The organism is Dyella sp. C9 (genome assembly GCF_003332825.1).
In the GTDB taxonomy this organism is placed as follows: Bacteria; Pseudomonadota; Gammaproteobacteria; order Xanthomonadales; family Rhodanobacteraceae; genus Dyella.
Genome location: NZ_QIRF01000001.1, coordinates 342,566 through 531,015, shown reverse-complemented (window position 1 = coordinate 531,015; position 188,450 = coordinate 342,566). Strand labels below are relative to the sequence as shown.

The 188,450-nt window shown below is 66.1% G+C and carries 157 protein-coding genes, 14 tRNA genes and 1 pseudogene (1 of these 172 cut by a window edge); 67 read left to right on the top strand and 105 right to left on the bottom strand.

The annotated features are described in order from the left end of the window. Positions 1 to 176: 176 nt before the first annotated feature. Positions 177 to 2,726 (bottom strand): bifunctional diguanylate cyclase/phosphodiesterase, encoded by a 2,550-nt coding sequence (locus tag DVU99_RS02390; RefSeq protein WP_114238581.1) that lies wholly within the window; start codon positions 2,724 to 2,726, stop codon positions 177 to 179. Continuing rightward, positions 2,726 to 3,220 carry a hypothetical protein gene (locus DVU99_RS02385; protein WP_114238580.1) on the bottom strand — a complete coding sequence of 165 codons (495 nt, stop codon included), beginning with the start codon at positions 3,218 to 3,220 and terminating at the stop codon, positions 2,726 to 2,728. Before DVU99_RS02385 ends, DVU99_RS02390 begins: the two co-directional genes overlap by 1 nt. Positions 3,221 to 3,423: 203 nt before the next feature. On the opposite strand from DVU99_RS02385, the gene DVU99_RS02380 reads away from it, so the two are divergent. After that, positions 3,424 to 5,523 carry a 3-hydroxyacyl-CoA dehydrogenase NAD-binding domain-containing protein gene (locus tag DVU99_RS02380; protein WP_114238579.1) on the top strand — a complete coding sequence of 700 codons (2,100 nt, stop codon included), beginning with the start codon at positions 3,424 to 3,426 and terminating at the stop codon, positions 5,521 to 5,523. Between the two features lie 84 nt (positions 5,524 to 5,607). Here DVU99_RS02380 and DVU99_RS02375 read toward each other — a convergent pair whose 3' ends face one another. From DVU99_RS02375 to DVU99_RS02355, 5 genes are all read right to left on the bottom strand, one after another. Beyond that, positions 5,608 to 6,204, bottom strand: coding sequence for a DUF2058 domain-containing protein (locus tag DVU99_RS02375; protein ID WP_114238578.1), 597 nt, complete (start codon positions 6,202 to 6,204; stop codon positions 5,608 to 5,610). Positions 6,205 to 6,247: 43 nt separating this feature from the next. After that, positions 6,248 to 6,466, bottom strand: coding sequence for a SlyX family protein (locus tag DVU99_RS02370; RefSeq protein ID WP_198670156.1), 219 nt, complete (start codon positions 6,464 to 6,466; stop codon positions 6,248 to 6,250). Positions 6,467 to 6,468: 2 nt separating this feature from the next. After that, positions 6,469 to 7,806, bottom strand: a complete 1,338-nt coding sequence (locus DVU99_RS02365) for a UDP-glucose/GDP-mannose dehydrogenase family protein (protein WP_114238576.1) — start codon at positions 7,804 to 7,806, stop codon at positions 6,469 to 6,471. A 153-nt stretch (positions 7,807 to 7,959) separates the two neighbouring features. Next, complete coding sequence (locus DVU99_RS02360; protein ID WP_114238575.1) at positions 7,960 to 8,742, bottom strand: FKBP-type peptidyl-prolyl cis-trans isomerase; 783 nt, start codon at positions 8,740 to 8,742, stop codon at positions 7,960 to 7,962. Positions 8,743 to 8,964: 222 nt separating this feature from the next. Continuing rightward, a complete protein-coding gene (locus DVU99_RS02355) occupies positions 8,965 to 10,734 on the bottom strand; it encodes a cation:proton antiporter (RefSeq protein ID WP_114238574.1) in 1,770 nt (589 codons plus the stop codon). Positions 10,735 to 11,008: 274 nt separating this feature from the next. Between DVU99_RS02355 and DVU99_RS02350 the strand changes: the two genes are divergently transcribed. The 3 genes from DVU99_RS02350 to DVU99_RS02340 all read left to right on the top strand — a co-directional run bounded on the left by DVU99_RS02350 (position 11,009) and on the right by DVU99_RS02340 (position 11,282). Continuing rightward, positions 11,009 to 11,084 (top strand) — tRNA-Ala (locus tag DVU99_RS02350). A gap of 11 nt (positions 11,085 to 11,095) precedes the next feature. Next, positions 11,096 to 11,171 (top strand) — tRNA-Glu (locus DVU99_RS02345). 34 nt (positions 11,172 to 11,205) lie between these two features. Next, positions 11,206 to 11,282: transfer RNA gene (locus DVU99_RS02340), tRNA-Asp, on the top strand. Between the two features lie 136 nt (positions 11,283 to 11,418). Here DVU99_RS02340 and DVU99_RS02335 read toward each other — a convergent pair. Next, positions 11,419 to 11,910, bottom strand: a complete 492-nt coding sequence (locus tag DVU99_RS02335) for a DUF1249 domain-containing protein (RefSeq protein ID WP_114238573.1) — start codon at positions 11,908 to 11,910, stop codon at positions 11,419 to 11,421. 17 nt (positions 11,911 to 11,927) lie between these two features. After that, entirely contained in the window at positions 11,928 to 12,743 is an 816-nt protein-coding gene (locus tag DVU99_RS02330; RefSeq protein ID WP_114238572.1) for a pyruvate, water dikinase regulatory protein, read from the bottom strand. 231 nt (positions 12,744 to 12,974) lie between these two features. Here DVU99_RS02330 and ppsA point away from each other — a divergent pair, with 231 nt between their 5' ends. The 4 genes from ppsA to DVU99_RS02310 all read left to right on the top strand — a co-directional run bounded on the left by ppsA (position 12,975) and on the right by DVU99_RS02310 (position 17,371). Continuing rightward, on the top strand, positions 12,975 to 15,347 hold the full coding sequence (gene ppsA, locus DVU99_RS02325) for a phosphoenolpyruvate synthase (protein WP_114238571.1): 2,373 nt from the start codon (positions 12,975 to 12,977) through the stop codon (positions 15,345 to 15,347). Positions 15,348 to 15,473: 126 nt separating this feature from the next. After that, positions 15,474 to 16,145, top strand: a complete 672-nt coding sequence (lepB, locus tag DVU99_RS02320; RefSeq protein ID WP_114238570.1) for a signal peptidase I — start codon at positions 15,474 to 15,476, stop codon at positions 16,143 to 16,145. 109 nt (positions 16,146 to 16,254) lie between these two features. Further along, positions 16,255 to 16,344 (top strand) — tRNA-Ser (locus DVU99_RS02315). 325 nt (positions 16,345 to 16,669) lie between these two features. Continuing rightward, on the top strand, positions 16,670 to 17,371 hold the full coding sequence (locus DVU99_RS02310) for a PP2C family serine/threonine-protein phosphatase (protein ID WP_114238569.1): 702 nt from the start codon (positions 16,670 to 16,672) through the stop codon (positions 17,369 to 17,371). A gap of 15 nt (positions 17,372 to 17,386) precedes the next feature. Here DVU99_RS02310 and dnaQ read toward each other — a convergent pair whose 3' ends face one another. From dnaQ to DVU99_RS02295, 3 genes are read right to left on the bottom strand one after another with little or no spacing between them, the layout of a single operon-like run. Then, complete coding sequence (gene dnaQ / locus DVU99_RS02305; RefSeq protein WP_114238568.1) at positions 17,387 to 18,109, bottom strand: DNA polymerase III subunit epsilon; 723 nt, start codon at positions 18,107 to 18,109, stop codon at positions 17,387 to 17,389. Then, positions 18,106 to 18,549: a ribonuclease HI gene (gene rnhA / locus DVU99_RS02300; protein WP_114238567.1), complete on the bottom strand. Its 444-nt coding sequence runs from the start codon at positions 18,547 to 18,549 to the stop codon at positions 18,106 to 18,108. Before rnhA ends, dnaQ begins: the two co-directional genes overlap by 4 nt. A 27-nt stretch (positions 18,550 to 18,576) precedes the next feature. Beyond that, positions 18,577 to 19,260, bottom strand: coding sequence for a methyltransferase domain-containing protein (locus DVU99_RS02295; protein ID WP_114238566.1), 684 nt, complete (start codon positions 19,258 to 19,260; stop codon positions 18,577 to 18,579). Between the two features lie 225 nt (positions 19,261 to 19,485). Between DVU99_RS02295 and gloB the strand changes: the two genes are divergently transcribed. From gloB to DVU99_RS02280, 3 genes and pseudogenes are all read left to right on the top strand, one after another. Further along, the gene (gene gloB, locus DVU99_RS02290; protein ID WP_114238610.1) at positions 19,486 to 20,250 is read left to right on the top strand and encodes a hydroxyacylglutathione hydrolase; all 765 of its coding nucleotides are present in this window, start codon (positions 19,486 to 19,488) and stop codon (positions 20,248 to 20,250) included. Next, positions 20,247 to 21,464: a LysM peptidoglycan-binding domain-containing protein gene (locus DVU99_RS02285; RefSeq protein WP_343126317.1), complete on the top strand. Its 1,218-nt coding sequence runs from the start codon at positions 20,247 to 20,249 to the stop codon at positions 21,462 to 21,464. The genes gloB and DVU99_RS02285 overlap by 4 nt, the downstream gene beginning before the upstream one ends. Positions 21,465 to 21,574: 110 nt before the next feature. Next, positions 21,575 to 22,331: pseudogene (locus DVU99_RS02280) on the top strand (enoyl-ACP reductase); the annotation flags it as partial. 95 nt (positions 22,332 to 22,426) lie between these two features. On the opposite strand, the gene DVU99_RS02275 reads toward DVU99_RS02280, so the two are convergent. The 10 genes from DVU99_RS02275 to DVU99_RS02230 all read right to left on the bottom strand — a co-directional run bounded on the left by DVU99_RS02275 (position 22,427) and on the right by DVU99_RS02230 (position 33,687). After that, on the bottom strand, positions 22,427 to 24,331 hold the full coding sequence (locus DVU99_RS02275; RefSeq protein WP_114238565.1) for a SurA N-terminal domain-containing protein: 1,905 nt from the start codon (positions 24,329 to 24,331) through the stop codon (positions 22,427 to 22,429). Between the two features lie 86 nt (positions 24,332 to 24,417). Next, positions 24,418 to 24,494, bottom strand: a tRNA-Asp gene (locus DVU99_RS02270). A gap of 9 nt (positions 24,495 to 24,503) precedes the next feature. Continuing rightward, positions 24,504 to 24,578 (bottom strand) — tRNA-Val (locus DVU99_RS02265). Positions 24,579 to 24,598: 20 nt separating this feature from the next. After that, positions 24,599 to 24,871 carry an HU family DNA-binding protein gene (locus tag DVU99_RS02260; protein WP_019465590.1) on the bottom strand — a complete coding sequence of 91 codons (273 nt, stop codon included), beginning with the start codon at positions 24,869 to 24,871 and terminating at the stop codon, positions 24,599 to 24,601. A 325-nt stretch (positions 24,872 to 25,196) separates the two neighbouring features. Further along, on the bottom strand, positions 25,197 to 27,713 hold the full coding sequence (lon, locus tag DVU99_RS02255; protein ID WP_114238564.1) for an endopeptidase La: 2,517 nt from the start codon (positions 27,711 to 27,713) through the stop codon (positions 25,197 to 25,199). Between the two features lie 177 nt (positions 27,714 to 27,890). Continuing rightward, a complete protein-coding gene (gene clpX / locus DVU99_RS02250) occupies positions 27,891 to 29,186 on the bottom strand; it encodes an ATP-dependent Clp protease ATP-binding subunit ClpX (RefSeq protein ID WP_074547536.1) in 1,296 nt (431 codons plus the stop codon). A gap of 106 nt (positions 29,187 to 29,292) precedes the next feature. Then, positions 29,293 to 29,922 (bottom strand): ATP-dependent Clp endopeptidase proteolytic subunit ClpP, encoded by a 630-nt coding sequence (gene clpP, locus DVU99_RS02245; RefSeq protein ID WP_114238563.1) that lies wholly within the window; start codon positions 29,920 to 29,922, stop codon positions 29,293 to 29,295. Between the two features lie 38 nt (positions 29,923 to 29,960). Continuing rightward, a complete protein-coding gene (gene tig / locus DVU99_RS02240) occupies positions 29,961 to 31,253 on the bottom strand; it encodes a trigger factor (protein WP_114238562.1) in 1,293 nt (430 codons plus the stop codon). 78 nt (positions 31,254 to 31,331) lie between these two features. Next, a tRNA-Leu gene (locus DVU99_RS02235) sits at positions 31,332 to 31,417 on the bottom strand. Positions 31,418 to 31,740: 323 nt separating this feature from the next. Further along, the gene (locus tag DVU99_RS02230; protein ID WP_114238561.1) at positions 31,741 to 33,687 is read right to left on the bottom strand and encodes a formylglycine-generating enzyme family protein; all 1,947 of its coding nucleotides are present in this window, start codon (positions 33,685 to 33,687) and stop codon (positions 31,741 to 31,743) included. 105 nt (positions 33,688 to 33,792) lie between these two features. On the opposite strand from DVU99_RS02230, the gene rnd reads away from it, so the two are divergent. Together rnd and DVU99_RS02220 are read left to right on the top strand one after the other, a co-directional pair. Then, complete coding sequence (gene rnd / locus DVU99_RS02225) at positions 33,793 to 34,911, top strand: ribonuclease D (protein WP_114238560.1); 1,119 nt, start codon at positions 33,793 to 33,795, stop codon at positions 34,909 to 34,911. 88 nt (positions 34,912 to 34,999) lie between these two features. Continuing rightward, a tRNA-Ala gene (locus DVU99_RS02220) sits at positions 35,000 to 35,075 on the top strand. Positions 35,076 to 35,156: 81 nt separating this feature from the next. Here the strand turns inward: DVU99_RS02220 and DVU99_RS02215 are convergent. The 7 genes from DVU99_RS02215 to DVU99_RS02185 all read right to left on the bottom strand — a co-directional run bounded on the left by DVU99_RS02215 (position 35,157) and on the right by DVU99_RS02185 (position 42,331). After that, the gene (locus DVU99_RS02215) at positions 35,157 to 35,738 is read right to left on the bottom strand and encodes a TetR/AcrR family transcriptional regulator (protein WP_114238559.1); all 582 of its coding nucleotides are present in this window, start codon (positions 35,736 to 35,738) and stop codon (positions 35,157 to 35,159) included. A gap of 75 nt (positions 35,739 to 35,813) precedes the next feature. Continuing rightward, complete coding sequence (locus DVU99_RS02210) at positions 35,814 to 36,683, bottom strand: alpha/beta fold hydrolase (RefSeq protein ID WP_114238558.1); 870 nt, start codon at positions 36,681 to 36,683, stop codon at positions 35,814 to 35,816. A gap of 59 nt (positions 36,684 to 36,742) precedes the next feature. Next, positions 36,743 to 37,765 carry a 4-hydroxy-2-oxovalerate aldolase gene (gene dmpG, locus DVU99_RS02205; RefSeq protein WP_114238557.1) on the bottom strand — a complete coding sequence of 341 codons (1,023 nt, stop codon included), beginning with the start codon at positions 37,763 to 37,765 and terminating at the stop codon, positions 36,743 to 36,745. Between the two features lie 11 nt (positions 37,766 to 37,776). Continuing rightward, on the bottom strand, positions 37,777 to 38,718 hold the full coding sequence (locus tag DVU99_RS02200) for an acetaldehyde dehydrogenase (acetylating) (RefSeq protein WP_114238556.1): 942 nt from the start codon (positions 38,716 to 38,718) through the stop codon (positions 37,777 to 37,779). 20 nt (positions 38,719 to 38,738) lie between these two features. Then, on the bottom strand, positions 38,739 to 39,527 hold the full coding sequence (locus tag DVU99_RS02195; RefSeq protein WP_114238555.1) for a 2-keto-4-pentenoate hydratase: 789 nt from the start codon (positions 39,525 to 39,527) through the stop codon (positions 38,739 to 38,741). Continuing rightward, positions 39,524 to 40,474, bottom strand: coding sequence for a 3-carboxyethylcatechol 2,3-dioxygenase (locus DVU99_RS02190; RefSeq protein WP_114238554.1), 951 nt, complete (start codon positions 40,472 to 40,474; stop codon positions 39,524 to 39,526). Before DVU99_RS02190 ends, DVU99_RS02195 begins: the two co-directional genes overlap by 4 nt. A gap of 27 nt (positions 40,475 to 40,501) precedes the next feature. Next, positions 40,502 to 42,331, bottom strand: a complete 1,830-nt coding sequence (locus tag DVU99_RS02185; protein WP_114238553.1) for a bifunctional 3-(3-hydroxy-phenyl)propionate/3-hydroxycinnamic acid hydroxylase — start codon at positions 42,329 to 42,331, stop codon at positions 40,502 to 40,504. Positions 42,332 to 42,937: 606 nt separating this feature from the next. Here DVU99_RS02185 and DVU99_RS02180 point away from each other — a divergent pair. After that, entirely contained in the window at positions 42,938 to 43,597 is a 660-nt protein-coding gene (locus DVU99_RS02180) for a DUF2076 family protein (RefSeq protein ID WP_232823410.1), read from the top strand. A gap of 57 nt (positions 43,598 to 43,654) precedes the next feature. Here DVU99_RS02180 and DVU99_RS02175 read toward each other — a convergent pair whose 3' ends face one another. The 3 genes from DVU99_RS02175 to DVU99_RS02165 are packed head-to-tail and all read right to left on the bottom strand — an operon-like array spanning position 43,655 to position 47,412. After that, positions 43,655 to 44,377 carry a tetratricopeptide repeat protein gene (locus DVU99_RS02175; protein WP_114238552.1) on the bottom strand — a complete coding sequence of 241 codons (723 nt, stop codon included), beginning with the start codon at positions 44,375 to 44,377 and terminating at the stop codon, positions 43,655 to 43,657. Continuing rightward, complete coding sequence (locus DVU99_RS02170) at positions 44,374 to 45,060, bottom strand: Fe2+-dependent dioxygenase (RefSeq protein ID WP_114238551.1); 687 nt, start codon at positions 45,058 to 45,060, stop codon at positions 44,374 to 44,376. Before DVU99_RS02170 ends, DVU99_RS02175 begins: the two co-directional genes overlap by 4 nt. A gap of 57 nt (positions 45,061 to 45,117) precedes the next feature. Beyond that, entirely contained in the window at positions 45,118 to 47,412 is a 2,295-nt protein-coding gene (locus tag DVU99_RS02165) for a TonB-dependent siderophore receptor (protein WP_114238550.1), read from the bottom strand. Positions 47,413 to 47,918: 506 nt separating this feature from the next. Between DVU99_RS02165 and tviB the strand changes: the two genes are divergently transcribed. From tviB to DVU99_RS02140, 5 genes are all read left to right on the top strand, one after another. Further along, complete coding sequence (gene tviB, locus DVU99_RS02160; protein WP_114238549.1) at positions 47,919 to 49,196, top strand: Vi polysaccharide biosynthesis UDP-N-acetylglucosamine C-6 dehydrogenase TviB; 1,278 nt, start codon at positions 47,919 to 47,921, stop codon at positions 49,194 to 49,196. Between the two features lie 12 nt (positions 49,197 to 49,208). Continuing rightward, complete coding sequence (locus tag DVU99_RS02155; RefSeq protein ID WP_114238548.1) at positions 49,209 to 50,219, top strand: NAD-dependent epimerase; 1,011 nt, start codon at positions 49,209 to 49,211, stop codon at positions 50,217 to 50,219. A 109-nt stretch (positions 50,220 to 50,328) separates the two neighbouring features. Then, positions 50,329 to 52,005, top strand: coding sequence for a GMC oxidoreductase (locus DVU99_RS02150; RefSeq protein WP_114238547.1), 1,677 nt, complete (start codon positions 50,329 to 50,331; stop codon positions 52,003 to 52,005). 17 nt (positions 52,006 to 52,022) lie between these two features. Next, positions 52,023 to 52,796 carry a 4'-phosphopantetheinyl transferase superfamily protein gene (locus tag DVU99_RS02145; RefSeq protein ID WP_114238546.1) on the top strand — a complete coding sequence of 258 codons (774 nt, stop codon included), beginning with the start codon at positions 52,023 to 52,025 and terminating at the stop codon, positions 52,794 to 52,796. A gap of 150 nt (positions 52,797 to 52,946) precedes the next feature. After that, positions 52,947 to 54,347 carry a TIGR03013 family XrtA/PEP-CTERM system glycosyltransferase gene (locus DVU99_RS02140; protein ID WP_114238545.1) on the top strand — a complete coding sequence of 467 codons (1,401 nt, stop codon included), beginning with the start codon at positions 52,947 to 52,949 and terminating at the stop codon, positions 54,345 to 54,347. Here DVU99_RS02140 and DVU99_RS02135 read toward each other — a convergent pair. After that, entirely contained in the window at positions 54,344 to 55,042 is a 699-nt protein-coding gene (locus DVU99_RS02135; RefSeq protein ID WP_232823409.1) for a hypothetical protein, read from the bottom strand. The two genes, DVU99_RS02140 and DVU99_RS02135, sit on opposite strands and share 4 nt — an antisense overlap. Positions 55,043 to 55,167: 125 nt before the next feature. Between DVU99_RS02135 and DVU99_RS02130 the strand changes: the two genes are divergently transcribed. The 17 genes from DVU99_RS02130 to DVU99_RS02050 all read left to right on the top strand — a co-directional run bounded on the left by DVU99_RS02130 (position 55,168) and on the right by DVU99_RS02050 (position 84,763). Next, positions 55,168 to 55,947, top strand: coding sequence for a hypothetical protein (locus DVU99_RS02130; protein ID WP_114238543.1), 780 nt, complete (start codon positions 55,168 to 55,170; stop codon positions 55,945 to 55,947). Positions 55,948 to 55,984: 37 nt separating this feature from the next. Further along, on the top strand, positions 55,985 to 56,920 hold the full coding sequence (locus tag DVU99_RS02125) for a hypothetical protein (protein ID WP_198670155.1): 936 nt from the start codon (positions 55,985 to 55,987) through the stop codon (positions 56,918 to 56,920). Positions 56,921 to 57,164: 244 nt separating this feature from the next. Then, positions 57,165 to 58,082 (top strand): cupin-like domain-containing protein, encoded by a 918-nt coding sequence (locus DVU99_RS02120; RefSeq protein ID WP_114238542.1) that lies wholly within the window; start codon positions 57,165 to 57,167, stop codon positions 58,080 to 58,082. Positions 58,083 to 58,130: 48 nt separating this feature from the next. Further along, positions 58,131 to 65,384, top strand: coding sequence for a polyketide synthase (locus DVU99_RS02115; protein WP_114238541.1), 7,254 nt, complete (start codon positions 58,131 to 58,133; stop codon positions 65,382 to 65,384). Next, a complete protein-coding gene (locus DVU99_RS02110; RefSeq protein ID WP_114238540.1) occupies positions 65,381 to 71,815 on the top strand; it encodes a non-ribosomal peptide synthetase in 6,435 nt (2,144 codons plus the stop codon). The genes DVU99_RS02115 and DVU99_RS02110 overlap by 4 nt, the downstream gene beginning before the upstream one ends. Before the next feature lie 30 nt (positions 71,816 to 71,845). Next, entirely contained in the window at positions 71,846 to 72,976 is a 1,131-nt protein-coding gene (locus DVU99_RS02105) for a glycosyltransferase (protein WP_114238539.1), read from the top strand. Positions 72,977 to 73,001: 25 nt separating this feature from the next. Then, a complete protein-coding gene (locus DVU99_RS02100; RefSeq protein WP_114238538.1) occupies positions 73,002 to 74,132 on the top strand; it encodes a glycosyltransferase family 2 protein in 1,131 nt (376 codons plus the stop codon). Next, on the top strand, positions 74,126 to 75,235 hold the full coding sequence (locus DVU99_RS02095) for a polysaccharide deacetylase family protein (protein WP_232823408.1): 1,110 nt from the start codon (positions 74,126 to 74,128) through the stop codon (positions 75,233 to 75,235). The genes DVU99_RS02100 and DVU99_RS02095 overlap by 7 nt, the downstream gene beginning before the upstream one ends. Further along, positions 75,223 to 76,485, top strand: a complete 1,263-nt coding sequence (locus DVU99_RS02090; RefSeq protein WP_114238537.1) for an O-antigen ligase — start codon at positions 75,223 to 75,225, stop codon at positions 76,483 to 76,485. The genes DVU99_RS02095 and DVU99_RS02090 overlap by 13 nt, the downstream gene beginning before the upstream one ends. Before the next feature lie 91 nt (positions 76,486 to 76,576). Next, a complete protein-coding gene (locus tag DVU99_RS02085; RefSeq protein WP_114238536.1) occupies positions 76,577 to 77,935 on the top strand; it encodes a phenylacetate--CoA ligase family protein in 1,359 nt (452 codons plus the stop codon). Next, a complete protein-coding gene (gene pelF / locus DVU99_RS02080) occupies positions 77,932 to 79,041 on the top strand; it encodes a GT4 family glycosyltransferase PelF (protein ID WP_114238535.1) in 1,110 nt (369 codons plus the stop codon). Before DVU99_RS02085 ends, pelF begins: the two co-directional genes overlap by 4 nt. A 3-nt stretch (positions 79,042 to 79,044) precedes the next feature. Then, positions 79,045 to 80,223 carry a glycosyltransferase gene (locus DVU99_RS02075; protein ID WP_114238534.1) on the top strand — a complete coding sequence of 393 codons (1,179 nt, stop codon included), beginning with the start codon at positions 79,045 to 79,047 and terminating at the stop codon, positions 80,221 to 80,223. Further along, entirely contained in the window at positions 80,220 to 80,861 is a 642-nt protein-coding gene (locus DVU99_RS02070; protein ID WP_114238606.1) for a polysaccharide deacetylase family protein, read from the top strand. The genes DVU99_RS02075 and DVU99_RS02070 overlap by 4 nt, the downstream gene beginning before the upstream one ends. After that, positions 80,858 to 82,024, top strand: a complete 1,167-nt coding sequence (locus DVU99_RS02065) for a glycosyltransferase family 4 protein (protein ID WP_114238533.1) — start codon at positions 80,858 to 80,860, stop codon at positions 82,022 to 82,024. The genes DVU99_RS02070 and DVU99_RS02065 overlap by 4 nt, the downstream gene beginning before the upstream one ends. After that, on the top strand, positions 82,024 to 83,214 hold the full coding sequence (locus tag DVU99_RS02060; RefSeq protein WP_114238532.1) for a hypothetical protein: 1,191 nt from the start codon (positions 82,024 to 82,026) through the stop codon (positions 83,212 to 83,214). The genes DVU99_RS02065 and DVU99_RS02060 overlap by 1 nt, the downstream gene beginning before the upstream one ends. Further along, the gene (locus DVU99_RS02055; protein WP_114238531.1) at positions 83,199 to 83,987 is read left to right on the top strand and encodes a formyltransferase family protein; all 789 of its coding nucleotides are present in this window, start codon (positions 83,199 to 83,201) and stop codon (positions 83,985 to 83,987) included. The genes DVU99_RS02060 and DVU99_RS02055 overlap by 16 nt, the downstream gene beginning before the upstream one ends. Beyond that, positions 83,984 to 84,763 carry a polysaccharide deacetylase family protein gene (locus tag DVU99_RS02050; RefSeq protein ID WP_114238530.1) on the top strand — a complete coding sequence of 260 codons (780 nt, stop codon included), beginning with the start codon at positions 83,984 to 83,986 and terminating at the stop codon, positions 84,761 to 84,763. The genes DVU99_RS02055 and DVU99_RS02050 overlap by 4 nt, the downstream gene beginning before the upstream one ends. A 5-nt stretch (positions 84,764 to 84,768) precedes the next feature. Here DVU99_RS02050 and DVU99_RS02045 read toward each other — a convergent pair whose 3' ends face one another. From DVU99_RS02045 to DVU99_RS01995, 11 genes are all read right to left on the bottom strand, one after another. Then, the gene (locus DVU99_RS02045) at positions 84,769 to 85,920 is read right to left on the bottom strand and encodes a GNAT family N-acetyltransferase (protein WP_232823417.1); all 1,152 of its coding nucleotides are present in this window, start codon (positions 85,918 to 85,920) and stop codon (positions 84,769 to 84,771) included. Next, positions 85,920 to 87,485, bottom strand: a complete 1,566-nt coding sequence (locus DVU99_RS02040; RefSeq protein ID WP_114238528.1) for an oligosaccharide flippase family protein — start codon at positions 87,483 to 87,485, stop codon at positions 85,920 to 85,922. Before DVU99_RS02040 ends, DVU99_RS02045 begins: the two co-directional genes overlap by 1 nt. After that, on the bottom strand, positions 87,482 to 89,206 hold the full coding sequence (locus DVU99_RS02035) for a hypothetical protein (RefSeq protein WP_157971323.1): 1,725 nt from the start codon (positions 89,204 to 89,206) through the stop codon (positions 87,482 to 87,484). Before DVU99_RS02035 ends, DVU99_RS02040 begins: the two co-directional genes overlap by 4 nt. Beyond that, positions 89,196 to 90,191 carry a UDP-glucose 4-epimerase GalE gene (gene galE / locus DVU99_RS02030; protein ID WP_114238605.1) on the bottom strand — a complete coding sequence of 332 codons (996 nt, stop codon included), beginning with the start codon at positions 90,189 to 90,191 and terminating at the stop codon, positions 89,196 to 89,198. The genes DVU99_RS02035 and galE overlap by 11 nt, the downstream gene beginning before the upstream one ends. Beyond that, positions 90,188 to 91,021, bottom strand: a complete 834-nt coding sequence (locus DVU99_RS19645; RefSeq protein ID WP_157971322.1) for an alpha/beta hydrolase — start codon at positions 91,019 to 91,021, stop codon at positions 90,188 to 90,190. Before DVU99_RS19645 ends, galE begins: the two co-directional genes overlap by 4 nt. Further along, entirely contained in the window at positions 91,018 to 91,797 is a 780-nt protein-coding gene (locus tag DVU99_RS02020) for an alpha/beta hydrolase (protein WP_114238525.1), read from the bottom strand. The genes DVU99_RS19645 and DVU99_RS02020 overlap by 4 nt, the downstream gene beginning before the upstream one ends. Continuing rightward, positions 91,794 to 93,134 carry an outer membrane beta-barrel protein gene (locus DVU99_RS02015; protein ID WP_114238524.1) on the bottom strand — a complete coding sequence of 447 codons (1,341 nt, stop codon included), beginning with the start codon at positions 93,132 to 93,134 and terminating at the stop codon, positions 91,794 to 91,796. Before DVU99_RS02015 ends, DVU99_RS02020 begins: the two co-directional genes overlap by 4 nt. A gap of 63 nt (positions 93,135 to 93,197) precedes the next feature. After that, complete coding sequence (locus DVU99_RS02010; protein WP_114238523.1) at positions 93,198 to 93,983, bottom strand: polysaccharide biosynthesis protein; 786 nt, start codon at positions 93,981 to 93,983, stop codon at positions 93,198 to 93,200. Then, entirely contained in the window at positions 93,980 to 95,494 is a 1,515-nt protein-coding gene (locus tag DVU99_RS02005; RefSeq protein WP_114238522.1) for an XrtA system polysaccharide chain length determinant, read from the bottom strand. Before DVU99_RS02005 ends, DVU99_RS02010 begins: the two co-directional genes overlap by 4 nt. Positions 95,495 to 95,564: 70 nt before the next feature. Further along, positions 95,565 to 96,185 (bottom strand): XrtA/PEP-CTERM system exopolysaccharide export protein, encoded by a 621-nt coding sequence (locus DVU99_RS02000; RefSeq protein ID WP_114238521.1) that lies wholly within the window; start codon positions 96,183 to 96,185, stop codon positions 95,565 to 95,567. Between the two features lie 307 nt (positions 96,186 to 96,492). Then, positions 96,493 to 97,290 (bottom strand): TIGR04325 family methyltransferase, encoded by a 798-nt coding sequence (locus DVU99_RS01995; RefSeq protein ID WP_157971321.1) that lies wholly within the window; start codon positions 97,288 to 97,290, stop codon positions 96,493 to 96,495. Positions 97,291 to 97,486: 196 nt separating this feature from the next. Here DVU99_RS01995 and DVU99_RS01990 point away from each other — a divergent pair, with 196 nt between their 5' ends. From DVU99_RS01990 to DVU99_RS01965, 6 genes are all read left to right on the top strand, one after another. Beyond that, entirely contained in the window at positions 97,487 to 98,287 is an 801-nt protein-coding gene (locus tag DVU99_RS01990) for a glucose 1-dehydrogenase (protein WP_114238519.1), read from the top strand. 26 nt (positions 98,288 to 98,313) lie between these two features. Then, complete coding sequence (locus DVU99_RS01985) at positions 98,314 to 98,733, top strand: hypothetical protein (protein WP_114238518.1); 420 nt, start codon at positions 98,314 to 98,316, stop codon at positions 98,731 to 98,733. 257 nt (positions 98,734 to 98,990) lie between these two features. Beyond that, complete coding sequence (gene arcD, locus DVU99_RS01980; protein ID WP_114238517.1) at positions 98,991 to 100,412, top strand: arginine-ornithine antiporter; 1,422 nt, start codon at positions 98,991 to 98,993, stop codon at positions 100,410 to 100,412. Positions 100,413 to 100,425: 13 nt separating this feature from the next. After that, entirely contained in the window at positions 100,426 to 101,673 is a 1,248-nt protein-coding gene (locus tag DVU99_RS01975; protein WP_114238516.1) for an arginine deiminase, read from the top strand. Positions 101,674 to 102,056: 383 nt separating this feature from the next. Next, a complete protein-coding gene (locus tag DVU99_RS20310) occupies positions 102,057 to 102,251 on the top strand; it encodes a type II toxin-antitoxin system Phd/YefM family antitoxin (RefSeq protein WP_114238515.1) in 195 nt (64 codons plus the stop codon). 161 nt (positions 102,252 to 102,412) lie between these two features. Further along, positions 102,413 to 103,672, top strand: coding sequence for a site-specific integrase (locus tag DVU99_RS01965; RefSeq protein WP_114238514.1), 1,260 nt, complete (start codon positions 102,413 to 102,415; stop codon positions 103,670 to 103,672). Positions 103,673 to 103,733: 61 nt separating this feature from the next. Here the strand turns inward: DVU99_RS01965 and DVU99_RS01960 are convergent, their stop codons facing one another. The 9 genes from DVU99_RS01960 to rlmE form a co-directional block, all read right to left on the bottom strand. Continuing rightward, entirely contained in the window at positions 103,734 to 105,506 is a 1,773-nt protein-coding gene (locus tag DVU99_RS01960; protein WP_114238513.1) for an ATP-binding protein, read from the bottom strand. Next, positions 105,493 to 106,692, bottom strand: coding sequence for a hypothetical protein (locus DVU99_RS01955; protein WP_114238604.1), 1,200 nt, complete (start codon positions 106,690 to 106,692; stop codon positions 105,493 to 105,495). Before DVU99_RS01955 ends, DVU99_RS01960 begins: the two co-directional genes overlap by 14 nt. A gap of 370 nt (positions 106,693 to 107,062) precedes the next feature. Beyond that, positions 107,063 to 107,138: transfer RNA gene (locus tag DVU99_RS01950), tRNA-Lys, on the bottom strand. Positions 107,139 to 107,170: 32 nt separating this feature from the next. Continuing rightward, a tRNA-His gene (locus DVU99_RS01945) sits at positions 107,171 to 107,247 on the bottom strand. A 16-nt stretch (positions 107,248 to 107,263) separates the two neighbouring features. Then, positions 107,264 to 107,340 (bottom strand) — tRNA-Arg (locus DVU99_RS01940). Between the two features lie 26 nt (positions 107,341 to 107,366). After that, a tRNA-Pro gene (locus DVU99_RS01935) sits at positions 107,367 to 107,443 on the bottom strand. 175 nt (positions 107,444 to 107,618) lie between these two features. Continuing rightward, positions 107,619 to 107,695 (bottom strand) — tRNA-Arg (locus tag DVU99_RS01930). 424 nt (positions 107,696 to 108,119) lie between these two features. Beyond that, on the bottom strand, positions 108,120 to 110,069 hold the full coding sequence (ftsH, locus tag DVU99_RS01925) for an ATP-dependent zinc metalloprotease FtsH (protein WP_198670153.1): 1,950 nt from the start codon (positions 110,067 to 110,069) through the stop codon (positions 108,120 to 108,122). Continuing rightward, complete coding sequence (rlmE, locus tag DVU99_RS01920) at positions 110,066 to 110,716, bottom strand: 23S rRNA (uridine(2552)-2'-O)-methyltransferase RlmE (protein ID WP_114238512.1); 651 nt, start codon at positions 110,714 to 110,716, stop codon at positions 110,066 to 110,068. The genes ftsH and rlmE overlap by 4 nt, the downstream gene beginning before the upstream one ends. 84 nt (positions 110,717 to 110,800) lie before the next feature. Between rlmE and yhbY the strand changes: the two genes are divergently transcribed. Together yhbY and DVU99_RS01910 are read left to right on the top strand one after the other, a co-directional pair. Further along, complete coding sequence (yhbY, locus tag DVU99_RS01915; RefSeq protein WP_114238511.1) at positions 110,801 to 111,097, top strand: ribosome assembly RNA-binding protein YhbY; 297 nt, start codon at positions 110,801 to 110,803, stop codon at positions 111,095 to 111,097. A gap of 12 nt (positions 111,098 to 111,109) precedes the next feature. Next, the gene (locus DVU99_RS01910) at positions 111,110 to 111,484 is read left to right on the top strand and encodes an Mth938-like domain-containing protein (RefSeq protein ID WP_114238510.1); all 375 of its coding nucleotides are present in this window, start codon (positions 111,110 to 111,112) and stop codon (positions 111,482 to 111,484) included. 160 nt (positions 111,485 to 111,644) lie between these two features. Here DVU99_RS01910 and DVU99_RS01905 read toward each other — a convergent pair whose 3' ends face one another. From DVU99_RS01905 to surE, 4 genes are all read right to left on the bottom strand, one after another. Then, complete coding sequence (locus DVU99_RS01905; RefSeq protein WP_114238509.1) at positions 111,645 to 112,616, bottom strand: peptidoglycan DD-metalloendopeptidase family protein; 972 nt, start codon at positions 112,614 to 112,616, stop codon at positions 111,645 to 111,647. A gap of 65 nt (positions 112,617 to 112,681) precedes the next feature. Further along, positions 112,682 to 113,290 (bottom strand): YqaA family protein, encoded by a 609-nt coding sequence (locus DVU99_RS01900; protein WP_114238508.1) that lies wholly within the window; start codon positions 113,288 to 113,290, stop codon positions 112,682 to 112,684. A gap of 31 nt (positions 113,291 to 113,321) precedes the next feature. After that, positions 113,322 to 114,002, bottom strand: a complete 681-nt coding sequence (locus tag DVU99_RS01895; RefSeq protein ID WP_114238507.1) for a protein-L-isoaspartate(D-aspartate) O-methyltransferase — start codon at positions 114,000 to 114,002, stop codon at positions 113,322 to 113,324. A 4-nt stretch (positions 114,003 to 114,006) separates the two neighbouring features. Continuing rightward, positions 114,007 to 114,801 carry a 5'/3'-nucleotidase SurE gene (gene surE / locus DVU99_RS01890; RefSeq protein ID WP_114238506.1) on the bottom strand — a complete coding sequence of 265 codons (795 nt, stop codon included), beginning with the start codon at positions 114,799 to 114,801 and terminating at the stop codon, positions 114,007 to 114,009. Between the two features lie 197 nt (positions 114,802 to 114,998). Here surE and DVU99_RS01885 point away from each other — a divergent pair, with 197 nt between their 5' ends. Further along, the gene (locus DVU99_RS01885) at positions 114,999 to 115,544 is read left to right on the top strand and encodes a Smr/MutS family protein (RefSeq protein WP_114238505.1); all 546 of its coding nucleotides are present in this window, start codon (positions 114,999 to 115,001) and stop codon (positions 115,542 to 115,544) included. Positions 115,545 to 115,586: 42 nt separating this feature from the next. Here the strand turns inward: DVU99_RS01885 and truD are convergent, their stop codons facing one another. The 11 genes from truD to cyoA form a co-directional block, all read right to left on the bottom strand. Continuing rightward, positions 115,587 to 116,600, bottom strand: coding sequence for a tRNA pseudouridine(13) synthase TruD (truD, locus tag DVU99_RS01880; protein WP_114238504.1), 1,014 nt, complete (start codon positions 116,598 to 116,600; stop codon positions 115,587 to 115,589). A gap of 118 nt (positions 116,601 to 116,718) precedes the next feature. After that, positions 116,719 to 117,192, bottom strand: coding sequence for a 2-C-methyl-D-erythritol 2,4-cyclodiphosphate synthase (gene ispF / locus DVU99_RS01875; protein ID WP_114238602.1), 474 nt, complete (start codon positions 117,190 to 117,192; stop codon positions 116,719 to 116,721). Positions 117,193 to 117,206: 14 nt separating this feature from the next. Continuing rightward, complete coding sequence (gene ispD, locus DVU99_RS01870) at positions 117,207 to 117,899, bottom strand: 2-C-methyl-D-erythritol 4-phosphate cytidylyltransferase (RefSeq protein WP_114238503.1); 693 nt, start codon at positions 117,897 to 117,899, stop codon at positions 117,207 to 117,209. Next, entirely contained in the window at positions 117,896 to 118,216 is a 321-nt protein-coding gene (gene ftsB / locus DVU99_RS01865) for a cell division protein FtsB (RefSeq protein ID WP_114238502.1), read from the bottom strand. Before ftsB ends, ispD begins: the two co-directional genes overlap by 4 nt. An 18-nt stretch (positions 118,217 to 118,234) precedes the next feature. After that, the gene (gene eno / locus DVU99_RS01860; RefSeq protein WP_114238501.1) at positions 118,235 to 119,548 is read right to left on the bottom strand and encodes a phosphopyruvate hydratase; all 1,314 of its coding nucleotides are present in this window, start codon (positions 119,546 to 119,548) and stop codon (positions 118,235 to 118,237) included. A gap of 103 nt (positions 119,549 to 119,651) precedes the next feature. Further along, positions 119,652 to 120,485 (bottom strand): 3-deoxy-8-phosphooctulonate synthase, encoded by an 834-nt coding sequence (gene kdsA / locus DVU99_RS01855; RefSeq protein ID WP_114238500.1) that lies wholly within the window; start codon positions 120,483 to 120,485, stop codon positions 119,652 to 119,654. Beyond that, positions 120,482 to 122,152 (bottom strand): CTP synthase, encoded by a 1,671-nt coding sequence (locus DVU99_RS01850; protein WP_114238499.1) that lies wholly within the window; start codon positions 122,150 to 122,152, stop codon positions 120,482 to 120,484. Before DVU99_RS01850 ends, kdsA begins: the two co-directional genes overlap by 4 nt. A gap of 331 nt (positions 122,153 to 122,483) precedes the next feature. Next, on the bottom strand, positions 122,484 to 122,861 hold the full coding sequence (gene cyoD, locus DVU99_RS01845) for a cytochrome o ubiquinol oxidase subunit IV (RefSeq protein ID WP_114238498.1): 378 nt from the start codon (positions 122,859 to 122,861) through the stop codon (positions 122,484 to 122,486). Then, positions 122,861 to 123,511 (bottom strand): cytochrome o ubiquinol oxidase subunit III, encoded by a 651-nt coding sequence (gene cyoC, locus DVU99_RS01840; protein WP_114238497.1) that lies wholly within the window; start codon positions 123,509 to 123,511, stop codon positions 122,861 to 122,863. The genes cyoD and cyoC overlap by 1 nt, the downstream gene beginning before the upstream one ends. A 3-nt stretch (positions 123,512 to 123,514) precedes the next feature. Next, positions 123,515 to 125,539 (bottom strand): cytochrome o ubiquinol oxidase subunit I, encoded by a 2,025-nt coding sequence (gene cyoB, locus DVU99_RS01835; RefSeq protein WP_114238496.1) that lies wholly within the window; start codon positions 125,537 to 125,539, stop codon positions 123,515 to 123,517. A gap of 3 nt (positions 125,540 to 125,542) precedes the next feature. Next, on the bottom strand, positions 125,543 to 126,532 hold the full coding sequence (gene cyoA / locus DVU99_RS01830) for a ubiquinol oxidase subunit II (protein WP_114238495.1): 990 nt from the start codon (positions 126,530 to 126,532) through the stop codon (positions 125,543 to 125,545). Between the two features lie 222 nt (positions 126,533 to 126,754). Here cyoA and DVU99_RS01825 point away from each other — a divergent pair, with 222 nt between their 5' ends. The 4 genes from DVU99_RS01825 (at position 126,755) to DVU99_RS01810 (ending at position 132,470) form a co-directional block, all read left to right on the top strand. After that, positions 126,755 to 128,557: an aminopeptidase P family protein gene (locus DVU99_RS01825; protein WP_114238494.1), complete on the top strand. Its 1,803-nt coding sequence runs from the start codon at positions 126,755 to 126,757 to the stop codon at positions 128,555 to 128,557. 165 nt (positions 128,558 to 128,722) lie between these two features. Continuing rightward, positions 128,723 to 130,612, top strand: coding sequence for a DNA topoisomerase IV subunit B (gene parE, locus DVU99_RS01820; RefSeq protein ID WP_114238493.1), 1,890 nt, complete (start codon positions 128,723 to 128,725; stop codon positions 130,610 to 130,612). Positions 130,613 to 130,814: 202 nt separating this feature from the next. Then, positions 130,815 to 131,885, top strand: coding sequence for a PLP-dependent cysteine synthase family protein (locus DVU99_RS01815; RefSeq protein ID WP_114238492.1), 1,071 nt, complete (start codon positions 130,815 to 130,817; stop codon positions 131,883 to 131,885). Between the two features lie 63 nt (positions 131,886 to 131,948). Further along, on the top strand, positions 131,949 to 132,470 hold the full coding sequence (locus DVU99_RS01810; RefSeq protein WP_114238491.1) for a 3-hydroxyanthranilate 3,4-dioxygenase: 522 nt from the start codon (positions 131,949 to 131,951) through the stop codon (positions 132,468 to 132,470). A gap of 219 nt (positions 132,471 to 132,689) precedes the next feature. Here DVU99_RS01810 and DVU99_RS01805 read toward each other — a convergent pair whose 3' ends face one another. Further along, positions 132,690 to 133,223, bottom strand: coding sequence for an NUDIX hydrolase (locus DVU99_RS01805; protein WP_114238490.1), 534 nt, complete (start codon positions 133,221 to 133,223; stop codon positions 132,690 to 132,692). A gap of 254 nt (positions 133,224 to 133,477) precedes the next feature. Here DVU99_RS01805 and DVU99_RS01800 point away from each other — a divergent pair, with 254 nt between their 5' ends. Next, positions 133,478 to 134,971 carry an amino acid permease gene (locus DVU99_RS01800; protein WP_114238489.1) on the top strand — a complete coding sequence of 498 codons (1,494 nt, stop codon included), beginning with the start codon at positions 133,478 to 133,480 and terminating at the stop codon, positions 134,969 to 134,971. A 75-nt stretch (positions 134,972 to 135,046) separates the two neighbouring features. After that, on the top strand, positions 135,047 to 136,495 hold the full coding sequence (locus DVU99_RS01795; protein ID WP_114238488.1) for an amino acid permease: 1,449 nt from the start codon (positions 135,047 to 135,049) through the stop codon (positions 136,493 to 136,495). Between the two features lie 556 nt (positions 136,496 to 137,051). Here DVU99_RS01795 and DVU99_RS01790 read toward each other — a convergent pair. Next, positions 137,052 to 137,381 (bottom strand): high-potential iron-sulfur protein, encoded by a 330-nt coding sequence (locus DVU99_RS01790; protein WP_114238487.1) that lies wholly within the window; start codon positions 137,379 to 137,381, stop codon positions 137,052 to 137,054. A gap of 166 nt (positions 137,382 to 137,547) precedes the next feature. On the opposite strand from DVU99_RS01790, the gene DVU99_RS01785 reads away from it, so the two are divergent. From DVU99_RS01785 to DVU99_RS01770, 4 genes are all read left to right on the top strand, one after another. Beyond that, positions 137,548 to 138,195 (top strand): methylthioribulose 1-phosphate dehydratase, encoded by a 648-nt coding sequence (locus tag DVU99_RS01785; protein ID WP_114238486.1) that lies wholly within the window; start codon positions 137,548 to 137,550, stop codon positions 138,193 to 138,195. After that, positions 138,192 to 138,758: an acireductone dioxygenase gene (locus DVU99_RS01780; protein WP_114238485.1), complete on the top strand. Its 567-nt coding sequence runs from the start codon at positions 138,192 to 138,194 to the stop codon at positions 138,756 to 138,758. Before DVU99_RS01785 ends, DVU99_RS01780 begins: the two co-directional genes overlap by 4 nt. 235 nt (positions 138,759 to 138,993) lie before the next feature. Then, positions 138,994 to 139,680, top strand: a complete 687-nt coding sequence (gene mtnC / locus DVU99_RS01775; RefSeq protein ID WP_114238484.1) for an acireductone synthase — start codon at positions 138,994 to 138,996, stop codon at positions 139,678 to 139,680. 18 nt (positions 139,681 to 139,698) lie between these two features. After that, positions 139,699 to 140,730 (top strand): C13 family peptidase, encoded by a 1,032-nt coding sequence (locus tag DVU99_RS01770; protein WP_114238483.1) that lies wholly within the window; start codon positions 139,699 to 139,701, stop codon positions 140,728 to 140,730. 13 nt (positions 140,731 to 140,743) lie between these two features. On the opposite strand, the gene DVU99_RS01765 is transcribed toward DVU99_RS01770, so the two are convergent. From DVU99_RS01765 to DVU99_RS01700, 14 genes are all read right to left on the bottom strand, one after another. Beyond that, complete coding sequence (locus DVU99_RS01765) at positions 140,744 to 141,865, bottom strand: sulfate/molybdate ABC transporter ATP-binding protein (protein ID WP_114238482.1); 1,122 nt, start codon at positions 141,863 to 141,865, stop codon at positions 140,744 to 140,746. 9 nt (positions 141,866 to 141,874) lie between these two features. After that, the gene (cysW, locus tag DVU99_RS01760) at positions 141,875 to 142,738 is read right to left on the bottom strand and encodes a sulfate ABC transporter permease subunit CysW (RefSeq protein ID WP_114238481.1); all 864 of its coding nucleotides are present in this window, start codon (positions 142,736 to 142,738) and stop codon (positions 141,875 to 141,877) included. Then, a complete protein-coding gene (gene cysT / locus DVU99_RS01755) occupies positions 142,735 to 143,559 on the bottom strand; it encodes a sulfate ABC transporter permease subunit CysT (protein ID WP_114238601.1) in 825 nt (274 codons plus the stop codon). The genes cysW and cysT overlap by 4 nt, the downstream gene beginning before the upstream one ends. Before the next feature lie 5 nt (positions 143,560 to 143,564). Then, positions 143,565 to 144,566 carry a sulfate ABC transporter substrate-binding protein gene (locus DVU99_RS01750; protein ID WP_114238480.1) on the bottom strand — a complete coding sequence of 334 codons (1,002 nt, stop codon included), beginning with the start codon at positions 144,564 to 144,566 and terminating at the stop codon, positions 143,565 to 143,567. Positions 144,567 to 144,691: 125 nt separating this feature from the next. Further along, on the bottom strand, positions 144,692 to 146,089 hold the full coding sequence (locus DVU99_RS01745) for an FAD/NAD(P)-binding protein (protein ID WP_198670151.1): 1,398 nt from the start codon (positions 146,087 to 146,089) through the stop codon (positions 144,692 to 144,694). 304 nt (positions 146,090 to 146,393) lie between these two features. Beyond that, entirely contained in the window at positions 146,394 to 147,026 is a 633-nt protein-coding gene (gene hisIE / locus DVU99_RS01740) for a bifunctional phosphoribosyl-AMP cyclohydrolase/phosphoribosyl-ATP diphosphatase HisIE (protein ID WP_114238478.1), read from the bottom strand. A 76-nt stretch (positions 147,027 to 147,102) separates the two neighbouring features. Then, positions 147,103 to 147,873: an imidazole glycerol phosphate synthase subunit HisF gene (hisF, locus tag DVU99_RS01735; protein ID WP_114238477.1), complete on the bottom strand. Its 771-nt coding sequence runs from the start codon at positions 147,871 to 147,873 to the stop codon at positions 147,103 to 147,105. Further along, positions 147,867 to 148,595, bottom strand: coding sequence for a 1-(5-phosphoribosyl)-5-[(5-phosphoribosylamino)methylideneamino]imidazole-4-carboxamide isomerase (hisA, locus tag DVU99_RS01730; RefSeq protein WP_114238476.1), 729 nt, complete (start codon positions 148,593 to 148,595; stop codon positions 147,867 to 147,869). The genes hisF and hisA overlap by 7 nt, the downstream gene beginning before the upstream one ends. Further along, positions 148,592 to 149,182: an imidazole glycerol phosphate synthase subunit HisH gene (gene hisH / locus DVU99_RS01725; RefSeq protein ID WP_114238475.1), complete on the bottom strand. Its 591-nt coding sequence runs from the start codon at positions 149,180 to 149,182 to the stop codon at positions 148,592 to 148,594. The genes hisA and hisH overlap by 4 nt, the downstream gene beginning before the upstream one ends. Next, positions 149,182 to 150,246 (bottom strand): bifunctional histidinol-phosphatase/imidazoleglycerol-phosphate dehydratase HisB, encoded by a 1,065-nt coding sequence (gene hisB, locus DVU99_RS01720; RefSeq protein ID WP_114238474.1) that lies wholly within the window; start codon positions 150,244 to 150,246, stop codon positions 149,182 to 149,184. The genes hisH and hisB overlap by 1 nt, the downstream gene beginning before the upstream one ends. Beyond that, on the bottom strand, positions 150,243 to 151,349 hold the full coding sequence (gene hisC, locus DVU99_RS01715; RefSeq protein ID WP_114238473.1) for a histidinol-phosphate transaminase: 1,107 nt from the start codon (positions 151,347 to 151,349) through the stop codon (positions 150,243 to 150,245). Before hisC ends, hisB begins: the two co-directional genes overlap by 4 nt. Beyond that, positions 151,346 to 152,653 (bottom strand): histidinol dehydrogenase, encoded by a 1,308-nt coding sequence (gene hisD / locus DVU99_RS01710; RefSeq protein ID WP_114238472.1) that lies wholly within the window; start codon positions 152,651 to 152,653, stop codon positions 151,346 to 151,348. The genes hisC and hisD overlap by 4 nt, the downstream gene beginning before the upstream one ends. Positions 152,654 to 152,681: 28 nt before the next feature. After that, positions 152,682 to 153,575, bottom strand: a complete 894-nt coding sequence (hisG, locus tag DVU99_RS01705) for an ATP phosphoribosyltransferase (protein WP_114238471.1) — start codon at positions 153,573 to 153,575, stop codon at positions 152,682 to 152,684. Beyond that, the gene (locus tag DVU99_RS01700; protein ID WP_114238470.1) at positions 153,572 to 153,907 is read right to left on the bottom strand and encodes a YerC/YecD family TrpR-related protein; all 336 of its coding nucleotides are present in this window, start codon (positions 153,905 to 153,907) and stop codon (positions 153,572 to 153,574) included. The genes hisG and DVU99_RS01700 overlap by 4 nt, the downstream gene beginning before the upstream one ends. A 229-nt stretch (positions 153,908 to 154,136) precedes the next feature. On the opposite strand from DVU99_RS01700, the gene DVU99_RS01695 reads away from it, so the two are divergent. The 4 genes from DVU99_RS01695 to DVU99_RS01680 all read left to right on the top strand — a co-directional run bounded on the left by DVU99_RS01695 (position 154,137) and on the right by DVU99_RS01680 (position 157,299). Beyond that, positions 154,137 to 154,577, top strand: a complete 441-nt coding sequence (locus DVU99_RS01695) for a hypothetical protein (RefSeq protein ID WP_114238469.1) — start codon at positions 154,137 to 154,139, stop codon at positions 154,575 to 154,577. A gap of 65 nt (positions 154,578 to 154,642) precedes the next feature. After that, positions 154,643 to 155,086, top strand: coding sequence for a MarR family winged helix-turn-helix transcriptional regulator (locus DVU99_RS01690; protein ID WP_114238468.1), 444 nt, complete (start codon positions 154,643 to 154,645; stop codon positions 155,084 to 155,086). Then, positions 155,083 to 156,636, top strand: coding sequence for an MDR family MFS transporter (locus DVU99_RS01685; RefSeq protein WP_114238467.1), 1,554 nt, complete (start codon positions 155,083 to 155,085; stop codon positions 156,634 to 156,636). Before DVU99_RS01690 ends, DVU99_RS01685 begins: the two co-directional genes overlap by 4 nt. A 24-nt stretch (positions 156,637 to 156,660) precedes the next feature. Next, complete coding sequence (locus DVU99_RS01680) at positions 156,661 to 157,299, top strand: DUF998 domain-containing protein (RefSeq protein WP_114238466.1); 639 nt, start codon at positions 156,661 to 156,663, stop codon at positions 157,297 to 157,299. Positions 157,300 to 157,352: 53 nt separating this feature from the next. Here DVU99_RS01680 and hutH read toward each other — a convergent pair whose 3' ends face one another. Then, positions 157,353 to 159,245 (bottom strand): histidine ammonia-lyase, encoded by a 1,893-nt coding sequence (gene hutH, locus DVU99_RS01675; RefSeq protein ID WP_114238465.1) that lies wholly within the window; start codon positions 159,243 to 159,245, stop codon positions 157,353 to 157,355. Positions 159,246 to 159,332: 87 nt separating this feature from the next. Next, on the bottom strand, positions 159,333 to 160,715 hold the full coding sequence (hisS, locus tag DVU99_RS01670; RefSeq protein ID WP_114238464.1) for a histidine--tRNA ligase: 1,383 nt from the start codon (positions 160,713 to 160,715) through the stop codon (positions 159,333 to 159,335). Positions 160,716 to 160,915: 200 nt separating this feature from the next. On the opposite strand from hisS, the gene DVU99_RS01665 reads away from it, so the two are divergent. Continuing rightward, positions 160,916 to 160,992, top strand: a tRNA-Pro gene (locus DVU99_RS01665). 132 nt (positions 160,993 to 161,124) lie between these two features. Here the strand turns inward: DVU99_RS01665 and DVU99_RS01660 are convergent. After that, positions 161,125 to 161,598, bottom strand: coding sequence for an Lrp/AsnC family transcriptional regulator (locus tag DVU99_RS01660; RefSeq protein WP_114238463.1), 474 nt, complete (start codon positions 161,596 to 161,598; stop codon positions 161,125 to 161,127). A 157-nt stretch (positions 161,599 to 161,755) separates the two neighbouring features. Between DVU99_RS01660 and ald the strand changes: the two genes are divergently transcribed. Next, positions 161,756 to 162,874: an alanine dehydrogenase gene (ald, locus tag DVU99_RS01655; protein ID WP_114238462.1), complete on the top strand. Its 1,119-nt coding sequence runs from the start codon at positions 161,756 to 161,758 to the stop codon at positions 162,872 to 162,874. A gap of 87 nt (positions 162,875 to 162,961) precedes the next feature. Here ald and DVU99_RS01650 read toward each other — a convergent pair whose 3' ends face one another. From DVU99_RS01650 to DVU99_RS01600, 12 genes are all read right to left on the bottom strand, one after another. Then, positions 162,962 to 163,711, bottom strand: coding sequence for a VOC family protein (locus DVU99_RS01650; protein WP_114238461.1), 750 nt, complete (start codon positions 163,709 to 163,711; stop codon positions 162,962 to 162,964). Positions 163,712 to 163,784: 73 nt separating this feature from the next. Next, positions 163,785 to 164,597, bottom strand: a complete 813-nt coding sequence (locus DVU99_RS01645) for a ferritin-like domain-containing protein (protein ID WP_114238460.1) — start codon at positions 164,595 to 164,597, stop codon at positions 163,785 to 163,787. 107 nt (positions 164,598 to 164,704) lie between these two features. Next, positions 164,705 to 166,180, bottom strand: coding sequence for an amidophosphoribosyltransferase (gene purF, locus DVU99_RS01640; protein WP_114238459.1), 1,476 nt, complete (start codon positions 166,178 to 166,180; stop codon positions 164,705 to 164,707). A gap of 16 nt (positions 166,181 to 166,196) precedes the next feature. Next, the gene (locus DVU99_RS01635) at positions 166,197 to 166,802 is read right to left on the bottom strand and encodes a CvpA family protein (protein ID WP_114238458.1); all 606 of its coding nucleotides are present in this window, start codon (positions 166,800 to 166,802) and stop codon (positions 166,197 to 166,199) included. Positions 166,803 to 166,816: 14 nt separating this feature from the next. Next, positions 166,817 to 167,887 (bottom strand): SPOR domain-containing protein, encoded by a 1,071-nt coding sequence (locus DVU99_RS01630; RefSeq protein WP_114238457.1) that lies wholly within the window; start codon positions 167,885 to 167,887, stop codon positions 166,817 to 166,819. Positions 167,888 to 167,949: 62 nt separating this feature from the next. Continuing rightward, positions 167,950 to 169,263: a bifunctional tetrahydrofolate synthase/dihydrofolate synthase gene (gene folC / locus DVU99_RS01625; RefSeq protein WP_255412904.1), complete on the bottom strand. Its 1,314-nt coding sequence runs from the start codon at positions 169,261 to 169,263 to the stop codon at positions 167,950 to 167,952. Continuing rightward, the gene (locus DVU99_RS01620; protein ID WP_114238455.1) at positions 169,260 to 169,856 is read right to left on the bottom strand and encodes a GNAT family N-acetyltransferase; all 597 of its coding nucleotides are present in this window, start codon (positions 169,854 to 169,856) and stop codon (positions 169,260 to 169,262) included. Before DVU99_RS01620 ends, folC begins: the two co-directional genes overlap by 4 nt. Before the next feature lie 3 nt (positions 169,857 to 169,859). Continuing rightward, on the bottom strand, positions 169,860 to 170,267 hold the full coding sequence (locus DVU99_RS01615; protein ID WP_114238454.1) for a ketosteroid isomerase-related protein: 408 nt from the start codon (positions 170,265 to 170,267) through the stop codon (positions 169,860 to 169,862). Positions 170,268 to 170,371: 104 nt separating this feature from the next. Then, on the bottom strand, positions 170,372 to 170,530 hold the full coding sequence (locus tag DVU99_RS19895) for a hypothetical protein (protein ID WP_198670150.1): 159 nt from the start codon (positions 170,528 to 170,530) through the stop codon (positions 170,372 to 170,374). A gap of 97 nt (positions 170,531 to 170,627) precedes the next feature. Beyond that, entirely contained in the window at positions 170,628 to 173,054 is a 2,427-nt protein-coding gene (locus tag DVU99_RS01610) for a heavy metal translocating P-type ATPase (protein ID WP_114238600.1), read from the bottom strand. A gap of 2 nt (positions 173,055 to 173,056) precedes the next feature. Beyond that, the gene (locus tag DVU99_RS01605; RefSeq protein ID WP_114238453.1) at positions 173,057 to 173,482 is read right to left on the bottom strand and encodes a heavy metal-responsive transcriptional regulator; all 426 of its coding nucleotides are present in this window, start codon (positions 173,480 to 173,482) and stop codon (positions 173,057 to 173,059) included. A gap of 158 nt (positions 173,483 to 173,640) precedes the next feature. Beyond that, the gene (locus tag DVU99_RS01600) at positions 173,641 to 174,429 is read right to left on the bottom strand and encodes a helix-turn-helix domain-containing protein (RefSeq protein ID WP_114238452.1); all 789 of its coding nucleotides are present in this window, start codon (positions 174,427 to 174,429) and stop codon (positions 173,641 to 173,643) included. Positions 174,430 to 174,565: 136 nt separating this feature from the next. Here DVU99_RS01600 and DVU99_RS01595 point away from each other — a divergent pair, with 136 nt between their 5' ends. Further along, positions 174,566 to 176,719 (top strand): TonB-dependent siderophore receptor, encoded by a 2,154-nt coding sequence (locus DVU99_RS01595; RefSeq protein WP_114238451.1) that lies wholly within the window; start codon positions 174,566 to 174,568, stop codon positions 176,717 to 176,719. 217 nt (positions 176,720 to 176,936) lie between these two features. Continuing rightward, a complete protein-coding gene (locus DVU99_RS01590) occupies positions 176,937 to 178,229 on the top strand; it encodes an aromatic amino acid transport family protein (protein WP_198670149.1) in 1,293 nt (430 codons plus the stop codon). 153 nt (positions 178,230 to 178,382) lie between these two features. Here DVU99_RS01590 and DVU99_RS01585 read toward each other — a convergent pair whose 3' ends face one another. The 3 genes from DVU99_RS01585 to DVU99_RS01575 all read right to left on the bottom strand — a co-directional run bounded on the left by DVU99_RS01585 (position 178,383) and on the right by DVU99_RS01575 (position 181,723). Beyond that, a complete protein-coding gene (locus DVU99_RS01585; protein WP_157971320.1) occupies positions 178,383 to 178,922 on the bottom strand; it encodes a cysteine dioxygenase family protein in 540 nt (179 codons plus the stop codon). Positions 178,923 to 179,188: 266 nt separating this feature from the next. Beyond that, on the bottom strand, positions 179,189 to 180,388 hold the full coding sequence (locus DVU99_RS01580; protein WP_114238448.1) for a threonine synthase: 1,200 nt from the start codon (positions 180,386 to 180,388) through the stop codon (positions 179,189 to 179,191). Positions 180,389 to 180,439: 51 nt separating this feature from the next. Further along, positions 180,440 to 181,723 carry a dicarboxylate/amino acid:cation symporter gene (locus DVU99_RS01575; RefSeq protein ID WP_114238447.1) on the bottom strand — a complete coding sequence of 428 codons (1,284 nt, stop codon included), beginning with the start codon at positions 181,721 to 181,723 and terminating at the stop codon, positions 180,440 to 180,442. A 258-nt stretch (positions 181,724 to 181,981) separates the two neighbouring features. Here DVU99_RS01575 and DVU99_RS01570 point away from each other — a divergent pair, with 258 nt between their 5' ends. Together DVU99_RS01570 and DVU99_RS01565 are read left to right on the top strand one after the other, a co-directional pair. Then, on the top strand, positions 181,982 to 182,689 hold the full coding sequence (locus DVU99_RS01570; RefSeq protein ID WP_114238446.1) for a DOPA 4,5-dioxygenase family protein: 708 nt from the start codon (positions 181,982 to 181,984) through the stop codon (positions 182,687 to 182,689). A 207-nt stretch (positions 182,690 to 182,896) separates the two neighbouring features. Continuing rightward, positions 182,897 to 184,027 (top strand): TlpA disulfide reductase family protein, encoded by a 1,131-nt coding sequence (locus tag DVU99_RS01565; protein ID WP_157971319.1) that lies wholly within the window; start codon positions 182,897 to 182,899, stop codon positions 184,025 to 184,027. Between the two features lie 93 nt (positions 184,028 to 184,120). Here DVU99_RS01565 and DVU99_RS01560 read toward each other — a convergent pair whose 3' ends face one another. Next, complete coding sequence (locus DVU99_RS01560; RefSeq protein WP_114238444.1) at positions 184,121 to 184,672, bottom strand: DUF6496 domain-containing protein; 552 nt, start codon at positions 184,670 to 184,672, stop codon at positions 184,121 to 184,123. Between the two features lie 140 nt (positions 184,673 to 184,812). After that, the gene (locus DVU99_RS01555; protein WP_157971325.1) at positions 184,813 to 186,669 is read right to left on the bottom strand and encodes an ABC transporter ATP-binding protein; all 1,857 of its coding nucleotides are present in this window, start codon (positions 186,667 to 186,669) and stop codon (positions 184,813 to 184,815) included. 253 nt (positions 186,670 to 186,922) lie between these two features. On the opposite strand from DVU99_RS01555, the gene DVU99_RS01550 reads away from it, so the two are divergent. After that, entirely contained in the window at positions 186,923 to 187,711 is a 789-nt protein-coding gene (locus tag DVU99_RS01550) for a PadR family transcriptional regulator (protein ID WP_232823405.1), read from the top strand. After that, positions 187,704 to 188,090 (top strand): Fur family transcriptional regulator, encoded by a 387-nt coding sequence (locus tag DVU99_RS01545; RefSeq protein ID WP_114238442.1) that lies wholly within the window; start codon positions 187,704 to 187,706, stop codon positions 188,088 to 188,090. The genes DVU99_RS01550 and DVU99_RS01545 overlap by 8 nt, the downstream gene beginning before the upstream one ends. Here DVU99_RS01545 and nfi read toward each other — a convergent pair. Continuing rightward, a protein-coding gene (gene nfi, locus DVU99_RS01540) for a deoxyribonuclease V (RefSeq protein ID WP_114238441.1) crosses the window boundary here: on the bottom strand, positions 188,048 to 188,450 show its 3' portion. It continues 335 nt past the right edge of the window; 403 of the gene's 738 nt are visible here — the last part of the coding sequence; its start codon lies beyond the right edge, outside the window — the gene reads right to left on this strand; its stop codon occupies positions 188,048 to 188,050. The genes DVU99_RS01545 and nfi overlap by 43 nt on opposite strands.

Sequence of the window (188,450 nt, the reverse complement as noted above, 5' to 3'; positions counted from 1 at the left end):
CCCCCCCCCCCCCCCCCTTGTTTTAAATGATACGGCGACCACCGACCTCTACACGCGTAAGATCGTCGGCAGCCTCAGATTTGAATACGAGACAGGCCATATGCCCCATGCCCGCCCCCCGCCGGGCCTGGATGCCCCTACGGGTTCGATATGGGGCCGCAGGCGCCCCCTGCAAGTCAGGCGGCGGTGCCGCTGACGCCGGCCAGCAGGCGCTGGCGCTCCAGCAGCAGCTTTTCGAAGGCGGGCTGGGGCATGGGCCGGCAGAACAGATAGCCCTGCAGTTCGTCGCAGTGATTGGCGCGGAGGAACTCCATGTGCTGCTCGGTCTCCACGCCTTCGGCCACGACGCCCCGCTTGAGGCGATGGGCCATCTCGATGGTGGCGCGCACAATCGCCTCATCGTCCGGATCCACGCCGATGTTGCGCACGAAGCTCTGGTCGATCTTGATGCGGTCTGCCGGCAGCTTGCGCAGATAGTCCAGCGAAGCGGCACCGGTACCGAAGTCGTCGATGGCGATCCGGCAACCCAGGCGGTGCAGGCCTTGCAGGTTCTCAACCAGGTTGGGAGCGGCCTTGATGCTGATGCTCTCGGTCACCTCCATCTCCAGCAGGCTGGCCTCCAGTCCGCTTTCGTCCAGCGCGGCGGCCACCACCTCCAGCAGGTTCGGCTGCATGAGCTGCACCGCCGAGAGGTTCACGCCCAGGCGCAGGCGCAGCCCGAAGCGGCGTTCCCACTCCTGTGCGTGACGACACGCGGTACGCAGCACCCACTCGCCAATGGATACGATCAGGCCGGTTTCCTCGGCGAGCGGGATGAAGAAACCCGGACCGATGAAGCCCAGCTCCGGATGCTCCCAGCGCACCAGCGCCTCCATGCCCACGATGTCCTCGCTCTTGGCATCGACCTGGGGCTGGTAGAACACGCGCAGCTCGCCCTTGTGCTCGGCGTGGCGCAGGCCAGACTTCAGGGCCAGGTTCTGCTGCTGCGACTGCTCGGCACGGCCTTCGAAGATCTGGTAGTTGTTGCGGCCCAGGCTCTTGGCCGCATACATCGCCTCGTCCGCATGCTTGAGCAGGGTCTCGGCGTCCGGCGCATCATCAGGGAAGAAGCTCACGCCGATCGATGCGGTGACCTGCAGTTCGGTGCCATCGTCGATGCGCAACGGCGCGCCCATCACCTGCACGATCTTCTCGGCGATGCGCAGCACGTCCTCGTTCTTGACGATGTGGCGCAGGATCACCACGAACTCGTCGCCGGCGTAGCGCGCCACCGTATCGGATGCGCGCACGCTGCCGCGCAGTCGCTGGGTGGTGGTGAGCAACACCTGGTCGCCCACCGCGTGGCCCAGGGTGTCGTTGATGGTCTTGAAGCGATCCAGGTCGACGAACAGCAAGGCGAACGATTCGCCGGTGCGGTTGGCCTCGCGGATCACCGTATCAAGGCGATCGTTGAACAACAGGCGGTTGGGCAGCCCGGTCAACGCATCCAGCAGGCCTTCGGCTCGCCCTTGTTCACGGGTGTGGCGCAGCTCCAGCGCATGGGCGAAACGCGCGGCGGCGCAGCGCAACACGGGCTGCATGATGGCCAGCGCCGGCAGCGGCTGGCGCGAGCCCACCAACAAGGCTCCAAGCACGGTGCGACGCTCGTCCTGCAGAGGCCACCCGGCAAAACCGGCCAGGCCCAACTGACCGAGCAGCGGATCGACCTGGGCGAGCCTGGCGGCGTCCGACTGGTGCAGCATGGCCTGTCCACCAAGCACCAGCCGCAGCGAACTCTGCAGGTGCGGCCCCGGCCATGCCGGCTCCTCGCCGCGCCAATGCTGCACGAGTTGGACCGGCGCACCGCCATCGTCCTGGCGCGCCGACCACACGGCGACGTAATCCAGCCCCATCTCCTCGAACAACAGTCGCGCCGCCTCGGCCATGCCCTCGTCGCCGCTGCCGGAACCGAAGATGCGGGTCAACAGGGTAAGCGCCACCTCCGCGCGGGCGCCGGCGCGATCGCTGCGGAACACCAGGGCGACCGCATCGCGACCGGCATGCCGGATAGGACGGGCGCTGGCTTCGCCGCCATCCACACCGCGCACCGAGCGGCGCCGTGCCGGGTACCAGCGGCGGGAACCCTCGGCGATCACCTGCTCGGCCGTGACATCGGCAAACGCCAGGATGTCCTGCAACCCACGCCCGCGCAGCTCGTGGTCCGCCAGCCCGCTGTTGCGGGACAACGCCGGACTGAACTCCACGATGCGGCCACGGGCCGGATCGACGATCAGCCACTCGTTGTCGACCTCGTCGAAGGCGAAGCGATAATCGCCCTCGCCCGACTCACCCGTGGCAGGCGTCCGTGCCTGTGTACGGTGCAACCGCTGCCAGCGTGCCAGCAGCTCATGCTCGATCTGGGAGGCATACAGCCAGTCGGCCACGCCCGCCGGCAACACGACCGGCTTGAGCATGGCCTCATCGTCCAGCACCGCGATCATCGGTGCCGATGCGCACGAAGGAAAGGTTCGCAACGCTTCGATGGCCGCCATGGCCTCGCGGCCATCGCCATCGAACACCACCACGATCAGGGCCAGCGCGGGACGCCCTTCGAGCAGGATGCCGGCATGCGCCGCATCGCGTGCCGAGTGCACGATGAAGTGCCCATCGTGATCGAACGTGTCGAACAGGGCACGACGCAGCTCGCGCTGGGCGGCCAGAACCAGGATGCCGGCAGGACTGGCCATCAGAGCACCCACTTTCCGTCGCGCAGGCGGGGCCGCTGGGCAGGCTTGGGCTGGCAGCTCAACCGGACCAGCACGTCATTGAAACTGGAGACCAGGCCCGGGGCCGGGTCGAGCAGCACCACCTTGCGTGGATGGCCAGTGGTGGCCCGAGCCAGCTGTCGCAGCAGCGTGGCGTCGCCCATGCTCAACGGCAAGGGCAGGCGCTGCAGCAGGTAGACGCCGAAATGGGTGCTCTGCAACACATAGCGCAACGCGATGTTGAGGCGCTGGGAACCCGGCAACCCCGCATGCTCCTCCCGCAGGTGACCCAGGCCGACCTCGGGGTTCCACAGGTAGACCGCCTGTCCGCTGCGCCGCACCAGCGGGCGCAGCTGGCCAAGCAACCCCACCTCATCGCCGCCCTCCAGCGCAATCAGGTTGCCGCGCACGGCGAGAATGCGCTCGAGGATGTCAGCGCCGGCCTGGCTGGTCGGGGTCGGGATCGGTGTGCTCATTCGGGCTTAAATTACGTGGTCCGGTGCCTTTCGGGTAGACAGTGGCGCAAGCCTCGCCGGAATCCGTGAGGCAATCCATGGAACAGCGCACAGGTCGCTCATTTACGGGATCTTCATGGTTGCCGGACGGGGCCTGCGGGCTTCTCGCAATCCTCGCTACGGGAAGGTATGGTGCGAGGCTTCCCGGTCACCTTGTACCCCCCATGTTCGAAGGACTGCGCTTCAATCACTGGAAGACGAGCCTGGATGACAGCGGTATCGTCACCCTCTCCCTCGACCGAGCCGGCAGCAGCGTCAACGCCATCTCGCGCGAGGTGCTGGACGAGCTCGGCCAGATCGTCGAGCGGCTGGCCATCGAGAAGCCAGCGGGCGTGCTGATCCATTCGGCCAAGCCGTTCGGCTTTGCCGTCGGCGCCGACATCAAGGAGTTCGTGACCTACGCCCAGCACGGCACCGTGCTGGAGAACATCGAGAACGGCCAGCGCGTGTACGAATCGCTGGCGCGCCTGCCCTGCCCGACCGTGGCGGCCATCCACGGCGCCTGCATGGGCGGCGGCACCGAACTGATCCTGGCCTGTCGCCAGCGCATCGCCGCCGACGACGAAAAGACCCGCAGCGGCCTGCCCGAGGTAATGCTCGGCATCCATCCTGGCTGGGGGGGCACCGCCCGATTGCCGCGCCTGATCGGCGCCACCGACGCCCTACCGGTGATGCTGACCGGCAGGGCCTTGTCGGCCAAGCGTGCACTGGGGCTGGGTGTGGTCGACCGCCTGGCCCCGCCGGCCGAGCTACTGGCCGAGGCGCGTGCCCTGTTGCGCCGCCCGCACGCCCGCCCGTTTGCCCTGCGTGCAAAGGCCTGGGCGACCAACACCTGGCTGGCCCGCCAGATCCTGGCACCGATGGTGATCAAGCAGACGGCCGCCAAGGTGCGCAAGGAGCATTACCCGGCACCGTTCGCCTTGATCGACGTGTGGAAGCGTGGCGGCTCGAGCATCCAGCAGCGCCTGAAACTGGAAGCGCGCTCGGTGGCCAAGCTGGCCGAAACCTCCACGGCGCAGAATCTGATCCGCATCTTCTTCCTGCAGGAACGCCTCAAGGGCCAGGGCAGCGGCATCGAGCACGACATCAAGCACGTGCACGTGGTCGGCGCCGGCGTGATGGGCGGCGACATCGCCGCATGGGCGGCCTTCAAGGGTTTCGAAGTCACCCTGCAGGACCGCGAGATGAAATTCATCCAGCCGGCGCTCGACCGCGCGCGCCAGCTGTACGAGAAGAAGCTCAAGAGCGCCGACAAGGTCGAGGCCACCGTACGTCGCCTGCGTGCCGACGTCGAGGGCAAGGGCGTGGCGAGCGCCGACCTCGCCATCGAGGCCATCTTCGAGAACGCCGAGGCGAAAAAGGCGCTTTACGCCAGCATCGAGCCGCAGTTCCAGTCCGACGAACTGCTGGCCACCAACACCTCGAGCATTCCGCTGGACGAACTGCGCGTGGGCCTGAAGGCACCGCAGCGTTTCCTCGGCCTGCACTTCTTCAATCCGGTGGCGCAGATGCCGCTGGTCGAAGTGGTGCGCCATGACCAGCTCGACCCGGCTGCAGAGAAGCGCGCACTGGCCTTCTGCAAGGCGATCGGCAAGCTGCCGGTGGCGGTCAAGGGCACGCCGGGCTTCCTGGTCAACCGCATCCTGATGCCCTATCTGCTCGAGGCCATGCGCCTGTACAGCGAAGGCGTGCCCGGCCCGGTGCTCGACAAGGAAGCCAAGAAGTTCGGCATGCCGATGGGCCCGATCGAACTGGCCGACACCGTGGGCCTGGACGTCTGTGCCTCGGTGGGCAAGGAGCTGGCGCCTTTCCTGGGCCTGGAGCTGCCACCGGGACTGGAAGACAAACTCGCTGCCGGCAAGCGCGGCAAGAAGGATGGCCAGGGCATCTACGTGTGGCAGGACGGCAAGCCGCAGAAGCCGGAGGTCGATCCGGACTACGCGGTGCCGGCCGACCTGCAGGACCGCATGATCCTCCCGATGGTCAACGAGGCCGTGGCCTGCCTCGCCGACGGCGTGGTGGACGACGCGGACCTGCTCGACGCCGGCGTGATCTTCGGCACCGGTTTCGCGCCGTTCCGTGGCGGCCCGATCCAGTACGTGCGCAGCGAAGGCGCCACCGTGATCAAGGGCAAGCTCGAACGCCTGGCCCAGCGCTACGGCGAACGCTTCGCCCCGAAAAACGGCTGGGACCTGCCCACGCTCGCCAAGACCGGTTTCGATCTGCCCGAAACCAGCACGCAGACCGGGGATGCCGAAGCCTGACGCAATGCCTCGGACGGCAAAACAAAACGCCCGGCGCAAGCCGGGCGTTTTCGTATCAGGGCTGCAAGCAGCGGCGCGGCCTGATCACCACATCAAGTCATCAGGCACGCCATCCTCGCCAACACCGGCCTCGCTGCCCGGCTCCACCAGCAAGGCCAGCGCGTGTGCATCGATGCCGCGCGCCTGCTCGGCCAGCTCGCGCGTGACGAGGAAGTAACGTCCCTGCTGCTGCACCACGCCCAACTCGCCGCGATTGAGCGCCGCCAGCTGCTCGCCATCCACATGCACACGACGGATCTTGCCGCCGTACTCGAAGTGGCGCACCTGGTCGACATCCGCCTTGTTGAGCGCATTGCCTTCCAGCAGCTGCTGCAGCTTCAGCTTGCGCTCGCGGCGCAGGCGCGCTTCCTCGGCCGCAGCCTGCTCCGCGCGCTTGCGCTCGTTGGCCTCGGTCTGCGCGCGAATGGCGTACGCCTTGGCCAGGTCGATGTCTTCCTGGCTGCCTCCGCGTGGTGGCTTGCCATGCGGCTTGTGCTGCACGGGCTTGCCACCCTGTTGCGCATGCGGCGGCCGGCCACCCTTGGACGGCTTGCCGCCCTTCGGCGGCGCCGAACGCTTCTCTTCGTGGACCTGTTTGACGATGCCGCTCTTGAGCAGCTGATCGCGCAGGGATTCGGCCATGATCGAAACTCGCTAGCGTGGTGCGTTTACAGAAGTGGTGCGATCAATAATGCGGGGGCGGCGGTTCGCTGTGCGGATCGTGCCCCTGCGAAGCGCGCAACGAGGACAACTCGCTGCGCAACCCGCGGATCAGCTCCTCCAGCGCCACCAGGCGCATGGACAGCTCCGCGTCCGCCGAAGCCAATGCATTCACCGTGTCATCGACGAAGGTGAGCCGCACTTCCAGCTCGGTCAGCCGCTGCTGCAGCGAATCATCGCCCATGCTCAGCGCCTCAGGCTGCGACCACGGCCGATGCCGTAGTAAGCCAGCCCGGCTTCCTCGACGGCAGCCGGATCATAAAGGTTGCGGCCATCGAAGATCGCGGGATTGGACAGCTGCTCGCGGATGCGTGCGAAGTCGGGACTGCGGAACGCCTTCCACTCGGTGACGATGGCCAGCACGTCGGCGCCGTCCAGCGCCTGGTAGGCGCTTTCGCACAGCACCAGGTCGTCGCGATCGCCATAGATGCGATGGGTCTCGTGGCGCGCCTCCGGATCGAATGCACGCACCTTGGCGCCTGCACTCCACAACGCCTCCATCAGGTTGCGACTGGACGCCTCGCGCATGTCATCGGTGTTCGGCTTGAACGCCAGGCCCCACAGCGCAATGGTCTTGCCGGCCAGTTGGCCATCGAAGTGGCGCGAGATCAACTCGAACAACTTGGTCTTCTGGTCGTGGTTCACCGACTCGACTGCGCCCAGCAGTCGCGCGTCATAGCCCACGCTGCGCGCGGTGCGCTCCAGCGCCTGCACGTCCTTGGGGAAGCACGAGCCGCCGTAACCGGCACCCGGGTAGATAAAGTGATAGCCGATGCGCGGATCCGAACCCATGCCCTGGCGCACCAGCTCCACGTCCGCCCCTACACGCTCGGCGATGTTGGCGATCTCGTTCATGAAGCTGATCTTGGTCGCCAGCATCGCGTTGGCCGCGTACTTGGTCAGCTCGGCCGAGCGCTCGTCCATCACCACCGTGCGCTCGTGGTTGCGGTTGAACGGCGCATACAGCTTGCGCAGCACGCCCACGGCACGCTCGCTGGAGCTACCGATGATGATGCGGTCGGGACGCAGGCAGTCTTCCACCGCATCGCCTTCCTTGAGGAATTCCGGATTGGAGACGACATCGAACTCCACCGAGGCGCCGCGCTTGGCGAGCTCCTCGGCAATGGCCGCACGCACGCGATCGGCGGTACCCACCGGCACCGTCGACTTGTTCACCACCACGGTATACCGATCCACGTACTGGCCGATCGTGCGCGCCACGCCGAGCACGTACTTGAGGTCCGCGCTGCCATCCTCGTCCGGCGGGGTACCCACGGCGATGAACACGACCTGGCCGTGCTCGATGGCCGGTGCGGCCTCCGTGGTGAAATCCAGCTGCCCGCTGGCGTGGTTGCGCTTGACGATCGGCTCGAGGCCCGGCTCATAGATGGGGATCTCGCCCTGCTTGAGGCGCTCCACCTTGCGGGCATCGATGTCGACGCACACCACATGGTTGCCCATTTCCGCCAGGCAGGCGCCGGTGACCAGACCCACGTACCCGGTGCCGAAAATCGTGACCTTCATTGTCGCAGCAACTCCCAAGGGGCAAGACTCGGGATTCTAGCAGGCCGGGCGCCCGGGCATGGCGATGCGAAGTCCATCACATTCATGCAAAAGAAACGGGGCGCGAATCGCTTCGCGCCCCGTTTCGGAATGGCCTGAAAGACCTGTAGGCGATTACTTGGCGCCGCCCGGCTGCTGGTCGCCGCCCTGGGTCGGGCCAGTCTTGACCAGGGTCACGTCGAACACGATGGTCGCGTTCGGCGGGAAGCCGTTCTGCGGCTGCGCACCGTAGGCGATGTTGGACGGGATGAAGAACTTGTAATGACCGCCGGTCTGCATCAGCTGCATGCCTTCGCGGAAGCCCGGGATCACGCCAGCCAGCGGGATCGAGGCCGGACCACCACCCTCGTGCTTGGACGAGTCATCGAACACTTCGCCATTGACGAAGCTGCCGACATAGTTGACCTGCACGGTATCGCTCGGACCCGGACGGGCGCCGGTACCCTGGGTGATCACCTGGTACTGCAGGCCCGAAGCGGTGGTCTTCACGCCCGGAGCGGCCTTGTTCTTGGCCAGGAAGGCATCACCTTCGGTCTTGTTCTTGGCGGCGACCTGGGTGTACTCGGCCTTGGCCTTGGCCTGCAGGTTGGCCACGAAGGCCTCACGCACCTGCTTGGCTTCCGCCTCGCTCATGGTCGGCTTCTTGCCCGAGAGCGCGTCACGCAGCGCGTTGGAGACGACGTTCGGGTCGATTTCCTCGCGCACCAGCGGCGGCAGCGAGCTAGCCAGATCCCAACCCACCACATAGCTGGCCTTGGTCTTGTCGACTGCGGCCGGCGCGGCCGGCGCAGCAGCGGGAGCTGCGGTCTTCGCGGCCTGTGCGTGCACGCCAGCGGTCATGCCCAGTGCAACAGCCAGCGCGGCTGCCGTCAGCGTGGGACGCAGAAAATGCTTCATGTGGAACTCCCTCGTATTTGGATGTGCCGGCGCTACCGGACTGAGCCCCCCCGATGGAGGCAGGCCACGCATTGTGCGGCCCTTGTCGAGTCTTGGCAACGATGTGGGGGCTACGACCGTCAGTCGTGATTAAAAGTTCACGACACGGCTCAATAACGCGGTTTTTTACGAAGTCTACACAGGGTCGGCCAGCCCTTTCGGCACGTTCACTGCAAAGGAATGTCAGGCATGGCCATCCCCGGACCGCCCGGGCTTCTCGAGGGTGTCGCGCAATGCAGCCTGCAGGCGCGCATGGACCTGCACCAGGCCCCGCCATAGCAACCAGGCAAGCAGCAGCAGGACCAGCACCAGCACCACGGCCACCTCCCGCGGCGGCAGGATGGTGGAGGCCAACGCCGCCACCAGCAGCCCCAGGACCCACATCGTCGCCAGGGGAATGAAGCGCGCCAGCACCGCGCGGATGCGCATGTTGTAGGCGCCGCCGATGCGCTCGGGAATGCTCAGCTCCGCCAGCAGCATGCCCAGCGCCGTGGCCTTGCGATACGCCGCCACGATCATCGGCAACGACACCAGCGCCGCGATCGACCAGGCCAGGCTGCGCTTCACCTGTGGCCGGTCGGCCAGGAAATCCCAGTGGAACACGCCGCGGCGATACAGGTAGGACATGATCAGGAAGGCCGCCACCACCAGCATCATGTTGATGATCACGTGCCACACCAGGCGCCGGATCATCTTGGCCACCATCGCACCCTGCCCGCCCAGGCTGAGACTGCCCATCCAGTCGGTGTAGGCGCCAAACAGGCTGGTCAGCTTGTGCGGCAGACGCCGGCCGAGCATGGACGCCAACGGGTCCGAGGCACGGATGAGATAAGGCGTGAGGAAGGTGGTGATGGCCGATACCGCCACCGCCACCGGATACAGGAAGCCACTGGTCACCTTCAGGGTGAGGCCCAACGAGGCGATCACGAACGAGAACTCGCCGATCTGCGCCAGCCCCATGCCGACGCGCAGCGAGGTGCGTCCATCGTTGCCGGCGACGAAGGTGCCGAAGCTGCAGGTGAGCACCTTGCCCAGCACCACCACCACGGTAACCACCAGGATGGGCAACCAGTATTCCTTGAGCATGGCGGGATCGATCAGCATGCCGATCGCCACGAAGAAGATCGCGCTGAACATGTCGCGCACCGGCATGATGATGCGCTCGACGCGCTCGACGCTCTGCGACTCGCCCACGATCGCCCCGATCATGAAGGCGCCCAGCGCAATGCTGTAGCCCATTTCGGTGACCAGCAGGCAAAAGCCGAAACACAGGCCCAGCACAGCCACCAGCAGCACGTCATCACGGCTGACGCGCGCGATGTAGTCGACCACGCGCGGCACCAGCAGCAGCCCGACCACCAGCGACACCGCCATGAAGAGGGTCAGTCGCCCGACCGCCGCCACCGCCTCGCCGGCCTCCAGTCCACCCGTGCTGGCAATGCCGGTAAGCAGCGCCATCAGCACGATGGCCAGCACGTCCTCCACGATCAGGATGCCGAACATCAGCTGCGCGAAGCGCTCGCGCTTGAGGTTCAGGTCGTCCAGCGCCTTCATGATGATGGTGGTCGAGGACATCGACAGCATCGCCCCCAGGAACAGCGCATCCATCGAACTCCAGCCGAAGAAACGCCCGATCTCGTAGCCGAGCCACAACATCAGGACGATCTCGCAGACGGCAGCCACCAGCGCAGCGCCCCCCACTTCGCGCAGCTTTTTAAGGCTGAATTCGAGACCCAGCGCGAACAGCAGCAGGATCATGCCCAACTCGGACAACGTGCGGATGGTCTGCTCGTCGTGGATGAACACCACCGGGAACGTATAAGGGCCGACCAGCACACCCGCGATGATGTATCCAAGAACGACCGGCTGCCGCAGCCGCTGGAAGATCACCGTCGTCAGGCCCGCGATCAACATGACGGTCGCGAGGTCCTGGATGAAGTGCAGATCGTGCATCGACAAATTCCGTGGGGACGTCGGGCAAGACTAGCAATCGATCATTCGATGCACAGCCCCACATGTCGAAATACGTCGTCGATGCAGTGACTCGACGAACCTTCATGCGTCACTTGCGCATCGAGGATGGCGTTTTGCGCGTCGCGCCCTCATCGCCGGTGAGACGTAACTGCTTGTTGTGATTCACACGTGAATTTTTTTTGAAAAAAATTCACATCGAACGCTTGACGAAATCGCAAACCCTATCTATTCTTTCGGGCTTCCAGAGGCACACGGGGCCATAGCTCAGCTGGGAGAGCGCCTGCATGGCATGCAGGAGGTCGGCGGTTCGATCCCGCCTGGCTCCACCAAACTTAGACACGTCCCCATCGTCTAGAGGCCTAGGACATCACCCTTTCACGGTGGCGACCGGGGTTCGAATCCCCGTGGGGACGCCAAGTTTGGCTTGGTAGTGTAGCTGGAAGAAAAAGTGGAGCGGTAGTTCAGTCGGTTAGAATGCTGGCCTGTCACGCCGGAGGTCGCGGGTTCGAGTCCCGTCCGCTCCGCCATTTACGAAGAGCCCGCCCTTTGGCGGGTTTTTTGTTGCCTGTAGAAAACTCCCAGTCCGCTCCCTGTAGGAGCGCACCCTGTGCGCGAAAAACCTACGGAGCGAGGACGCCATGGTCGCGCGCAGCACATGCGCTCCTACAACAGCGCCTCATCCGGCGAGTGGTGATCCTCGAGACGCTCCAGCGTTCCCTTCGAATGCCCCTGCTCCGCCAGGTATTCCAGCCAGCGCGAGAGAAACCCGTTCATGCGCAGGCGGTGCTGCAGCACCGTGTGCGCCGGGGGAAACGGGCCCAGCACCTGCCACAGATGCCGGCCCGGATGGCAATGCAGCGCCTCGGCCACATGCGCGTCGGTATACATGCGCAGCTGCGCCGACGGCGACGGCTGGCCCGTATTCGCGTCGACGAAGTTGTAGGTCAACTCCAATTCCAGCGTATAGGGATGGCGCTCCTGCACCTGCAGCCGCACGTCCAGCCCATCGTCCACGCTGGACACATAGAACCCCGGCGGCAGCTCCTGCGGCGCGAACAACCTCACCAGCCGGTGGTAGTTCTCCGCATACAAGCCCATCAGGAAACCGAAGCGTCCCGGTAGCAGTGCATTGCGGCTGTCCAGTACGGCACTCATGGGGCGTGGAATCTCCTTTAGAACATGGTCCGCTCGATACCGAAGCGGTCAAAGATCTTGCTCGCGATCTCCTCGATGGAGACATGCGTGGTGTTGAGATTGGGAATGCCCTCCCGCCGCATCAGCTTATCGGCCTGGGACAGCTCCCAACGGCACTGCTCCAGCGTCGCATATCGGCTGCCGGCGCGCCGCTGTTCGCGGATCTGCGCCAGGCGCTGGGGGTCGATGGTGAGGCCAAACAGGCGATCCCGGTAAGGGCGCAGGCGTGCCGGAAGCTCCAGCTTGTCCAGGTCCTCGTCGGTCAGCGGGTAATTGGCGGCGCTCACCCCGTAATGCAAGGCCATGTACAGGCAGGTCGGCGTCTTCCCCGAACGGGACACCCCGACCAGGATCAGGTCGGCCTGGGCATAGTCCACGTCGATGCCGTCGTCATGGGACAACGCATAGTTGGTGGCGTTGATGCGGGCTTCGTACTTGTCGAAATCGACCAGGCCGTGGGAGCGGTTCACCGCGCCGGAACGCTTGGCGCCGAGTTCCTCCTCCAGCGGCCCGATGAACGGGGCGAACACGTCCAGCATCAGGGCGCCGCTCTCGGCCACGATCTCGCACAGGTCGCGCGAGGCCATGGTATTGACCACGATCGGACGTTCCCCAGTCTGGGCGTAGCGGGTCTTGATCCGCAGCGCCGCCGCCTCCGCCTTGTGGGCATCGTCGATGAAGGGGAGCCGGTGCTTCTCGAACTGCACCCCCTCGAACTGGGCAAGAATGCTGTTGCCGATCGTTTCGGCGGTAATACCAGTGGAATCGGAGATGTAGAAAACCGTTCTTTGCATGGGTAACCCGAAGTCCCTGACTGTTCCTGCCCGACACCTTAGCTCAACGTGAAAAGCCTGTCTTTGCTTGACTCTCGGCTGACTGGTATGCAGCTGGCGCGGGTTTTGGCCGGAATGGTCTTCTTGTGCTGCGCACCATCGGCAGCGGACAATACCAGTTCTTTGTAGCCCGTTTTCCGGACGAATCCGGGCTCCCCCGCTTCAAAACTACGAGCTCTTGAGGAGACTCCCTTGAACGACCTGGTGCTTTGGCTCGACACGCTGCGCATGACCGACTTGGGCAAGGTCGGCGGCAAGAACGCGTCGCTGGGCGAGATGATCGGTAATCTCGCCAAACTCGGCGTGTCCGTGCCTGGTGGCTTCGCCACCACCGCCGATGCGTTCCAGCAGTATCTCGACAAGAGCGGCGTGGCCAAGCGCATCCAGGCGCGCCTGGCTACGCTGGACGTGGACGACGTCGAGGCGCTGACCGCCGCGGGCAAGGAAATCCGCGAGTGGGTCACCGAGACCCCGCTGCCGGCCGACCTCGACCAGGCCATCCGCGACGCCTACGCCAAGCTCTGCAAGGACGCCGGCGCCGACAACATCGCCGTGGCCGTGCGCTCCTCCGCCACCGCCGAAGACCTGCCGGACGCCTCCTTCGCGGGCCAGCAGGAAACCTTCCTCAACGTGGTGGGCATCGAGGATGTGCTGCACAAGGTGAAGGAAGTCTTCGCCTCGCTGTACAACGACCGCGCCATTGCCTACCGCGTGCACCAGGGCTTCAAGCACGAGGACGTGTTCCTCTCCGCCGGCGTCCAGCTGATGGTGCGCTCGGACGTAGGCGCCTCCGGCGTGCTGTTCACCCTGGACACCGAGTCCGGCTTCCGCGACGTGGTGTTCGTCACCGGCTCCTACGGCCTGGGCGAGATGGTCGTGCAGGGCGCGGTGAATCCCGATGAGTTCTACGTGTTCAAGCCCACCCTCAAGCAGGGCAAGCCGGCCGTGCTTCGCCGCAGCCTGGGCGCCAAGCAGCAGCGCATGGTCTATTCGAACAAGCCCGGCGAGCGCGTGAAGATCGAGGACACCCCGGTCGAGCTGCGCAACAAGTTCTGCATCAACGACGAGGACGTGCAGGAACTGGCCAAGCAGGCGCTGGTGATCGAGCAGCACTACGGCCGCCCGATGGACGTCGAGTGGGCGAAGGACGGCAATACCGGCAAGCTGTACATCGTGCAGGCCCGCCCGGAGACGGTGAAGTCCCGCTCACACGCCACCCAGCTCGAGCGCTTCCACCTCAACGAGAAGGGCAAGGTGCTGGCCGAGGGCCGCGCCATCGGCCAGAAGATCGGCTCCGGCAAGGCCCGCGTGATCCGCTCGCTCGCCGACATGAGCAAGGTGCAGCAGGGCGACGTGCTGATCGCCGACATGACCGATCCCGACTGGGAGCCGGTGATGAAGCGCGCCGCCGCCATCGTCACCAACCGCGGCGGCCGCACCTGCCACGCGGCGATCATCGCCCGCGAGCTGGGCGTGCCGGCCGTGGTCGGCACGGGCAATGCCCTGAACACCATTCCCGATGGCGCGGAAGTCACCGTGTCCTGCGCCGAAGGCGACACCGGCATGATCTACCAGGGCGCGCTGAAGTTCGACCGCGTCACCGCCGACCTGGGTGACATGCCCGAGGCCCCGCTGAAGATCATGATGAACGTGGCCAACCCGGAGCGCGCGTTCGACTTCGGCATGCTGCCGAACGCCGGCATCGGCCTGGCCCGCCTGGAAATGATCATCGCCAGCCATATCGGCGTGCATCCCAAGGCCCTGCTCGAATACGCCAAGCAGGACGCCGAGACCAAGAAGAAGATCGACGAGCGCATGGCCGGCTATGCCGACCCGGTGTCGTTCTACGTCGATCGCCTGGCCGAAGGCATCGCCACCATTGCCGCCTCGGTGTATCCCAAGACCGTCATCGTGCGCCTGTCCGACTTCAAGTCGAACGAGTACGCCGGCCTGATCGGTGGCTCGCGCTACGAGCCGCACGAAGAGAACCCGATGATCGGCTACCGCGGTGCCAGCCGTTATGTCGACCCGGGCTTCGCCGAGTCGTTCAGCCTGGAGTGCAAGGCGGTCAAGCGCGTGCGCGAAGTGATGGGCCTGGACAACGTGTGGGTGATGATCCCGTTCGTGCGCACGCTGGACGAAGGCCGCAAGGTGATCGACGTGCTGGCCAAGAATGGCCTCAAGCAGGGCGAGCATGGTCTGAAGATCATCATGATGTGCGAGGTGCCGTCCAACGCCCTGCTCGCGTCGGAGTTCCTGGAGATCTTCGACGGCTTCTCGATCGGCTCCAACGACCTTACCCAGCTGACCCTGGGGCTGGACCGCGACTCCAGCATCGTTGCCGGCCTGTTCGACGAGCGCGACCCGGCGGTGAAGAAGCTGCTGGCCATGGCCATCCAGACCGCGCGCGAGAAGAACAAGTACGTGGGCATCTGCGGCCAGGGCCCGTCCGACCACCCGGACCTGGCTGACTGGCTGATGGACCAGGGCATCGAATCGGTATCGCTCAACCCCGACACCGTGGTCGATACCTGGCTGCGCCTGGCCAAGCGCAAGGCGGGCTGAGCAAAAACAGTGTGACAGTCATGGGGCGGTGGCGACACCGCCCCTTTTTTTGCGCTCATGCAAGGGAAACTTCCCTGCCCCGGCCCGGTCTGTCCTTCAACCTAGGGACATTCGATGGGGAACGCCATGCGCACCATCCTGGGCCTGATCGCCCGCAACAAGGGTTTCATCACCTTCATGCTGTGCATGGTGATGTTCCGCAGCGCCATTGCCGACTGGAACGTGGTGCCCACAGGCTCCATGCAGCCCACGATCCGCATCGGCGACCGCATCATGGTCGACAAGGCCGCCTACGACATCCGACTGCCATTCACGCACATCGCCCTGCTGCACAGGGCCGATCCGCAACGCGGCGATATCGTCGTGCTCGACTCCGATGCGGCCGGCGAGCGCCTGGTGAAACGGGTCATCGGCGTGCCCGGCGATCGGATCGCCCTGCTCGACGATCAGCTCTTTATCAACGGCCAGCCGGCGAACTATCGACCGATCGCGGTGCAAGGCATCCGCGATGACCGCGAAAATCCCGCGCGCTATGCGATCGAGTCTGTCGGTCCGCTGCATCACGCGGTACGCCTGCTCGCCGCACAGGGGAGCAGCAGGGACTTCGGTCCGGTAATAGTGCCTGCGGGCAAATACCTGCTGCTGGGCGATGACCGCGACAACAGCGCCGACTCCCGCTACTACGGCTTTTTCCCCCGCGAGGAAATCACTGGCCGCGCGACCCGCGTGGCCGTGTCGCTGGACCCCGCCAACCACTACCTGCCACGCGACGGGCGCTGGGGCGCCAAACTGCAGTAGCGGCCGGCCACCGCCACACCGTCGAGTAGGGAAAAACGCCCTCCCCCATTGCCAGCCGCCCGGCTACCGCGTAAGATTGCCGGCTCGCGTGGACCACACGCACCGCTTAGGAGAGGTGGCAGAGTGGTCGAATGTACCTGACTCGAAATCAGGCGTACGTGTAAGCGTACCGTGGGTTCGAATCCCACCCTCTCCGCCAGAAAAGCAAAACGCCCCCATGTGGGGCGTTTTGCTTTTCTGATGGTGACGGCTGGGTGAGAACCCACCGGGTTCGACGCATTCGCCGGGAGCGAATGCGGACAGCCGCAGGCTGGCCCCGTAGCGCGAAAGCGCGAAGGGGTCAGGGCCATGAATGGCCCTGACAATCCCACTTGCACGATCGCCAGTGACTAAAGCCAAGACACCGGATTCCAGCAAGCACTGGAATGTCGGCTGACTCGCCTACGCCCCACCATACCTTTCACTTTTTGCGCAATTTCCGCACTTCCGTCATGCTCGCACCGCGTCGCCACACCAGGCATCCCATGATCGAGTTTGGACACGGAACCCACGTCGGCTTACGCCGCACCCGCAATGAAGACACTTATTACGCCGACGCATCGCTCGGCCTGTTTCTGGTGGCCGACGGCATGGGCGGGCACCAGCACGGCGAAGTGGCATCGGCACTGGTGCGTGACGCAGTAGCCGACCTGGTGGCCCGCGGTCATACGCTGGTCGAAGCCGTGCGCGCCGCGGACGAACGACTGATCCAGTACAGCCGCCGCTTCCGCGACCCTCGCCCAATGGGCACCACCATCGCCGCGCTGCGCCTGCATACCGACAGCTACGAAGTGGTATGGGTCGGCGACAGTCGGGTCTACCTGTGGCAAAAGCATTTGCGCCAGGTGAGCCACGACCATTCACTGGTACAGGAACTGGTTGCAGCAGGCACGCTCGATGCGGCACAGGCCGCACGCCATCCGCAACGCAACGTGATCACCCAGGCGCTGGGCATCACGGCGGCGGATCAACTGCATATCGGCATGGCGCGCGGCCGCCTCGAAAGTGGCATGTGCTTCCTGCTTTGCAGCGATGGACTGACCGAGGAAGTCGGTGACGACGCGATCGCCGCCATGGTGTCACGGCAGGACCTGTCGGCGCAGGAGTGTACGGAGCATCTGCTGCTCGCCGCACTCGACGGCGGCGGCAGCGATAACGTCACGGCGATCCTGGCCCGCATCAACTGAGGGCCAGGGCCTGCGTCACTGAACGGTCGACTGGGACTCGCGACGCCACACGCTGGTGCCACCTGCACTCTTGTCCAGCGCATCGAGCCGCCTTTCATGGGCCGCCAATTCGGCTTCGTTCGCACGCAGCACGCGTGGCCGGCGATCGAGCGTGATCGGCGCCAACGCCACCGCCGCCCCCTGCTCCTGCGCGCCTTCGAAGCCAAGGTCGAGCACCACCTGGCCCGACGTCATGGCCAGATAGACTTCCGCCAGCAACTGCGCGTCGATCAGGCCGCCGTGCAGGTCACGCGCGGAGTTGTCCACGCCGAGGCGCTTGCACAAGGCATCGAGGCTGTTGCGCTGGCCGGGATAGCGCTCACGCGCCATGGCCAGCGTATCCAGCACATGGCAGCGATCCTCGATCCGCCCATAGGATTCACCCAGCCGCGCCAGTTCGGCATTGAGGAAGCCGACGTCGAAGGTCGCGTTGTGGATGATCAGCTCGGCGCCGTCGATGAAAGCGAGGAAATCCTCGACCACATCGGCGAAACGAGGCTTGTCGAGCAGGAACTCGTCCTCGATGCCGGTGACCTGCTTGGCGCCCTCGTCGATCGCACGGTCGGGATTGAGATAGGTCTGGTAGTGACGGCCGTTGGGGCGGCGCTCGATCATCTCCACGCAGGCGATTTCGATCAGCCGATGGCCCTGGCGCACTTCGAGGCCGGTGGTTTCGGTATCCAGCACGATCTGCCTCATGCCTTGCTCCTGAACTGCTCGGCCTGCTCGCGCGCGGCGACATCTACGCGCTCGTTCTCGGCGTGCCCGTTATGGCCCTTCACCCAATGCCAGCGCACCTGGTGTGCCTGCGTAGCCGCCGACAGGCGCTCCCACAGGTCCTGGTTCTTCACCGGCTTCTTGTCCGCGGTACGCCAGCCATTGGCGCGCCACTTCGGCACCCACTCCTCGATGCCCTGCATCACGTAGCGCGAGTCGGTGGTGAGCGCGACCTTGCACGGGCGCGTCAACGCCTCGAGCGCGGCGATCGCCGCCATCAACTCCATGCGGTTGTTGGTGGTGTCGGGTTCGCCGCCAGCAAGCAGCCGCTCCTGGCCCCTCGCACGCAGCAGGGCAGCCCAGCCACCCGGCCCAGGATTGCCCAGGCAGGCGCCATCCGTAAACGCTTGAACTTCAGTCATTGTCACCCATCAATACATCAGAATTTTTCAGGACGCGGTGTTGCGCCGCGCGCCCGGTGCCAGTCCCACACCCACCGATGCCGGTACGGGCTTGGGCTTCAACCGCAGCGGCGTGGCGACGCGCCGACGCTTGCGTGCAATCAGCAGGTAGCCGCCGCCGAAGGCGTGTGCGGCATCCAGGCCTGCGCGGCTACTCGGCCACATGCCTCCTACCCGCTCCACCCGCTCGACATCGAGCTCGATCCTGCGCACCCAGCGCTCCAGCAGAATCGGCGAGTGCATGGCGGGCGTGCGGCCGCGCGTTCGCCACATCATCCAGGGCAACCAGGCACTGAACGGATGCAGGCCAGTGAGCGCCATCACGCCACCGGGCGCGAGCACGCGGGACGCCTCCTCCAGCAGATCCTGCGGCATGGCCGATACCTCCAGTGCATGGCGCAGCAGCACCAGGTCGAAGGCATCGTCCACGAATGGCATGGGCTCTTCGCTGCTCGCCCGGATATCGCCACCATAACGGTCATCCGCCACGCTGAGCCGCGTCCAGTTGCCCAGCAGGGGCAGCACCGGCGGCTCGTCTCCCACCGCCGCGCTGACCATCAGCGCGTGCGTGCCAGCGCAGCGCTGCAGTCCAGGCAACAGCGCCACCGTCTCCTCCGCCAGCAGGCTACGCAAGGGCGCGCTGGTGTAGATGTCTTGGTCGCGCTGAGACATGCCTGAACGGCCCGGTCGGATCGATGCCGCACAGTGTACCGGGAGGGCACCCGGAACGTGGCCTGGTTTGCAAAGTGGCCACCAACCGGGCCACAAGCCTGAACAGGCGACTTGACGATTAACGTCTCACTAACGAGTGCGCCGGCGAGCCCCTTTATAGTCGGGCACTTCGCGCAAGCCAAGGATGCCTGCGTCAGTCGATACGAAACCGCGGAGGTGATCTCCTTGCACGTCGTACCGTTACCGGCGCTTGCCGACAACTACATCTGGCTGCTGCACGATGACGATGGCCAGGCCATCGTGGTCGACCCAGGTGACGCAACGCCGGTCGAACAAGCACTACGCGAGCGTGGCCTTGCGCTGCGCGCGATCCTGCTGACCCATCACCACCATGACCACATTGGTGGCGTCGACGCGTTGCTCGCCCATCACCACGTGCCGGTCTATGCACCGCGGGACGAACGCATCGCGCTGGCCGCGCACCGGGTCGGCGATGGCGACGTGGTGCAGATCGATCACCCACAGGCGCGCTTCGAAGTGATCGCCGTGCCGGGACATACCACCACCCACATCGCCTACGCCGGTGAAGGCGTACTGCTCTGCGGCGACACGCTTTTCAGCATGGGGTGTGGACGTCTTTTCGAAGGGACGCCCGCGCAGATGCTGGCATCGCTCGACCGCCTTTCAAGCCTGCCCGGCGATACGCTGGTGTGCTGTGCCCACGAATACACCGCAGCGAATGGACGCTTTGCCCATACGGTCGAGCCGAACAATGCCGCGCTGGCCGCACGTCGTGCACGGGTCGATTCGCTGCGCGCCCATCAACAGCCCAGCCTGCCGGTCAGCCTCGCCGTCGAACGGGAGACCAACCCGTTCCTGCGCACTGACAGCGATGCAGTCATCGCCTGGAGCCGACATCACGGTATCCAGGGTGACCGCGTGGCGCGGTTCGCCGCGTTGCGGGCCAACAAGGACGTTTTCGCCGGATGAACAGCCGCCGCCTGCGCCCGCTTCCCCTTGCACTGTCGGTCTTCCTGGCCGCCTGTGCCACCGGCCCCGCCCAGAAACCCCAAGACCCCACCGTGCAGGCTCCCGCCCTGCAGCCCGTGCGTGATCTGCGTCACCCCGTGACGGTACCGGTGGCGCCTGCGCTGAGTGACGGCAACATCTGGGACGACCTGCGCAACAGCTTCGCCATGGCCGATTGCGATGCGGACCCGGGCATCACCCTGTGGGCGCGTCGCTATACGCAGAATCCCGACCGCTTCGAAACCCAGATCGCCGCTGCCGCACCCCGCCTGGCGTACGTCCAACAGATCGCGGCGCGCCACAACGTGGCGGGTGAGTTCGCACTGCTGCCGTGGGTGGAGAGCCAGTACCGGCCTGTCTCCGGCGGCAAGAACATGCCAGCCGGCATGTGGCAGATCATGCCGGCCACGGCCAACGCGATGGGCATCCGCGTCGACAGGAACTTTGATGGACGCATGGACGTCCCTGCAGCCACCGACGCCATCATGGCGCTGCTCAGCCGGTACCACGACGACCTCGGCGACTGGCGACTGGTCGACTACGCCTTCAATGCCGGCGAGTTCGGCATGCGCCGCATGATCAACGAGCATGGCGCACCACCGGCCGAACCGGTCATTCCGCGCATGCCGGTGAAGGCAGTCACTCGCGAGCATCTGGTGAAACTGCTCGCCATCGCCTGCGTCATCCGCGATCCGGGCCGCTTCAATGTCAGCCTGCCTACCTTGCCATCCGAACAGCGCCTGGTCACGGTCAGCGTGGACAAGTCCATGCCGATTGCCCACGCAGCCAGCAACGCCGGCATGTCGCCGGACGAACTCAAGGACCTCAACGCCGGCTTCCGCAATGGCGTGGTCGATTCGCAGGCCTCGCCGTACCTGTTGATGCCCAGCAGCCGTGTCGAGCAGTTCCGCAACGCCCTGCTCTCCGACAACAACAACGGCGTGCAGGGCGTTCCGGGCACGACCGTGCTGCCACCCCTGAATGCCGCACTGGCGGCCGCCACCAGCGACGATGACACCGCGCCCAGCAAGACGCATACGGTGAAGACCGGCGAGAGCCTGTGGAGCATCGCCCGGCGGTACTCGGTGGGCATCAAGCAGCTTGAGCAGTGGAACCACCTGCCGGGCCCGGGTGTAAAGCCTGGCCAGGTGCTGAAGGTGAGCGCCCCCGGCTGAGGCCCCGGCTGCGACGAAGCGTCGTCCAGCCCCGGCTTCAGGCGCTGCTATGGTCCGGCTTCCTTTCGCGGTCGCGGGCCCCGGCCCCGGCCCCGGCCCCGGGAACAAGCATGGGATTCCTGCACGGCAAGCGCGCTGCTCGTGGGCATCGCCAGCCAGCGTTCGATCGCCTGGGGCATTGCCAACGCCATGCATCGCGAAGGCGCCCAACTCGCCTTCAGTTACCAGAATGAGCGCCTGAAGGATCGCGGCGACGAGGCGGCCAACGCCTTCGGCAGCAACATCGCGCTGCCCTGTGATGTCGCCGACGACGGCCAGATTGCGTTGTTGCTCGGTGCGCTACGGCAACACTGGGACGGCCTGGACATCCTCGTGCATTCGGTCGGCTATGCGCCGCGCGAAGCGCTACAGGGCGGTTTCCTCGACCATCTCACGCGCGAGAACTTCGCCGTCGCGCATGACATCTCCAGCTACAGCCTGGCTGCACTGGCAGCTGCGGCTCGCCCCATGATGCAGGGTCGCGGCGGCTCCATCCTCACGCTCAGCTACCTGGGCGCGGAGCGCGCGATGGACAGCTACAACGTGATGGGCCTGGCCAAGGCCAGCCTGGAGGCGAACGTCCGCTACCTCGCCTACAACCTTGGCCCCGAGGGCACGCGAGTCAACGCCATCTCCGCCGGTCCGATCAAGACGCTGGCCGCTGCCGGCATCGCCAATTTCCGCACGATGCTCGAGCACGTCGACAGCCATGCCCCTTTGCGCCGCAGCGTCAGCATCGACGAAGTCGGCAATGTCGGTGCATTCCTCTGCTCGGACCTGGCGTCGGGCATCACCGGCGAAATCACCCATGTCGATGCCGGCTACAACATCCTGGGCTTGACAGGGGCCTGCGCCCCTCCCCCATGCAAAAAAAGAGCGGCCACCGGGCCGCTCTTTTCGTGGTCGTCGACGCCGGCACACGTTTACATGCGTTCGGGCGCGATCTTGATCTCGGTCTTCGCCTTCAGCGCATCCAGGAATTCCTGGGTGGTCAGGATGCCGTACGCCTGACTCATATCGCCGCGCAGCGAATCGCGCTGGTCAGGCGTTACCTTGCTCAGGTCCGCGGCCTGCACCTTGTCCACCGCCACCAGCGCGTAGTTGCCGTCATGCATCGCCACGCTGGCGAACTGCGGCTTGCCATCGGCCGGGTGCGGGAGCAGGAAGGCCTGGTCCAGCACTTCGGTCGGCAGTGCCTGCTGCATGCGGACCGCGGCCGGCACCGACTGCACCGTGGCTCCGGCGGAGGAAGCGACCGCCTGCATGTCCTCGCCCTTCTGCAGGCGTGCGAGCAGGGCCTCGGCAGCCTTCTTCGCCTCGGCGGCAGCACGCTCGTCCAGGATCTTCTGGCGAACCTGGTCGCGCACCTCGGCCAGCGGGCGCGCCGCAGCCGGCACATGCTTGTCCACGCGCACCACCACGGCATGGTCCGAACCCAGATCGATCAGGCCGGAGTTGTTGCCCTGGCTCAGCACGTCGTCGGAGAACGCAGCGTCGACCAGCTTCGGGTTGGCGGCGATGCCTTCGCCACCCTTGCGCGAGAACAGCGGCGTGCTCTGGATCGGCAGGTTCAGTGCCTGCGCCGCCGGCTCCAGCGACGAGGGATTCTGGTAGGTCTGGTCGGTGAGCTTGCCGGCCAGTTCGCTGTACTGGCGGTCGCGCTCGGTCGACAGGTAATCCTTGGCGATCTGGTCGCGCACCTCGGCGAACGGCTTGGCCTCGCCACTGCGCACGTCACGCAGGAACAGCACGTGGTAGCCCTCGTCGGACAGTACCGGCTTGGAAATCTGGCCCTTCTGCAGGGCGAACAGGGCCGAGTCGAAGGCGGGGTTGGTCACGCCCTTTTCCAGCCAGCCAAGGTCACCGCCCGAGCGCTTGGAACCCAAGTCGTCCGAATCCTGCTCGGCCAGCTTGGCAAAGTTGTCGGCAGTCGCCTCGCTGGCGATCTTCTCGGCCTTGGCCAGCGCTTCCTTCTGCTGGTCCGGCGTGGCGTTCTTCGGCACGTTGACCAGGATGTGCGAGACCAGGCGCTGCTCCGGCTGCACGAAGCGCTGCTTCTGCTCTTCGTAGCGCTTCTTCAGCTCGTCGTCGCTGGGCTGGGCGTCGATCTTGAGGTCATTGCCATTGACTTCGATGTACTTGAGCGAGACCTGCTCCGGGCTCATGAAGTCGGCCTGGTGGTCCTTGTAATAGGCCTCCAGCTGCTCATCGGTGGCCTGGCTGTCGGCCAGCGCCGGATGCGGCACGGCGAACCAGCGCAGGTCGCGACGCTGGTACAGCAGGTCGAGGTAACGGTCCATGTCCGCGTCGGTCACCACCGCGCTGCCGATGATGGCCTGCGGCAGCAGGGTCGGCTCCAGCAGGGCGCGCTGGCCGCTTTCGAACGAGGCCGGCGACATGCCCTGTGCCGCGAGAATGGCGCGGTAGGTATTCGGATCGAACTGGCCGTTGACCTGGAATTCCTGGGCGCTGGCGATGCGGTCGCGCAACGCGAGGTCGGACACGCGCATGCCCAGCGTTTCATTGGCCTGGCGCAGCAGCTCTTCGTTGATGAGCTGGTCAAGCACCTGGCGCTTCACTTCCGGCTGCTCGAACTGGGCGGCATCGAAGTGGTCGCCCATGCGGGCCATCGCCTCGCGACGGGCCTGGTTCATGCGGTCCTGGAAATCGCGCTGCGAGATCTCGTGCTTGCCCACCATCGCCACGTACGTGTCGGTGTGCGAGGCGAAGTACGACTCGATGCCGAAGAACGAGATAGCGAATACGCAAACGCCAAGAATGACGATCGAAGGCCATCCGTGAAGCTTGTTACGCAATGCCTGCAGCATGGATTGTTCCCGGCTCTCGTTGTTCGGCGCAGCATGTGCGCGGGGCTTAAATGGCAAGGGCGCCACACGGGCGCCCTTGCGAACTGTGGCGGAGCGGACGGGACTCGAACCCGCGACCTCCGGCGTGACAGGCCAGCATTCTAACCGACTGAACTACCGCTCCACATATTTCTGGTGGGTGCTGTAGGGATCGAACCTACGACCCTCGCCTTGTAAGGGCGACGCTCTACCGCTGAGCTAAGCACCCGAAACTAAGCAAGTAGCCGCTTAGTTTAGGGCATCCTTGAGGGTCTTGCCAGCCTTGAACGCCGGAACCTTCGAGGCCTTGATCTTGATCGTCTCATTGGTGCGCGGGTTGCGGCCAGTACGGGCAGCGCGCTTGCGCACGGTGAAGGTGCCAAAGCCGACCACCGACACATCGTCACCCTTCTTCAGCGCCTTCTGCACGGTCTCGAAGAAAGCCTCGAGAGCACGGCCGGCGTCAGCCTTGGTGAGTTCGGCCTTTTCGGCAATGGCATTGATCAGATCGGTTTTATTCATTGAGACACTCCCTTAAACGGTTATGCAGCCCGCGTGGTCATTCTGGGACCAGGCGACGCCACTCGTGACAGTGCACCAGGCATCGCCAAGCAACCCCGCATCACTGCGCATCGTGCTCGGCGTCAGGCTGCGGTGCCGCCTTTATACCAGTGGCCCCTAGGGTCCGCAATGACAAGCAATACCAAGGGTTCCCACGGTTCAGCGTGTTTCAAAAACGCTTGCAAAGCGCGGATTGAAACGCTATGTGCGAGCACGTTTCCGGATATGACTCGCCCATGAAAAACGGGCGGTTGCCCGCCCGTCTTTCGGTGACCCGCATCACGGATCAGTGCGGCCGCGCGTAGGACTCCTGCGACTCCTCCTGCGAGTCATCCCGTGGCGGCTCGGCCTTAGGCGCGCCTTCGCCTTCGCTGGCCTGGCGCGGCTGCAGCGGACGCTCAAGCGCGATGTCCAGCACTTCGTCGATCCAGCGCACCGGATGGATGTCCAGCGAACCGGTGATGTTGTCCGGGATATCCGCCAGGTCCTTCTTGTTTTCCTCGGGGATGATCACCGTGGTGATGCCACCGCGATGCGCCGCCAGCAGCTTCTCCTTGAGACCACCAATCGGCAGCACGCGGCCACGCAGGGTGATCTCGCCGGTCATGGCCACCTCGGAGCGCACCGGCACCTTGGTCAGGGCCGACACCAGCGCCGTGCACATGGCGATGCCTGCGCTAGGACCATCCTTGGGGGTCGCGCCCTCCGGCACGTGGATGTGGATGTCGAACTTCTGGTGGAACTCCGGATCGATGCCCAGCCGGTCGGCACGCGCGCGCACCACCGAGAGCGCGGCCTGGATCGACTCCTTCATGACATCGCCCAGCTGCCCGGTATTGACCAGGCGCCCCTTGCCCGGCACCACCGAGGCCTCGATGCTCAGCAGGTCGCCACCGACCTGGGTCCAGGCCAGGCCGGTGACCAGCCCGACCTCGTTCTGGAGCTCTTTACGGCCAAAGTCGAAGCGACGAACGCCCAGGTAGTGCTCGAGGTTGGCCGAATTGACCACCGCGCTGCCCGGCGCCTTGACCTTCGACTTGGACGTCTTTACGGCTGCGCCAGCCTTCTTCGCCGCCGCGCCCTTCTTCACCTGGCCCAGCGCGAGCTCCTTGACGACCTTGCGGCAGATCTTGGAGACCTCGCGCTCGAGGTTGCGCACGCCGGATTCGCGCGTGTAGTAGCGCACGATATCGCGAATGGCCTCGGCATCGACGCTCAACTCCTCCGGCTTCAACCCATTCGCCTTCAGCTGCTTGGGCAGCAGGTATTTCAACGCGATGCCGAGCTTCTCATCCTCGGTGTAGCCGGGGATGCGAATGACCTCCATGCGATCCAGCAACGGGCCCGGGATGTTGAGCGAGTTGGCCGTGGCGATCCACATCACCTCGGAAAGGTCGAGGTCGACCTCCAGATAGTGGTCATTGAAGGCGTGGTTCTGCTCGGGATCGAGCACTTCCAGCAACGCCGAGGAGGGGTCGCCACGGAAGTCCATCGACATCTTGTCGATCTCGTCCAGCACGAACAGCGGGTTCTTGGTGCCCACCTTGTTCAGGTTCTGCACGATGCGGCCCGGCATCGAACCGATGTAGGTACGGCGATGGCCGCGGATCTCGGCCTCGTCACGCACGCCACCCAGGCTCATGCGGACGAACTTGCGGTTGGTGGCCTTGGCGATCGACTGGCCGAGCGAGGTCTTGCCCACGCCCGGTGGGCCGACCAGGCACAGGATCGGGCCGCGCATGGTGTTCACGCGCTGCTGCACGGCGAGGTATTCCAGGATGCGTTCCTTGACCTTCTCCAGGCCGAAGTGGTCGGCATCGAGCACGTCCTGCGCGAGCTGCAGGTCCTTGCGCACCTTGCTCTTCTTCTTCCACGGCACGCCGACCAGCCAGTCCAGGTAGTTGCGCACCACCGTGGCCTCGGCCGACATGGGCGACATCTGGCGCAGCTTGCCGAACTCCTGGCGCGCCTTGGCCAGCACGGCCTTGGGCATGCCGGCGTTGTCGATCTTCTTCTGCAGCTCCTCGACTTCGTTCGGACCTTCCTCGCTCTCGCCGAGCTCCTTCTGGATGGCCTTCATCTGCTCGTTGAGGTAGTACTCGCGCTGGCTTTTTTCCATCTGCGACTTCACGCGGCCGCGGATGCGCTTTTCCACCTGCTGCAGGTCCATCTCGCCGTCAACCAGCCCGATCAGCAGCTCCAGGCGCTGACCGACGTCGGCGGTTTCCAGCACCTTCTGCTTGTCGGCCATGCGCACCGACAGGTGCGCGGCGATGGAGTCGGCCACGCGCGACGGATCGTCGATGCCGGACAAGGTGGCGAGCACCTCCGGCGGCAGCTTGCGGCTCTGCTTGACCAACTGTTCGAACAACGAGATCAGCGTGCGCGACACCACGTCGAGCTCGCGCTCCTTGTTGCTGTAGACCGGCTCGATGACGCGCGAGGTGGCGGTCAGCATGCCGCCATCCTCGTTGTATTGTTCGACGGTAACGCGAGCCTGCCCCTCGACCAGCACCTTGACGGTGCCATCGGGAAGCTTCAGCAGTTGCAGTACGCCGGCAAGCGTGCCGATTTCATGGAGGTCGCCAACCTTGGGATCGTCGATATCGGGACTCTTCTGCGCCACCAGCAGGATCTGGCGCTCGCCCTCCATCGCGCGCTCGAGCGCGCGCATGGATTTGTCACGTCCGACGAACAACGGAATGACCATGTGGGGATAAACCACCACGTCACGCAGCGGCAGCACTGGCAGGGCGTCCAGTACAGCTCCGGTGGCCTGGGGGTTGGGGGCATTTTTTGCCATCGAAGAGAATCTCTCGGGATGAATTGCTTCTTTCGCCCCGACACTGCGCCGGGGGCATCTGTACGTCAAGTGGTGGCGCGCGGCCACGCTCACAAGTCCATGACAATCCACGCAAACGAAATGGCCCCGGCAATTACGCCGGGGCCATCGCGTGGATCAATACGGCCTTTGGACCAGTCAGGCGGCGTCGCCGCCCTCGCCCGCCGCACGCGGCTGCTTGAGGTTGCCGCGATAGATCAGGTAGGGCTCGGCCTGGCCTTCGATGACGGCATCATCCACCACGACCTTGCTGACGTGCTCCAGCGACGGGAGTTCGTACATGGTGTCGAGCAATACCTGCTCGAGGATGGTGCGAAGGCCACGGGCACCGGTCTTGCGCTTGAGCGCCTTGCGGGCGATGGCCTGCAGTGCCTCGGGGCGGAATTCCAGCTCTACGCCTTCCATCTCGAACAGCTTCTTGAACTGCTTGGTGACGGCGTTCTTCGGCTCGGTGAGGATCTTTACCAGCGCGGGCTCGTCCAGCTCATCGAGCGTGGCGACCACCGGCAGACGACCCACGAACTCGGGGATCAGGCCATAGCGCACCAAGTCGGACGGCTCCACGTCGGCCAGCAGCTTGCCGAGATTTTCCTTGCGCTCCTTGCTGCGGACTTCGGCAGAGAAGCCGATGCCCACCGTCTCGGAACGCTGCTGGATCACCTTCTCGAGGCCAGCGAACGCGCCGCCGCAGATGAACAGGATGTTCTTGGTATCGACCTGCAGGAATTCCTGCTGCGGATGCTTGCGGCCGCCCTGCGGCGGCACCGAGGCCAGCGTACCCTCGATCAGCTTGAGCAGCGCCTGCTGCACGCCTTCGCCGGAGACGTCACGAGTGATCGACGGGTTCTCGCTCTTGCGCGAGATCTTGTCGATTTCGTCGATGTAGACGATGCCCGACTGCGCCTTGTCGACGTCGTAGTCGCACTTCTGCAGCAGCTTCTGGATGATGTTTTCCACGTCCTCGCCCACGTAACCAGCCTCGGTCAGCGTGGTGGCGTCGGCGATCGTGAACGGCACGTTCAGCAGGCGCGCGAGAGTTTCGGCCAGCAGGGTCTTGCCCGAGCCGGTGGGACCGATCAGCAGGATGTTGGACTTGCCAAGCTCGACATCGTCGCTCTTCTGGCGTGATTCCATGCGCTTGTAGTGGTTGTACACGGCCACCGCCAACGCCTTCTTGGCGCGGGTCTGGCCCACTACGTACTGGTCGAGCGTTTCCATGATCTCGCGCGGCTTGGGCAGCTGGCTGCGCCCGGAGGCGGCCTTTTCCTCAAGCTCTTCGCGGATGATGTCGTTGCACAGCTCTACGCACTCGTCGCAGATGAACACGGAGGGGCCCGCGATCAGCTTGCGCACTTCATGCTGGCTCTTGCCGCAGAAGGAGCAGTAGAGAATCTTGCCGCTGTCGTTGGAACGGCCCTGCCGATCGTCGCTCATGCCTGGATCCTGCTAGTAAATCGATTGCGGTTTGAGAATAGCACAGCGTTCCGCGTCTGCAGCCAGACGCGGAACGACTTGCAAACCCGGTACCAAATGCCTGAAATCAGGCGGATTTGACCGATTCGACCGCACGACGGTCCAGGACCTGGTCGATCAGGCCGTATTCCTTGGCCGCCTCGGCGCTCATGAAGCGGTCGCGCTCCATGTCCCGCTCGATCTTGTCGAGGGGCTGGCCGGTGTGCTGAACGTAGATGTCGTTCAGACGGCGGCGCAGGTACAGGATTTCCTGGGCCTGGATCTCGATGTCCGTAGCCTGGCCGCGGGCACCGCCCGAGGGCTGGTGGATCATCACGCGCGAGTTCGGCAACGAATAGCGCTTGCCCTTGGCGCCGGCCATCAGCAGCAACGAGGCCGCGCTGCACGCCTGGCCGATGCACATGGTGCTCACGTCGGGCTTGATGAACTGCATGGTGTCGTAAATCGCCAGCCCGGCGGTGACGGCACCGCCCGGGCTGTTGATGTACAGATGGATGTCCTTGTCCGGATTCTCCGATTCAAGGAACAGCATCTGCGCGACCAGCAGGTTGGCCACCTGATCGTTCACCTCGCCCACGAGGAAGATCACGCGTTCCTTCAGGAGGCGCGAATAGATGTCGTACGAACGTTCGCCGCGGGCGGTCTGCTCGACGACGATCGGTACCAGGTTGAGGTTCTGGATCGGGTCCATGGCCATGCTTTGTCGCTCTCCGGTTGATTGGCCTGAAGGATGCCTCAGGCGCTGACCGGGCGCATCACCTCGTCGAAGCCCAGGTTCTGCACGGTGGTCGTGGCGTGATCCGCCACCCACTCGGCCACCTGGTCTTCCATCACGCGATTCTGCAGCCCGGACATCAATTGGGGGTCGCGGTTGTAAAGTTCAACGACCTTCTCCGGCTCCTCGTAGGTCGAGGCGATCGCGGCCAACTGCTCGGCCACGCGGCTGCGGTCGATGGCCAGGGCCTGCTTGCGGGCAATCTCGCCCATCAGGAGGCCGGCAATGACGCGCTTGCGGGCGATCGGGGCGGCGGCCTCGACCAGCTGCGGCGGCACCTGCTGGCCACGCGGGACGCTGCCCTGGGCCAGGTTGTGCGCCTCGGACTGCACCATGATGTTCGGCCCGTCCAGCTCCGGGTAGGCGTTGGCCAGCTTCTCGGCCACTTCCGACTTCAGGCGGGCCATCAGGGTGGCCTTGAGCTCGCGCTCGAGGTTGGCACGCACTTCCTTGCGGAACTGCTCCAGGTCGCCGTCGGCAATGCCGAACAGCTTGGCGAACTCGGCGTCCACCTCCGGCAGCTTCGGCTCCTGCACCTTGATGATCTTGAAGTGGCACTGGGCGGTCTTGCCGGCCAGGCTCTCGTTGCGGAAATCGGCCGGGAACTCGACGTCGGCGTCGAACTCTTCGTCCGCCTTGCGACCGGTGAGCACTTCGTCCAGTGCCTTGAACAGGTTGCCCGAGCCCAGCACGCTGCCTGCGCGCTCCAGGCCCTCGGCCGGGAAGCGGTAGTCACCGGCCTGCGCCGAGTACTCGAACATCACGAAGTCGCCCTCGGCCGAGGCGCGCTCGACCGGGTCGAAGCTGCGGCGCTGCAGGCGCAGGGTCTCGATCATCTTTTCGATGTCGGCGTCGGTCACTTCGGCAACCGGACGGGCCACTTCAAGCTTGGCGACGTCGATTTCCGGGAACTCCGGCATCACCTCGAAGGTGGCGGTGTAGGCGATCTCGCCGTCTTCCGGGCGGCCGGTGGTGTTGATCGACGGGTTGGCGATCGGACGCAGGTTCTCCTGGGCCACGGCTTCACGCAGGGTGCTGCCGATCAGGTCGGAAAGCACCTCGCCACGCACCTGGTCGCCAAAGCGCTGCTGGATCACCGCGGTCGGCACCTTGCCCGGACGGAAGCCCTTGAGGCGTACCGTGCGGCCCATCTCGGCAATGCGCGCGCTCACCTGCGACTCGAAGCGCTCCGCGGGAAACTTCACCGTGAGCTTGCGCTCGAGCTTGCCGACGTTTTCAACCGAAACCTGCATGACGTCTCCTGGAATACCGAAAAGTGCGCCCGTCAAAGGCGCCTGGCGGCCCCCGGCCGCCTGCATAAACATAAGGGATGGTGCGAAAGGTGGGACTCGAACCCACACGGGGGTTACCCGCCAGAACCTAAATCTGGTGCGTCTACCAATTCCGCCACTTTCGCATCAGAACAACTCTGAGGAAATGTCCGCAAGCATCGGATTTCCAAGGGAATAGACAGACAAAATCGCCTTACACCCCGCCCCGCCAGCCTCCGGGCATTCCGCCCTAAGTCGATGATTCCCTTACACGAAAGCGGGCCATTTTACGGTTCGTCCGACCGGCAGCACAAGCGGGGGCAAAGCGGGTCTCAGCGGCACAGCGACCACCATCGAAAGCGAACAGGAGCGCAGGCTCTGGGGGCAAAGCCTGCCCGGGGCTCCGAGGCTGCACATCAGGCACGCCCCACCGTCAGGCATCGAAGGGAGGCCATCGTGGCCGGCAGGGTCAGAGCTCGCGCAGCACGCGGAAACCGACACGGCCGCTGCGCACGCTGGCGTCGGCGCCCTGTCGATAGGCCGACCGCACCTGCTCTGGCGAACTGCCCCAGGAGCCACCACGCACCACCCGCACGCCGCAGCCCGGATTGACCCAGGCACTGCCATCGCGCGGCGCCCGCAGGTAGCTGTCGTGCCAGCAGTCCTGCACCCATTCCGACACGTTGCCGCCGATGTCGTAGAGGCCAAAGGGATTGGCCGCAAAACTCATCACCGGGGCAGGCCCCCAGTAGCCGTCCCGGTAACCCGGGAACGCATTGCTCCAGCGTCGCCCGCTGGGCGAGCGATCCTGGCCACCCGTGAGGTTTTCGACCTTGCTGGTCGGCGCGCCGTCACCCCACCAGTAGCGCGAGCTGGTGCCGCCACGCAGGGCATATTCGAACTCGGCTTCGCTGGGCAGCCGATAGGCCTTGCCGGTGCGCTGGCTGAGCCAGTCGGCATAGGCCTTGGCGTCATTCCAGGAAATGTTCACCACCGGCAGGCGGCTGTCGGCCTGCTTGCCGGCGTAATCGTCCTGCCAGCTTGCGCTGCCGTCGTCACGCATGGCGCCGGTGCCTTCGTCATAGACGCTGGCGCCGCCGAGCTTGACCGAGTCGGGTTGATAGCCGCTGGCACGCACGAAGTCGCGGAACTGCCCCACGGTGATGGCGCTGCGCGAGAGCGCGAAGCCCTTGGCGATGGCGACTTCGTGCTGCGGCGTCTCGGCGTCCTGGCGGCCCGCCTCGTTGTCCGGCGCCCCCATCTGGAAGCTGCCAGTGGGCACGACCACCATGGCCGGCGTCTGTCCCGGCATGTCCACGAAGTGATCGGTGAACACCTGGCCGGGCTTGTAGCTTGCATACAGGCGCGCGTTGGTCAGTCGCTCATTGAAGTCGGCCAGTCCGACCAGGTCGGGACTGATCGCCTTGGCCTGGTCTGCCAGTTGCTGGGCCAGGGTGAGGTTGCCGGCATCCAGCGCCGAACGTGCCTGCGCGAGGATGCCGTTGGCGCGGCCCTGGCGCATGCCATCCACGCGGGTGCGCACGTCATGCAGGGCCGGTGAGTCGGGCAGTACCTGGGCCGCTTCCGCCAGCGCCTGGTCCGCGCCCTTGAAGTCGTTCTGCGCGACCGCCGCCAGGGCGCGATCGAGCACGGCGCGCTGCACCTGCAGGATGCCTTGCTGGGCCACGGCATTGTCCGGATCAAGCTGTTGCACCTGGCGGTACAGCTCCAGCGCGTTGTTGCCGGCGGGCTGGTCCACATTGCCCTGCTGCAACAGGCTGGCCGCCTTGGCCAGCAGCGGGCGCGCCTGGTTGAGGATCTTCAGCTTGCCCTGCAGCTGGGTCACGTCGTCGCTGGAATCGGGAATGGTCTTGAGCGCGTCGAGCAGGTCCCCTGCCGAATCGGCGTCGCCGACAGCCAGGTCCTGGTTGATCTCGGCCACCAACCGTGCGCGCACTTCGAACAACCCCTGGGCGGCACGCCGGCTGTCGGGTTTGTCCTTGAGTGCCTGCTCGTACAACGCGGCCGCACTGTTCTCATCGCCGGCCAGCTGTCCCGCATGCAGCGCCTTCGCTGCCCGGGCCAGCAGGGCCTCCACCTCCGGGGTGTCCGCACTCAGCTGCTCGGGCAAATTCTCGTTCTTGTGGCCCAGGCGCGCCACGATCACCTCGGTGGGCGCCAGCGTCAGCGGCGGCCCGGCATCGACTTCGGCCAGACGGGGCGCCGGCGATGCACCCTGCCCCGGCACCGCGCTGGGCAGTGGACTCAGGTTCATGGCGCGCTTGGCGGCGATGGTGGACGGCTCGACGTGGAAAACCCGCGGAAAGAAGTGATAAACCAACGCCATGCCGAGCACGACCACGCCAACCGCCCCACCGAGGGCGCGCTGTCGTCGTACGGTTTCCTTGCTCGGCATGTTGGGCGTCCCTGGGCAGCCTGTTATCGTGACCCGCCTAACCATAGGCACAAACCGATGTCAGGACAATGCGCGAGTGCGCGTTCCGCATCGTCAGGAATACGCATGCATCCACACTCCAATCTCGCGCCCGACGCCGCCTGGATCGAACGACGCGACGACCTGCAGTCCTGGCTGGCCACCGTGCCCGCCGACGCAGCCATCGGCTTCGACACCGAATTCATGCGGCGGAACACGTTTTATCCGCAGCTCGCACTGATCCAGCTCGGCTGGAACGGACGCTACGCACTGGTCGATCCGACCGCATTCGCGATCGACGACGCACTGCGCCCACTGCTCGGCGATGGCGATGCGGTGACCGTGATGCACAGCGCCAGCGAGGACCTGGAGGCGCTGTCGCCACTGCTGCCGCATGGCCCACGCCAACTGTTCGACACGCAGATCGCGGCGGCCTTCGTCGGCATGGGCCTGGGCATCAGCTATCGCGCCCTGGTGGCCGAACTGGCCGGCGCGGAGCTCGACAAGGGTGAAACGCGCTCGGACTGGCTGCAGCGTCCGCTCACCGATTCGCAACGTGCCTACGCGACGCTGGACGTGGTGTACCTGAAGCCGGTGCATGAACAGTTGGCCGAACGCCTGCTACAGCGCGACCGCGTTGCATGGCACGCCGAGGATTGCGAGCGCCTCAAGCAGCGGGCCTGCTACCGCGGTGGAGATCCACAACCGCAACGCGCCTTCCGCAGCGCATCCGACTGGCAGCCCGCCCAGCGGGCCCTGCTGCGACGCGTACTGCTGTGGCGCGACAGCACCGCGCGCGAACTCGACCGCCCACGCCCCTGGCTGCTCGAAGATGCCACCGTAATGAGCCTGGTGCAGCAGCGGCCGACGGTCGCCCAGGAACTGGAGCAACGCACCCGCGGCCAACGTGCCCTGCGCTCGCCGCAGCGCGACCAACTGCTGGGCGTGCTTGGCCAGGCGGTCACCGCGGAGGAAATCGAAGCCACCGCGGCGATCCCCGAGGCGCCCCAGGGGGACGCCAAGCGCGCCCTGTCCGCGATGAAGGACAAGGTCGACCAGCGCGCGCTCGAACTGGACCTCCCGGCCGGGCTGCTGTGTCCGCGCAAGGCGCTGGAGGAATACGTGGTGACCGCGCAGTGGCCGGAATTCCTGGAAGGCTGGCGCCGCGAAGTGCTGCATGCCGACCTGAGCCGCCTGCTGCCCTGAGAGCCCGCTCACCCTCGCTACGTCACCCGCGTTGAACCAGGGGGCTTGGCGAACACCGAAGGCCACTGCTAACATGAGTGGCTCGTGTGGGGCCATAGCTCAGCTGGGAGAGCGCGTCGTTCGCAATGACGAGGTCGGGAGTTCGATCCTCCCTGGCTCCACCAACCCACTTCGGTCAAAGCCCCGGCAACGCAAGTTGCCGGGGCTTTTTCTTTGGCGGGATGCCAGGGCCCGACGCTGCCGGCTTACGCGGCGGCGTGCACGCCGTGGATGGCATATGCGGCGAGCTCGCGCGCATAGCGGGTGGTAAGCCGGCGCCCCAGCAGCAACCGGTACCAGAAGGCGCCGTGGATGGCGTCGATCACCAGGTTGAGATTGGCTGACTCGGGGATCTCCCCCTGCTCCACGCCATGGCGAAGGATGCGCAACAGGATCAGGTCGCGCGGCTTGACGAATTGCTTGTCGAAGCTTTCCTTGAACTCGGCGTCGTCCTGCGCCGCAGCGATCAGGCTGCGGATGGCGCGGCCGTGGACGGCATTGATGTCGGCAAAGATCTGCGAGAGGAAGCGTTCGACCATCGGCACGACCGGTCCCGGCTCGATCACGTTCATCTGCCGCGAATAATTGAGGAACGCGTTGAGCACCAGGTCGGCCTTGCTCGGCCAGCGCCGGTAGGCGGTCTGACGCCCCACGCCGGCATGGTCGGCGATCATCTGCATGGAGACCTTGTCGTAGCCATGCTCGGCCACCAGCGCACGCGCAGCTTCCAGCAGCGCCGCGCCGGCCTGTTCGTTGACGGGGCGACCGCCCGGATGGGGTCCTTTCATAGGTGCGCCTTGCAGGCCATGGGTCAGCTTGCCGGGCGCGACGGCCCGGCAAGCGCTAGCCTGCCCGCGCGGGGCTTACTTCGCAAGGAAGTCGAGCACCATGCGGTTGAAGGCATCGGCGTGCTCCCATTGCGCCCAATGCCCACAGCGCGCGAAGACATGAAGCTCCGCGTTCTGCAGACCCCAGAGCAGGCGCAGGCCGATGTCCATCGGCACGAAGCGATCGTCGCGGCCCCAGATCACCAGGGTGGGTGCGCTGATTTCGCCCAGGCGCGGGCCGTAATCGGTGAACTGCTTCGGATTGGCCGCCAGGCTCTTCACGAAATTCTCGAGGTGATCGCGGCGCGCCAGCACGTTGTCCAGGCGCGCCTGCATCAGCTCATCGGTCAACGAGCTGGGATCGTAGACGAAGATGTTCATCATCTTCTTGAGGTTCTCGATCGTCGGCTCGCGGTAGACCGTGTTGATCAGCTTGATGCCCTCGGTCGGCATCGGCACGAACTGGCTCGGGCCGCCCGTACCGCCCCCCATCAGCACCAGCTTGCCCACGCGCTGGGGATTGGCCAGTGCGAACGCCACCGTGCTATGGCCGCCCATGGAATTGCCCAGGATGTGCACGCGCCCGATGCCGAGTTCGTCGAGCACGCCCTTGAGGATGCGGGCGTTGAGCTCCGAGCGCGAGCCTGCGTTGACGATGGAATCGCTCTTGCCCCAGCCCGGGCAGTCGACCAGCAGTACGCGATAGCCCGCCTCGACCAGCGGCTCGATGTTACGGTTGAAGTTGGCCCAGCCGCTCGCGCCCGGACCGGAACCGTGCAGCATGACGACGACTTCATCGCCCTGCCCGACGTCGTTGTAATGGATGCGCAGATCCGCTTCGCCCTCGCGGACGCTGACGAAATGGCTGGTGGCCGCCTCGTTGACGGGGGGGGTGTGGTGGCTCATGGCAATGTCTCTCTCGGTTCTCGCCCGCGCCAGGCGCAGGCAGGAGGAAGGGTGGGGATTTACGGGCGGGCGTCCTGCGCGCGCTTCAGGTCCAGCGCCACGTCCACGATCATGTCTTCCTGTCCGCCGACCATGCGGCGCTTGCCCAGCTCGACCAGGATGTCCACGGTCTTGAGGCCATACTTCCTTGCGGCGGCCTCCGAGTGGCGCAGGAAGCTGGAATAGACACCGGCATAGCCCAGCGCCAGCGTTTCGCGATCCACGCGCACCGGACGGTCCTGCAGCGGGCGCACGATGTCGTCGGCCGCATCCATCAGGGTGTAGAGAGCGGTGCCGTGGTTCCAGCCCAGGCGTTCGGCCGCCGCGATGAACACTTCCAGTGGCGCATTGCCGGCGCCCGCACCCATGCCCGCAAGGCTGGCATCGATGCGATCGCACCCCTCCTCCACCGCGACGATGGAGTTCGCCACACCCAGGCTGAGGTTGTGATGGGCGTGGATGCCGGTCTGCGTCTGCGGCTTGAGCACCTCCTTGAGGGCGCGGAAGCGGTCACGCACGTCACTCATGTTGAGCGCTCCGCCGGAATCCACCACGTAGATGCAGGTTGCGCCGTAGCTTTCCATCTTGCTGGCCTCCACCGCGAGGTTCTGCGGCGTGGTCATGTGGCTCATCATCAGGAAGCCGACCGTATCCATGCCCAGTTCGCGCGCATACTCGATGTGCTGGCGCGAGATGTCGGCCTCGGTGCAATGCGTGGCCACGCGCACGATGCGCGCACCCGCCTGATAGGCCGCCTTGAGGTCATGGATGGTGCCGATGCCCGGCAACAGCAGCGTGGCGATGCGCGCATGGCTGACCACATCGGCCACCGCCTCGATCCATTCCAGATCGGTGTGGGCGCCGAAGCCGTAGTTGAAGCTGGAACCTTGCAAGCCATCGCCATGCGCCACCTCGATGCTGTCCACGCGCGCCCGGTCCAGCGCCCGCGCGATGTCCTGCACGTTCTTGATGGAATACTGGTGGCGAATCGCATGACTGCCGTCGCGCAGCGTCACGTCGGAGATATAGAGCTTCTTGTTCACGGCAGTTCTCCTCAGGCGCCCAGCATGGCCTTGGCCATGCGCTCGGCCGTCGCCAGTGCGGCGGACGTCATGATGTCGAGGTTGCCGGCGTAGGCCGGCAGGTAATGGGCGGCGCCCTCGACCTCGATGAACACCGAGGTCTTGAGGCCGCTGAAGCGCCCCAGTCCGGGGATGGTGAGCGGCGCATCGGGGGGAATCACGTCGAACTGCACGCGCTGCTTCAGGCGATAGCCGGGCACGTAGGTGTTGACCGCGCGAACCATGGCCTCCACCGATGCCTCGACGGCGGCCGTATCGGCGGCTTCAGACAATACGTATACGGTGTCGCGCATCATCAACGGCGGCTCGGCCGGGTTGAGCACGATGATGGCCTTGCCCTTTTGGGCACCACCGACCACCTCGATCGCCCTGGAGGTGGTTTCGGTGAACTCGTCGATGTTTGCACGCGTGCCCGGCCCCGCCGACTTGCTGCTGATGGAGGCGACGATCTCGGCGTAATGCACTTTCGCCACGCGCGACACCGCTGCGACGACCGGGATGGTCGCCTGCCCGCCGCAGGTCACCATGTTCACGTTGGGCGCATCCAGGTGCGCGTCCAGGTTCACCACCGGCACGCAATACGGGCCGATTGCGGCAGGAGTCAGGTCGATCATGCGGATGCCTGGCTTGTGCTGGCGCAGCAGCGCGTCGTTACGGACGTGCGCGCCGGCCGAGGTGGCGTCGAACACGAAGTCGATGTCCTGGAACACCGGCATGCGAGCCAGTCCTTCGGCACCTTCATGCGTGGTGGCCACGCCCATGCGTGCGGCGCGTGCCAGGCCATCGGAGGCGGGGTCGATGCCGACCATCGCCGCGATTTCCAGGTAACTGGCCTGGCGCAGCAGCTTGATCATCAAGTCCGTGCCGATGTTGCCGGATCCGATGATCGCGGCCTTGAGTTTCTTGAAAGTCATGGGAGTCCTGCTCGAAAGAGTTAGCCGGAAAAGGCCGCGCGCACGCTGCCCAGGCCATCGATGCTGGCGACGAACACGCCGGCCTCGCGCACGGCCACCATCGGGCCGAGCGCGCCGGTCAGCACCACGTCCCCCGCGCGCAACGGCGTACCCAGCGCGACCATGCGGTCGGCCAGCCATACAGCCGCGTTCAGCGGATTGCCCAGGCAGGCCGCGCCATTGCCCTGCGAGAGCACTTCGCCATCGCGCGACAAGCTCATCGCGCAACGGGCGAGATCAAGCTCGCGCAAGGGCACCGGGCGGCTGCCGAGCACGAATGCTGCACTGGAAGCGTTGTCGGCCACGGTATCGACGAAACGGATATCCCAATCCACGATGCGGCTGTCGACCACTTCGATGGCGGCGAGCGCGTAGGCCGTGGCACTCAGCAGGTCGACATAGGTGTGCTTCTCGCGCACGAGGTCGCGCTCCAGCACCAGTGCAACCTCGGCCTCCACTTTCGGCTGGATCAGCCGCGGCAGCGGTATCGCATCGCCATCGCCATAGGCCATGCTGGCAAACAGCGCGCCGAAGTCGGGTTGGTCCACGCCCAGCTGCCGCTGCACCGCCAGCGAGGTAAGGCCGATCTTGCGTCCGACGATGCGTTCGCCCCGGGAAACGCGTGCGTCGACATTGGCCATCTGCACCGCGTAAGCCATGCCGACATCGTCCGGCGCGATCTCACCGCGTACCGGGGCCACCGGCTGGACCGTCCGTTCGGCCAGACTCAATCGACGGGCAATGTCATGCACGAGCGAGGAACGACTCATGCCACCTGCCCTCCCAGCGGTTCTGCATGCATGGCCGCAAAGCCCGCAATCCACTCCGGGATCGGCCGGTAGAAATCAAGCGACGCGTGGTACGGGCCATACGCCGAAAGCAGGCCGAAGGCGGCCACCCACGTGCGTATCTCGTGCGCCGAGCGGCCACCGTCGCGGGTGATGGCCGCGTTGCTCATGCCATCCACCGCCTGGAGGTCGTAGGCGAGATGGCCAAGGAACGCCTGGTCCCACTCGGGATTGAGCGGGTGCAGTTCGCTGCTTCCGGCCGTGAACGCTCTCGCTGCAGCCACAGTGCGCTCCTGCCGTGCATTGCGTGCCTCGGGTGACGGATGACGGTTGCTGATGAGGCGCTCGGCCACCTCCGGCGTGGCGCCGGCAATCTCAGGCACCGGTGGCTCGTGGGAAATGCCGCCGGAGCCGATCACCAGCACGCGCTTGCCGGTGCGCGACAGGAAGCGCCCCATCGCTTCGCCCAGCAGGCGCGCGCGACGCAACGTCGCCAACGGCGGGGCTACCGAATTGATGAATACGGGGATCACCGGGTAGCGATCGAGCCCGCCGGTGAAGACCTCCAGCGCCTGCGCGCAACCATGGTCGACCTCCATGCGATAGGACAGCGCGACATCGATATCGGCGGCGATCACCGACCCGGCCAGCGCCACCGCCAGCTCGGTCGGTACCGACAGCGGCCCCGCCATGCTCTTGTAGTCGCCAATCGCCGTGGCGCCGGCGCCGATGCAGAACGGAGGCATCACGTCATAGAAGAATCCATTGAAGTGATCGGGTGCAAAGACCACGATCAGTTCGGGGTCATAGGCTTCCACACGCGCCCGCGCGGCCGCCTGCACGCGCTCGACGTCGGCGAGCACCGCCGGCGCGGGATCGAAATAGCCATGCAATGGCGTATGGGAAAGGCATTCCAGACGAATCGACATCTACTTGCTCCAACGGGTCGGCCGCGATCACGCGGCCGTGGAAAACGGGGAGATCGCCGGCGGCAGCACGGCCTGGGCCGGCACGGCGTCGCGGACGCCGATCCTGGAGGCGAGCGCAACGATGGTTTCCGACAGCTGCTGCGGCGTGCACACCGCCGCCACGAAACGGTCCGGCCGCAGCACCACCACTGACTCGGCGGCCTTGCCGAACCAGTCCTTGAGCCGCCCGGATACATCGCCCACCGCGATCAAGCCTTCGGGGACGTCATCGCGATGCTCCAGTTGCACATCCGGCTTGCCGACGGCAAAGCGTCCGTCCAGCCGCTGCCACAGCTGGCGAGCCCGGGCCGTGAGATAGAAGGTCGGGTCAGCCCCCCAGCCCAGCACCACGAACTGGTTGCCCAGCGCATCGTCGAGGCGCATGACACGGTTGTCGGGCGTGCGCACCCGCGGCTGGATGAACAGGCGACCGACCGGCGACTTGCCCAGCGGGTCGGGACCGTAGGCAAGGCGGCCCATGAACGAATCGCGCTTCTCGCTCATCAGGCCCAGCATGCGCCCGACCGGCGAGTTGCCCGCGCGCTCCAGCAGGCGCACCAGCCATCCCCCGGCGTCCCTTGGCTCGGGCAGCAGCACCACGCCGCGCTCGTAGCGGGGCATCGGCTTGAAACGCATCTCGACGAAGTAATTCTTGATGGACGGCAGCATGTCGAAGCTGCGCACGAACACGTCGCGGAACCGCGCGCCCAGGCGCGTCGTCGGCGCAAAGATGTCGCCGGCCACCTCCGACAGGTGGATCATCGAGCGCGCGTGGGCACGACGCTCGACGGTGTAGGTATCCAGCAGGCGCGCATCGGCCTGCCCCTTGGCCACCATCGCCAGCTTCCAGCCCAGGTTGTTGGCGTCGCGGATGCCGCTGTTGTAACCCTGGCCCTGCCACACCGGCATGATGTGTGCCGCATCGCCGGCCAGCAGCACTCGGTCGACGCGGAAGCTGCGCGCCAGGCGGGCGTTGTGCGTGTAGACGCGCTTGCGGATGTAGTCGACCTTGTCCGGATCGGCCACCACCTTGGCCATCAGTCGCGCCATGTTCTCGGGACGGGACAGCTCCTCCTCCGTCTCGCCCGGCATCACCATGAACTCGAAGCGGCGGATGCCATGCGGCAACGCTGCGGAGACATACGGCCGCTCGTGGTCGCAATGGAGATAGATGTGGGGCGAGCCGATCGGATCGTTGCGCACGTCCACCACGATCCACTGGTTCGGCTTGGTGCGTCCCTCGAATGGAACGCCGAGCGAGCGGCGCACTACGCTGCCGCCGCCGTCGGCGCCGACCAGGTAATTCGCGCGAATCGTCACCGGCGCTCCGTCCGCGCCTTGCGCCTTCACGGTCACGCCTTCGCTGTCCTGTGCGAAGCCCTCCATCACGTGGCCCAGCAGCACCTGTACATGCGGGTAGCGTTTGAGGCCATCGAACAGCACCCGGTCGGCGAGCGGCTGGATGAATGCGTTGCGGCGCGACCAGCCGAACTCGTCGGTGCGCGGCTCGATCGAGGCGAAGCAATGGCCGCTGCGCGTCACGAAACGCATCCAATGGTCGGGCGTGGTGTGCGGAAGCAGCTGATCCGCCAGGCCAATGGCCTGGAACACGCGCAACGCCTCGTCGTCCAGCCCGATCGCACGCGGGTAGTCGATGATCTGCTCGAGTTTCTCGAGCACGACCGCACGCACGCCGTACATGCCGAGGATGTTCGCGATCATCAGGCCAGCCGGACCGGCGCCCACGATCGCCACGTCGGTCGCCTCGATGCGGGCGGCATGCCCACCCTGCGCCGGGGTTGTGTTGTCACTCTTCATTCTTGGGTCCTCCCGCCGCGCGCCTGGCCTGTCCGGAATGCCTTCCGCTGGCCTGGCGCCACCTCGCGGTTGTCGTTGGTATCGCCGCCTAAGTTGCTGCAACGCAACACAAAACGTCGCGCAAGTAAGTTTTGATACTCTAGTACCATAACTATCCAGAAGAACAGTAGCGGGGCTTGTCCAATGGTCGAAGGCCGGCGGTCGCAGATCGGTCCAGGCCGAACCTCGACCCTCGCCGCGACGCGCGAAGCCGGCTGCCATGACGACGCGTGGCGAGCTGCCCGCGCAACGAGGGCGGCGACCGGTCAGCAATCGCAATGCCGTGGCTTGTGCGGGAGTACGCCGTCACCTCCACGCCTCTGCGTGGACCCCGGGAGGATCACGTGTCTTGCATCGACGCAGGTCGCACAGAGGACCCGGCGATAGCGTGGCCCTGGCGGGCGAGGCGCACTATCGAAGGAACGTGCGACCAGACTGACTGCCAGGCAAACCAATGGCATGGTGGGCTTGATGTCGTGCCGGGAGAGCACACTTCCGGCACTGCCCGCTCTGGCATGCTGCGCACCAGAGTGGGGCCGTCCGCCATCCCACGGAGATCCGCAAGTCATGACACCGCAGGAACAACAGCTACTCGATGAATTTCTCCAGCGCCTGGCCGCCGCAGGCGGTGTGGCCAAGGATCCACAGGCCGATGCACTGATTCGCCAACGCCTGGCCAGCCAGCCCGATGCGGTTTACCTGCTGGTGCAGCGCAGCCTGTTGCAACAGCAGGCATTGGAAGGCGCGAAGGCGCAGATCGCCCAGCTGCAGGCGCAGCTCGGTGCCCAGCAGCAAGGGGGCGGCAGCTTCCTTGGCGGCCAGCAGGCGCCGGCCTGGAATGCAGTACCGCCTCCGGTACCGCCACAGGTCCAGCCGCAGCCGGCAGCCCAGCCCAGCTGGCGCGACCGCCTGTTCGGTGGCGCACCCGCCCAGCCTGCGCCGGCCGCACCCGGCTTTCTTTCCCAGGCGGCGACCACCGCCGCAGGTGTCGCCGGCGGCATGTTCCTGTTCGACGGCATTGAAAGCCTGCTCGGCGGGCACCACGGTGGCGGCGGCTTCTTTGGTGGCGGCCAGCCGACGGTGATCGAGAACGTCACCGAGAACAATTTCTACGACGACAACAACCGGTCGCGCGATTTCAACGACCAGAACTTCGCATCGAACGACAGCTTCGACGACAGCAGCGACGGTTTCGACGGCGGCTTCGACGACAGCAACTGGTCGTAATCGCCAGGCCACCCGGATGCGCTGCACGCAGCGCGTCCGGGTGCGATACCCGCCGAATCAGGCCGGTGCGGTCTCGGCGAGCGCGCGTAGTTCGGGGTGGCGGGACTGGCTAAGGTCGCTGCGCAACGCCTCGACGAAATAGGCCGGCGCCTTGGCGATGGCCGAACGCAGCAGGACACAGGCTTCCTCGATGCGTCCCTGTTCGGTAAGTACCGAAGCCCAGCTGCATTCGCCGCGGTAATCACCCTTCGCTGCAGAGCGGCGGTAAAGCTCGCACGCCATCTCCGCATCGGGCTCGGTTTCCCAGCCAAATTCGTAGTACTGGCCAAGGAAGTGCATGGCACGACCATGGCCGGCCTCGGCGGCGCGGCCGAACCAATGGAACGCCATGGCACGATCGGCCGGCATGCCGCGCCCATTGGCCAACACGTGGGCGTAGTTGTACATGCCCCAGTCCGAACCGTGCTCGGCCGACTCGCGGTACCACACCGCGGCCAACTCGTAGTTCACCGGCACGCCCCAGCCATTCTCGTGCATGCGCCCAAGCATGTTCATCGCCATCGGCTCGCCCTGGTGGGCGGCATGCTGGAACCAGTACATGGCCTCGGCGGCGTCGTGCGCGCAACCGATGCCTTCGAGATAGGTCTGCGCCACGGCCAGCTGCGATCCGGCGTCGCCGGCCAGCGCCTGGGCCAGCAGCGTAGCGTGAACGCGCGAAGGCGACGTCCGCAGCAGATGAAGCAGATCGTCGTTGCGCGCAGGGCCCAGCGTGCCGCTCATGTCTCGGACCAGGCGCGAAGCAGGTTGTGGTAGATGCCGGTCAATCGAAGCACGTCGGAATGTGGCGCATGAGACTGGGTAAGACTCTGGATGGAGACATCCAGTTCCAGAAGCATACGACGCTGTTGCTCGTCGCGCACCAGGCTCTGAATCCAGAAGAACGAGGCCAGGCGCTCTCCGCGCGTCACGGGCTCGACCTGATGCAGGCTGCTGGAGGGATACAGGATCATATCGCCAGCGGCCAGTTTGACCGTATGGGTGCCGAAAGTGTCCTCGATGATCAGGCCACCGCCGTCGTACTCCTGTGGATCATTCAGGAAAAGTGTTGCAGAAAGATCCGTACGCACCGGTATGCCCTGCCCGCCGCGACGGTCGTAGCGGATGGCATTGTCCACGTGCAGACCGAACGAGCCCCCGCCCCGATAGCAGTTGAACAGCGGCGGGAAGATGTGGCGAGGCAACGCTCCGGCGAAGAACGTGGTGTTGCGCGCCAGTGCCTCCAGCACCATCGCACCAAGTTCGCGAGCTTCCACCGCGTCTTCCGGCAGTTGCAGGTTGTGCTTGGCCAGGGCCGACTGATGGCCTGCGGTGACGCGGCCATCGGCCCATGGCGCCTGCGCCAGGCGTTGGCGGCAACTTGCCAGTTCGTCGGCGGTCAGGACCTCGGGCACGTGGAGCAACATGGTGATTTCCTTGCTTGATCGACTGGCCGCGTATCCTGCGGCCAGTCGCCGAAGCTATCAGAAATTGAAATTGGCCGTCAGGATCCCCGCCCGGCCCGGTGCCACGGACGCGTAGTGCGCCGCATAGGCCTTGTCGAAGTAGTACTTGTTGGTGAGGTTCTGCACGTTCAGCTGCAGCGACAGGCGCGGATTCACCTGGTAGGACACCATCGCGTCGAAACGGGTGTACGCGGGCACCCACTTGGTGTTGGCCGTGTTGCCGTAGACCTTGTCCTGGTAATACGCGCCGCCGCCCACGGTCCACTGCGAGGTGATCGCATAGGTGGTCCACAGGGTGAAGCTGTTCTTCGGCGTGTTCGGGAACTGGTTGCCCAGGCTGGCGGTATCCGCCGGGCCGGTCTTCACCAGCTTGCTGTCCAGGTAGGTGTAGCCGCCGAACACGTTCCAGTGCTCGGTCAGCAGGCCGCTGAAGCCCAGCTCGACGCCGTCCACGCGTTGCTCGCCAGCGTTGATCTGCGGGCTGCCGCGGCCGCCGGTGGCGACGCGCGCATTGGTCTTCTCGCTGCGGAACACGGCGCCGGTCAGCGACAGGCGCTGGTCCAGCACGTCCCATTTGGTGCCAAGCTCCAGGTTGCGGCTGCTTTCGGGCTTGAGGTCGGCATTGGTGATGGCGATGCCATCGGCGCCGTCACCCGCATCCACGCCTGGTGGGTTCGACGAAGTACCCCACGAAAGGTAGATGCTTCCATTCGCCGCGGGCTTGTACACCACGCCCAACTGGTAGTTCCAGAAATTGGAGTCGTTCTTGACGCGGGCCACGGCACCGGTGCTGGTCGTGGTGCTGGTGGAACGGGTGTTGAAGCTGTCGAAGCGCACGCCGCCGTTCACCGACCACTGCGGGCTGAACGTCACCGTGTCGAACGCCCAGGCCGAGCGCGTGTCAGTGACGATGCGGGTCGGATTCTGGCCACCGATGATGACGCCGTTGAACGGGTCATGCGGCGTGGGGTTCTGCGCGTCGGTGCACCAGTAGCCGGACGGAGCGCCGATGCCGTACTTCGGGCTGCAGGCGCCATTGGTGATGGAGCCGGTATTGTGCGTGTCGGCCGCATTCTTGGCCGGATCGACCAGGTAACTGGTGCGCTGGGTCTTTTCGCTGCTGAGCTCGATGCCGGCCGCGAGGCTGTGCTTCAGCGAGCCGGTCTCGAACTCGCCGGTGAGATCGGTCTGGTTGGTGAGGTTGGTCGTGCTGCTGTCGCGGTTGTTGTTGCGGCGCCAGACGCCGCCGTTTACCAGGAAGTTGCCCTGGCTGTCGTCCGGCTGCGTCCAGATGTAGTCATTGGTCGAGCGGCCGTACAAGGTGGTGTTGCGCAAGAGCCAGCCATCACCGAAATCGTGCTTGACCAGGATCGTGCCGATGTCGTTGCTCTGCTTCTGGTAGTCGCGATCGAGCCAGCCGTAATAGGTACCGCGCGGCACCGAATACGGGCGACCGTCGCCGTTGAGCTTCGCGTACGGGCTGGTGGCGGCAAACGGGTTGTTGTACGGGATGCCGCTGTCCGGCGTGTCGTCGCTCTGCAGGTGGTAGTAGCTCAACGTGACGCTGGTGGCCGAACGCAGGCCAAAGGTCACCGACGGCGCAATGCCCCAGCGCGACATGTCCGGCCCGTTGCGGCCCGGCACGTCGTTGCTGTGGCCCATCACGTTGAGGCGGAACGCGGTGTCCTCGCCCACCTGCTGGTTCCAGTCCACGGTGCCGCGGTAGTAGTTGTCGGTGCCGATGCCGGCCGTGCCACGCACGAAGTTCTCGGCCTTGGGCGCCTTGGTCACGAGGTTGATGCTGCCGCCCACGCCACCGCGGCCGGTGTAGGCCGAGCTGGGGCCCTTGAGCACTTCGACCTGGTCGATGTCGAAGATCTCGCGCGATTGCGAACCCGAGCTGCGGATGCCATCAATGAACACCGAGCTTTCCGAGTCGAAGCCACGAATGATCGGGCGGTCGCCGTTCGGGTTGCCGCCCTCGCCCGCGCCAAAGGTGATGCCGGGCACCTGGCGCAGCACGTCGAGCAGCGAGGTGGCCGCGGTCTGCTGGATGATCTCCTGCGGAATCACCGTCACCGAGCGTGGCGTGTCGAGCAGCGGCGCGGTGAACTTCGGCGAGGTGGTGTTGACGACGGTGGAGCGCACCTTCACGCCATCGAGGTTCTGCGCGTCCTGCGGGTCGGCCGCGGTATCGCCGGTGGCGTCCGGCGATGCGACCGCAGCGGTGGAAGCCAGGGCCAGGCCCAGGGCGCTGACCGCCAGCCGGATGGGCGGGTTCGCCGAGGAAGACACAAATGCTTTGCCAGTCATGCTCGATCCTTCGCGCAGGCGTACGCAGGCCGCCCCGTCACACGGGAGCCTTTCACCTGTTGATTCAGTGGGTTAGGGAGTCTTGTCGAGGCGAGGTGGAGACTTCCGGCCATCGACAGGTCAATAACGTAACAATATTGAGAATGATTCGCAATATCTTGCTGTTCGCAAATTGTCACGCCCCCGCCTCGTCCCACGCCCCCCAACCGGCCCCGGCCCTACGGGCGGCGACACCTCACCTGGTACGCGATGCCGCAGGCCATCCCGGCGATAACCTGCTCACGCCTCATGCATCCGCCATCCGGCAAGCAACCTCTGGCCTAGCGGAATTCCGGGACGACCCTGCTAGCCTTGCCAGCGCTGACGCGCATGCCGCACCGCCCAGGCATGCGTCCGCGCGCCGGCGACCGGCAGGGGGCATGCACCGTCATTCATGCCACGGCTGACCCAGCGGACAGGCCGCGGGTGGCTCCCTGCCCCAATCAAACAGACAGCGGAAGCCCGGCATGCATCAACTGGAAGACACCAAGCTCGCCATCATCGGACTCGGCTACGTCGGACTGCCCCTGGCCGTGGAGTTCGGCAAGCGCTACGACACGGGCGGCTTCGACATCAACCAGGGCCGCATCGAGGAACTTCGCACCGGTCTCGACAATACGCTGGAAGTCAGCCCGGAAGAGCTCGTCGCGGCCACGCGGTTGCGCTTCAGCAGCCAGCAGGACGCCATCGCCGACCGCAATGTCTACATCGTGACGGTGCCCACCCCCATCGATGCAGCCAAGCGCCCCGACCTCACCCCGCTGGTGCGAGCCAGCGAGACGCTGGCCAAGGTGCTCAAGGCCGGCGACGTGGTGGTGTACGAGTCGACGGTCTACCCGGGCTGCACCGAGGAAGTGTGCGTGCCCATCCTCGAGAAGGGCTCGGGGCTGGTGTTCAACCGCGACTTCTTCGCGGGCTACAGCCCGGAGCGCATCAATCCGGGCGACAAGCAGCACCGCGTCACCAGCATACTCAAGGTCACTTCGGGCTCGACCCCGGAGACGGCGGACTTCGTCGATCGGCTGTACGGGTCCATCATCACCGCCGGCACGCACCGCGCCAGCTCGCTGAAGGTGGCCGAGGCCGCCAAGGTGATCGAGAACACCCAGCGGGACCTCAACATCGCGCTGGTGAATGACCTCTCCATCCTGTTCAACAAGCTCGGCATCGACACGCTGGAAGTGCTGCAGGCCGCAGGGACCAAGTGGAACTTCCTGCCGTTCCGCCCCGGCCTGGTGGGCGGGCACTGCATCAGCGTGGACCCCTACTACCTCACGCACAAGGCGCAGGAGGTGGGCCACCACCCCGACGTGATCCTGGCCGGTCGCCGCACCAACGACAGCATGGGCCCGTACATCGCCAGCGAAGTGATCCGCCTGATGGTGCGCAAGGGCATCAATCCAGTGCAGGCCCGCGTGCTGGTGCTCGGCCTTGCGTTCAAGGAAAACTGCCCGGACCTGCGCAATACGCGCGTGGTGGACATCGTGCACGCGCTGCGCGGCTACAACGCCCAGGTGGATGTACACGATCCGTGGGTGAATGCCCGCGAGGCCGAGCACGAATATGCGCTCACGCCCGTGGCCGAACCGGATACCGCGAGTTACGACGCGGTGATCATCGCCGTGGGGCATCGCGAGTTCGTCGCACTGGGAGCCCAGGGCATCCGTGCCTTCGGCAAGCCGCAGTCGGTGGTATACGACGTGAAGTACGTGCTGCCGCGCGAGGCGGTGGACGGCCGACTCTGAGGACTGACGATCATGAAAGTGCTGGTTACCGGTACCGCCGGCTTCATTGGCTCCTACGTCGCCGAACGCCTGCTCGACCGTGGCGACGAGGTGGTGGGCCTGGACAACCTCAACGACTACTACGACGTCACCCTGAAGAAGGCGCGACTGGCGCGTTTCGCCGAGCGTAGCGGCTACACCCATATCCACGCCGACCTGGCCGATCGCGACGCGATGGAACGCGCGTTCGCGCAGCATCGCCCGCAGCGCGTGGTGCACCTGGCCGCCCAGGCCGGCGTGCGTTACGCCGCCCAGAATCCCTACGTCTACACCAGCAGCAACGTGGTGGGCTTCCTGCATGTGCTTGAGGGCTGCCGCCAGCATGGCGTGGAACATCTCGTGTTCGCCTCCACCAGCTCGGTGTATGGCGCCAACACCGCCATGCCCTTCTCCGAGCACAGGTCGGCCGAGCATCCGCTCACGCTGTACGCGGCGACCAAGAAGGCCAACGAGCAGATGGCGCACAGCTACGCGCATCTGTACGGCATTCCCAGCACGGGCCTGCGCTTCTTCACCGTGTACGGGCCATGGGGTCGGCCGGACATGGCCCTGTTTCTTTTCACCAAGGCCATCCTTGCCGGCGAACCGATCCGCGTGTTCAACCACGGACGGCACAAGCGCAGCTTCACCTACGTCGACGACATCGTCGAAGGCGTGATCCGCACGCTCGACAAGGCGCCATCGATCGATGCGCACTGGGACAGCGACAGGCCCGATCCGGCGAGCAGCGGTGTCGCGCCGTACCGCCTGTTCAACATCGGCAACGAGCGACCGGTGGAACTGCTGCACTACATCGAAGTGCTCGAGCAGTGCCTGGGACGCAAGGCCATCATGGAGCTGCTGCCGCTGCAGGCCGGCGACGTGCCGGACACCGAGGCCGATGTAACCGACCTGATACAGGCCGTTGGCTATAGGCCGCAGGTGTCGGTAGAAACCGGCATCGACAACTTTGTACGCTGGTACCGCGCGTACTACGGCGTGTAGGGGCTGTCGCCGCAAGTCATTCCGAATGACGCGCACGATCCGGACGGGATCAGATCCGCCATGGCAACACGGCGTACCTACGGCAGCGTGGATCCCTTGGGGGAGTTGCGTGATCATCGATTACTTGAGCGGCTCGCGACCGGCCAAAATGGAAGCCGACCTGTGCGTGGTGGGAGCTGGAGCCGCAGGTATCGCCATCGCCCGTGCCTTCATCGGCACTTCCTTGCGGATCTGCCTGGTCGAAAGCGGCGGGCTCGCCGGCGAACAACGCAACCAGGCCCTCTACGAGGGCAGCTCGGTCGGTCCGGTACCGTTCGACCCGGGCACGTCGCGCATGCGCGTGTTCGGAGGCAGCTGCAACCTGTGGGGTGGTGGCTGCATACCGCTCAGCCGGCAGGATTTTTCGGTACGTGACTGGGTGCCGCACAGCGGCTGGCCGATCGACTATGACGAGCTGCTGCCCTACTACCGGCAGGCCCTCGCCTATTGCCGCCTCGACGACCTCGAATTCGGCGACGGCTCCTTCGATAGTCCCACTCCACGCACGCCGATCGCCTTTGACGAAGGCAAGCTGGCCAACCAGGTATTCGCGCGCACGCCCATCCTGTTCGGCGATGCCTATCGCCAGGAGCTGGAACAGGCGCCGAACGTGACGGTGCTGCTGCACGCCAACCTGCTCGAACTCGAGGCCTCGCCAGACGGAAGCTCGGTACGCCAGGCGCGCATCGGCTCGCTCGAAGGCCATCGCGGTACGGTGCGAGCACGCCATTACGTGCTCGCTTGCGGTGGCATCGAAAATGCCCGCCTGCTGCTGCTCTCCAACTCGGTGGTGCCGCAAGGACTCGGCAACCAGCATGACGTGGTCGGCCGCTATTTCATGGACCATCCGAGCGGTCGCCTCGGCACGCTCGCCTCGGACACGCCACATCGCGTCACCTCTCCCTACGAGCGGCGCCACGGCAAGCACCAGCGGCCAACCTTTCCGGAGATCGGCCTGTCGCGCCCGTACCAGCAACGGCATCGCGTGCTCAATGGCCGCATCCATCCGTTTGGCGTGGAGGGCCCCTTGCCGCGCGGCATCCGCGCCTTGCGCGAGCTGCGCTCCGCACTGCGGCGCAGCGTGCCCAGCGAGGGCTCGTTGCTCGAAGCGCGCTTGAATGCCGCCATGCGCAACGGCCCCGTCGCCGAGGCGATCGGCGCGCCGGCGAACCTCGGGCTATCAGCGCTGAAGCTCGGCCTGGGCATCGGCGACATCGCCCGCGCGGCCCTGCACAAGCTGGCGGACCGACCGACCGTCACCAGCAGCCACATCGAGGTGGTGGGCTTTTTCGAACAGGCGCCCAATCCGGACAGCCGCGTCACGCTGGGCCCCTATCTCGATGCACTCGGGCAACCCAAGGTGTGCGTCGACTGGCGGCTCACCGCGCTGGATCGCTATACCTATCGCCACGCCGCGGCGTTGTGCGGCAGCGAGCTGGCGCGTGCCAGCAACGCCCACTTCCACGCAGAACCCTGGTTGGAGGACGATCGCGGCGAAGCACCACGCGTGCACGGCACCGCGCATCACATGGGCACCACGCGCATGTCGGACGATCCGCGCACCGGCGTGGTCGATCGCCACGGCAGGGTGCACGGCATGGACAACCTGCACATCGCCGGCAGCTCGGTGTTTCCCACGGGTGGCTGGGCCTTTCCCACCCTCACCATCGTGGCGCTCAGCCTGCGCCTCGCGGATGAGCTTCGCGGCCGCCTGCTCGGTACGGGCCTGGCATCGGTCCACTCCTGATCACCACGAACGCGGCCATGCCTGCATCGCATGCGAGCGCATCCATGTTCCAGCAGCATGCGGCGCGCGTGCTACGGCGGGCAGGCGTCCGCCCGCTGCCGGCAGGTGGCGTCCTGGTGCTCCTGTTCGACAGCTCCCGCTGGCAGCCATGGACCGACGGGACGCTGGCGCTGCTGTCTCCGGCCGAACAGGAGCGGTCACGGCGGTTTCGCCTCGCGCAGCACCGCGACATATTCCTGCTTGCGCACGCCATGTGGCGCTTGGCGCTGGCCTGCGTACTCGATTGCACCGTGCAGGACGTAACGCTCGCCTTCGCTCTCCATGGCCAGCCGCAATTGCCTGGCACGCCTTATGCCACCAGCCTCAGCCACAGCGGCACGCACGTGGCGATCGGCATCGGTCACACCGCCATCCTGGGCGTGGATATCGAGCAATCGCCACCCCGCGCGCCCCTGCGCGAACTCGCCGGCGAGATCTGCACGCCGGATGAGGCAGCCACGATCAACGCCTTGGCCTACGAGCAACGGGAACCCGCCCTGCTCGCGCTGTGGACGCGCAAGGAAGCCTTGCTCAAGGCATTCGGCGTAGGCCTGCGCTCGGCGCCATCGATGACCAGCGCACCCGCGGGGCCGTTGATCGATCCTCCCGCGCCGGCCTCGGCGCTTCCGCCCTGCCGCGTTCATCCATTGCAACTGCAGCATGGGCTGCTGGGCGCGCTGGCCGCGCCCGCCAATGTCGAAGGTTTCGCCCAGTACTGGCTCGATCCTTCGCCCGCCTCACCCACACAGTAAAACGGATTGCTGGTGTTACATGGCTGAGACAGCCGAACGGCCGCCTGCGCGGCTCTTACCTAAGTTGCATCGACACTGATGAAAGCCTCGCGATAGCCTTTTCTCCGGTTTGAATGGACGCGATTGCAACTAGGGGAAAGGGGGGATCGGATGCTTCGTTTCCTGCGTCGGCAATCCGTGCGTTGGCTCATGCTGCTAGGCCTGTGTGAATTGTTGTTGCTGGCCGTTTCGCTGTGCATCGCCACCTACGCGCGCTATTTCCGCAACGCTGATGAACTGGCGGAATTCACGGTGCACCTCCCTGAGCGTGCACTGGTGTTCGCTACCGTCATCGTGGTCGGCATGGTGGCCCTGGGCCAATACCAGGCCCACATGCGCATGAGCCGCTTCGGCCTGCTCGCGCGACAGATCGTTGCCTTCGTGATGGGCGGCATCCTGCTGGTCATCGGTTACTACGTGGTGCCGCAGGCCTACGTCGGCCGCGGCGTGCTGGCCATCGCGCTGGGGCTGGGCTTCCTGCTGGTATACATGCTGCGCCTGTTGTTCCTGCGGCTGGTGGAGGTGGAGGCGCTCAAGCGCCGCGTGCTGATCCTTGGCGCCGGCACGCGGGCCTCGCAGATCCACAACCAGATGCGCCGGCGCACCGACCGGCGCGGTTTCTGCGTGGTCGGTTACGTCCCGCATGCGCGCGAGGCCGTCGCGGTGCCCGACGAACAACTGGTGCGCACCAATCTCCCGCTGCATGCCTTCGTGCTGCGCGAGCAGATCGACGAGATCGTGGTGGGCGTGGATGACCGCCGCGGCCACCTGCCGATGGACGACCTGCTCGAATGCCGTCAGATGGGCATCGCCATCACCGACCTCACCTCGTTCTTCGAGCGCGAATCCGGGCGTCTGCAGCTGGCGATCCTCGACCCGTCGTGGCTGGTATTCTCCGGCGGCTTCAACGGCACGCCGCTGCGCCAGCTGAGCAAGCGCTGTTTCGACCTCGGCGCCGCATCGGTGTTGCTGCTGCTGTGCTGGCCGCTGATGTTGCTGGAGGCGCTGGCCATCCGCCTGGAGTCCGGCCCGGGCCAGCCCATCCTGTATCGGCAGGAGCGCGTCGGCGCGCACGGCTGCACGTTCCAGTTGCTCAAGTTCCGCAGCATGCGCACCGATGCCGAGCGCGATGGCGTGGCGCGCTGGGCCAGCAAGAACGATGACCGCGTGACGCGCGTTGGCCGCATCAGCCGCAAGCTGCGCATCGACGAACTGCCACAACTGTGGAATGTACTGAAGGGCGACATGAGCATCGTGGGGCCACGGCCGGAACGCCCGCAGTTCGTGGCCGACCTGGCCAGTCAGATCCGCTATTACAGCCTGCGCCATTGCCTGAAGCCGGGGCTCGCCGGCTGGGCCCAGCTGAGCTACCCCTATGGCGCCACCGTGGAGGAAGCGGCGGAGAAGCTGAAGTACGACCTTTTCTACGTGAAGAACCACAACCTGCTGCTGGACCTGCTGATCCTGATCCAGACGGTGGAGGTGGTGCTGTTTGGGCGTGGCGCGCGCTAGTTGCCGTCGGTGCGCGGCATGACCGGCGGCGTATCCGGGGTACGGGTCGAGCTGCCCAGCGCGCGCAGTGGCGAGCTGTACCAGTCGCTCACCCCATCGCCGCCGAAACGCACCCATGAGGGTCCGTATACCCAGCGGTCGCCCTCCACGCTCACCGGATCACCCAGCAGGGCCCGCACGTCCTCATGCGACATGCCCAGCGACAACGACGCCGCGGGCGCCGCGCTACCGAGCGGCGATGCTTCTTGCTCCGCCGATGACGACTCGGCCGACGAGCTGTTCACCGCAGGATGGCCGGCGATCTCCCAGCCCAGGACCGCGAGCAACGCCGCAGGGATCAGCAACACCAACAGCGGATGGCGCCAGGCCGGGCGACCCCGCATCGGCCCCGGCACCGGCGTGAATACCGGCGATGCCACCGGAGCCGGCGCCGCATCGGGCACGGCAAAACGCACTCGGCTCACCGAACCGGGCAGGCGCCCATGTTCGCGCTGGAAATCCATGGCGGCGTCGTATTGCGCGATCAGCCGTTGCAACCGCGCCGTCGTCGCCGCATCGACGGCAGCGGCCCCCTGGCGATCCGGATGCATCCGCGCGACGTGGCGGCGGAATGCCTGCTTGAGCTCGGGCAATGGACAGCCGGGACGCAGGCCGAGCGTCCGGTACATGTCGAGAAAATCCGTCTCGCTGGCCAAGCCGGTGTCCCCCTGCGGGTGGCAATGCCATCGCGTTGCCGCCCCTTCGGCGAACGCGGCGGCATTCTTGGCACAGCAGCTTGCCACGCGCAATAAGCCACTTATCCAGTACGGAGCACCGTGCCATGCCCGAGCGCGCCAGCGATAACCGCCGTCATCGGCATCCCTTGCTGGCGGCCCTGCTCGCCTTGTTGCCATTGGCGGCAGCTGCGCAGGAACCGGCCGCCCTGGAGGCTTCCGCGCCGGCGCTTGGCGCGCATACGCTGCTGACCCATTCCGAAGGCGAAGGTGTCACGCCGGCAGTCACCGCGCCGATGGACACGCAGCCCTCCGGCAGCTCCTTCATCGTGCTCAACGGCGGCTATGCCAAGAACGCCAACGCGCCCGACGACAGCTATGCCAACCGCTGGAAGCGGATCGGGCGCAGCGTCAGCTACAACGGCTACGGCGATGCCTTCAACGTCACCGCCTACGTGGCACTGGCGGGCAAGGGCGGAGCCGGCCACACCGTGCGGGTCGACAAGTCGGGTTATCCCGAAGGGGAAATCTCCCTGCCCTTCATCGAAGTGACCCATGCCGGCGTTTTGCAGGATGTGGCACAGAACTACGCCGAGCCCGGGCTGGTGCTCAGCAGCGGCAGCGTCACCACCACCGGGCCGGCGCTGCTGGTGGCCGTGTGGTGGGGCGATGGCGCGTTCAAGCACATGACCACCCGGCCCGACAGCGGCTTCACCCTGCTCGACAGCTACCTGATGCTGCCCGACAACAGCGGCGTGCAATGCGCGGTGGCCTACAAGCGCGTGGACGCCGCCGGCACCTATAACGTCCGTTGGATTGGTTCACCGATCCAGGGCGCCATACTTTGGCTGTTCGCATTCCAGGCCAGGCCGGCCGATACGCACTGACGCGACACAACGCTCCAATGCTGGGGGAGCCGACATCATGCTTGGCCAATACCTTTCAAGCCGGGAATACGGCGACATTCTGGCCCGTGGACGCGCGCAGCGTACGCCGTGGCTGGACCTTGCGCCCTCGACCCTGCAGACGGCCTACAACCGCCGCCCGTTCCTGGTGCGGCACCAGTTGGCAAGCCATCCGCTGTTCGGGCTGGACGAGCTGTTCGCCCTGTGCCGCCGCCTGCCCCGCGAGCAGATGCTGGTGCGGATGGGCCGGATTCCTGGAGACGCCACCTTCGAAACCTCCTACGAAAAGTACCGCCAGGGAATGCACCTGGAGGACGTGCTCGAACGCTTCGAGGAGCTGGGCTCCTACCTGTGCATCAACAATCCCGAGCGTGACGCCAGCTACCGGCCACTGATCGAGGGGCTGCTCGGCGAGGTGGCGGCGCAAACCGAGCCGCTCGATCCGACCATGAGCTGGTATTCGTCCTACGTCTTCATCTCGGCGCAGGATTCGGTGACGCCTTATCACATGGACCGCGAGATGAATTTCCTGCTGCAGGTGCGCGGCCAGAAGACGGTGTACCTGTGGGACCAGGACGACGACGAGATCATGAGCGCGGAACAAAAGGACCACCTGCTTGCCCGCGTGGGACTCAAGCCGCCCTACCACCCCTCGTTCGAGTCCAAGGCTGCCTCGTACGCCCTGGAACCCGGCACCGGCGTGCATCACCCGTTCATTGCACCGCACCGTGTGCACACGGGACCGCAGCTGTCGGTATCGCTCGCACTCACCTTCCGCACCCGCCAGTCCGACATGTGGACTGATGCCCACCGCTTCAACGCGCGCATGCGGCGGCTCGGACTGCGTCCCCACCCAATCGGCCGGAATCGCCTGGTCGACCACGCCAAGTGCGGCATCGCCCGCGTCGGCCAGCGCGTCCATCGCATGCTTGCATCGCACGAAGACGCGGCCTGACAGCGCTTTTCCGCAAGCTTGCCACGCCATCGTACGCGGCATAGGCAGGACGGGATAGGCGTTGGACTAGCCGGGATGGTCTAGGGAAAAAGCGGCACGAACGGCCGACAATCGGACTCATTCAAGGCAAGGCAAATCCGCCAGCGAGGGCCGTTTCGATGCCCCGGCCAGCGGTCGCCGACCGAACACCAGGGGCACTCGTTCGACGAGTCAGTTCCGCACCACGCGGGGGAGGGTGTAAGCCATGCATGCCAGCACGGCCGCTCTGATCGAGATGGATTGGGCCAACTTCGATCCTTGGCGCATGCAGTCCGTTCGCCACGGGCTCACCGACCATCCACTGCTGCAACCCGACCAGCTGGTGGCCCTGGGCAAGCGCTTCCAGGGCAGCAGCCACCTGTTCACCTTCAACAACACCGCCGGCGCCGACGCCAATTTCGACGATGTCGCGCGGCTGTATCCCAATCGCCGCTCGGTCACTGACACACTGCAGGGCATCAACGAGGCCAAGGCCTGGATGTTGCTGCGCCACGTGCAGGCGGACCCGACCTATCGCGCGCTGATCGACCTGGCACTGGATCCGATAAAGCCGCACATCGAGGCCAAGGATCCGGGCATGTACTACCGCGCCGGCTGGATCTTCGTGGCCTCGCCGCACACCGTCACGCCGTTCCACATCGATCGCAACCACGGCATCCTGCTGCAGATCCACGGCACCAAGAAGGTGTACGTGTGGGACGCCGACGACATCGAGGTATGCAGCGAGCAGGCCCGTGACTGCTTCCACACCCGCCATGAACTGGACCAGGTGAAGTGGCGCGAGGAGTTCCGCGAACGTGCCCGCGTGTTCACCGTCAGCCCCGGCACGGGCGTGTACATCCCCATCACCAGTCCGCACATGGTGGAGACCGGCGACGAGCCGTCGATCACCATCAGCCTCACCTACAGCACCGATGCCACGCGTCGCAACGCGATGGAACACGTGATGAACGAACTGCTGCGTCGCAAGGGCGTGCAACCGCCGCTGATCGGCAGGAACGCGCTGTTCGACCGGCTCAGCTACCTGGCCGCGACCGCCATGATCGCATTGCGTGGCCAGGGCAGCCGCCCACCGGCGTGCCCTTCGCTCACGCAGCGCACGGCCTACGCCGTCGCCGACTGAGCCGGCTGTACCCACGTCCTTCCGCTGAAGCCGCACGTAGTGAATGCAATGAATGCAAGCCCTCCCGACCATCATCCGGCCTCGCCTTTCGCGACACTCTTCGATGTGCTGCCGCGCCAGCCTGGCGTGGCCGAAGCCGGCTGGCAGCGGGAAGTCTTTGCACTGGATGGCGGAGACGAACGAGTCCTCACCACCGCATCACCGCAGCAGCTGACTGCAGCGCTGGCCCTGGCCGAATCGCTGCTGACCGGCGCCGAACGCGTGCTGGCCACGGCGTTCATCGACGGTCTCATCCACCAGGCATGCGTGGAAACGCCGCGCGAGGTCAGCCGCGATGCGTGGCTCGTGCTGGTCGACGCCACCCTGGCCGGCGCCGCCGAAGCCAGCGAGGCGACCGCCTGGTGCGTAACCGACACCGTGCTTGACGCACCGCCATTCACGCATAGCCAGTGGTGGCTCGATGCCGCCGCTGGCCAGCTGCACGTGCTGTTCAAGGCGCCGTTCGACACTGCCGGCGTGACGCTGTTTGCAGGCTGCGTGCGGCTCGTGCTGGCCGCGTTGGTCGCAGAGGGCGAACGTTCACTCACCGATATCCGCGCCATCGAAGGGCGGCAACATGAGCAGCTGCTGCATGGCTGGAATGACACCGCCGTGCCACGCCACCCCGACGACACCGTGCACGGCCTGTTCGCTGCAACAGCGAGGCGCCACGCCGCTCGCATTGCGTTGGCCGGTGACGGCTTTTCGCTGCGCTATGACGAACTCAATGCGCGCGCGGACCACATCGCCGCCGGCCTGATCGCCAGCGGCGTCAAGCCCGGCGACGTGGTCGGCCTGCTGCTGGAGCGTTCGGCCGATGCCATCGCTGCCATGCTTGGCATCCTCAAGGCAGGCGCGGCCTTCCTGCCGCTCGACGCGGCGCATCCCGCGGACCGGCTGGCATTCACGCTCAACGACGCGCAGGCCGCGTTGCTGATCGCACCCGCCGACGCACCGGTTCTGCCCGGGGTGAAAGCGCCTCGGAAAACGCTGGCGCAGCTGGAGTCCGAAACACCGCCGACCACGCTGCCGCCGGCCGACGGAAGCGCGCTCGCCTACGTGATGTACACCTCCGGCTCCACCGGCACGCCCAAGGGCACGCAGATCATGCATCGCGCGATCATCCGCCTGGTGCGCGACGTCGATTACGTGGACCTGGGCGATGCACCGCGCATGCTGCACGCCGCGCCGCTGGGCTTCGACGCCTCGACGCTGGAGATCTGGGGTGCGCTGCTCAACGGCGGCACCTGCATCATCCACGAGGAGCGCATCCCCACCGGCTGCGGCCTTGCCCGCACCATCCGCCGCCACGACGCGCGCATCGCCTGGCTCACCGCCGCTTTGTTCAACGCCATCGTCGACGACGATGCCACTCGGCTGGAAGGGCTGCGCCAGTTGCTGATCGGCGGCGAGGCGCTGTCGGTAGCCCACGTGCGCAAGGCCTATGCCGCCCTGCCCGGGGTGGCGATCATCAATGGCTACGGGCCGACCGAATGCACCACCTTCTCGGCGACCTATCCGATTCCGCGCTCGCTCGATGCCGGCGCGCGTTCGATCCCGATCGGCCGTCCGATTCCGAACACCACGCTGCATGTGCTGAATGCACGCGGCGAGCATGTCCCGGTTGGCGTGGCCGGCGAGCTCTACATCGGCGGCGCAGGCCTCGCCCGCGGTTACCTGGGCCAGCCAGGGCTCACCGCGGAACGTTTCGTGACCGATCCGTTCGGCGCCGTCGGCGACCGCCTGTATCGCACCGGCGACCTGGTGCGCTGGTTGCCCGAGGGCGTGGTGGAGTTCATCGGGCGCACCGACCACCAGGTGAAGATCCGCGGCTTTCGCATCGAGCTGGGCGAGATCGAGGCGAGCTTGCAGGGCATTCCCGGCGTGCGCGCCGGTGCCGTGCTGGCGCGCGAGGACCGTCCGGGCCAGAAGCGCCTGGTCGCCTATTACGTGGCCGACGACGCCAGCCTCACCGCGCGGCAACTGCGCGAACAGCTGGCGCGCGGCCTGCCCGAATTCATGGTGCCTGCGATCTACCTGCGGCTGGATGCGTTTCCGGTCACGGCCAACGGCAAGCTCGACCGCCGTGCACTGCCCGCACCCGACGGCCGCCGCCCCGAACTGGCCGAGGCCTATGTGCCACCCGTGGGCCCGCTGGAGCAGAAGCTGTGCGAGCTGTTGGGCGACATGCTCGGGCTGGACCAGGTCGGACGCCACGACAACTTCTTCGACCTGGGCGGCCACTCGCTGCTGGCCGTGCGCGCGGTCGCGCGCATCCAGGAGGAGCTGTCCCGCGCACCGACCATCCCCGCCTTCTTCGGCAACCCCACGCCTGCCGCGCTGGCCGCGCTGATCGAAGGGCGCGACAACCGCAGTGCGCTGGCGTCGCGCATCGCGCGCGGTCGCCACGACGATCACGGCGAAGCAGTGGCCATCGTCGCCATGGCCGGACGGTTCCCGGGGGCCTCGGATGTCGAGACCTTCTGGGACAACCTTTGCGCCGGCCGCGAATCGATCCGCTTCTTCAGCGCCGAACAACTCGACCCCGCCGTACCCGCCACCGACCGCGACGACCCCGCCTACGTCGCGGCGCGTGGCGTGATCGACGGCGTGGAGCAGTTCGACGCGGCGTTCTTCGGCATGTCCCCGCGCGAGGCGGAACTCACCGACCCGCAGCAGCGCATCTTCCTGGAACTGTGCTGGGAATGCCTGGAGCGCGGCGGCTACGTGCCCGATGCGCACGAGGCGCCGGTGGGCGTATTCGGCGGCATGCACAACGCCACCTATTTCCAGCGCCACCTGCAGACGCGGCCGGACCTGATCGACAAGCTCGGCGCATTCCAGGTGATGCTGGCCAACGAAAAGGATTACCTGACCACGCGGGTGGCGCACAAGCTCAACCTCACCGGTCCGGCGATCAGCATGAACACCGCCTGCTCCACCTCGCTGGTGGCGATCTGCCAGGCCACGGCCGCGTTGCGCAATGGACAGTGCGACATGGCGCTGGCCGGCGGCGTATCCATCGCCTGTCCACCGCACAGCGGCTATCTCTCGCAGGAAGGTTCGATGCTGTCGCCCGACGGGCATACGCGTACCTTCGATGCGCAGGCGCAGGGCACGGTGTTCAGCGACGGCGCAGCGGTGCTGCTGCTCAAGCGCCTGTCCGACGCCCAGCGCGACGGCGACACCATCCACGCGGTGATCCGTGGCGTGGCGATCAACAACGACGGCGGCATCAAGGCCAGCTTCACCGCGCCCAGCAGCGCAGGCCAGGCGGCGGTCATCAGCATGGCGCTCGCCGATGCCGGCGTGGAACCGCGCTCGATCTCCTACGTCGAGGCACACGGCACCGCCACGCCGCTGGGCGACCCCATCGAGATCGAAGGCCTCACCGCCGCCTTCCGGCAGGGCACCGACGAGCATGGCTTCTGTGCCATCGGATCGGTGAAGAGCAACATGGGCCATCTGGTGATGGCCGCCGGCGCCACAGGTGTCATCAAGACCGCGCTTTCGCTGCGCGAGCGCACACTGCCGCCGACCCTGCACTACCAGTCGCCCAATCCCAAGCTCGAGCTGGCCGGCACGCCGTTCGTGGTCAACCACACGCTGCGCGCGTGGACGCCCGATGGCCATCCGCTGCGCGCTGGTGTCAGCTCGTTTGGCGTCGGCGGCACCAACGCCCACGTCATCCTCGAAGAGGCGCCCGCCCGCGAGGCCTCCGAGGCGGCCGAGGGACCGCAATTGCTGCTGCTCTCCGCACGCAGTGCAGAAGCGCTCGGCCGGGCGGCCTCGCAGCTGGCACGCCACCTGGCGGACCACCCCGCGCTCAACCTCGCCGACGTGGCGTACACGCTGGCGCACGGGCGCAAGGCATTCACCCAGCGCCTGCACGTGGTGGCATCCAGTGCGGGCGAAGCCGCTTCGCAGCTGGCGCAACTCACGGCATCCGCCGCGCACGCGGCAACCCAGCCTGAGCCCGGCGTGGTGTTCCTGTTCCCCGGGCAGGGCTCGCAGTACGCCGGCATGGGCCGCAGCTTGCATGCCGTCGATCCGGCCTTCCGCGCCGCGCTGGACGAATGCGCCGGTCTGCTGCAGGACGAGCTGGGTTTCGACCTGCGCGAGCGCCTGTTTACCGACGACGCCGAGGCCTTGCGCGAAACCTCGCTGACTCAACCGGCGACGTTCGCCATCGAATACGCGCTGGCACAGTCGTGGATGGCGATGGGCGTGAAGCCTGTGGCGATGATCGGCCACAGCGTGGGCGAGTTTGTCGCCGCAGTGATTGCCGGCGTGATGAGCCTCGCCGATGGCCTGCGCCTGGTGGCGCGTCGCGGCCGCCTGATGCAGGCGATGCCGGCTGGCGCGATGCTGTCGGTACGCATGGATGCCGCACGCCTGCTGTCGCGTCTTCCTGCAGGCCTGCAGCTGGCCGCGGAGAACTCGCCGCAGGCCTGCGTGGCGAGCGGCGACGGCAAGGACATCGAAGCATTCCGCGCCGCACTCGATGCCGACGGCGTGGCCTGCCGCCTGCTGCAGACGTCGCACGCCTTCCATTCGGCCATGATGGATCCCGTGCTGGATCCGTTCCGCGAGGAAGTGGCGCGCATCGCGCTGGCCGCGCCGCGGGTTCCGATCATTTCCACCCTCACCGGTCAGCCGCTGGGCGCCGGCGAGGCTACCACCGCGGAGTACTGGACCCGTCACCTGCGTGGCACGGTGCAGTTCTCCCGCGCGCTGATCCATCAACTCGGGCAGGCGCCGGCCCTGCTGCTCGAGGTGGGCCCGCGCACCGCACTGACCACGCTGGCACGGCAGCATCCGCAAAGCCGCGGCCACACCATCGTCGCCTCGCTGGCCGACACGCCCGACAACGAGCGTGCGGCCTGGCTCAACGCGGTGGGCCAGCTGTGGTGCGCGGGCGCGGGGGGAACCCTGCAAGCGCTCGATCGCCGCCAGCGCCGGCACCGGGTGGAACTGCCCACGTATCCGTTCGAGCGCAAGCGCCACTGGATCGATCCGGCCGCGGTCGCGGCACCCGTTGCGCCCGACCAGCCTGACAACGTGATTCCCCTGTTCACCCAGCCCCCTGCACCTGCCGCGGAGAGCCCCATGGAAGCCAATCTCGCCGGCACGACCGCCGGCTCGGCCCGTCAGACCCGCCTGCTGGCCCAGCTCGTCGAATTGTTCGAGGACGTGTCGGGCAGCGAGCTGCAAGGGGTCGATCCGGGTGCGGGCTTCGTCGAACTCGGCCTGGATTCGCTGGCCCTCACCCAGGTGGCGCTGCAACTGCAGAAGACCTTCGCGCTGAAGATCACGTTCCGCGAACTGATGGAGTCGTTTTCCTCGTTCGAGCGCCTCGCCATGCATATCGACCAGCTATTGCCGCCGGAAGCGAACGCACCGGCCACGCCCGCCGCCGTTGCCGCCCCCGCCGTGGCCACCGCGCCCGTCATCGCCACACCACTGGCCGCCAGCATCCAGCCCACGGCCAGTGGCCACCTGGTGCAGGACGTGATCCAGCAGCAGATGCTGATCATGCAGCAGCAACTGGCCCTGCTCGCTGGTGCCAGCCTTGCCGCGGCACCTGTCGCGGGCGCCGCGCCCGCGCCACCGGCCCAGCCGACAACCGCGGCCGCACCCGCTGCCGCGACGGCTACCGCCGCGCCGGTCAATGCCGCCGCACCGCAGGACGAGGAAGCTGCTCTCGCGCACACCACCTATGACGTCAAGAAGGCGTTCGGCGCGATCGCCCGCATCCATTCCACCTCCACCGAGTTGAGCGAACGCCAGCGTGCACGGCTGGATGCGTTCATGCGGCGCTACATCGACCGCACCCGTGCATCCAAGGAATACACGCAGCGCCACCGCGACCATCTCGCCGATCCGCGCGTGGTCAACGGCTTCCGCCCGCTGCTCAAGGAAATGATCTACCAGATCGTGATCAACCGCTCCAAAGGTTCCAAGGTGTGGGACCTGGATGGCAACGAATACGTCGACGCGCTCAACGGCTTCGGCATGAACCTGTTCGGCTGGCAGCCGGACTTCGTGCTCGACGCCGTGCGCCGCCAGCTCGACGCCGGCTACGAGATCGGCCCGCAGCACCCGCTGGCCGGCGAAGTGGCCGAGCAGGTGTGCGAGATCACCGGCTTCGACCGCGCCGCGCTGTGCAACACCGGCTCCGAAGCGGTGATGGGCACCATCCGCATCGCCCGCACGGTCACCGGCCGGGATACTCTGGTGATCTTCACCGGCTCCTACCACGGCATCTTCGACGAAGTGATCGTGCGCGGCACCAAGAAGCTGCGTTCGGTGCCGGCCGCACCGGGCATCCTGCGCAACACCTCGGAGAACGTGCTGGTACTCGACTACGGCACGCCCGAGTCGCTGCAGATCATCCGGGAGCGCGCCGGCAGCATCGCCGCGGTGCTGGTGGAACCGGTGCAGAGCCGCCGTCCCGACTTCCAGCCGCGCGAATTCCTCAAGGAGCTGCGCGCCATCACCGCCGATGCCGGCGCACTGCTGATCTTCGACGAAGTGGTCACCGGCTTCCGCTCGCATCCTCGCGGCGCGCAAGCGGTGCTCGGCATCGATGCCGACCTCGCCTCCTACGGCAAGGTGGTGGGTGGCGGCTTCCCGATCGGCGTGATCGCCGGCAAGCGCCGCTACATGGACGCACTCGATGGTGGCGGCTGGCAGTACGGCGATGCCTCGATTCCCACCGTGGGCGTGACCTATTTCGCCGGCACCTTCGTGCGCCATCCGCTGGCGCTGGCGGCCGCGCACGCCGTGCTCGACCACCTCAAGGCCAACGGCGCCGCGCTGCAGGAGCGCCTCAATGCCCGCACCAGCCTGTTGATGGACGAACTCAACGCCTTCTGCGCCAGCGTCGGCGCGCCGATCCAGCTGGTGCATTTCGCCTCGGTGTGGAAAACCAACTTTACCGAAGACCACCCGCTGCAGGACCTGCTGTTCGCCATGATGCGCAGCCGCGGCGTGCACGTGCTGGACAACTTCCCCTGCTTCTTTACCACCGCGCACAGCGAGCAGGATTTCCAGGCCATCGCCAAGGCCTTCAAGGACTCCGTACTGGAGCTGCAGGAAGCCGAGTTCCTGCCGCGTCACCGCAACGTGGAAACGCTCGCCTTTGACGCCACGCGTCCGCCCGTGGTGGGCGCGCGCCTGGGCAAGGACCAGGAAGGCAATCCGGCCTGGTTCGTGCCCAACCCGGACGTGCCCGGCAAGTACATGAGGGTCAATGCATGAACCCGAACGACGCGACGCCGCTGTCGACCACCGCCCCGGTCGCCGTGGACTACGACCCGTTTGCCGGCGCCACGCTGGCCCGCGTGGTACCCGCCACGGCACCGCAGCGCGAGGTGTGGCTGGCCGCCGCGCTCGAGCCGGACGCCTCGCTGGCCTACAACGAGTCGATCTCGCTGCGCCTGCACGGTGCGCTCGACGTGCCCGCGCTGCAGGCCGCGCTGCAACAGCTGGTCGACCGGCACGAAGCCCTGCGCGCCACCTTCAGCCACGACGGCGACGAGCTCTACATCGCCGCGCAGCTGACCGTGCCCTGCCCCGTGCGCGACCTGTCGTGGCTGGGCGTGGACGAGCGCGATGCCGACATCCAGGACACCTTGCGCCACGCCGTGATCACGCCGTTCGACCTGGAAAACGGTCCGCTGGTGCGCGCGGAGCTCCTGCACCTCGATCCCGAAGACCACCTGCTGGTGTTCACGGCGCACCACATCGTGTGCGATGGCTGGTCGTTCGGTGTGATCGTGCGCGATCTGGCGGCGCTGTATGCGCAGCAGCTCGGTGCCGGGCCGGCGCCGGAAGCCCCTGAAGCCTTCGGCGATTTCGCGCTGGCCCAGGCGGCGCACGCGCAAGGCGGCGAGGGGCGCCAGGCCGAGGCGTACTGGCTCAAGCGCTTCGGCGGCAACGCGCCGTCTCTGGACCTGCCTACGGATCATCCGCGCCCGCGCCAGCGCAGCTTCAGCTCGCGCCGCCAAGACCTCACGCTGGATGCTGCGCTGGTGGCCGACATCAAGCTCGTCGGCGCGCAACGCGGCGCCAGCCTCTATGCCACCCTGCTCAGCGCGTTCGGCCTGCTGCTGCAGCGGCTCAGCGGGCAGGACGAGGTGGTGATCGGCATACCTTCGGCCGGCCAGGCCAGCGGTGGCCACGACACCCTCGTGGGGCACTGCGTCAACGTGCTGCCGCTGCACGTGGCGATCGATCCGGCGCGCCCGTTCGCCGACAGCCTGCTGCAGGTGCGCGGCGACCTGCTGGATGCCTTCGACCACCAGCAATACACCCTCGGCAGCCTGCTGGCCCGCCTGGCGCTGCCGCGCGATCCGGGCCGGCTGCCGCTGGTCAGCGTGCTGTTCAACCTGGACCAGGTGCTGGACGAGCGCACGGTCGATTTTCCCGGGCTGGAGTTCGAGTTCGCCGGCAACCCGCGCGCGTTCGAGAACTTCGAGCTGTTCGTCAACGCCGTGCAGGACCACGGCAGCCTGCGGCTGGAATGCCAGTACAACAGCGAGCTGTTCGATGCCGCCACCATCCGCGCATGGCTGGAGGCCTACGCCACCTTGCTGCGCCATGCCGCGCGCACGCCCGAAGCCGCCGGCCAGGCACTGGGGCTGGTGTCCGGCGACGCGCTGGCCGCGCTCAAGGCACTGCAGCCGGAACGCACGCCGTATCCGGCCGGCCAGTTGGCGCACGAATACTTCGAGGCACAGGCTGACCGCGTGCCGTCGCACATCGCCATTGCTGGCCACGCGGCGCCATTGACCTATGCGCAGCTGGAGGCACGCGCCAACCGCATTGCCCAGGTGCTGCGCGAACGTGGCATCGCCCAGGGCAGCCTGGTCGGGCTGTCGTTGTCGCGCGGTCCCGACATGGTGGCGGCCTTGCTCGCCGTACTGAAGACCGGCGCCGGCTACGTGCCGCTCGACCCGGGTTTTCCGGCGGAGCGACTGGCCTTCATGGCCGAGGATGCAGCACTGGGTGCGCTGGTGGTGGACGACCTTCCGCCGGATGCACTCAACCTGCCCCAACTCACGGTGCTATCGCTGCAACGCGACGCCGCCGCCATCGACGCCGCCAGCGCGGAGCGATTGCCGCGCGACCCGCGCTCGGCCACGCCCGAATCAGTGGCTTACCTGATCTACACGTCCGGCTCGACCGGCAAGCCCAAGGGCGTGCGCGTGCCGCATCGCGCCACCGCCAATTTCCTCAGCAGCATGCAGCAGGCCCCCGGCATCACCGAGAACGATCGGCTGGTGGCGGTGACAACGCTGTCGTTCGATATCGCCTTCCTCGAACTGATGCTGCCGCTCAGCGTCGGCGCGGCGATCGTGCTGGCCAGTTATGACGACGTGCGCGACGGCGCCGCGCTGCGCCGGCTGGTGGAACACAGTGGCGCCACGCTGATGCAGGCCACGCCGGCCGGTTGGCGCATCCTGCTGGAATCGGGCTGGAACGGCGGCGCCGGCTTCCGCGCCATCGCCGGCGGCGAGCCGTTGCCGCTGGACCTGGCCGAAGCCTTGCTCGAACGCTGCGACGAGCTGTGGAACGCCTACGGCCCCACCGAAACCACGGTGTGGTCCACGCTGTGGAAAGTGCACGCGCCGCGCGCCGGCATCTCCATCGGCCGCCCCATCGCCAACACCACCATACATATCCTTGATGAGCTCGGTGCGCCGTGCCCGCTTGGCATGCCGGGCGAAATTTATATCGGCGGCGACGGCGTCACGCTGGGTTACCTCAACCGGCCCGAGCTCAACGCCGAGCGCTTCCTGCCCGATCCGTTCTCCAGCGACGCCTCGGCCCGGCTGTACCGCACCGGTGACCGTGGCCGCTGGCTGGCCAATAGCCAGCTGGAACATCGCGGCCGGCTCGACTTCCAGGTGAAAATTCGCGGCTACCGCATCGAGCTGGGCGAAATCGAGACCGCACTGGCCGACCTGCCCGAGGTGGCGCGTGCCGTGGTACTGGCGCGCGAGGACCGCCCCGGCGACGTGCGCCTGGTGGCCTACGTGGTGCCGGCCGACGGCGCGGCCATCGAGGAAACCGAGCTGTGCCCGCGCCTGCGCCAGCGGCTGCCCGACTACATGGTGCCGCAGCACTTCATGGCGCTGGAGGCGATTCCCCTGCTGCCCAACGGCAAGATCGACCGCAAGTCGCTGCCGGTGCCGCCAGTACATACCCTGGCCGCGACGCAACGCGAACGACAGGCGCCGCAGACCGACACCGAACGTCGCGTCGCCGCAGCGATGGAAACCGTGCTCGCCCTGCCCGAGCTGGACGTGCGCGACAACTTCTTCGCGCTCGGCGGCCACTCACTGCTGGCCGCACAGCTCACCGCAAGGCTCAACCGCGAGTTCGACATCACGCTGTCCTTCCGCACGCTGTTCGACGCACCCAGCATCGCCAGCCTTGCGGCCACCATCGACCAGCTCAAGGCCAGCGGCACGGCCAGCGCTGCGCCACCGATCCAGCGCCGCGGCGAGCAGGGCCGCGCACCGCTGTCGCTGATGCAGCGCCGCCTGTGGTCGCTGGAGGAACTGCAGCCCGGCCGCGTCACCTACAACGCGCCCTCCGCCCATCGCCTGCGTGGCACCCTGCACGAGGCCGCGTTCCAGCAGGCGATGGAGGCATTGGTGCAGCGCCAGCCGATCCTGCGCACGGCATTCCGCCACGACGGCACCGATGTGCAGCAGGTGCTGGAAGACATCGAGCTGCAGCTGTTCCCGGCCGAGGATCTCTCCGGCCTGCCGGAGGGCGAGCGCGAAGCGGTGCTGATGCAGCGCCTGCAGGCGCTCACCGACACGCCGTTCGACCTTGGTCGCGCGCCGCTGTTCAGCGCGCGCATGTTCCGCCTTGCCGACGACGAGCACGTGTTCTTCTTCATGCCGCACCACATCATCTGGGACGGCTGGTCGTTCGACATCCTCTACGCGGAACTCTCGCAGCTGTACAAGGCGTTCGCCGCCGGGCAGCCCTCGCCACTGGCGCCACTGCCGGTGAGCTACGGCGATTTCGCCGCGTGGCACGCGCAATGGCTGGAGAGCGAACCGTTCAAGGCGCAGCTCGACTACTGGCACAAGCGCCTGGCCAACGCGCAGGAAACCCGCGCGCTGCCCACGGACTTCCCGCGTCGCCCCGGCATGTCCGGCGTGGGCCGCACCGAGTGGATCCGCGTGTCCAAGGATGCGACCGACGCCATGCACGCGGTGGCCAAGCAGGCCGACGCCACCCTCAACATGGCGCTGCTGGCGCTGTACTACGTGCTGCTCAGCGGCATGGCCGGCCAGCGGCACCTGGTGGTGGGCACGCCGGTGCGGGCGCGTAACCAGACCGAGGTGGAAACGGTGATGGGTTACTTCAACAACCTGCTGCCGCTGCACGTGACGGTCGATCCCTCGCAGCGCTTCATCGATTTCGTGCGCCACGTGAAGAACGCGGCGATCGAGAGCTTCGGGCATCCCGACGTGCCGCTGGAGTACCTGCAGCGCGAGCTGCGTACCGGCCATGGCAACGGCGCGGTGCTGTACCAGGCGCTGTTCTCGTTCCAGGATGCACGCCAGCGCACGGTGGACTGGGGCGGGCTCAGCCACGAACAGATCCTGCTGTTCCAGAGTGGCGCCACCGAAGACCTCGGCCTGTGGTTCCTGGAGAACAACCGTGGCCTGCTCGGCGGCGTCACCTACAACGCCGACATCCTGCAGGCGGATACGGCACGCCAGCAGCGCGACCGCTACCTCGCCCTGATGGCCCGCATCAGCGCCGACCCGACCCAGACCATCGAGGCGCTGAACGCGATCAACGACGAAGAGCTGGCCCAGGTACGCGCATGGAATGCGCGTGCCGCCTCCGAGGCCGTCTACAGCGACGTGGTGTCACGCTTCGAAACCGCGGTCGATCGTGCGCCGCAGGCACCCGCGCTCGCGGTGGGCAGCTGGAATACGCCGTACGCCGAACTGGAAACCCGCAGCAACCGCATCGCCAGCTGCCTGCGTGCACGCGGCATCGGCCGCGGCAAGGTGGTGGGGCTGTGCATCGAACCCGGCATCGGTCGCCTGAGCGCCCTGCTTGGCGTGCTCAAGAGCGCTGCCACGCTGGTGCTGCTCGACCCGGCCGACCCGGCCTCGCACCTGCACGCGCTGGCGGCCGACGCCGGCATCACCCTGCTGCTCGGCAACGCCTCGCTGGAAACCACGCTGGGCTGGCCACGCAGCCAGGCCCTGTGGCTGGATACCGACACCAACGAGATCCTCGCCGCCTCGGCGCAACGCGATGCCAGCGCTCGCCCCGGCGCCGAGGACGTGGCCTTCGTCACCTACGTCGCGGACGATGACGGCCAGTCACGCGGCAGCGCCGTCACCCACGGTGCGCTGTCGCGCCTGTTGGACGGCCTGCGCGAGACACTGGCGGTCACGCCCGACGACAGCGTGCTGGGCCTGGCACCCGCCAGCACCGGCCAGTCGATGGTCGAACGCCTGCTGCCGCTCAGCATCGGCGCGAAGTTCGTGCTGGCCGGCATCCACCAGGCCAGTGACGGCGAAGCCCTGCTCGGGCTGATGCGCGCCAGCCAGGCCAGCGTGATGTTCGCCCCCAACACCGCGTGGCGTGCCCTGCTCGCCGCCGGCTGGGAAGGCTCGCCCACGCTGCGCGCGGTGTGCGTCGGCGGCACGCCGTCGCCGGAACTGGCCACCCGGCTGGCCGCGCGCAGCGCAAGCCTGTGGAACCTGTTCGGCAGCGACGACCATGCCGTGGTCGCCACGCTGGGCCGCATCGAACGTCCGGCCGAAGGCGTGCACAGCGGGCGTCCGCTGGGCGCGAACGTCGCCTGGGTGCTCGACGCGCAGCAGCGTCCCTGCCCGGTGGGCGCGATTGGCGAGATCCACCTGGCCGGTGATGCGCTCAACCTGCCCTTCGGCCAGCGTGCCGCCGGCGAGGCCACGCGCCATATCCATCCGGTCGACACCGGCGCCGTGCTGCCCACGGGATTCTTCGGCCGTTGGCTGCCCGATGGCCAGGTGCAGGAACTGGGTCGCATCGACCGGCGCGTACACGTGGCCGGCCACGAGGTATCCCCGGCGGCGATCGAAGCGCAGCTGCTGCGCCAGCCAGGCGTGGCCCATGCCGTGGCGGTGGCCCGGCTGGACAGCGAAGGCGACGCGCAAGTCGATGCCTATGCCGTGGCGCGGCCCGGTGCCACGCTCGATCGCGAGCAACTGCGCACGGCACTGGAACAGACGCTCGCGGCGCACGCACTTCCCAAGCACCTGGTGCTGCTCGATGCCTTGCCGATGCTGGCCGACGGCACGGTGGACCTCGCCGCGCTGCCGCTGCCCGGCGGCCACGGCGATGATCTCGCCGAGCTGGCGGTGCAACCCAGGACTGCCGGCGAACAGCTGCTGGCGGGGCTCTGGCGCGAGCTGCTGCACATCAGCCAGGTGCGCACCAGCGACAACTTCTTCGACATCGGCGGCCACTCGCTGCTCGCGGTGGAAATGGCCACGCGCGTGCAGAAGGAAACCGGCGTGAGGCTCAACCTGCTGGATATCGCCAACGGCTCGCTGGGAACGCTGGCCGCGGAACTGAACACCACCACGCCACCGGCCCGGGACGAAGGTTCCGCGCCATTGGGACAGCGCCTGCGCAAGCTGTTCGGCAGGCGCTGACATGGCCACATCGGTTCAGGGGAAGCCGATATGAGTTCGCTGGTCTACGCCGCGTTCCTTGCCAGCGCCTGGCTGCTGGCCTACACCTTCGTGGTGTATCCACTCGGCATCTGGCTGCTGGCTCGGCTGCGCCCTCTTCCGATCGACAAGCACAGCGCGACGCCGACGGTGAGCGTGATCATGGTGGTGCGCGAGGGCGCCCTGCACATCCAGGCCAAGCTGGCCAACCTCAGCACGCTCAACTATCCGCGCAGCCAGCTGCAGATCATCGTCGCCTGCGACGGTTGCCGCGACGGCACGCCGCGACTGGCACGGCTGTTCAAGGACCGCCGCGTGCGTGTGCTGGAATTCCACGAGCCACTGGGCCGGGCTGCCTGCCTCAACCGCGCCGTGGCCGCGGCCCAGGGCGAGGTGTTGCTGTTCACCGACGTGCGCCCGACGCTGGCGCCCATCGCGTTGCGCGAACTGGTGGCCAACCTTGCTGACCCGCGGGTGGGCATCGCCAGTGGCGAACTGCTCTATACCGACAGCCACAGCGGCTTCGCCCAGGGCATCGACACCTACTGGCGCTACGAAAAAGGGCTGCGGCTGGCCGAGAGCCAGAGCGGCTCGACGATTGGCGTCAGCAGCGCGCTGTACGCCATGCGTCGCCTGCAGTACGAGCCGCTGCCACCCGAAACCATGCTGGACGATGTGCTGGTGCCGATGCGCGTGATCGCCAGCCGGCGCCGCGTGGTGTTCGAGCCACGCGCGCTGGCCTGGGACCGGCTGGTCCAATTGCCGGAGGAGGACCGGCCGCGCCGCATCTACAACGCGGCCGGCCATTGCCAGTTGATCGGCCTGGCGCCCTGGCTGCTGTCACCGCAGGACAACCCGCTGTGGCTGCGTTTCGTCAGCCACAAGCTGCTGCGCCTGGCGGCGCCCTGGCTGCTGCTCGGCATGGCGCTCACCTCCGCCTTGCTGGTACGCCGCCACCTGCTGTGCACGGCAACGCTGGCGCTGCTGGTTGCCGGCGCGGGGCTGGTCGCCATGGGCCGCCTGCAGCCCGGCCTCACCCGCTGGCTGCCGGTGCGGCTGGCCATCACCTTCTTCTACCTCAACCTGTTCGCCGCGCAGGCGGTGATGGGTATCGCCCGCCAGCGGGACGCCCAGCCATGGTGAGGCCCATGCCCACGGAGCGCGCGCGATGATGGCCGCCGGCTACCTGGTGTTCTGGCTGTGCGCGCTGCTGCTCGCGCACATCTTCGTGGGCTACCCGCTGTGCGTGTGGCTGCAGGCAAGGCTGTTTCCGCGCGCCATCGCCAAGCAGCCTTGCACGCCCACCGTGACGGTGGTGATCGCCGCGTACGAAGGCGCCGCGCACATCGAGGCCAAGCTGGTGAGCCTGGGCGCGCTGCAGTATCCGCGCGAGCTCGTCGACATCCTCGTGGCCTGCGACGGCTGCACCGACGACACCGCCCGGCGTGCCCTCCAGTTCGGCGACGAGCGCGTGCGGGTGCTGGAATATCCCAGCCGGCGCGGCAAGGCGGCCTGCCTCAATGACGCCGTGCGCCACGCCCGTGGCGAGGTGCTGCTGATGACGGACCTGCGCCAGCGGCTGGCGCCCGGCGCCTTGCAGGAACTGGTGGCCAACCTCGCCGATCCGTCGGTGGGGGCAGTCGGTGGCGAGCTGATGCTATCGGATCCCGAAACCGGCTTCGCCCAGAGCGTCGACGCCTACTGGCGCTACGAGAAGCTGATCCGCCATGCCGAGAGCCGCTCGGGCTCCACCATCGGCGTGAGCGGCGCGCTGTACGCCATCCGCCGCTCGCTGTTCCAGCCGCTGCCCGACGGCACCGTGCTGGACGACGTGCTGGTGCCGATGCGCGTGATCGCCAGTGGCCATCGCGTGGTGTTCGAACCCGCGGCCGTGGCGTGGGACCGTGTCACGCAGGCGCCGACCGAAGAACGCCGGCGCAAGATCCGCACGCTGGCCGGCAACTGCCAGCTGATCCAGCTGGCCCCCTGGCTGCTGCTGCCCTGGCGCAACCCGGCGTGGTTCCGCTTCGTCAGCCACAAGCTGCTGCGCCTGCTGGGGCCGTGGCTGCTGGTTGGCCTTGCGATCAGCTCGGCCTGCCTCGCCTCCAGCTCGCTCGTCTGCGCCGCCACGCTGGCCCTTCTGTTGCTGGCCAGCCTGCTGGTGGTGGTCGGTCGCCTGCAGCCTGCACCCGTGCGCTGGCTGCCGGTACGCCTGGCGGTCGCCTTCTTCTATCTCAACCTGTTCGCCGCGCAGGCCGTGGTGACCTTTGCCCGCAATCGAGGACTCCATCTATGGTGACCCAGGTAAGGGACAGCGGCCGGCCGGCCGGGCTCCGGGGGCAGCTGGGCGAGCTATGCCACAGCAGCGGACTGCTCGGTTCGCTGCAACGCATGCGCTCATGGCTGCACAAGGACCTGCGCATCCTGGCCTATCACCGCATCACCCCGCTGCCGGACCCGGATGCCTACGAATTCGACCTGGAGCTGATCAGCGCCTCGCCCGCGGGTTTCCGCGAACAGATGCGCTTCGTGCGCGACCACTACCACCCCATCAGCCTCAGTGAGGTCGCCACGGCGATCAATGCCGGCAAGGAACTTCCCACCGACGCGGTGGTGATCACCTTCGACGACGGCTACAGCGACAACTACCACGTGGCCTATCCGATCCTGCGTGAGCTGGGCGTGCCGGCCACCTTCTTCGTGTCCACCGGGCACATCGACAGCGGCCGGCCATTCGCCTACGACTGGCTCGTGCACATGATCCTGCTTACCGGCGCGCCACGGCTGGAGCTGCCCGAGCTGGAGATGGACGTGCGCATGCCCGCCAGCCGGGCCGAACGCCGCGTGCTGGCCGCCATGGTGCTCGATCGCATGAAGGAGCTCGATGCGCGCGAGCAGTCGGCCATGACCCGGCGGCTGGAAGAGCAATGGCGCATGCCCGGCGACCACGCGCCGCAGGACTGCCGCCCGATGAGCTGGGACCAGGTGCGCGAGATGCATGCGGCCGGCTACGAGTTCGGCTCGCACGGGGTGCATCACCGCATGCTCTCCAAGCTGCCGCAGGACGAGCTGGAATTCGAGGTGCACCACTCGCGCGACACGCTCCACCGCGAACTGGGCCCAGCGATGCTGCACATGTCCTACCCCGTGGGCGGCGCCCGCGCCTTCGACCAGCGCGTGATCGACGTCACTCGCGATGCCGGCTTCGAGCTGGCCTGCTGCTACATCAGCGGCACCAACGCACCGCGCGACTTCAACCGCTACGCGCTGTACCGCCTGGCGGTGGAGCGCAACATGGGCACCGGCTGGTTCGCCGCCATGCTGGCGCTGCCCAGCCTGATGAGCTACCCCAGCGGCGGGCGCATGCATGACCTGAGGGAATCACCGGCATGTTCCCACTGATCCTGCTCTACCTCGTACTGACCATCGTACGGCCGCAGGACTACATGCCGGCCCTGGTCGGCGTGCCGGTGCTGCCGGTGGTGCTGGTGCTGGCCTTCCTCAGCTGGATGGGCTCCCGCGCCAAGACCTTCGCCGCGCCCCAGTTCGTGATACTGCCGGCGTTCCTGCTGGTGCTGATGATTTCGCAGGCCACCAACGGCTGGGTCGGCGGCATGCTCGACCAGCTGGGCAAGTTCGGTCCGGCGGTGATCTCGTTCTTCATCCTGGCCGCCGCCTGCACCACGCGCCGGCACACGGTGATCAGCATGGCGGTGATCGTGTTGTGCTCGCTGGTGCTGGCCCTGCACGGCGTGCAGCAGGCCAACGACGGCGTCGGCTGGACCGGCATCCCCATCGGCGAGGACGGCCGCATCCAGTACGTGGGCATCTTCAACGATCCCAACGACCTGGGCCTGCTGTTCGTGGCGGCGGTGCCGATGGCGGTGTTCCTGGGCAAGCAATCGGGTTTCCTCGGCAAGCTGTTCTGGTTTGCCGGCACCTTGCTGCTGCTGTACGGCATCCGTCTCACCAATTCGCGCGGCGCGCTGCTGGCGGTGCTGATGATGGCCGGTGTCTACGTGTGGTATCGCCGCGGCATCGTCACGGCCGGTATCCTCGGCGCGGTCGGCCTGGCCTGCATGAAGCTGCTTTCCTCGCGTATGCAGGAGCTCGACGCCGGCGAGGAATCGGCCAACGGCCGCGTGGACGCGTGGTATTCGGGCCTGCACATGTTCATGTCCCATCCGCTGTTTGGCGTGGGCGCGGGCAACTTCACCGAGTACAACGAGCTCACCGCGCACAACTCCTTCGTGCTGGTGCTGGCCGAGGCCGGCTTCGTCGGTTACGTGCTGTGGCTGGCCTTCGTCTGCTACAGCTTCTGGATGATGTGGCTGGTACTGCGTTACCGGCCCGATGCCACCGCCGAGCCGGAAGCCTTTGCCCAGTGGGAAACCGAGCGCCCGCTCGCGCTCACCCTGTTCATCGTGCTGTGCGGCATGTTCACCACGGCGTTCTTCCTCAGCCGCAGCTACATGATCGTGCTCTACCTGATCCTGGCCATCGTGGTGGGCTATTACGTGGGCGTGCGCCAGCGCCTTCCCGGCGTACAGACGACACGCCTCACGCAGGGCTGGTGGCGCTGGGTACCAGCCGCCATGGGCAGCATCGCCGGACTGTATGTGCTGGTGGCGATCCTGCTGAGGACGGCCTGATGAACGCATGGGCCGCGGCGCATGCGATGAACCACGGGCGCCTCGCGCCCGCACCGGCGATGCCGCCGGTCCATGACAGGGGGTACGCACCATGAGCAGCTTGTACGAAACGGCGTTCCGGCGGGTGCTGTATCCCGCCTACGAATCCGGCCTGCGCCGCCGGGGCACGCTCGCCTACCTGGACGAATACGAGCGCAGCCAGTGGCTCTCCCCGGAGCAGCTGGCCGAGCTGCAGTGGACGCGGCTCAAACGCCTGCTCGAGCACTGCTACCGCGACGTGCCCTACTACCAGAAGCAATGGCGCGGGCTGGGCATCACCCCGGACGACATCCGTAGCCTGGACGACTACGCACGCCTGCCCACGCTCACCAAGGCGGATATCCGCAGCCACGCCGAGGACCTCAAGGCGCTGTCGTGGCGCGACCGCATGCTCTACAAGAACACCAGCGGCTCCACCGGCGAACCGTTGCGCTTCGGCTACACCCGCGAGAGCAACGACCGCCGCACCGCCGTGATGTTCCGGGGGTACAACTGGGCCGGGGCCCCTCCGGGCCGTCGCAGCCTGGTGCTGTGGGGCGGAGGGCTGGGCAACCCGCCGCGCATGCGCCGCTGGAAGGACCAGCTGTTCCATGCCGCGTTCGGGCGACGGCTGGTCAACAGTTTCCATATGACCGATACGAACCTGGGCGAGTACGCCGACCTGATCGACCGCTACAAGCCCGAGGTGCTGCTCGGCTATTTCAGCCCCCTGCTGCGGCTGGCGCAGTGGCTGCTGGAACAGGGCCGGCGCGTGCATGCACCCAAGGCGTTCATCGTCAACGGCGAGGCCATGCACGAGTTCCAGCGCAAAATCGTCGAAGAGGCCTACGGCTGTCCGGCCTATAACACCTACGGCTGCCGCGAGTTCATGATGGTGGCTGGCGAATGCGACCAACACCGCGGCATGCATGTGAACATCGACCACCTGGTGGTGGAACGCATCGCGCCGCCAGGCGCGCAGCTCGATCCGCTCACCGGGGAGGCGGTGGTCACCGACCTTTTCAACTACGGCATGCCGTTCATCCGCTATGCCACCGGCGACCTGATCACAGCCTCGCCGGAGCGCTGTTCGTGCGGGCGCGGATTGCCGCTGATCACCCAGGTCGAGGGACGCATGCTCGACGCCATACGCACGCCGGACGGACGCATCCTGCCGGGCATGTTCTTCCCGTTCCTGCTCAAGGAGGTGCCGGGCGTGAACCAGTACCAGATCGTGCAGCGCCAGCTCGACCGGCTCGACGTGCGCCTGGTGCGGGGCAAGGCGTTCACCGACGACTCGCTGGCGATGATCCAGCACGAGATCCGCAAGGTGCTCGGCGACAGCATCGAGCTCCATTGCGAGTTCGTGGACACCATCCCGCTCACCCGCAGCGGCAAGACGCGGCTCACCATTTCGGAACTGAGTCCGTGAACATCACCCACGTGGTCGAAAACCTCAACCGCGGCGGCCTGGAACGCATGGTGCTGGAGCTGGTGAAGATCCAGCACCGGCAGGGCCATCACTGCCAGGTGGTGTGCCTGTTCGAACCGGGCACGCTGGCGCACGAGCTGGACGCGCTGGGCATACCCGTGTCCGGCTGCCACAAGCGGCAGGGGCTGGACCTGCGCGCGCTGGCGCAGGCCCGCCGCATGATCAGCCGCCACGACACCGAGGTACTGCATACCCACAACGCCGTGGCCCATTACCAGGCGGTGATCGCCAGCTGCGGGCTCGGCGTGCGCCGCATCGTGAACACCCGCCACGGCATGGGTATGAACGCGCGTACCGTGCGCCGCGAGTGGCTGTACCGCCGCGCGCTGTCGCGCACCGACGCGGTGGTCACGGTGTGCGAGGCCGCGCGTCGCGACGCGGTGGCCCGCGGCATCGTACCCAGCATGAAGGCCGAGGTGGTGCCCAACGGCATCCAGGTCGAAATGTTCGCGCCAGCCTCGCCGGACATGCGCGTGCGCCTGCTCGATGCGCTGCAGCTGCCCGCGCACAGCACCCTGATCGGCAACGTGGGCCGCTTCAACTGGGCCAAGGACCAGCTCGGCCTGATCCGCGCCTTCGGGCATATCCATGCGCTGCGCCCGGAGGCCTCGCTGGTTCTGATCGGCGATGGCGAATTGCGCGCCGAGCTTGAACAGGCCGTGCGCGAGGAAGGCCTGCAACGCCGGGTGCACTTCCTCGGCGACCGCAACGACGTGCATGAACTGCTGCGCGGACTGGACCTGTTCGTGCTGTCATCGGTGAGCGAGGGCTATTCGATGGCGCTGCTGGAAGCCTGCGCCGCCGCCCTGCCGATCGTGGCCACCGACGTGGGCGGGAACCGCGAGATCGTGCACGACGGCTACACCGGCCGGCTGGTGCCCGCCGGCAACCCGCGCGCGCTGGCCGACGCCATGCTCGCCTTCCTGCAGGCGCCGCAGAAAGCCAACGCCTGCGGGCTGGCGGCACGCGAATGGGTGGAACGCTACGGCTCGCTGGAAATGATGGCCGGCCGCTATGCAAGGCTTTACCAGGAAACGAGGCGCTGAGCGATGCGATTGCGCGTGCTGGTTCTCACCAACCTGTTTCCCACTCCGTGGGATCCGCTGCGTGGCGCGTTCAATCGCCAGCAGTTCGAGCGGCTGGGACAGCACCACGACGTGGACGTGCTCACCGCCGTGGATTTTCGCGAACGCATGGGCGCTGCGAAGGCTGAGGTGACGGCGGACAACCTGCGCACCGATCACTTCACGTTCTACTACCTGCCGCGCATCGGACGCCCCCTGCATGCGCTGTGCTGGCTGCTGTCCTTGCTCGCGCAACGCCGGCGCCAGCTGCGCGCCGCCAACTACGACTGCGTGCTCGCCAGCTGGGCCTATCCCGATGCCGTGGCCGCCGGATGGCTGGCTCGGCGCCTGGGCGTACCCTACGTGGTGAAGGTGCACGGCAGCGACCTCAACGTGCAGGCCAATCACGTGCTGCGCCGCGTACAGATCCGTAGCGCACTGCGCGGCGCCGCTGCGGTGGTCGCGGTGAGCCAGGCGCTGGCCGGCAAGGCCGCCGCACTCGGTGCACCGACCGGACAGGTGCATGTGCTCTACAACGGCGTGGATCCCGCGCTGTTCTCGCCCGGCCCGCGCCAGGACGCACGCCAGCGCCTTGGCCTGCCCGCAGAGGCGCCCGTGTTGCTGTACGTGGGCAATCTCAAGGACAGCAAGGGCTGCCTGGATCTGCTCGAAGCCTTCCCTGCGGTGCTGGCGGCGCATCCCGATGCCAGGCTCGTCTACGTCGGCAGCGGCCCGTGCCGGCAGGCGCTGCTCGATCGCGCCACGGCGCTTGGCTGCATCGGCCAGCTGCAGTTGGCCGGCGCCGCGCCGCACGAGGCGCTGGGCGACTGGTTCCGCGCGGCCAGCCTGCTGTGCCTGCCCAGCCACAACGAGGGCGTACCCAACGTCGTGCTGGAGGCGATGTCCTGCGGCACGCCGGTGGTGGCCACGCGCGTGGGCGGCATTCCGGAGGTGCTGCCCGCGCTCGCCGGCCTGCTGGTGCCGGTGCGTGACTGCGCCGCGTTGTCGGCCGCGCTGAACGAGGTGCTGCAGCGCGCATGGGACAGCGATGCGATCGCACGGCAGGCATCCGCCTTCCGCTGGGAGGACAACGTGAACCGCCTCGCCGGCATCCTGTGCGAGGCGGTGGCCGGGGCGCCAGCCGCAGCCAGGGCCGCGGCATGAACATGCGGCCGAAGAAACAGCAACTGTTGCGCTGGCTCCCCGATGCGCTGGTGCAGACCCGTGGCTCTGCCCTCGGCGGCACCCGCTATCTCACCTTCGACGACGGCCCCGACCCCGACTACACCCCGCGCCTGCTCGACCTGCTGGCCAGGCATGGCGTGAACGCCAGCTTTTTCCTGGTCGGTCACCGCGTCGAGCAGCATCCGGCACTGGTGGAACGCATGGTGGCCGAGGGCCACCTGATCGCCAACCACTCGTGGAGCCACTGGTCGTTCAAGCCGATGCCGCTGCGCAAGCAGGTGGAGGAGTTCCAGCGTACCGACCAGTTGCTGCGCAGCTTCGACCAGCAGCCGCAACACCGGCTGCGTACGCCACAGGGCTACCTGGACACGCGCCTGCTGCTGTACTGCGCGCGCCACAGGCGCAACATCGTGTACTGGTCCTACGACAGCATGGACTACCAGAAACCCAGCCATGGGGAGCTGGTCGCGCGCCTGCGCGCCGCGCCACCCAAGGCGGGCGACATCGTGCTGATGCACGACGACAGCGACCGTGCCACCGATGCGCTCGCCGTGCTGCTGCCCGAGTGGCTGGCGCAGGGCCAGCGGTTCCACGCACTGCCAGGGAATGCTGCATGAGGATCCTCTACCACCACCGCACGCAGGGTCGTCACGTGGAGGGCGTGCATATCCGCGGCATCGTGCATGCGCTGCGCGACCTCGGCCACGACGTCACCATCCTGTCCTTCCCCGGCGCCGACCCCGAGCACGAATTTGCCCCGAAGGCGGGTGCCGGCACGGGCCGGCTGGCCGGCCTGGTGGCGCGCATGCCGGGCGTGCTGTTCGAGCTGCTGGAACTGGGCTACAACCTGGTCACCCTGGTGCGCCTGCGCCGCGCCATCCGCGAGCAGCGCCCGCAGCTGATCTACGAGCGCTACTCGCTATTCCTGTTCATGACGGTGTGGCTGGCGCAGCGCCATGACATCCCGGTGGTGCTGGAGATCAACGACTCGGCGCTGGTGCATCGCGTGCGCCCGCTCAAGCTCAAGGGGCTGGCGCGCCGCATCGAAGGCTGGTGCCTGCGCCGCAGTACCGGGCTGGTGTTCATCTCCAGCTATTTCCGCGCCCAGGCGGAACAGGCCTATGGTGACATTGCGCCGTCGGTGATCTCGCCGAATGCCGCCGACCTCGGCCGTTTCAATCCGCGCCGCTTCGACCGCGAGCGCCTGCGCGGCGAGCGCGGCCTGCACGGTCAGGTGGTGTGCGGCCACATCGGCGTGTTCGCGCGCTGGCACGGCGTGGACGGCTTCGTCGAGGCGATCGCCGAACGCCTGCGCGAACAGCCCGGCCTGGTGCTGGTGCTGGTCGGCGACGGGCGCACCCTGCCGGCCGTGCGCGCGCTGGTGGAGGCCCGCGGCCTTGCCAACCGCGTGATCCTGCCCGGACGCGTGCCGCACGACGACGTGGCGGCCTGGATCGCCTGCATGGATTACGCGGTGCTGCCGGACTCCAACCTCTACGGCTCACCCATGAAACTGTTCGAACTGATGGCGATGGGCGTGGCCGTGGTGGCCCCCGACTATGCGCCGGTCGCCGAGGTGATCCGCGACGGTCAGACCGGCTGGCTGTTCCCGCGCGGCGAACTCGATGCCTGCGTGCAGCGCGTGCTCGACCTTGCCGCGCGGCATGACGAGCGTGACCGCATCGGCCATGCCGCGCGCGAATACGTGGTGCGCGAACGCCAGTGGCGCAACAATGCCGAACAGCTGCTGTCGCTGCTGCCCCTGCCGGAGGGCGTGTAATGGTCGCCGCGCTGATCGTCCTGCTCCTGCTGGCGGGTGCCGGCCTCGTGCTCAGGCGGGTGATCCGCTCGCGCAACATGCACCTGTGGCTGGGCAGCTACCTGCGCCGGCGCATAGCCCGGCCGGAACAGGGCCCGATCCATGTGATGTTCTGTTTCGTCGACCACTTCGAGCCGGCCTGGGGTCGCGTGGACCTGGAAACCCAGCGTACCCGCGTGGACCGCTGGTGCCACGACTACCGCTTGCTGGCCGGCGCGCATCGCGACGCCGACGGACGCCCGCCCCAGCACACCTTCTTCTATCCGGAAGAGGAATACCTGGAGGAACACCTGGACAAGCTCGCCTCGCTATGTGCCGACGGCTTCGGCGAGATCGAGATCCACCTGCACCACGACAACGACACCGAGGCGAACTTCCGCGCCACCATCCAGCGCTTCAACGAACTCCTGCACGCCAGGCACGGCGCCCTCTCGCGCGACCCGGACAGCGGTGAGCTGCGCTTCGGCTTCATCCACGGCAACTGGTGCCTGGACAACTCCCGCGCCGACGGCCGCTGGTGCGGGCTCAACAACGAGCTGGTGCTGCTGCGCGAGCTGGGCTGCTACGCCGATTTCACCCTGCCCTCGGCGCCCAGCGACACACAGACGCACATCATCAACACCATCTACTACGCCACCGACGACCCGCTGCGGCCCAAGTCGCACGACCGCGGCGTGCCGGTGCGCGTGGGCGGCAGCCCCAGCGGCGACCTGATGATCGTGCAGGGTCCGCTGGGCCTGAACTGGCATGACCGCCGCCATGGGCTGATACCGCGCATCGAGAATGCCGACGTGCGCGTCTCCTGCCCACCGCATGCGCACCGTGTCGATGCGTGGATACGCACCGCCGTGCAAGTCGAAGGCCGCCCGGACTGGATCTTCGTGAAGATCCACACGCACGGCACGCAGGAGCGCGACATGGACACGCTGCTCGGCGAGCCCATGCACGTCATGCACGAGTACCTGGAGCGCCGCTACAACGACGGCCAGCGCTACGTACTGCACTACGTGACCTCCCGTGAGCTGTACAACATCGTCAAGGCCGCCGAGGCCGGCAAGCGCGGCAACCCCAACCATTGGCGCGACTACCTGCTGCCGCCGCCCCCGCTGGCCACCGCTGCCGCCAGGAGCGCCGCATGCGCACCGTGCTGATCTGCCATGCCGGTGACGACTTCGACCGCGTCGGCCTCGCCGCGTGGCTGGCGTCGTTCACCGAACTGGCCGGCATCGTGGTACTGGAGGAAACCGCGGCGCAAAAGCGCGCGCGCGTGCGCCGCGAGATCCACCGGGTGGGCTGGTTGCGCTTTCTGGACGTGCTGGCCATGCGCGTGTACCAGCGCCTTGCGCTGGCGGGCCGGGACCACGCCTTCGCCACCGCGGCACTCGCCAGCATGCAGGCGCGCTACGGCCGCGTCGCGGCGGCCAAGCAGCTGGTGGTGTCGGATGTGAACGACCCCGCCGTGGCCGACTTCCTGCGCCGCACGGCCCCCGACATCGTGCTGGCGCGCTGCAAGCAGCTGCTGAAGAAACGCCTCATCGCGCTGCCGCGCATTGGCTGCTTCGTGCTGCACCCGGGTATCTGCCCGGAGTACCGCAATGCGCACGGTTGCTTCTGGGCCTTGTCCCAGCGCGACCTGGAGCGCGTCGGCATGACCCTGCTCAAGGTGGACGCCGGGGTGGATACCGGTCCGGTGTACGGCTACTACAGCTATGCGTTCGATGAGCGCAGCGAATCGCACGTGGTGATCCAGTACCGCGTGGTGCTGGAGAACCTCGACCGGCTCGCCCTGCGCTTGCAGGAAATCGCCCAGGGCACCGCGCCGGTGATCGACACGCGCCACCGCCAAAGCGGCGCGTGGGGCCAACCCTGGTTCACCCGCTACCTGCGCTGGCAGCGCGAGGCGGCCAGGGCCGGTGCGCGATGAGCCTGCCGTCGCTGATGTACCACGACGTGATCGTGCCGGGGCAGCCCGACGACAGCGGTTTTCCCGGCCCAGCCGCCGCGCACTACAAGATGACGCTCGACCTGTTCGCGCAGCACCTGGAACAGCTTGCCCGCAGTCGCCTGCATTTTCCCGACGTCACTGCATTGCGCGATCCAGTGTCGCGCAGCTGCCTGCTCACCTTCGACGACGGCGGCGCCAGTGCACCCTACATCGGCGAGGCGCTGGCGGCGCGTGGCATGACCGGTCATTTCTTCATCACCACCCATCGCATCGGCACGCATGGCTTCGTCGAGCCGGACGACCTGCTGGCCCTGCAACGGCTGGGCCACGTGGTGGGCAGCCATTCGCACACCCACCCATCCGACATCTCCGCGCTCAACGACGCAGCACTGCTGGCGCAGTGGAAGGAGAGCCGCGATCGCCTGCAGCAACTGCTTGGCACGCCGGTGATCGCGGCCTCGGTGCCCGGCGGCTTCTATACCGAGCGCGTCGCCCGCATCGTCGCCGAGACCGGCTACCAGTACCTGTTCACTTCCGAGCCGACGGCCCGCGCGCATGTGGTCGATGGCTGCCAGATCCTGGGGCGCTACGCGCTGTGGCACGACAGCAGTCCCGACATGGCGGTGGCGCTGGCCCGCGGCATCGGCTCACAGCGGGAGCGGCAATGGCTGGCGTGGAATCTCAAGAAGCCGTTGAAGCGCTGGACCCGTCCGGTCTACCAGCGTCTGCGCCGCCGCTGGCTGGGCGATAGCTGAGCCGCTCAGCCGTTTCCCGAGGCCTGCTCGCTGCGCACCTTGCGATGCATCCAGCGGTAGACCTGCCGCACCGGCCCGATCACCCCGAAACGCGCGCGCGGCACGAGGCCACGCACCAGGTATAGCGAACCACACGTGGCCTGCTGGTTGGCCAGCACGCGCTTGTACTGGTTGTCGCCGTAACCGAAGTCGATGGTTTCGCCAGGAAAGCGCTCGAGCAGGTCCTGCACCACCTGGAACACCAGCGACGAGCCAACGCCCAGCGCGGCGAAGGCTTCGTCATAGCCGGTGTCGTCGAGCAGGTAGCGCCCGGCCATGCGATACCCGTGCACATAGGCCACCGGGCGCTCGCCCTGCATCAACAGGTGCCCAATCACCCGGCCCTCCGCCGCCAGCCGCCGGAACAGCGCCAGGCGCGCGGGCGCAGTCCAGTCGGTTGGCATGTCCACGGCGTGCCAGCTGCGCGCGTAGAGCGGATTCATCAGCGTGGTGTATTCCTGCATGGCGTCCGGCATGTCGAACACGCGCAGGTGGGCGTCCTCGCCGAGTTTCTTGTAGACATTGCGCAGTCGCCGAGCCAGGTCGTTGCGCTTCTTGGAACCCAGCGCGCCCAGGTAGTCGGCCAGCGAGGCCGCGGGCGCGATGCTCCAGTTGCGCTGCTCCAGCATGTTGGCCGATACGGAGTGGAAACCGCCCGCGCCGCGGGCCAGCGCTCCGGCCAGTGCATTGGGCAAAGTGGTCTCCTGGATGCGGATGACGCGCTGCTGGCGGTCGCCCTGCAGTGCATCGGCCACGCCACGCTCGACCGCCTCGCGGTGGCGCGGAGCGGCCACCACGCCCTCGCCCAGCAGGCGCACCACCGGCCCGTGGTAGATCGGCAGGTGGTGTCCGCCGAGGGGAACGCGCGCGTGGTGCCGATACGCCAGCATCGGCGCATAGCCGATCAGCTCGCCCTGCCCGTCGCGGGCCACCACCAGGTACGGCGACATGATGTCCCCGCGCCATTCCAGTTCGTATAGCAGCCAGTCCGGGTGCTGCACGATGCCGGAGGCCGCCCCGGCCCGCTCGGCCACGCGCGCCAGCGCATCACGCAGCGCGCGAACCTCGGGCTCGCTGCGCACGATGGCGCACGATGCCGGCTGGCGTGGCGGCGGCATCACGGCAACGTATCCGCGCGTGCGCCCTGCAGGCTGTTCAGGCCACGCACCAGCATGCGACCCGGCGCGCCGAAGCGATTGGCGATGGTGGCCAGCAGGCGGTAATCGTCCTCGCCCCAATAACGCACCAGCGCGCTCGCCGGCAGGTAGATGCCCACGAACACCGCTGCACCGGCCAGGAAACCCCACAGGCTGGGCACGGCGCTCATCACCATCCATGCCACCGCCGTGGCCACGGCACCGACACCGAACAGGCGTGCCATGGCCGCCAGCGGCAGGCCACCGGTGGTGGCGCGACGCAGGTAGTAGATCGCCAGCGCCAGCTCGGTCAGCCGTGTGATGGCATAGGCCAGCACCGCGCCGAGCAGGCCCAGCCACGGCACCAGCAGCACGCCGGCCAACGCGTTGACAACCAGTGCGACGACCGTGATGCGGATGCGGTCGTCCTGGCGGTCCACTACCGTCTGGTAGGCCGCGATGCCATTGCCGATCAGCAACAGGCCGGCCAGCACCAGCATGGCCTCGATCGCGGGTATCGCGTCGGCATAGCGATGGCCGTACATCAGGGTCACGATATCCGGGGTGGTCACCAGCCCCAACCCCGCGATGGCCAGGCCCACCGCCCAATAGAAGCGCGTGGCCTCGCCGAGAAAACGCACCGCGTGGTCGTGGCCACGCTCGCCATACGACTTGGCCATGTAGGGCAGCAGCGTGGTGGTGAGCCCCACCGAGAACAGCTGCACTGCGCCGCGTGTCAGCGTGCCGGCAATCGCGAAATAACCGACCGCCGCCGACGTGGCGTAGGTATTGAGCAGGAACACCTCGATGGTGCCGGACTTGAACGACATCACGATGATCAGCACCGCGGTAAGCCGCAGGTGCCGGTTGAGCCGCGCCTGCAGTTCCGGCGGTATGGGCCCGTCGGTGAACGGCTGGCAATAGTGGCGATAGGCCAGGCGGTTGATCAGGTTGAGCAGCAGGCAAGAGATCGTGAAGATGCCCACGAAGGCCAGCAGCCCCGCCTTGGCGAGGGTGGCGGCGATCACCAGCGCAACGCCGATGAGGCCGGCGGCCACGGTGGCGATGGCCTCCGTCTCGAAGCGCTCCTGCCCCTTGGCGATGGCCACCCACATGGCGTAGTTCGCCTTGCTGCCGGTGGCGATCAGCACCAGCGCCGTGGCAGGCAGCAGTGCATCGTGCCACTCCACCGGCCTGATGATCAGCAACACCAGCAGGAACAATCCCAGCACGATCGCCGTGCTGACGTGCTGGATGCGATTGAGCCGGTAGGCGATGTGCGAGGCCACGTCGGTCGCGCCACTGCCATCGGCCTCGGCAATGAACTTGGTGGACGAGGTGGTGAGCGCGTGGTTGCTGCACACGATCAGCCAGCCGCACAGCCACACCGTGAAGGCATAGCGGCCGAAGTCGGCCGGACCCAGCGCCCGCGCGATCCACACGCTGACGAACAGGCCCAGCGCAAACTCGATGTAGCTGGACACCGAGACGATGGTAACGCTGCGCAACACGTCCAGCCGACGGTTGCCTGGGCGCGTGGCCGTCATGGTGCCCCGCCCTGCGCGACCTGCGACGCGCCCGAACCGGCCGGCTGGCGGATCAGCCACTGCACCACGCCACTGCCCCGGTTGTTCCAGTTGAAGCGGCGCTTGGTGTCGTCGATGGCCGCACACGACGTGTTGTACGACGACGCCAGCTGGTCGAGCCGGCGCTTGTAGGCCGCGCTTTGCGCCGGATCGCTTTCGAAGTAGTACGCCGCCGCCACCGGCAGCGCCAGCTCGACATTGTGCCCATCGCTGTACCAGCCGTCGGAGTTCTGGATCGCCTCCACCGCCTCCAGCGGTGCATGCGCCGAAGACCAGTACCACGCGATCACGCCGCCCGCTCCCGAGCAGCCGTTGCGCCAGTCATGCGGGTGCACCAGCAGGTCCTGGCTGATCCAGCCGTAACGCTCCAGGTAGCGGCCGAAGCCGGTGATCATCTCGGGAATGCGCTTGTCGCCGGTCACCAGCCAGGCGTGCCAGAGGCCGTCGATGATGTTCTCGCTCATCCACGGCGACGACCCGCGCACGTCGGTCTTCGGTTGCCAGTCGTCGCCCTCGTGGATGTTCCAGCTGTTGCGCCACGATCCGTCGTCACCGAGGTGATCGGGATTGTTGCGCTGGTGGTCGTAGAGCCAGCCAATGCGCTCGTTGACCATCGCCAGGTCGCGCTTGCTGCCGGTGAGCTCGTAGGCGGCCACGGTCTCGATCAGGCCCAGGCCGGCCAGGCGCTCGGTGAAGTATTCATCGGGTCGCGTATAGGGCCCAGGCCGGTTGTTCCAGCCTCCATTGGCCCACAACGTGGTCATCTTGCCTACGGTATCGGCGTCATGGTCGCCATCGTTTCCGGTCAGCGCCACTGACAGCAGGATGGGCTCGATGTAGACGTACTTCACGTCGCAGACCTTGTCGTTGAAGGTCCAGCCGCCGGCGCAGGAGGGACTCTCCGGCAGGCCATCGCGCTTGATGTACTTCATGTAGAAGCGGTAGCTGAGGTCGGCCGCCTGCAGGTAGTCGAAGCGGCCGGTGCGCACATAGGCCTTGTACAGCGTGGAGGGACGATCGAACAGCCACGCGGAGAAATCGTCCACCGGCAGTTTGCTGGCCCATTCGAACTGGCGCGACACGTACTTGGCGTAGGCCTCGTTCGGTCCTGCCGGCTGCTGCGGCCCGGCAATCAGCGAGGCGCACAGCCATTCCGGCGTCAGCGTGCCCAGCACCGCCGGCACGTGCAGGCCCTGCGGTCCGTCGACCAGGCCGGCGTCATAGGGCCAGCCGGCGATCTCTTCCTTGCGCGGCGTACCCAGCGCGAAATAGTAGGTATCGTCGCTGCCGGAGAGCGTGGCATGGAACTGCACGCGCACCGCGCGAATGCTGTTGTCCTTGAAATGCCAGCGCAGCATGACCTGCACGGCCGCCGGCACCTCGTTGCCCCTGGCGTCGAGGATGCGCAGCTGCTGCGGGTCGGTCAGGCGCCCCGGCGGCAAGGGAATGCCGACCGAGGCCAGCACGGCCGGATTGGTGCCCGCGTTGCGATGAAGCACGATGCGCTGGTCGGGCAACAGCTCGGAATGCGCCGCCGTGGCCGGTGCATTCGCGCTATTGCCGTTCGTCGGCGACTTGGCATTCTTGTGCGAACCTGCCATCCCCGGGGTAGCGAAGGCGAGCAGCATCCATACCAGCATCGCCAGCAGCCCGTGGCGACGCACGGGCAAGCTAGCTGACATGTTCCACCCGCTGCGCCATCTTCTGCTCCCAGCGGAAGGCGGTGCCCACGATGAAGTCGAGGTCGTCGTACTGGGGGTGCCAGTCCAGCTCCTGCTGCAGCCGGGCGCAGCGCGCGATCAGCATGGGCAGGTCGCCGGCACGGCGCGGGCGCTCGATCACGTTGAGCCGGCGCCCGCTTATACGGGTGACCGCATCGATCACTTCGCGCACGCTGTAGCCGTGCCCGTAGCCGCAGTTGAGCGTCAGCGACGCGCCGCCGCGCCGCAAATGGTCAAGTGCGCGCAGGTGGGCGGCCGCGAGGTCTTCGACGTGGATGTAATCGCGAATGCCCGTGCCGTCCGGCGTGTCATAGTCGGTGCCATAGATGCAGATGCTTTCGCTCTTGCCTGCCGCGTGCTCGCAGGCCGCCTTGATCAAAAGCGTCGCATGGGGCGCCGAGTGGCCGATACGCCCCTGTGGATCGCAGCCCGCCACGTTGAAGTAGCGCAGGATCACGTGGCGCAGCGGGCTGGCGGCACTGAGGTCGCGCAAGATGCTCTCCGACATCAGTTTGGACATCCCGTAGGGATTGAACGGCCGTGTCGGCGTGTCCTCGTCCGCGATGCCGGCATCGGTCAGGCCATACACTGCCGCTGTGGACGAGAAGATGAAGTGGCTGACGCCCGCCTCCGCGCAGCTGGCCAGCAGGTTGCAGGTGTTGCACGTATTGTTGCCGTAGTACTTCACCGGGTCGCTCACCGACTCCGGAACCACCGTATGCGCCGCGAAGTGCAGCACCGTATCCACCCGATGGCGCGCCAGCACTCGTGCGACCAGCTCGCGATCGCCCACGTTCCCGACCACCAGCTCCGCGCCGTGGACGGCCTCGGCATAGCCGGAGGAGAGGTTGTCGATCACCACCACGTGCTCTCCGCGCGCTGCCAGCTGCTGGACGACGTGGCTTCCGATGTAACCGGCTCCGCCGGTGACGAGCACTCCATTCATGGCAAAACACCTGCATGGGTGATGGGGAAGTTGCTGCAAAGCCACGTCTCGACCTGCTCGATCAGACGGCGGCGGTCGTCGACCAGCACGTAGGTGTGGTCGATCTCTTCGGAATAGCGAGTGCACACGGCCGGGTGGTTCATCGCCGGCCCGAAGCACTCGCGGAACTGGCGCCGGTGGTTGAAGAACATGTTGATCCCGCCGGTGTAGATCATGCAGATCTTCAGGCCCCGCTCGACCATGCTGCTGAAGTCTTCGCTCACCACGTCCTGAGGCAGCGGCGCCACGCTGAACGATGGTGCGTCGCCGTCGGCGATTTCCCGCCGCTTGCGCGACAGCCAACGCCCCCAGCGGCGCGCGTCGAACAGCCTGGGCAGGTAATGGCGCAGCTTGAAACCCAGCGTGCGGTAGGCGAAACCGTCGAGGAATACCGCGCCGCCCAGCTTGTGGTGACTGGTGCGGTCGCGCGCCACCTGGTGCGCCTTCTCGGCACCGGCGCACAGGCCAACCAACACGAAGCGCCGGCAGCCGGCCTGCTTGCCCAGCAACACCATGGCATCGTCGACGTCGGCGCAGATCTGTTGCACGCGCGTCTGCGATTCGCCGCTGGCACCACTGTCCCCGATGGTGGACAGGTCGAAGCGCAACGTCGGATAACCGAGCGTGTTGAGTCGACGGGTCATGTCCACGGTCTGGCGGAACGGCCCAACGTGGTGCACCAAGCCGGCGTTGAGCACGATCACGCCCACCGCATCGCGCGGTTGCTCCGGCAGGCCCGCGATGCCGACCAGGTGCTGGGCACGTCCAAAGCGGAAGGCCTGTTCGCTCATGCATGTACCCTGTGCACATGAGCACTGACGGCCTGCAACAGCGGATGCGAAATGATCGCGGCCTCCAGTCGGGCCAGGTCATCCCATGGCGTAGCCGGCTCGATCACCCTGACGTGGCTCGCGTCGATGCCCAACTCCCGCCAGTCCGGAGCTGTCGCACCGAGGGTGTCCAGCACCAGGGAGGGCCGCATGCCCCACGGCGGACGCAGCTCGGCGATCTGGCGCCGCAGCGTTGGGTTCACTTCGAAGCCTAGCCACTGCCCCTGCGACTCGCCCTGCCCGCGCGGCCGCACGAACCTCCGCGTATCCTGCAGCAGCGCCTCCTGCATCTCGTCGAGGCGGGTGACGTAGGCGGCACCATCGATCACCGGATCCCAGGCGAGCACATCGGTAAAGCCCGCCGGCTGGGCCGCCGCAAGCGCAATGGGACCACCCAGCCGGGCACCGAACGCCACGATGTCGGGCACGCCGCTGCGCCGCCGCAGCTCCTGCGCGGCGCTAACCACGTCATGCAGGCAGCGGCCCCACTCCACCTCGCCGCTGGCGCCCGCGGAATCGCCACAGCCGTAATAGTCGAACCGCAGCACCGGCAAGCCCTCGCCCGCCAGCGTGGTGGCCAGCTGGCGGTAAAGGCGATGGCAGCGTATGTGGTCCTGCCCAAGCGGCGCACACAGCAGCACGGCGCGATCTGCCTTGCGGCCGGCGGGATGATAGATGCCAAACAGCTCGCCACCGTTGCCGAAGAAGAAGGGAAGCTCGCTCTCGTGGCGTGTCATCGCTTGTACGTCACGGTCAGGAAGTATTCGTTTTCGTGGTAAGACTGGCCCACCGCGTCGCTGTTCTGCGTCTGCCGCACGTAGGAGGCGCCCCAGCTCCAGTGCTGGGTGAACTGGTGGCTGAACGCCACGCCGTAGCGGTACGCCTTGTCGAGGCGATCGATGGTGTCGTAGGTGATGCGGCTGCCCGAGGCAAAGCCGGAAACGGAGACCGTCGGGCTGATCTTGTACTCCAGCGTGAGGCCCAGGCCCTTGCCCACCTGGTTGAGCGTGGTGCTGTTGATGTAGTCGAGCTTGTCGTACGAGGGCACCACCGAGAAGTTCATCACCTCGTCGCGGTAGCTGTAGGTGGCCGACAGCAGGCGCTCCTTGTACACGTCGGAGCTGATCACGATGTTGCCGACGCCGATGGTGCCGCGCGTCTGGTCGATCGCCTGGGTCACCGGCTCCAGCGGCACCAGTTCACCCGCCACGCTGACCGTGGTCGGCTGCAACATGTCCTGCGCGGCGTCGGCGTACTGGTAGGCCCCGTTGACGGTAATGGTGCTGCGTGGAGTCAGGCTCCAACCCAGCACGACCCTGGCGAGCGGGCTGGAATACGAGCCGCCCTGGGTGAAGTCCACGTTCGACCAACCCAGGTCCGCATCCAGGGTGAGCTTGGCCAGGCGACTGGTATAGCGCACGTAGGCCGAGTAATCGTCGTAGTTGGATCCCGCCGTGCTGCTGCTGAAATCCACATGCTCGTACTCGACATTGCCGGACAACTGGTCGGTCGGGCTGATGTCGCGGAACAGGCGCAGCGCCGCGTCGCCGCGCGAGGAGTTGAACTCGTCCTCGCGGGACGCGTAGCTGTTGATGTAATGCAACTCGGCATCGCCCGTCATGCCCTCGCCCACGTTGAAACGCAGGGTCGGCCCGATGGCCAGCACGTTGGTCTGCTGCTGGTTGCCAGGCGCGTTGGCCGCCAGCGAATTCACCGGTGCCACGCCGGCGGCGTCCTGCACCATCAAGTCCAGGCGCTGGGGGATCATCGACCAGTTCAACTGGCCGGCGATCTGCGCCAGCGTCTGGTTGGCAAACTCGCTGCTGGAGTAGTCGCGGTACTCCACGTTGCCATTCACGTTCGCCTGCACCGCGGAACCTTGCTGGTTGTAGGCAAAGGTGACGCCCGGTGCAAGCACGTTGGTGCTGATCGGGTCACTGGTGGTCAGCGCGGCATTGTCGCTGTGCTCGCCGGTGACATAGATGGAATAGTCGAACTGCGAGGCCCAGGCGCGTCCGGAACTGGCCGCCAGGGCGATGATGATGGCGCGAGCGAGCGTTGTGCGTACCGCCATATTCCTTCCCCCAATGGAGTGTGGTCGCAGCAGGATTCGCCCCAGTCACCTGCGTCGTGCCGCCTAGGGCACGTGGTTGAACACCACCCCGGCCATCTTCTCCGGGTCGAAATTCGTCACCGCCTGGTTGATCGCCGCCGGCGTATCGCGGCCATAGCCCGCCACCACCACCACGAAGTCGGCGAGGTCGGACAGGATGCGTGCATCCGGCGAACCCTTGATCGCGGGTCCGTCGAGGAACAGGTAGCGGTCCGGATAACGGCAGCGCAGCGAATCGAGCATCGTGCTCATGCGATAGGAAGAGAAATACTCGCCGCTGTTCTCCCGCGCCTTGCCCGCGGGAATCAGGCGAAGGCGCGGTATGCCCGTGCGATACAGCACCGGCTCGATGCCCAGCGACGGCTGCTCGAGGAAATCGATCAGGCCGCCCGACACCGGCTCCACGTCCAGCGAACGGTGTTGGCTGGGATAGCGCAGGTTGCAGTCGATCAGCAGGCTGGACTTGGCCTCGTCGAAGGCGAACGCCGCCGCCAGGTTGCGCGACACGAAGCTTCCGCCCGAACGCGGGCTCACCGAAACCACCAGGGTTACGAAGTTCTGCTGGCCGGCGATGCCTAGCAGCCGCGTGCGGATCTCGCGAAATGCATCGGACTGCCGACGCACCGACTCCTCGCGGTGGATAAGCCGGCGTTCCTCCAACTGCACCGGCACCAGTTCGCGCCCGCCGTCATTCATGCGCGCGATCGAGTGCCCCGGCGAGCCATGGCGCTGCAGGTTCCGCGCTGCTTCTTCCAGCACGTTCTCGAAGCTGTCCTCGACGTCCCGTTCGTTCTCGTCTTTCATGTTCATTGCTTCAACCTCAGCCAGAACACGGCCAGATAGATCGCGGCGATACCCACTACCGTCACCAGCAGGAACAGGTTGTGGCGATGATCGCGACGCCGGTCCGCGGGCGTCGGATAAAACGGAATGGAGGCCATCACCGCCAGCCCGGTCGCCTGCTCCAGGCGCTCCACCGAGCGCACGCGCGGATCAAGGCGCACCAGGCCAAACAGCAGCCCCAGCGGCACCGCCACCGCCAATGCGATGCCGGCCAGGCTGAAGTGCATGAAGCGCAGCCCCGAAGGCACCAGCGGCATCACCGCCGGGTTCTGCACCAGGAAGGTCAGCCCGCGCTGCTCGGCGTCGAGGTTCATCGACACGCGCGCGTTCTCTCGGCGCTTCAGCAAGTCCTGGTAGACGTCGCGGTTGACGTTGTAGTCGCGGGTCAGCTCGGCCGTGACGTTCTCCGAATTGGCAATGCGCGTGCTGCGCTGCAATTCGGTCTGCAGCATCGACTCGCTGGCGCCCAGGCGGGCCGCGGCGGCGGCCGTCGAGGCCCGCGTATTGGCCAGTTGCGTCTTGATCTGCTGGTAGGCCGGGTTGAACTGCACGTGGTTGTCCAGCGTGGTCGGCGTGCCGGAAAGCTGGGCAGCGGCCTTGCGCTGGTCCTCCTGCGCCATCTGCTGGCGCAGGTCCTGCATCTGATGGCGGATGCGGATCACATCCGGGTATTCCTCGGTATAGGTGAGCAACAGCTTGTCCAGCTGGGCCTGCAGGTCGGCCATCTGGGTCTGGTAGACGCCGTCGACCGTCTGCACCGTGCTCACTTCCGATTCGCCGCTGAGCTGCGACGCCAGCGAGCCCTCCTGCGAACGGCGCTCCATCAGGTCCATGCGCGCCTGCTCGATCTGGCTGCGCAGCTGGCTGATGCGCGCATTGGTGTCGGCCTCGCTGCCGGGCCGCGCGTCGTCGTTGGCGTCACGGTAGGCCTTGAGCTTGTCCTCGGCGTCGGTGAGCTTCTTGCGGTACGCCTCGACCTGGCTGTTGATGAAGTCATAGGCATCGCGGCTCTCGCGCTGCTTGGAGGCGAGGCTCTCGCTGATGAACAGCTGCGCCAGCTCGCGCGTCACTACATAGGTACGCCGGGCGTCGGTGTCGAAGTAACTGATGGTGATGAGGTTGTCGCGCTCGGTCTCCACCTTGGTGCGCGATTTGATGCCCTCGATGATGCGGTCCTGTTCGACCGGCGACGGATGCGTCGCCGTCCAGCCGCCCACCACCAGGATCTGGTCCATTACCTTGCGGCTGAAGATCACGTCGCGCGCGATGCTGGCCCGGTTCTTGTTCGCCGTGGCCTGCGCGGCGCCCTCCATCAAGGGCGAGATGATGCTGCTTTCCTGGGCGAGGATGGTGGTGGACGACTCGAACTTCTTGGGCCAAAGCAGCCCTGTCACCAGCGCTGCGATGGCAATGAAGGCGAACACGACGCCGATGGTGAGGCGACGGCGACGGGCTTCACTGACCAGCGCCGGCACCATGCTCGCAAAAGGTGTGAGTTACCCGCTCATAAGCTACCCCCAGATCCGTGTCCCTGGACCTTCACGGCCATCAGAATGCGCGCACCGGCACGGTAACCACGTCGCCCGGCTGCACCGGATAGTTGGTGGCCAGGTCCCCTTGTTGCAGCACTTTGTCCAGCCGTACCGCGTACGGCGTGGTCGTGCCGTCGGTGCCCTTGCGATAGAGCTCGGTGCGATCAGGTGCAGCAAATTCCGTCGTTCCGCCGGCGGCTAGCACGGCGTCGAGCACGGTCATGCCCTGGCGGTACGGAATCGACACCGGGGAACGCACCGCGCCGGTGACGCGCACGCGCGAGAGATATTCATGGCTGCGCAGTTCGGTCAGGATCACGGCGACCTGGGGATCGCGCACATAGGCCTGCAGCTTGTCCTTGATTTCCGCCGACACTTCCTCTGGCGTCTTGCCACCGGCGACCACGTCGCCGATCAACGGCACGGTGATCTTGCCGTCCGGCCGCACCGGCACGCTCACGCTCAGGTCCGGGTTGTGCCACACGGTGATCGACAGCTGGTCATCGACGCCGATGCGATAGGTGGTCACCGCCTGCGCGGATGGATCGATCTTCGGCGCCTCGGTGGAACCGTGGGTCGCGCACGCCGCGAGCAGTACGCACAAGCCAAGTACGAGTAGCTGTTGGATGCGATTCATGACGGCCCCCTGTGGTCAAAGCGTGATGTACGTCACGATCGAGTATATCCACGCACAAAACGAACTTGACAAAACCATTCGTTCTATGACTTGCCGCACATGGACGTGCAAAAACACGTATCCACGCAGCCTGTGGCCGGCATCGACGATGGCCATCGGCGCACGTCCGGCCGCGCTCCCCGGCACGACGCGCAAGCGCTTTCGACGCAGGCGTACATGTCCTTGCGGCGAGGCTTAGACCGTTTGGCCGATGGATTGCAGCCCGGCGTGGGCGCAGGCGCGCGACGGCGCCCGCGTGCTATAGAACTCAGGCTTCGCGGCTGAAGTAGAAGCCGAAATAGCGATCCAGCGAGTGCTCCGGATAGAACGGAATATCGCAGCGACGATCGGTGTTTTCCCAGCGATCGCGCAGGCGATAGCCGAGCGCGGCCAGGCCATCGATGAATTCGCGCTCCGCGGTCACCCGGTACGGACAGCACGACACGCCGGTGTTCTGCACCGTGAAGTAGGTTTCGCGCACGTGGATCGGCACGGAGTTCAACAGCAGGTGCGGCGGCCGCCGCGACAGCGATGCCAGCAGTTCGGCCAGCGTGTAGTCGAGGTACTGCAGCGAGCCCGCGGCGAAGAAGATGTCCACGCCATCGGCGTCTTCGCGCCGCCCGGTGAAGCCCAGGCGGCCCAGGCTGTCGTTCTTGGCGGCCCAGGTCGCGCCGGCCTGCATCACGGCAGGCACATCCAGCACCTGCCAACGCAAGCCATCGGGATAGCGCAGGAAACGCTGGTAGCCATAGTAGGCAATGCCGATGTGGCCACCCAGATCGAAGACCGAACGGCTGCCCGCATCGAACAGCGTGTTCAGCCACCACATCATCGGATAGTCGTTGAGGAATACGCGGCGCGTGCGCTCGCGGTAGAACGACGCCGACTCGGCATTGTCGTACCCCTGCGGCCGCGAGGCCGGAATACTCGCCTGCGCCTGGGCGAAGGTTGGGAACACGCCGCGATAGAGGTTCTGCATGGTCGAGGCATGCGCAAGGAAGCGCCGCTCGTAATTCGCGCGCAGCATGCCCCGGATGCCGGGCCAACCGGACGCCTGCGTTGCCATGGCTTGGATGGTCGGGTGCATGTGCACGGTGCCGCACTCCTGGTTGCAGGTATGCCCGCCGGCGCCCGATGACGCCAACAGCCCTGCCCACACTATCGCGCCGGCTCCGGCGATGGCGCAAATTCACGAAGGCACTATGGCCATTAGCCTATGCAGGCGGCACAGTCCGCTCCAGCCCCAGCCGAAGGACATCAGCATGACTCAAGCCCCTGCCATCACGCCCCTGCAACCGCTGCCCCTGCAGGGCAAGGTGGTGCTGGTGACGGGAGGTGCCCAGGGCATCGGGCGCGGTATCGCGCAGGCGGTGCTGGGCGCCGGCGGCAGCGTGGTGATCGGCGACCTGGACGCCGACGCCGGCAAGGCCTGCCTGGCCGAATGGTCGGTGGGCCCGCGCGCCACCTTCGCCACGCTCGACGTGGCGCGGGATGCCAGCATCAGCCGCTGGGTGGCTCTCGCGCTCAAGCGCCATGGCCGCATCGATGGACTGGTCAACAACGCCGGCATCGCCCACCCGCATGTCGCGCCGCTCGAAGCGCTCGAGCTTGCCGACTGGAACCGCTACCTGGCCACCAACCTCACCGGCCCCTTCCTGTGCTGCAAGCACGCCCTGCCCGCCCTGAAGGACGCCGGCGGCGCCATCGTCAACATCGCCTCCACGCGTGCCCTGCAGTCCGAACCCGACACCGAGGCGTATGCGGCCACCAAGGGTGGCCTGGTGGCCTTCACGCATGCGCTGGCCGTCAGTGCCGGGCCCCGCGTGCGCGTCAACGCGATCCTGCCCGGCTGGATCGCCACCGATGCATGGCGCAAGCCCGCCGAGCGCAGCGCCCCACGGCTGAGCCGGCGCGACCACGCGCAGCATCCGGCCGGACGCGTCGGCACGCCCGAGGACATCGGCCATCTTGCGGTCTACCTGCTCTCGACCCAGGCCGGCTTCATCACCGGACAATCCTTGGTGGTCGACGGCGGCATGACCATAAAAATGCAGTACGCCTGAACGAGTATCCATCCACGGGAGGATCGATGAAGCGCACCATCGCCATGCTCGCCATCACTGCAGTGCTTGCCGGCTGCGGCAACAAACACACGATCGCCACCGACCCGAACGAGGTCGCAAAAAAATGGAACGCCGATGTTCCGCAGCCCGAACTGCGCCTTGAAGCCGTGGGCGGGCCCAACATCCTGCGCACGGGAACCGGCATATGGGTGACCTACTATCCCAGTGAGCACAGCTGGATGGCCATGGCGTCGGTCGCATCCGGCACACCGGCATGCACCGAACTGCTGGTCGCCACCACCGGCATGTCGCAGCAACAGGCACGCGAGCTGTTCAATCGCCTGTCCGACGACAACCACTGGGTCGTGCAGGACGGCAACCTGGAGTTCTCGTTCAACCCGATGGGCGGCGTGATCTGTCGCGTCACGGACACCTCGCGCCACTGACGCCCTCTTCTCTGCAGCCGCGGGAATCACAGCTGCTTCACCCGCGGCCCAGCACCATCCCAGCCGTTTGCCGGTGACCGACCAGCGCAGTGACTCGACCATCGGGCCGTACGGCGAGGGTCCGCCAGGCAAGTTTTGACCGCCCCGTCCTGCGTCCGCCCGCATCCGGCCACCGGAGCACATCGAGCGATCGCATGGCGGGAACAAGCCACGCGACGGGAGCCAGCGGGCCCCGGACCTCACAAGGCGACGCGGCGATGGAAGCCAAGAACACAGGACTCGGTCTGGCACCACTGATTGCCCTGGTCATCGGCTCGATGGTGGGCGCCGGCATCTTTTCCTTGCCGCAGAACATCGCGCAGAGCTCGGGTGCCGGTGCGGCCATCATCGGATGGCTGATCAGCGGCACCGGCATGCTGATGCTGGCCTTCGTGTTCCAGACCCTGGCCATACGCAAGCCCCATCTGGATACCGGTGTCTACGCCTACGCACGCGCCGGGTTCGGCCCTTACATGGGCTTCTCCTCGGCCTGGGGCTACTGGGTGAGCTCGCTGCTGGGCAACGTCAGCTACCTCGTGCTGATCTTCAGCGGCCTCGGCCACTTCCTGCCGATGTTCGGCGAGGGCAACACCGTGGCGGCGCTGATCGGCTCGTCCGTATTGCTGTGGGCCATGCACGCGATGATCCTGCGCGGCGTGCGCCAGGCTGCCGTGGTCAACACCATCGTCACGGTGGCCAAGCTGGTGCCTATCATCGTGTTCCTGATCATCGCCGCCATCGCTTTCCGTCTGGACATCTTCCGTGGCGACCTGTGGGGCACGGTGGAGCTCGGCTCGCTGATGCACCAGCTGCGCGGCATGATGCTGATCACCGTGTGGGTGTTCATCGGCATCGAGGGCGCCAGCATCTATTCGCGGCGCGCGGCAAAACGTTCGGATGTGGGCAAGGCCACGGTGATCGGCTTTCTCTCGGTGCTGTGCCTGCTGGTGCTGGTGAACCTGTTGTCGATGGGAGTGATGCAGCAGCCGGAGCTGGCCGGCCTGCGCAATCCGTCCATGGCCTACGTGCTGCAGTCGCTGGTCGGGCCATGGGGCGCCACGCTGATCATCGTCGGCATGATCGTGTCGGTGCTCGGCGCCTTGCTGGCCTGGGTGCTGTTCTGCGCCGAAGTGCTGTTCGCCGCGGGTGGCGATGGCACCATGCCCTCGTTCCTGGCGCGCGAGAACACCCGCAAGGCGCCCGCCGCCGCGCTATGGATGACCAACGGCGTGATCCAGCTGTTCCTGGTGTGGACCTTCTTCAACGCCAGCACCTACACCAGCCTGGTGATGCTGGCGGCGTCGATGAGCCTCATTCCCTACCTGTTCTCCGCCGGCTACGGCCTGTTGCTCGCCGTGCGCGGCGAAACCTACCAGGGCGAACCCCGGGCGCGTCGCCGCGACACCCTCGTTTCCGGCGTCGCCGTGCTCTACAGCCTATGGCTCGTCTATGCGGGCGGACTCGAGCACCTGCTGCTGTCGCTGCTGCTCTACGCACCGGGCGTGGTGCTGTTCGCCATTGCGCGCAGGGAGCGTCGGGAGCCCATCTTCGTAGGTGTGGAAAGCCTGATCTTCGCTCTCATCGCCGCGGCCGCGCTGTTTGCGCTATGGGGACTCCACACCGGCCTGCTTGCCCTTTGAAAAGGAGAACGACGTGGACACTGCCTCGTTTGGCGTGCACTCCGAAGTCGGCCAGCTGCACCGCGTGCTGGTCTGCGCGCCGGGACTGGCGCATAGCCGGCTCACCCCCACCAATTGCGACCGCCTGCTGTTCGACGACGTGCTATGGGTAGAGAACGCCAAGCGCGACCACTTCGACTTCATGTCCAAGATGCGCGACCGAGGCGTGGAAGTGCTGGAAATGCACAACCTGCTCACCGAGGCGATGGACATTCCCGAGGCACGGCGCTGGCTGCTCGACCAGCAGATCAACCCCAACGAGGTGGGCCTGGGGCTGATGGCCGATACGCGCGCCTATCTCGAGGAACTGCCATCGCGCGAACTCGCCGAGATCCTGATCGGGGGCCTGTCGCCGCTGGAACTCCCCAGGGAGATCGGCGGCAGCGTGCTGAAGACCGTGCGCGATTCGCCCGAACTGGTGGACTACCTGCTGCCCCCGCTGCCCAACACCTTGTACACGCGCGACACCTCGTGCTGGATCTACGGCGGAGTCACCCACAATCCGCTGTATTGGCCCGCGCGGCACGAGGAAACCATCCTGCTGTCGTGCATCTACCGGTTCCCCCCCTCCTTCGCCGAAGGCGGTATCAAGATATGGTTTGGCGACCCCACCGTGGACCATGGCAGCGCCACGCTTGAAGGTGGCGACGTCATGCCTGTCGGCAATGGCGTGGTATTGATCGGCATGAGCGAGCGCACTTCGCGCACGGCCATCAGCCAGCTCGCGACATCCCTGTTCGCGGCCAAGGCCGCCAACCGCGTCGTCGTCGCCGCGATGCCCAAGCTGCGCTCGGCCATGCACCTCGATACCGTGTTCACCTTCGCGGATCGCGACCTGGTCACGGTGTTTCCGCCGATCGTCGACCAGATCGTCACCTTCTCCCTGCGGCCTGCCGACAAGATGCCGGGCTTCGAGGTGTTTCGTGAAAAAGGCAGCTTTACCGACGTGGTCGCCGAAGCGTTGGGGCTGAAGAAGCTGCGGGTGGTGTCCACCGGCGGCGACCACTACGCCTCCGAACGCCAGCAATGGGACAGCGGCAACAACCTGGTGGCGCTGTCACCCGGCGTGGTGATCGCCTACGATCGCAACACCACCAGCAACACCCTGTTGCGCAAGCAAGGCGTCGAAGTCATCACCATCGTCGGCGCCGAACTCGGCCGCGGCCGCGGCGGCGGCCACTGCATGACCTGCCCACTGCTGCGGGATCCGGTGAGTTTCTAGCAGCACAAGCCGCCCCGCATGCGGACAAGCGATCCCGTCGACATCCACGCCCCGGGTCACCGCGCACAAAGAAAAAGGCACCTGATTTTCATCAGGTGCCTTTGGTATTGGTGGGCCGTGTAAGATTCGAACTTACGACCAATTGATTAAGAGTCGCAGGCTCATATTCTAAATATCAATTACATAAGGCGTCAATCTTTTAAAATCACCGATTTAGCTGTATTTAGCTTCCCTGCAGTTCCACGAAAAATAGATCGAGTTCCACCATGTTCTAATCGGTCGTTTGCCACGAATTAGCCTAATGCAATTGACTAAATATCAAATTCCGACCCGTATTAGTCAAATGCTCGAATGTTAAGTAGCTCAAGCAAAATGGAGACAGCATGCAGGTAGTCAGCTTCGCTTATGCCAAAAGACATCTTAGGAAAGTCTGCAACCAGGCTGAGAAGAATCGCGACATCACCGTCATAGCCAGGAAGAACGACCCCAAGGGACAGAAGGCCATCGTTCTCATGAGCCTTTCCACGTACAACGAACTCATGGATGCGATGCGCAGAATCTCAAATAGAACTGTGTAGAACAGCAATCGCCGCCTAAAGGTGCGGCAGGTTGTCGCACCACTTCCCTCTAGTTCTACCAAGTTCCAAATCGCAAAAATAATTGAAAAAAAGTTGAATGGCTAAGTGGATGGCTGCATAACATAAGTAACACCGAAGCAAAAAAAGATAACGGTGTTAGCGTGCCAAAACTTAAGTTCAACAAGACGTCGATCGAAGCCCTCCCCTTTGCCCAGTCAGCCAAAGGCCGAACCATCTATCACGACACGGAGATGCCGAGCTTGGCGCTCCGAGTCGGTCAGACATCGAAGGTCTATTACTTCATCAAACGAAACGGCCATTCCGGGAAAGTTGAGTACATCAAACTGGGCTCTTCCCTGGAGTTGACGCCCCACAATGCGCGTGACAAAGCACGCGCACTAGCAATTGGCATTTCGACTCCGGCCCGTATCAGTGAGCCCGCCCCTGTTCCGTCCGTAGCTATATATACGGGCCGCCAGCTTGTCGATGACTACCTTCGACTCCATGCCTCCTCCAAAAGTGACGGCGGCAAAGGAGATCGTGGTCACCTACAACGAGACTTCCTCCCACGCTTTGCGGACCGGGATATCACGTCGATTACTCGCCGAGAACTCCAAGAGATGCTCCTCTCCAAGCAGGCTCCAACACCCGAAGAGGAACAGGCAACACTCGGCCAGAAGCGCCGGCGTGGCGGCCAAGTAGCAGCCAACCGTCTGCGGGCAGTTGTCTCCAAGATGTTCAATTTCGCAATTGAGCACGAGAGGACTGAGGTGAACCCCTGCGGCGGAATTCGCGCAAAGAAGGAGGTTAGTCGCTCCCGCGTCCTGACGTCGGAAGAAATCCGGTCCATTTGGCGCGCATTCGACCGCCTCCCGACTCAGACAATAAGGTCGGCACATCGCATGCTGCTGATCACCGCTCAGCGCCGATCTGAAGTCGCCGGAATGGAATGGCAGGAGATCGACCTCGCGAAGAACCTCTGGACCATACCTGGGTCAAAGACCAAGAACGGTGTAGCTCAGACCGTGCCTCTCACGGAGATGGCGCTGGCGGAACTTGCGAAGATGCGTTCCATCAATGGCGACAGGACGCACGTATTCTGGAGCGACAAGAACCGTGGCCTTCATGCTGGTGCTCAGCCAGGACCGATTCATCCAGACTGGATCACAAACTCTATCAAAGTGCTCCGGAAGACAGATTCCGTTCTTCAGCAGATCGAACCGTTCTCACCGCATGACTATCGCCGCACGGTCGCCACGAACGTCGGCGAGCTGATGGAATCGCGCGAGGCAGTGAAGCGGCTATTGAACCATGTGGAATCTGGCGCAACCAAGATCTATGACCGCCACACTTACGACAGCCTAAAACGAAAGGCTCTTTCGCTTTGGGAATCTCGTCTGAAGGAAATCATAGGGCGCTAAGCCCCGTCGAAGTAGACCGGCACCCGAAGTGGGATGCTGGTCTACTCTCGTCATCGAAGTCCTACTTGCGCCATCTCGCAATCACATCCTCAAAGGCGACTTCTCTCCACTTCTCTCGCCACTCGTTGTGCACTTTGACGCTCTGTGAATGCGGCTGAGGATCAGGGAGCGGCATTTTGACAATGGCCGGCAAGAGAACAGCATCACCAACCACAACACATTCGCCAGCCGTCAAATTTGGCAACACATCAGTAAGCGCGCTCGAATTGTCAGGAAACAAGCGACGCACGTAGTTCTGGTCCGCGTCGTTCGTCAAGCGTAACGAGATAAAGTTGTTGCACTGGGCGAATATCGTTTCGGATACCTCTGATGGGCGCTGGCTCACAACCATAAGGCTAAGGCCATACTTGCGCCCTTCCTTAGCTATCCGTTCCAACGACTTCCGAGAAGCGCGATACGCTGCGTCATTGTTCCGCGGCACGTAGTTGTGGGCCTCTTCGCATACAAGCATGACAGGAACATCATTGAGCACACCCGCTGCATGCCGCATCTTTGAATAGTGAAAACAGAAATCGAAAATAAGACGCGAGACCAAACTGACCGTAATGCTTAGCACTTCAAAAGGTATGCCGCTCAAATCCACAATGGTCACATTCGAGCGATCCAGATAGCCCAAGAACTGACGCATCAGTACATCGAAGTCCTTGGTTTCAAAGCTAGCACCATCCTCCTTCTTGGCGTCCAATAGAAACTTCAGACGTTTGTCCGCCAACTTTGCCTCTAGCCTAGAGGTGAACCTGTTGAATTCCCCATTGAACGGACCGTTGGTCGCTTTGCTAGCGTTGGCGGTCGAAGGCTGTACAAACGTACACAGCTTTTCGAAGTAGTGTTGGCCACGGTCGTTGACCAGTGTGCCGTCTGACAACTTGGGTCGGTCCTCTCCCTCAAGCCTACCAATGACCTCACGGTTCATGTTCTCGATGTAGTTATAGACCTCACGTATCGAGAAGTAGACCGGCGTGTCATAGGTGACATTGGGTATGTCAGGGTTGTGCCTCTCTTTGTTCCGGACAACAGCGTGCTTGAATTGACTGACCTGATTGTGGGAGTTCGACTCATTGCTCTCTATGAAGATGCTTTCGAGCTCCTCTGAGTTCATGAGCCAATAAGGCAGACGAAGCGTGTCGATATCCAGCCTATTCAGAGTAAAGCTCTGATCTTCCGGAAGCGTAAAAGCGGCCGTATATTCGTCATGCAGATCGAATATGACCAAGTGTGAATTGTTCTGCGCGGCAACATTTATGTTCTGCTTGCCCTGGATCCCGACGATATCCTGCAAGACCCTAGCGACCGCGCAGGATTTTCCCGAGCCAGTCGAGCCGACAACTGCAATGTGTTTGCTGAAGAATTTGTCGCCACTGACCTTCAGCACAGTGTTTTTATTCATCGATAGTGTGCCCAGCGGGAAGTCGTACTCCGCATCGGCATCGAACAGCCTTGCCAGTGTTTCTTCATCTGCTACGAAGGCCAACTCCGTTGGAACCGGCAGCAACAGACTACCGCGATCAAAGCTCTTGCCATCGACAAGAGTTCCGATGGCCTGACATTCAACCTGGAACTGCCAATCCACCGCGCCATTCGCCTCCTGAGTCGTCGCGCCCTTAATGTTACGGATGGTCGCGATGGTGTAGTCATGATTGCCCTGCGCGATCTTCAAGAATCGGCCTATCTGGAGCTTGTCCTTGTTCTCCTCGAATGTAGCCAGATCCTTGATGCCAACGAGGATCGAACCGGGAGCGCATGAAACGACCGACCCGATATTATTCATAGACATCACTGAGCCCTATCAAATATTTGATTTCAGCAATGGAGGCCGTCCCCAGCTCTTCGACATTGACATCTTTAACGTCAAGGCCATCGTGCCCACCATCCCCCAAGACAAACAGGTCATCGCCCTTCTTGTTATTGAGAACGCCGTTATTTTCTCCGAAGCGCATTAGGCGAATAGAGAACTCCCGACGTATCCCACCGTCTTTCTTTTGAACAAGTGGCTCTCGGATGAATCGCTCTTCTCGAAAGACGTCACCCTCGACTCCAGTGTTAGCAACAATATCCTTCTGCATTAACCGGTTGTGGATCGACCTAAACCTGTCGGGATCCGTATTTATGCAGAAAACAGGCGTCCGAGTATGGGATGCCTTGAAGTGATACTTGTCCAAATAATCTGAGACCAACAGGACGGCTTGGTCATCAAACCCATCGATCGCATCCGCGTGCAACAAGAAATATCTGGATCGAACATTCTTCGACAAGTTCGATTTCAATTGCTTTCGCCGCGCAGCCAAGATGGCATGCCGAGATTTCAGTGCGAGGGTCCAATGGGTTATGGCGGTAACCCTTATTTGTCGCAGATCGGCAAGAAGCTGATTCTTAGTGACCTTCCGCTGCTGCTCTTGATGCAAGATGCTGAGCGAAGCGATCGTCTGGATAGCGTTGGGGTAAACGAGTGTTTCGATCTCGCCACGGTCAAAACCTGCCGCGACGAGCTCATTTGCGACCTCTTTTGCGAGGTCATCGTATGACAGGCCCACTTCCGCCGAGAATTTCTGAAGGAACTTATCGAGGCTGATCCCTTTTACCGCCTCTATGTACTTCTGATAGTCCTTGTTTTGAGAACCAAGAGCGGTCTTGAGCTCAGCCTCCGTCACCTTGATGCCATCAGGTGCGAGCCCCGGAAAGTGAGCGTAGAGCAGATAGTTGACCTTCCCACCTGAGCGGACGTGGAAATGCTCCATCATCTGCAGCAATGGCTTATAGATCGAACTAAGAGTGAATGCGTCGTTTGATTCGTGATACTTGCATTGAATCGCCGTCGTGACGTCTCCGGCGACAATCTCTATGTCTTCCACGATTCCTTCGACGGTAACAACGCTATCGCCGGCCGCTCTCAGAATCTCCAGCAGAGTTTTGTTGAACTGATAGAGAAACCCCTGGATGGTGTAGTCGGCTGTGCGCGCCACGTTCGATACCTTCGTCTCTGCCATAGCTAAGGGACGGGCACGAACGAACCAAGCGAACGCCTCGAAAGCGCCGCCAGAGTTCTAGTCAGGAATTCATCGCCACCCTACGCAAGGCGGCATGAACGCTCCTGGATGCCCCGGTAAGAAGATACGTTTGATGGCGCCAAAGGTCTGTAGGCGAATTCCTACATGACGAATGCGGGGCGGTCCGGAGATTTGGAGGGAGCGCTGCGGTCCCTTGTGTAGCCCGGGCTTAGTAACTGTAGCCCGGGCTTAGTTGATATCCCTGTAGTTCCACGAGGCTTGTTAGCCCAGGGCTAATACGCCCAAAGAAAAAGGCACTTAGCTTGCGCTAAGTGCCTGATTCAATTGGTGGGCCGTGTAAGATTCGAACTTACGACCAATTGATTAAGAGTCAACTGCTCTACCAGCTGAGCTAACGGCCCAATAAAACTGATTTTTACTTACGTAGGTCAACTGGGGTGGAAGATGGGACTCGAACCCACGACCCTCGGAATCACAATCCGATGCTCTAACCAGCTGAGCTACATCCACCACAAAACCTTAGGTTTGGTGCGCCCGACAGGAATCGAACCTGCAACCGTCGGCTTAGAAGGCCGATGCTCTATCCGGTTGAGCTACAGGCGCTTGTGCACATTGTGCATAGCATCTGCTGGTCGGGGCAGAGGGATTCGAACCCCCGACATCCAGCTCCCAAAGCTGGCGCTCTACCAGGCTGAGCTATACCCCGATTTCGAACCCTCAACCGCTTCCGCGGGCTGAAGCTTTGAAATGCTACGGGTGACGCCTAGCCTAGTCAATCCGTATCAAAGCACACCGAACTTGAAACTCTGTCGTCCGGTCCGCCTGGCGGTTTACTGCCTTGCGGTGCAAGCCGTCATGCGAACATCACGTCTTGCTGTATATGGCGCGCCCGGAGAGATTCGAACTCCCGACCACCAAGTTCGTAGCCTGGTACTCTATCCAACTGAGCTACGGGCGCGTTTTTAAAACTTTAGCCTTGTCGCTTAACCATCGTACTGGAAAGCGCCGAAGCCAGAAGCGGAATTATTCAGATTCGAGGTCAGTGCGTCAATACTTTTTTTCATATTTTTTTCATCGCCGCCGAAGAATCTTCACATTCGACGATGAAAGCGCTTCACCCGAGCCGCCTAGTGTAACGATCGTCTTCACATTCGGCTATACCCTGACGCAAAAAATTTCATGCCTCCTGCAACGCGATGACCGCCGTTGCAGGAGCGCACCCTGTGCGCGATCAGGCAGCGCGTAGCGATGACGCGACTTCCGCGTGGTTACAGCGGATCCATCTTGTCGCGCACAGGATGTGCTCCTACGGACAAGCACCGTAAGGCCATAAAAAAAGGCGGCCCTATGGCCGCCTTTTCGTGTGTAGCACCGAGACTCTCTCAGCGATCGGCGATGCGGCTCTGCGTAGCCGGATCGCCCACCTTGGCGCCTGCATCGCCGCGCGGCGGCGGCGGTGGCGGCGTGGAACCGCTGGTGGAGTTCTTGGACCAGTCGGCCGGCGGACCCGGCACGCGACCCGCCATGATGTCGTCGATCTGGTGCGCGTCGATGGTCTCGTACTGCAGCAGCGCGTCGGCCATCACATGCAGCTTGTCGATGTTGTCAGTGAGCAGCTGCTTGGTGCGCGCATAGGCGCGATCCAGGATGTCACGCACTTCCTCATCGATCTTGCGCGCGGTCTCGTTGGAGACGTTCTTGTGCTGCGTCACCGCGCGGCCCAGGAACACCTCGTCCTCTTCCTCGCCGTAGGTCACCGGGCCGAGCTTGTCGGACAGGCCCCACTTGGTCGCCATGTTGCGGGCCATCTTGGTGGCGCGCTCGATGTCGTTGGAAGCACCGGTGGTGACCTTGTCTTCGCCGAAGATCAGCGCCTCGGCCACGCGGCCGCCGTACAGCGAGCACAGCTGCGATTCGATCGCCACGCGGTTCATGCTGTACTTGTCGCCTTCCGGCAGGTACATGGTCACGCCCAGCGCGCGGCCGCGCGGAATGATGGTGACCTTGTAGACCGGGTCATGCTCCGGCACCAGGCGGCCGACGATGGCGTGGCCGGCCTCGTGATAGGCGGTGAGCTTCTTTTCGTCCTCGCTCATGGCCATCGAGCGGCGCTCGGTGCCCATCAGGATCTTGTCGCGCGCCTTGTCCATGTGGGTCATGCGCACTTCGCGCGCATTCTCGCGCGCGGCAAACAGGGCCGCCTCGTTGACCAGGTTGGCGAGGTCCGCGCCGGAGAAGCCCGGGGTGCCACGCGCGATGGTCATCGGGTCCACGTCCGAAGCAGTCGGCACGCGGCGCAGGTGCACCTTGAGGATCTGCTCGCGACCCTTCACGTCAGGCAGACCCACCACCACCTGGCGGTCGAAGCGGCCCGGGCGCAGCAGCGCCGGGTCGAGCACGTCCGGACGGTTGGTGGCCGCGATGACGATGACGCCCTCGGTGCCCTCGAAGCCGTCCATCTCCACCAGCAACTGGTTGAGGGTCTGCTCACGCTCGTCGTGACCGCCGCCCAGGCCGGCGCCACGATGGCGACCGACGGCGTCGATCTCGTCGATGAAGATGATGCACGGCGCGTGCTTCTTGGCCTGCTCGAACATGTCGCGCACGCGGCTGGCGCCGACGCCCACGAACATCTCCACGCAGTCCGAGCCCGAGATCGAGAAGACCGGCACCTTGGCCTCGCCTGCAATGGCCTTGGCCAGCAGGGTCTTGCCGGTACCCGGCGGGCCCACCATCAGCACGCCGCGGGGGATCTTGCCGCCGAGCTTCTGGAACTTGCCCGGGTCGCGCAGGAACTCGACCAGCTCGCCCACTTCTTCCTTGGCTTCGTCGCAGCCGGCGACATCGCTGAAGTTGACCTTGATCTGATCCTCGCCCTGCAGCTTGGCGCGCGAACGGCCAAAGCTCATGGCGCCGCGCCCGCCCGCACCGGCCTGCATCTGGCGCATGAACCAGATGAACACGCCCACGATCAGGATGATCGGCAGCCAGTTGAGCAGCAGGCCCAGCAGCGAGAAGCCGTTGTTGGACGGCTCCTGCCGCACCTCCACGCCCTTGTCCTGCATCTGCTTGACCACCGAGTTGGTGGACCAGCCCAGGACCGGCGCAACGGTGCGGAACGAGCTGCCGTCCTTCAGCTTGCCGCTGATGGTGGCCGGCTGGTCGGCGCTGATGGTGGCCGAGGCGACGTTTCCGTTGTCCACGCTCTGCACGAAGCTGCTGTAGGGCAGATCCGAAGCGGACGCGCCATGCGGATTGAAGCTCTGGAACACCGTCAGCAGTACGACGGCGATGATCAGCCAGAGCAGCAGGTTTTTAGCCATTTCATTCATGCACGGTTCTCGCCCGGTTGCCTGCCGGGGATCTTGCGACCCACGGCCAATGCATATACCTCCCGCGAACGTGCGCGGGAGGCCTTAGGTTTACGCATGGTCACGCGGGTGAAGTCTGCGCGCAAGCTGCGTATGTATTCGTCAAAGCCAGTCCCCTGGAACAGCTTGATCAGGAACGACCCGCCCGGCTTGAGCCATTGGCGGCTGAAATCCAGCGCCAGCTCGGCCAGGTCCATCGCCCGGATCTGATCAGCCAGGGCCACGCCACTCATATTGGGGGCCATATCAGAGAGCACAAGATCGACCTGCTGGCCCTGCAGGCGGCTTTCCAGCTCGCGCAGCACCGATTCCTCGCGGAAATCGCCCTGCAGGAAGTCCACCCCGGCGATGCCCTGCATGGGCAGGATGTCCATGGCGACCACCGTGCCGGTGTCGCCCAGGCGCTGGCGCACCAGCTGGGACCAACCTCCCGGTGCGGCGCCGAGGTCCACCACCCGCATGCCCGGCTTGAGCAGGCGGTCCTTGTCGATCAGCTCTTCCAGCTTGTAGACGGCGCGCGACCGTGCCCCCTCAGCCTGGGCCTTTTTCACATAGACATCATCGAAGTGTTCCCGCAGCCAGCGGGAACTGCTTTTGCTGCGAGACATGGGTCGGCAACGGCCACAGATACGGGGGAGATGGCTGCATGATACCCTTAAGGGTCCTATCGCAGTGAATCCGAGACTGAACGCATGGCACTTTCCCCTTCGCAGCGCCGTTACCTGCGCAGCCTCGCCCACGACCTGCACCCCGTCATCCTGCTCGGCGCCAAGGGCGCCACGGAAGCCGTGGTGAAGGAGCTGGACCTGGCCCTGTCTCATCACGAACTGGTCAAGGTGAAGCTCTCCGGCGGCGACAAGGAAGAGCGCCAGGCCCAGATCGACTACCTGGCCGAGGGGACCCGGTCAGAGAGCGTGCAGCAGATCGGCCACATCGTGGTGCTGTTCCGCCGCAACGAGGACGAGCCCAAGCTCGCCCTGCCCCGCTAAGAGCCGTTCCCGATGGACCTCACGCTCGACCGCCCCGGCAGCTACCTGTTCGTGCGCCGCGTGGCCGCACGCAGCATCACCGTGGTCGACCGCGAGTTGACCGCCAGCTTCCTGCTGTCGCCCCAGAAGGCGGTGGAAAACTGGCCGGTGGCGGCCTCCAGCGAACTGAACGACAGCCACGTCGCGGCCATCCTCGAACTCAAGCCCGAGGTGGTGCTGCTGGGCACCGGCGAACGCCAGGTGTTCCCCGCTGCCGCGTTCATGGCCGGCCTGCTGCGCAAGGGCGTGGGCGTGGAAGTGATGGACAACGCCGCCGCCGCGCGCACCTATGACCTGCTCGCCGGCGAGAACCGCCGCGTGGTCGCGGCGTTCATCCTGCCCGCCTGAGCGCCCAGCGAGGAAGCCCGGGCGCGACCATGGCGACCTCGCTCGGTAGGCTTTTCGCGCACAGGGTGCGCTCCCACACAGAGCAAAACAGCATGCGCCCGCCGTCCTGGTGGGCCTCGCCCTTCCGTGCTGTACGAAGCTCAGGAACGCCGTGGGAGCGTCAGCGGGACGGGAGGTAGCCCATCGGGTCGACCGGGTTGCCGTCCTTGCGGATCTGGAACTGCAGCTCATCGCGCGACGCCCCCGTGGAGCCCATCTCGGCGATCTGCTGGCCGGCGGTCACGCGCTGGCCTTCCTTCACCAGGCGCTTGCTGTTGTGGCCATAGGCCGACAGGTAGCTGTCGTTGTGCTTGACGATGACCAGCTCGCCGTAGCCCACCAGGCCATTGCCGCTGTACACCACCACGCCGTCGGCCGCAGCGCGCACTGGGTCACCCGACTTGCCGCTGATTTCGATACCCGGAATGGCATCACCGGACTGGAAGCGCTTGATCAGCTGGCCATCGGCCGGCCAGCGCCAGGTCACGCCGCCATTGCTGCGGGTAGCCCCCGGGGCGGCCGGTGTGGCCGGCGCAGGCGGAGGCGTGTTGCTGGCCGTGGCCGCAGGCGCGCCAGCGACCGGTACCACCGGCGTGGTGCTGGCCGCGGGCGCCGGGTTCGCCGGCGCGGGTTCGGCCGTAGCCACGGTGGCGGCCGCTGCCGGCTGGAAGCCTTGCTGGGTTTGTGCGGGCGGCGCACTCGGTGCGGGAACCGGTGGCGCGACGTGCGGAGCGCTGCTGCCAACCACCACGCCGGTCATGTTGCGCGTGGCCGGCGCCGGAGGCCGGCTGGAACCGGCCGGAGCGAGCTTCAGCTCCTGGCCCGGCCAGATCGTGTACGGCGCGTCGATATGGTTCCAGCTGGCGAGGTCGCGGAAATCCACCCCGTTACGGAACGCGATGGAATACAGCGTGTCGCCCTTCATCACGCGGTAACTGCCACCCGGCGCCGGGCGGCTGGCCGGTGCCACCGAGGAGGCATTGGTCGCGGACGACTGGACCACGACAGAGCGCTGCGTGCCGCAGGCGACCAGCGCCAGTGCGGCCGAGCTCAGTGCGAATGTCCGGAGATATCCATTCATGGGCGCCAGCATAACGAGGCGAAACATGTTTTTCATGCGAAGAACACCCGCCGGCCCGTGAGCACGATGGCCGGCATTCAGCGCGAGCAAAGCCACCACACCAGCAGACCGGCAAGAATGATCAGTGCGGCCCAGCCAATGCGCTCGATGTGCTTGTGCAGGATGCGCTCGGCGCGCTCGCCGAACAGGCGGATCAGCAGGGCCAGCAGCCATACGCGCTTGCCGCGGCCCACGGCCATGCATACCAGAAACGGGATGATCGGCACGCCCACGATGCCCGCCGCCCAGGTGACGAACTTCATCGGCACCACCGGCTGCAGCGCGGCCAGCGCCAGCACCACCATCAAGCCCAGCCAATGCTGGTTCATCTGGATGCGCAGGTTGGCCACGCCGGTTTCGATCGGCGCCAGCAGGTGCAGGCTGTCGAGCAGGGGCGACAGCGCCTGGAAGGCCCAGTGGCCCAACGCATAGCCCACCAGCGAGCCCAGCAGCGAGAACAGCAGGCTGATGTTGGCGTAGAAGAACGCCTTGTGGCGCTTGCCGAGCATCATCGGCGCCAGCATCACTTCCGGCATGATCGGGAAGATGAAGGCTTCGACGAAGCTCAGCCCGCACAGGAAGTACACGGCCTTGGGGTGGCGCGCCCAGGTCAGTGCGCGCGCATAGAGCGGTCCAAACAGACGCATGCTTACGGGTTTCCTTGTAGGCCGTGGTGCATCAGCCGATGCCACCGAGCAGGGGCACAAAACTGACCGCGGCCAGCTCCTCCTGGATGAAATCGCCCTGCCCGTCGCCGCGCATGCGGATCAGCATCTGGTTGCTGGGCGAACCCACCGGGGCGACCAGCACGCCGGTCGGGCTGAGCTGGTCGAGCACGGCGTGCGGGATCGCATCGCCGGCGGCGGTGAGGATGATGGCGTCGAACGGCGCCTCGTCGGCCCAGCCCAGCTTGCCGTCGTCATGGCGCGAGCGGATGTTGCTCAGGCCCAGCTGGCGGAAACGGCGACGCGCCTGGCGCAGCAGTTCCTCGATGCGTTCGACCGTGTAGACCTGGGGCACCAGTTGCGCCAGCACCACCGCCTGGTAACCCGAGCCGGTACCGATCTCCAGCACCTTCTGCGGCACGCCGAACTCCAGCAGCGCCTCGGTCATGCGCGCCACCACCCACGGCTGGGAGATGGTCTGGCCATGGCCAATCGGCAGCGCGGTGTTTTCGTAGGCGCGCGAGTGCAGCGCCTGGTCAATGAAATGGTGGCGCGGCGTATTGCGGATCACGTCGATCACGCGCTGGTCGCGGATACCCTCTTCCTTGAGCTTGGTGGCCAGGCGGTCGCGCGCACGCTGCGAGGTCATGCCCTCGCCTTTCAGTGCGGATGGCGGCAACGGATGCACGTTCATGCCCTCACGCCGCCTCGTCCGCCGACTTGCTGCCGGCAACGGCCTCGTTCAGTGCACCGACCCAGCTGCTGACCTTTTCCAGCGCCTGGAAGCGCGTGAGGTCGACATGGATGGGCGTCACCGACACGTAGCCACGACGCACCGCGTTGAAGTCGGTGCCGGGGCCGGCATCGTCCACGTCGCCCGCGGGGCCGATCCACCAGATGGTCTTGCCGCGCGGGTCGGTCTGCTTGATGCAAGGCGCGGAACGATGGCGCTTGCCCAGGCGAGTGACCTCGAAGCCGTGGATCTCGTCCCACGGACGGTCGGGGACGTTGACGTTGAGGATGGTGTCGGCCGGCAGCGGATCGACCAGCAGGCGCTGCATCAGCAGCAGCACCGCATTGGCGGCCGAGTCGTAGTGGATGCCGTGGTGATCCCTGCTGACCAGCGACACCGCGATGGCGGGCAGACCGAGGAAACGGCCTTCCATCGCCGCCGACACCGTGCCGGAATAGATCACGTCGTCGCCGAGGTTGGCCGAATTGTTGATGCCGGAAACCACGATGTCGGGCTCGTAATCGAGCATGCCGGCCAGCGCGAGATGCACGCAATCAGTCGGCGTGCCGGCGACGCGGTAATAGCCGTTGTCCATCTGCAGCACGCGGATCGGCGCGTCGAGCGTGAGGGAATTGCTGGCACCGGAGCGGTCGCGGTCGGGCGCCACCACCGTTACCTGGCCGACCGCGCCGAGGCGCTCGGCGAGCACGCGGATACCGGGGGCATCCACGCCGTCGTCGTTGGAAACCAGAACTCGCATGATGATCCGTTCAAAGCCAGTCGCAGCGCCTCCGCCTTGCGGGGAAACACCGGGTGAGGCCTGAAGTCTACCGGAGCGGCGCGGTGGTTTCACATTGCAGGCCGCACGCTTTGGCCATACGTCGGCGTTCGAAAAAGCGCCCGCCGGCTCAGCCCCGTCGCGACGCCAGTCCGCCCCGAGTGCATTAGGATGTCCGCATGAAACACCGTCCGCCCGCCCAGGTCACCGACGACGACGCCCGGCTGTTCCGCGAGGCGATCGGCGAGGTCAAGCCGCTCGAGCCGGTAGCCGCGCCACCCGCCGCCCCGCGGCCGGAGCCCCGGGCGCACATGTTCGAAGCCGACGAGGCGGCAGTGCCGGGCGAACTGCTGGACATGGCCTTCGACCCCACCCTGCTCGAAGTGGGCGAGGAACTCAGCTATCTGCGGGACGGCTATTCGCCCAAGCTGTTGCGGCAACTCAAGCGTGGCCAGTTCAGCGTGCAGGACGACATCGACCTGCACCAGATGAACGCTGCCGCCGCACAGGCCTGCATCGCCGATTTCCTGGCCGAGGCCAAGCAACGCGGCATCCGTTGCGTGCGCATCGTGCACGGCAAGGGCCTGCGTTCGCGCTCCACGGGGCCCGTACTCAAGGCGCTCACCGATCGCATGCTGCGGCGACGCGACGATGTGGTCGCGTTCGCCTCGGCGAGGCCGATGCAGGGTGGCACCGGCGCGGTGGTGGTGTTGCTGAAGGGTTGAGTCCGCCCACTCCGCCTCGCCGGCGGGGAGAGGGAACCCGATTCACGTGCGCGCCAGCTCGCGCACCACCGTCGTCGCATAGGCGCCAGCCGGCAGCTCGAAGCTCAGCTCCAGGGCGTCGCCCTCCAGCCAGCGCCAGCTCAGGTTCTGCGGAATCATGCGCAGCGCGCGGCGCTCCTGGTCCATCTTGGCGGCGACCAGGCCTTCAGCCAGGTCGGCGTTTTCGCCGGCCACCGCATTCTCCAGCGCCGCCACGTCGCCCTTGGCGGGCGTCTCGCCACGCCCCCACAGCGGACCCGACGGATGGATGTCACCGCTAGCCAGGCGCTCGGACAGCACGGCGTCGAACGGCTCGGGGCCAAACCACGAGCGCGAACCGGCCAGCGCCCAGATCTCGCCTTCCATCGGCGTATCCCAGCCGCCCTGCTCCACGCGCGCCGCCAGCACCGCATTGAAGATGTGCGAACGCGCGGCGGACAGCAGGAAGTGGCGCTTGTCGCGGTCGAAACGGCGGCCGGCGAACATCGCCCTGGCCAGCGCCACGTTGCCGCCTTCACGACCGAAACGCTGCTCGCCGAAATAGTTCGGCACGCCGCGGCGGCTGATCTGCTGCAGCACCTGCTCGACCACGGCCCGATCGCCGTGCGCCTCGCGCAACACCAGTACAAAGCGGTTGCCGCGCAAGGCTCCGCGCTTGAGCTTGCGCTTGTGGCGGGTGGCGGCCAGCACTTTCACGTCGGCGTGCGGAAAGGCCGACCAGTCCGGGTCGGGCTTGCCGGCCAACTGCACGGAGAAGGTCTGGCGCGTCACCGCATGTCGATCCTTCAGGCCGGCATAGCCGACATTGAGCGGCGGTACTTCGGCAAAGCGCGCCAACTCGCGGGCGACCCAGTCGGTATTGGCGCCGCGCTTTTCCACCCACAACAAGGCGTGCTCGCCCTCGCCATCGGCGTCGTAACCGAGGATTTCCTCCACCTGGAAGTCTTCCGGCGCAGCGCGCAGCACGGCGGTCAGGGGCGGGTTGCCGTAGGCGTAGGGCAGTTCGAGATCAGACATGGGACTCCACCGGCGCAGCCGGTCTCCATCAAACAGAAAGTTCCGCCAGGCCTTCGCCCGGCGTCATTGAATCAGCTGTGGCGTGGCGGAGCCGAGAAAGCGGCCCGACGCGCCTGCCTCAGGCCAGCACCAGCAGCACGCAGGCCTGGGCGGCGATGCCTTCGCCGCGGCCGGTGAAACCGAGCTTTTCGGTGGTGGTGGCCTTGATACTGATCTGGCTCACCTCGCAGCCGAGCTCCTCGGCCACGGCCTCGCGCATGGCCAGCGCATGCGGGCCCACCTTTGGCGACTCGCAGATCACGGTGACGTCAGCATTACCCAGCGCATAGCCCTGCTCGCGCATCAGCTTGCCGGCATGGCGCAGGAAGACGCGGCTATTGGCATCGCGCCACTGCTCCTGGCTCGGCGGAAAATGACGACCGATATCACCCAGCGCCAGGGCGCCGAAGATGGCATCGCACAGGGCGTGCAGCACCACGTCGCCATCGGAATGCGCCACCACGCCCCGGCTGTGCGGCACGCGCACGCCACCGAGCATGACGTGGTCGCCCTCGCCAAACACGTGGACGTCGAAACCCTGGCCGATACGCATCATGGGCGCCTTCCTCATTTCGTTCGTGGCAACAGGAACTCGGCCAACGCGAAGTCGGTGGCCGTGGTCACCTTGATATTGTCCTCGGCACCTTCGACCAGCAGTGGCGCGAAGCCGGCGCGTTCCATGGCCATCGCCTCGTCGCTCACCGTAACACCGGCCAACGAGGCTGCCAGCAACGCCGCCGACAATTCGCCGCGGCGGAACATCTGCGGCGTGAAGGCACGCCAGCGGTGATCGCGCGGCTCGGTCTCGTGGCTGCGGCCATCGCCGCCGGCACGCTTGAGCGTGTCGCGCAACGGCGCGCCCAGCAGGCCACCGCCCGCCAGTATGCCAAGCTCGATCAAGCGGGCGATGTCGCGCTCGCGCACGCAGGGGCGCGCGGCATCGTGCACCAGCACGAAGGCCTCGTCGGTTACCTCGGGCGGCAGCGCACGCAGGCCCGCCAGCACGGAGTCGCAGCGCTCGGTACCACCCAGGCAGGTGAGCACCGGCTTGCCGGACAAGGTGGTGGTGCCCGGCCACTGGTCGTCGGCCGAACCCAGCACCACCATCAGGCCAGCCACCTGCGGGTGTGCCGCGAGGCGCTCCAGCGTGTGCAGGATCAACGGCCGGCCCGCCAGCGGCAGGTATTGCTTGGGAATGTCGCCGCCAACACGGGTGCCGCGCCCCGCCGCCGGCACCACGCACCACAGGGGGCCGCTCATTGGCCCCCGCTGCTCGTGCTGGAAGCGGGCGCCTGGGCGCCTGGCTTCTCGACGACCTGGTAGAACGTTTCGCCCGGCTTGATCAGGCCCAGCTCGGCACGTGCACGCGCCTCGACGGCCTGTTCGCCGTGCTTGAGGTCATCCACGTCCGCGCCCAGGGCCTGGTTGCGCTGGGTCAGCTTGTCATTGTCCTCACCCTGCTTCTGCACGGCGGCGCGCAAGGCCTGCACCTCGTGCACGCCCCCGTTGCCGCCCCACAGTTTCATCTGCAGGGCGATCAGCAGCAGGACCAGGACCAGGGCGACCCAGCGCAGCATGGGCGGTATGCGCTCCTATCAGCCCGGCAGGTGAGCCAGGTTGGGGAACGCGTCGCGGCCGGCGTAGCGTGCCGCCGAGCCCAGCGCTTCCTCGATGCGCAGCAGCTGGTTGTACTTGGCCACGCGATCGGTGCGGCACAGCGAGCCGGTCTTGATCTGGGTCGCGGTGGTCGCCACGGCGATGTCGGAGATGGTGGTGTCTTCGGTTTCGCCCGAGCGGTGCGAAACGATTGCCGCGTACTTGGCAGCGTCGGCCATCGCGATGGCTTCCAGCGTCTCCGACAGCGTACCGATCTGGTTCACCTTGATCAGGATGGCATTGGCGATGTGCTTGTCGATGCCTTCCTTGAAGATGCTCGGGTTGGTGACGAACAGGTCGTCGCCCACCAGCTGCACGTTCTTGCCGATGGCGTCGGTCAGCAGCTTCCAGCCGTCCCAGTCGCCTTCGGCCATGCCGTCCTCGATGGTGACAATCGGGTACTGCTTGGCCCAGCTGGCCAGTACGTCGACCCACTGCGCCTGGGTGTAGACCTTGCCCTCGCCTTCCAGGTCGTACTTGCCGTCCTTGAAGAACTCCGAGCTGGCCACGTCCAGGCCAAGCAGGATTTCGCTGCCGACCTTGTAACCGGCCTTGTTGACCGCCTCAAGGATGGTGTCCAGCGCCTCGATGTTGGAACGCAGGTTCGGCGCAAAGCCGCCCTCGTCGCCCACCGCAGTGTTCAGGCCCTTGCCCTTGAGCACGCTCTTGAGCGCATGGAACACCTCGGCGCCGGCGCGCAGCGCCTCGGCGAAGCTGGACACGCCCACCGGCAGTATCATGAACTCCTGCACATCGACGTTGTTATCGGCGTGGGCGCCGCCGTTGATGATGTTCATCATCGGCACCGGCAGCGCACCCGGCTTGCCGGTGGTGCCGTTGATGGTGGCCAGGTACTGCCACAGCGGCTGGCGGTTCTGCGCGGCGACGGCGTGCGCGGCAGCCATGGAGACACCGAGGATGGCGTTGGCGCCCAGCTTGCCCTTGTTCGGGGTGCCGTCGAGGTTGATCAGCTTGGCGTCCAGGCCGCCCTGGTTGGCGGCGTCGAAACCCTTCAGCTCGCTGGCGATGGAATTGTTGACGTTGAGCACGGCGTTCTTCACGCCCTTGCCCAGGTAGCGGGACTTGTCGCCGTCACGCAGCTCCACCGCCTCGCGCGAACCCGTCGACGCACCACTCGGCACCGCTGCACGGCCAAAACCGCCGCCGGCCAGGGTCACTTCCGCTTCAAGCGTGGGATTGCCGCGGGAATCGAGGATTTCACGTGCGTGGATACGGGTGATTTCGGTGCTCATGGGGTCCGTAGCTTGATGAGGTGAATGAAGCGAGGGGGAAATATCCTGCCTGATCTCCGGGGGCTTCGCTTCATTCGCCTCCCCCGAAGCGGATCAGAGCGGGTTAGAGCGTGTGTTCCAGGAACGCGTGCCGCTTGGTGACCTGGTCCAGCTCGAGCAAGGTTTCCAGCAGCGCCTCCATCTTGCCCAGCGGCCACGCGTTCGGGCCGTCACTGAGCGCTTTGGAGGGGTCCGGATGCGTTTCGGCGAACAGGCCGGCCACGCCCACGGCCACCGCCGCACGGGCCAGCACCGGCACGAACTCGCGCTGGCCGCCCGAGCTGGTGCCCTGCCCGCCCGGCAGCTGCACCGAGTGGGTGGCGTCGAACACCACCGGGCAGCCGGTGTCGCGCATCACGCTGAGCGAGCGCATGTCCGAGACGAGGTTGTTGTAGCCGAAGCTGGCGCCGCGCTCGCACACCAGGATGTCGTCGTTGCCGACGGCCCTGGCCTTTTCGACCACGTTCTTCATGTCCCAGGGGGCGAGGAACTGGCCCTTCTTGATGTTCACCGGCTTGCCTGCGCGCGCCACGTTCTGGATGAAGTTGGTCTGGCGGCACAGGAAGGCCGGCGTCTGCAGGACGTCGACCACCGCGGCCACCTCGTTCATCGGGGTGTACTCGTGCACGTCGGTCAGCACCGGCACGCCAAGCTGGCGCTTCACCTCGGCCAGGATCTTCAGGCCCGCTTCCATGCCCGGACCGCGGAAGCTGGTGCCGGAGGAGCGGTTGGCCTTGTCGAAGCTGGACTTGAAGATGAAGTTGATGCCGAGCTTGCCGGTGATTTCCTTGAGCTTTCCGGCCGTGTCCATCTGCAGCTGCTCGGATTCGACCACGCAGGGGCCGGCGATCAGGAACAGCGGCTGGTCCAGGCCAACCTCGAATCCACACAACTTCATGCCACGGACTCCTTGGCCAGGCGGTCGCCTTCACGCACCGCCTTGAACTCGCGGGCCGCCTGCACGAAGCCGATGAACAGCGGGTGGCCGTCGCGCGGGGTGGAGGTGAATTCCGGGTGCGCCTGGCAGCCGAGAAACCACGGGTGCTTCTGCTGCGGCAGCTCGACGATCTCGACCAGCAGGTCGTCCATCGACTTGCCCGAGATCACCAGGCCCAGGTCTTCGAACGGCTGGCGGTAGCGGTTGTTGAATTCGTAGCGGTGGCGATGGCGTTCGCGCACCACGTCCTGGCCATACAGCTGGCGAGCCAGGGTACCGGCCTTGAGGCGGCACTCCTGGGCACCCAGGCGCATGGTGCCGCCCAGGTCGGAGCGCTCGTTGCGCTGCTCCACTTCGCCGGAAGCGGTGGTCCATTCGGTGATGAGGGCGATTACCGGGTTGGGCGTGTTGCGGTCGTTCTCGCTGGAATCAGCATCGGTGAGACCGGCCACGCTGCGGGCGAAGTCCACCACTGCCGCGTGCATGCCGTAGCAGATGCCGAAGTACGGCACGCCCTTCTCGCGGGCGTACCGGGCGGCCAGCACCTTGCCCTCGAAGCCGCGCTTGCCGAAGCCGCCCGGCACCAGGATGGCGTCGGCGCTGCCCAGCACCTTGGCGGCGCCTTCGGCCTCGACCTGCTCCGAATCAACCCAGTTGAGATTGACGCGGGTCTGCTGCTTGATGCCGCCATGGCGCAGCGCCTCGCCCAGGGACTTGTAGGCGTCCTTGTGCTCGACGTACTTGCCGACGATGGCGACGGTGATTTCGTCCTTCGGATGCTCGACCGCATCGACCGTGCGCTGCCACGAGGACAGGTCGGCCGGGCCGGCCTGCAGGCCCAGGCGCTTGACCACGATCTCGTCGAGGCCCTGCTTGTGCAGCCACAGCGGCTGCTTGTAGATGATGTCCACGTCGGCCGCGCTGATCACGGCGTTCTCGGGCACGTTGGTGAACAGGGCGATCTTGCGGCGCTCGCCGTCGGGCAGCGGCTGCTCGCAGCGGCACAGCAGCACGTCCGGCTGGATACCGATGGAGCGCAACTCCTTCACCGAATGCTGGGTCGGCTTGGTCTTGATCTCGCCGGCGGCCTTGATGTACGGCACCAGGGTCAGGTGCATGAACAGGCACTTTTCCGGACCGTGCTCGATGCGCAGCTGGCGGATGGCCTCGAGGAACGGCAGCGACTCGATGTCGCCCACCGTGCCACCGATCTCGACCAGCGCCACGTCGAAGCCGCGGGTGGCCTCGTGGATGCAGTGCTTGATCTCATCGGTGATGTGCGGGATCACCTGCACGGTGGCGCCCAGGTAGTCGCCGCGGCGCTCCTTGCGGATCACCGATTCGTAGATCTTGCCCGTGGTGATGGAATTCTTGCCCGTGAGACGGGTGTTGACGAAGCGCTCGTAGTGACCGAGGTCCAGATCGGTCTCGGCGCCATCATCGGTCACATAGACCTCGCCGTGCTGGAAGGGGCTCATGGTGCCCGGATCCACATTGATGTACGGATCGAGCTTCATCATGGTGACCGAGAGGCCACGCGCTTCCAGGATGGAAGCCAGCGACGCCGCGGCGATGCCCTTGCCAAGCGAGGACACCACACCGCCGGTGACGAAAATCAAGGGGGTCATGGGATGCAGCCGTGCTGGAAATCGGCATTTTAGAGGAAGAACGGGCTGGCCGCGAGGGCTTGAATGACCTAAATGACTGGGTTGTTCAAGTTCGGGCCGCCAGCCCAACCGTCGCAGCACCCTCACCCGGCCCCTGCCCCTCACCGTCATTCCGGCGCAGGCCGGAATCCAGTGCCCTCCCCTGGACGCATCAAGGTCGCTGGATTCCAGCTTTCGCTGGAATGACGGCATGGAACCCGAGGGAGAATCAACCCGTCCGGAACACCCAGGTGACGCAAAACAACAAGGGCGCCCGAAGGCGCCCCTGTTCCGAACTCCGGGACTGCCGGCCTTATTCCACCGGCACCATCTGCGAAGTCGGGTGCATCATGTTCACGTTCATGTTGTGCAGCACCCACAGCGAACCGACCACCACGATGGCCAGGATCAGCAGGGTGAACAGCATGATGGCCAGGTTGGAGCGCTGGCTGGGCGAGGTGCCCATGTGCAGGAAGCAGACCAGCTGAACCACCAGCTGGGCCACGCCGAACAGCACGATGCCGGGCATCATCAGTTCGTGCGGCACCATGCCGGACATGACCACGCCGAAGGAGGCCAGGGTCAGCAGCACCGACAGCGCGAAGCCCACCAGGTAGGACTTGGCGCTGCCATGGTCGGCGTGAGCGGCGTCGTGATGGGCCGCATCGTGGGAATGATGAGCGCCGGACATCAGATGGCCCCCCGCAGGTAGACAAAGGTGAACACGCAGATCCAGACGATATCCAGGAAGTGCCAGAACAGGCTCAGGCACGACAGGCGGCGACGGGTCGCGTCGTTGAGGCCGTAGCGACGGATCATGTCCATCATCACCACCAGCCAGATCAGGCCGCAGGTGACGTGCAGGCCGTGGGTGCCGACCAGGGTGAAGTAGCTGGACAGGAAGGCGCTGCGATCCGGGCCTGCGCCCTCATGGATCAGCTTGGCGAACTCGTAGACTTCCATGCCGATGAAGCCGGCACCGAACACGAAGGTCACCGCCAGCCACGCCAGCACCTTGCCCTTCTGGCCGGCATGCATGTTGAGCATGGCCATGCCGAAGGTGACCGACGAGACCAGCAGCAGCATGGTCTCGCCGAGCACGTACGGCAGCTCGAACAGCTCCTTGCCCGTCGGGCCGCCGGCGGTGGCGTTGGCCAGCACGGCGAAGGTGGCGAACAGGCCCGAGAAGATCAGGCAGTCGCTCATCAGGTAGATCCAGAACCCCAGCAGGGTCTTGGATCCGTCGTCGTGGTGGCCATCGTGATGGTGACCGTCGACGCCCCCGCCGTGGAGGACGTCGTCGAGTGCGCCGTGCGAGGCGCTTACTGCAGGACTGCTCATGGGTTAAGCCACCTTCTGGCGCGAGGGAGCCGCCACCGGGGCCACCTGCGTGGTCTGGAACTGCTTGAGCTGGGCGTGGCGCGAACGCTCGATCTTCTCGACCTCTTCCGCCGGCACCCAGTAATCGATGTCGTTGTCGTAGGCGCGGGCGATGAAGGCACCGATCATGCCCAGCAGGCCGACGGCCGCCAGCCACCAGATGTGCCACACGAGCGCAAAGCCCAGGACCGTACCGAACGCGCCCATGACCACACCGACGCCGGTGTTGCGGGGCATATGGATAGCTTCGTACTTGGCAGGTTGCACGTAGGCGACTCCGTTTTGTTTGTCTTCCCAGAACTGGTCCAGCTCGCGGATCTGGGGAACGATGGCGAAGTTGTAGAACGGCGCGGGCGAGCTGATCGCCCACTCCAGGGTGCGGCCACCCCACGGGTCGCCGCTGGGATCGGTGAGCTTCTTGCGGTCGCGGATCGAGACATAGAACTGCACGAGGGTGCAGAAGATGCCCAGCGCGATCACCGCCGCGCCCAGCGCAGCCACGATCAGGTACGGCTGCCAATCGGGATTGGCGTAATGGTTCATGCGGCGGGTCATGCCCTTCAGGCCCAGCACGTACAGCGGCATGAAGGCGAGATAGAAGCCGACCAGCCAGCACCAGAACGAAGCCTTGCCCCAGAACTCATTGAGGCGGAAGCCGAAGGCCTTCGGGAACCAGTAGTTGATCGCCGCGAACACGCCGAACACCACGCCGCCGATGATCACGTTGTGGAAGTGCGCGATCAGGAACACGCTGTTGTGCAGCACGAAGTCCGCGCCCGGCACCGCCATCAGCACGCCGGTGACGCCGCCGATGACGAAGGTCACCATGAAGCCCACCGTCCACAGCATCGGCACGTTGAAGTCCACGCGGCCGCGGTACATGGTGAACAGCCAGTTGAACAGCTTCGCGCCGGTGGGCACCGAGATGATCATCGTCGTGATGCCGAAGAAGGCATTGACGCTGGCGCCCGAACCCATGGTGAAGAAGTGGTGCAGCCACACCACGAACGACAGCACGCCGATGCACGAGGTGGCGTAGACCATCGACTTGTAGCCGAACAGCGGCTTCTTGGAGAACGTGGCGACGATTTCCGAGTACGCGCCGAAGCACGGCAGGATCAGGATGTACACCTCCGGGTGGCCCCAGATCCAGATCATGTTCACGTACATCATGGCGTTGCCGCCAAGCTCGTTCGTGAAGAAGTGCGTGTCGAGGTAGCGGTCGGCGGTGAGCAGCGCCAGGGTCACCGTGAGGATCGGGAACGCGGCCACGATCAGGATGTTGGTGACCAGCGCGGTCCAGGTGAACACCGGCATCTTCATCATGGTCATGCCGGGGGCGCGCATCTTCATGATGGTGACGATGAAGTTGATGCCGCTCAGCGTGGTGCCGAGACCGGACAACTGCAGTGACCATATGTAGTAGTCGACACCCACCGTCGGGCTGTACTTCAGCCCCGACAGCGGCGGGTAGGCCAGCCAGCCGGTCGCCGCGAAGTCGCCGATGAACAGCGACATCATGACCAGCACCACGCCCGACACGAACAGCCAGAAGCTGAGCGAGTTCAGGAACGGATAGGCCACGTCGCGCGCACCGATCTGCAGCGGCACCACCAGGTTCATCAGGCCAGTGATGAACGGCATGGCCACGAAGAAGATCATGATCACGCCGTGGGCGGTGAACACCTGGTCGAAATGGTGCGGCGGCAGGTAGCCGGCGGATTCACCCGCGGCCATGGCCTGCTGCAGGCGCATCATGATGGCGTCGGCAAAGCCGCGCAGCAGCATGACCAGCGCCACGATGATGTACATGATGCCGATCTTCTTGTGGTCCACCGAGGTGAACCATTCCTTCCACAGGTAGCCCCACAGACGGAACTTGGTAAGAGCAGCGAGCGTCGCCAGGCCGCCCAGCAGGACGGCGGCGAGCGTCACCATCACGATCGGCTCGTGATAGGGAATCGCGTCAAGGGTGAGCTTTCCAAACATGGCTTACTTCTCTGCCTTGGCCGGGGTGATGTTCGAGGACACCGCGTCCCCGCCTTCGTTGTGGTGCATGTCCATCTGCATGCCCTGCATGCTGTCCTGCGGCGCGTCGTGCGGCATGTCCATCGGCATCTCGCCGTGCATGGAGTCATGCGACATCTCGCCCATGTGCTTGTTGATCACGCCGACGAACAGGTTCGGCGCCACGTTGCCGTAGTAGGCAACCGGCACCTTCTCGCTGGGCTGCGCCAGCGCCTTGTAGCTGTCGTCGTCGAGCGTCGCCTGGGTGGCCTTGGCCTTGGCGATCCAATCCTTGAAGCCGTCCTCGGAGGTGGCGATGGCCTTGAAGTGCATGTCCGAGAAGCCTTCGCCGCTGAAGTTCGACGACAGGCCCGCATAGGTGCCCTGCTCGCGCGCGATCAGGTGCAGCTTGGTCTCCATGCCGGCCATGGCGTAGATCTGGCTGCCCAGCTGCGGAATGAAGAAGGCGTTCATCACCGAGTCGGAGGTGATCTGGAAATTCACCGGGCGGTCGACCGGCATCACCAGCTCATTGACCGAGGCCACCCCGTACTCCGGATAGACGAACAGCCACTTCCAGTCCATCGAGACGACCTGCACCGTCACCGGCTTGGCCTCGGACTCCAGCGGCTTGTACGGATCCAGCGCATGCGAACTGGTCCAGGTGATGACGGCCAGGATCACGATGATGATGGCCGGGATGGTCCACACCACCACCTCGATCTTGGTCGAGTGCGACCAGTTCGGCGCGTAGGTGGCCTGCTTGTTGGACGAACGGTAGCGCCAGGCGAACCACAGCGTCATCGCAATGACCGGGATCGCCACGATGGCCATCAGGCCCAGCGCGATCAGGATGAGGGACTTCTCATGGGAGCCGATGTCACCCTTGGGGGTGAGGACTTCCATGTTGCAACCACTGAGCAGCACAGCGGCGCCTACGCCTGCGTAGCGCAAGCGCGAAAGAAGGGCATGCATATTCACAGACAACCTGAGACCTGCGTGGGGACGCGGCATGGTAGCGACGTTGCGCGCAGGTTTGAACAACTTTGAGACACAATGCCGCAGTTGAAAATTCTTGCGCAGGCGACTGCGGCGACTTGACATGGAAATGCAAGAGCCAGCACCCGATTTTTTGGCCGCCTTTAGTCGAATCCGAGCAGAAAGTGAGCTCATCCGGCGCCCTGTTACCATGCGTCGATGAACCACACTGCATCCTCCAAGCTCATCGCCCTGCGACAAGCCATGCAGCAGCATGACGTTGCCGCCTGCATGATCCCCAGCGCCGACCCGCACCTGTCCGAGTACCTGCCCGGACACTGGCAGGCGCGCGCATGGCTGTCGGGCTTCACCGGTTCGGCGGGTACGCTGGTGGTCACCATGCACCACGCCGGCGTGTGGACGGACGGCCGTTACTTCGACCAGGCGACCCAGCAGCTGGCCGGCACCGGCATCGCGCTGATGAAGCAGCGCGTGGCGCATGCTCCCGAACATATCGAATGGCTGCGCGAGCACCTGCAGGCAGGTCAGACACTGGCCGTGGCCGGAGACAGCGTTGCGCTGGGCACGGCACGCGCACTGGCACGCCGCCTTGGCGAGTCCGGCGCGGCGGTGCGCACGGATCTCGACCTGCCCGGCATGATCTGGCCCGATCGCCCCGCCCTGCCCGCAGCGCCGGTGTTCGAACACGCCCTGCGCTACGCCGTGCAGCCGCGCAGCGACAAGCTCGGCCGCCTGCGCACGGCCATGCGCAAGCTCGGCGCCACTCACCACCTGGTGTCCAGCCTGGACGACATCGCCTGGCTCACCAACCTGCGCGGCAGCGATGTGGAGTGCAACCCGGTGTTCCTCGCCCACCTTCTGGTGCAGGCTGAGGGCCCCGCGACGCTGTTCGTGGGTCGCGGCAAGCTCGACGAGGCACTGGTCGCCACACTCGCCGCCGACGAGGTTCGCGTGGCCGACTATGCGGCCATTGCCGGCGCGCTGGCCGCACTGGGCCAGCACGATCGCCTGCTGCTCGACCCCGCCCGCGTGGTGGTGTCGGTGGCTGCGGCCATCCCGCCCGAGGTGGACCTGGTCGAGACGGCCAACCCCTCCACCCTGTCCAAGGCGCGCAAGAGCGAGGCCGAGCTGGACCACATCCGCGAGACGATGCGCCGTGACGGCGCGGCCCTGGTTCGCGCGTTCCGCCGACTGGAGGAACGTGTCACCGCCGGCATGCGCCAGACCGAGCTGGACGTGGACAGCCTGCTGCTGGAAGAGCGCTCCGCGCAGCCCGATTTCGTTGGCGAGAGTTTCTCCACCATTGCCGGCTACATGGCCAACGGCGCGCTGCCGCACTACCGTGCCACGTCCGAGGCGCACAGCGCGCTGAAGGCCGAGGGCCTGCTGCTGGTCGATTCGGGTGGCCAGTACCTGGGCGGCACCACCGACATCACCCGCGTGCTGGCGTTGGGCGAGACCACTGCCGAGCAGCGCCGGGACGCCACCCTGGTGATGAAGGGCATGATCGGCCTCAGCCGCGCCCGCTTCCCCAAGGGCGCCAGCGGGCCGCAGCTCGACGCGCTGGCGCGCGCGCCGCTGTGGGCCAGCGGCATGGACTTCGGCCACGGCACCGGCCATGGCGTGGGCTACTTCCTCAACGTGCACGAAGGCCCACAGGGCATCCGGCCGCCGGTTTCCGGCGCCACCCTGGTGCCGCTGGAGCCGGGCATGATCAGTTCGATCGAGCCCGGCCTGTACAAGCCGGGCCGCCACGGCATCCGCCACGAAAACCTGGCGGTGGTGATCGAGGCCGACCAGACCGAGTTCGGCGAGTTCTACGCCTTCGAGACCCTTACCCTGTGCCCGTTCGACCGCCGTGCGCTGGAGCCCAGCCTGCTCAACCCGGAGGAACGCGCCTGGCTGGACGACTATCACGCCACCGTGCGGGCGGCCCTGGCACCCTTGCTCGAGGACGCGGACTTGGCCTGGCTGGAGCGCCATTGCGCCCCCCTGGCCTGAGGCCATCCCTGCACCCGGCGGCCCGCCATGGCGCGCCCATTCCGGCGGGCGGTCGCGCCCAGGGTGCGCTCCTACACATATAGATAGTTCAGCAGCCCGGGAACGCTTGACCTGCCCGCCCGGGCAACCCATCCTCCCGCGCTTAACCCAAGTTGGTCCCTCCGCATGAGCAGTCGCTACAACGCCGCCGACATTGAAGTCCTCTCCGGCCTTGACCCGGTCAAGCGCCGCCCCGGCATGTATACGGACACCTCCCGCCCGAACCACCTGGCGCAGGAAGTGATCGACAACTCGGTGGACGAGGCCCTGGCCGGCCACGCCAAGTCCATCGAAGTGATCGTGCATACCGACGGCTCGGTGGAAGTCACCGACGACGGGCGCGGCATGCCGGTGGACATCCATCCGGAAGAAGGCGTCCCCGGCGTCGAGCTGATCCTCACCCGCCTGCATGCGGGCGGCAAGTTCTCCGGCAAGAACTACAACTTCTCCGGCGGCCTGCACGGCGTGGGCGTGTCGGTGGTCAACGCGCTGTCCAATCGCGTGGAAGTGACCATCCGCCGCGACGGCAACGAATACCGCATGGCCTTCGAGAACGGCGACCGCGCCAGCGAACTCGAAGTGATCGGCACGGTGCCCAAGAAGAAGACCGGCACCACGGTGCGCTTCTGGGCCGACCCCAAGTACTTCGATTCGCCGAAGATCTCGCTGGGCAAGCTGCGCCACCTGCTGCGCGCCAAGGCCGTGCTGTGCGCGGGCTTGAGCGTGAAGCTGGTCGACGAGGCCACTGGCGACGTCAACGAGTGGTACTACGAGGACGGCCTGCGCGATTACCTGCGCGACGAGCTGTCCGGCGCCGAGGCGATCCCGGCCGAACTGTTCGTGCACCACGTGCAGCGCGAGGCCGACGGCCTCGACGTGGCCCTGGCCTGGGTGCCGGAAGGCGAGCTGGTGCAGGAGAGCTACGTCAACCTGATTCCTACCGCACAGGGCGGCACCCACGTGAACGGCCTGCGCTCGGGCCTCACCAATGCCATCCGCGAGTTCTGCGACATCCGCAACCTGCTGCCACGCGGCGTCAAGCTGGCGCCGGAAGACGTGTGGGAGCGCCTGGCCTTCGTGCTGTCGGCCAAGCTGCAGGATCCGCAGTTCGCCGGCCAGACCAAGGAACGCCTGTCCTCGCGCAACGCCGCCGGCATGGTCGAAGGCGTCATCCACGATGCCTTCAGCCTGTGGCTCAACCAGCACGTGGACCTCGGCGAGCGCATCGCCCAGCTCGCCATCGAACGCGCCAGCGCGCGCCTGAAGGCAGCCAAGCAGGTGGTGCGCAAGAAGATCACCCAGGGCCCCGCCCTGCCCGGCAAGCTGGCCGACTGCACTGCCACCGACCTTTCCCGCACCGAGCTGTTCCTGGTGGAAGGCGACTCGGCCGGCGGCAGCGCCAAGCAGGCGCGCGACAAGGAATTCCAGGCGATCCTTCCGCTGCGCGGCAAGATCCTCAACACCTGGGAAGTGGAATCGGGCTCGGTGCTCGCTTCCGAAGAAGTGCACAACCTCGCCGTGGCGATCGGCTGCGATCCGGGCAAGGACGATCTCTCGGGCCTGCGCTACGGCAAGGTGATCATCCTCGCCGACGCCGACTCCGACGGCCTGCACATCGCCACCCTGCTGAGCGCGCTGTTCCTCAAGCACTTCCCGGCCCTGGTGCGCGACGGCCATGTGTTCGTGGCGATGCCCCCGCTGTTCCGCGTGGACGTGGGCAAGCAGGTGTTCTATTGCCTGGACGAGAACGAGAAGACCGCCCTGCTCCAGCGCATCGAGCGCGAAAAGATGAAGGGCCAGGTCAGCACCACCCGCTTCAAGGGCCTGGGCGAGATGAACCCCGCGCAGTTGCGCGAATCGACCATCCACCCGGACACCCGCCGCCTGGTGCAGCTCACCGTGGAAGGTGACGACGGCACGGCCAAGCTGATGGACATGCTGCTGGCCAAGAAGCGCGCCAGCGACCGCAAGGCATGGCTGGAAGAAAAGGGCGACCTGGCGACGCTGGAGGCCTGAGCCGGCGTCTCCTCCCTCTCCCCCACGGGGAGAGGGCTGGGGTGAGGGGCCATTCTTGCGAGAAGGCTCGTTCGAGCCCGTTTCTTTGTAAGTCTGCCGCGAGTACCCCCTCACCTCGATCCTCTCCCCGAGGGGAGAGGAAGAAAAGACGGCACTGACGCACGTCAACGCCCCACTCACACCCGGCGGCTAGACTTGCCGGATGCATGCCGCCTGGACTCGCCGCGCTGTTCAAACCCTCGAGGCCGAAGCACACCGCTCGGCCGATACCCACCTGATCCGGCTGGACCTGCCCGCCTTTCCCGGCATCCCGCTCTATCTCAAGGACGAATCCGTCCATCCCACCGGCAGCCTCAAACACCGGCTGGCGCGCTCGCTGTTCCTCTACGCCATCTGCAACGGCTGGCTGGACGAGGCGCGCCCGGTGGTCGAGGCATCCAGTGGCAGCACCGCGATTTCCGAGGCCTATTTCGCCCGCCTGCTCGACCTGCCGTTCTTCGCGGTAATGCCGCGCAGCACCTCACGCGACAAGGTCGCCCAGATCGAGTTCTTCGGCGGGCACTGCCACTTCATCGACGACACCGATGTCTATGGCGCCGCACAACGCCTGGCCAGCGAACTGGGTGGCCATTACATGGACCAGTTCACCTACGCCGAACGCGCCACCGACTGGCGTGGCAACAACAACATCGCCGAGTCCATTTTCCGCCAAATGCAGCGCGAGCCCGACCCGGAGCCACGCTGGATCGTGGTGCCGGCCGGCACCGGGGGCACCTCGGCCACCATCGGCCGCTACATCCGCTACCGCTGCGGCCAGCATGGCCTGGCTCGCCTGGCCGTGGTCGATCCGGAGTATTCGGTGTTCTACGACTACTACCGCCACGGTGACGCGCGGCGGCAGCTCACGCGGGGCTCGCGCATCGAAGGCATCGGCCGACCGCGGGTGGAACCTTCATTCATGCCAGGGGTGATCGACCGCATGCTGCAGGTCCCCGATGCGGCCTCCATCGCAGCCCTCCAACTATTGGAGGGCTTGCTGGGCCGGCGCTGTGGCGGCTCCACGGGCACCAACCTGGTCGGCGCGCTGCAATTGATGGCCGAATTGAGCGCCAGCGGGGAACGCGGGCCGGTGGTAACCCTGATCTGCGACGATGGCGAGCGCTACCGCGACACGTATTACAACGAGGCCTGGATCCGCGCCGAGGACCTGGACGTGTCCGCCCAGCGAACGCGCCTGCAGGCCATCGTGGACACTGGCCGCTGGACCGACTGACCAGGCTTCCCCCTGCACCACCCACGACGCTATCTTGAAGGCATTGCCTCGCCGGAACGCACCATGTCCCTGCTGCCACCGATCGACCTGAAGCGCTGGATCGACGAACACCGTCACCTGCTTAAGCCACCCGTCGGCAACAAATGCATCGTCGATGGCGACTTCATCATCATGATCGTCGGCGGCCCCAATGCCCGCACCGATTACCACTACGACGAAGGCCCCGAGTTTTTCTATCAACTCGAAGGCGAAATGGTGCTGAAGGTGCAGGACGCCGGCAGGCCACGCGACATACCGATCCGCGCCGGTGAACTGTTCTACCTTCCGCCCTGCGTACCGCATTCGCCGCAACGCCTGCCCGACTCCATCGGCCTGGTGATCGAGCGCCGCCGCCTCGCCGGCGAGAAGGACGGCCTGCTGTGGTACTGCGAGCGCTGCAACCACAAGCTTTACGAGGAGTACTTCACCCTCGACAGCATCGAGCACGACTTCCCGCCGGTGTTCGAGCGCTTCTACCGCTCGATCGATGCGCGCACCTGCGTGGAATGCGGCCACCTCAATCCGGCACCCGCGAGATACGCCTGACCCGACCCTGCAGGCTGCACAATCCATGGTGGACTGAAGCGCGCACCTGCGTGGAATGCAGCCGCCCCAGTCGCCCCTGAAGGAGCGCACCCTGTGCGCGACAAGCGACGAAGCCGGGGCCATCGACATGCCCTCGCCCCATCGACCTGATGCCTCAACGCGAATCGCGAGGCCAGGCCATCGCGCACAGGGTGCGCTCCTGCAGGCCAGCGCTTCGATTCAACCGCGCCGCAACCACTTGGCGGCCATGCGCCGCAACGATTCGTCGCTGCCGGCATCCCTGGCGATCTCGCGGATGGAGCGCCAGGCCAGGGCGTGGGACTCTTCGCTGACCACGAACTGCTCACTGCCACCGGCACGAACCGCATAGCGCACGTCATAGTGCCAATGCTCCGGCTCGGCGGCGCGCGCCGGTATGCGATGGCGATCCAGGTCGAACGGCACCTCCTCCACATGCAGGCCGGACAAGCCCGACTCCTCTTCGGCCTCGCGCAGCGCGACGCGGGCCAGGTCGGTATCGCCATCGGCGTGACCGCCCAGCTGCAGCCAGCGATCGAGCTTGCGATGATGGGTCAACAGCACACGCTCGCCATCCGCGCTCACCAGCCAGGCCGAACCCGTGAAGTGGCCTTCCAGCGCCGAGCGATGGAACACCCTCTCGCCCTCCCCGAGCAGCGCCACGAAGTGCGCGGCGTCGCCTTCCTCCGGCCATTGCTCGGCGTAGTGCTGAAACTGGGCAAGCAAGGCGCTCATCGCGGATTCCTTCCTGAAGGAGAAAACCGCGGGTCGGCACGCGGTATCCACACATTATTTCAGAGCCGACCGGCGCCGTCTCGGCGTACCGGCGGGCGGGCGCTGTTTAGCCGCAATGCAACTTGTACCGCCGCGCCCCGCTGGGCTATGGTGGCCTGTCGTCGCAGGGGTAGCGACGCATTTGACCGTGGCGAAAGTCACGGTGCCATGCATTCAAAAAACGAAGAAACCAGAACAGGCGGTAGGGGAGAGACATGCTGAAAAACCTGTTTGCGACGCATCCGATCCAGGCGTCGCCTCACGTCGATGCGGGCGAGTTGCCCCATGACAGCCTGCAAGGCGAAGCCAGTCTCAAGCGCGTGCTGACCGCACGTCACTTGGTGATGCTGGGCATCGGCGCAGTCATCGGCGCCGGTATCTTCGTGATCACCGGCCAGGCCGCCGCCGAACACGCCGGCCCTGCACTCGTCATCAGCTTCATCGTCGCCGGCATCGCCTGTGCCTTCGCCGGCCTCTGCTACGCCGAGTTCGCCGCGATGATCCCGGTCTCGGGCAGCGCCTACGCCTATTCCTATGCCACGCTGGGCGAGATCGTCGCCTGGTTCATCGGCTGGAACCTGGTACTCGAATACCTGTTTGCGGTGGCCACGGTGGCAGCGGGCTGGTCGGGTTACTTCAACGAGTGCCTATCGATCCTGGGCCACTGGACCGGGCTGTCCCTGGCATTGCCGGACTACCTGTCCAGCGCGCCACTCAAGTTCACCGATACGCACCAGATCGTCGGCACCGGCGCACTGATCAACCTGCCCGCCGTGCTTATCGTCAGTGCGCTCACCCTGCTCTGCTACCGCGGCATCACTCAGTCCACCTTCGTCAACTCGTTGATCGTGACGATCAAGGTGGTGGTGATCGGCCTGTTCCTGATCTTCGCATTCCGCTTCATCGACCCGGCCAACTGGCACCCGTTCATCCCGCCGGAAGAAGGCCCGGGCCGCTTCGGCACCAGCGGCATCTTCCGCGCCGCGGTGCTGGTGTTCTTCTCCTATGTGGGCTTCGACGCGGTATCCACCGCCGCCGGCGAGGCCAAGAACCCGCAGCGCGACATGCCCATCGGCATCCTCGGTTCGCTATTCATCTGCACCGTGCTGTACATCGCCATGGCGCTGACCCTCACCGGCATCGCCCCGTACCACATGCTGGGCACGCCGGAGCCGGTGGCCACCGCGCTCAGCCTGTACCCGCAGCTGACCTGGCTGAAGGCCATCGTCTCGTTCGGTGCGCTGGCCGGCCTGTCCTCGGTGATCCTGGTGATGCTGCTGGGCACCTCGCGCATCTTCTTCAGCATGGCGAAGGACGGCCTGCTGCCCAAGACCATGTCGCGCGTGCACCCGTCGCATCGCACGCCGCACGTGGCCACCGTGATCGCCGGCGTCGCTGCGCTGGTGATCGCCGGCCTGTTCCCGGTGAGCATCCTCGGTGAGCTGGTCTCGATGGGCACCCTGCTGGCATTCACCACGGTGTGCATCGGCGTGCTGATCCTGCGCTACACCCGTCCGGAGCTGCCGCGCTCGTTCCGCGTGCCCGGCATCTGGGTGGTGAGCATCCTGGGCTCGGCGATCTGCCTGTACCTGTTCTGGCAGTCCTTCCGCGCCAACTGGCCGCTGATGCTGGGCTGGACCACCTTCGGCATGCTCATCTATGGCTTCTACGGGTATTCCCATAGCAAGCTCCGCAAGCAAAACTCCTGACCTGACACGGAGGGCCGGCCCAGCGCCGGCCCTCTCGTTTTGATTCCCGCGCCTTCCGCAGCACCAGGCCGACGCATGCTCAAACAGCTATTCGCACGCAAGACCGACTTCTCCGACGCCGACGACCCCTCGCACGGCCCTACCCTGCGCCGCACGCTCGGTCCCTGGGGCATCACCGCCCTGGGCATCGGCGCCGTCATCGGCACCGGCATCTTCGTGGTCACCGGCCAGGCGGCCGCCGAGCACGCGGGGCCTGCGGTGCTCATCTCCTTCGTCCTGGCGGCGATCTGCAGCGGCTTCACCGCCCTGTGCTACGCCGAGTTCGCCACGCTGATCCCGATCTCGGGCAGCTCCTACTCCTATGCCTATGCCACGCTGGGTGAACTGGTGGCGTGGTTCATCGGCTGGAACATGGTGCTGGAGTACGGCATATCGGCGTCCGCCGTGGCTGCCAGTTGGACCGGCTACTTCACCAGCCTGCTCGACAACATCGGCATCCACCTGCCGCAGGCACTGACCGAAGCCCCGCTCGCCTTCACCGATGGCCACCTGGTGACCACCGGCCACATCATGAACCTGCCCGCGGTGGCGATCGTGCTGGCGCTCACCTGGCTCTGCTACGTCGGCATCCGTGAGTCGTCCGGCCTGAACGTGCTGATGGTGGCGCTCAAGGTCGGCCTGATCATCATCGTGGTGGTCGCCGGCTATCGCTACATCGACCCGGTCAACTGGCACCCGTTCATCCCCGCCAACGAGGGCCCGGGCAAATACGGCTGGTCGGGCATCATGCGCGGCGCGGCAATGGTGTTCTTTGCCTACATCGGCTTCGAGGCCACCTCGACCGCAGCGCAGGAGTGCAAGAACCCCCAGCGCGACCTGCCCTTCGGCACGCTGGTGTCGCTGGTGATCTGCACCGTGCTGTACCTGGCGATGGCCGCGGTACTGACCGGCCTGATCTCCTATACGCAGTTGGGTACGCCGGAACCGGTGGTCACCGCCATCAAGAACCACCCGCAGCTGGAATGGCTGCGCTGGGTGGTGGAGATCGGTGCGCTGATCGGCCTGTCCTCGGTGATCCTGGTGATGATCATCGCGCAGCCGCGCATCTTCATGATCATGTCGCGTGACGGCCTGCTGCCGCCCGTGTTCAACCGCATCCATCCGCGTTACCGCACGCCGCACATCAACACGGTGATCACCGGCATCGGCATCGCGGCGCTTGCGGCAGTGTTCCCGCTCGACCTGCTGGCCGACCTGACCTCCATGGGCACGCTGATCGCCTTCGTGGCGGTGTGCGCGGGCGTGCTGATCCTGCGTTACACAGCGCCCCAACTGCATCGCGGTTTCCGCGTGCCGTGGGTGTGGGTGATCTGCCCCGCCGGCGTGCTCAGCTGCCTGGCCCTGCTGGGCGCGATGTCCTGGTTCAACTGGCTGCTGATGGGCGTCTGGACCGCGGTTGGCCTGGCGATCTATTTCGGCTATGGAATTCGCCACAGTCGCCTGCACAAGGCTATCAAGCAGTAATTTCGGGCATCGTCGCCCAAATGGCCGGAATCACGCCGAATCTGCCGGGAAGGGCATCCCCCTCCCGGCAGGATGAATGGTCCGCCACGCCGGATCATTCGTGATGGCCAGTCTCGAATTTCTCGGCAAGTCATTGTTTTTTATGATTTTAACGAGACTTTTTCGATAAAATTTTGGCGCCGCCCAGCCCCAAAACAGCCCACCGGGAGTATCATCTGTGCTCCGTGGGTTGATCACTTGGCAGTGGGCCCCGGATTGCCGCCCGGCGCGTCAGGCGGGTCAGCTCCTCGGCCTGACGCGTCTGGGCAGCATCTTCTACTCGCCGAGTTCTTCGGCTCGAGTCTTCGCACGCAACGTTCGTTATGACCTCGGTGAGCGCATCGATGCGCACCTCATCCGTCCACCGCGTTCACGTTGCTGCGCCTCGCCGATGAGATTGCGCATGCGAATGGGCGTGGCATGCACCGCGAGTCCATGCTGCGCGATAACCTGATGGGATCACGGGAAAAACAAAGGCCGGCACAAGGCCGGCCTTTGCGTGGTTAACGAACGTGCCTCAGGCTTTCTTGGCGTGCGAGACGCACCAGCCCTTCGCGCTGACGGCCTTGCCCGGGAACAGCTGGCACGGGCCAAAACCCGTGGGGCCGCCCGAGTAGAACTGGCAGTTCGCGCAGGCATCGCCAGCCTTGTGCTTCGAATCGGTCGTCTTGCTCGCATCCTCGACGTAGCCCAGCGCCTTGGCGGTGGGATCGGACTCCGCCAGGTGCGGCAGGTCGGCGGCGCGCGCCCGGCGAGACAACCCGCCGACCACCAGTGCCGCGGCAGCCGTGCCGGCCGCGGCCTTGAGAAAACGACGACGCGATTCGATATCTTTCTCGTGCGACATTGGGTGAAACCTCCGTCCCTTGCGTTTCCATACCCACCACGCCCGTGGTGGTCACTACCCCGAATGCTACTCGCCGCGGCGATAAGTCGTGAGAATGGATCGCATTTTCGGAGACCCTCTGTGGCACGCGTGATATAGTGCCCCTCCATTTGGACGTCCATACCTCATGAGCCAGGTTCTTCCCGCCACGATTCCGCCCGAGCTTTTCGCCCAGCGCGCCGACGCGATCGCCGACGCGGCGCGCGAACTGGCACTGGCCGGCTGGACGCCCGCGACCAGCAGCAACTTCTCGATGCGCATCGATGGCGAGCATGCCGCCATCACCATCTCCGGCCGCGACAAGGGCAAGCTGGGGCGCGATGACATCATGCTGATCGACATGCAGGGCAAGGCAGTCGGCACGACGGCGCGCCCGAGCGCGGAAACCGAGCTGCACACGCAGATCTACCAGCGCTACCCGGAAATGAACGTGGTGCTGCATACGCACTCGCGCACGCAGAGCGTGGCCTCGCGCCTGTTCGCACGCGAAGGTGTAGTGAAGCTGGAGGGCTGGGAGCTGCAGAAGGCCATCGCCGGCCAGACCACGCACGATGCCGAACTGTCGATCCCGGTGTTTCCCAACACGCAGCACATGCCCGAACTGGTGGCCCAGGTCGATGCCTGGCTCGAGGCCGGAAAGCCGCTGCACGCCTATCTCATCAACGGCCACGGGATCTACACCTGGGGCCGCGACATGGCCGAGACACGCCGCCACCTGGAGGCGCTGGAATTCCTGCTCGGCTGCGAACTCGATCTACGGAGGTTGTCCGCATGAGCCGCCTGCGCATCTTCAACGAAACCCAGCCACAGTCGCCGCTATCGGTACATGAGGACCACGCTGATATCGCCAGCGAGCTGGCCAAGGTCGGCGTGCGGTTCGAGCAGTGGGAGGCCAGCCAGCCGATCGCCCCGGGCGCCAGCCAGGACGAAGTGATCGCGGCCTATCGCGCCGACATCGATCGCCTGATGGCCGAAGAAGGCTACCAGTCGGTCGACGTCATCAGCCTCAAGCCGGACCACCCGGATCGCGCCGCGCTGCGCCAGAAGTTCCTCAGCGAACACACCCACAGCGAGGACGAGGTGCGCTTCTTCGTGGCCGGTGCCGGCCAGTTCACCCTGCACCTGGGCGACAAGGTCTACGACGTGCTGTGCGAACAGGGTGACCTCATCGGCGTGCCCGACGGCACCCGCCATTGGTTCGACATGAGCGAGGCGCCCTACTTCGTGGCGATCCGCCTGTTCACCAACAAGGACGGTTGGGTGGCCAACTTCACCGGCGAGGCCATCGCCGAGCGCTTCCCGCGCATGGTGCCGCACACCTCGACCGTGGCAGCCTGATCCAGCCGCACGGGCGCACCCTGCGCGCGACCATCGGAGCCCCGTCTTGGCATCGCAGCAAAGCCCGCCCATCCGGCGGGCTTTTTGTTGGACGGGCACCCACCTTGGTCGCGCACAGGATGCGCTCCTACAGGCCGGCGAAAAGGTGCGCGGCGTCATGCCCATGCCCCCTGGCGCTCGCCCCTAAAGCCCTGTCCCGGTTAAGCTTGGCGTCCCCGTACCCTGGCTTTACCGCATGACCGTCATCCGCGCCATCGTCACCGACATCGAAGGCACCACCAGCTCGATCAGCTTCGTCAAGGACGTGCTGTTTCCGTATGCGCGCAAGCGCCTGCCCGCGTTTGTCGAAACCCATGGCGACACGCCCGAGGTGCAGCACTGGCTGCATGAGGCCGCCAAGGAGGCGGGCATCGTCGAAGCGCCACGCCAGCAGATCATCGACCTGCTGCAGCGCTGGATCGACGAGGACCGCAAGTCCACCGCGCTGAAGGCGCTGCAGGGCATGATCTGGAAGGAAGGCTACGAGGCCGGGGACTACCAGGCCCACCTCTATCCCGAGGTGTCCGCCCGGCTCCACGCCTGGCGCGCCGACGGGTTGCATCTATACGTCTATTCATCCGGATCGGTGCCGGCGCAGATCCTGTTCTTCCGCTACAGCGAGGCAGGCGACCTGACGCCGCTGTTCTCCGGTTACTTCGATACCGAGACCGGCCCCAAGCGCGAGCGCGCTTCTTACGAAAAGATCGCCGAGGCGATCGGCGAGCAGCCGGCGCATATCCTGTTCCTCTCCGACATCGTGGAGGAACTCGATGCCGCGCGTAGCGCGGGCCTGCGCACCGGTTGGCTGCTGCGCGAGCCGCTCACGCTGCCGGATGCCCCGCGGCATCCCGCCTACCGCGACTTCGACGCCATCGTCCTCTGAGTCTCCCGAGACCTCGCCATGCGTACTGCCCTGACCGCCTTGCTCGCCTTTGCAGCAGGTGTGCTGCTCATGCTGGGCCTGGCGCACCACGCGCCGCCCGCCAGCCAGCCAGAGGCGACGGGCAGCCACGTGGCAGCCACCGCGTCGGCGCCCGCGCCGAGCAGTACCAGCGGCAACGACGAGGACAGCACCGCCTCGGACAACTGGCCTGACCAGGCGCCGTCGCCCGAACAGGTGATCTACGCGCAGCGCGGCATGGTCCACAAGGCCGTGTCCGAGCTTGGCCCGCGCGTGGCCGGGCGACCGAATCTCTACGTGCTGGCCTTTGCTGCCGACGGCGGCGAGGATGTGTTCCGCAACGAAGCCGAGTACGCAGCCAAGATGTTTCCCGCGCGGTTCGGCGCCGGCACCCACGTGATGGTGCTGGAGAACAACCCGGCGACGCTGGAGCAACACCCGCTGGCGACCTGGAGCAACCTCGAAGATGCACTCGACGGCCTGGCCGGCGTGATGAAGCCCGACGAGGACATCCTGCTCTTGTATCTCACCACGCACGGCGACGAGGACCACAACCTGCTGGTGGACATGGACCCGCTGCCACTGGACCAGATCGGCGCGTCCGACCTTGCTGACATCCTCGACAAGCGCCCGTTCAAGTGGAAGGTCTTGGTGGTCAATGCCTGCTATTCGGGCGGCTTCGTGCCGGAAGTGCGCGGTCCTGGCACCCTGGTGATCACCGCCGCGCGTGCCGACCGCAGCTCGTTCGGCTGCGGCGCCGATTCGGACGTCACCTACTTCGGCCACGCGTGGCTGGTCAACGCACTGAGCCGCACGCCGGATTTCATCGAGGCCTACCGCCAGGCTGCCGGGGAAATCGCTCAGTGGGAGCAGAAGGACAAGCTCACTCCGTCCGAGCCCCAGATGGACGTCGGTGCCGGCATCGCCGCGCAACTGGCGTTATGGCGCCAGCACATCAGCCAGGGTGCCCCCGTGCCCTTCAAGGCGGCGACCTCGACCGCCAACGCGCCCCACTCCATCACGCCGCGCTGACACCGCGCGCGCTTCAGGCGTGCACGCGATCGGGTTCGAGCCAGATCCAGCGCTCGCGGTCGACCGTCGCTCCGCTGCCGTCGTGCGGAAACAGCACCGCACTGCGCGGTGCGATCCGCAACTCCCGACCGGCCTGCAGCCCGAGGCGCGAGAGATCCTCACTGGCCACATCGGCCTCCAGGGTCTGGTCGAGTGAGGGCACGTAGAGATCCAGATGGGCCACGCTGCCGGCCAGGTAGACGTGGCGCAGGCGCGCCTCCCACGCAGGCAACGTTGGAGGCACCACCAGGCTGAGCTGCTCGGGCCGGATGTAAGCGGTGGCCTTCGCGTATCGCCCTTGCCAAGGCTCATCGCCTTCAGGCATCCAGCCACCCGCGGCCAGGCCAACGCCTGTTCGACGCAGCTCGACGCGATTGACCTTGCCGATGAATTCGCACACGAACGGCGTCGCCGGCTGCTGGTAGATCTGCTCGGGCGGGCCGACCTGCTCGATGCGGCCCTGGTTCATCACGGCGACGCGGTCGGCCAGCTCCAGCGCTTCTTCCTGGTCGTGGGTGACGAATACCGTGGTGAGCTGCAGTTCCTCGTGCAACTCGCGCAACCAACGCCGCAAGGTGACGCGCACCTGCGCATCGAGCGCGCCGAAGGGCTCGTCCAGCAGCAGCATGTCCGGCTCGACGGCCAGCGCGCGTGCCAATGCCACACGCTGGCGCTGGCCGCCCGACAACTGGGCGGGATAGCGCCCGCCCAGCCCCTCCAACTGCACGCGCGCGAGCAATCGATCGACCTGCTCGTGGATCTTGGCGCGGGAAGGACGCGTGCGCCAGGGACGCACGCGCAGTCCGAAGGCAATGTTCTCCACCACGGTGAGATGGCGAAACAGCGCGTAGTGCTGGAACACCATGCCGATGCGGCGCTCACGCGCCGGCGTGGCGAGGAAATCCTCGCCGTCCCTGTGCACGGAGCCACTGTCGGGATAGTCGAGGCCCGCCAGGATGCGCAGCAGCGTGGTCTTGCCCGAGCCCGACGGCCCCAGCAGCGCGAGGAATTCGCCGGGTGCGATGCTCAGGCTCACGTCGTCCAGCGCGCCGAATCCGGCGAAACGACGATGAAGATGGGCCAGCTCGAGTGTCATGCCGCTTCCTCAGTGCCCGCCCGGCGCATGTGCCGCCAGTTCGTCGCCATAGCGCCACTCAAGCAGGGTCTTGATGCCGAGTGTGAGCAGCGCCAGCAAGGCCAGCAGCGAGGCCACGGCGAACGCGCCGACGTAGTCGTATTCGTTATAGCGCATCTCCACTTCCAGCGGCATGGTGGTGGTAAGCCCGCGGATGTGCCCGGATACGACCGAGACCGCGCCGAATTCCCCCATCGCCCGGGCATTGCAGAGCAGCACGCCATAAAGCAGCGCCCAGCGGATGTTGGGCAGCGTGACGCGGAAGAACATCTGCCAGCCGCTGGCGCCAAGCACGCGTGCGGCCTGCTCTTCCTCGCTGCCTTGTGACTGCATCAGCGGTATCAGCTCACGCGCCACGAAGGGCAGCGTGATGAACACGGTGGCCAGCACCAGGCCCGGCACTGCGAAGATAATCTTCACGCCGTGGGCCTCCAGCCACGGGCCAAACCAGCCCTGCGCACCGAACAGCAGCACGTAGACCAGGCCCGAGATGACCGGCGACACCGAAAACGGCAGGTCGATCAAGGCACCCAACAGGGCCTTGCCGCGAAACTCGAAGCGCGTCATGGCCCACGCCGCGGCAACCCCGAACACCACGTTCAGCGGCACGGCAATCGCCGCCACCAGCAAGGTGAGGCGTATCGCCGACAGCGCCTCTGGCTGCCTGATCGACTCCAGGTACGGCTCCACGCCCTGCCGGAACGCCTCGACGAACACGGCGGCGAGCGGCAACACCAGGAACAGCAGCAGGAAGACCAGCGCCAGCAGGATCAGAGCCAGGCGCACCAGCCGCCGCGTCAGGCCCGGCTTGCGTCGGCCCACCGCCGGATTCATCGCGACGCCTCCGCCCAACGACTGCTCCAGCGCTGCAGCAGCGCCACCACGATCAGCAACGCGAACGACAGCAGCAACAGAGCGACGCCGAGCGCGGCGGCACCGGCGTAATCGAATTGTTCGAGCTTCTGCACGATCAACAGCGGAGCGATCTCCGAGTGCATCGGAATGTTGCCGGCGATGAAGATCACCGAACCGTATTCACCCACTGCTCGCGCCAACGCCAGCGAAAAACCCGTCAGCAGGGTCGGCGCCAGCATCGGCAGGATCACGCGGAAGAAGGTCTGCCATCGGCGCGCCCCCAGGCTCTGGGCAGCCTCCTCCACATCGCGCTCCAGCGAAGCGAGCACCGGCTGCAGCGTGCGCACCACGAACGGAAAACCGACAAACACCATCGCCACGAGCACGCCCAGGGGGGTATAGGCCACCTTGATGCCCAGCGGCTCCAGCCAACGGCCCAGCCAGCCATTGGGTGCGTACAGCGTGGGCAAGGCAATGCCCGCCACCGCCGTGGGCAGCGCAAAGGGAAGATCGACCAGGGCATCGAACAGGCGGCGACCGGGAAAGCGATAACGCACCAGCACCCAGCCCACCAGCAGGCCGATCACCACATTGACCAGCGCCGCCACCAGCGCACCGCCGACGCTCAACCGCAGGGCCGCCAGCGTGCGCGGCGCACTGAGCAGGTGCAGCATGCCGCCGAGGCCGATGCCGGTGGCCTTCCACGCCAATGCGGCCATGGGCAGCAGGACGATCAGTCCCAGATAGGCCAGCGCGTAGCCGAGGCTGAGACCAAAACCCGGGAGCACGCGCTGGCGCATGCGCGTCAACTTCCCGGACCCAACTGGTCGAACACGCCGCCGTCATTGAAGAACCTGGCCTGCGCCTTGCGCCAGCCGCCGAACAGCTCATCGACGGTGAACGTGTGCGTGGTGGGGAACTGGCTGGCGTAGCGCGCGGCCACGTCGGCCAGGCGCGGGCGATAGTAGTTCTTCGCCGCGATCTCCTGGCCCTGCGGTGAATACAGGAACTGCACATAGGCCTCGGCGACGGCGCGTGTGCCGTGCTTGTCCGCGTTCGCATCCACCACGGCGACCGGCGGCTCGGCAAGGATGGTGATCGACGGCACCACGATCTCGAACTTGTCCTTGCCCAGCTGTTGCCGCGCCAGCAGAGCTTCGTTCTCCCAGGCAATCAGCACGTCGCCGATGCCGCGCTGGACGAAGGTGTTGGTCGCACCACGCGCGCCGGTGTCGAGCACGGGCACGTGCTTGTACAGCTCGCGCACGAAGGCCTTGGCCTTGTCATCGTTGCCAGCCGGCTGCTTCAGGGCGTAGCCCCACGCTGCAAGGAAGTTCCAACGCGCGCCGCCGGACGACTTGGGATTGGGCGTCACCACCTGCACGCCCGGCTTCACCAGGTCGGCCCAGTCCTTGATGCCCTTGGGGTTGCCCTTGCGCACCAGGAACACGATGGTGGAGGTATACGGCGTGGCATTGTCGGGCAGCCGCTGCTGCCAGTTCTTGGCCACCAGGCCGTGATCGGCAAGCGCATCGATGTCGTAACCGAGCGCCAGCGTCACCACGTCGGCCGGCAGACCATCCACCACCGAGCGCGCCTGCTTGCCCGAGCCACCATGCGACATCTGGACGGTGACGCTATCGCCGTGCTGCGCCTTCCACTGCGCCACGAAGGCCGTGTTGATCTGGCGATAGAGCTCGCGCGTGGGATCGTAGGAAACGTTGAGCAAGGTGATGTCCTTGCCCATGGCCACGCTGGCGAGCAGCACGCCCATCATGGCCAGCAGCACTGGAAAAAGCTTCCTCATGGCGCCTCCTGCGGGTGAACGGACGGCCAGACTATCGATTCGGCATGCCGCGACGAAATCGCAATATGGCATAACCACATGTACAGGCCATGCGCAAAATCAGCGCAGGAATCGTTGGAATACGCTCAGGGAAGCTCGCCGACGTCTTCGTACGAAGTGGCCCGACTGGCGGACAACTGCAGTGCCAGGCGATGTGCCGTCGCGCGTATCTCGGGCATGGCCGTGCACTCCCAGAGGTTGCCCCGCAGCAGGGAACCGATGGCATGCAGGCCCGGCTGCGGGGCGCCCGAGGCACCCACCAGCTGGCCGTCGGCCTGCGCCAGTACGCCCAGCTGCAGTGGATCGGCTACCGCCAGGCCATCGCGCAGCAGCTGCGAAAGCAGTGGATCGGCGCCGTAGGCCACGGCCGTATCCAGGCCCGTGGCCTGCACCACCAGGTCGGCCTCCAGCTTGCTCACCAGTTGCGTGGCGCGCTCCCGCAGGGTGACCTGCAGCGGTGCCGTGCCGTCCACTTCCAGCACGCGGGCGGCCAGCACCTGCAGCCTGCCCTCTTCTTCCAACTGGTGGATCGCCTGCCCTGACGCCGGCGCCATGCGATGACGCGAGGCCTCCCACACCCAGCGCGCATGCTGCAGGAACTGCCGGCGCCGCGCGTGGCTGAGCCGCTGCCACAGCAACGCGTTCATCGGTCGCAGGCCGTCGACGATGCTGCGCCAGTCGGTTTCGGTGGCGTCATCGAAGGCCGCGCGCACCAGCCGGAGCATGGGCGCAACGCCGTCGCAGGCGAGCAAGGCCTCATTGAGCGCCTGCTGCCTCGCATAGGTGGCCAACGGCAACGCCGAATGCGTGAACGGCCACAAGCCATGGCGCGACACCGCCACCAGCTCGGCGTGCGGCCAGCGCTCGGCTGCCGACAGCAGCGTGTCGACGGCGGTAAGGCCGGTGCCGATCACCAGCACGCGGCGCGGTGCATGCACATGCCGGTCGAGTCGCCACGGATCGAGTTCATATGCGCCGCTTTCCAGCGCTGCGTGCGATACGGTGCGCAGCGGACGCTGCGCCAGTGCACCGACCGCGAGCACGACGTGGCCGACATCCAACCAGCGCTGTTCGCCGACCCGCACCGCATAACCACCTTCACCGCGCGCGAGCACTTCATGCGCGTTCTCCGGATAGATGCGGAAGCTGCGGCCCAGCCGGCGCGCCGCGTCGATGCGAGCCCCCACCTGCGCCTGAATGAAGTCGCCGAAGATGCGTCGCGGCAGGAAATCCGTGCCCTTCACCTGGCCGAGCTGGCGCGAGGCGTGCTGGATGAAGTCCTCGCCGTGCTCAGCGAACACGCCCATGCCCGACGCGCGCACATTGAGCAGGTGGCGATCGTCCTTGGTGGCGTAGGCGACACCGCGCCCGGGCGCCTGCTGGCCCACGATCCAGTGCACCGTGCCCGCCTCGTACGACGCCAGCAGCTCACCAAAGGCTGCCGCACCCGCTGCCCCGCCACCGATTACCGCGATATCAGCCATAAACACGCTCCTCGGAATGCGGGTACTGCATCGGGCGGGCCGCCACGGCGGTTCGCCCCCTGCCTGTCCCATGCTGGACCATCCAGGTGAAAACGGTCTTCACGACAAACGCGCCGACTGTGGCCGCGGTGCACCGCGCGTTACCGGCCATCGCCGGCATGCGCTGGCGCCGTGCCCGTGCTTCGTTCGCCCTGTGCAGAATCAAACACAGTGGCCGTTAAGGCCGCGCTAGGCATCCGCTCGCGCGACGCCGACCACATGTCCTTAAGGTTATGACGTCACACGATCGCGATTTTTCACGGCGTCAGTGCGCAACACGCCGGGCGTGCCGCGCGCGCAGCACGGACGCCACGTCCGCGAGCCCGAGCCCCCTGGCCCGCAAGGCCACCAGCAGGTGGAACACCAGGTCGGCAGATTCGCCCAGCAGGGCCTGGTCATCCTGCACGACTGCAGCCAGCGCGGTCTCGACGCCCTCCTCGCCCACCTTCTGCGCGATGCGCCGGATGCCGCCCTCGAACAGGCCGGTGGTGTAGCTGCCTTCCGGGCGCTCGGCGTGGCGCTGCGCCACCAGCGCATCGAGTTCGGCGAGGAACCCCGCAGGCGGACTCACCTCGTCGCCGAAGCAGCTGCTGGTGCCACGATGGCAGGTGGGACCGGCGGGTTCGGCCTGGGCGAGCAGCGTGTCGCCGTCGCAGTCGATGCGCAGCGATTTGAGCGTCAACACATTGCCCGAGCTCTCGCCCTTGGTCCAAAGACGCTGCTTGCTGCGACTGAAGAAGGTGACTTGTCCGCTGGATTGCGTCCTGGCCAGGGCTTCGGCATTCATGTAGCCGAGCATCAGCACTTCGCCGGTAAGCCAGTGCTGCACGATCACCGGAACCAGGCCGTCACCCTTGGGCCAGTCGATCAATGCGGGGTCGAGGGAAGTGGTCGTCATGTTCGGATCTCGCTGGATGCGGGAAGACGGCGGCTTCCACGCGTAGAGGGTTAACGGTCGTCCCGTCCGCGATGCACTACAGTCGCGTCGCCACGCCCCACGCGGCCAGCGCCTGTTTCAGCGCGGGAATCGCGATGGCGCCGGAGTGGAACACGCTTGCTGCCAACGCGCCGTCCACGTCGGCCTCGAGGAAGGCGTCACGAAAGTGTTCCGGTGCGCCCGCACCGCCGGAGGCGACCAGCGGTACCTGGCACAAGGCCCGAACCACGCCCAGCTGCTCCAGGTCGTAGCCCTGGCGCACACCGTCGCTGCCCATGCAGTTGAGCACGATCTCCCCGGCGCCGCGCTGCTGCACCTCGACCACCCAGTCCAGCGTGCGCCGTGACAAGGCCTGCGTGCGCGAAGGGTCGCCGGTATACTGGCGCACGTGCCATTCGCCGTCAGCATCGCGCAGGCTGTCCACGCCCACCACCACGCACTGCACGCCGAACGCCTCGGCAAGTTCGTTGATCAACGCGGGGCGCTCCAGTGCGGGCGAGTTCACCGAGATCTTGTCGGCGCCGGCGTGCAGCACGGCACGTGCCTCCTCCACGCTGCGGATGCCACCCGCCACGCAGAACGGAATATCGATCACGCTGGCCACCCGCTCGACCCAGTCGCGATCCACGCTGCGCCCCTCGGGGCTGGCGGTGATGTCGTAGAACACCAGTTCGTCGGCGCCCTCGTCGCGATAGCGCAGCGCCAGGTCGACGATCTCGCCCATCACCACGTGATCGCGGAAGCGTACGCCCTTGACCACCTTGCCGTCGCGCACGTCCAGGCAGGGAATGATGCGTCGGCTCAGCATGCCAGCGCCTCCTGCACGGTGAAGCGCCCTTCCAGCAAGGCGCGCCCCAGGATCACGCCACGCGCCCCCGCCTCGCGGGCCGCGCGGATGTCCTCCAGCGAGCGCACGCCTCCGGAAGCCTGCGTCGCCAGCGCCGGCACCTCGCGGGCCAGGTAGCGATACAGCTCAAGATTGAAGCCAGCCAGCATGCCGTCGCGCTGGATGTCGGTGCACAACAGGTGCCGCGCACCGCGTTCGGCGTACCACGGTGCCAGCTCGTCCAGCGTGCGCGTTTCGGCGGCGGTCCAGCCGGCGCTGGGCAACGTCCATCGACCATCGCGCTGCAGCGTGTCCAGGGCCAAGGTAAAACGTTCGGTGCCATAACTGTCCAGCCATCCGGCCACGCGCTCGGGCTCGCGGATGGCCAGGCTGCCCAGCACCACGCGTGACACGCCGGCATTGAACAGGCGTTGCACGTCCGCTTCGCCACGCACGCCGCCGCCGGCCTGGATGCGCAAGCCGTCCGTCGCGATGGCCTCGATCACCGCGAGATTGTCCAGGCTGCCGCCACGGGCGCCATCGAGATCGACCAGATGCAGCCATTTGGCGCCTGCATCGGCGTACTCCCGCGCCAGCTCGCACGGATCGAACGGATAGGTGGTCTGCTGCGCGTAGTCGCCCTGCTTGAGGCGCACCACGCGCCCTTCGCGCAGATCGATCGCAGGAATAACGGTAAAGATCATAGGGCGAGGAAGTTCTTCAGCAGTTGGGCGCCGACCTTGGCCGAACGCTCGGGGTGGAACTGCATGCCATGGAAATTGCCGCGGGCGATCACGCTGGCGAACGGCCCGCCGTAGTCGGTGGTAGCCAACGCGTGATCACCTGGCGCAACTGCATAGCTGTGCACGAAATAGGCCCAGTCGCCCTCGCGCAGGCCCGCCAGCAAGGGGTGCTCACGCCCCGCCTGCAGGCGGTTCCAGCCCATGTGCGGCACGCGCAGTCCCGGCTGCTCGACGAAGCGACGCACCGTCGCGGGAATCACGCCGAGGCAAGTGGTATCACCCTCTTCCGAGTGTTCGCACAACAGTTGCATGCCAAGGCACACGCCGAGCACCGGCTGGGTCAGCGAGCGCATCAGCTCCACCAGCCCCAGCTCGCGCAGTCGCGCCATGCCGGGCCCGGCAGCGCCCACGCCGGGCAGGATCACCTTGTCGGCGGCACGGATCGCGGTGGGGTCCGCGGTCAGCGCGGCGTCCACACCCAGCCGCTGCAGGGCATAGCGCACCGAGCCGATATTGGTGCCGCCGGCATCGACCAGCACCACGCTCATTACAGCGCTCCCTTGGTACTGGGCAGCTCGCTGCCTTCGCGGTGCAATGCCTGGCGCAGGGTGCGCGCCACCACCTTGAAGCAGGCTTCCACCATGTGGTGCGCGTTGTCGCCCTGCACGCGCAGGTGCAGGTTGGCGCCCAGCGTCTCGCACAGCGAGCGGAAGAAATGCGGCACGAGCTCGGTGGGGATGTCGCCTACGCGCTCGCGTGGAAACGCTCCCTCGAACACGAAGTACGGCCGCCCGGACAAGTCCAGCGCCGCGCTGGCGCAAGACTCGTCCATCGGCAGGGTGAAGCCGTAGCGGCCGATGCCGCGCTTGTCGCCCAGCGCCTGGCGCAGCGCCTGGCCCAGCGCCAGCGCGCAGTCCTCGATGGTGTGGTGCTCGTCGATGTGGGTGTCGCCATCGCAGCGCAGCGCCAGCGCAAAACCACCGTGCTTGCCGATCTGCTCCAGCATGTGGTCGAAGAAACCCAGCCCGGTGTGGACCTGCGGCTCGGCCGGCTTGTCCAGGTTCACGCTGACGGTGATCCGCGTTTCGCGGGTATTGCGCTCCACCGTCGCCATGCGCGGCGCGTCGAGCATCTGGTGCGCGATTTCACTCCAGCTCAGCCCCTGCGGGCCGACGCGCAGGCCGCGCACGCCCATGTTCGCCGCGAACTGCAGGTCGGTCTCGCGGTCGCCCACCATGGCCGATGCGCTGCGGCTCCAGCTGTCATCCGCCAGATAGTGACGCAGCATGCCCACGCCCGGCTTGCGGGTGTCCTTGCGTTCGTGCAGGAAGCTGCGGTCGATCAACACTTCGCGCACGCCGATGCCCTGGGAGGACAGGATACGCATCAGCAGTTCATGCGGACCGATGAAGTCCGCCTCCGGAAAGCTCGGCGTGCCCAGGCCGTCCTGGTTGGTCACCATCACCAGCTCGTAGCCGGCAGCGATGAAGCGCTGCAGCGCGGCGATCACACCGGGCAACAGGGCGAATTTCTCGAAGCTGTCGATCTGGAAATCTTCCGGCTCCTCGATCAGGCAACCGTCGCGATCGATGAAAAGTATCTTGCGGCTCATGCGTGTGTACCTATCGCCGGTCCTTCGGAAAAGCCCCGGCTATCCATGGCCGGGTTCTTCAATACGGCGAGCACGCGCTCGTTCTCTTCGGCGGTGCCGATGGTGATGCGCAGGGCATCGCCCAATTGCAGGTAGCGCTGCACGTCGCGCACCACGATGCCGGCACCCAGCAGGCGCCGGTAGGTGGCGCCGGCGTCATCGAAACGCACGGCCAGGAAGTTGGCCTGCGACGGCAGCACCTCGCGCACGCCGGGCATGCCGGCCAGTGCACGCGCCATGCGATCGCGCTCGGCACGCACGATGGCCACGTGGGCGCGAGCCTCCACCTGGCCCTGCGGCGACAACGCTTCCAGCGCGAGTGCCACGCAGGGGCGTGGCAGTGGATACGGCGCCATGATGCGGCGTAGCAGGCCGATCACGTCCTCATGCGCGAGCAGGCAACCGATGCGCGCCCCGGCCAGCGCCCAGGCCTTGGACAAGGTGCGCAGTACGGCGACATGGTCGTAGCGGTTGAGCAGGCTGTTGGCGCTGACCGCCTCGGCAAACTCGATATAGGCCTCGTCCACCACCAGCAGCGCCCTGCCGGCCAGTTCGCGGGCCAGTCGTTCCACATCGCGCAACGGCACCGGCTGGCCGGTGGGATTGTTGGGCGTGCAAACGAACACCAGTTTCACCGCCGGGGTCACCGCGGCCAGTACGGCATCCACGTCCAGGGTGAAGTCCGCGGCGAGCGGCACTTCCAGCACGCCGGCGTCCTGCACCCGCGCCGAGACGGCGTACATGCCGAAGGTTGGCGGCTGGATCGCAATGGCATCGCGGCCGGCGCGACAGAACGCCCGCACCAGCAGGTCGATCGCCTCGTCGCTGCCGCGTCCCACCAGCAGCTGGCCGGGACGCACGCCGTAAAGCGCGGCCAGCGCATCGACCAGCGCCTGCGGTTGCGGATCGGGATAGCGATTGCAGCCCAGCGCGTCATCACCGGGTGGCGCCCACGCTGACTCGTTGGCATTGAGCAGCACGCGGCCACCGCTCGCCTCCATGCGCGCGGAGGAATACGGCTGCATGGCGCGAATTTCCGGGCGCGCGAGGTCGAGCACGCTCATGCTGCGTTCTCCAGCGCGGCCAAACGCAGGGTCACGGCACGCCGGTGTGCCTCCAGTTGCTCTGCGGCAGCCAGCGTGGCGGTGCACGGGCCGATCGCGCGCAGGCCGTCGGCGCTCAGTTCCTGCACGGTGATCTGCTTCTGGAAGCTCGCCACCGAGACGCCACTGTAGCTGCGCGCATAGCCATAGGTAGGCAACACGTGGTTGCTGCCGCTGCAGTAGTCGCCCACCGATTCGGGCGTCCATGCGCCAAGGAACACGGAGCCCGCGCTCTCGATGTCGGCAAGCAGTGCTCGCGGGTTGTCCACCTGCAGGATCAAGTGTTCGGGCGCGTAGCGATTGCTCACCTCGATGGCCTGCGCCAGCGAGGCCACGGCGATCAGGCGGCTTTGCGACAGCGCCTGCTCGGCGATCTGCGCACGCGGCAAGGCTGCGCACTGGCTGGCTACCTCGGCCTCGACGGCATCCAGCAGTTCCTGCGATGGGCTGAGCAGGATCACCTGCGAGTCGGGACCATGCTCGGCCTGCGACAGCAGGTCGGCGGCCACGAACGCCGCGCTGGCCTGCGCGTCGGCAATCACCAGCACCTCGGACGGACCCGCCGGCATGTCGATGGCGGCGCCATCCGGATCGGAGGATACCTGCAGCTTCGCCTCGGTGACCCAGGCATTGCCGGGGCCAAACAACTTGTCGCACTTGGGCACGGACTCGGTGCCATAGGCCATCGCGGCGATCGCCTGCGCGCCGCCCAGCTTGAACACGCGGTCCACGCCGGTGATGCGCGCGGCGTACAGCACGGCTTCGTCGCAGCGGCCGTCGGAGCGGGCCGGCGAGCACAGCACCACCTCGGCGCAACCGGCGATTCTTGCCGGCACGCCAAGCATCAGCGCGGTGGACGGCAGTGGCGCACTGCCGGCCGGCACGTACAGGCCCACGCGCTGGATCGGGCGCAGCACGCGCTCCACGCGCACGCCGTTGGCCGTATCCAGCGCCACCGGCTGCGGCGCCGCCACGCGATGGAAGGCTTCGATGCGCGCAGCGGCTTCCTCGATGGCGGCCTTCAGCGACGGCGCCAGGCGGGCATCGGCCTCGCGAAATTCCTCCTCGGTGACCTCGATGCGGTCGAGCATGGCGCGATCGAAGCGCTCGCTGAGTTCGCGCAGGGCGGCATCGCCATCCGCGCGCACCCGCGCCACGATCTGCTCCACGCCGCTGCGCAGGCTCTCGGCGCGTGACTGCGCCGGGCGGGCCAGCGCGGCGCGCTGCCCGTTGTTGTCCAGTGCATTCCAGTCCAGGCGGTTCATGTGCTTGTACCTTTGCTTTCCGCCTGCATCACGCAAGCATCTTTTCCACCGGCAACACGAACATCTCGCGTGCCCCGGCCTTCTTGATCTCTTCGAGCTGGCGCCAGCTCACCTCGCCGGCGCACAGCGCCTGCAGCATCAGTTGATCCGGCTGGCCGGCCACCGGCAGCAGGGTCGGCTGCGGGCCGCCGGGCAACAGGCGAATCACGGCGTCCAACGCATGGCGTGAGGGCTGCAGCAACAGCAGGCGCGATTCGCGCACCTGGATCACGCCGTCGAGACGCTTGAGCAGCAGGTCGATCATGTCCCCGCGCTCGTCGGTGGGCAGTGATTGCGGCCCGGCCAGCACGGCTTCGCTTTCCAGCAGCACTTCCACCTCGCGAAGCTGGTTGGCCACCAGCGTGCCGCCGCTCTGCACCAGGTCGCAGATCGCGTCTGCGGTGCCCAGGCGCGGCGCGATTTCCACCGAGCCGGCCAGGGTGACCACGCCGGCATCGAGGCCGCGCTCGCGCAGCCACTGGCCGAGCAGGCCCGGGTAAGACGTGGCGATGCGCCGGCCCTGCAGTTGGGCCGCCTCGTCGTAGGCCATCTCCTGCGGCACCGCGATGGACAGACGGCAGCGGCCGAAGCCCAGCGGGCGCCACTCCGCGAGTTCGGGGCCGCCCTGCCCCGCGGTGTATTGGTATTCGCTGAGCACGTTGCGGCCCACGATGCCCAGGTCGCACACGCCCTGGGCGATCAGGCCGGGAATGTCGTCGTCGCGCACCAGCAGCAGGTCGACGGGCTCGCCCTCGCCGAAGCAGAACAGCTTGTCGCGGCTCTGGCGGAATGTGAGCCCGCAGCGGTTGAGCAAGTCGAGCGCCGGCTCGGTGAGCCGGCCGGATTTCTGCATCGCAATGCGCAGTCGGTCGCGCGGTTTCATGCCTTTGCCTTTCGATTGTTCGCCTTGCGACGGGCGGCGCGGGCAGCGGCGGCGAGATAACCGCCTGCCCCCTGGTTGATGTAGCGCGCGACGCGGCCAATGGTGGTGATGCTGACCGCAGTGCGCTCGTGGATCTCGCGGTAGGAAACCCCGTCCAGCAGGTAGGGCACCACGCGCCAGCGGTCAACCATCACTTCCAGCTCCGCCGGGGTGCACAGGTCGTGCAGGAAAGCCGACATCTCATCGACGTTCTTCAGCGACAGCAGCGCTTCGCAAAGGCTCTGCTCGGCCGATTCGGCGGGGGTCTCGGGATCGATCGATCGACGCTTCATAATGTACTAATGCGTTAATACAGTGGAGCGCATCATAAGGCACATGCCGCGATGCAGCAACCCGCGCCCGCAAGCCCGGCGCAGGCCCTTGTTCAGGTGCATGGCCTATGGCGTTTGGCCAAGGCAAATTATCTCGCCACGCGTGCAGCTTCTTGCGAGAATCCAGCAGCCTGCCCCGGGCAGGCACAGGGGGAACGTCAGCCGGCTCGCGCCGCAAAGGAACCATTCGATGGGCCTTTTCGAAGCCATGGGCAGCAGCCTGCACAAGGCACAGGTCATTGCCACGCTCGGGCAGCTGCTCGACCAGCTGGCGGATCGCGGCGTGCTCGACGGCCACCCGCGCCGACTTGCGGAGCAACTTGTTGCCGTGGCCTGGACGCAGAAACCGGCGCTGTTCGAAGGAAAGACCGGGCCGCGTCCGCACAAACTGTCGATCGCAGCGATGAGTCTCGCCGTCGGCGTGCGTTGCGAGGCACGACAGGAACACCCTTCGCTGCAGGACGCCTACACCTTCGCGCTGAGCCTGCTGCTCCATGAGATAGCGCACGAAGCCGCGCGCCTGCCCTTCCACGACGTGGACCGCCACCTGCTCGACGCGGCAGCCGCCACGCTGGACGAACCCCAGGACGCCCTGCTGCACGGCCCGCTGATCGACTGGCACGGGCTCTAGCACTACCCAGCCTTCGCGCCGGCGAGTAATATTAGTTAGGTAGCCTACCTAATATTACGAGCCCCATGACCGCCACTCCTTCCCCGCAGGACGACGCCTGGCAGCTGGCCGAGCAACTGCGGCCGGCGCTGCACCGGCTGATCCGCCAACTCAAACGCGGCCTGGACGATGCCGCCATCACCCCGCTGCAAGGCCTGCTGCTGGTGACCATCCTTGAGCAGCCCGGCATTGGCGTGGGCGAGCTGGCGCAGCGCGAGCGGCTGCGCAGCCCCACCATCAGCGGCCATATCAAGGGCCTGGAGGCCGCCGGACTGGTCAGCCGCACCACCCCGGGCTCCGGCGATCGTCGCCGGGTCGGCCTGCAGCTCACGCCCCAGGGCCACGCCATGGTCGAGACCATGCGCCGCCAGCGCACCGACCGCCTGGCGCAAGCCCTGGCCAAACTTCCGCCGGCATCGCGTGAAGCGATCCGCGCTGCCATCCCCGCCCTCAACGAACTCGACGCATGACGCAGCCCTCTTCCCCATCGGCCGTGGCGAACGCCCACGGCGCACTCCATATCGTGCCCACCGAGCAGGAGATCCGGCGCGTCTTCACCGGACTGGTGATCGTGCTGGCCCTCGGCGCCATCGACCAGAGCATCGTGGCCACGGCGCTGCCGCGCATCGTCAGCGACCTGGGCGGCATGACCCATCTTTCCTGGGTAGTGACGGCCTATGTGCTGGCCTCCACCGCCACCATGCCGCTGTACGGCAAGCTCAGCGACCAGTACGGGCGCAAGCCGCTGGTGTACATCGCCATCCTGCTGTTCCTGCTGGGCTCCATGCTCAGCGGCGCGGCGCACAGCCTGCTCGAGCTGATCGTGTTCCGCGCGATCCAGGGCGTGGGTGCGGGCGGGCTGCTGCCACTGGCGCAGATCATCATCGGAGACATGGTGCCGCCCACCCAGCGCGGCCGTCGCCAGGGCGTCATCGCGGCGGTGTTTGCGTTCTGCAGCGTGGTCGGCCCGGTGCTTGGCGGCGTGATCACCGACCTGCTGTCCTGGCACTGGATCTTCTACGTCAACCTGCCGGTGGGCGCAGTGGCCCTGGTGATGATCGGCCGCTCGCTGCGCCAGTACACGCCACTGCATGCGCGACGCATCGACTACCTGGGCTCGGCCCTGATGACCGTGAGCACCGTGGCCCTGCTGCTGGTACTCACCCTTGGCGGCTCGGAATGGCCATGGGATTCGGTGCCGGTCGCCGGCCTCGCCGCCTTTGCCATCGTCACCGGCATCGCCTTCGTGCGCCATGTGCGCAACGAGCCCGAACCCGTGCTGCCGCTGGACCTGTTCCACAACCGGCTGTTCGTGATCGCCTGCACGGTGCTTGCGCTCACCTTCATGGGCCTGCTCGGCGCCAGCCTGTTCTTCCCGCTGTTCTTCCAGTTGGTGATGGGCGTAAGCCCGGCGCGCTCGGGCCTGCTCACCGGCCCGCTGATGCTGGGCATCGCGGCCTCGTCGCTGGTGAACGGACGGGTGCTGATGCGCTCGGGCCGCTACAAGCCGGCCCAGGTGGCCGGGCTGGCCCTGGCCACGCTCGCCTTCGCCACGCTGGCGTGGAGCGCCGCCACGGCACAAGGGCTTATCATTATCGAACCGTCCATGCTCGCGCTTGGACTGGGCCTGGGGCTGGTGATGCCGAACATGACGATCGCCGTGCAGAACGCCTTGTCGCCGATCCATCGCGGCGTGGGCACGGCTACGCTGGCATTCTTCCGCTCGCTTGGCGGCCTCGTCGGCGTGGCAGGTTCGGGCGCCATCCTGGCCTGGCAGCTACGTCGCCTCAACGGCGGGCATGCCCCGGCCGCGGCGGTGCTCGGCGAGGGCGGCGCATCGTCCGGCGGCGTGCTGTCGGCGCAGGCCCAGGGAGCCGCGTTGATGATGTACCGACACGCCATCTCCACCACCTTCCTTGTTGGCACCTGCATCGTGGCCTGCGCTTTCCTGGTGATCCTGCTGCTGCCTGAACTGCCGCTGCGCGATCACCACCACGTCCCGGCGCCCGCTGCCGACTAGGGACCACTGCACGGGAGCATCACCATGCCCCAGGACAGATATCCACTGGCCATGCGCATTGCCACGGCGCTGCTGTTCGTCGCCGTGGTCAACTTCACCCTCACCGCGTGCGTGCTGCAGGTGGCGCGCACGGATCTCGATCCGATCACGCTGCCGCTCAGCGCGTATCTCAAGGGACCCTGGGGCGCATGGCTGCGCAGTGCGTACTACGTGATGGCCCTGGCGCTGGCCGGGCTGGCCTGGGCCAGCTACCAGGCAACCCGCGCCGACCTGCGCAGCGGGCTGGCCAGCGTGCTGTTCTTCATCGCTGCCCTGGCCCTGCCCATCGTGGCGGTCACGCCAGTGTACGAGCACGGCGCGCAGCATGACCTGGCCCGCCTGATCCACCTGCAGACCGCGCAAACTACTTTCCTGTGCCTGTGCGTGGGCATGCTGGCGCTATCGATGCGCTGGCGACGCGACCCACGCCTGCGCGAAGGCAGCGGCATGGGGCTCGTGGTGGCCTGCCTGGCCTTCATCCAGCTGTGGGTGCTGGCCCTGCTGAAGCTGATGCCCACCGGCATCACGCAAAAGATCCTGATCTCGCTGATCCTGTTGTGGCTGGGCTGGGCCACGCTGCAGTTGCATCGCGTGCAGCAGGCGCAACCTGCGCCATCCAGCTGACACGTTTTCCACCACCCTGAAAGAACAAGGGCCGCTTGCGCGGCCCCTGGTGCTCAGCTGGCGAAAACGCGCTCGCGTACCAGCGAGCAGATGCTCCGCACGTCGCCGTCCATGGCACGGTCGCGCGCCATGAAGCCGATGTGCTGGCGCAGTGCATCGTGCGCCTTGCGCACGGCAGAGCCGGCGTGGAAATCACCCACGTTGGCCAGCGCATTGGTGAGCTGCTGCACTTCCTCGGCGAACTGCGCGTAGTGCGGATGGCCTTCGCGCGGGGCGTTGGACACCTTGCCCGCCAGCGCCTGCCAGTCGCCGCGCGCGGCGAGGCGGCGTGCCGCGTTGAGCATGGCCTGGCGGAAATCCAGCGCCTGCGCCGCGGTGTACAGCTCCAGCGCGATCACGTGGCCAAGGTCTTCCATCATCTCCAGCACATGGCGCGCCTCGTTGGCGCCCATCGAGACGTGGTCCTCGGCGTTGGCGCTGGTCGGCACCGAATACACGCTGGCCGGGTGCGCGCGCGTGGCCAGGTCGTTGACCAGGGCCGCGGCGGTGTACTGCACGATCATGAAGCCCGAATCGGTGCCGTCCTCGTTGCCGGTAAGGAAGGCCGGCAGGCCGTCGTTGGTGGCCGGATCGACCAGCTTGTTGAGGCGACGCTCGGCGATGGAGGCGAGCACCGGAATGGCGGCCTTCACGTAGCTCATCGCCAGCGCCAGCGGCATGCCGTGGAAGTGGCCGGCGGAGATCACCTGTTCCTCGATGAACTCGGCGTTCTCGGCGTCAGGGAAGATCAGCGGATTATCGGTGACCGCGTTGAGCTCGATGTCGATCACGCGGCAGGCCTGGGCCCACGCATCGCGCACCGCGCCATGCACCTGCGGCATGCAGCGCAGGCAGTAGGCATCCTGCGGCTGGTGCGTCTTGCCGCCCTTGAACGGCAGGAAGCGCGCATAGAACGCCTCGCGGCCGTGGCGCTGGTTGGCCGGCACCCAGTCCCAGCCGATGTCGAAGGTGAGCGCCTGGTCGGTCGGATCGGCCCACGCCTCGGCCGTCCACTGCTTGAAGCGCGGCACCAGGTGATACGGAATGTCGACCAGCGTGCTGCCCTGGAGCAGATCGCGCACGTGCGCGGCCGCCTCCACCTGGCCCGGATGCGGACGCAGTGCATGCACCTCCGGGCGCAGCGCGCCGCTGCGTCCGGCGAATGCGTCGAGCGTCATCGCCGCCGCGAGGTCGGCGAGGTCGAGCAGGTGTTCCAGTTCGTCCAGCGCCAGCGTCGCCGTGGCGAGCATCTGCGCGGTGCCGTTGTTGAGCGCCAGGCCCTCCTTGAAGGAAAGACGGATGGGCTCGAGGCCGGCACGCTTGAGCGCCTCGGCGCCCGCGAGGCGCTCGCCCTGGTAGAACGCTTCGCCACCACCCAGCAGCACGATGGCCAGGTGCGACAGCGGAGCGAGGTCGCCACTGGCGCCCACCGAGCCCTTCTCCGGCACCACCGGCACCACGCCTGCATTGAGCATCGCGGTCAGCGCCTTCAGCGTTTCCACGCGAATGCCCGAGTGGCCGCGCATCAAGGTATTGATGCGGATCACCAGCATGGCGCGCACCACTTCCGGCGCGAACGGCTTACCGACGCACACCGCATGGGTGGTGATGAGGTTGTGCTGCAACTCTTCCAGCAGCGTGCCTTCGGGCTTGTCCGGATTGCCACCAGGCAGTTCGTCGCGCAAGCGATGCGCACCCAGCAACTTGTCGGCATTGCTGCCGAACCCGGTGGTAACGCCGTAGGTGGGTTCGCCGCAGCTCACCTTGTCGGCGAGAAAATCAGCCGCGCGCTGCACGCGCTTGAGCTGCGTCTCGTCCAGCTCCACGCGCAGGCCCTGGCGGGCCACCGCCACCAACTGCTCTCGGGTGAGACTGTTGCCGTCCAGGAGGATCGTCGTTGCGGTCATGCTTGGCTCCGGCCCGGGCGGGCCATCGATCGAATGGGATGACGCCGCGCCATGCCGGCGCGGCGGGGCTTCAACGGGTGACGAGGCTCAGCGGCCGATTTCGGCCTGCGCCAGTTCGACCCGCAGCGTCTTGATCAGTTCGGCGCGCGACACCTCGAACTGGTCCTCGCGACGCAGGTCCTTCACGGTAACCACGCCCTTGGCCAGTTCGTCCTCGCCCAGCACCACCACAAAGCGGATGCCGGCGCGATCGGCGTACTTGAACTGCTTGCCCAGCTTGCCGCCCTCCAGCACCACCTCGGTGGCGATGCCGGCGCCGCGCAGCTCGCTGGCCAGTGCCAGGTAGGCCGGCAGCTGCTTCTCGTCCATCTGCGTGACCAGCACGTCGACCGTGCTCTGGCCGGTACCGACCAGGCCCGCATCGCGCAGCTGCCAGTAGAGGCGCGTGAGACCGATGGAAATGCCCACGCCCGGCAGCCTGGACTTGGTGTACTGGCCCGCCAGGTTCTCGTAGCGACCACCCGAGCAGATCGAGCCGATCTGCGGGTAGTCGTTGAGCGTGGTCTCGTAGACCGTGCCGGTGTAGTAGTCCAGGCCGCGCGCGATGGAGAAATTCAGCAGGTAATGCGACTCGGGCACGCCGAAATCATGGATCAGGCCCAGCACTTCCTTCAGCTCGGCACGCCCCTGCTCCAACGCCTCCGGGCCCGGGCCCAGCGCATCGAGCTTGTCGAAAGCATCCTGCAGCGAGGTGGAACGCACCTGCGAGAAGTCGAGGATCTTCTGCGCGGTTTCGGCGCTGAGGCCGAACTGCTCGCCGGTAAGCGTATCGCGCAGGTAGTCGGCGCCACGCTTGTCCAGCTTGTCCACCTCGCGCAGCACCAGGGTCTGCTGCTCGCCATCGACGATGCCCAGGCTTTCGTAGAAGCCGCGGATCAGCTTGCGGTTGTTGAGCTGGATGGTGAACGCGCCGACGTTGAGTTCGCGGAACACGCTGTAGATGACGGCCGGCAGCTCCGCGTCGTAGCGGACCGACAGGCTGTCCTTGCCGATCACGTCGATGTCGCACTGGTAGAACTCGCGGAAGCGGCCACGCTGGGCACGCTCGCCGCGATACACGCGCTGCATCTGGTAACGGCGGAACGGGAACGACAGGTCGTGCTCGTGCTCGGCCACGTAGCGGGCAAGCGGCACGGTGAGGTCGAAGCGCAGCGCCAGCTCCGGCACGCCGTCGCCCTTCTCGGCGTTCAGCGCGCCGGTCGACTGCACGAAATACACCTGGCGCTCGGTTTCGCCACCGGTCTTGGTGAGCAGCACGTCCGAATATTCCATTACCGGCGTTTCGATCGGCAGGAAGCCAAAGCGCTCATAGTTGCGACGGATCACGTCGAGCATGCGCTGGAACGCGATCTGGTCGAGCGGCAGCAGCTCGAGCACGCCGGGCATCGTGCGGGCCTGGGTAAGCGCCATGAAATCCTCTGCTTAAGCGGTAAGAAAAACGCCGGGACGGCGCCCTGTGGAGGCCTCTCCGACGGAGCCGCATAGGTTAGCAGAAGGCCACACCCCGCCCCCGCATGCGGGCTTGCTGCCGGCGCGTGAAGTCCGTGACAAAAAATTTTCACGCAACAGTTGCCAAGGTCGCCGGAGGTCTTTAAGATACGCGGCTCCCACGGGGTGTAGCTCAGCCTGGTAGAGCGCTACGTTCGGGACGTAGAAGTCGCATGTTCGAATCATGTCACCCCGACCAAGGATTCGAGATCAAAGGCCTTGAAAACGCGAGTTTTCAGGGCCTTTTTCTTTGCCCCGCACTTACCTCCATGGCAACGTGCCGCCGCGGCTGAAGCAGCAGGCGCCTGATCCTCGCCACCTCCAAGCGGCCTCACATCGGCAACGCGGTCGTCTTCTTCACCGTGCGCAGCGCCAGCGTGGATTGCACGCGCACGACACCGGGTAGCTGGGTGAGGATCTCGGTGTGGATGCGCTCGAAATCGGCGGAGTCGGCATAGACCACCCGCACCATGTAGTCGGCGGCGCCGGCAAGCAGACAACACTCGGTGACTTCCGGATGGTCCTGGATGGCGGCCTCGAATGCGTCCAGCGCGGCACGCCCCTGCTGGTCGAGCGTGACCAGCACGAAGGCCGTGCCAGGGAGGCCTGCCGCCTTTTCGTCCACCAGCATCACGAAGCGCGAGATCAGCCCGCGCTCCTCCAGCAGCTTCACCCGTCGCAGACATGCCGAGGGGGACAAATTGATCTGTTGTGCGAGCTCCAGGTTGGTCAGGCGACCGTCCTGCTGCAGCAGCCGGAGAATCGCCCGATCCCGGTCATCGAGCCCCTGGTCAAGGCTTGGCATTTCATTTCACCAATCGATGGAAATGACGCCAATTATTCCACGAATAGCTTCGCTAACACGCAAAATTAGCGATAAATTGCTTGATGTCTCAATCATACTGCGCACCATCCCGCCACCTGCGGGCCCCTGACCATTCCTAGCGAAAGAGACATACGCCATGCGCATCGGTGTGCCGAAAGAAATCAAGAACCACGAGTACCGCGTGGGCCTCATCCCGTCCTCCGTGCAGGAGCTGGTGCACAACGGCCACCAGGTGCTGGTGCAGGCCGGTGCGGGCCTGGGCGCGGGCATCACCGATGCCGACTACGTGGCCGCTGGCGCGAGCATCATTGAAAGTGCCGACCAGATCTTTGCCGAAGCCGACATGATCGTGAAGGTGAAGGAGCCGCTGGCGGTGGAGCGCAAGAAGCTCCGCAAGGGCCAGATCCTGTTCACCTACCTGCACCTGGCCCCGGACCTGGAGCAGACCCGCGACCTGATCGAGTCGGGCGCCATCTGCATCGCCTACGAGACCGTGACCTCCGCCAACGGCTCGCTGCCGCTGCTGACCCCGATGTCCGAGGTCGCCGGCCGTCTTGCCCCGCAGGTGGGTGCGCATTCGCTGGAGAAGGCCCAGGGTGGCCGCGGCGTGCTGCTCGGCGGCGTGCCGGGCGTGCCGGCCGCTGAGGTGGTGATCCTGGGCGGCGGCGTGTCCGGCACCCACGCAGCCACCATCGCCGTGGGCATGGGCGCCAAGGTGACCGTGGTCGACCGCTCGGCCGACGCGCTCAAGCGCCTCGCCGCGCAGTTCGGCACCTCGATCTCCACCGTGTTCTCCACCCGCGCCGCCATCGAGGAACTGGTGCGCCGCGCCGACCTGCTGATCGGCACCGTGCTGGTGCCGGGCGCCGCTGCGCCGAAGCTGGTGACCCACGACATGGTGCGCACCATGAAGCCGGGCTCGGTGATCGTCGACGTCGCCATCGACCAGGGCGGCTGCGTGGAAACCTCGCACGCCACCACCCATTCCGACCCGACCTACGTGGTGGACGGCGTGGTGCACTACTGCGTGGCCAACATGCCGGGCGCCGTGGCCCGCACCTCGACCTTCGCGCTGAACAACGTGACCCTGCCGTTCACCCTGGCGCTGGCCAACAACGGCTGGAAGAAGGCGCTGGAGCAGGACGTGCACCTGCGCAACGGCCTGAACGTGTTCGAAGGCAAGGTGACCTGCGAGCCGGTCGCCGAAGCCCACGGCCTGCCGTACGTGAAGGCGGAAACCGCGATCGGCATGTAAGCCATCGCGTTCCTGCTGCACAGAAGAAGCCGGCCCCGCGCCGGCTTTTTCATGCGCGCCACGCGCAGCTCAAGCCATGACGGGCACTTACTGGCGCTCGGGAAGGAACACGGCGACCAGCGCCCCCTGCGGGTCACGCAGCATGGCGTAACGACCAATGCCGGGGATGTTGTCCGGCGCCGACGCCACCTCGGCCTGCAGCGATTCGGCTTTGCGCGTGGTGGCATCCACGTCGTTCACCAGCACATAGGGCAGCCACAGCGACGGACCGGCGCCGGCCGGGTTGCGCACCAGTCCGCCACGCGCGGCGCCCTGGCTCTTGAGCACGTAGTAGGTTTCCTCGCCTGCGGGCATCGAATCGTGTTCCAGGCCGAACAGGGTCTCGTAGAAAGTCAGCGCCTTCTGGTCGTCGGAAGCGTGCAGTTCATGCCAGCACCAGTGCCCGGGCGGCACGTGCGCATCTGGTGCATCATCGCTGCTGCTGCGCCAGATGGAGAACATCGCGCCGACCGGATCGAGCAGCGTGGCACCACGACCCGCTGGCGGAAAATCCGTGGGCACCAGGCACGGCGACGCACCGGCCACCAGGGCCTCGGCGAAACTGCGATCGACATCGGGCACGCTCAGGTAGATGCCCCAGTTGGCAGGCTCGCCGGGCTGGGCCCGCCGGTAGCCACCGATGCCCTGCCCCGCGTTCATGATGATCTGGTACGGCTCGCCGCCGACATCCATGGAGGCGACGTCCCAGCCCAGCAGCGCCGAATAGAAGCGGATGGCTTCAGCAGGGTCGGCACTGGCATGTTCGACCCACACGAGCTTACCGGGCAGCACGTTCATGGCATGGCCTTGAGGGGCAGGAGACACCCTAGCCTACGCGCGCAAACATGACGGCGCTGTCGCCGCCGGATGCTCAGGACTGCAGGGCAAGCTCGGTGAGGCTATCGAGTTCCTCGTCATCGAACCCCGCCTCCAGCCGCGCCGGGCGATTGAACGGGCCGCGCAGGTTGCGCCCCATGTAATCGCGCAACAGGTCCAGGAAGGTCTCGCGCGGATCGCGCCCCTCGCGTTCGCAGCAATGCCGGAACCAGCGCGTGCCGGCGGACACGTGCGCCACTTCCTCGCGCAGGATCACGCGCAGGATCTCCACCGTGCGCTCGTCGCCCACTGAAAGCAGACGCTCGATCATGCCCGGCGTCACGTCCAGCCCGCGTGCCTCCAGCACGCGCGGCACCAGCGCCATCCGCGCGGTGTCGTCGTGGGCGGTCTTCTCGGCCATTTCCCACAGGCCGTTGTGTGCATCGAAATCACCATAGGCATGGCCAAGCTCGGCCAGTCGCGCGGACAGCATGGCGAAGTGGCGCGCCTCGTCGTGGGCGCAACTGGCCCAGTCGCGGTAGTACTGCAGCGGCTTGCCGCGGAAGCGGTACACCGCGTCCCAGGCGAGATTGATGGCATTGAATTCGATGTGCGCGACGGCGTGCACAAGGGCGGCACGTCCTTCGGCCGTGCCCAGGCCGCGATGCGGCACCTGTCGCTGCGGCACCAGCTGCGGGCGCGCGGGCCGACCGGGCGCACCGATCGGCTCGGGCGCGGGCGCGTTGGCGTCGGGACGCAACTCACCGGCCTCGAAGGCCTGCCACGCGGCGTGGGTCAGGCGCAGCTTGTCGGCTGGATCGGTAGCGTCGAGGCAGGCCTTGGCGGCGGCGTGGAGATCAGCAGTCATGACCCGTGCCTTAGGTAGAAGCGCACCCTTTGCGCGACCATCGCTCGAGGCGCTACGGACGCGAACTGGCGGTCGCGCACAGGGTGCGCTCCTACAGGACTGTTTGCTTAAGCGCTGCGGCGGGAGGCCTTGGCATCGTCGGAACGCAGCATCTCGATCTGTTCGAGGTAGTGCTTGTCCAGGCCGGTGACGTATTCGCCCGAGAAGCACGAGGTGTCGAAGTGCTTGAGCTTCTCGTTGCCGTCTTGCACCGCCCACACCAGATCCGGCAGATCCTGGTAGATCAGCCAGTCGGCGCCGAGCATCTGCTCCACTTCCTTCTCGGTGTGGCCGGCGGCCACCAGCTCCGACGCGGCCGGCATGTCGATGCCATACACGTTCGGGTAGCGCACCGGCGGCGCGGCCGAGGCGAAGAACACGTTGCGGGCGCCGGCGTCGCGCGCCATCTGGATGATCTGCCGCGAGGTGGTGCCGCGCACGATGGAGTCGTCCACCAGCAGCACGTTCTTCTTGCGGAACTCCAGCTCCACCGGATTGAGCTTGCGGCGCACGGATTTCACGCGCTCGCCCTGCCCCGGCATGATGAAGGTGCGGCCGATGTAACGGTTCTTGACGAAGCCCTCGCGGAACGGCACGCCCAGCGCCTCGGCCAGCGCCGAAGCGGCGGTACGCGCGGTGTCGGGAATCGGGATCACCGCATCGATGCCGTGGTCCGGGCGCTCGCGCAGGATCTTCTCGGCCAGCTTCTGGCCCATGCGAAGGCGCGCCTTGTAAACCGACACGTTCTCGATCATCGAATCGGGGCGGGCCAGGTAGACATACTCGAAGATGCACGGCGCATGCACCGCGCCCTCGGCGCAGTGGCGTGCATGCAGCTGGCCGTCGTTGGTGATGAATACGGCCTCGCCCGGCTCGACGTCACGCAGGCGCTTGAAGCCCAGGATGTCCAACGCCACCGACTCGGAAGCCACCGCGTACTCGCGGCCTTCCGAGGTGATGCGCTCGCCGAGCACCAGCGGGCGGATGCCGTGCGGATCGCGGAAGGCCAGCAGGCCGTAGCCCAGCACCAGCGCCAGGCAGGCGTAACCGCCACGCGCGCGCTGGTGCACGCCGGCGACGGCCTTGAAGATGTGGTCCGGGGTCAGCGCCATGCGGTCCTGGATCTGCAGCTCGTGCGCGAGCACGTTGAGCAGCACCTCGGAGTCCGAATCGGTATTGATATGGCGGCGGTCGTCCTCGAACATCTCGCGACGCAGCGTCTCGGTGTTCACCAGATTGCCGTTGTGCGCGAAGGCGATGCCGTAGGGCGAGTTCACGTAGAACGGCTGGGCTTCGGCGGAACCTTCCGAACCGGCGGTGGGATAACGGCAATGGCCCAGGCCGATGTTGCCGCGCAGGCCACTCATGGCGGTCTGGTTGAACACGTCGCGGACCAGGCCGTTGCCCTTGTGCAGGCGCAGGCGGGCGCCGTCCACCGTGGCGATGCCGGCGGCGTCCTGTCCGCGGTGCTGCAATACGGTCAAACCGTCATAGAGGGACGCGGCGACCTCACTGGTGCCGACGATGCCGATGATTCCGCACATGATTGAAAGCCTGTAATTAGTAAGTCGTTGCCGCTGCGGCCGTGGAGGCGGCCGCCGGATGGATCTCGTGCCCGGTCGCTGGCGAAGCGCCCGGTAGCCCCGCCGGCATGGCGGGCAAATGGTCAAGCAGCGCCGGGGGGTTGAGGTAGTGGCGGACACTGTCCGGCACACGCTCGCCCAGCCACGCAGCCATTCCCTTGAACTGCGGCAATAACATCGACTCCTGCCACCAGGGGTCCCGCGTGAACGCGGTAAACCCGAGCAGGAACACCGCGAGCGTCACCAGCAGCACGCCGCGCACGAAACCGAACACCATACCCAGCAGGCGATCGGTACCGGACAACCCGGTTCCCTCGACCAGCTTGCTGACCAGGAAACGCAACAACGCCCCGGCGATCAGTACGGCCAGGAAGCAGATGCCGTACCCCACCAGGATCCGCGCCGACGGCAGCTGGATGCTGTGTTCGAAGTAGCCCGCGACACTCGGACCAAAGGTCCAGGCCACCCAGAACGCCGCCGCCCAGACCGCCAGCGCCAACACTTCGGAAATGAGGCCGCGCCACAGGCCAATCAAGACCGAGACGCCAAGTACCGCCAGGATGATGTAGTCGGCCCAATTCACTGGGTCACCGTGGTTCAGGGAGCGGTCACGACGTTGCCGTCAACGCCAAGCTTGCTCTTGATCTGGTCACGGACACGCACCGCGTCGGCCCGCTGGGTCTGCGGCCCGGCGCGCACGCGCCAGAGCTGCTTGCCATTGGCGTTGACCGTGTCCACGTAGCCGTCGAAGCCGTTCGCGCGCAGCTTGTCGCGCAGCGCATTGGCGTCGGCCTGGGTGCCCATGGCCGCTACCTGCACGGCCCAGCCGCCGGCTCGCGGCGCGGAAGACGCCGCGGCGGCACCCGCCGCCGGGCTCGGCGCCGGCGCATCGTCCTGTGCGACCGAGCTGGCATTGCTTTCCAGGCGGGCCGGAGCCCCCGGAATGGTCTGGGTGATCTTGAGGCGGGCCGCTTCGGCGGCAGCGCGCGAATCGAACGGACCGGCGGTGACCAGGGTGAGGCTCTTGCCACCCTGGTTGATCGGACGCCCCGAAGCCGGATAGCCCAGCGCGTGCACGCGCTGGATCAGGCTCTGCGCGCTGGCGCTCGACGCATAGGCGCTGAGATTGACGGTGAACTGGCCATGCGCGGCCGTGCCCGGCGGGGTGGCCGGAATGGCCGGCGCAGTGGCGGCCGTGGTGTTCTTGGAGGTCGCGGCCGTAGCGGCAACCGTGGCCGCGGCACCCGCCGCAACCACGGCGGCGCCCTTGGTCTGGGCAGGGATCACCGGCTGCGCCGCACTGGAACCCGGCCGGGTCACCGTGGTCGGCTCAGGCGCCTGGCCGGCGGTCGGATCGGTTTCGACGTCCTTGGGACGGTTGGAACCGATGTTCACCGTGGCCAGCTGATCGGACGAACCCACCGGGGTTGCACCCTGGGTCGGCGCCGGCACGGCCGGCTTGGGCGCGGGCATGGCGCTACTGGCGCTGGCCGCACCCGGCGTGAGGCTCATGGTCTTGGTCTGCAGGTCACGATCTGGCGCCGGCGGGATGGCCAGGCTCACCGATTCGTCGCTGCTGTTGGACGGCGGACTGCTGGAGAAGAACATCGGCACGATGAGCACCAGCAGCGCGATGATGACGGCAGCTCCCAGCAGGCGTGTTTTCAAGACGGGCTCCAGACGGCAGGGGGTGCGAGAACGGGCGCGATTATACCTGCCCGCGTCGCCTCTCAGGCCGACTTCCGTGCAGCCGATTCAGCAAGCACCGCGGCCGCCACGAAACACGAGCCGAAGGCGAGCACGCGCTCGCCGGGTCGGGCCAGCCGGAGGGCCGCATCCAGCGCGGCACCGACGTTGTCGTGCAGGTCGTGGCGGGCCTCGGGCAACGCCAGCGCCAGCTGCCCGGCCAGCACGTGCGCCGAAAGTCCACGCGGCGTGTCGTGTTCCAGCCCCGCCAGATGCCAGTGGTCGATACGCTCGCCCAGGGCGCTGATCACGCCACCGACGTCCTTGTCGGACAGTGCGCCATAGACCGCGTGTACGCGCCCGCCGGGGTGTGCGTCCAGCCATTGCGCCAGCGCCCGGGCCGCCTGCGGGTTGTGACCCACGTCGACGATCAGGGCGGGGTCGCCGCCCAGTGACTGCAGGCGACCGGCCACCCGGGCCGTGCGGATGCCGGCCGCGGCCATTGCGCCCAGGTCACAGGTGGCGAGTGGTGCATCGATGCCGCGCAGCGCATGAATGGCCGCCACCGCGGCGGCGGCATTGGCGTATTGCACCGGGGCCTCCAGCGCGGGGGCGGGAAGATTCAGCCTCGTGCCGTCGCGGTGCTGCCAGCGCCAGCCATGGGCCAGGCGCTCGGCGGTGAAGTCGATACCGGCGCGCTCCACCTGTGCACCGATGCGCTGCAAGGCACCAAGCAGGCCGGCCGGCGGCTCGTTTTCGCCGACGATCGCCGGGTGCCCTGCCCGCGCGATGCCGGCCTTTTCGACGCCGATGCTGTCGCGATCGGGCCCGAGCCAGTCCATGTGGTCCAGGTCCACCGTGGTGATGATGGCCACGTCGGCATCCACCAGGTTCACCGCATCGAGCCGGCCGCCGAGGCCCACTTCAAGCACGGCGACGTCCAGCCCGGCGCGCGAGAACAGGTCCAGTGCGGCCAGCGTGCCGAACTCGAAATAGGTCAGCGGGATCTCGCCGCGTGCGGCCTCGATGCGCTCGAAGCTGCCGATCAGCGCCTCGTCACTGGCGTCGACGCCTTCGATGCGGATGCGCTCGCGGTAATGCAGCAGGTGCGGGGAGGTGTAGCAGCCCACCCGCTGGCCCGCCGCGGCCAGCATGCCCTCGAGCATGGCCACGGTGGAGCCCTTGCCGTTGGTGCCTCCCACCGTGATCACACGCCGCGCCGGCGCCGGTGCGCCCATGCGCTGCCATACCTCCCGCACGCGATCGAGCCCCAGCTCGATGCTGCGCACGTTCACGTGTTCCTGGTAGGCCAGCCATTCGTCGAGAGTACGGGTCATATTGGGGAAACGGGTCTTCAGGCGTCCAGCTGGCGCAGCCAGAAACGCAACAGGTGGGTACTCGGCGCGATGGCGCCGACCTCGGTCCAGTCCAGCGTGCAGAACATGTCGTCCTGGCGCTCGTAGCCGCGCTTGGCCCAGAACGCGTCGTTGGTACGGTAGCCGGCGGGCTGGCGCGGATCGTTGGCGGCCCGTTCCACCGCGCAGAAGGCAGTCCAGCGCACGCCCGGAACATGGCGCGCGTGCGCCTCGCGCAGCTTGAAGAAGCGGTGTCCCAGGCCCTGCCCCCGATAATCCGGCAGCAGCACCGACTCGCCGAAATAGAACACTTCGTTGAGCAGCATGCCGCGCTTGACGAACGGTTGCTGTATCGCGGGGATCTCGTCGGCCAGCGGAATGCCGGTGGAGCAGCCCACCACCTTGTCGCCATCGAGTACCAGCACGAACACGCTGCGCCGCGAGCGCGCATAGGCCTCCAGGTACTGGCGCTCGTAGCTCATGTCGCCGTCGTACAGGTAGGGATAATCGCGGAACACGCGGATGCGCAGCTGCGCCAATGCCTCCAGGTGCGGCCTCACCGCCTCGCCCATGCTGGTGACGATGCGCACGTCCATGGCTCAGCCGCCGGAGACCTGGCTGATCCAGTCCTGCAGGTTGTAGTAATTGCTGATCCGCGCAATGCGGCCATCACGGACGGCGAAGAACGCGCCGCCCGGCAGCACGTAGCGTTGGCCGTGCGCCGGCGGCAGGCCTTCGTCGTCGGCAAGGTACTGTCCGTGCACCACGTATTCGGCGGCGACGCGGCCGTCGTCCGTGCTGGCCATGATGACGATGTCGCGCAGCTGCTCGCGGTAGCTGCGGTTCATGCGCTCGAGGAAACGGCGGAACGTGTCGCGCCCGGTTTCACGTTGCCCCTGGTTGATGTCATGCGCCACATCGTCGGTGAGGCAGTCGAGCATGGCCTCCCAGTCGGCGCGGTTGAAGGCATCGTAATAGCGTTCGACTAGGGCGCGGCTGGCGGACATCGGAGGGCTTCCCGGGAGCGGTCTGATCGCGCAGTTTAAAGCATGACCCGCGCTTGCCCGCCATTCCGCCGCAGGCCGCGATGGCGAGCGCGGAAGCCTCAGGCTCAGAAATGGATGCCGCTGGCCCGCAACGCCCAGTACATGCCAAAGGCGGTCCAGAACATTTTCTTCAGCGCGCGGCCGGCCAGCAGCGCGACCAGCAGTCCGACCAGCAACGGCAGGTACTTGTCCAGCGTGCTGCGCGTGTCATGGATGATGTTCATGTGAAAGCCTCCCGCACCCCCATGGTGCGGGAGCCATCATCCCCATCGCCCGGACCGGCCGGCAGCATGCGCCGTCAGCCATCGCAGGTGACAAGCATCACAGTGGAGCGTGGCGCAGCCGCAGTGCGTTGCCCACCACCGACACCGAGGACAGGCTCATCGCCAGTGCCGCCACCATCGGCGACAGCATCACGCCAAGCAATGGATAGAGCAGCCCGGCCGCCAGCGGAACACCCACCGCGTTGTAGACGAAGGCAAAGAACAGGTTCTGGCGAATATTGCGCACGGTCGCCTGCGACAGCGCCCGCGCCCGCACGATGGCGGTGAGTTCGCCCTTCACCAGCGTCACCTGCGCGCTCTCCATGGCGATGTCGGTACCGCTGCCCATGGCAATGCCGACGTCGGCCACCGCCAACGCCGGTGCGTCGTTGATGCCATCGCCCGCCATGGCCACGCGGTGTCCCTGAGCACGCAGTGAGCGCACCACGGCGGCCTTGTCGGCCGGCGATACATCGGCATGCACCTCGTCGATGCCCAGTTCGCCCGCGACCGCCTTCGCGGTGACGGCGTTGTCGCCGGTCAACATCACGATGCGCAAGCCGGCTGCATGCAGGTCGTCAATCGCCCGAGGCGTGCTCGCCTTTACGCGGTCGGCCACCGCCAGCAGGCCTTCCAGCACGCCATCGACGACCAGGAACATCACGGTCGCGCCCTGTGCACGCAGGATATCGGCGCGATCCAGCACCGCCGGCGTGGCGGTCACGCCGATGTTCGCCAGCAGCTGGCGATTGCCCAGCGCCACGGCATGCCCGTGCACGACGCCTTCCACGCCGGCGCCAGTCATCGAGCGGAAGTCCTCCACTGCCGGTACGGCGATGCCACGCGACTGGGCGCCATCGAGGATCGCGCGGGCCAGCGGATGCTCGCTGGGACGCTCCAGCGCAGCCGCCAGTGCCAGCAACTGGTCGAACGGACGGGCGCCAAGGCTCACCACGTCCTGCAGCGAGGGCCGGCCCTCGGTGAGCGTGCCGGTCTTGTCCACCACCAGCGTGTCGATGCTGCGCAACGATTCGATCGCCGCGGCGTCGCGGAACAGCACGCCGTTCTGCGCGGCGCGGCCGCTGGCGACCATGATCGAGATCGGCGTGGCCAGCCCCAGCGCGCACGGACAAGCAATGATCAACACGGACACCGCGGCGATCAGCGCGTGGGCCAGGCGCGGATCGGGGCCCAGCGAGGCCCACAGCACGAAGGCCAGCGCCGCCACGGCGACTACGGCGGGCACGAACCATGCGGCCACGCGATCGGCCACGCGCTGCAATGGCGCCTTGCTGCGCTGGGCCTGCGCAACCAGCGCAACGATCTGCGCCAGCATGGTTTCGGCGCCGACCTTGTCCGCACGCATCAGCAGCGCACCGTCCTGGTTGATGGTGCCACCGGTCACCCGTTCGCCCAGGCGCTTGCCGACCGGCAAAGGCTCGCCGGTGAGCATGGATTCGTCGACATGGCTGCTGCCCTCGGTGACCACGCCATCGACCGGCACCCTCTCGCCGGGCCGCACGCGAAGCATGTCGCCGGGATGCACCTCGTCCAGCGGAACGTCGTGCTCACTGCCATCACGGGCGACACGTCGCGCCGTCTTCGGCGCAAGGCCCAGCAACCCCTTCAGCGCGGCGCTGGTGCGGCGGCGTGCGCGCAGCTCGAGGAAATCGCCAAGCGTCACCAGGGTGACGATCACCGCGGCCGATTCGAAATAGACGCCGACGCGCCCGTGCGCATCGTGGAAGCCCTGCGGAAACAGCGATGGCGCCAGGAACGCCACCACGCTGTAGAGCCAGGCCACGCCAGTACCCAAGGCGATCAGCGTGTACATGTTCGGCGACCACGGCCTGAGCGATTGCCAGCCGCGCGCGAAGAACGGTGCGCCGCCCCACAGCACAACTACGGTGGCGAGCATGGCCTCGCCCCAGCCGGCCACACCATCCCACGGCATCGGCAGGTGCCAGCCGAACAGATGCGGCCCCATCGCCAGCACGAACACCGGCAGGGTCAGCACGGCCAGGATCCAGAAACGGCGCGACATGGCGCGCAGTTCGTGCCCGTCGTCCTCGTCGAGGCTGGGCATCATCGGCTCCAGCGCCATGCCGCACTTGGGGCAATGGCCGGGTCCGACCTGCTGCACCTCCGGATGCATTGGGCAGGTGTAGACCGCGCCGGCCAGCGCAGGCGCCGGTTTCGCGGGCGGCTGCAGATAGCGGGCCGGATCGGCAAGGAATTTCTCCTTGCAGCGTTGCGCGCAGAAGTAATAGGCGTGCCCGTCATGCTCGGCGCGATGAGCGGCCGTGGACGGGTCCACGCTCATGCCACACACCGGGTCCTTCGCTGCCTGCGCGACGTGATCCTGCGACGCGCCATGATGCCCATGATGGGCATGCTCCGTCGACGCTGACGCACCACCGCAGCAGGACTTCACCGCGGGTTCCGCTGCCGCCGGCTTCGCGCTGCAGCAGTCATGCTTTTCCATGCTCATGCCTGCGGCTCCTGTCCGGTCAGCGCACGCAGAATCGGGCACTGCTCGGGCGAGCCGTGGCCCGGGCAGGCGTCGATCAGCTGCTCCAACCCGTCACGCACGCGGGTGAGTTCGGCGATGCGCGCCTCGATCGCCGCGAGCCGCTCCTGCGCACGATGCTTCACCGCCTTCACGCCACGATGGCGATCGGCCGAGAGCGCCAGCAGTTCGCGGATTTCCTCCAGCGTAAAGCCCAGATCCTTGGCCCGCCGGATGAAAAGCAGCTGCTGCACCACGCCCTCGTCATAGCTGCGGTAGCCCGATGCGCGCCGCAACGGCTCCGGCAACAAGCCTTCGCGCTCGTAGTAGCGGATGGTGTCGATGGCAACGCCGGCCCGCTTGGCGACGGCGCCGATGGTCATGGAGGCATGGGGTGTGTTCATGCCCGAAAGTCTAGACCATAGATCAAGGTCCAGGGTCAAGCAGGCCCCTTCCGGTCACTACAGGACCATGGCTGGCACGGCCTCCCAAAGGCGTGCAACGCCCAGCCCCACGTCCCTCTTGAAGCGGCTTGCTCCGATCCCGCCGGATCGGCAGCGCTCTAGGTCGCGCCTCGCATGTAGCGAAGCGGGGGCACGCCCAGTACGCGCCGGAACATGGCGCTGAACGCGTTGGTATGGGTGTATCCAAGATAGCGTGCGACCTTGGAAACCGACTGGCCGAGCGAGAGCTGGCAGACGGCTTCCGACAGCATGGCCTGTTGACGCCATTGACCGAAGGTCAAACCGGTCTCCTGCTTGAACAGGCGGGTCATGGTGCGTGTGCTTGCGCCCACTTGTGCGCTGATCTGCTCGAGCGTGTTCTCGCTGCCAGGGCTCTGGATCAACAGTTCGCATACCTGCAGCAGGCGCTTGTCGCGCGGCAGGGGAAGCCGTCCATGATCGACAAGCTGCGCGGTCTGCAGGCAGCGCAAGGCCAAGGGTGCCATCAGCGCAGCATCGTCCTGCGCCTCGTACTCGAAAGGGTCGCGCGCCATGCTAAGCAAGAGCTCGCGCAAAAGCGGAGTGACCGCGAGCAGGCTGCACTCACGCCACAACCACGGCGCAGCATCGGGTTCCACGCGCAGCGTACTCAACGCGACCGAGCCGACCATGTGCAACTCATGATCGACGCCCGGCGCAATCCACAGCGCGTGCAAGGGGGTAACCGCCCACGCCCCCACCGATGTCAGCACGCGCACCACTCCCTGTGTCGGCGCGACCAGTTGGCCCTGCTCGTGGCTGTGCCAGATCTGGCGCTCCCCGCCTTGATAGGTGTTGGCCCAGGCCATGACCGGCCACTTCTGCCGTTGATAGTCCGCACCGAAGCGTTGCCGCCAGATGTTGTCCATGTGCAGCCATGTCCAGAAAAGGATGAGAACTGGCCAATCAGTGGCGGATTCTCATCGCTATTTGGCCACACGGCTCCGGAAGCATCAAGTTAAATAAGAAGGATTCTTATTTCGATTTCTTCCAGGGGTACCCTTCATGCCGTCCAGCTTGACGACCGGCCGCACGTTCACGACATCCGCACTGGCCCTGGCCTTGGCCTCCTGCTGGAGCACCGCCGCATCGGCGCAGCAGGACGATGCCAAACAGCTGGCCACCGTCCATGTCACCGAGAAAACCGACAAGGAAAAGGCGGATCAACCCGTGGCCGGTTACGTCGCCTTGCGTAGCAGCGCAGGCAGCAAGACGGATACCGCGCTGATCGACAATCCCCAGTCGGTCACCGTGATCACGCGCCAGCAGATGGATGCGCAGGGCGTGCAGACCTTGGACCAGGCCTTGCGCTACGTCCCTGCCGCCTCCAGCCAGGACAACGACCTGCGCTTTGACCAGCTCAGCATCCGGGGCTTCGATGCCGACTCGTATCTCGATGGCATGAAGTTGAACCGAACCACCTGGTTTGCCAACCCGCGCATCGATCCCTACTTCCTCGAACGCATCGACGTGCTGCGCGGCCCGGCGTCCGTGCTCTACGGGCAGGCCAGCCCGGGAGGTGTCGTCGACATGGTGAGCAAGCGGCCCACCGAGGATCCCTTGCATTCGGTGGAGCTGAGTATCGGCAACTACGATCGCCGCCAGCTTGGCTTCGACTTCGGTGGGCCGCTGGACGCCAATGGCCAGTGGCTCTATCGCGTTACGGGCCTGGCCCGGGATTCCGACACGCAGACCGACCACATCGGCGATCAGCGCTTCGGCATCGCGCCGGCACTCACCTGGCGACCCAGCGAAGCCACCAGCCTTACCCTGCTCAGCAGCGTCCAGCGCGATCCCCAGGGTGGACTTTTCAATCCGCTGCCGGCCTACGGCTCGGTGCTCTACAACCCCAATGGCAAGATCAACCCGGATCATTACCTGGGCGATCCCGAACGCGACCATTTCTCGCGCACGCAGTATTCAGCTGGCTATCTGTTCGAGCACCGCTTCAACGACAACGTGCAGTTCCGGCAGAACCTTCGTTACCTGCACGACGACGTCGACTACTACCAGACCTCGCTGTCCAGCCTGTTGAACGCCGATAAGCGCACCGGCTACTACTGGGGCAACATCAACAAGGAGCACATGGGCCAGTACACGCTGGACAACCAGGTGCAGGTCGACTTCAGCACCGGCGGACTGCAGCACACGCTGCTGGCCGGCGTGGACTATCAATACCTCTACAACCACATCCATCGAGGCGGCGCGTACTTCGGCACGGACGCGATCGACATCTACGATCCGGATTTCAGCGACATCCCCAACGTTCCCGTCACGCTGAACCAGTCCACGCGCCTTTCCCAGTTGGGCGGCTACTTCCAGGACCAGGTGCGCCTGGATCGTTGGTTGCTCACCCTGGGCGGCCGATTCGACTGGGCCCACACGCTGGATACGCAGCAAAGCGCGACCACTGGCGAGGTGTCCTCATCCACCGATCAGCGTGATCATGCATTCACCTGGCGAACTGCCCTCAACTACAAGTTCGACAACGGTATCGCGCCCTATCTCAGCTATTCGACCTCGTTCCAGCCTCAGACCGGCAACAGCTGGACGGGCAGCTCATTCGCGCCCACGCTGGGCAAGCAGTACGAGCTCGGCGTGAAATACCAGCCGATCGGCATGCGTGCGTACATCACAGCGGCCTTGTACGACCTGCGCGAAACCAACGTGCTGACCGCCGACCCGCTGCACGTCAACTACCAGGTGCAAACGGGCGAGGTGCGATCGCGCGGCGTCGAGATCGAAGGGCACGCGGAGATCACCAAGAACTTCAGCCTGCTGGCGTCGTACTCGCACCTTTACCAGACCGTGCTTCGCTCCAACGATGCCGACCAGGGTAAGCACCCGACCGCGCAACCGACGCAAATGGCCTCCGCCTGGGGCGACTACACCATTGACGGCGGCGCACTCGACAAGCTCGGATTCGGCCTGGGCGTGCGCTACGTCGGAAAGAGCTATGGCAGTGCGGACAACACGCTGACCGTGCCCCAACATACCCTTGTCGATGCCGCGGCGCATTACAGCGTCGGACCGTGGATGTTTGGCTTGAACGCCAACAATCTGTTCAACAAGACTTACGTCTCCTACTGCTCCAGCTACATGTTCTGTTACTACGGGGCCAAGCTCACGGTGATGGCAACCGCGCGCTACCAATGGTGATTCATCACGCCAGCCCGGCGTGATGTTCGTCCTCGGGACGAGTCCGCCGCAGCCTGCAGCGCGCCCGGCAAGGCGCATGCTGCAAGCTGCGGCGAGTCATGCCGATGTCATGCCGTCATATGGATGGATGTGTCTAAGCACATGAGGAATGGCCATCAGGCTGGCCGCCACCGCCCTGCATAATGCCCGGCCCCAAGGCCGCTCCCCGGGCTGACGCATGACCACGCTTGAAACGACGCCATCGACATCCATGACCGACGCGCAGTGGCGCGCCGCCACTCGATTCGACAGCACCGACGTCGGCTGGGTGATGATGAACATCGGCATGGCCATCGGCGCGGGCATCGTGTTCCTGCCGGTGCAGGTCGGCCTGATGGGCCTGTGGGTGTTCCTGCTGTCGGCCGTGATCGGCTATCCGGGCATGTACCTGTTCCAACGCCTGTTCATCAACACACTGGCGGACGCCCCGGTCAGCCAGACCTACCCGGGCATGATCGCGAGCTATCTCGGTCGTGGCTGGGGTACGGCGCTGGGCCTGCTGTACTTCGTCATGCTGACGATCTGGATGTTCGTCTACGCCATCGCCATCACGCGCGACAGTGCGTCCTACCTGCACAGCTTCGGCATCACCCACGCACTGTGGTCGAACCACGCCTGGTACGGCCTGCTCCTGATCGTGCTGCTGGTTGCACTGGCCTCGCGCGGCGAGCGCGCGCTATTTCGCATCTCGTCGCTGCTGGTGCTGACCAAGCTGCTGATCGTGGCGGCGCTGGGCTTTTTCATGATTCCCCGCTGGGACCTCGCCAACCTCGGCACTGTGCCACCCACGCCGCAGCTGGCCAAGAACGCGGTGATCACCCTGCCCTTCACGCTTACCTCGATCCTGTTCATCCAGACCTTGAGCCCGATGGTGATTTCCTACCGGGCCCGCGAGCGCTCCCCGGCCGTGGCCAGGCACAAGGCGCTGCGCGCCATGAACATCGCCTTCGGCATCCTGTTCGTCACCGTCTTTTTCTATGCCCTGTCGTTCACGCTTGCCATGAGCCATGGCGAAGCCGCTTCGGCCTACCAGCAGAACATCTCGGCGCTGGCGATCACCGCGCAGATCTTTCCCGGCAGCTGGGCCAGCATCGTCGGCGTCGTACTCAACATCTTTGCGGTCATGACGGCGTTCTTCGGCGTATACCTCGGCTTCCGCGAGGCGGCGCAGGGCCTGCTGGTGAACTTGCTCAGCCGCTGGACCGATCCGCAGCGCATTCCCCTGCCCTGGATAGGCCGCGGCGTGATGGTGCTCGCGATCCTGCTCGCCTGGGGAGCCATCGAGGGCAACCTGCCCGTACTCCTGTTCACCACCATCAGCAGCCCGATCTTCGGCCTGCTTGGCTGCCTGATCCCGGCATGGCTGGTCTGGAAGGTGCCGGCGCTCAGCAAGTATCGCGGCCCGGGGCTGGCCTTCATCGTAGGGGTCGGCTTGCTTCTTTGCGCCTCGCCGCTGCTTGCGTGGCTATGAGACGGTCTACGCTGTACCACCGGCGCAGGATCGGCGCGAACTTGCACTAGCCAGGCATTGGGCTTAGCGCGGGCGTAGCCACCGCGGCTCGTCCACAACCTTCCGGGTGCGGGGCGCGAACCCCGCAACCCGGCGTATCGGCCGGTGGCGACATCAAACAGGAACTTCCTCCCTCGCCGATTGATGATGCTCGCACGACCACGCATCACCATCGGCATGGAAGCTTCGATACGAGTCGAGGCTGCCGCCATAGACATGCAGGGTCAGCGCCTGGCGGCTCTTTGAGAAGTTGCGACAGCGATGCGCATAGTCCGAGGTGGAGAACGTGAGGTAATCGCCCACGCCCGCAACGATCGTCTCGCGCGGCTCCAGGTGGATGGCAGGGCTCGGCAGCAGTTCGTACGACTGCACCTCGAGCACGCCGTCGAGCACGTATTCAAGCCCCCACAGCCCCTGGTGATCGTGGATGGGCGTCACGTGCTCGGCCGGCCAGAGAATGAGCAGCGCCTCGTAAGGCCGCTCACCCTCGGTGCGAAGCACGATGCGTCGATACGAGGGAGTGACGCCGTCGGGCGAGAGATCGGCGACGCGGGGACATCCGGGCCAACGCGAGGCCTGGGACAACGCCTTGCCGATGGCGGACACATCCACCATCGCAGACTGGGCTATCGCTGCATCGATCTGGGCGATCACCTGCCTGCTCCAGGTATCCAATGGATTCGTTGGCGCGTCATGCATAGGGAAAACTCACCGTGTTGACGTATTCGATGCCTAAGCAATCACAAGCCGCGTTAAGCATGCGCTAGAAGACCATGCGAAACGCGCAGCGACTGGCGCGAACCATGCGGCGAAGCCAGGCCACAGAGCATGAAAACGCCGTACCTATCACAACGTTTACATGATCAGGCGATGCGGGCCACAAGCGCGATACCAGGCACCCATCACGTGCCACGCACGCGTCATCGGCGTTCGGCTGCAGACAGGCCCAGCGCATCGGCGATCACTTCGGTGTACTTGAGGCCCGAGCCCGTGTTGAACACGACGATGCGATCCGACGGTTTCAGCTCGCCGGACGCGATGAGCCGGGCGTAGGCTGCCATGGCGGCAGCACCCTCGGGCGACAGGAAAACACCCTCTTCCGCGGCCCAATCCTTGAGCGAGGCAAAGGTCTCTTCGTCCGACACCGCGACAGCCTTGCCGCCCGACGCACGAAGCGCATCGAGAATGATGTAGTCGCCATAGGCTTTGGGCACGCGAAGGCCTGAAGCGGCGGTCTGAGGCGATGTCCACATCTGGCTGACGGCAGCACCCTCGTTGAAGGCTCGGACCACCGGGGCGCAGCCGGTCGACTGGATCGCGTACATGCGAGGCCGCCTGCCCGGCTTCACCCAGCCGAGTTGTTCCAGCTCGTCAAACGCCTTCCACATGCCGATCAGCCCGACGCCACCGCCGGTGGGATAGAAAACCGCATCCGGATATTCCCAACCCAGTTGCTCGACGAGCTCATAGCCCATCGTCTTCTTGCCCTCGACGCGGAATGGCTCCTTGAGCGTGGAAACGTCGAACCAGCCCTCGGCTTGCTTGCGTTCGCCGACGATGCGCGCGCAATCGGAGATGACGCCATCGACCAGCGTCACCTTGGCCCCATAGGCCGTCGCCTCCACGATGTTGGCGAGGGGAACATCGCGCGGCATGAAGATATGGGCCTCGATGCCAGACGCCGTGGCATACGCCGCCAGCGCGCCCGCCGCGTTGCCCGCGGACGGAATGGCCAGTTTCTTCAGCCCGTAGTGCCGGGCCATGGTCACCGCCAGTGCCAGGCCACGCGCCTTGAACGACCCCGTGGGGTTGGCGCCTTCCTCCTTGAGAAACAGATTCGCGTAGCGCCTGCTGCGCAGCATCGGCGTCCATCCTTCACCGAGCGTGACGGGTATCGCATCGGGAAGCACCGCGTGATAGCGCCACATGCCCGACCATGGCTCGCCTTGCCGTGCCCCGACCACATCAAGCGGCGAAGTCCCTGCCAGCGGGTTGAGGTCATAACGCACGTACAAGGCGCCCGCCGGCTGATCGATGCATGCCGTGCAGAGCGTCTGGGGCACATCGGCACGCAGGCGCGCGTGGCAGCGGGAACACTCCAGATAGGCGATGGCGGGCATGTGACCTCGGTGCGATTCGAAGCGGACGGTGTCAAAAAACGGCGGAGCCGATCAGGATTCGCTGGTGGAAGGCGTATCGAGCCCGCCCTCCCACGTGGCCACTGCGACCGAGGCCACCGCATTGCCGACGATGTTGGTTGCCGAGCGCCCCATGTCGAGCAGGTGATCCACCGCCAGCACCAGCGCGAGCCCCGCGTCCGGCAGATGGAAGTAATGCAGCGTTACGGCGATCACCGCAATCGCCGCCCGCGGCACTCCCGCCAGGCCCTTGGTGCTGATCAGCAGCAAGCCGAACAGTGCGAGCTGCTGCGCCGGCGCAAGCTCGACGTGATAGGCCTGCGCGATGAAAAGGATGGCGAACGTGCAGTACATCATGGCCCCGTCCAGATTGAACGAGTAGCCCAAGGGAAGCACGAACGCCGCGATGCGCCGGGGTACGCCGAAGGCCACCAGTTCCTCCAGCAAACGTGGGTACGCCGCCTCCGACGACGACGTGGCAAAGGCGAGCAGCACCGGTTGGCGAATCCGCGCAACCAGCCCAAGCGCCCTCCTTCCGCCCAACGCCCACAGCGCGACAAGGAACAGTAGCCACAGCACGCCCAGTGACAGGTAGAAGCCGCCGACGAAGCGCGCGTAGGCCTGCACAATGCCAAATCCATAAAGGCTGATGGACCCTGCCAGCGCCGCGAAAATCGCCAGGGGAGCAAGCTTCATCACGTAGTCGGTGATACGGAACATGACTGCCGACAGCTGCTCCAGCAACTCGACGAGACGACCGGCCTGCTCCCTGAGTGACGCGGCGGCCGTGCCGACGAACAAGGAGAACACCACCACCTGCAGGATCTCGTTGTTGGCCATCGCCTCGATGATGGAGCGCGGAATCACGTGGTTGACGAACTCCGGCAGCGTGGGCGCCGCAAATCCCGCATCCACGCCGCTGATGGCTGCCGGGCTGGCCAGCAGGCCGCTGGCATGCAGCGCGACACCAGGTTGAAGCAGCGTGGCCATCGACAGGCCGATCAACAACGAGATGCAGGATGCCGCGAGGAACCACAGCAGCGCCTTCAGGCCCAGCCTGCCAATGTCGGCTGCGGTACCCATGCGGGCGACCGCTGAAGTCAGCGAGGCAAACACCAGCGGCGCGATGATCATGCGGATCAGCCGCAGGAATCCATCGGTGATGATCGCAAGATAGCCGGCAAGCGCACTGGACGCGGCTGGCGGCAGCAGCCCGTGACTGAGCCCACCCAGCGCAATCCCCATCAGCGTCGATGCCAACAGCACCGCTGCGTAGCGGTGGCTGCTACCACCCGATGCCAGACCCCTGCCATCCATCGATGATCGTCACCCCACGTTCGTTGAAGCCAGCGTAACGCAATGCGGTGGATGGATGTCCAGATGTCCAAGTGCCGTCGACGCATATAACCGCAGGTTCTACCCATATGCGAAATGGTCATCTCCCCGCCCCCTCCGTTCCCGGTAGGAAACCGCTATTTCTATGGGCAGGGCTTCACCCGGCGACGTCCAGCACCAAGCGACCGCCGGTGCACCCGCCAGATTCGATACGACGCAGCAAAAACGGAGGTACCTAGCATGGCCCTTGACCCAGTGGACGAAGCCGTGGATGGCCAGTGGGCCGACCTGTTGTCACCGGCACGCCGCCGGCTGATTCGCGATACCGGACTGGCTGCCGGAGCGCTTGCCCTGGCGGGCCTGGCGACACCCGTACGCGCGGGCGACGCGGTCACAGGTGCTGCCGACGCCGGCAAGAACTACGCGGAACCTCCGCACAAGCCGGGCGAAAGCCCGTGGGGATACGAAACCTACAAGCAACCCACGCCGCGCCCCGCCGGCATCCGTCCGCACGAGCCATCGCTACCGGCAGCGCCCCGCGCCTACACGGACATCAAGAGCTACCACGCGCACATCTACTTCGACGAAGACAGCTACCAGAAGGCAGCCCTTATCCGTCGCTGGTCGGCCGAGCGTTTCCTGGTGGAACTTGGCGACTGGAACACCCAGCCGCGCGGCCCGCATACCACGCCGTCGTTCTACTTCGGCTTCGGCACCGAACTTTTTCCGAAGGTGGTGCCGTGGCTTCAGCTCAACAGCCTGGGCCTGACCATCCTGATCCATCCGAACACGGTCGATCCGCGCGCCGACCACCTGTACTACGCCCTGTGGGTCAATCGCAGCCAGCCGGTCAACGCCTTCGACTGGCCCACGCTCGAACAGCGCAAGGAGCTGACCGTCGAGCAGATCTACCCCAATACGAAGCCACACATCGCGCTTGAGACCTAGCCGCGACGCACTGGCACGACACCACGAACCGTTCCTGCCTCACCAGCAAACCGAGTGCAGCGCCCTCGCCCCCCCCCTGGAATCCGCCGCATGCGTCCATGGCCGCTCCTCCTTCTCGCTCTAGCCCTGCCTGTACAGGCGACCGGATCCGCACCGGCGACATGGTCAGGGACCTGGGAGGCCACCGCCAGCAATGGCGCGCTGACGGTGCCGTTCCATTTTGAACTGCAGAACGGCGCCCACGGACTGGTAGGCCGCTTCTTCAATGGAAGCGACCCTGTACCGTCGGACGCGGCGCGCGTCGAGGGCAACCATCTCGTGCTTCGCTACGACGCGTTCGATCGCGTGCTGGACCTGCAGGCGGCCGACGACGGAACGCTGAGCGGCACCTACACGGCAAGCACCGGCTCAACCAAGGCAGCCCCGTGGAAGATCGTGGCGCATCGGGCCCAGGCGTCGGCGCGGCCGGATGACGGGGCGCCGAACATCGACGGCTTGTGGATTCTCCCTGCCGAGAGCAAGAAGAAGAACGAATACGCGTGGCGCCTGATCACGCACCAGGACTTCGGCAAGCTCTCCGCGTCCATTCTGCGCGTCGGTGGTGATACCGGCGCCCTTACCGGCATCTGGAAGGACGGCCAATGGTCGCTTTCCAACTTCTCGGGCACCCGCGCGGCTGTGGCAAGCATCAGGCCGGCGCATGACAGCAACGGATACGACACGCTCGACGTGACACTGTCGGACGCCCATGGAGGCACCGCCCACTACACCGCCTACCGGCCGGACACCGCGCGCAAGCTGGGGCTCCCGGATGCCGCCGACCTCACCACGCATACCGGCGTCCGCGATCCGGATGAACCGTTTGCCTTCGGCTTCAAGGATCTGGATGGCAGGCTGGTGTCCAACACGGACGCGCGCTTTCGCGGCAAGGTCGTGCTGGTGGACGTGTCGGGCAGCTGGTGCCCCAACTGCCACGACGAAGCGCCTTTCCTGGACGCGCTCTATCGCAAGTACCACGCGCGCGGACTGGAGATCGTGACCGTGGATTTCGAGGATGCCGAGGAATACGCCGATCCGGCGCGGCTTCGTGCCTTCGTCGCCAGGTACAAGCCGCCGTTTCCGGTGCTGCTCGCCGGCACCACCGACCAGGTCGCGGAGAAGCTGCCCCAGGCGGTGAACCTGGATTCCTGGCCGACGACCTTTTTCATCGCGCGCGACGGCCGCGTCGAGCACGTCCACACCGGCTTCTCGGCGCCAGCCACCGGTGACTTTCATGCGGCCATCGAAAGCGAATTCGAAAGCCAGATCGAGGCCCTGCTGGTCCACAAGGCGCCCTGAATCCGGGCTCTGGCGACCCGGCACGGCCATCCGCTGGCATGGGTGTTCCGCCAGCCGCTGGGCGCCGCCTCGGCGACCGAAATGCCGCCGCGCTCAGCGCCCGTGGGCGCGCATGGCCCGGGTACGCGCCGCCCGCGTGGCACCCGCGGCGCGGCTGGTTGCACGCGTACGTGCGGCCTTCTTGGCCGCGGCCTTGCGAACGGCGGGGCCCTTGGTCTTGACGCCCTTGCGCGCGGAAGCCGATCGCTCGGCGGCCGTGCGCTTGGCCGCCGCCTGCCGCGCGTGGCGGGACAACGCCGTCTTGGAGGCAGCCGCTGAACCTTCGCGCTTCAGCGCCTGCGTGGCTGCACGTCGGCGACGCGCCGTGGTTTCCGAACTGGGTTTCCTCGCCGGGGACTTCTTGGCGACCGGCTTCTTGCGGCTGGTCTTCTTCGCTGCGGCGCCTTTCCTGGCCGGTACCTTGATGCCCGCGCGGCGCGCTTCGGACAGGCCGATGGCGATGGCCTGGGCCGCGGAGCGGGCCCCGTGCTTGCCTTCGCGGATACGGTCGATTTCCTCGCGCACGAACTCGCCGGCCTGGGTGCTGGCCGACTTGCCTTCACGCTTGTCCTTGCGTGCACGCGCCAGTGCTCGTTCAGTAGGCATCACGCCGCTCCGGTGGTGAGGGGCGTTCGATGCTGCCGGCAACGCCGTGAAGCACGAGGCAAGGAAAGCTAAAGAGCTCTGCCGGTGTTCATGAGACCTGCCACCCCTGGCGCGGGGTGATGAGGTTTCCGCTGGAGCATTCAGGCCAGGGCGTCGTCTTCGGCCGGGTCCTCGGCCGCGACGAAGCCGCCGGTCTGGCGCTGCCACAAGCGTGCATACAGGCCATCACGCGCGATCAGCTCGCCGTGGGTACCACTCTCCACGATGTGGCCCTTGTCCATCACCACAAGCCGGTCCATGCGCGCGATGGTCGACAGGCGATGCGCAATCGCAATCACCGTCTTGCCGCGCATCAGCAGCTCCAGGCTGTCCTGGATCGCGGCTTCGGCTTCCGAATCCAGCGCCGAGGTTGCCTCATCGAGGATGAGAATCGGCGCGTCCTTCAGCAGCACGCGGGCGATCGCGATGCGCTGGCGCTGGCCACCACTGAGCTTCACGCCGCGCTCGCCCACATGGGCGTCATAGCCGACGCGGCCTTCGCCGTCGACCAGCTGTGGAATGAACTCGTCGGCACGAGCCTTGCGCACGGCCTCGATCATCTGTGCTTCGGTGGCGTCAGGACGGCCGTACAGCAGGTTGTCGCGGATCGAGCGATGCAACAGCGAGGTGTCCTGGGTCACCACGCCGATCTGCGCACGCAGGCTCTCCTGGGCCACGCCGGCGATGTCCTGGCCGTCGATGAGGATGCGACCGCCTTCCAGGTCGTACAGGCGCAGCAGCACGTTGACCAGGGTCGACTTGCCGGCGCCCGACGGGCCCACCAGGCCGATCTTTTCGCCGCCGCGCACGTCCAGGTCCAGCCCGGAGATCACGCCGCCCTGCTTGCCGTAGTGGAAGTGGATGTCCTCGAAGCGCACGCGCCCCTCGGTGACCTGCAGCGGCATGGCGCCTTCGCGGTCCTGCACGGCGCGCGGCCTGGAAATCGTCTCGATGCCGTCCTGCACCGTGCCGACGTTCTCGAAGATGCCGTTGATCACCCACATGATCCAGCCAGACATGTTGTTGATGCGGATCACCAGGCCGGTACTGAGCGCGATCGCGCCCACCGTCACCTTGCCCTGGCTCCACAGCCACACGGCCAGCGCCGAAGTGCCGACGATCAGGAAGCCGTTGAGCGTGGTGATGGTGGCGTCCATCGCGGTGGTGAGCCGGGTCATCGCACGCATGCGCTTGATCTGCTCGCTCATCGCATCGGCCACGTAGGCTTCCTCGCGCTGGGTGTGCGCGAACAGCTTGAGGGTGAGGATGTTGCTGTAGCCGTCCACGATGCGGCCCATCAGGCGCGAGCGCGCCTCGGACTGGCGCCACGAGCGCTCCTTGGTGCGCGGCACGAAGTAGCTCAGCGTCGCCACGTACGTCACCAGCCACAGCACCAGCGGCACGGCCAGCCAGTAGTCGGCCTTGGCGAACATCACGATGGCGCTGCCGGTGTAGATCGCCACGTACCAGATCGCATCCACGATCTGCACGGCCGATTCACGCAGCGCGCCCGAGGTCTGCATGATGCGGTTGGCGATGCGCCCGGCGTAGTCGTTCTGGAAGAAGCCCAGGCTCTGCCGGATCACGTAACGGTGGTTCTGCCAGCGAATGCGGTTGGTGAGGTTGGGCACGATGGCCTGGTTCACCAGCAGGTCGTGCAGCCCGATCAGCACCGGGCGCGCAACCAGCGCCACCAAGCCCATCCACAGCAGTTCCCGGCCGTGCAGCTTGAAGAAATCGGCCGCCGGCACGCCCTTGGTCATGTCCACGATGCTGCCGATGAAGCCGAACAGCGACACCTCCACGATGGCCACGCCGAAGCCCACCACGAGCGCCGCCGCGAACACCGGCCACACCTGGCGCAGGTAGAACACATAGAAGCGCCACACGGACTGCGGCGGCATACCGTCGACGGGTTCCTTGAACGCGTCGATCAGCGATTCGAACCAGCGGAACACCATGGGATCGTCCTTGGGGAAACGGCTGTGCTTAGCAGGGCATGGTTGAAGGCGCGACGCCGGAGTTTCAAGTCGCGCCGCCCCACAGGAGCGCACCCTGCGCGCGATAACGCCCCCACCCGCGTGGAAAAACCGGATGCCGCGCGGTCGCGCACAGGGTGCGCTCCTACAAGAAGAGGACCCGGGGCACTTGCAATCCGGAAAAGTTGCGATATATCTTAAGACCGTTACTTACGATATATCGGAGTTAATCATGGGATTTCGTCATTTCTTTGATCGTCATCACCACCACCACCCCCACGAAGGCCGTGAAGGCTGGGCTCGCGGCGACCGGCACACGGGCCGCGGACGCGGGTTCCACCACGGCTTCATGGACGACGAGGGCCCGGAGGGCTACGCCCGCGAGGCCATGCACATGGGCCGCGAGCGCGGTTTCCGACACGGCTTCATGCACCACGGCGGCCACGACGGCTTTACCCGCGAAGCCATGCGCATGGGCCGTGGACGCGGCGGCGGCCGTGGCTTCGGCGACGACGAGGGCCAGGGCTGGGGCGGCATGGGCGGTCGTTTCCGCGGCGGCCGCGTGTTCGGCCACGGCGACCTCAAGCTGATCCTGCTGGCCTTGATCGCCGAGCAGCCGCGCCACGGCTACGAGCTGATCCGCACCATCGAGGAGATGTTCGACGGTGCCTATGCGCCCAGCCCCGGCGCGGTCTACCCCACCCTCACCCTGCTGGAAGAGCTCGGTTACGCCAACGTGGAAAGCGGCGATGGCAAAAAGCTCTACAGCATCACCGCCGAGGGCCAGGCCTTCCTCGCCGAGAACAAGGACGCGGTGGATGCGGTGATGTCGCGCATGCAGCAGACCGCCCAGATGTTCTCGCGCGCGGCGGCGCCGATGGCGCTGCGCGAGGCGATGCACAATCTCAAGCGCGCACTGTTCATACATGGCGGGCCGTGGGATGCCGCCGAAGTGAAGCGCATCCGCGAGATCATCCAGAAGGCGGCCGACGAGATCGCCAAGGGTGGCAAGGATGCCTGAGCTCGCACCCGCCATGATGTCCGACGCCCACCGGGTGCTGGCGCAGGCGGGCTTGCGTGCCACCTCGCCGCGCCTCGCCATCTGGCAGGCGCTCAACCAGTCCGAGGACGAGCCCGATGCCGTCGAACTGCTGCGCCGCGCCCAACCGCTGGAGCCCCGCACCAGCCTGGGCACGGTGTATCGGTTCCTGCGCGAGCTGGAACAGCACGCACTCGCCTCGTCGCGGCCGGTGGCCCACGGAAGGGCGCGCTGGCGAGCCGGGTTATCGTCAGGCACGACGGCGTCGCGAAACGATGCCGCCGTGGCGGCGGTGGCGCGACTGGCCGCGGCTTACGGCTACCGACTGGTGCCTTCCGCGGACGCCTCGTCCACGACCTGAGCCCGTCGCCGGGACAGGGTGTCCCGGCGTGAGGCCAGCCGATCCGCCAAGCGGGTGGGCTCGGGCAGGCGGTACTTCGTGCAATACGCCAGCACCAGTTCCGGTGCACTCGCCATGCTGACCCGGTGCCCGGGAGAAACCACCAGCGGGCGTACGCGATCCTTGCTGCGCAGGACGCAGCCGATCACGCGATCCTTGTAGAGCAGCGGCGCGCGATCGCCGCGATGCGGCCCGACTTCGTCGTGGCGCCCCACCAGGATCGACTTCGCCACGCCGATCGCGGGCAAGCCCGTGATCACGCCCAGGTGGGCCGCAATACCGAGGCCACGCGGGTGCGCCACGCCATGACCGTCCACGAAC

What these genes read in the sequence shown, in the direction of transcription:
- DVU99_RS02090 (WP_114238537.1), top strand. Translation starts at nt 75,223, where the DNA reads ATGTTCCCACTGATCCTGCTCTACCTCGTACTGACCATCGTACGGCCG.
- DVU99_RS01650 (WP_114238461.1), bottom strand. Translation starts at nt 163,711, where the DNA reads ATGAACGTGCTGCCCGGTAAGCTCGTGTGGGTCGAACATGCCAGTGCC.
- DVU99_RS02120 (WP_114238542.1), top strand. Translation starts at nt 57,165, where the DNA reads ATGCATGCCAGCACGGCCGCTCTGATCGAGATGGATTGGGCCAACTTC.
- hisIE (WP_114238478.1), bottom strand. Translation starts at nt 147,026, where the DNA reads ATGACGACCACTTCCCTCGACCCCGCATTGATCGACTGGCCCAAGGGT.
- DVU99_RS02010 (WP_114238523.1), bottom strand. Translation starts at nt 93,983, where the DNA reads ATGAACATGAAAGACGAGAACGAACGGGACGTCGAGGACAGCTTCGAG.
- DVU99_RS01695 (WP_114238469.1), top strand. Translation starts at nt 154,137, where the DNA reads ATGGGCCTTTTCGAAGCCATGGGCAGCAGCCTGCACAAGGCACAGGTC.
- DVU99_RS01600 (WP_114238452.1), bottom strand. Translation starts at nt 174,429, where the DNA reads ATGGACAACATCTGGCGGCAACGCTTCGGTGCGGACTATCAACGGCAG.
- DVU99_RS01580 (WP_114238448.1), bottom strand. Translation starts at nt 180,388, where the DNA reads ATGCCCGCCATCGCCTATCTGGAGTGTTCCCGCTGCCACGCGCGCCTG.
- DVU99_RS02375 (WP_114238578.1), bottom strand. Translation starts at nt 6,204, where the DNA reads ATGGCCGAATCCCTGCGCGATCAGCTGCTCAAGAGCGGCATCGTCAAA.
- DVU99_RS02085 (WP_114238536.1), top strand. Translation starts at nt 76,577, where the DNA reads ATGAGCAGCTTGTACGAAACGGCGTTCCGGCGGGTGCTGTATCCCGCC.
- DVU99_RS02385 (WP_114238580.1), bottom strand. Translation starts at nt 3,220, where the DNA reads ATGAGCACACCGATCCCGACCCCGACCAGCCAGGCCGGCGCTGACATC.
- rnd (WP_114238560.1), top strand. Translation starts at nt 33,793, where the DNA reads ATGCATCCACACTCCAATCTCGCGCCCGACGCCGCCTGGATCGAACGA.
- DVU99_RS20310 (WP_114238515.1), top strand. Translation starts at nt 102,057, where the DNA reads ATGCAGGTAGTCAGCTTCGCTTATGCCAAAAGACATCTTAGGAAAGTC.
- DVU99_RS01990 (WP_114238519.1), top strand. Translation starts at nt 97,487, where the DNA reads ATGACTCAAGCCCCTGCCATCACGCCCCTGCAACCGCTGCCCCTGCAG.
- DVU99_RS01575 (WP_114238447.1), bottom strand. Translation starts at nt 181,723, where the DNA reads ATGGATGGCAGGGGTCTGGCATCGGGTGGTAGCAGCCACCGCTACGCA.
- DVU99_RS01765 (WP_114238482.1), bottom strand. Translation starts at nt 141,865, where the DNA reads ATGACACTCGAGCTGGCCCATCTTCATCGTCGTTTCGCCGGATTCGGC.
- DVU99_RS01885 (WP_114238505.1), top strand. Translation starts at nt 114,999, where the DNA reads ATGAAACACCGTCCGCCCGCCCAGGTCACCGACGACGACGCCCGGCTG.
- DVU99_RS02365 (WP_114238576.1), bottom strand. Translation starts at nt 7,806, where the DNA reads ATGAAGGTCACGATTTTCGGCACCGGGTACGTGGGTCTGGTCACCGGC.
- DVU99_RS01595 (WP_114238451.1), top strand. Translation starts at nt 174,566, where the DNA reads ATGCCGTCCAGCTTGACGACCGGCCGCACGTTCACGACATCCGCACTG.
- DVU99_RS02095 (WP_232823408.1), top strand. Translation starts at nt 74,126, where the DNA reads ATGGTGACCCAGGTAAGGGACAGCGGCCGGCCGGCCGGGCTCCGGGGG.
- DVU99_RS02380 (WP_114238579.1), top strand. Translation starts at nt 3,424, where the DNA reads ATGTTCGAAGGACTGCGCTTCAATCACTGGAAGACGAGCCTGGATGAC.
- DVU99_RS02115 (WP_114238541.1), top strand. Translation starts at nt 58,131, where the DNA reads ATGAATGCAAGCCCTCCCGACCATCATCCGGCCTCGCCTTTCGCGACA.
- mtnC (WP_114238484.1), top strand. Translation starts at nt 138,994, where the DNA reads ATGACCGTCATCCGCGCCATCGTCACCGACATCGAAGGCACCACCAGC.
- kdsA (WP_114238500.1), bottom strand. Translation starts at nt 120,485, where the DNA reads ATGAAGTTGTGTGGATTCGAGGTTGGCCTGGACCAGCCGCTGTTCCTG.
- dnaQ (WP_114238568.1), bottom strand. Translation starts at nt 18,109, where the DNA reads ATGAGGCAGATCGTGCTGGATACCGAAACCACCGGCCTCGAAGTGCGC.
- DVU99_RS02215 (WP_114238559.1), bottom strand. Translation starts at nt 35,738, where the DNA reads ATGAAAGGACCCCATCCGGGCGGTCGCCCCGTCAACGAACAGGCCGGC.
- DVU99_RS01900 (WP_114238508.1), bottom strand. Translation starts at nt 113,290, where the DNA reads ATGCGTCTGTTTGGACCGCTCTATGCGCGCGCACTGACCTGGGCGCGC.
- cyoB (WP_114238496.1), bottom strand. Translation starts at nt 125,539, where the DNA reads ATGTTTGGAAAGCTCACCCTTGACGCGATTCCCTATCACGAGCCGATC.
- DVU99_RS02045 (WP_232823417.1), bottom strand. Translation starts at nt 85,920, where the DNA reads ATGCCGCCGCCACGCCAGCCGGCATCGTGCGCCATCGTGCGCAGCGAG.
- DVU99_RS02275 (WP_114238565.1), bottom strand. Translation starts at nt 24,331, where the DNA reads ATGCTGCAGGCATTGCGTAACAAGCTTCACGGATGGCCTTCGATCGTC.
- hisF (WP_114238477.1), bottom strand. Translation starts at nt 147,873, where the DNA reads ATGCTGAGCCGACGCATCATTCCCTGCCTGGACGTGCGCGACGGCAAG.
- cyoC (WP_114238497.1), bottom strand. Translation starts at nt 123,511, where the DNA reads ATGAGCAGTCCTGCAGTAAGCGCCTCGCACGGCGCACTCGACGACGTC.
- DVU99_RS01795 (WP_114238488.1), top strand. Translation starts at nt 135,047, where the DNA reads ATGCTCAAACAGCTATTCGCACGCAAGACCGACTTCTCCGACGCCGAC.
- DVU99_RS01790 (WP_114238487.1), bottom strand. Translation starts at nt 137,381, where the DNA reads ATGTCGCACGAGAAAGATATCGAATCGCGTCGTCGTTTTCTCAAGGCC.
- surE (WP_114238506.1), bottom strand. Translation starts at nt 114,801, where the DNA reads ATGCGAGTTCTGGTTTCCAACGACGACGGCGTGGATGCCCCCGGTATC.
- ftsH (WP_198670153.1), bottom strand. Translation starts at nt 110,069, where the DNA reads ATGAATGAAATGGCTAAAAACCTGCTGCTCTGGCTGATCATCGCCGTC.
- ald (WP_114238462.1), top strand. Translation starts at nt 161,756, where the DNA reads ATGCGCATCGGTGTGCCGAAAGAAATCAAGAACCACGAGTACCGCGTG.
- DVU99_RS19645 (WP_157971322.1), bottom strand. Translation starts at nt 91,021, where the DNA reads ATGAGCGAACAGGCCTTCCGCTTTGGACGTGCCCAGCACCTGGTCGGC.
- DVU99_RS02100 (WP_114238538.1), top strand. Translation starts at nt 73,002, where the DNA reads ATGATGGCCGCCGGCTACCTGGTGTTCTGGCTGTGCGCGCTGCTGCTC.
- DVU99_RS02230 (WP_114238561.1), bottom strand. Translation starts at nt 33,687, where the DNA reads ATGCCGAGCAAGGAAACCGTACGACGACAGCGCGCCCTCGGTGGGGCG.
- hisB (WP_114238474.1), bottom strand. Translation starts at nt 150,246, where the DNA reads ATGAGCCGCAAGATACTTTTCATCGATCGCGACGGTTGCCTGATCGAG.
- DVU99_RS02145 (WP_114238546.1), top strand. Translation starts at nt 52,023, where the DNA reads ATGCCTGCATCGCATGCGAGCGCATCCATGTTCCAGCAGCATGCGGCG.
- purF (WP_114238459.1), bottom strand. Translation starts at nt 166,180, where the DNA reads ATGTGCGGAATCATCGGCATCGTCGGCACCAGTGAGGTCGCCGCGTCC.
- rlmE (WP_114238512.1), bottom strand. Translation starts at nt 110,716, where the DNA reads ATGTCTCGCAGCAAAAGCAGTTCCCGCTGGCTGCGGGAACACTTCGAT.
- lepB (WP_114238570.1), top strand. Translation starts at nt 15,474, where the DNA reads ATGCGCACCATCCTGGGCCTGATCGCCCGCAACAAGGGTTTCATCACC.
- DVU99_RS01800 (WP_114238489.1), top strand. Translation starts at nt 133,478, where the DNA reads ATGCTGAAAAACCTGTTTGCGACGCATCCGATCCAGGCGTCGCCTCAC.
- ftsB (WP_114238502.1), bottom strand. Translation starts at nt 118,216, where the DNA reads ATGCTGCGCTGGGTCGCCCTGGTCCTGGTCCTGCTGCTGATCGCCCTG.
- DVU99_RS01615 (WP_114238454.1), bottom strand. Translation starts at nt 170,267, where the DNA reads ATGTCCGCCAGCCGCGCCCTAGTCGAACGCTATTACGATGCCTTCAAC.
- DVU99_RS01910 (WP_114238510.1), top strand. Translation starts at nt 111,110, where the DNA reads ATGGACCTCACGCTCGACCGCCCCGGCAGCTACCTGTTCGTGCGCCGC.
- hisG (WP_114238471.1), bottom strand. Translation starts at nt 153,575, where the DNA reads ATGAAACCGCGCGACCGACTGCGCATTGCGATGCAGAAATCCGGCCGG.
- DVU99_RS01690 (WP_114238468.1), top strand. Translation starts at nt 154,643, where the DNA reads ATGACCGCCACTCCTTCCCCGCAGGACGACGCCTGGCAGCTGGCCGAG.
- ispF (WP_114238602.1), bottom strand. Translation starts at nt 117,192, where the DNA reads ATGCGTATCGGCCAGGGTTTCGACGTCCACGTGTTTGGCGAGGGCGAC.
- DVU99_RS01545 (WP_114238442.1), top strand. Translation starts at nt 187,704, where the DNA reads ATGCCTGAGCTCGCACCCGCCATGATGTCCGACGCCCACCGGGTGCTG.
- DVU99_RS01815 (WP_114238492.1), top strand. Translation starts at nt 130,815, where the DNA reads ATGCATGCCGCCTGGACTCGCCGCGCTGTTCAAACCCTCGAGGCCGAA.
- DVU99_RS01985 (WP_114238518.1), top strand. Translation starts at nt 98,314, where the DNA reads ATGAAGCGCACCATCGCCATGCTCGCCATCACTGCAGTGCTTGCCGGC.
- arcD (WP_114238517.1), top strand. Translation starts at nt 98,991, where the DNA reads ATGGAAGCCAAGAACACAGGACTCGGTCTGGCACCACTGATTGCCCTG.
- hisA (WP_114238476.1), bottom strand. Translation starts at nt 148,595, where the DNA reads ATGATCTTTACCGTTATTCCTGCGATCGATCTGCGCGAAGGGCGCGTG.
- DVU99_RS02000 (WP_114238521.1), bottom strand. Translation starts at nt 96,185, where the DNA reads ATGAATCGCATCCAACAGCTACTCGTACTTGGCTTGTGCGTACTGCTC.
- truD (WP_114238504.1), bottom strand. Translation starts at nt 116,600, where the DNA reads ATGTCTGATCTCGAACTGCCCTACGCCTACGGCAACCCGCCCCTGACC.
- DVU99_RS01550 (WP_232823405.1), top strand. Translation starts at nt 186,923, where the DNA reads ATGGGATTTCGTCATTTCTTTGATCGTCATCACCACCACCACCCCCAC.
- DVU99_RS01685 (WP_114238467.1), top strand. Translation starts at nt 155,083, where the DNA reads ATGACGCAGCCCTCTTCCCCATCGGCCGTGGCGAACGCCCACGGCGCA.
- yhbY (WP_114238511.1), top strand. Translation starts at nt 110,801, where the DNA reads ATGGCACTTTCCCCTTCGCAGCGCCGTTACCTGCGCAGCCTCGCCCAC.
- DVU99_RS02390 (WP_114238581.1), bottom strand. Translation starts at nt 2,726, where the DNA reads ATGGCCAGTCCTGCCGGCATCCTGGTTCTGGCCGCCCAGCGCGAGCTG.
- DVU99_RS01560 (WP_114238444.1), bottom strand. Translation starts at nt 184,672, where the DNA reads ATGCCTACTGAACGAGCACTGGCGCGTGCACGCAAGGACAAGCGTGAA.
- DVU99_RS02310 (WP_114238569.1), top strand. Translation starts at nt 16,670, where the DNA reads ATGATCGAGTTTGGACACGGAACCCACGTCGGCTTACGCCGCACCCGC.
- DVU99_RS01785 (WP_114238486.1), top strand. Translation starts at nt 137,548, where the DNA reads ATGAGCCAGGTTCTTCCCGCCACGATTCCGCCCGAGCTTTTCGCCCAG.
- DVU99_RS02175 (WP_114238552.1), bottom strand. Translation starts at nt 44,377, where the DNA reads ATGAGCGGCACGCTGGGCCCTGCGCGCAACGACGATCTGCTTCATCTG.
- rnhA (WP_114238567.1), bottom strand. Translation starts at nt 18,549, where the DNA reads ATGACTGAAGTTCAAGCGTTTACGGATGGCGCCTGCCTGGGCAATCCT.
- DVU99_RS02055 (WP_114238531.1), top strand. Translation starts at nt 83,199, where the DNA reads ATGCGCACCGTGCTGATCTGCCATGCCGGTGACGACTTCGACCGCGTC.
- DVU99_RS01905 (WP_114238509.1), bottom strand. Translation starts at nt 112,616, where the DNA reads ATGCTGGCGCCCATGAATGGATATCTCCGGACATTCGCACTGAGCTCG.
- DVU99_RS01645 (WP_114238460.1), bottom strand. Translation starts at nt 164,597, where the DNA reads ATGACTGCTGATCTCCACGCCGCCGCCAAGGCCTGCCTCGACGCTACC.
- DVU99_RS02050 (WP_114238530.1), top strand. Translation starts at nt 83,984, where the DNA reads ATGAGCCTGCCGTCGCTGATGTACCACGACGTGATCGTGCCGGGGCAG.
- DVU99_RS01810 (WP_114238491.1), top strand. Translation starts at nt 131,949, where the DNA reads ATGTCCCTGCTGCCACCGATCGACCTGAAGCGCTGGATCGACGAACAC.
- DVU99_RS02170 (WP_114238551.1), bottom strand. Translation starts at nt 45,060, where the DNA reads ATGTTGCTCCACGTGCCCGAGGTCCTGACCGCCGACGAACTGGCAAGT.
- DVU99_RS01770 (WP_114238483.1), top strand. Translation starts at nt 139,699, where the DNA reads ATGCGTACTGCCCTGACCGCCTTGCTCGCCTTTGCAGCAGGTGTGCTG.
- DVU99_RS02110 (WP_114238540.1), top strand. Translation starts at nt 65,381, where the DNA reads ATGAACCCGAACGACGCGACGCCGCTGTCGACCACCGCCCCGGTCGCC.
- cyoD (WP_114238498.1), bottom strand. Translation starts at nt 122,861, where the DNA reads ATGTCCGGCGCTCATCATTCCCACGATGCGGCCCATCACGACGCCGCT.
- hisD (WP_114238472.1), bottom strand. Translation starts at nt 152,653, where the DNA reads ATGAACCGCCTGGACTGGAATGCACTGGACAACAACGGGCAGCGCGCC.
- DVU99_RS01805 (WP_114238490.1), bottom strand. Translation starts at nt 133,223, where the DNA reads ATGAGCGCCTTGCTTGCCCAGTTTCAGCACTACGCCGAGCAATGGCCG.
- hisC (WP_114238473.1), bottom strand. Translation starts at nt 151,349, where the DNA reads ATGAGCGTGCTCGACCTCGCGCGCCCGGAAATTCGCGCCATGCAGCCG.
- DVU99_RS02360 (WP_114238575.1), bottom strand. Translation starts at nt 8,742, where the DNA reads ATGAAGCATTTTCTGCGTCCCACGCTGACGGCAGCCGCGCTGGCTGTT.
- DVU99_RS01605 (WP_114238453.1), bottom strand. Translation starts at nt 173,482, where the DNA reads ATGAACACACCCCATGCCTCCATGACCATCGGCGCCGTCGCCAAGCGG.
- DVU99_RS02065 (WP_114238533.1), top strand. Translation starts at nt 80,858, where the DNA reads ATGAGGATCCTCTACCACCACCGCACGCAGGGTCGTCACGTGGAGGGC.
- DVU99_RS02155 (WP_114238548.1), top strand. Translation starts at nt 49,209, where the DNA reads ATGAAAGTGCTGGTTACCGGTACCGCCGGCTTCATTGGCTCCTACGTC.
- eno (WP_114238501.1), bottom strand. Translation starts at nt 119,548, where the DNA reads ATGAGCACCGAAATCACCCGTATCCACGCACGTGAAATCCTCGATTCC.
- DVU99_RS02075 (WP_114238534.1), top strand. Translation starts at nt 79,045, where the DNA reads ATGCGATTGCGCGTGCTGGTTCTCACCAACCTGTTTCCCACTCCGTGG.
- cysT (WP_114238601.1), bottom strand. Translation starts at nt 143,559, where the DNA reads ATGCGCCAGCGCGTGCTCCCGGGTTTTGGTCTCAGCCTCGGCTACGCG.
- DVU99_RS01960 (WP_114238513.1), bottom strand. Translation starts at nt 105,506, where the DNA reads ATGTCTATGAATAATATCGGGTCGGTCGTTTCATGCGCTCCCGGTTCG.
- clpP (WP_114238563.1), bottom strand. Translation starts at nt 29,922, where the DNA reads ATGGCCATGGACCCGATCCAGAACCTCAACCTGGTACCGATCGTCGTC.
- DVU99_RS01750 (WP_114238480.1), bottom strand. Translation starts at nt 144,566, where the DNA reads ATGAGGAAGCTTTTTCCAGTGCTGCTGGCCATGATGGGCGTGCTGCTC.
- hisH (WP_114238475.1), bottom strand. Translation starts at nt 149,182, where the DNA reads ATGAGCGTGGTGCTGGTCGATGCCGGCGGCACCAATATCGGCTCGGTG.
- DVU99_RS02260 (WP_019465590.1), bottom strand. Translation starts at nt 24,871, where the DNA reads ATGAATAAAACCGATCTGATCAATGCCATTGCCGAAAAGGCCGAACTC.
- DVU99_RS02040 (WP_114238528.1), bottom strand. Translation starts at nt 87,485, where the DNA reads ATGACGGCCACGCGCCCAGGCAACCGTCGGCTGGACGTGTTGCGCAGC.
- DVU99_RS01745 (WP_198670151.1), bottom strand. Translation starts at nt 146,089, where the DNA reads ATGGCTGATATCGCGGTAATCGGTGGCGGGGCAGCGGGTGCGGCAGCC.
- DVU99_RS19895 (WP_198670150.1), bottom strand. Translation starts at nt 170,530, where the DNA reads ATGAACATCATCCATGACACGCGCAGCACGCTGGACAAGTACCTGCCG.
- hisS (WP_114238464.1), bottom strand. Translation starts at nt 160,715, where the DNA reads ATGGCGCTTACCCAGGCCCGCACGATGCCCGGCGTGCTCGAGCTGCTG.
- DVU99_RS01825 (WP_114238494.1), top strand. Translation starts at nt 126,755, where the DNA reads ATGAACCACACTGCATCCTCCAAGCTCATCGCCCTGCGACAAGCCATG.
- DVU99_RS01895 (WP_114238507.1), bottom strand. Translation starts at nt 114,002, where the DNA reads ATGAACGTGCATCCGTTGCCGCCATCCGCACTGAAAGGCGAGGGCATG.
- DVU99_RS02165 (WP_114238550.1), bottom strand. Translation starts at nt 47,412, where the DNA reads ATGACTGGCAAAGCATTTGTGTCTTCCTCGGCGAACCCGCCCATCCGG.
- DVU99_RS02295 (WP_114238566.1), bottom strand. Translation starts at nt 19,260, where the DNA reads ATGTCTCAGCGCGACCAAGACATCTACACCAGCGCGCCCTTGCGTAGC.
- DVU99_RS02020 (WP_114238525.1), bottom strand. Translation starts at nt 91,797, where the DNA reads ATGACACGCCACGAGAGCGAGCTTCCCTTCTTCTTCGGCAACGGTGGC.
- DVU99_RS02060 (WP_114238532.1), top strand. Translation starts at nt 82,024, where the DNA reads ATGGTCGCCGCGCTGATCGTCCTGCTCCTGCTGGCGGGTGCCGGCCTC.
- DVU99_RS02005 (WP_114238522.1), bottom strand. Translation starts at nt 95,494, where the DNA reads ATGGTGCCGGCGCTGGTCAGTGAAGCCCGTCGCCGTCGCCTCACCATC.
- DVU99_RS02370 (WP_198670156.1), bottom strand. Translation starts at nt 6,466, where the DNA reads ATGGGCGATGATTCGCTGCAGCAGCGGCTGACCGAGCTGGAAGTGCGG.
- DVU99_RS02130 (WP_114238543.1), top strand. Translation starts at nt 55,168, where the DNA reads ATGCCCGAGCGCGCCAGCGATAACCGCCGTCATCGGCATCCCTTGCTG.
- tviB (WP_114238549.1), top strand. Translation starts at nt 47,919, where the DNA reads ATGCATCAACTGGAAGACACCAAGCTCGCCATCATCGGACTCGGCTAC.
- DVU99_RS02330 (WP_114238572.1), bottom strand. Translation starts at nt 12,743, where the DNA reads ATGCAAAGAACGGTTTTCTACATCTCCGATTCCACTGGTATTACCGCC.
- DVU99_RS02195 (WP_114238555.1), bottom strand. Translation starts at nt 39,527, where the DNA reads ATGAGTCGTTCCTCGCTCGTGCATGACATTGCCCGTCGATTGAGTCTG.
- DVU99_RS02190 (WP_114238554.1), bottom strand. Translation starts at nt 40,474, where the DNA reads ATGTCGATTCGTCTGGAATGCCTTTCCCATACGCCATTGCATGGCTAT.
- galE (WP_114238605.1), bottom strand. Translation starts at nt 90,191, where the DNA reads ATGAATGGAGTGCTCGTCACCGGCGGAGCCGGTTACATCGGAAGCCAC.
- clpX (WP_074547536.1), bottom strand. Translation starts at nt 29,186, where the DNA reads ATGAGCGACGATCGGCAGGGCCGTTCCAACGACAGCGGCAAGATTCTC.
- DVU99_RS01570 (WP_114238446.1), top strand. Translation starts at nt 181,982, where the DNA reads ATGGCCCTTGACCCAGTGGACGAAGCCGTGGATGGCCAGTGGGCCGAC.
- DVU99_RS02105 (WP_114238539.1), top strand. Translation starts at nt 71,846, where the DNA reads ATGAGTTCGCTGGTCTACGCCGCGTTCCTTGCCAGCGCCTGGCTGCTG.
- DVU99_RS01995 (WP_157971321.1), bottom strand. Translation starts at nt 97,290, where the DNA reads ATGGCAACGCAGGCGTCCGGTTGGCCCGGCATCCGGGGCATGCTGCGC.
- DVU99_RS02015 (WP_114238524.1), bottom strand. Translation starts at nt 93,134, where the DNA reads ATGGCGGTACGCACAACGCTCGCTCGCGCCATCATCATCGCCCTGGCG.
- DVU99_RS01660 (WP_114238463.1), bottom strand. Translation starts at nt 161,598, where the DNA reads ATGCCAAGCCTTGACCAGGGGCTCGATGACCGGGATCGGGCGATTCTC.
- DVU99_RS02335 (WP_114238573.1), bottom strand. Translation starts at nt 11,910, where the DNA reads ATGAGTGCCGTACTGGACAGCCGCAATGCACTGCTACCGGGACGCTTC.
- cysW (WP_114238481.1), bottom strand. Translation starts at nt 142,738, where the DNA reads ATGAATCCGGCGGTGGGCCGACGCAAGCCGGGCCTGACGCGGCGGCTG.
- cyoA (WP_114238495.1), bottom strand. Translation starts at nt 126,532, where the DNA reads ATGCATGCCCTTCTTTCGCGCTTGCGCTACGCAGGCGTAGGCGCCGCT.
- DVU99_RS02185 (WP_114238553.1), bottom strand. Translation starts at nt 42,331, where the DNA reads ATGAAGAGTGACAACACAACCCCGGCGCAGGGTGGGCATGCCGCCCGC.
- DVU99_RS02285 (WP_343126317.1), top strand. Translation starts at nt 20,247, where the DNA reads ATGAACAGCCGCCGCCTGCGCCCGCTTCCCCTTGCACTGTCGGTCTTC.
- DVU99_RS02200 (WP_114238556.1), bottom strand. Translation starts at nt 38,718, where the DNA reads ATGACTTTCAAGAAACTCAAGGCCGCGATCATCGGATCCGGCAACATC.
- DVU99_RS02140 (WP_114238545.1), top strand. Translation starts at nt 52,947, where the DNA reads ATGCTTCGTTTCCTGCGTCGGCAATCCGTGCGTTGGCTCATGCTGCTA.
- DVU99_RS01610 (WP_114238600.1), bottom strand. Translation starts at nt 173,054, where the DNA reads ATGGAAAAGCATGACTGCTGCAGCGCGAAGCCGGCGGCAGCGGAACCC.
- DVU99_RS01620 (WP_114238455.1), bottom strand. Translation starts at nt 169,856, where the DNA reads ATGGACGTGCGCATCGTCACCAGCATGGGCGAGGCGGTGAGGCCGCAC.
- DVU99_RS01590 (WP_198670149.1), top strand. Translation starts at nt 176,937, where the DNA reads ATGACCACGCTTGAAACGACGCCATCGACATCCATGACCGACGCGCAG.
- DVU99_RS01850 (WP_114238499.1), bottom strand. Translation starts at nt 122,152, where the DNA reads ATGACCCCCTTGATTTTCGTCACCGGCGGTGTGGTGTCCTCGCTTGGC.
- DVU99_RS02355 (WP_114238574.1), bottom strand. Translation starts at nt 10,734, where the DNA reads ATGCACGATCTGCACTTCATCCAGGACCTCGCGACCGTCATGTTGATC.
- DVU99_RS02035 (WP_157971323.1), bottom strand. Translation starts at nt 89,206, where the DNA reads ATGTCAGCTAGCTTGCCCGTGCGTCGCCACGGGCTGCTGGCGATGCTG.
- DVU99_RS02180 (WP_232823410.1), top strand. Translation starts at nt 42,938, where the DNA reads ATGACACCGCAGGAACAACAGCTACTCGATGAATTTCTCCAGCGCCTG.
- DVU99_RS02070 (WP_114238606.1), top strand. Translation starts at nt 80,220, where the DNA reads ATGAACATGCGGCCGAAGAAACAGCAACTGTTGCGCTGGCTCCCCGAT.
- hutH (WP_114238465.1), bottom strand. Translation starts at nt 159,245, where the DNA reads ATGACCGCAACGACGATCCTCCTGGACGGCAACAGTCTCACCCGAGAG.
- ispD (WP_114238503.1), bottom strand. Translation starts at nt 117,899, where the DNA reads ATGAGCGGCCCCCTGTGGTGCGTGGTGCCGGCGGCGGGGCGCGGCACC.
- DVU99_RS02210 (WP_114238558.1), bottom strand. Translation starts at nt 36,683, where the DNA reads ATGAGCCACCACACCCCCCCCGTCAACGAGGCGGCCACCAGCCATTTC.
- lon (WP_114238564.1), bottom strand. Translation starts at nt 27,713, where the DNA reads ATGGCAAAAAATGCCCCCAACCCCCAGGCCACCGGAGCTGTACTGGAC.
- DVU99_RS02125 (WP_198670155.1), top strand. Translation starts at nt 55,985, where the DNA reads ATGCTTGGCCAATACCTTTCAAGCCGGGAATACGGCGACATTCTGGCC.
- DVU99_RS01680 (WP_114238466.1), top strand. Translation starts at nt 156,661, where the DNA reads ATGCCCCAGGACAGATATCCACTGGCCATGCGCATTGCCACGGCGCTG.
- parE (WP_114238493.1), top strand. Translation starts at nt 128,723, where the DNA reads ATGAGCAGTCGCTACAACGCCGCCGACATTGAAGTCCTCTCCGGCCTT.
- DVU99_RS01780 (WP_114238485.1), top strand. Translation starts at nt 138,192, where the DNA reads ATGAGCCGCCTGCGCATCTTCAACGAAACCCAGCCACAGTCGCCGCTA.
- tig (WP_114238562.1), bottom strand. Translation starts at nt 31,253, where the DNA reads ATGCAGGTTTCGGTTGAAAACGTCGGCAAGCTCGAGCGCAAGCTCACG.
- DVU99_RS01700 (WP_114238470.1), bottom strand. Translation starts at nt 153,907, where the DNA reads ATGAAGCGTCGATCGATCGATCCCGAGACCCCCGCCGAATCGGCCGAG.